We start from the raw sequence: 224,194 nt of genomic DNA, 5'->3' as shown, positions 1-224,194 counted from the left end.
GACACGGTCGCCGCGCTGGGCGAGTTCGGCACCTCCGTCGTCTGCGGCGCGGCCAACAACCAGCTGGCCCACCCGGGCGTCGAGAAGGACCTCGCCGACCGCGGCATCCTCTACGCGCCGGACTACCTGGTGAACTCCGGCGGCGTGATCCAGGTCGCCGACGAGATCGACGGCTTCAACTTCGAGCGGGCCAAGAACAAGGCCACCAAGATCTTCGACACCACCCTGGAGATCTTCACCCGGGCCGCCGCCGACGACGTCCCGCCGGCCGTCGCCGCCGACCGCCTGGCCGAGAAGCGCATGCGCGAGATCAGCGCGCTGCGCACCGTCCTGCTGCCGGGCGCCCGCCGGGGCTGACCGAGGGGCCGTGACGCGCGGGAGGCCCCCCAATGGCCTCCCGCGCATCACGATGTGGAACCGGATTCTCACTTCTCCGCCCGAACGGGTGATCCGAGGTCCCCCCAGGGGGGATAATCAGTCCTGGAACGACGGACCTCAGATACCTCTGGACAGCGCGCAAACTGCCGCAAAACCTCCCCTGACCTGGGAAGACCTGGTCGAGGGTGCGGTCGGTGCGCGCCACGTCACACCGACGACGTACCGTCCAGCGGCGGAAACAGGTACCGTTAATGCTCCAAGGGACGGCTTCTCCACTTCGGGCAGGCCGGTCCTGATCATGAACACGTGTCAGACTCGGGGCCGTGAGCCCCATCGTTGAGGGGGTCGACCCATGGGGCGCGGCCGGGCCAAGGCCAAGCAGACGAAGGTCGCCCGCGAGCTGAAGTACAACAGCGGCGGGTTCGACGCTAACCGTCTGTCCAACGAGCTGGGCGTATCGCCGTCCACCGCTCCGATCGAGCCTGAGCCGATCGAGGAGGAGGAGGACGACGACCCGTACGCGGAGTACGCCGCCCGCTACGCCGACCTCGACGACGAGGACGACAACGAGCCGGGCGCCGGGTCCTCGCAGGCCTCCCGCCGCTCGTAACCCGCAGCTTCACCGGACCGGTCCGGGCGCCCTGGGCGCCGGGCCGGTCTTCGGCGTTCCCGCGCGCGCCCGGCACCGCGCGCCCCCGGCCGGCCGCCGGCCGCGCCCCTGACGTGCGTGAGGGCCCCTCCGGCAGACCGGAGGGGCCCTCACCTCGTCCGCGGGCGGATCAGCCCGCCGTGAAGCCCTCGTAGGCGTTGTAGAGCGCCGCACCGCCGTCGTGCTCGTCCGTGCGCTCGACGATGTCGCCGAGCAGCCAGGACTCGACGCCGCGGTCCTCCAGGATCGACAGCACGACGTCCACCGAGTGCGGCGGGACGACGGCGACCATGCCGACACCCATGTTGAGCGTCTTCTCGATCTCCAGGGTGGCCACCTTGCCGACCTCGGCGACGGTCCGGAAGACCGGCAGCGGGGTCCAGGTGCCGCGGTCCAGGCGGGCGTGCAGGCCGGCCGGGATGACCCGGGCCAGGTTGGCCGCCAGGCCGCCGCCGGTGACGTGCGAGAAGGCGTGCACCTCGGTGGCGCGGGCGAGCGCCAGGCAGTCCAGCGAGTAGATCCGGGTCGGCTCCAGCAGCTCCTCGCCGAGGGTGCGGCCGAACTCCTCGACCTTGCGGTCCAGCGACCAGCCGGCCTGGTTCAGCAGCACGTGGCGGACCAGCGAGTAGCCGTTGGAGTGCAGGCCCGAGGCGGCCATCGCGATGACCACGTCGCCCGCCCGCACGCGGTCGGCGCCGAGCAGCGCGTCGGCCTCCACCACGCCGGTGCCGGCGCCCGCGACGTCGTACTCGTCCGGGCCCAGCAGGCCGGGGTGCTCGGCGGTCTCGCCGCCGACCAGGGCGCAGCCGGCCAGCGCGCAGCCCTCGGCGATGCCCTTGACGATCGCGGCGACCCGCTCCGGGACGACCTTGCCGACGCAGATGTAGTCGGTCATGAACAGCGGCTCGGCGCCGCACACCACGAGGTCGTCCACGACCATGCCGACCAGGTCGTGGCCGATGGTGTCGTGCTTGTCCATGGCGGCCGCGATGGCCACCTTGGTCCCCACGCCGTCGGTGGCCGACGCCAGCAGCGGCCGCTCGTAGTTCTTGAACGCGGACGCGTCGAAGAGGCCGGCGAAACCGCCGAGACCGCCGACCACCTCGGGGCGGTTGGCCTTCTTCACCCACTGCTTCATGAGCTCGACGGCGCGGTCGCCCGCCTCGATGTCGACACCGGCGGCGGCGTAGGTGGCGCCGTTCTGGTTGGTGGTCACTGCGTGCGGCCCTCTCGGGTCAGGGGGTTTCGAGTCCTGCGGGGTGCAACAGGTGCGGGGTGGAACAGCGGTGGGGCCCCGGTTCGCGGGACCCCACCGTGCGAACGCCTACGGCCGGCGCAGCGCGTCGGCCGCGCCCGCCCCGCCGAGCAGCGACTGGACGCCGTCCAGGTCGCTGCCGCTGGTCGGCTTGCCGCGGACGGCCGGCGCCTGCTGGCCGCCCTTGATCTCGGCCTCCAGCAGGAGCTTGCCGAGCAGCGCCGGGTCCGGCAGCTCCATCGGGTACTCGCCGTCGAAGCAGGCCCGGCAGAGCTTGTCCTTGGGCTGCTTGGTGGCCTCGATCATGCCGTCGATCGAGATGTAGGAGAGCGAGTCCGCGCCGAGGGTGCGGCCGATCTCCTCGATGGTCATGCCGTTGGCGATCAGCTCCGCGCGGGTGGCGAAGTCGATGCCGAAGAAGCAGGGCCACTTGACCGGCGGCGAGGAGATCCGGATGTGCACCTCGGCGGCGCCCGCCTCGCGCAGCATCTTCACCAGCGCGCGCTGGGTGTTGCCGCGCACGATCGAGTCGTCCACGACCACCAGGCGCTTGCCGGCGATGACCTCGCGCAGCGGGTTGAGCTTGAGCCGGATGCCGAGCTGGCGGATGGTCTGGCTGGGCTGGATGAAGGTGCGGCCCACGTAGGCGTTCTTCACCAGGCCGGAGCCGTACGGGATGCCGCTGGCCTCGGCGTAGCCGATCGCGGCGGGGGTGCCGGACTCGGGCGTGGCTATCACCAGGTCGGCCTCGACCGGGGCCTCCTTCGCCAGGCGGCGGCCCATCTCCACGCGGGAGAGGTGCACGTTGCGGCCGGCGATGGAGGTGTCGGGGCGGGCCAGGTAGACGTACTCGAAGACGCAGCCCTTGGGCTTGGCCTCGGCGAAGCGCGAGGTGCGCATGCCGTTCTCGTCGATGGCGATGAGCTCGCCGGGCTCGACCTCGCGGATGAAGGAGGCGCCGCAGATGTCGAGCGCCGCCGTCTCGGAGGCGACCACCCAGCCGCGCTCCAGCCGGCCGAGCACCAGCGGGCGGATGCCCTGCGGGTCGCGGGCGGCGTAGAGGGTGTGCTCGTCCATGAAGACGAGCGAGAAGGCGCCCTTGACCTTGGGCAGCACGACCTTGGCCGTCTCCTCGATGGAGAGGTCCGGGTGGCCGGCCAGCAGGGCGGTCACCAGGTCGGTGTCGTTGGTCGCGGCCGTCCGGCCGGAGCGGGAGACGTGCTCCTCGCCCGGCAGTTCGGCGACCATGGCCGCCAGTTCGGCGGTGTTCACCAGGTTTCCGTTGTGCCCGAGGGCCAGCGAACCGTGCACGGTCGCGCGGAAGGTCGGCTGGGCGTTCTCCCAGACCGAGGACCCGGTGGTCGAGTAGCGGGCGTGTCCGACGGCGATATGCCCGTGCAACGACCCCAGCGAGGCCTCGTCGAAGACCTGGGAGACGAGTCCCATGTCCTTGAAGACGAGAATCTGGGAGCCGTTGCTCACTGCGATGCCCGCGGATTCCTGACCGCGGTGCTGCAGGGCGTAAAGGCCGAAGAACGTGAGCTTGGCGACCTCCTCGCCGGGAGCCCAGACACCGAAGACGCCGCAAGCGTCCTGGGGGCCCTTCTCGCCGGGAAGAAGATCGTGGTTGAGTCTTCCGTCACCACGTGGCACGTCTTCGAGTCTAGGGCAGTCGAAACAGCCTTTCGGAACGCGGGACCGCCGGTCAGGGGCGTGATCGACGAGTAACGCGCGTAGACAAAACCCCTTACCGGGTGGGGAATTCGGGTGGGGGGAATTCCGGCGGGCGGCGGTTGGCCTTGCGGTTCGCGCCTGTTGGGGATTCGGGGACGATCGGGGGCGCCCGCCGGCGCGGTCGCGAAAGTGAGCCTGCTCACCCGGGGTTCACCCGGCGGTCATCCGGCGGCGGCCCCGCTACCCGGCGGGCAGCAGCAGGCCCCAGGCACCCGGGTGGGCCGTCCAGGTGCGGGCGCGGACCTGGCCGACCGGGTGGCCGTCCGCCGCGTAGTCGAAGCCCCGGCCGACCACCGAGACGCTCGCCGCCCGGGCCCGGACCAGCCCGCCGGGCGCGCGGACCACGACCTCCAGCAGGCCGTCGACCGCCCCGGCCACGGCGGCGGCGCCCGCCGCGGTGTCCGCCGCCCGGTCCGCCGCGGTCTCCGCGGGCGCGGCCGGCTCGGATCCCGGCAGGGTCAGCTGGACCAGCCGGACCGGCCGGTGGACGTCCGCGAGCAACCGCCCGTCCGCCTCGACCCGGACCCGGGAGCCGGGCTCGACGGCCTCCGCGGTGAGTGTCGTCCCCTGCTCGGCCGCAGCCAGTTTCGCCCATAGCGAACGCCAGCCACTCGGACGGCCCACCAGCCGGCGGACTCCGCCGCAGGTGATCCGCACTCCGCCCAGGGCCACCCCGCCCCCGTCGTCCACCAGCAGGTCCAGCCTGCGCGGCACCCCCGACAGCACCGCCCGCGCGGCCCGCACCGGCTCCCCCGGCACGCCGAACGCGCGGGCCACCACCGACTCCTCGGCGCGGCCGACCGGAATCATCCCCACCGGATCGACGCCCAGCTCACGCTGCCGGTGCAGCGCCTGCAACACCCGCCGCAGCGCCAGGTCGGACCCGATCACCACCGGTCGCCGCCGGCCCCGGTGCGAAAGCACCCGGTCGAGTTCGGCCGGGCCCTCCGGACAGGCCAGCTTCACGTCCGTCCCCCCGCACAGCACGTCCCTCGCGATCCGCACGGACTCGCCGTCCGCCCGCCGGGCCGCCGGGTCGAGGAGCAGCAGGATCGGTTCGGGGCCGCCGTTCACAGGCGTGGACAGGGACGACACGACCGGTCCTTCCTCAGGTAATCTCTCGGTGCAAGAGCCCCTTGCGCTACTGCGCCAGGGGCTTCGTCTATCTCGGGGCAGACTGCGGCCTACGCAGGATGCCCCAACCGGAAGGGGTGTACGCCTGTGCCGGCACTCGTGCTCGTTGGCGCTCAGTGGGGGGACGAGGGCAAGGGGAAGGCCACCGACCTCCTCGGCGGCTCCGTCGACTACGTCGTCCGCTACCAGGGCGGCAACAACGCCGGTCACACGGTGGTCATCGGCGACCAGAAGTACGCCCTGCACCTGCTCCCCTCCGGCATCCTCAGCCCGAACGTGACGCCGGTGATCGGCAACGGCGTCGTGATCGACCCGGGCGTGCTGCTCTCCGAGCTCAGCGGGCTGAACGAGCGCGGCATCGACACCTCCAAGCTGCTGATCTCGGGCAACGCCCACCTGATCACGCCGTACCACCGCACCCTGGACAAGGTCACCGAGCGCTTCCTCGGCAAGCGCAAGATCGGCACCACCGGCCGCGGCATCGGCCCCGCCTACGCGGACAAGATCAACCGCATCGGCATCCGGGTCCAGGACCTGTTCGACGAGTCGATCCTGCGCCAGAAGATCGAGGCGGCGCTGCACGACAAGAACCAGATCCTGGTCAAGCTGTACAACCGCCGCGCCATGCCGGCCGACCTGGTGGTCGAGGAGTACCTGGGCTACGCGGAGAAGATCAAGCCCTTCCTCGCCGACACCACCCTCGTCCTGGACGAGGCGCTCAAGGCGAACAAGGTCGTCCTGCTGGAGGGCGGCCAGGGCACCCTGCTCGACGTCGACCACGGCACGTACCCCTTCGTGACCTCCTCGAACCCGACCTCGGGCGGCGCCTGCACCGGCGCCGGCATCGGCCCCACCAAGATCGACCGGGTCATCGGCATCCTGAAGGCCTACACCACCCGCGTCGGCTCCGGCCCGTTCCCGACCGAGCTGCTCGACGAGGACGGCGAGGCGCTGCGCCGGATCGGTGGCGAGCGCGGTGTCACCACCGGCCGCGACCGCCGCTGCGGCTGGTTCGACGCCGTGATCGCGCGCTACGCGACCCGGGTCAACGGCCTCACCGACTTCTTCCTCACCAAGCTCGACGTGCTGACCGGCTGGGAGCAGATCCCGGTCTGCGTCGCGTACGAGATCGACGGCCGGCGGGTCGACGAACTCCCCTACAACCAGTCGGACTTCCACCACGCGAAGCCGATCTACGAGACGCTGCCGGGCTGGAGCGAGGACATCAGCAAGGCGAAGACCTTCGCCGACCTGCCGAAGAACGCCCAGGCGTACGTCAAGGCCCTGGAGGAGATGTCCGGCGCGCCGATCTCGGCGATCGGCGTCGGCCCCGGCCGTGACGAGACGATCCAGATCAACTCGTTCATCTGATCCGACAGTCGAAGCGAAGGCCCGGTGGGACACTCCCGCCGGGCCTTCGTTCCGTCCAGCGCTCGACCCATTGAACTAGTTCATAAATCCCTTGCCTCTAGTTCAATGCGGGGCTACGTTCGGATCATGACCGCGAAGCTGCCCTCCCCCACCACCCTCACCGGCCGCCACATCCGCCTGGAGCCGCTGGACCGCCGCCACCTCGCCGACCTCTGGGCCACCGTGGGCCCCGAGCCCGAGGTCTGGCGCTGGACCATGAACGTCCCGCCCGCCTCGGAGCAGGAGCTCGGCCGGATCGTCGACGCCCGGATCGCGGAGGCCGCCGAGGGTGACTGCGTGTACTTCGCCGCCGTCGACCTCGCGAGCGGCCGGGCCGTGGGCATGACCGGCTACCACGACTACAGCGCGCGGGACGAGTCCGTGGAGATCGGCGGCACCCTGTACGCCCGCGAGGTCTGGCGCACGGCGGTCAACACCGAGGCCAAGCTGCTGATGCTGACCCACGCCTTCGAGGACCTGGGCATGGGCCGCGTCTTCTGGAAGACCGACGCCCTCAACGAACGCTCCCGCACCGCGATCCTGCGCCTCGGCGCCCGGTTCGAGGGCGTCCTGCGCCGCCACCGGCTGCGCCCCACCGGCAGCTGGCGGGACAGCGCCTACTTCTCGATGCTCGCCGACGAATGGCCGGCCGCCAAGTCCCGCCTCACCGAACGCCTTTCGCGCGGCTGAGGGAAGGTCAGGCCGGCGGGAGGGCGGTCAGGGTTTCTTCAGCCGGACGAAAAACAGGGTCACCTGTCCGGTGCGACGACGTCGCCGAGTTCCCCGGGGGCGGGTTGGCGGGGGATGAACACGCGCTTCGCGGGACGCGGAAGTCGGGGTTGGCTGTTGACCAGCCAGACCAACCAGCCGACGAAAAGGACGGCGAGCAGGAGCGCGGACAATCCGGCGACCAGCACGGCATTCACCTGATCACGGAATTGCGGGGTCGGCGGGGAAAGCGGAGCGGCAAGGGAGGGAGCACGGCTGTCTCCGGTCGGCGAATGTCGGCGACTGTTCATCCGGCAACAAGTCAGTGAGTGACACGGACGACCTTAGAGTCACGGTGCCAGAGTTGCTACTGAGGGGATGGACGTTCACTCCATCGTGGGGTATCCCCCATTTCGGTGGCTAAGGGCGGGTATGCACGTCACACTTCACCGGAAGCATCGACCGCGAGCCGCGACCCGGAGAAGAGAGACATGCCACCCCGCTTGTCGCCGACCGTGCGCCAGAAGCGCCTTGGGATCGAGCTGCGCAGGATGCGCGAACGCGTGGGCGTGACGCCCAAGATCCTGGCCGCCACGATCGGCACCGACCTCCCGAAGATCTCCCAGATGGAGAACGGGAAGTCGGGCATCAGCGCCGAGCGGCTGCGGATCTGGGCGCGCATCTGCGAGTGCCCCGAGGGCCCGTACCTCGACGCGCTGCTCGCGATGACGCAGGACCGGCGCAAGTACTGGTGGGACAGCTACCGGGGCCGCCTGCCCGGCGGGCTCGTCGACATCGCGGAGATGGAGCACCACGCGGAGTCGCTGTCCATCTTCAACACCACCTTCGTCCCCGGCCTGCTGCAGACCGCGGCGTACGCCGGCGCGGTGTTCGAGCGACTCCCCCCGCAGGCCAGGCAGGACGCGGAGGTCAGGAAGGCATTCCGGATTCGGCGCCAGCAGCTGCTCACCGACCATCCGAAGCCGTACTGCGCGATCCTCCACGAATCCGCGCTGCGCATGCAGTTCGGCGGTCCGGACGTGCTGCGCGACCAGTTGGAGAGCCTGCTGGAGAATTCCGAACGGCCCGGGCTGGAGATCCGGGTGATCCCGTTCAGCGTCCCCACCTATCCGGGTTCCGGGGAGAGCAGCCTCTATCTCGCCCGGGGGCCGGTACCGGAGCTCGACACCGTGCAGATCGACCTCTCCAGCGGTCCGAAGTTCGTACACGGCCACACCGAATTGCGCACCTACCGGCGGATCAAGGAGGGGACGGCGGCGATCGCCCTCGGGCCGTGGGAGTCACGGGACTTCATCCGGACCATACTGAAAGACTTCTCATGACCAGGTCGCGCAAGTCGAGATGGCGCAAGTCGTCGTCGAGCGGCGAGAGCAGCGAATGCGTCGAGGTCAGAGCCGTCGCCGGATGGGTGGAGATCCGCGAGTCGGACCTGCCCGGGGTGGTGGTGCGCACGACCCCGCGCAAGTGGGCGGCGTTCGTGCTCGGAGTGAAGGCCGGCGAGTTCGACCGCTACGGCGACCCCAGCCGGCTGTGAAATCCCCCTGGTGCCCCGGCCCGCCGCAGTAGGCTGGGCAGCCCACAGTGGACCTACGCCTGGCAGCGCACTCCGGCTGGGTTGCGCGTGCCGGAGAAACCGGAGCATCCGAGGATGGCTCGGCACCTGATCACCAGCGCCCTTCCGTACATCAACGGGATCAAGCACCTGGGCAACATGGTCGGGTCGATGCTCCCGGCGGACGTCTACTCCCGCTACCTGCGCCAGCGCGGCCACGAGGTGCTGTTCATCTGCGCCACCGACGAGCACGGCACCCCCGCCGAGCTGGCCGCGCAGGAGGCCGGACTGCCCGTCGCCGAGTTCTGCGCCCGGGCGCACGACGCGCAGAAGGCGGTCTACGACGGCTTCGGCCTCTCCTTCGACCACTTCGGCCGCAGTTCCTCGCCGCAGAACCGCGAGATCACCCAGGAGATCGCCCGCGAGCTGCAGCGCAACGGCTTCATCGAGGCGCGCTCGATCCGCCAGGTGTACTCCCACGCGGACGGGCGCTTCCTGCCGGACCGCTACATCGTCGGCACCTGCCCGCACTGCGGCTACGACAAGGCGCGCGGCGACCAGTGCGAGAACTGCACCCGGGTGCTGGACCCGACCGACCTGCTGGAGCCGCGCTCGGCCATCAGCGGCAGCGCCGACCTGGAGGTCCGGGAGACCACGCACCTGTTCCTGCTCCAGTCCGAGCTCACCGGGGAGGTCGAGGCCTGGGTCGACGCGCACGGCGACGACTGGCCGGTGCTGGCCTCCTCGATCGCCCGCAAGTGGCTGACCGAGGGCCTGCAGGATCGCGCGATCACCCGCGACCTGGAGTGGGGCGTCCCGGTGCCGGCCGACGTCTGGCCCGAACTGGCCGCCGAGGGCAAGGTGTTCTACGTCTGGTTCGACGCCCCGATCGAGTACATCGGCGCCACCAAGGAGTGGGCGGACGCCGCCCCGGACGGGCAGACCCGGGACTGGCGGTCCTGGTGGTACGAGGCCGACGAGACCGTCCGGTACACCGAGTTCATGGGCAAGGACAACGTCCCGTTCCACACCGTGATGTTCCCGGCCACCCTCCTCGGCTCGCGCCGCCCGTGGAAGAAGGTCGACTACGTCAAGGCCTTCAACTGGCTGACGTACTACGGCGGGAAGTTCTCCACCAGCCAGAAGCGCGGCATCTTCAGCGACGTCGCGCTGGAACTGCTGCCCGCCGACTACTGGCGCTACTTCATGATGGCGCACGCGCCCGAGTCGGACGACTCCAGCTTCACCTGGGACCTCTTCGCCTCGGTCGTCAACAAGGACCTCGCCGACACCCTCGGCAACTTCGTCAACCGGGTGCTCTCCTTCAGCCGCAAGCGCTTCGGCGACGCCGTCCCGGCCGGGCGCCCGGCGGGCGCGGCCGAGCACCGGCTCGGCGACCAGGTCGCCGCGCTGCTCGCCGAGTACGAGGCCCAGCTGGACGGGCTCAACTTCCGCAAGGCCGCGCAGGCGCTGCGCGCGCTGTGGAGCGCGGGCAACGTCTACCTGGAGGAGAAGGCGCCCTGGCTGCAGGTGAAGACCGACCCGGAGGGGGCGGCGCTGACCCTGCGCACGGCGATGAACCTGATCCACCTGTACGCGGTGGTGTCCGAGCCGTTCGTCCCGACCGCCGCGGCCGCGATGCGCGCGGCCTTCGCGCTGCCCGGGGACACCGGCACCTGGGTCGGCGAGGAGCGGGCCCGGGCGCTGGACGCGGTGCCCGCCGGGACGGCGTTCACCGTGCCGCCGGTGCTGTTCGCCAAGATCACCGACGAGGACCTGGCGGCCTGGACGGCCCGCTTCGGCGGCACCGAGGGCTGACCGGCCCGGGGAGGTGCGGGCCGGGCAGGTGCGGGCCGGGCGCCTGGTACCAGGCGGGCAGCGGGTGGCGGGGCGCCAGGTGACGGGGTGGCAGGTACCCCGGGGGGCTCACCCCGCCGGGCGCGGCGCCGTCTCCTCGGCCACCCAGGCCAGGTAGCCGGGGCCGCCGGCCACCACCGGCACCGCGACCAGCTCCGGCGTCTCGTAGGAGTGCCGCTCGGCGAGGAACGCGCCCAGCCCGTCGACCAGGGCGGCCCGGGTCTTGAGGTCGATCCGCCACTCCTCGGCGTCCCGCACCTCGCCCTCCCACCAGTACACCGACCGCACCGGGTACACCTGGGCGCAGGCCGCCAGCCGCTCCCGCACCACGGCGGCGGCCAGCTCCCGGGCCCGCTCCTCGCTCTCGTGGGTGGTGGTCACCACGACGACGCCCTGCTCCGCTGCTGCGCTCATGGCCCGACGCTATCCCGGGGAGCCCGGCCGGTCAGGCCTTGCGCGCGGTGTGCACCGTCATCGCCGACAGGTAGAAGGCGTCCGGGCGGTGCAGGATGCCGGTGGGCGCGTCCTCGTCGAGCAGGGCCGCCAGGGTGGCGCGGTCCTCCGGGTCGAGGTGGTCGGCCAACTGGTCCCGGCGGCGGGCGAGCTGGGTGTGCAGGTAGGCGCGGAACGGCCGGGCCAGCGGCGCCGGGTGCTCGACCAGGAACGTCCGGGTGCCGCTCGGGGCCAGCCCGGCCCGCTCCAGCATCGCCGGCCAGTCCTCCACCTCCGCGACGGCGCCGGGCAGTTCGGCGCGCATGGCGCTGAAGCCGTCCTCGTGCGCCGCGTCCATCCGGGACTGGAAGCCGGGCCGGCCGAGGCCGAAGTCGCGGGGCAGGTAGCGCGCCGGCAGCCCGCTCTCGGCGACGGCGAGCAGGCCGCCGGGCCGGAGCACGCCGGCGAGCGAGGCGAGCGCGGCCTGCTGGTCGCCGAGGTGGTGGATCGCGTTGCCGGACCACACCAGGTCGGCCTCGCCCAGCGTGTCGAACTCGGCGGGCAGGTCGGCCTGTTGGACACCCAGCCGGCCGCCCGGGCGGGCCCGGGCGCGCTCCAGCAGGGCCGCCGACCGGTCGACGGCGACCACCTCGGCCGCCGGGAACGCCTCGGCGAGCAGCCCGGCGATCACCCCGGGGCCGCTGCCGACGTCCAGCACCCGGCGCACCGCGCCCGCCGCGCCGCCGTCCGCGTGCAGGCCGGCCAGCCAGTGCGCGGCCTCGGCGACGGCGCCGGCCCGCAGCTCCGCCTCCCGCTCCAGGTGCGCGGCGAGGGCGTCCCAGTCGAAGTCGGCGGCGGGGACGCCGTGGCCGTGGTGGTGGCCGTGGTGGCCGTGGTGGTGCTCGCCGTGCTGGTGCGTGGACATGCGGGTTCCTTTCGGGCAGTGGTCACTACGGATGGTTTCGCCGACGAGCTTCCCGTTCCCGATCGCCTCACTCATGGCGCTCACCTCCACCGCCAGGCTGCGGCCACCCGCGCCGGACCGGCAAGCTTTGTTGCTGCCTCGGCAAATCGGGTGGCCGCGGCGGCTACCCGGCCGTCCGCCGCCAGTACGAGCGAGTGGCCACCGCCAGCGCCAGCCCGAACCCCGTGAAGGCCACCGCCCCGACCCAGCCGATCTGCAGCATCGCCGAGGTACTGGCGAGCTCGCCGCTGCCGAAGTCGGTCCGCCGGACCTGGAACACCCCGGTCGTGCACAGCGCCAGGTAGCCGCTCATGCCCAGCCCGTACGGCACCAGCGTGGCCGCGCCCATCAGCGCCGGGGTGAGCGGGAGCCAGCGCGGGACCCGGCGGCCGCTCAGCAGCACCGTCCAGCGCGGGAAGACCTGCCCCCACGGGCGGACCAGGCCCCACAGCAGGAACACCCCCACCGCCGCCAGCAGCGCCGTGCCGTCCAGCCCCCAGCGCTCCAGGGTGAGCCAGATCCCCGAGGAGCCGTTGCGCACGTACCCGTCGTACATCTCGTCGCCGCCGAGCCCGGCGAAGCTGCCGCCGAAGGCCCAGGTCAGCTTCATCACGACGTACGGCAGGAACGCCGTGGTGCCGAGCCAGCAGGCGAACTGGACGTTCGCGGGGGCCGCTTCGGCGGCCACCTCCCGGCGCGCACCGGCCGTGGCACCGGGACGACGGGCGGCGGCCGCCAGCAGCAGCGCACCCGCCGCGCCGAGCACGTGCTGCACCGCCCCGGGCACACTGTCCACCGCCTGCCCGAACAGCAGCGCCAGCACGTCCATCAGCAGGCCCCAGGCCCCGACCGCGGCCAGCCCGCACAGCGCCCACAGCAGCCCTCGCGGCGGCCGGCCCCGCACCACCGCGACACCGGCACCGACCGCCACCGCGCCCACCGCGGCCGGCAGCCACCCCGCCCAGGACGCGCCGAACAGCGCCGTCCCGGTCAGCGCGCAACCCGTTCCGAAACCGGCGAAGCCGACACCCCAGCCGGCCACCGCCCACCCAGTCCTCTTCATGGCCCCAGGCTCGCCCGCCGCGCCGCGGCCGTGATCCCCCACCACGGGGATCCCCGTCCCCCGGCGGGGGGATCACGGCGGGGGCGGCCGATGGCCCCGGAGCGCACGCCGACGCCCCACCGCACGGCCCGGGCCGGCAGAACCGACCGCTACCCCCGCGGGGCCGCGTAGCAGTGGACCCGGACGGTGCGGCCGGAGGGCCAGTGCTGCTCGACGGTGCCGAGGCGGGTCCAGCCGAGCCGGTGGTAGAGCGCGACGGCGGCGGTGTCGGTGTCGAGGACGTCGAGGACGGGGTGCAGGCCGAGCGCCCGCGCGTGCGCGACGGCGCCCGCCAGCAGCTGCTCGCCGATCCGCCGGCCGCGCGCCGCGCGAGCCACGTAGAAGCGGCCGATCACGGCGGTCAACTCCGGTCGCCCGCCGGTGCGGTGGCTCCACAGTCCGGGGGCGGCGTCGCCGGGGGCGCTGCGGCCCAGGCCGACGTGGCCGGCGAGCCGGCCGTCCGTCTCGGCGACCCAGGCGGCGAGCAGGCCGTCCGGGGTGAGCCAGTCGGCAGGGCGGTCGGGCCAGTCGGCGGGGTAGCGGTCGACGGCGTGGACGTCGCCCAACACCCGGACGCAGTCGGCGAGATCGGCGAGTCGGCGCCGCCGGACGGTCGCCACCTCCCCGGCCCGCCGAGAGCCGGACGCGACGACGTTGGCGCGTTCTTCAAGGTCAGCCATGCCGGTACGTTACCGGCCGGGCCCCGCGGCCACAGCGGGTCCGGCGAGGTCCGGCGAGGTCGGGCGAGCAGCAGCACCACGCCAAGGGCGCCGTAGGCCGCGGCCGCGCCGAGCCCGTGCAGGATGTCGTTCGTGGGTGTTCCAGCCCCCCCGGTCCGTTCACCGTGCCCGACCGGAACGGTCACGGGCCGGCAGAAGATCCCCCGCCCGGTCGGGTGACGGGCCGGGAAGCGGAACGTCCCCTCCGGGTCAGTGCTCCTCGTGCACCAGGTGGTCGACGCAGGCCGCGACGGCCAGCAGCAGCCCGGTGTCCGCGCCGTCCGCGATCTCCACGCCGTACGTGTCGCGGACCCGGAACCACTTGCGGGAGATCCGGGCGAGGTCGTCGCCGTGCTGGTTCTCGATCCGGTAGTCCTTGTCGATCAGGTCGCCGCGGATCCTCAGCTCTCCGCCGGACGCCAGCTCCACCAGGTACTTGTCCCGGAACGGGGTGAACAGCTTCTCCCGGACGGTGGCCACCACCTCGCCGTCCGCGTCCTCGATCTTCATCGCGTCCCGGACGGTGAGCATCTTCTCCTTCACCACCGCGACCACCCGGCCGTGCGCGTCCTTCAGCTCGAAGGTGTGCCGCAGCCGCAGCACCTTGCCGTCCACCAGATAGGCCTTGTGGCCCCGGTCGTCCTCGATCCAGTAGTCGTCGCCGACCGCGAACAGCTTCTCCCTGACCAGGTAGCGCACCGCGGGGCCTCCTCCGTGTCGATGATGTCGATGATGTCGATGGCGTTGATGGTGTCGATGATGTCGATGGCGTCGACGGTGTTCTCGGCGTGCGGCCCCATTCGACCCGATGCACCCACCCGCCACGAAGCGACACCGCCGGGCCGCGTTGAATACCGCCATGCGACCCGACCTCACCGCCACGCTGCACAGCGCGCGCCTCGACCTGCCGCCGATCGGCCCCGAGCACGCCGAGGCGATGGCCGCCGCGCTCGCCGACCCGGCCCTGCACGCCTTCACCGGCGGCCGCCCGGCCACCGCCGACGAGCTGCGCGCCCGCTACACCCGGCTCGCCGCCGGCTCCCCCGACCCGGCCGAGGCCTGGGGCAACTGGGTGCTGCGGCTGCGCGCGGACGGCGCGGCGGCGGGCTACGTCCAGGCCACCGTCCGCGCCGGGGCCGCCGAACTCGCCTGGGTGGTCGGCACCCCCTGGCAGGGCCGCGGCCTGGCCGCCGAGGCCGCCCGCGCCCTGCTGGCCCACCTCGCCGCCGGCGGCGTCACCACGGCCGTCGCGCACATCCACCCCGAGCACCACGCCTCCGCGGCCGTGGCCCGCGCCCTCGGCCTGCACCCGACGCCGCACACCCAGGACGGCGAGGTCCGCTGGGAGGCCGCCCTCACCCCGGAAACGGCCGCCTGACCGGCCCTCCCGGTCAGGCCCCGACCTGGTGCTCCACCCGCTGCCGGAGGTACTCGTCCGGGTGCGCGCGGGCGATCGCCACCGCCGTCTCCACCAGCCCGTGCAGCTCGGCGGGGTGGGCCGAGGCCCGCAGCCGCAGCCCGGGCAGCAGGCAGCGCCGGACGTCGAGGTCCTCGTTGGCCACGAACTCCCGCAGCGCCGCCTCGTCCCACTCGCGCACCAGGACGGCCCCGTCCTCCGCCGCCAGCTGGCCGTGGACGGACGTCACCCCGGGAAGGTCCTGCTCCAGCGCCGTCCAGTACCAGGCCCGCGCGGCGCCGGCCTTCTCCCGGTCGCTGCCGGTCCGCAGCCGGTCGAGCAGCGCGGCGCGCACCCGCCCGTACCCGAAGGCGTTCAGCGCCGGCTCGACGAACTGCCGGTTGAAGCTCGGGTTCGGGTCGAGCACCGCCGCCCGCACCAGCACCCCGAAGGCCTCCTCGGAGAGCACCAGCCCCCGCTCGCAGGCCTCGCGCAGCGCCCCGCGCACCCGGTGCCCCCACGGCGGCCCGCCGTCCGCCGCCGCGTCCTCCTCGGGGGCGACGTCCAGCCCGAGCACCCGGACCACCTCGGCCAGGCACTCCGGGAACGTCTGCTCCCCGCCCGCCGGCCGCCCCGGCAGCGCCATGAATCCCTGCCCGCTCCCGCCCGATCCCATCGGTCCTCCCCCGCTCGCCGGTCCTGCCCGGAATGCTTCCACAGCGCATGCGGTTGGATGGGGGCATGGCTTCTCGTGCACGTGTACGCGCCCCCGAGCTGGTCGGCGCCGGCGGATGGCTCAACACCGGCGGCAAGGACCTGGCCCTCGCCGACTTCCGGGGCAAGATCACCATCCTGGACTTCTGGAAGTCCTACACAATGTAGGGATCTCCAGAGGGGGCGTACGTGCACCACCACACCCTGTGTGACCTGTACCTTCGGCTGTCCTTGGACCGGGACGGCAAGACGGCGATCGAACGGCAGGAAGCCGACTGCCGCGCATGGGCCGAGCGCAACGGCCTGACGGTCCGCAAGGTCCACATCGACCGGGGGCGCTCCGGCTTCAAGGACGTTGAGCGCAAAGGCTTCGACTCCGCCCTTGCCGCCGTCACGGCGGGCGTCGTCGGGACGCTGATCGTGTGGAAGCTCGACCGCCTGTCCCGCAAGGGCATCGGCCAGGTCGGCAAGGTCCTGGACGACATCGAGAAGGCGGGCGGCCGTCTGGTCTCCGTCGTGGACGGTCTCGACACCTCGAACGACTCGGCCCGCATGGTCGTCGCCATGCTCGCCGAACTCGCCCGCTCCGAGTCGAAGAACCTCGGTACCCGCGTGGCCCACGCGAAGCGGCACCTGCGCCGACAGGGCCAGTGGATCGGCGGACAGCCCCCGTACGGGCTGCTGGTCGACCCCGCCACGAAGAAGCTGGTGCACGACCCCGAGACGGCCGACTATGCCCGCCTCATCGCCGATGACGTGCTGGCCGGCAAGTCCCTCGTGCAGGTCGCCCGCCTGCTCAACGAGTACGACATCCCCTCGGCCCGGGGCGGCCAGTGGAACGCCGCGAGCATCATGAACCTGGTCAAGTCGCCTGCCTTCGCCGGACTCATGCCCGAGACCGAAACCATCGAAGCCGAGGACGGCAGCCGGAAGTTCACCAGCCGCGTGTTCCCCTACCGAGACCCCGAGACGCTGGACACCGTCAACATCGGCGAAGGGATCATCACGGTCGGCGAGCGCGAGCGGATCATCCGGCAACTCGAATCCCGGACCCGCGTCCACGCAGGCAAGCGGATGCCGAAGCCGAACGGCACGGCACTGCTCACCAGCCTGATCTTCTGCGACGTGCCCGGGTGCGGTCGTCGGATGCACAAGGTCGGCAACAGCTACCAGTGCATGGCCCGCCGGGCGGGCAACCAGTGCCCCGGAGCCAGCGCCATGGCCGACCGGGTGGACGACTACGTGTCCGAGCGGTTCCTCTCTCTACTCCCCGCCCTCGATCTGGATGACCCCTTGCTCGTGGCGATCGCCGACCGGTGGATGAAGCGGACTGATCCCGAGACCTTCGCCAAGCGGGACGCGATTTCCTCAGAGATCACCGACCAGGAAGCCCGGTTGGCCGATCTGGAGGATGCTCGCTACGTCCGGGGCGAGTTCGACCGCCCCGGCGCGCTCGACCGCTACGACCGCCTCGCCGCCCGGCTCCAGAGCCGCATCGACGGCCTGCACGCCGATCTCGCCAATATCCCGCTCCCCGCCGTCGACATCACTCCACTCCTGGACAGCGAGATGCTGTACCCCGCTTGGGAGGCTTCGACGCAGGATGAGAAGCGGGACCGCCTGTCCCTGGCCATAGACGGCGTGTTCATCAGCAAGGGCGAACGCGGGAAGCGCTTCGTCCCGGAGCAGCGAGTCCGTATCAAGTGGGCCGCGATCACGGAGTAGCCGCTCTCTGCGGCCCTCTCAGCCCCGCCTGGTCCGGTGGTGATCAGGTGGGGCTTCTTCATGCCCGCTGGCGGCCATGTCGACGCTTGCGCCCGGGCGGCGTGGGTGACGTGGTGACGGAATGGCGGGTGATCCAGGTTTTCTCTAGAACGCGTGTACTTAGAGAAACCAGAACCGACCGTCATTCCGTCACCACGTCACCCGTGCTGCGCTGCCTCCCGCCGCCGACCAGGCGGGCGCCCCCTCCCACTCCCGCCCCAGCGCGGCAGGGAGGGGAATCTTTCGCATGGCTGATCGGACGGTTTGCGCGGAGGTCACCCTCCGCCGCCGGTCATCACGGTGCGTCGTCATCCTTGGGCCGAATGTCACCCTCAGTGCATGCGTGGGGCGAAAGTGCCAGAACTACACCCCTTTTCCTCTTTACTTCTACTCGCGTTAGAGGGTTTAGAAAATATGGGTAAGTACGGCACTTTGGACCCTTGGGCGAGGAAAGGGAAGGGAGGGGGCGGCCCCCGGGGCGCGCATCTCCTCGACCGCTGAGGTGCTGGGCGTCTCGATCCGTACGGGTCTGGCTATCTGCGGTCGGCTCGACTCTTCGACGCATGGCCGAAGCGCTCGTGACGTTGGGTCACCATTGCAGGCCGTCTCGAAAACGATGGTTTGTGCGACGACCAGCGAACGGCCCGCCGGAAGTCGATCCGGCGTTCAAAACCCGTCTCAAAACCTTCGGAGAGCCCTTGATGTTATGAGACGAGTTATGAGACGCTCGGGTCATGACGAAGAACGCTGGACATCTGATCGGCTACGCCCGAGTCTCCACCGACGACCAGGAGGCACAGCTCCAGCATGACGCGCTGACCGAAGCCGGCTGCGCCCGGATCTTCACGGACAAGGCCAGCGGGAAGAACACTGACCGTCCGGAGCTTGCCGCCGTGCTCGACTACCTGCGCCCCGGCGACACGCTCTGCGTGTGGAAGCTGGACCGCTTCGCTCGGTCGCTGATCGACCTGGTGACCATGGTGGACGCACTGTCGGCGCGGGGGATCGGCTTCAAGGTCCTGACGGGGGCGCTCGCCAGTATCGACCCGAACACCCCGGACGGCCGCCTCATGCTCCAAGTGGTCGGCGCGATGGCGGAGTTCGAGCGCAGCTTGATCAAGGAGCGCACCCGCGCCGGCCTGGAGGCCGCCAGGGCGCAGGGACGGACAGGCGGACGGCCGAACGTGCTGGACGCTGACAAGCTCGCTGCGGCCCATGCGCGCCGGGCGAAGGGTGAGAGCGTGACCGTGATTGCCAAGGCGCTGGGAGTCAGCCGGGCGACCCTGTATCGGGCGCTCAGCATCGAGTAGCGAGCAGCGGAGCAGCAAGCGAGAGGGCGCCCGGGAGGGTGCCCTCTCTCGTTGACGTGCTGGGCTCAACCCCGGCTTGCCTGCCACGAGTTGAATCCGCCCGGCTGGTCATCCGGCGGGATCAGGTCGCGCAGCTTCGTGATCGTCTCCCGCCCGCCCTTGAGAGGCCGGACGAACACGCCGAAGGTGTGCACCGACATGACCTTGACCGCCTGGCCCGAACGCCGGTCGTAGGCCGTCTGCTCAGCCTGCGGTTCCCACTGCTCAACCACGGTCAGCCACCCATCGTGAGGCGTCGGTGAAGCTGTAGAAGATCACCGGATCACCCTCGGGCCCGGCCACGGTGCGGCCGGGATCATCGCCGTCGACGACGCTCCAGACATCGACGAGGACTCCACTCTGCGGGGGCATGGGTACAACTCTGTGGCAGGTCTCGGCCCGCATCTCTGCTGACATGTCGGCTCCACTCACTGTCCGGGTCTGTCCTCCACTGGTGTAGCGGCCCGTTCGGGCGAGAACAGTGGCCAAAGCGGGGACATCCTGCCCGGCTCGGCGGTAGCGTCTGAGAACGCCCAAATGTCCCGGGGGAGCCCCTTGAACACTGCCCTGCACCGCGCTATGGGGGACGCCCGGGTGAGCGTCCGACAGTTGGCCACCCGCGTGGGGGTGACACCTAAGACGGTGGAACGATGGCTGACGGATGAGGCGTTGGTCCCTCACGCTCGGAACAGGGTCGACGCGAGCGAAGCGCTAGGGGTGAGTGAAGCGATGCTGTGGCCGAACATCGTACGGACGACCCTGAAGACCGGCGCTGACCGGGAGATCGTCGCTGTCTACCCCTACCGCTCCGCCTGCACATCGGCAGCGTGGGGGCAGTTGATCAGTGACGCCAGGGATGATCTGTTCTTCGCGGGCTTCACGAACTACTTCCTCTGGCTGGAGCAGCCCAACTTTCTGAGCACGCTGCGCGCCAAGGCCAAGGCCGGCTGTCAAGTGCGGTTCCTTCTGGGCGATCCGGACGGCGAGACCACGGCGCAGAGGGAACGGGTCGAGGACGTCGCCCTGACCGTCTCGACCCGCATCCGGATCACCCTGGAGAACCTGGCCAAGCTGCGCGACGTAGAGGGCGTGGAGGCCCGCTACAGCGCCGCTGACGACGCGACCAACCACGTCGGCCTGTCCGTGTTCCGGTTCGACGCACAAGCCCTTGTAACGCCTCACCTCGCCCGCTTCGCCGGACACGACTCACCGATGATGCACCTCCGCCGACAGCAGGACGGCGGAATGTTCGACCGGTTCGCGGCACACGCGGAAGAACTGTGGGAGCGCGGCGCGTCCGTACCGGTAGCTTGACGAACGACAGCGAACGAGAGCACTGGCGCTGCTGGGCGCAGCCGTCACCGGGTGCCCGTACGAGAGGGGAGGGCCAGCATGTTTGGGAACGTCGCCGGGATGCGGCCCGAGATAGCCGCACAGTTGACCGCGCTGGTGGAGGAGTGTCGCCCCGTGCTCTCACGTGAGGGCATGGGTGCGGTACAGGCCCTACTGGTGGAGCGTGGGACGAGCATCGTTCCGGCGGTCGCCGTCACAAAGGCTCTGCTCGGGTGGGAGGACACTCCGCTCTTGGTCGCCCGCGAGATCGTGGAGACCAGCGCCGCCCGCATGCCGATCCTCTGAACCGAGACGCCCGGAATACGGACACCGCTCGTGAGGTTTGATTGGGGCATGGCTTCTCGTGCACGTGTCCGCGCCCCCGAGCTGGTCGGCGCCGGTGGATGGCTCAACACAGGCGGCAAGGAACTCAAGCTTGCCGACCTGCGAGGTAAGTGTGTCGTACTAGACTTCTGGACCTTCTGCTGCATCAACTGCCTGCACGTCCTGGACGAGCTGCGGGAGTTGGAGGAGAAGCACCGCGACACCGTGGTGATCGTCGGGGTGCACTCGCCGAAGTTCGTCCACGAGGCCGACCACCAGGCCGTGGTGGACGCGGTGGCCCGGTACGAGGTGCACCACCCGGTGCTGGACGACCCGGCGCTGGCGACCTGGAAGCAGTACGCGGTGCGCGCCTGGCCGACGCTGGTGGTGATCGACCCGGAGGGCTACGTGGTGGCCCAGCACGCCGGCGAGGGCCACGCGCACGCGATCGCCCGGCTGGTGGAGGAGCTGGAGGCGGAGCACGCCGCCAAGGGCACGCTGCGGCGCGGCGACGGCCCGTACGTGCCGCCGGAGCCAGCCGCGGGGGACCTGAAGTTCCCGGGCAAGGCCGTGCGGCTGCCGGGCGGCGGCTTCCTGGTCGCGGACTCCGGCCACCACAGCCTGGTGGAGCTGGCCGAGGACGGCGAGACGGTGCTGCGCCGGATCGGTGACGGGCAGCGCGGCCTGGTGGACGGCACCCGCCCGCGGTTCAGCGAGCCACAGGGGCTGGCGCTGCTGCCGGAGGGCCACCCGTACGACGTGGTCGTCGCCGACACCGTGAACCACGCCCTGCGCGGCGTCCGGCTGGCGGACGGCCACGTGACGACGCTGGCCGGCACCGGCCGCCAGTGGTGGCAGGGCTCGGCCACCGAGGGCCCGGCCGGGGAGGTGGACCTGTCCTCGCCGTGGGACGTCGCCTGGTTCGACGGCGAGGTGTGGATCGCGATGGCCGGCGTGCACCAGCTGTGGGCGTACGACCCGGCGGCCGGCACGGTCCGTGTCGCGGCCGGCACCACCAACGAGGGCCTGGTCGACGGGCCCGCCGCCGAGGCCTGGTTCGCCCAGCCGTCCGGCCTGGCGGTCTCGCCGGACGGCGGGACGCTGTGGGTGGCCGACTCCGAGACCTCGGCGCTGCGCAAGGTTTCACGTGGAACCAAGGAGGTCGCAACTGCGGTCGGCACCGGCCTGTTCGACTTCGGCCACCGGGACGGCGCGGCCGACCAGGCCCTGTTCCAGCACCCGCTGGGCGTCACCGTCCTGCCGGACGGCTCGGTCGCGGTCAGCGACACCTACAACCACGCGCTGCGCCGCTTCGACCCGGCGACCGGCGAGGTCAGCACCCTGGCCACCGACCTGCGCGAGCCCTCCGGGGCGGTGCTGGCGGACGGCGACCTGGTGGTCGTCGAGTCGGCCCGGCACCGGCTGACCAGGCTGCGGCTGCCGGAGGAGGCGGTGCGGGTCGAGTCGGTGGCGCACCGCACCCAGCGCGCGGCCACCGAGGTCGCGCCGGGCGCGTTCCGGCTGGACGTGGTGTTCTCGGCGCCGAACGGCCAGAAGCTGGACGAGCGTTACGGCCCGTCCACCCGCCTGCTGGTCAGCTCGACGCCGCCGGAGCTGCTGGTCTCCGGCGCGGGCGCGGACAGCGCGCTCTCCCGCGAGCTGGTGCTCTCCGCGGACGTCGCCGAGGGCGTGCTGCACGTCTCGGCGATGGCGGCCTCCTGCGACGACGACCCGGCGGTCGAGTACCCGGCCTGCCACGTGCACCAGCAGGACTGGGGCGTGCCGGTGAAGCTGGTCGCCGACGGCGCCCGCCGCCTGCCGCTGGTGCTCGCCGGTATGGAGTAGGACCCGGGAACGCGGAAGGGGGCCCGGCGGAGAACCGCCGGGCCCCTTCGTCGTGCGTCCGGGGGGGTGTCAGCCCTCCAGGAACGCCTTGAGCGCGCTGGCCAGCAGGTGCGGGTCCTCGGCCCCGCACAGCTCGCGCGCCGAGTGCATGGACAGCGCCGCGATGCCGCAGTCCACGGTCTTGATGCCGAGGCGCGCCGCCGTGATCGGGCCGATCGTGGTGCCGCAGGCGACGGCGTTGTTGGAGACGAAGGTCTGCCACGGCACGCCCGCCTTCTCGCAGGCGGCCGCGAACACCGCCCGGCCGACGCCGTCGGTCGCGTAGCGGTTGTTGACGTTGACCTTGAGGATCGGCCCGCCGTTGGGCACCGGGTGGTGGCCCGGCTCGTGCCGCTCGGGGTAGTTCGGGTGGACGGCGTGGCCCATGTCCGAGGAGAGGCAGACGGTGCCGGCGAGCGCCCGGGCGCGGTCCTCCGGGGTGCCGCCGCGGGCGTGGATCGTCCGGTCGAGGACGTTGCCGAGCAGCGGGCTCTGCGCGCCGGTGTCGGACTCGCTGCCGGTCTCCTCGTGGTCGAAGGCGGCGAGCACCGGGATGTACGGCAGCCCGGCGGCGCCCTCGGCGGTGGCGACGGCGGCGAGCGCGGCGGTGCCGGCGTGGACGGAGAGCAGGTTGTCCAGGCGGGGGGCGGCCAGCAGTTCGCGGTCGCGGCCCAGGTAGGAGGCCGGCTGGATGTCGTGGGTCATGAGGTCCCAGCCGACGACGTCCTCGGCAGCCAGCCCGGCCCGCTCGGCGACGTAGGCGATCAGCGAGCCCTCGTCGACCGCGCCGAGGCCCCAGATCGGGGTGAGGTGGCGCTGGCGGTCGAGCTTCATCCCGTCGTTGACGGAGCGGTCCAGGTGGATCGCGAGCTGCGGCACTCGCAGCAGCGGCTCGTCCAGCTGGACGAGCCGCGCGCTGCCGTCCTTGAGCGCCAGTCTGCCGGAGAGGCCGAGGTCCCGGTCGAGCCAGGTGTTCAGCGGGACGCCGCCGTAGATCTCCACCGCGACCTGCCGCCAGCCGGCCGAGCCGGTGTCCGGGACGGGCTTGACCCGCAGGTTGGGCGAGTCGGTGTGGGTGCCGACGACGCGGAACGGGGTCTCCGGGCCCGCGCCCTCCGGCAGGTACCAGGCGATCAGCGCGCCGCCCCGGATCAGGTAGCGCCCGCCGGGGGCGGCGTCCCAGGCCTCGGTCTCGGCGACCTTCCGGAAGCCCGCCTTCTCCAGCCGCTCGGCGGCGCTCGCGACCGCGTGGTACGGAGATGGAGAGGTCCCGAGGAACGCGATCAGATCGTCACTGTGCGTACGGTCGAAGAAGGCCTGCTGGGCGGCGGTCGACATGCTGCTCCTGGGTCGAGGGAGGGCCGGAGCCGGATCGGGGAATCGGCTTCGTGTGTCGAGCATATGCCCGTACACGGACAGGACTTCGGGGACCGCCGCAAAGGATGCAGAACACGGACACAACGCCGACCGGTCCGGTACACCGGTCGAGCTCGTCACCCTGCGTCATCGAGGCGCGAAAACACCGAAGGACCCGGTGGCAGCCGGGCCCTTCGGTGTGAGGGTTTTCGTCAGGCGGTCCGCATCACGGAGGCCGGAGGAGGGGTGCAGGCCTTAGAAGGCCTCCTCCGCCAGGTCCATGATCTCGTTGTCGATACCCTCGGCGATCGCCCGCTGCGGGGCGACGGTCGGGAGGACGTTCTTGGCGAAGAAGCGGGCGGCCGCGACCTTGCCCTGGTAGAACGGCACGTCCTTCTCGGAGGCGCCGGCCTCCAGCTTGGCCAGGGCCACCGCGGCCTGGCGCAGCAGCAGCCAGCCGATGACGACGTCACCGGAGACCATCAGCAGGCGGGTGGTGTTGAGGCCCACCTTGTACATGTTCTTGACGTCCTGCTCGACCGAGGTGAGGTCGGCCAGCAGCTTGCCGACGATCGCCTCCAGGTCGCCGGCCGCCTTGGCGAGCAGCTCGCGCTCGGTGGCCAGGGCGTCGCCGCCCTCGGCCGAGCCGAGGAACTTCTGGATCTGCTCGGACAGCGCGGTCAGCGCCTGGCCGCCGTCCTTGACGATCTTGCGGAAGAAGAAGTCCTGGCCCTGGATCGCCGTGGTGCCCTCGTAGAGGGTGTCGATCTTGGCGTCGCGGATGTACTGCTCGAGCGGGTACTCCTGCAGGTAGCCGGAGCCGCCGAAGGTCTGCAGGGACTGCGCGAGCTGCTCGTAGGAGCGCTCCGAGCCGTAGCCCTTGACGATCGGCAGGAGCAGGTCGTTCAGGCGCTCGGCGGCCTCGTCGCGCTCGCCGCGCAGCTTGGCGACCGCCATGTCGTCCTGGACGGACGCGGTGAACAGGACCAGCGCGCGCATGCCCTCGGCGTAGGCCTTCTGGGTCATCAGCGAGCGGCGCACGTCGGGGTGGTGGGTGATGGTGACGCGCGGGGCGGTCTTGTCCAGGAACTGCGAGATGTCGGCGCCCTGCACGCGCTCCTTGGCGTACTCCAGCGCGTTCAGGTAGCCGGTGGAGAGGGTGGCGATGGCCTTCGTGCCGACCATCATGCGGGCGAACTCGATGATCTTGAACATCTGGCGGATGCCGTCGATCTTCTCGCCCAGCAGCCAGCCCTTGGCCGGGTGCTTGGCGCCGAAGGTCATCTCGCAGGTGTTCGAGGCCTTGAGGCCCATCTTGTGCTCGACGTTGGTGGCGTAGACGCCGTTGCGCTCGCCCAGCTCGCCGGTCTCCCAGTCGAAGTCGAACTTCGGGACGACGAACAGGCCCAGGCCCTTGGTGCCCGGCTTGCCGCCCTCGGGGCGGGCCAGCACCATGTGGATGATGTTCTCGGACATGTCGTGCTCGCCCGAGGTGATGAAGCGCTTCACGCCCTCGATGTGCCAGGAGCCGTCCTCCTGCTGGACGGCCTTGGTGCGGCCGGCGCCCACGTCGGAGCCCGCGTCGGGCTCGGTGAGGACCATGGTCGAGCCCCAGAGGCCGTCGGTCATCCGCTGGGCGATCTTCAGCTGCTCCTCGGTGCCCTCCTCGGCGATGACGCCGGCGAAGGCCGGGCCGGAGGAGTACATCCAGATGGCCGGGTTGGAGCCCAGGATCTGCTCGGCGAAGGCCCAGATCAGGGAGTTCGGGGTGACCGTGCCGCCGATCGACTCCGGGATGCCCAGACGCCACCACTCGGCGTCCATGAAGGTCTGGTAGCTCTTCTTGAACGCGGCCGGGATCGGCGCGGTGTTGGTCTCCGGGTCGAAGACCGGCGGGTTGCGGTCGGTGTCGGCGTAGGACGCGGCGAGGTCGTTCTCGGCGAGGCGCGAGATCTCGCTCAGGATGTTCTTCGCGGTCTCGACGTCCATGTCCTCGAACGGACCGGTGCCGTACACCTGGTCGCGGCCGAACACCTCGAAGAGGTTGAACTCCACGTCCCGCAGGTTGGACTTGTAGTGACCCATGGCCGTTTTCTCCGGTTCGTCGCTTGCGGGAGACCGCCGCATCTCGGGCGCCCCGTACCCACCAGTAGGCATCATGATGCTACCCAGCGGTAACTTCAGCAAGCCCCCGGCGGTGAATCCGCTATGAACGTGGTCACGTCCCACAAGGCGGGACGACCACCTCTTGTCAGGATCGACGCCAGCGCGGGAGGGTGCGCTCCCGCTAGCCTGTCCGTGTGTACGGATATGACCAGAACGCATACCCGGGAGACCCCTACCAGCAGCAGGCGGGTCCGCAGCCGGGCATGAACGGCATGCCCGGACCGGACGCCTACGGCGCCCAGGCGCAGGCGTCGCAGCAGTCCCTGTACCCGGAACCGTCCCCGCCCTCGCTCGCGGACGCGGTCCGGGCGTTCACCACCGGCTCGATGGCGGTCGAGGACTTCCAGGCGATCTTCATCACCTCCAAGGTCCACTGCCCGCGCGGCGACCGCCCCGGCTTCCTGGCGCTGCACAACACGCCGACGCCGGTGATCCCGATGTTCAGCTCGCTCAAGGAGCTGCGCCGCTACGCGGGCAAGGACTCCAAGCACTTCACCGTCACCGGCGCCGAGGTCCTGGACCTGCTGCCGACCGGCTACGGCTTCGCGCTGGACATGGAGGGCGAGCACCGGATGGTGTTCGACGCGAAGGCGGTCGAGCAGATGGTCGACTTCACCATGCGCCGGATGTACGGCTGACCCATCCTTGGGGAGGAGCCCCGCGCTTCCCCGTGCCCGGATAGTTCAATTTTCAACTTGCCTGTTGTTGAGGATTGAACTATCCTCGTCCACGTAGGCCAGAGGACCCCCCCCCGAAGGAGGCCGACATGCCCGCCGTGACCGTTGAGAACCCGTTGACCCTGCCCCGCGTCGCCACCCCCGACCCGGCCGCCGCGACCGCCCGTCCGGCGCTCACCGTGGCCACCGCCCCCGAGGGCTTCGAGGGCGAGGGCTTCCCCGTCCGCCGCGCCTTCGCCAAGATCAACACGAAGTACCTCGACCCGTTCATCATGATGGACCAGATGGGCGAGGTGGACTACGCGGCCGGCGAGCCGAAGGGCACCCCCTGGCACCCGCACCGCGGCTTCGAGACGGTCACCTACATCATTGACGGAACGTTCATCCACCAGGACTCGCACGGCGGCGGCGGCACCATCACCGACGGCGACACCCAGTGGATGACGGCCGGCTCCGGCCTGCTGCACATCGAGACCCCGCCGGAGTCGCTGGTCATGTCCGGCGGCCTGTTCCACGGCCTCCAGCTGTGGGTCAACCTGCCCGCCTCGGACAAGATGATCGCCCCCAAGTACCAGGACATCCGCGGCGGCAGCGTCAAGCTGCTCACCTCCGAGGACGGCGGCGCGCTGCTCCGGGTGATCGCGGGCGAGCTGGACGGCCACCAGGGCCCCGGCGTCACCCACACGCCGATCACCATGATCCACGCGACCCTCAGCCCCGGTGCCTCGGTGACCCTGCCCTGGCGCTCCGACTTCAACGCCCTCGCCTACGGCCTGGCCGGCAGCGGCTCGGCCGGCGCCGAACGCCGCCCGTTCCACATGGGCCAGGCCGTCGTCTTCGGCGACGGCGACTCCCTCACCATCCGCGCCGACGAGAAGCAGCCCGACTCCCGCAGCGCCAACTTCGAGGTCGTGCTGCTCGGCGGCCTGCCGATCCGCGAGCCCGTCGCCTGGTACGGCCCGTTCGTGATGAACAGCCACCGCGAACTCCAGCAGGCCATGGAGGACTTCCAGGCCGGCCGGCTCGGCACCATCCCGACCGACGCCCGGTAGCCCGTTCCGATCCCCCGACGCCTCCGCCGTCGCGCGCCGCTACAGCAGCGCGTAGACGGCGGAGGCGTCGTCGTGCGCCTTGCCCCGCGGCCAGCGCTCGCAGCCCGCGTCCGCCCGTTCCACCGCGCGCACCTGGGCGATCAGCTCGCCCGGGCCCGCCTCGTCCAGCAGCCGCAGCACGTCCGCCCAACTGCCCAGCCCGAAGCGCTCGGTGTAGCGCGAGGCGCCGTCGGTGAGGGCGGCCAGGGCGCGCAGCCGGTCGATCCGCACGAAGCCGGTCTCGGCGTGGCCGGCGGCCCGCGGGCTGGCCGCGGCGATCCACGGGCCCTCGCCCCGGTTGCGGGCGGCGCGCACGGCCAGCGCGTACTCCAGGTGCAGCGCGGCCCGCTCGGCCGTGCCGGGGACGGTCGACCACACCTGCCGGCGCAGCCCCTCGCCGTCCGGGAAGCGCTGGTTGTCCCCGATCACCTTCGGCGGGCCGTCCTTGAACTCCAACACCAGCAGGGAGTCGCCGAGCACCAGGTACTCCAGCGACTCCCCGTGCCGTCTGGCGGCGACCACCATGGCGGCGGGCGTGTTCGGGTGGCCGAGGTCGCAGCGGCCGCCGTGCAGCGCGGCCGTCTCGACGATCGCGTCGGCCAGGCACTCGGCGATCGAGCGGTCCACCCGGTCGGTCAGCCGGGCGAGCAGGTGCACGCCCAACCTCCGGACGTACCAGGCCGTTCCGTGCCGGCACCCGGACGCCAGGCCGGCCGGCGAACTCGCGCCGTCCAGCAGGACCAACGCCTCCGGCGAGGCCGCCGCGAAGTCCTCGCTCTCGCGGTCGGGCCGCCGTGCTTCCCCTGCGAGCTGTAGCTGCATCCCGACAGTGTGGACGCCGCCCCGGCCCCGCGCCCAGACCCGTGCGCCGGTGTGGCGCGGGACGGCTCCCGGTGTCCGGTGGCAGGCGGGGCGATTCGGCCATACCGTCGGATAACGACTGGACGATTCGGCCAATTCGGGTCGTACGGGTTTGGGATCACCTTTCGAGTGCCCGTGCGGCCCGGGACTGACGAGGAGCGGATCATGTTCTGGCAGTTCATCGTGGTGCTGGCCGCCTCGCTCGGCTTCCCGATCGCCGCGCTGCTCTTCCTGATCGGCGGGCCGCGCTTCCCCGACGAGCCGCGCGGCCCGGAGCGGCCCCCGGCCGAGAGCTAGGCCTACGGCCGCCAGGCCGGGTCGCGGCCGAGCAGGGCCAGGGCCCGGTCGAACCGGCCGACACCGCCGCCGGGTTCGAGACCCGGGCGGAAGGCGCGGCCCGGCGCCCGGGCCTCCGGCGTGTCCGGGACGGCCTCGGCCACCGCCAGCAGGACGGCGGCCAGCTCCTCCTCGCGCTCCACCGCCGCGACCAGCCCGTCCGCGCGGCCGAGCACGGCGGCGACGTCCCAGCCGTGCACCAGGGTGTCGAGCAGGTGGAAGCCGACCGCGTCGCGCAGCGGGAAGGGGCCGCCGTCGCGGATCTCGGGCAGCCAGAGCGGCCGGTCGGCGGCGGCCGCCGCCCGGAAGGCGGCGGTGAGTTCGGCGCCGGTGCGGCGGAAGTCGCCCGCCACGTCGGCGCCGACCGGGGCGTCCGCGAACAGCGCGAGGTCCGGCCCGGCGCCGCGGCCCGCCGCCGCGAAGCCCTGGTGCTGGCCGAGGACGTGCTCCAGCAGCCCGCGCAGCGTCCAGCCGGCGCAGGGGGTCGGCAGGTCCAGTTGCCCGGGCCGCACGGAGTCCACCACCTCGGCGGCCAACTCCAGTGACCTCGCGTGCAGTTCGATGATCCTCATGCGACGTTCGCCTCCAGCCCGGCGGAGCGGGGACCGATCACCAGGTCGATGACGGTCGGTTCGGTGACGGTCGGTTCGGGGACGATCCGGCGGTGGCCGAGCCCCGTTCGGGTGGCGGCCCGCCAGTGGATGTCCCGTTCCGCCGGGCGCACCCGGCCGCGCCGCGGCGGGCGCCGGAACGGTTCGAAGGCGGCCCGCCCGGCGAGGGCCGGGGCGGGCCGGGCGGTGGGGTCGAGGGCGGTGCGGATCTGTGCTCGGGCCGGGTCCATCGGGTCTCCCATCCCTGTCGGCGCCGGTGCCCCTGTCGGCGTCCTCGTCGGCTTCGGCGTCCCTGGCGCGAGATATTAGCACGATCGTTCGTTCATTCTTCTGGATGGATCCCGGCCGGACGGCTCCGCCCACGCACTACCCTGGGCGGGCACCCACAGCGAGAAGGGACGGGGCGGACCATGGCCGGACCGACCACCGACAGACGGCTCCTGCGCGGCGAGGAGACCCGCCGGGCCGTGCTGCGCCGCGCCGTCGAGATCGCCTCCGTCGAAGGCCTGGAGGCGCTCTCCATCGGCCGCCTCGCCACCGACCTCGGGCTCAGCAAGAGCGGCGTCTTCGCCGGCTTCGGTTCCAAGGAGGAGCTGCAGCTCGCCACCATCCGGGCCGCCCGCCGGATCTTCACCGACGCCGTCCTCGTCCCCGTCGCCGACACCCCGCCCGGCCTCGCCAAGACCCGCGCCCTGTGCGAGGGCTGGCTCGCCTACTCGCGGGCCCGGGTGTTCCCCGGCGGCTGCTTCTTCTTCGAGGTCACCGCCGAGTTCGACGCCCGCCCCGGCGCCGTCCGCGACGCCCTCGCCGACAGCGCCCGCACCTGGCACCGGATCGTCGAGGACACCCTCGCCGAGGCCCGCACGGCCGGCGCCCTGCGCCCCGACACCGACCTCGGCGACCTCGCCTTCGCCCTGGTCGCCCTCCTCGAAACGGCCAACTCCCAGGCCGTGCTGAACGAGGAGGACACCCCGTACCAGCGGGCCGGCCGCGTCCTGCTGCGCCTGCTGCGCGCCGACGCCACCGACCCGGCCGACCCGGCGCTGGCCTAGGGCCCGTCCTAGGAGCCGGTCAACACCCTTTCGAGAAGCGCCGCTTGGGCCAGCAGGCGCTCGTCGCCGCCCGCCGCGCCGACCAGTTGCAGACCCAGCGGCAGCCCGGCCGCCGTCCGCCCGGCCGGCAGGCTCAGCGCGGGCAGGCCGAGGAAGCTCCACGGCAGCGACATCACCGCGTCGCCGGTGCTGTGCAGGCCCTCCGGCGCCCCACCGGTCGCGGACGGCGCCAGCCACACGTCCACCCCGGCCGCGGCCGTCGCCGCCGCCACCCGCCGGCCCAGCCGCTCCCGGGCCGCCAGCGCGGCCGCCCGGTCCTCCGCCGCGACCCCCTGGCCGACCCGGATGCCCGCCGCCGTCTCCGGCCGGTACAGGCCGCCGAACCGGGCGAACCAGTCGGCGTGGGCGCGGGCCAGCTCGAAGCGGTTGACCGTCCGCAACTGCCGGGCGATCTCCGCGAGATCGGGGAACAGCGGCACCCGGCGCACCGCGAGCCCGGCCGCCGCCAGCCGCGCCACCCACTCCTCGAAGGCCCGCAGCGCCGCCGGCTCGGCCCGCTCCAGGTACGGCCCGTCCGGCACGCCCAGCACCGGTTCGGGCGCCGGCCCGGAGTCCGCCAGCCAGCCGTCGCAGAGCAGCCCGGCGGCCAGCGCCGCGCCCGCCACGTCGGCGGTGAACACGCCCAGGGTGTCGAGGCTCGGCGCGTTCGGCACCACCCCCGCGACCGGGATCCGCCCGTACGTCGGCCGGAAGCCCACCACCCCGCAGTACGCCGCCGGCCGGACCACCGAGCCCACCGTCTGGGTGCCCACCGCCAACGGCACCAGCCCCGCCGCGACCGCCGCCGCCGACCCGCTGCTGGACCCGCCCGGGGTGTGCCCGGGGTGGTGCGGATTGCGGGTCGGCCCGGGGGCGCTCGCGGCGAACTCCGCCGTCACCGTCTTGCCCCCGACCAGCGCCCCCGCCGCCCGCAGCCGGTCCACCACCACGGCCTGCGGCCCGGCCAGCACGCCCGGCGGCAGCGCCGACCCGGCGTGCGTCGGCAGCCCGTCCACGTGCACGATGTCCTTGACCCCCACCACCACCCCGTACAGCGGCGGCCGCCCGGCCGGCTCCGGGTACCGCGCCGACAACTCCCGGGCCTGCGCACGCAGCCGCCCGTGCCGCCCCGGCTCCGGCACGAACGCGTGGATCAGCGGGTCGACCCGCTCGACCCGCGCGCAGAACCGGTCCACGTACCCGGCCAGGCCGGTCCGCCCGGCCCGCAGCCCGGCCGCCTCACGGCCCAACGGGCGCGGCCGGACGAGGGGTTCCTCCATGCCGACCACGGTGGCCCCGGCCCCGCCTACGGATGCTCGGCCGCCAGGTACGGCTGCTCGCGCAGGAAGTACGCCCCGCAGGTGTGGCAGCACAGCTCCGGGGTCCGCCCCCAGTCCACCGCCTCCCGGACCGGCCCGTCCACGGCCAGCTCCCGACCGCACATCGCCACGCTGTCGTCGCCCCGGACCATGTGCCACAGCCGCACACCGCCCGACACCCCCTCGGCCCCGAACTCCGCTCGCATCTGGTGCCTCATGCCCCCCATCGTCCGGCCGCCCACCACCCCCGGCAACCGGGACGGCCCGTGGCCGCACCCCGCCGGAGGGCCGCCGCCGCGGGCCGGTACAGTGCGCGGGCGCGACCGGTCCCGGCACTCTCCGCCGACCGCCAAGTCGCCCCACATCAGCCGCAATCCACCCGAATCCGGAGTCTTCTCCCGTGCGCTCTTCCCGCCTCACGGCCGCGTCCGCGCTGGTCGCCCTCGCCCTCGGCACCACGATGGGCGCCACCACCGCGAGCGCGGTCGGGATCCCCGCCACCCCGACCCTCCCCGCCACCCCGCCCCCCACCGGCACCGCGACCGCCCCGGCCCCCGCGACCCCGAGTGCCACCGCGACCGCTCCCGGCACCCCGGCACCGACCGGCACCGCCACGAACCGGCCGATCCCGGCCCCCACCAGCGGGCCGGACAACCGCTGCCACGGCGGCGTCTACCAGAGCAACCTGCTCAAGGTCACCGGCACCGGCCTGTACGGCACCACCCTGGTCAAGGGCGGCCCGGCGGCCGAGATCACCCTGACCTGGGAGAACAAGAGCGGCGTCGACCTGCCCGTCGTCCACAACGGCCTCTACGTCACCGACGAGTTCGACGCCCCGCGCCCGGTCGACTGGAACGCCGAGTTCTTCGACGTCCAGCTGGACACCGGCTCCGGCTGGAAGCCCGTGAAGCTCGACGACCGGGCTTTCCGGGCGCCCGAGTTCAAGCTGGCCAAGGGCGAGAAGATCACCTACAAGGTCCGGATCGCCGCCACCGCCAAGGCCCCGACCGGTCGCTACGGCGCGAACTACGAAGCGGGCTCGGACGCCTTCGACAACGAGAAGGTCCCCACCCCGGCCAACGACAAGGCGCAGGCCTGCACGCAGTTCCTCGACGACTACGAGGGCCGGTTCCAGGTCGCCGAGGCCGGTGCCGCGACGACCCCGGCCGCCGCCCCCGCCACGGTCTCCGCCTCGCCGTCCGCCGGCCCGCACCTGGCCGAGACCGGTGCCGGCTCCAGCACCCTGCCGCTCGCCCTCGGCGGCGCGGCCGTCCTCGCCGCGGGCGCCGGCACGCTGTTCGTGCTCCGCCGCCGCAAGGCCGGCGCGCACAGCTGACCGTTCCACGGATGAACCCGAGGGGGGCGGACAACCGTTCGCACCCCTCGGTTGTCTGGCAACCGGAGACGTGTACCCCGACCGACCGCTGGAGCCCGCCGATGCGTTCCCCCCGCCTGCCCGCCGCCTGCGCCGTCCTCGTGCTCACGGCCGGCACGGCTGCCCTCGGCGCGGCCCCCGCCCTCGCCGACGACGCCTCGCCCACCGCGACGCCGTCCGCCACCGCGACCGCGCCCGCCGCCCCCACGGCGGGCGCCACCCCCGCGGACACCCCGTCGGCCGCGCCGACCGCCCCCGGCTCGCCCTGGCCGGCGGACTGCCCCGAGGGGCCGATGGCCTCCCCCATGCCCGTCACCGGGAGCAGCGGGACGGCGGGGGAACTCACCGTCACCTTCGACAACGTCAGCACCGCGGCGATCCACGAACTGACCACCACCCTGGCCCTCGCGGACGGCGGCAGCGCCCTCGCCGTCGAGCTCCGCGCGCCCGGCGGCGACTGGAAACCGCTCACCCTCTCCGGCGCCCCCGTCGACGCCGGCCACTACCAGCTCGCCCAGGGCCACAAGCTCACCCTCCGGCTGCGGACCACCGCGCCCGGCGGCCACCGCCTCACCGTCACCGCGAAGTCCGAGCTCCTCCCGAGCGGCTCCGCCCCGGCGAAGAAGTACACCTGCCCCCAGCTCACCGGCAGCTACACCGGCACCCTCACCGGCGCCACCCGCACCCCGGCCCCGGCGTCCACCCCCACCCACCCGGGCCCCAGCCGCCTCGCCGACACCGGCGCCGGCACCGCCTCCCGCCCCCTCGCCCTCGCCGGCACCGCCACCCTCCTGCTCGGCACCGCCCTCCTCCTCGCCACCCGCCGCCGCTCGACCCACGACTGACCGGGGAGCGGGAAGTCAGGACGCGGCCCGCAGCAGCGCGCCGTCCTGCCACTTGAGGATCTTGTCGAAGCTGACGATGGCGCCGCGGAGGGGGTGGTTGCGGAGCTGGACGTGGTCGGTGAGGGCGTGGATCAGGAAGAGGCCGCGGCCCGATTCGGCGGTGAGGTCGGGGAGGGTGTCGAGGTCGACGGGGCGGAGGGTGGGGGCGGTGGGGCGGTGCGGGAGGACGTGGGTGTCGTACGGGTGACCGTCACGGCGGGGGCGGTGGGCGGTGAGGACGCGGGCCGGGACGGTGGCGCGGCCGCGGCGGGGGCGGTGGGCCGCCGCGCGAGGGGGGCGGCCGGGCGCGGCGGCCGCGGGGCGGCGGACGAGCGGGGCGGCCGGGGCGGCGGCGGCCGGGAGGCCGGGGCCGGAGTCGGTGACCTCGATCCGGAGGCGGTCGCCGCTGATCGCGGCGGTGACCTGGAAGCCGTCGTCGGGGCGTCCGCAGGCGCCGTGTTCGACGGCGTTGGCGCAGGCCTCGCTGAGGGCGACGCCGAGGTCGTGGGCGATCTGCGGGTCGACGCCGGCCGTCGCCATGGCGCCGAGCAGGATGCGGCGGGCCAGCGGGACGCTGGCCGGGTCGCGCTTGAGGTGCAGAGTCCACCGGATGTCCACGGGAGGTCCCTCCTGGCTGCGGCTCCACATACAACTCTGTATCTCCGGGTGATGATGCGGTGAACCGTGTGGTGGGGGCGCTACCGCCCGTTCGGCGGATGGACTGGGAACGGGGACTGTGCCGAAGGGCGCATTCGTCCCCCTCCACGCCGCGGCCGAACGGGGCATTCGTAGGGATTTCCCACCCTGCCCGTGGCGGCGGGGTACGCGATGAGATGATGGCCCGGCCATGACTGCCCCCGCCGCCGCCCCGTTCCCGGGCGCCCCTGCCCCGGCCCAGCCGGTGGGGGCCGCCGCCTGGGACCTGCGGCTTGCCCGGGCGGTGCCGTTCGCGCTGGTGTGCACGCTGATCGCGGCCGCCGGGCACGCCCTGGTGGGCGGCGGGAACGTGCCGCCGGTGGCGCTGGCGACGGGGTTCGCCGCGGTGCTGCTGCTCGCGGTGGCGCTGGGCGGGCGGGAGCGTTCGCTGCCGGCCATCGCCGGGGCGCTGGGCGCCGGGCAGCTCGGCCTGCACTGCCTGTTCCACGGGCTCCACGGTCTCGGCGGCGGTTCCGCCATGTCCGGCATGCACCACGGTGCGCTGACGGTGCAGGGCGTGGCCGGCCGGCTGATCTGCAACGAGGCCCATCCCGGCACGCTGGCCGGTCTGCCGGGCGGTCCGTCCGCCGAGCAGCTGGTGACCTCGGCCGGTCTGGATCCGCACGCCTTCGCCGCCGCGCCGTGGTGGCAGGGCGGGGTGCTGGGCATGACGCCGTCGATGCTGGCCGGGCACCTGGCGGCCGCGCTGGTGGCGGGCTGGTGGCTGCGGCGCGGCGAGGCGGCGCTGTGGCGGCTGGTGCGGGTGGCCGCGTCGGCGGCCCGGGAGCACTGGGCGGCGCCGCTGCGTTCGGCACTGGCGCTGGTGGTCGCGCTGCTGCGCGGCCTGTTCGGCGTGGCCGGTCCGGCCCGCCGGTTCGGGGCCCGGGGCGGGGAGTCCGCGCTGCCGGGTGGCGCGGTGCTGCGGCACAGCGTGGTGCGGCGCGGTCCGCCGCTCGGGGTGTTCGCGTACTGATCCGGTGTTTCCCGGGGCCGTGAGGTGGCCCGGGGCCGGCTCGTGCGCGGTGTGCCGGCCGTCCCGTGGAAGTACGAAGTACGGGGACGGCCCGAGGTTCGACCCCCCACTCGTCCCCACGCGCGGCCCCGCCGAGGCCCGGCCGCCGTAGAGCTCCGATCGGAGACCCCGCATCATGCGTTCCTCTTCCTCCCGCCGTCTCGCCGCCGTCGCCCTGACCGCCGCCGCCTCCGTGGTGGCGCTGGCCGGCCCGGCGTTCGCGCACGTCACCGTGAACCCGGGCAAGGCCGTGCAGGGCGGCTACACGGCCGTCGACTTCCGGGTGCCGAACGAGAACGACGCCGCCGGCACCGTGAAGGTGGAGGTCAACCTGCCGCTGGACCACCCGCTGGCCTCCGTCCGGACGATGCCGCTGCCGGGTTGGACCGCCGCCGTCGAGAAGTCGAAGCTGGACAAGCCGATCAAGGTGCACGGCAGCGACGTCAACGAGGCCGCCTCCAAGATCATCTGGACCGCCGACGCGGGCACCAAGATCGCCCCCGGCCAGTTCCAGGAGTTCCGGGTCTCGCTCGGCCCGCTGCCGACCGACGCCGACAGCATGGTGTTCAAGGCGCTGCAGACCTACGACAACGGCGACGTCGTCCGCTGGATCGACGAGGCCAAGGACGGCCAGCCCGAGCCGGCCCACCCGGCGCCCGTCCTGAAGCTCACCAAGGCCGCCGCCGGCGAGGACGGCCACGGCGTCACCGCCTCCCCGGCCGCGGGCGCCCACGGCGACAGCTCGGACCACGCCGAGGCCTCGGACGGCGACAAGAAGTCCAGCGACTCCACCGCCCGGGTGCTCGGCGTCGTCGGCATCGTGGTCGGTGTGATCGGCACCGGGGTCGGCATCGCCGGCCTGCGCCGCAAGAGCGGCGGCGCCGCCTCCTGACCCGCACGCCGGCGGGGCCGCCGCACCCGTGAACCGGGCGCGGCCCCGCCGGCGGTCCATCGCGCACGATCGGATCTCGCATGCCCCGCACCACCCGCCCGAACGGCACCGCCCGCACCGCCCGGCTGGCCGGCGCCGCCGCCCTCGCGCTGGCCGCCGCCCTGACCCTCTCCGCCTGCGGGTCCTCCGGCGACGGCCGGTCCGCCGCCAAGGTCACCCAGCAGAAGGAGGACACCCCGTACCAGGGCACCAAGCTCGCCAAGAACTTCGACAAGCCCGACCTCCAGCTGACCGACACCTCCGGCCAGCCCTTCGACCTGCGGCAGAAGACCAACGGCCGCAGCACGCTGCTGTTCTTCGGCTACACCAGCTGCCCGGACGTCTGCCCGACCACCATGGCCGACATCGGCCTGGCGATGAAGGCGCTCCCCGCCGAGGAGCGCAAGAAGATCGACGTCGTCTTCGTCTCCACCGACCCGCAGCGCGACACCCCCAAGGTGCTGCGCACCTGGCTGGACTCGATGGGCAGCGACTTCATAGGCCTGACCGGTGACCTGGCGAAGGTGAAGGCCGCCGCCAAGTCGCTCGGCATCATGATTGAGGACCCGGTGGTCAACGCGGACGGCACCGTCACCTCCACCCACGGCGCGCAGGTGCTGGCCTTCCTCCCCTCGGACGACAAGGCGCACGTGCTCTACATGAGCGGCACCGAGGAGAAGACCTACGAGCACGACCTGCCGCTGATCGCCCAGGGGGTCAAGGCATGACGGCGGCGACGGGCACCCGGCGGTTCCGGCGGGCGGCGCTCACCGGCGCGGTGCTGGCGACGGTCCTGGGCGGCGGCGCCATCCTGGCCGCCTGCGGCTCCGGCGGCGAGGGCGGCGGGGGCGCCGCCGCGGGCGACGCGGGGCCGGCGAAGCTGAGCGTCGCCGACTCCTACATCCCGCTGCCCCCGACCGGCGGGATGGGCGCCGGCTACCTGACCGTCCGCAACGACGGCGGGCCGGACCAACTGGTCAAGGTGAGCAGCCCGGGCGCGGAGTCGGTCACCATGCACCGCTCGACCGCGTCCAGCATGGAGCAGGTGCAGAGCCTGGACGTGCCCGCGCACGGCGCGCTGCAGCTCGCCCGCGGCGGCACCCACCTGATGATCATGGGCTGGCAGAAGGCCCCCGCCCTCGGCGACGAGGTGGAACTCGACCTGACCTTCGCCAAGTCCGGCACCATCGCGGTCAAGGTGCCGGTGAAGGAACTCACCTACCGCCCCGGCCAGAGTTAGAGGACCCGCCAGCATGGAGAAGGCCGCCCGCCGCCGGATCGCCCACCGCCGCCTGACCGGACTGCTCGGGGTGCTCGGCGCGCTGCTCGCGCTGATGCTCGCCGGGGCCGGCCCCGCCGCCGCGCACGCCACCCTGGAATCCACCGACCCGAAGCAGAACTCGGTGGTCGCCGCCGCCCCGCAGGCCGTCACGCTGACCTTCAGCGAGGAGGTCTCGCTGTCGGGCGACTCCGTCCGGGTGCTCGACCCGGCCGGGAAGGCCGTCGACGCCGGCAACCCCGCGCACGCGGACGGCCGGGGCAACACCGCCCGGGTCGGGCTGAACACCGGGCTCGCCAACGGCACGTACACCGTCGCCTGGCGGGCCGTCTCGGCGGACTCGCACCCGGTCGGCGGGGCGTTCACCTTCTCCATCGGCGCGCCCTCGGACACCTCGGTCTCCGCCACCGCCCTGCAGGGCGCCGACGCGGACGGCCTGGTCGCCGCGCTGTACGGCACCGGCCGCACCGTCGCGTACGCGGCGTTCGCGCTGCTGGCCGGGGTGGCCGCCTTCGTGCTGATCTGCTGGCCGGGCGGGACGGCCCGGCGGCCGGTGCAGCGGCTGCTGATGACCGGCTGGACGGCGCTGCTGGTCTCCACCGTCGCGGTGCTGCTGCTGCGCGGCCCGTACGAGCGCGGCTCGGGGGTCGGCAAGGCCTTCGACCTGTCGCTGGTGCGCGCCACCCTGGACGAGCGGATCGGCACCGCGCTGGCCGCCCGGCTGCTGCTGCTCGCCGCGAGCGGGGTGTTCCTGTCGCTGCTGGTCGGCCAGTTGGGGCAGCCGCCCCGGCCGGCACCTGCTCAGGACCCGGCCGACGCCGAGGACACGGCGGAGCCCGCGGACGAGGACGCCGAGGCGGCGGAGCTGCGCGAGCTGGAGCGGCGGGCCGCCGAGCGGCCGCAGCGCGAGGCCCGGCTCGGCCTCGGCGTCGCCGGGGCGGTGCTGGCCGTCGCCCTCTCGGCGACCTGGGTCGGCGCCGACCACGCCTCGGTGGGCATCCAGGTCGCGCTGGCGCTGCCGTTCGGCATGCTGCACCTGATCGCGATGGCGCTCTGGCTGGGCGGCCTGGCCGCGCTGCTGGTCGCGCTGCGCGAGGGCGTCGGGGCCGAGGTGGTGGACCGCTTCTCGAAGATCGCCTTCGGCGCGGTCGCCGTGCTGGTCGTCACCGGCGTCTACCAGTCCTGGCGCGGCCTGGGCAGCTGGGGCGCGCTGACCGGCACCGAGTACGGGCGGCTGCTGCTGGTGAAGACCGGCTGCGTGGCGGCCATGCTCGGCGTCGCCTGGATCTCCCGCTCCTGGCTGTCCCGGCTGCGCTCGGCCCCCGACGAGGCGGCCGAGGTCCGGCCGGTCGAGGCCGAGCGGGCCGAGCTGCCCGAGCCGGTCGCGGTCGCCGCGCACGGCGAGGACCCGGCCCGGCAGGCGCAGCTGGCCCGGCAGCGGGCCGCCCGGGAGAGCGCCGGGCGCGAGCGCGGGCTGACCCCGACCCGGGCCGGGCTGCGCCGCTCGGTGCTGGTGGAGGCGCTGGTCGCGGTGGCGGTGCTGGCGGTCACCACGATGCTCACCAACTCCCCGCCCGGGCGGGTGGCGGGCGAGATCGAGGCGGCCGGGGCCGCGGCTCCGCCGGCCAGCCCGAACGCTGCGGGCGGCGCCCCGCAGACCGAGCCGGGCCGCACGGTGGAGCTGAAGCTCCCGTACGACACCAAGGGCCGCACCCCGAACGCCAAGGGCACCGCGACCGTCAGCCTGAACCCGGCCCGGACCGGCTCCAACGAGGTGAAGCTCGCGCTGGACGGCGCGGACGGGCAGCCGGTGGAGGTGCCCGAGGTGCAGCTGGCCTTCACCCTGCCGGACCGCGACCTCGGCCCGCTGCCGGTCACGCTCACCGCGGCCGGCACCGGACGCTGGACGGGCACCACGCAGCTGCCGCTGGCCGGCACCTGGGTCGTCTCGGTGCAGGTCCGCTCCTCCGACATCGACCAGACCACCCCCACCCAGCAGTTCAAGATCGGCTGACGCGATGGACGAGGACACCACCGGCACCGCCATCGGGCGGGCCGGCTTCACCCGGCGGGCGCTGCTCGGCACCGCCGGCGCCGGGCTGCTGGCCGGCGCCGGCGCGGGCGTGGCGGTCGCCTACGCCGGTACCGGCGGCGAGGACGAGCCGGCGGGCGGCGTCCTCGGCGCGGCCCGGGTGCCGTTCCACGGGGAACACCAGGCCGGGATCCTGGAGCCGCAGCAGGCCAGGGTCCAGCTGGCCGCCTTCGACCTGGTCGACGGCGTCGGCAAGGACGGGCTGCGCACCCTGTTCCAGCGCTGGTCCCGGGCGGCCGAGCGGCTGACCGCCGGAGAGCCGGCCGAGGAGTTCGACAACCAGGTCGCGCTCGACGCCGGGCCCTGCTCGCTCACCCTCACCCTCGGCGTCGGCACCCCGCTGTTCGACAAGGCCGGGCTGGCCGACCGCCGCCCGGCGGCGCTCGACCCGCTGCCCGCCTTCCCCGGCGACGCGCTGGACGCGGCCCGCAGCGACGGCGACCTGTTCGTGCAGATCGGCGCCGACGACGCCCTGGTCGCGGTGCACGCGCTGCGGGTGCTGGAGCGGCTGGCGGCCGGGACGGCGTCGCTGCGCTGGCAGTCGGCCGGCTTCGCCCGCACCCCGGGCGCCACCGCGCGGCCGATGACCGGCCGCAACCTGATGGGCCAGATCGACGGCACCAACAACCCCAAGCCGGGCGAGGACGGCTTCGCCGCCAAGGTGTTCTGCACCGCCGGGGGCGACCAGCCAAACTGGCTGGCCGGCGGCTCGTACCTGGTGTTCCGCCGGATCCGGATGCTGCTGGACCACTGGGAGGCGCTGCCGGTGGACCGGCAGGAGCGGGTGATCGGACGGCGCAAGGCGGACGGCGCCCCGCTCGGCGCGCCCGCCGGCGCCGGCGAGCACACCCCGGTGGACCTCGCGGCGCAGGGTTCGGACGGGGCGCTGGCGATCCCCGCCGACGCGCACATCCGGGTCGCCGCCCCGGCCGCCAACGGCGGTGCGGCGATGCTGCGGCGCGGGTTCTCGTACCACGACGGGCCGGCGGCGGACGGCTCGCCGGACGCCGGGCTGCTCTTCCTCGCCTTCCAGGCCGATCCGCGCCGCGGCTTCACCCCGGTGCAGCGCAAGCTGTCCCGGGGCGACGGGCTCTCCCGCTTCCTGCGGCACGAGGCGAGCGGGCTGTACGCGGTGCTGCCGGGGGCGCCGGCGGGCGGGTACCTGGGGCAGCAGCTCATCGGGGACTAGCACAGTCGTCCGGCGGCTGTCCCGTCCGTTGGGACACCGCTCTGGCCCGCGCGCGGAATCGTTAGGGTGACTGCGCGGGCACCGTCCCGCACCTGTCTTCCCTGCTGCCACCGGAGGCGTCATGTCGGCCACCCGCTACACCTATCTCGGCCCGGCCGGCACCTTCACCGAGGCGGCGCTGCACACCCTGCCCGAGGCGGCGACCCGGGAGCTGGTGCCGCTGTCCTCGGTGGCGCTGGCGCTGGAGGCGGTGCGCGGCGGGGAGGCGTCCGGGGCGTTCGTGCCGATCGAGAACTCCGTCGAGGGCGCGGTCACCGCGACCAACGACGAACTCGCCTCCGGCGCACCGCTGATGATCTACCGCGAGGTGCTGCTGCCGATCACCTTCGCGCTGCTGGTGCGCCCGGGCACCGAGCTGGCCGGGATCAAGACGGTGACCAGCCACCCGGTGGCCCAGCCGCAGGTGCGCCGCTGGCTGGCGGCCAACCTGCCGGACGCGGTCTGGGAGTCGGCGGCCTCCAACGCGGACGGCGCCCGGCTGGTCGCCGAGGGGCGCTACGACGCGGCGTTCGCGGGCGAGTTCGCGGCGCCGATCTACGGGCTGGACCCGCTGGTCAAGGACATCGCGGACGCGCGGAGCGCGACCACCCGGTTCGTCCTGGTCGGCCGCCCGGGGCGGATCTCCTCGGCGACCGGCGCGGACAAGACCTCGATGGTGGTCTGGCTGCCTGACGACCACCCGGGCGCGCTGCTGGAGCTGCTCCAGGAGTTCGCGGTGCGCGGGGTCAACCTGATGCGGATCGAGTCCCGGCCGACCGGCGAGGGCCTGGGCAACTACTGCTTCCTGATCGACTGCGAGGGGCACCTGTCCGAGCGGCGGGTGGGCGAGGCGATGATGGGCCTCAAGCGGATCTGCCCGCAGGTGCGCTTCCTCGGCTCCTATCCGCGCGCCGACCGGCAGCCGTCGACCAGCCGGCGGCCCGGGACCTCGGACCCGGATTTCACCGCGGCCTCGGACTGGCTCTCCCGCTGCCTGGACGGGCGCGCGGACGCCTGATCGACACCTGGCGTCTTTCCGGCCTTTTCCGACTGTTTTCGATCGCCTCGATCGGGGCGGGCGGGTGACCGCACCGTCGTCCACAGGGCCCGCCGGACCCGGGGCCCGCTGTCCACAGGGCCGTCCACTGTCCACAGCCGGAAGTTATCCACAGGCCTGGGGATGAGTCGACAAACCGGTATAGCCATTACCCAGAACCGGTCGGACCATCGGTTTGCGTCTCAGATATGACTTATCGGACCAGAGTCACTCGGTTGCCTGCAAATCACCCGTGCGAGTGCTTCAATTCCCTCGCTCGAGTAGGTCCATTGGGGTTTGAAACCTCAATTCCCTGGTTCGGCCTGGCGGAGGGTGATCTTCCCCTTCGATCCACAGTCCCGGCCGCCGCCCTGTGGATAACCCGGATCCACCGGTTTCCCCACAGGGGTTATCCACAGGCGGGGCCGAGTTATCCCCAGGGGAAAACCGGTACCGGTGGAGAAGCGGCCGCCCGGTACGCTAGGCCCTGTGATTGACCTTCGCCTGCTCCGTGAGGACCCTGACCGAGTGCGCGCCTCGCAGCGCGTCCGTGGCGAGGACGTCGACATCGTCGACGCCCTCCTCTCCGCCGACGAGCGGCGCCGGTCCTCGGGCAGTCGCTTCGACGAACTGCGCAACGAGCAGCGGGTGCTCGGCAAGCAGGTCGCCCAGGCCAAGGGCGACGAGAAGGCCGCCCTGCTGCAGCGCACCAAGGACCTGGCCGCCGAGGTCAAGGCCGCCGACGCCGAACAGGGCGCCGCCAAGGAGGAGGCCGACCGCCTGCTCCGCTCGCTGGCGAACCTCATCGACCCGGCCGCCCCGGTCGGCGGCGAGGAGGACTTCGTCACGCTGGAGGAGATCGGCACCCCGCGCGACTTCGCCGCCGAGGGCTTCGAGCCCCGCGACCACGTCGAGCTGGGGCAGATCCTCGGCGCGATCGACACCGAGCGCGGCGCCAAGGTCGCCGGCGCCCGCTCCTACTACCTGACCGGCGTCGGCGCGCTGCTGGAGCTCGGCCTCGTCAACATGGCGATCGCCCAGGCCACCGCGGCCGGCTTCGTCCCGATGATCACCCCGACCCTGGTCCGCCCGGCCGCCATGGACGGCACCGGGTTCCTCGGCCAGGCCGCCGAGAACGTCTACCACCTCGCCGAGGACGACCGGTACCTGGTCGGCACCAGCGAGGTGCCGCTCGCGGCGTACCACATGGACGAGATCATCGACGCCGAGAAGCTGCCGCTGCGCTACGCCGGCTACTCGTCCTGCTTCCGCCGCGAGGCCGGCACCTACGGCAAGGACACCCGCGGCATCATCCGCGTCCACCAGTTCGAGAAGGTGGAGATGTTCGTCTACACCACTCCCGAGGACGCGGAGAACGAGCACCGCCGGCTGCTCCAGTGGGAGAAGGACTTCCTCAACGCCCTGGAGCTGCCCTACCGGGTGATCGACGTCGCCTCCGGCGACCTCGGCGCCTCGGCCGCGCGCAAGTTCGACATCGAGGCGTGGATCCCCACCCAGGGCAAATACCGCGAGGTCACCTCGACCTCCAACACCACCGAGTACCAGGCCCGCCGGCTGTCGATCCGGATGCGCGAGGAGGGCAAGACCCGCCCGCTCGCCACCCTGAACGGCACTCTGGTCGCCATCCCGCGCACCATCGTGGCGATCCTGGAGAACCACCAGCAGGCGGACGGCTCGGTCGTCGTGCCCGAGGCGCTGCGGCCGTTCCTCGGCGGGCGGACCGTCCTCGAACCGGTCAAGTGACCGCGCCCGTGCCGTCAGCCAGACCCGCACCACCCGCATGACCCGCAACTCCCGGGAGACGTACGGCCCATGAGCACCGCCAGCCCCAGCCCCGTCTCCCCGGACGACGCGATCGAGGTCGGTGGCGACCTGCCCTACCGGCTGGTCGCCACCGACCTCGACGGCACGCTGCTCACCAGTGCCGAGACCGTCTCCGAGCGCACCCGCGCCGCCCTGGCCGCGGCCACCGCCGCGGGCGCGCTGCACATCGTCGTCACCGGCCGCTCCGCCGTCTGGGCCCGGCCGGTGTTCGACGAGATCGGCTACACCGGGATAGCGGTCTGCGGCCAGGGCGCCCAGGTCTACGACGCCGGCGCGCACAAGCTGCTCACCTCGCTCACCCTGGACCGCCGGCTCGCCGCGCTCGCGATCGAGAAGATCGAGGCCGAGACCGGGGCGCTCGCCGTCGCCTCCAACCAGGACGGCCTGGACGGGCAGGTGCTGGCCGGGCCCGGGTACGAGCTGCTGATCGGCTCGGACCTGCCGGTCGTCCGGGTCGAGCGCGGCGAACTGCTCGCCTCCCCGGTCAGCAAGCTCTACATCCAGCACCCGGGCCTCACCGACGACGCCCTCGCCGAGGCCGCCCGCAGCGCGGCCGGCGGCCTGGTCGGCGTGGTGATGGCCGGCGCGGGCGTGGTGGAGCTGCTGCCGCTCGGCCTGTCCAAGGCCACCGGACTCGCCGTGGCCGCCCGCCGGCTGGGCGTGCGGGGCGCCGACACCATCGCCTTCGGCGACATGCCCAACGACGTCCCGATGTTCGGCTGGGCCGCGCACGGCGTCGCCATGGCCAACGCGCACGAGGAGCTGCTGGCCGTCGCGGACGAGGTCACCGCGAGCAACGACGAGGACGGCGTCGCGGTCGTCCTGGAGCGGCTGTACCCGACGCGGTAGGGCGCAGGGCGCCGCGCCGCCGATCGTTGAGCGGGGCTCCACGATCGTGGAGCAGAAGTGCATTGATACCCCCCTGCGGTATGCAGCAGGATCGGTGGTGCCGACAGACCGCCGATCCACCCGTGGAGGAGAGCCCCATGTACGTCACCCGCGACCGTGCCCTGACCGCCCCCGCCGAGGACACCGCCGCCGTCGTCGCGGAACTGCGCGACCGCGCGGAGATCACCGACGCGCTCTACCGCTTCGGCCTCGGGCAGGACCTGAAGGACAAGGAGCTGTTCGCCTCGGCCTTCGCCGCCGACGCCGAGCTGGACTTCCGCCCCGCCGCCGCCAAGTGGGGCGCCGAGCCGCCGCTGATGACCGGGCGGGACTTCATCGTCGACACCATCCTGGCGATGTTCGCCGGCCGGGTCGACACCACCCACCAGGTCACCAACCCGCGGATCACCGTGGACGGCGACACCGCCCGCCTCACCGCCCTGGTGGAGGCGCAGCACCTGCTCGTCGCCGACCCGGCCACCCACGCGCTGCTGAAGAACCCCTACGCCGTGGAGCTGGTCCGCGACGGCGACCGCTGGGTGATCCGGCGGATGCGCATCGACAACACCTGGTTCACCGGGAACCCGACCGCGATCTTCGGCTGATCCTCGGGGCCCTGAACCGCCGGGGGGTGGCCCGAGGGAGGGCGGGCGACACCCCGGGGGCCAGTTGTAGGATGACCGGGCAAGCAGTTGTAGGATGACCGATGACCGACGAGTGGTGTACGAAGGGAGGCCCGGCATGAGCGGCGAGAACAACCTGCAGGCGGCCGGGCGGCGCTCCCTGGTCGACACCGCGATCGACCAACTGCGCGCGCAGGTGGTCGACGGGACCTGGCCGGTCGGGTCGCAGATCCCGACCGAGCACGAGCTCGCCGAGCGGCTGCAGGTCGGCCGGAACACCGTGCGGGAGGCGATCCGGGTGCTGGTGCACGCCGGCATGCTGGTCTCCCGGCAGGGCGAGGGGACGTTCGTCCGCTCCACCAGCGACCCGGCCGCCGTGCTGCGCGGCGTCCAGCGCTCCGGCATCCGGGACGTGCTGGAGGTCCGCGCGGCGCTGGAGGCCGAGGGCGCCCGGCTGGCCGCGCTGCGGCACACCCCCGAGGACATCCGGCGGATGCGGGCCGCGCTGGCCCGCGAGGCCGAGGTCTTCGCGAAGCACCCGGAGCGGGCCGGCCGCGAGGCCACCGTCGAGCACGACCTGGAGTTCCACACCGCCGTCGTCGAGGCCGCGCACAACCCGGCGCTGACCGAGGTGTACCGCTACTTCGGCGCCTCCGTGCGCGAGTCGATGACCGCCGCGTTCGGCGACCACGAGATGCCCGAGGCGGTCGTGGCCACCCACGAGGCCCTGGTCGACGCGATCGAGAGCGGCGACCCGGACCGGGCCGAGACGGCGTGTCGCGCGCTGCTCGCCGAGCCCACCGCGGCCGTCGAGCAGCTGCTCGCGGCCATCGCGGCCCGGAAGTAGGACGGCGCGAGCCTCCCGCCTCCCCGCCCGCCCTCCCCTTGATCTCGGAAAGAACAGCACACCCATGGCCGTCACCCGTGCCCAGCAGCCGGTCGTCCCCGCTCCCGTCCGGCTGCCCGTCCGTTCCCGGCTGGCCCACCCGGCCCTGCTGCTGGCCGGCATCCTGCTGGTCGCCCTGAACATGCGCGCCTGCCTGGCCGCCATCTCGCCGATGGTCGCCGAGATCCAGCGCACCTTCGGCCTGTCCGCCACCGCGAGCGGGCTGATCACCACGGTGCCGGTGCTGTTCCAGGGCGTCGGCGCGCCGCTCACCCCCCGGCTGACCCGCCGGTTCGGCGCCGAGCGGGTGGTGCTGGGCGCGGTGCTGCTGCTGGGCGCGGGCGTGCTGCTGCGGGTGCTGCCCTCGGTGTACGCGCTGTACTTCGGCTGCATGGTGATCGGGGTGGCCATCGCGGTGCTGAACGTGTCGATGCCCGGCCTGGTCAAGCGGGAGTTCCCGGACCGCGCGGCCACCATGACCGGCGTCTACAGCACCACCATGCTGATCGGCGCGACCTTCGCCGCCGCCATGTCCGTCCCGCTGGAGCACGCGCTCGGCGGCGGCTGGCGGGCCTCGCTCAGCGCCTGGTCGCTGCTCGCGCTGGTCGCGGCGGTGGCCTGGCTGCCGCAGGTGCTGCGCTCCCGGCAGGAGCGGGCGGCGGCGGCCGGCGCGGCCGCCCCCGCCGCGGCGCGGCCCGGCCGGGCGATCGAGGGGCTGTGGAAGACCCCGATGGCCTGGCAGATCAGCCTGTTCATGGGGATCTCGTCGCTGCTGGTGTACATCGTGGTCGCCTGGATGCCGACCATCCTGGCCGACCACGGCATGGAGCGCGGCAAGGCCGGCCTGGTCTTCGCCTTCTCCAACCTGCTGCAGGGCGTCGGCGCCTTCCTGGTGCCGCTGATGGCCGGCCGGATGACCCGCCAGCGCGGCCTGGCGGTGTCGATGGCCGCGCTGAACGGGATCGGCATCGCCCTGCTGCTGGCCGCGCCGGTCTCCGGCGCCTGGGTGGCCGCGGCCGTCCTCGGCATCGCGCAGGGCGGTTCGCTGGGCCTGGGCCTGGCGTTCATCGTGCTGCGGACCGGCAGCGCGGCCGGCGCCGCCCAGCTGGGCGGGATGTCGCAGGCGATCGGCTACGTGGTCGCGGCGGCGGGCCCGGTCGGCGCCGGTGCGCTGCACCAGCTCACCGGCGGCTGGTCGGCCACCCTCCTGGTGATGCTGGTGCTGTCCGCGGTGGTCGCCGTGGCGGGCTGGGGCGCGGGGCGCAACCGGACGCTCTGAGCGTCGGGCCGGGGGGCTACTCCTCCGTGGAGAGGGTCAGCCCGGCCAGCTTGACCGAGGCCAGCACCGTCGAGGCGACGGTGACGATCAGCAGCAGCGGGACGGCCGTGCCGAGCGAGACGGCGGAGCCGATCACCGACTCCCCGGCGACCGACTCGGCCACCGCCCGTCCCCACTGCTGGATGCTCAGCGTCCGGGCGCCGTCGACGTAGTTGCCGACCAGCGCCTCCCAGACCAGCGCGTACCCCAGCCCAGCCACCACCGCGTGCCGGGTGATCACGCCGAGCAGCAGGAACAGCGCGCTGTACGCGGCCCCGGCGACCAGTACCGCCACGGTGTAGCCGAGCGCCAGGCCGTCCTTGGTGCCGTACAGCAGCAGGCCGGCGAACAGGGTCGGGACGGCGGCGAACGCCCAGGTCGTGCCGATCGCGACGACCAGCTTGGTGGTGATGATCCGCCAGCGCGGCAGCGGCTTGGCGAGCAGGTAGACGATCGAGCCGTCGTCGATCTCCGTGGCGATCACCCCGGTGCCGACCACCAGCCCGAGGATCGGCACCAGGGTGCCGAGGTCGAGGTCGCCGAGGATCTTGACGGTCAGGCTCTGCTCGTCGCCGTGCGCGGCGGCGGCGATGGCGGAGACCGCCAGCAGCAGCGCGGGGACCACCAGCAGCAGCAGGCCGCGGCGGCGGCCCAGCAGGCCGCGCACGGTCAGCCTGGCGACGGTCGGGTTCATGGTCGGTCGGCCCCTTCCCGGGTCCAGTGGTCGGAGTCGGCGGTGCGGCCGGTGCGGCCGGAGTCGGCGGTGCGGCCGGTGCGGCCGGAGTCGGCGGTGCGGTCAGCGCGGCCGGAGTCGGCGGTGCGGTCGGCGCGGATCGGGCGGGTCATGCGGAGACCAGGTAGGAGAAGACGCTCTCCAGCGACTCGTCCGCCGGGGAGACGGTGTACAGCCGGATGCCGGCCTCCCGGGCGACCCTGGGCAGCAGGGTGGTGAAGGCCTGGAAGTTCACCGCCTGGACGCGCAGCGCGCGCTCCCGCTCGTCCACCTCGATGCCCGTGGTGGAGCCGTCCGCGATGAGCGCGGCGGCGAGCCGGCGGTCGTCGCTGGAGCGGACCAGGTAGCGGTGCGGCCGGTCGGTCATCAGCCGGCGGATCCGGCGGAAGTCGCCGGAGGCGGCGTGCCGGCCGGCGACCACGACCTCGATGTGCCGGGCGAGCTGCTCGACCTCCTCCAGGATGTGCGAGGAGAACAGCACCGTCCGGCCGTCCGCGCCGAAGCGGCGCAGCAGGTCCATCAGGTGCAGCCGCTGGCGGGGGTCCATGCCGTTGAAGGGCTCGTCCAGCAGCAGTACGGCCGGGTCGTGGACGAGCGCGGAGGCCATCTTGACCCGCTGCTTCATGCCCTTGGAGTAGGTGCCGGTGCGGCGGTCCTTGGCCTCGGCCATCTCGACCAGGTCGAGGGCCTTGCGGGCGGCGGCGCCCGGGTGGGTGAGGCCGTGCAGTTCGGCGTTGGCGAGCACGAACTCCCAGCCGGTCAGGTGGTCGTACATCGCCTCGCGTTCCGGGACGAGGCCGATCTGCCGGTACACCTGCTGGTTGCGCCAGATCGGGGCGCCGTCCAGGGTGACCGAGCCGCCGGAGGGGGCGAGGAAGCCGCTCATCATGTGGATGAGCGTCGACTTGCCCGCGCCGTTGGGGCCGAGCAGGCCGGTGATGCCCGGGCCGATCGCCATGGTGACGTCGTTGACCGCGACCACGTTCCCGAACCAGCGGGAGACCGCGTCGATGGTGATGGTGGCCATGCCGCCCTCTCTCAGATCCTCTTGTAGCGGCGCAGCAGCAGCCGGTACGAGCCGACCACCAGGACCACCGCGACGAGCGCGAACACCGCCACTCCGACACCGCCCGGCGCGTGCTGGCGGTCGAGGCCACCGCCGAGGTCGAACAGTTCGTTGACCAGGCTCTCCACCAGGCCGTCCGGCGAGATCAGCGCCGCCCACTGCGCGGCGTCGGCGGAGTCGGTGCCCCGGGTGATGCCGACCGCGACCGTGGCCACCACCGCGCTGACCGTCAGGTAGCCCATGATGGCGGCCACCCCGAAGCCCCGGCGCGGCGTGGATCCGGCGATCGCCAGCGCGACCGAGGTCGGCACCAGCGCGTACAGCACGGCCGCGACCAGCCCGTAGAGGGCCTGCTCGGTGTTGTCCGCGAAGTCCATCCCGCCGAGCAGCGCGCCCGCGTACAGCACCACCAATGGGACGGCCATCAGCAGGAACTGGGCGCAGAACATGGCGGCGAACTTGGCCCGCACGTAGTCGGTGCGGGTGATCGGGCGGGAGAAGTACAGCGGCACGGTGTGGTGGCGCAGGTCCCGGGAGAGCAGTACCGGCGCCTGCGCGGCCAGGAAGATCCAGACCAGCATGCTGACCTTGGAGAGGAAGCCCGCGTAGCCGACCCCCAGGTCGGAGAACTGCGCGGCGAGCGCGAGCGCCACCACGATCACGGCGGGCAGCGTGACCGCGCCGAGCACCAGCATCGGCAGCACCTTGGACTTGCCGGAGCGGCCGAGGCCGTACGCGGCGCGCAGGCTCTGGGTGAAGAGCGCGCGGGTGGCGTAGCCGCGGCCGAGGCGGGGGCCCCGGTAGCCGCGGTAACCGATGTCGTGGATGACGCCGGTGTCGGCGGGCCGGGCCTCAGGAGGCAGCGACATCGTCCGTACCTCCCCTGCTGAAGTCCTGTGCGTCGGTGAAGAGTTCGGCGACCCGGTGCCGGCGCTGCTCCAACCTGACCAGGCCGAGGCCGAGTTCGGCGACGGTGTCGCGGATGGTGTCGTAGGTGCCCTCGCCGGCCAGCCGGACCAGCAGCAGGTGCGAGCCCTCCGCCTGGACGGACAGGCCGGCGGCGGCGAGCCGGCCGCGGACCTCCTCGCCCGGGGCGAGGGTGTGGTCCTCCGGGTGGTCGGTGACCTCGACGGCGAGGACGGCCGTCGCCTCGGTGAACGAGGCGGTGGAGGAGGAGCGCAGCAGCCTGCCGCCGTCGATGACGACCAGGTGGTCGCAGGTGCGCTCCAGCTCGCCGAGCAGGTGGGTGGTGACCAGCACCGAGATGCCGAAGTCGCTGTGCACGCGGCGGATCAGCGCCAGCATCTCGTCCCGGCCGGCCGGGTCGAGGCCGTTGGTCGGCTCGTCCAGCAGCACCAGCTTCGGGTCGTGCACCAGCGCCTGGGCGAGCTTGACCCGCTGCTTCATGCCGGTCGAGTACCCGCCCATCGGCCGGTACCGCTCCTCGTACAGGCCGACGTGCCGCAGGGTGTCGGCGGTGCGCTCGCGGGCGGCGGTGGCGGGCAGGCCGGACATCCGGGCCATGTGCACCACGAACTCGGTGGCGGATACGTCCGGCGGCAGGCAGTCGTGCTCGGGCATGTAGCCGACCTGCTCGCGGATCTCCGGCCCCTGGGTGGCGACGTCCAGGCCCAGCACCTCGCCGCGGCCGGACGTCGCCGGGGCGAGCCCGAGCAGGATCTTGATCAGGGTTGACTTGCCGGCCCCGTTGGCCCCGACCAGCCCGACCACCCCGGGCCTCACCTCGACGGTGAGCGCGTCGAGGGCGGTGACCCGGGGGTACCTCTTGGTGAGGCCATCGGTCTTGATGACAGCTGTGGACACGCCCTCAACGTAACGGCCGTGCGCCGCAGGGGGCATGAGCTGGAAAGACGAGGCCCGCTAGTGCCCCGGTATGACGTCGGGCCGGTTCCCCCTTAGGGGCTGAACCGGCCCGGCGTCACGTCCGTAGCCGGTCAGGAGCTCGGACGCTCCCACATCTCGGTGACCTTGCCGGAGGCGTCGAACGCCACCTTGTAGTCGCCGCTGGAGCAGGGGTAGAAGCCCTTCTGGTTCCCCGGCGTGGCGATGCACTCGTTGATGTGCTTCGCCAGGTCGGCCGCGTTGACGTCCTTCGGCGGGGCGACGACCGACTTGAGGTGGCCCTTGACCGTGGGCGCGAACTGCGCGGTCTTGTCGGCGCCCACCGGCTCGAGGGCGACGTCGTCGACGCCGCAGGCGTCCTTGGTCTCCTTGTAGACCAGGGCGGTCGCGCTGGTGCCCTTCTCCACGATGACCCACTTCTGCCCGGCGGGCAGCGGGGCGCTGGTGCAGAAGCCCTCCGGCTCCCCGCTGGCCCCGGCGGACGGCTTGCCGGACGCCTTGCCGGTGGGCTTGCCCGCGGGCGCGGCCGGGCTGGTCGGAGCGGCCGGGGCCGCGGTGGCGGCGGTGGTGGGCGCGCTGCCCTGGCCCTGGTCGGACGAGTCGTCCGGCCCGCAGGCGGCCAGGCCGAACGCGGCGGCGACGACCAGGGCGGCGGCGAGTGATCTCCTGGAAACAGGCATGGCGAAGCAACCCCCGATTTTTCAACACATGATCAGATTCGCTGTGCGGCCGACAGACTAGCGCGTCCCCACGACACCCGCCCCGCGCCCCTCGCCGGACCCCCGGCGCACGGGCCGGACGCCCGGCGGACGGTTTGTCAAGCCGAACGGCGCCGGCCGGACACGCCCGGTAGCTTGACCGCGTGCGAGCCGGAGCGGGCCCGCACGGCCGGAGGGGATGTTCTGCGTGCGAGTCGTATCGGTCATCAACTACAAGGGCGGGGTCGGCAAGACCACCCTCACCGCGAACATCGGGGCGGAGCTGGCCTTCCGGGGGAAGAAGGTCCTCCTCATCGACCTCGACCCGCAGGCGAGCCTGACGTTCTCGCTCGTGCGGCCCGAGTACTGGCAGCAGAACCTGGAGGCCGAGAAGACGATCAAGAAGTGGTACGAGTCGTTCGACTCCAGCGCCCCGCTGAGCCTTTCCTCGCTCATGACGCGGGCGCCGCGCGTCCCGGACCACGGGAACGGCGGGATCCTGCGGTTCATCCCGTCGCACCTCGGCCTCATCAACGTCGACCTGGAACTGGCCACCGAACTCGGGGGAGCCTCCCTGAAGCAGTCCAAGATGAACTACCTGCGCGTGCACCGCCGCCTCGCCGAAGGCCTGAAGGAGGACGCGTTCGGCGAGTTCGACGTCATCCTCATCGACTGCCCGCCGAACTTCAACGTGGTGACGAAGAACGCGATCGTCGCGAGCGACAGCGTCCTGATCCCGGCCAAGGCCGACTACCTCTCGACGCTCGGGATCGACTACCTCCAGCGGAGCGTGCGCGAGCTCGTCGGCGACTACAACGAGTACGCGCAGCTCGAATCGGGGACCGACGACACCCGGGCGATAGACCCGCAGATCCTCGGCGTCGTCTTCACGATGATGCAGTTCTACGGCGGCCAGCCGATCTCCGCCCTGCGCCCGTACATGCGCCAGACCGCGGCCCTCGGGGTCCCGGTGTTCGACAACCTCCTCCGGGAGGGGAAATCGCTGTTCGCCGGCTCTCCGAGCAGCGGCCGGCCGCTGGTGCTGCGGGCGGGAAGGACGGCGGCCGAGAAGCAGTTGGTCAGGGAACTCGAAGAACTGGTTTCGGAATTCATGCTCAAGCTGGGGATGTGAGGCTGTGGAACCGTCCGCGGAGCGGTCGAGCAGGGTGCTCGAACAGGTGGGGGCCTTCCTGCAGTCCCTGTCGCCCGAACAGGTCGAGGACCTGCTGGCCGGGCGGGCCCGGATCGCCCTGGTCAAGCGACCGGCGCCGCGCGAGACCAAACCGCCCTCCGGCGCCCCGGGCGTCGATCTCGATCGGCTGCGGGCGGAACTCTCCGCCGCGACCTCGCGGGAAGCCGGGGAGGAACACCTCGAAAGCCGGAAGCTCACCCGCACCGATCTGCAGGCGCTCGCCCGCGCGCTGGACATTCCGGTGCGCAAGGGCGACAACATGAGCGCCATCAAGGAGGGAATCGTCGAGGCCACCATCGGCTACCGGCTGCGGTCGGGGGCGATCCGTGGAAATCCCCCCGCCGAGGACGAGCCGAAATCCTAGGGGCCCTGGGGTCGTCCCCGTCGGACCGGTGCCGGGAACCCGGCACCGGTCCGCGTAGGGTCGGCGGCATGCGACTGAGTACGGTGATCCTTCCCATCCACCGGTGGGCCGAGGGGCAGAAGATCTGGCGGCGGGCCGAGGACCTCGGGTTCCACGCCGCGTACACCTACGACCACCTGTCCTGGCGGTCGTTCCGGGACGAGCCGTGGTTCGGGTCCGTGCCGACGCTGACGGCGGCGGCGTGCGCGACCGAGCGGCTGCGGCTGGGGACGCTGGTGACCTCGGTCAAGCCTCGTTCACCTATCGCAGCCTGGCCTCGCAAGAGTGCACTCCCGCCTGTTCGACGAGGAGCTCGTCCAGGGGCAGCCCTGCTCCTCAGGCACTCCCGGATGTGGGCCAGTGTTTCGGAGGGACCGTGGAGGGATCCACGATCCGCAGTCGGCTCTGATGTGACGGGTCGATCGAAGTGAGGGATATCAGAAGTTGGCCCGTTGCGCGTTCGAGTTCGGTCAGCGCATGTGGCAGGCCAGCGCAGACGGTGGCGACAGCCGCGCCCAGACCCACGAGGCCACCGTGCTTGTGATTGTGGCGGTACTCAATCCTGTGCAGCCCCGATTCGGCGATAGCCGCGACCTCCAGTGGGCGAGCCATCTGCTTGGTGTCGTTGGTGATCACGACCTGGAAGCCGGCTGAGGCAGCCCGCCTGTAGAGGTCGATGTCCTTGGTGCCTGCCCAGCCGACGATCTCTGCCACGTGCTGAAGCTCGTGTTGCTTCAGTAGCAATCGAGCCATATGAGCCAACGGCAAGGGGACATTCTCGTCGAGCAGGATCCTCAAGAGGCGGCCTGCCGGGGGCCCTCGTCCGAGTAACTGTCGACGTAGTCGGTGAAGTCGGCCGCATCACGAGCTGCTTCGGGGGTGACGCCGGGGTAGAAGTCCCTGATTGACTCCGGTCGGACGCCATCCCTCAGAAGAGCTGCGACCTCCGAAGCGGGGATCCGCGTTCCTTCGATCACCGGCTCACCCCCCCGGACCAGGGGATCGACGGACAGATGATTCCTGGGACGCAGCAGGTTCGGGATCTGTCGGCCGTTTCGGTAGAACGGCCGGAGGACATCGACCATCTCGTGGATGACCACGTTGCCTCGCTTGCGCACGAGGTCGACGGCGTGGTCCGGATCTGCCAGATAGATCGTGCCGTCGCCAGCTACGAGCCGGTAGCTGGACAGATGCTCGCGTTCGTCAAGATCGTCGCGCAAGGTGCCCAGAGCACGGCGGATCTTCTGGAGCGACGCTTCCTCCCGCAGCCTCACGCAGATGCGGAGCGCGACGACATCCCGGAATGAGTAGAGGATCGGCCGGGAGGCGGAGATCTCCGGCACGAGGACGGCACCACGCGGGCCTGTGGCCCCGCGCCAGTGAGACAGCTGGCGCAGGGTGGCGCCGGACAGCGCAGCGGCGAGCTTCGGCTCGTAAGACACGGCGGCACCTCCCATAGCTCACACGGCGGCGTACGGAACCGTACTTCATGGTCTCTTACAGCCGGCACGCCCGCCAGGAATTCACCCGAATGGGGAATCGCCAGAGGCCGAAGCTCCGTCGGTCGCGCCCGAGGAGGTCGGGGGGCTGATCACCGAAAGCCGGCGCGGTTGCGGGTGGCCGGGTCGACCCGGCACACGCCGTGTCCTGGTGAACCTCTGCCGACGACCGCCAGCAGCGAGTTCGCGGAGGCGCTCACCGATCACGGAAACGCCCGGGCGGGGCTCCTGCTCGTAGTACCAGGATTTGCGCCGGCGCAGCAGCTCCTCGCCGTGCTCGGTCCAGGTGAACCCGGGCTTCCGCAGCAGTTTCCGGAACACTGCGTCGACGGTCTCCGGGTGGGCGGCGGCCAGGCGGCGGAGCGGCAGCGGTGCAATCGACTCCTCGCGCAGGTACACGCGCAGCAGGTCCTGGTGCTGCCTGCGGCCAGGGAGGGCCGGGTCGGCGAAGAGGTCCCGAAGCGTCCCGTAGTCGGCGTAGAAGTTGAGGCCGTCGACCTCGTCGTAGATGACGCCGAGTGTCTCCGAGCCTGCAAGTTCTCGGGGCAGCTCGAAGACCGGGAAATCAAGGCCGGGCAGCCGACTGCTCCGGGCCCGGACAGGCTGCTCGGCGACAGCCTGCCGGTGCCGGTAGTAGGCGTTGAGCCGGTCCTCGGCTTCGACAGGGGGAAGGACCAGTTCGTCGCTGCCGAAGAACTCGATGAACGCGGCCCGGTCCCGGCGCATCGACTCCCATCCCCGCTCGATCTTCTCGGGGTTGCGGAAGATCAGTTCGGGTCGGCTGGTGGCCAGTTGGAGTGCGGCGCGGGCGATCTCGGTGGAACTGGACCTCGGGTACGACGACATCGACCCGGAGACCAGCCACACCCCGTCCGCCGAGTGGACGGGAACCAGGCAGGCGAGGAGGAAGCCTCCCTTGGACACTCCGCGGAAGGCCGCCCGCCCGACGTTCGAGTACGTGCGGTACGTCCTCGGTCCGTACCACGACACCCACGCGGGTCCCTCTCGATCGTGAGGGTTCCGACGCTCAGTGCGCCCAGTAGTAGCGGTACGCCTCGACCCACTCCGCTCCGTCCGGAGCCGGATCCGGCAACGGAAGGTCCAGCAGCCCGATCGTCTGCCGGAACTCACCGCGGGTGCACAGGGCGACGATCCTTCCGTCCCGTGAGAGGTCGACGCCGCGCACGGTCACCTCGACGCCCAGCACCGACGTGCTGAACGGCATCGTCAGGTTCTCCTCGACGGCGGCGAACAGCGCCGACACCTCCTCGTGCTCGTCGTAGGTGTCGACCGTCGCCTCATCGACCAGCGCGGCCAGTTCTCGCCTGCTGAGCGTGCCCATGGTGCCACGCTAGCGGACCTGTTCACCGCTGGGTTGCGAGCGGTCCGAAGCCCCGCCGACTTGCGCGCGTATCGTCACAGCATGCGCTTGAGTACCGTTATCCTCCCCATCCACCGGTGGGCCGAGGGGCAGAAGATCTGGCGGCGGGCCGAGGACCTCGGGTTCCACGCCGCGTACACCTACGACCACCTGTCCTGGCGGTCGTTCCGGGACGAGCCGTGGTTCGGGTCCGTGCCGACGCTGACGGCGGCGGCGTGCGCGACCGAGCGGCTGCGGCTGGGGACGCTGGTGACCTCGGTCAAGCCTCGTTCACCTATCGCATGCTGAGCAGCCGGACTGCTCGCCGCCGGCCTTTGAGCGCTCGGGACATCAACTCAGCTGTGTGAAGCCCTCAACAGGGTTCTGGAAAGACGGCGAACCCCCGTGTTGCCGGAGCCGATCCCCAGGCTCACCCAGCCACCCGGCATCGGCAACCGTCAGCAACTCGAAACCATGAGCGGCCGCCCGTGGGCGAAGCCGCCAGGCGCTGCACACGTCGCGGATTAAATGACCCTTCGTGTGAGCGCCCAGCACCCGGATACCCAAAGCCATTCATTCAGGGCTGACCGAGTTCGACTGCCCACGCCTCGGGGCCGTCGTAGCGGAATGCGATCAGTGCGGTAACAGGCCAGCTCTCGTGCACGCCACGGACCAGTCCGGCTCGGCTCGGCACGGTGAACGCCTGGATGCCTCGACCGAAGTCGATGGTTCCTGAGGCCCGGCTCTTGATCTGGGAGACGCGGCCCTCGAGACGGGTCAGATGGGCGGGCGGTGGCTCTCCCTCTCGGCGGTTCCACTGCTTCAGGTCCTTGTGGGAGACCAGGCGGCCCAGTTGCTGCCCCTCTCCCAGCCACTCGTAGGCGGTCGAATGGCGGTTGGCGAAGCCGGTGGCGCGGTCCCGGCACCTGTTCAACTTCGAGCGGTACTCCTCGATGGCCGAGTCCTGACCTTCGAGAACGCGCAGACAAGCAAGCACGTAGTCGTAGAACAGGGCATCCCGGGTGGACTCAGTCCGGGCCCAGGTGGTCACGTAGTCGGCCGCGCGGTCCAGGGGGGCCGGCAGGAACCTCGCTGCCTGCAGCCACTCGCGCAGACTCGTGAAGTCGCGCGGGTTGTCCACGAGGTTCTCATTCAGCAGCTCGACCGCCTGACTCACGTCGCGTGCCGGAGCAGCGCGCCACGATCCGGCGCGCTGCCGGTACGCACGGGCCAGTCGGCGTCGCACCGGCGGCTTGTACGTGTCGGCCCGGGAGAGGAGGTTACGCCAGCCCTGCAGCAGCGCCTGGTAGTTGTCGTAGAGCTTTTGCAGTTCGGCCTCCGCCTCCTCCGCCCGGTGGGACAGCCGGTCCGAGCCGCGGATCTCCAGCACTGCGTCGAGGGCGTTCTCGGCCTGCTCCAGTAGCGCCCGGTAGGCGCCGGAAGTCTGCCGGGCCAGGAACTCCGAGTAGGTGGTCGCCTTGGACTGGGTGAACCCGAATTCGATGACCTTGATGCACATCTGAGCCAGGGCGATGTGACCGAACTCGCTGGAGTCATCCAGTTCCGTGGCCTTGTCAAAGGAGGCCCGGGCGGACTCTACGAGCTCCAGGATCTGACGCTCGCGGGTCCTGACGTCCTCGTGCGAGTGGGTCCGGTTCTCGATCACGGACCTGATCTCGTTGCGGAAGACCATGCCCCGCATGTGATGCAGCAGCGGGTCGCTCGGAGCCAGCACGATGGCCTTGTCCACCGCGTTCAGGGCCCCCTGGAAGTCCCTGGAGTCGTAGGAGAGCAGGCGGCCGTAGTGGCCCCAGTAGTGCGATTCGTTCGGGAACGTCTGCACTAGGGCGTGCATCACCTGCTTGCGCCCAGGCACGGTCATCTGCTGGAGCAGCTCGGTGTAGGTGCCGGTCCGCTGGAACTCCACCGGCTCCCGGGCATCCCGCATGATGAAGAGGCGGTCCAGGAGGATCTTCATGTCGTCCGGGAGACGGTTCTGGAACACCCGGCCGGCTTGGATGATGATCGTTTCACACCAGCCCGGCAGCGCAGCCTTCCAGTCTTCCGGGCCGGTGGTCGCACCGGGCGGCGTCAGCAACTGACGCAGCACCTCCTCGGCTATCAGACTGTGCGACAGCCGCCACATGCCGTCGCTCTCCTCGATCAGCAGCGGCAGCAAGCGCTCGCCGACGTGCAGACGGAGATCCACATCATCGGCCGGCGCCACTCCGAGCAGGTCCGTGAACAGGTCGGAGGGCACCGGAACACCACTGAATCGGTGAGCCAGGGCAAGCAGTATGCAGATCTCCCGGTCGACGTCCGAGGCCTGATCAAGGAACGGGGCGACGTACCCGGGCAGCCCCTCGAACTCCTTGTTGAACGCGGTCAAGGCAAAGAAGAACGGAACGCTGTGATCGGACTCCTCGGCGACCAGCTCGAGAAGGGCTTCCTCCCGGTCTGGCACCAGATCGGTGAAGTGTCGGGCCATGTCGAATCGGTCGTCCCGTTTCATCGCCCCAACCCGCAGGCTACGCTGAGGCGAGGTCTGGACGACGCCATGGCCAGCGGAACTCCGGCGCGCGGTGATCAACATGACGACCGGCACACTGCTCGCCCGCAGCAGCTCGTACAGCCGCTCCTGGGATGACTCAGATAGGAGCTCCAGCAGGAGAAGGACAGGGCTTCCAGTCTCGGACGACAGGTCAGCCGCCAGCTGGGAGAGGACTGCTTCGTCCTGGCTTCCACGGGCGACGACCGTGGGGAACTCGTCCTTGAGAGTCCAGGCCACCCGGCGAGCGATGGTCGTGCCACCGGCGCCAGGGCTGTGGGCAAGCATCACCCGCAGAGTGTCCCGCTGCTCCAGACCGGCGCGTACCTGGCTGGTGAACTCCTCAGTGATCGCCCGTGGCAGGTCGAGGTGAAGATCTAGCTCGAACCACGAGATGGGGCGGCCCCGGTAGAAGGCGCCCACCTCGAACTCGCCTGCCTCCGACTCCACCCCGAGCTCGGAGTGCAGCAGTACCGCCGTGTCCTCGAATCGCGACAGCAGCCCATCTGGGACCTCCATGAAACCCTTCTCGGCGGGCACCCTGGGCCGGCGGCTCTGCGGCTCAACCGACGAGGGCTTGGGCAATGCTTCTAGGAGGTTGACGGGTTCACACGCGAGCAGTTCGGCATCGTACTCGGCAAGGCTGCCCTCGCCGGTGCCCGAGATCGAGAGAATCCTCGCCCGGTCCTCGAAAATGTCGATGCAGGTCTCGACCAAAGCCCGCTCAGCGCTGCCGCCCTCGCCGAAGCAGACGACCGTCGCCGGCCTCCCCGAGTGACGGTTAAGCGCTTCGAGCGATTCCCGCACGAACGGCAGATACGTCGAACGCCAGCGACGCAGGGCAGTGGTCGGGGAGACTGGATCCGCCCCGCGGATCCCCGCTGCCGCGATCCAGTTGGTGCTGTTGCGGCCGAACATCGTGTCCTGGCCACGCAACTGGAGCCGGTGGATTCGGCCCCGGCCCGCGGAGGTAGCCGCCTTCCAGCCGCCGTCGACATCGGTGTCTGGGTTGAGCTCAACAACCAGGTTCCATCCGAGCTCGGCGAACTTCTGGAGGGCTTCCTCTCCAAAGGCGGCCGAATCGATGATGGCGATGGTCGTACGGCGGACGTTCCAGCGATCGCACACCTCGACTAGCCGGTCGACCGCGGCCGAGACCTCTGGAGCCGCCTCGACGGCTTGGGTGAGGCCACAGCGGGGAGCTGTTGCCGTGGGCGCGTGCAGGCCGTGCACAGAGAAGAATCTGCCCAAGGAACTGCAGGCCAACTGGTAGCACCACGCCCGCTCCTGAGATCCGACTGTCGCGTCGCGGGTCGCGAAGAGCAGTGCGTTCCCCGCCAGCGACAGCAGGTACTGGTCCTGCCAGTCGTCCGGCATCGAGAGCTGCTTGGCGTACACCTCACCGGCCTCGGCGATGTCGTTCGAGAGGTTGCCCAGTCCCACAACGTGGAGCACAGCATCGGCGTCCGCCTCGGGATCGACCAGAAACTCAGCTAGGACGCCGCGTTGGCGTTCAGTCAGCTCCGGCAACTCTCGGAGAATGAGAGCGAGCGTCAGATGGGTGAGGTCTCGGGAAAGTGGCGCATCAGCCCGGTATCCGGAGAGGTCGATCAGCCGGTACGCAGCGGCGTCCACGACTGGCGACATCGGCAGCAGAATGTTGTCGGCGTGGAGATCACCATGAGCTCGGCCGAGGATCGCGAGCACGTGGTCGCTGTCCAGCCCGTCCCAGACAGGGCGCTCCAGCCAGGCGACGACGTTCGGTACGGCCGCACTGGTTGTGAAGGTGACCCAGAGCGGCGCCTGTTCGTCCACGGGCTCATAGGCCAGCTGCCCGGCCAGCTTCGCGACCGGGCCGTTCTTGTCCATCCGGGTGCCCACATGGTCCAGAACAAAGTCTCGCGCTGCCATGCGCCGGATATCTGTTGGCTGGGGGTTCCAATCGTTGAGGATCGAACGCGCCACGACACTGACGATTTCCGGCAGTTCGCGACCGCGCAGGGTGGCCGAGAGCGGCCGCACGTCGCGGATGCTACCGCCGGCGATCTCCTGGAACATCACCTTGGTGCCACCTGGGACGCTGACGGGTTCCACGGGCTGCTTGACCAGATGCCGGTCAGCGAATCCCTCGGGGGCGTCCTTGAGCGCATCGGCGTGCCGGCCAGGCTCCCGGCCGGTGGTCGCGCCCGGAGGGCACACCTTCATGACGACCTTGCCGTTGAAGACCGGACCGGTCAGCGCGACTGCCGCCAGGACCGCACTGCTCTTGCCGGGGGTGAGCCACCGGTCGAACACGATCCGCGTGCCGTGCTCCTGCTGCCACTTCTCAAGCTCGGATGCGATCACCTCGCCGAGCTCGGCCTGCTTTAAGGCCGCCGTCAGCGCCAACTCTTGCTTCTCTGCGGGCACTTCCGGCATGCCTCATCCTTCCACCGCACGTGTTCGTCCACACTAGTGCTTCGGCGGGAGACAATGGGCCTTCCGGCATCGCCGATCTACGACGAGGACGTCCGCTGGCAACTCGGACAACCAAGGGGCGAGGTCATGTGTCGGAGCACGGCGACCTCCCCATCCACCGGTAGGGCGAGGGGCAGAGAATCTGGTGGCGTCCCAAGAACATCGGCTTCCGCGCCGCGTGCACCTACTGCCACCTGAGGTGGCGGTCGTTCCTGGACGGGCCGGAGGTTCGGGTCGGTCCCAACGCAGACCGCCGCAGCGGATGTGACGCAGAGTATGCGATTGGACGCGCCCGTGGCCGGTCAAGCCTTTCCGCCTATCGCATGCTGGCCGGCGGAAACGCATATCTCCACTCGCTTGCCAGCGCTCTGACCGCTACCTGATCCTCCCCGCGATTTCAGACAGTCGTTGCGCTGCGTACCCGCTTCCGGCTTTCGCTGCGACTTCGTAGAGGCTCTCCGCACCTGCGATGTCGCCTTCCCTGAAACGGCAATCGGCGCGCATAGCCAGCCAGTCACGGCGATCCTGCTTGTCCAACGCCTCGTAGAGCGCCATCGCCGAGTGGACTCGACCATTTTGCTCCCGAAATGTGCCGAGTTCGAACAGTGGCGTCAGGACACCCATTCTGACCCATTCTCTAGCAAGACGCTCAGCAGCCTCGAAGCGCCCTTGGCGCTCGTAGCACACGAGCAGAGCTCCCATGGAGATGACGTCGGCGCACGCTACCGCCGCTTCGTACAGCCGAATCGCGTTCTTGCCACTGCCAGCTCGAGCAGCACGGTAGGCCAGGGCTCGCAGCAGAGATGCGTCACCGAACTTTGCCAACTGGCGACCCGCAGCCTCTGCGCGGTCAAGGAGGCCCGCGTCAGCCATCTCGAAGCCAGCCCATCGGAGCGCCGACGCATAACACTGTTCCAGTCCCGCAAGCGCAAGGCGCTCGGCCCGGTCAACGAGCCCAGCCTCGTAGTGGTGGCGCACCAGCCAATGCAGATCCTCCCCGTAGCCCCAGCGTGCTGCCGCGATAAAGAGCTCCTCAGCTCTAGCCACCCCTCGAGTGCGGGCCGAGTTAGACAAAGCACGCAGTACCACTCGAGAAGGGCTGTGTCGGGCCGCTGCAGTCCAAAGTGACATGGGCGGTTCGATCACAGGACGCACTTGCCTGTCGTGATCTTGGATGGCATCCGCCAGTTGATATCCGGAATCAGCCTGTGAAGCGTCTCCAGGGCGTGGTCGGTACTGTTCAAGCGGGCCAGGCAGGCCACGCTGAGGCTTCGTAAGATCGATCAGGGCAGCTTCGAACCAATGTTCCTCGGTGGTGCTCCAGTCGGCCGCCGAAAGGTACCCTTCGGCTGCACAGCTCAAGAACTCAGCGCTGAAGAGCCGTTGATGGCCTAGCCGACGTGCGTCGAGGGCGGCGTAAAGTACTGCCCGCGCCGGTGGGTCAGCCTGGCGATAGCGGCGAAGCAGAAGTGGCACACCAGCCAAGTACTGGGTGATTCGCCCATCGGGGGCGTGCCTTTCAGCGGCAATGAGGCGAGGATCGCTACGCAGAACCGAGGCGACATCCATGAGTTCGCTGCGCGAGAAGGCATTGGGAACTCGGACGTCCTGAGCAAGCTCCATCAGCACTTTCACGCGAGCATGGCTGCCATGCTCGCCCTCTGAGTCATCTGTGACGGCCTTCCAGAACCGGGGCCACATCGTTCCCACGATCAGTACTGGGCCGGTGTCAGCCTCCGTGAGGAGGTCGAGCAATCCATCAGCGATCTGCGTCGCCAGCTCCTCGTTACCGAGTAAGTACCTCTGTGCTTCGTTCAACCAGATGATGGTTTCGGGCGGCAGGGCTCCGCGGGTGAGGATTTCAAGGAGTGCCTTGGCAGGGTCAGCTCCCTGGGGCTGCCATAGATACCAGCTCGGCAGTTCGGCTCGCACTGCCTCCCAGCACGTACGCGTCTTGCCGGTGGAGGAGTCCCCGACAAGCATGATCAGGGTGCTCTCGTGTACGGCTTGGCGAACAGCCGCTCGTACTGTTGTGTCGAGAGCAGGCCGGCGGAGATAGGGCGGCAAGACCGCCAGTTCGTTCCGAGGACTCCCCGTGCTCAGTGCCTGATGCACCTCCAAGCCCAACGCGTCGCGCTCCTGCAGGCTCGAAACCACACGGCCTAGTCTCACCGACATCGGGGTCACCGCGTGAACGCCAACGGCGTCGGATGTTGCGGGCCGACTTTGTGGGCGCCCACCGCGTCGCAGTTGTCGAGATCGCCATGCCTGGGCATGCAACTGTTCCCAGGCGACCGGTCCGGTCCTACGCCCCAGCCGGTGTGCCCGCGCCTCCAACTCGCTGATGAGCTTCAGGACTGCCTGGCCGTCACGCGGCACTGATTCGCCGTGCAACCAGTCGCTGAGCGACGAGCTGGTTACGGCAACCACAGGTCGCTGCCGCTTGCCCCAGCGGGTCAGCTCCGCATACGTAGGAGACCCTGCAGCCTCGAACAAAGTTCGAAGCGCGGAGCTAAACCTCGATACCGGCTCGTCCGACACCACACCTCCGCGTTTCCGGACCATCACCGGAACATAGTCCACCGCCTTCCCGCCAGGCGTGTCGTCTCCGCTGGGAGCACCGGAACTCGCCGGAAACCCTCCGGACGACATCTCCTGTTTCCCCGGCCCAGCAGACAGCTGGCCAGCGATCGAGATAGGTGACACGCATGTTCGGGGCTTTGGACGCCATGGTCAGCCACGCGCTACCCGGTGCAGCAGCAGCGGCTCTGCTCTATGCCGCGACCGTTGCACTGACTGCTTCGGCATCAGTGCTGGCTCGTGACGCACAGCGACGTAAGGACGCTCGTGCCACCCTCAGCGTCCTTCTCCGGCGAAGGCCAGAGGAGAACTCCCGGAAGCCGCGCAGCTGAAGAGGGCAATTGTCAGACTGATCTGCGTTGATGCGGCCGGGTCCATCTACCCGGCCGCATCTGTTTGGGAGTGGAGACCAACCCGGAACAGCTCACGCCAGCTGGGCGAGGCCCTCGGTGGCGATCTCCTCGAAGATGGCGAGGTCGTTCTCGAAGATCGAGTCCGGGATCGGCCAGTGGATCACGAGCTCGGTGATGCCCAGCTCCCGGTACTTCCCGGCCCAGTCCACGAAGGCGCCGAGCGACTGCAGCGGCTTCTCCGCCGTGGAGCCCTGGAGCAGCATCTTCTCCAGCGTCGCCACGTCCCGGCCCTTCGCCTCGCAGGCCGCCGTCAGCTTCCCGATCTGCTGGGCGATCACCCCGGGCGCCTGCTCCACCGGCACGTCCGCCGGGCCACGCGGGTCGCCGTACGTCACCCAGCCCTGCCCGTACTCGGCGGCCAGCCTCAGCCCGCGCGGGCCGGTCGCGGCGACGTAGAACGGCACCCGCGGGGTCTGCACGCAGCCGGGGATGTTCCGGGCCTCGACCGCCGAGTAGTAGGTACCCTCACGCGTCGTGCTGTCGTTGCGCAGCAGCTCGTCCAGCAGCGGCAGGAACTCGCCGAACCGGTCCGCCCGCTCCTTCGGCGACCAGGCCTCCTGGCCCATCGCCGTCGCGTCGAAGCCGGTGCCGCCGGCACCGATGCCGAGCGTCAGCCGCCCGCCGGACACGTCGTCCAGCGTGACCAGCTCCTTCGCCAGCGTCACCGGGTGGCGGAAGTTTGGCGACGTTACGAGCGTCCCAAGCCGAAGGCGCTCAGTCGCAGTCGCGGCGGCTGTCAGCGTCGGGATCGACCCGAACCACGGTTCGTCGCGGAAGGACCGCCAGGAGAGGTGGTCGTAGGTGTACGCGGCGTGGAAGCCGAGTTCCTCGGCCCGCCGCCAGATCTTCTGCCCCTCGCTCCACCGGTAGATGGGGAGGATCACGGTACTCAGACGCATGTCTCGACCCTAGCGGGACGGGCCGACTTCCCCGGCGCTGGCCGTTCAAGGCATCCAAGGCCTTCCAATGCCCCAATCCAAGGGGAGTCGCAAGGATAGCCACGGCAGCGGGTCGGCACCTCGCGAGCTGACGGCGCCAGGCACGCGCTGAGACTACTCGGCGTTCCTGGCTGCCTCGCCTCTCGCCTGCGCCGACAAGCCGAACCCTCTCTCAACGCCAAACCGCGCGACGAAGGGCAACCATAGGGCGCCAGCCGGTGCCAGCTTGTCGAGTGGCTGCGGGAGCCCCGCCGTGGTCAGCCCCCATGCGAGCGGCAGTGAGATGAGCCAGACACCGATGAACCACAGGCGCTCCCAATCGCGGGCCGGTGTCACATCGGCAAGTTGCTCTTCTGGAAGGAGGGCTCCGAACCGCAACTTCGTACAGTTGTCCGCCAGCGTGATCAGCATCCCGCGCAACTCACCCAGCGCCATGTCTGGGCTGACATCAAGCTGATCCGCCACCTCTCGCAGCCCGCCGATCACGCGAGTGGCGTGGTTCTTCAAGCGCTCCCGGCGACGGCGACCCTCCAGCCAGTCACTCAGGCCGAAAGGGCGGTCGCGCGGGGCCAACAACGCACGCTCAAGCTTGCGGCAGTACAGACGAAGAAGTCCGAGCGATGACAGCCGAATGCTCGGGGTCCTCAGGGCAATGTCGCATGCGACGAGTGCATCCACCGCAGCTTCCACCGGACCGTAGGCATAGCCGTACATGGCCCGAGATGGGTGGCGCTGCTCGACGAAGCGGAGTGCTAGATGCCTCGCGATGACGATCGTAGGTACGTAGGTGGCCAACATGATCAGTGCCGACGTCCGTTTGTCCGTCCAGTGGTACCCGAGCCACGACACGAAGATGACCGCATCCAAGCCGAGGGCTGCGATGACCGTTCCCAGCATGATTGCGCGCCGTCGTGCCCGGCGAGCACTGGCCGCCTTTGCCGCTGCTTCTGCAATGCGGTCCTCATCGTCCCGTCCCAGGCCTGCCGCCTCGACAGCCCGTCGCAAGGCTGCGACTTCCGCAGGACTGAGTGCCTGCTGGTCCGGAACTGGTGTGGCGCGCCGAAGCAGCAATAGGCCGTTGCTCAACAGATCCCCCTCGCCGTGGTACCGGGCATCGAGAATCTCGATCAACAGGGCTGGGATGCAAGCAAAACGGCGCATCCGAGCAGGGTTTCTCGACTACTTCGGCCGCTCCGTGGCGCTCTGCGCTCGGCTGGTCCGACGGGGCCAGCTCGGCTTCTGGCCGATCGCGATGGCGCAGGCGGCCGCCGTCCAGATCCGGGCAAGCTCCATGCCGTCGGCCCTGCGATCAGCAGAGCACATCAGAGCGATGATCCCGATGAGACCGGCGAAGAGGACGAGCAGTACCGCTGGAACGGCCCGCAGCGGCAGGGCTAAGGCGCGGGCGAAGGACGATGCGTCGATCATGCGATCACCTGGCCAGGGCGGGGCTGGCCCCGAACTCGGCGACCCAGGCTCGGGCCGCGTGTTCCTTGGTGCTGATCACGATCTCGGCGTATCTGGTTCCGTCTGGGCTCGGTAGCTCCAGCTCGTGCCACACGCTCTCGGATACGGCCAGCACCAGGACCGATGCGCTGGCGGTCAGCACACCGCGCAGCTCAGGGCCGTCGAGCAGGCGGAATGCATGGCTCACGTGACGGCCAACGTAGCCGTGATCGTCTCGGAAGACGTCACCGCTGTGCAGTGCCGCGCGGAGCCGGATCTGGGCGGCTGGGCGTGAAGTGCCGTTGTACTCGTGGATGGCGGTGGCCAGCGCCGGGACCACCGTGTCGGCGAGGGTGTGGAGCCCTGCGGATTCGTCGATCACGGCCATGATGCCGTCGCCGCGGTCAAGCAGGTCGTAACTCTCCGCGCCCAGACCGCCGACGGCCAAGGCCCGGCCAAGCGCCTCGTACAGGCCCTGCCGCATCGCGAGGCAGGCGGTGTCCGTGCGGCCTGTCTGGTTGAAGCCGGCGATGTCCAGGCCGAAGAAGATCTTGCGCGCATGCTCGATCAAGCGGTCACGCCCCCGAGAGTGGTATTCCTCAGCGTTCCGACTGAGTCAGAATACCACTTTGACGGTCACTCAACCGCCTTGGCGCGCAACGCTTCCATGTCCTGGATGACGATCTGCCGCCGCTCGGTGGTCACGACGCCCTCGTCTCGCAGCAGCCGCAGAGTCCTCACGACCGCCTCGCGGGACGCGCCCGCCCATCCGGCCAGGTCTTGCTGGGAAAGGGGCAGCCGCACGGCACCCGTCGCCTCGTCGACCACTCCGATCTGCGGCGCGAGAGCCACCAGGCGCGCGGCGACCCGCTGGGCAACGGTGTGGGTGGCCAGTTCCAGTCGGCCTTGGTCGGCTTCACGGAGCCGCTCGGTGACGATCCCGAGCACGGCGGCAGCAGCCTCGGGGTGCTCACCAACCAGGGCTCGGAAATCCTCAGCCGAGATGGCGAGGGCCGTCACGTCAGTCAACGCGATCACCGATGCCGACCTCGGCGTGCCGTTGAGGGCGGCTTGCTCACCGATGATCTCTGGCGCCTCTCGCAGGCCGAGAACGATCTCAGTGTCATCCGCGTTCCGGGTCACCACCTTGGCGATTCCAGCACGCAACATCACCACGTGGTTCGAGAGATCGCCCTCCTGGATGATCGTCTGGCCTGCACGGAACCGGACTGCGGAGCCCACGCCTCCCTTGGAGACGAGTCCTTCCAGGACCTCGGCCCTCGCGAGGGCGCTCGCATCAGACATGGACACTTCCTTCTCGACTCGGGCGGGCTCGCCCACAACGTAGAACACTTTCGGTGGCCGTGGAATGACGGGAATTCATCCTGCTCCCGCCGCTATCCCGGGTGTGCCGAGGTACGAGGTCGGCTTGCTCAACGAGGTGAGAGTCGCCGCGGACAAAGGATCTCGGTGGAGCTCAGATGGCGGCAGCGGGCGCGAGGCGACTGGCACCCAAGGCGGCCCTCGCGGCGTTCATCGCCTCCCGGACGCGGGCAGCTCCCTCGGCGGCGATGGCCGCCCCGTGGGGGGCTTCGGCCCGGCGCCCGCCAGGGCCTGCACACGCCCTGCAGATCCCCGTTCGAGGCACCGGGTCGTGGCACTTGGCGCATTCGGCGTACCGGGCCGCTGCGGGCCGCATCTCGGTCTGTTCAGGCGGCATCTTGCGCTCGAGGCGGTAGCGGAGCACCGCGACCGCCGAGTGCATCGGGGCCGGCAAGCCCGGCAGCAGCGCCTGGGCGAGGTCGGCTTGGGTCGCGCCGCGCTCCAGCCACTGCGCGACGAGGGGTGCGAGTTCCTCGGCTTCGGCCTGGCCGACCCGCAGGCGCGGCTCGGGGCGAATCACCCGGAACAGCGTGGCGACTGCATCGCGGACCTGTTCGTCCGGCAGCGCCACGGGCTGCTCGTCGGCTTCCTCGTCGAGGTCCTCCGCCCGCCCTCCCGTTCTCACCGGCGGCTCGTCGGCGGGGGCCGGCTCGCCAGCCTGCTGGGCAGGGAAGGAGGTTTCTTTCGCCAGGTTCTTTACAAGGACGTCAGCACCGCCGGTGGTCGCTTCACCGGAGACCGGACGGGTGGTACCCGGCAGCGCCAGCTGCGGGGTGTCGTAGACGTGGGTCTCGGTGATGATCGTGCCGTCTGACATGCGGATCTTCTCGACCCGATAGAAGCCGGCCTCGGTCAGCTCCTTCAGGGCCTTGCGGATCGCACCACGCCCCTGAGGGCTAGTGTCGGCCATGTGTCGACCGTCCTCTCGCCAGCCGTTCGGGCGGGAGAGGAGGTCCGCGAGCAGGCCGCGGGCGGTGTAGGACAGCCGCCGGTACTGCAGGACGCAGTTGGGCAGCACGGTGAAGTTACGTACGTGTTCGGTACGATGGACTCGCATCGGGAGTTCGCGCTCCTGGTGCCGGACCCCGGGATGTTCGCGCATCGCCGGGGTCGCCTATTTTCGGTTGGATCACGGACCGTACCACAACGACCAGGCGCACAAGGCGCGTTCACGCCACCAGCCTTGATCACATTCAAGGCGCGTCGTTGGTGGAGCCGTGTGCGGTGGCCAGTGCGGGTCCTCGGGGGCTGGCGTCGGCCGACTCGAACTTTCCGCCGACGATCACCCAGTGCGGGTCGATGTCGGGGCGAATACGCTCGATCCCGAATCACCGGCAGCGTGGTCACTGGGGTTATATACGCAGCTCAGAGATAGTGCTGGAGATGCTGGTGGTCACTGCTCGGCGGGACCTGCTGCCGACAAAACGTGCGTCTGGTGTCCTGCGGCCTTCCCTGTCTCGTCTCTCCGCATGGCGGTCATGGAGAGCTCGGCGAGGCGCGGTAGGAAGGCGACGTCCAGCTGTTCGACTGGGTGCAGCAGGCCGCGCTCGCAGGTCTCCGCGGTCCAGACTGTGCAGCTGGATCCCGAGTAGGCCGTGTTGATGCCGATCTCGCCCTTCGGGATGGTGCCGTTGAACGGTGTCGGGATGCCTTCGGTGTTCCAGTAGTTCCATGCTTCAAGGGCCTTGGCCTGCTCGAAGGCGAGGTAGAGCTGCGGGTAGCGGGAGAAGATCCGCATCTCGCGGAAGACGAGTTGCCCCAGCAGCTGCGGCGCAGTCGCGGCGACAGTGTCGAAGTCGGCTTCTCGGAAGGTGAAGGAGGCCGCGTCCTGGCCGGGCGCGAGTGCCACGCTGGCGAACAGGTGTGACAGGCGCCTCCTGGCGAAACTGGCTACCCCGGAGGTCAGGCCTGGCTCGATCTGCCCGACGAGCTGGAGGAGGCGTTCGTGTCCCGGGTTGAAGCGGGCCAGGTCGAAGAGCTGGTCCATGCCCTGGACCGCGGAGAATGCCAGCCTCTTGTAGAGGCGGTTGTTCATCTCTCCGAGCTGGGCGTACGCCATGGTCTCGGGGGCCATGGAGTTGAGCATCAGATACTCGGACAACACCTCGAAGTAGAGGTAGCCCAGGAACGGGAAGGCCGGCACGGTGGCGGCGAGCTGGTCGATGAACTTGGCTTCTGGCGCCGGCTTCCCAGCGGCGTTGGCGAGGAGGGTGTCGAGGAAGGGTGCCGCTGCACGGAGCCGCTTCATCACCACCCGACGGAGCTGGGCGTCCTCGGGCCCGGTGAGGAAGCTGCGGTGGGTGAGGTAGGTGCGCAAGTGGATGGCGCCCAACCGGAGGTAATCGATGCCCTTGGGTGGGACGGGGGCGTCGGGGGTGATCTCGAAGATCAGGGCGCGGGTGTGCTTCTTGGTCTCCAGGAGGTAGGAGCCGAGGTTGTGGGGGCGCAGGCCGGCGGGCTCGGGGGTGAGGGGCGCGCAGTAGAGGGCCGCGACCAGGCAGCCGGTGGAGGCGTAGAGGTGTCCGCTGGCGCGGATCGCGTTCAGGGCCACGGTGGTGTGCATCAGGTGGATGGGGCGCCCGGCGGCCAGAGTCTTGGTCATGGAGTTTCCGCTCAGCAGCCAACCGTTGGGCGTTTCGCGTTCGAGGTGGTGGCGCCAGTCGGCTTCGGTCTCGGCGAGACCGGACGGGCCAGGTCGGGTGGTGCTGCTGGTGTGGTCCGTGTGGGCGTTGTCCCACTCGTGGTGCATGGATGACCTCCTACTGCCGAGGGTTGAGGATCTGGCTGGCGTGGATGAGTGCCCCACGGTTGGTGGCGCCGTCGAGCCGAGCCTGTTCGCTTCGGACGACCAGGTCGAAGGCGACGGGGTGGAGCCAATCCGGGATGGCGATGCGCAGATGGGAGGGGTCGGGCCACCAGCGGATGAGGGGAAGCCGGTAGCGGTCCAGGCAGTCGGCCGCCTTTAGTAGATCGACCAGGTGAAGTGAGCTCCGGTAAGCGAGGTTCTGCTGCGAGGTGAAGCCCGCGTAAGGAAGGTCGTGGAGGCCGATCGCTGTGGCTGCCCGTTCGGCCAGGTCCGGCGGCAGTTGGCGGCCGAGCATGGTGGCCGTCACTGTGTGCTGGTTGCGGGTGAACCAGGCTGCTGCCCGCTGGCCGTGCCCTGGATCATCGCGGTCGTCTCGCCGCCGGCAGTCGTGGACCGCCGCTGCGGCGCACAGGGCCGCGGTGTGATCGCGGTCGAGCCCGCACTCCTGGGCGAGCAGACCGGCGAGCAGGGAGACGCGGGCGTTGTGCCGGATGCCGTGGATGGAGTCGACGAGCTGGGCCTCCGCGAACCAGGTGACGTCCGGTACCAGCATGAGCGGCGGATGTGGCAGGGTGGGCGGCGCGGCTGAGGCTTCGGGCCGGTTCCTGGCGATCCAGGCGAGTGTGTCCTGGTCCATGACCTGATGGGCGGGAAGGCTCCAGTTCTCGGCGAGTTCTCTGAGCGACGCGGCACCAGGCTTCGGCGTTCGTGAGGTCATCTCTGGTTCCTCGAAGGGAAGAGGTTCGGTGGGCGTCAAGCTGGGCGTGGCGGTCCTGACCATGGGCACGCGGCCGAAGGAACTGGCCGAGCTGCTGGCCTCGGTGGAGATGCAGACGGTCAAGGCCGCGAAGGTCGTGGTGGTCGGCAACGGGTGCGTGCTGCCGGAGCTGCCGGCGTGGGTGGAGAGCGTCCAGCTGGCGGAGAATCTCGGGGTGACCGGCGGCCGGAATGTCGCCTTGGAGCACCTGCGGGACGTGGACGTCGTGATCGACCTGGACGACGACGGCCTGCTGGTCGCGGACGACGTCCTGGCCCGGATCACCGCCCTGTACGAGGCGGAGCCCCGGCTGGGCATCGTGAGCTTCCGGATTGCGGACGAGACCGGCCTCACCCAGCGGCGCCACGTTCCCCGGCTTCGGGCTGGTGACCCGATGCAGGGTGGTGAGGTGACCAGCTTCCTCGGCGGCGGCCACGCGCTGTCGTCGAAGATGCTGGAGCAGGTCGGCGACTGGCCGGACTCCTTCTTCTTCGCGCACGAGGAGACCGACATGGCGTGGCGGGCGCTGGATGCCGGCTGGCGGGTGCTGTACGTCCCGGAGCTGCTACTGCAGCACCCGCGGACCAGCCCGACCCGGCACTCCTTCTTTTACCGGGTGAACGCCCGCAACCGGGTCTACCTTGCCCGCCGGCACCTTCCGGCCCTGCTGGTGCCGGTCTACCTCGGTGTGTGGGTGGCGCTCACCGTCGCCCGCACCCGGGACATGGCCGGGCTGAAGGCGTGGTTCGCTGGCTTCGCCGAGGGCTGGCGCACACCGTGCGGCCGTCGCAAGCCGATGCGCTGGCGCACAGTGTGGACCATGACCCGCCTGGGGCGCCCACCGATCATCTAGGCTGCCGCCGCCTGTTGCATCCAGTCAGGGATGGCGTCAGGGGTGGCCCTGAGCCAGGCCACGTATCGTGCGACGCCCTCCTCAACGGTGATGCTCGGCCTCCAGCCCAGCGCATCCTCCATCCGCTGGACGGAGGCGTACCCGCCCTCGGGGTCGCCGGGCGGCATCGGCGTCTCGACCAGCCGGATGTCCGGATGGTGGCTGCGGACCAGCTCGGCAACCTGCCGGATCGAAGTGCCGGTTCCGGTACCGATGTTGACGGTCGCGTTGTGTGCGCGGGGCGCGACCAGCGCGTACAGGGTGCCGGTGGCGATGTCGTCCACGTGGACCAGATCGCGGATCTGGTGGCCGCCGCCATTGAGGTGCAACGGAAGCCCGAGAGCGGCCCGCATGGCGAACCAGGCGACCACCCACGAGTGGCTGTTCTCCTTGACGACCTGCGGCTCGCCGTAGACGGAGAAGTACCGCACTACGGCGTACGAGGTGCCGCCGCCGAGCACGGCGGCGGTCTGGTACTCGCCCCAGACCTTGCTGTTCCCGTACACCGAGACCGGGGAGACGGCCGCGCCTTCGGTGAACTGCGCGGGCACGTGATCGTGCACGGGTTCCGGCGAGGTGCCATTGCCGTAGACGCTGGCGGAGGAGACGAACACCATCCTCTGCACCTGGTCCGAGGCGGCCACGGCGTCGAGCACGCGCTGGGTGCCGATGATGTTGGTGTCGATGGCGTCCAGGGGGCGGCGCGTGCAGGCGGCGACGTCGGCCAGGGCGGCAGCGTGGATCACGTAGTCACAGCCGGAGATCGCCTCGCTCATCAGCTCCGGGTCGGCGATGTCGCCGACGATGAAGTCCGGCTCGGTGGTGTTGATGCCGAACCGGTCGCGGTAGACCTCGGGCGGGTAGGCATCGAGCCTGCACACCGAGATGGGGCGGGCACCGAGCTGGCGGAGCTGGGACGTGATGCGGCTGCCGATGAGGCCGCCCGCTCCGGTGACCAGCACGGTCTTTCCTGAAAGCTGTTCGAGGGACAAGGGAGCTCCTTTGCTCGGTGGTTGATCAGCCCTCGCGGTGCTGCGGGCACCGGCAGATGGGCCAGGACGCGGATGGGTGGTAGGCCGCCGGGTCGGGCTCCGAGTCGACGATGACGACTCCGGAGTCGTCGTAACGGGTGCCGTCGGCCGAGACCCTGAAGGTGCGGATGTACAAGCCCTGGCGCCGTTCGGCGGGGAGCTTGAAGTCCGGGGAGTTCTCGTTTCTCACGCCGTCGACTCCCGGTACTGCTTGCGGCGACGTCGTCCAAGGGCGAGCTGACGCAAGACCTGGGCACGCCTTCGGGCGCGTTCCCGGTCCGGAACGATGACCGCAGTCCGGTCGCCGGCCGCCTGGATGCAGAGGTCCACGGTGTTCACGTCGTGCCCCCGGACCTGATGCTCCTGGTCACGTCGCAGGGCCACGGGCTCCCGCACCGTACGCACTGGCCGTTCTCGCTGCGGTGCTCGTCCAGCAGCATCCGGTTGTTGGTGGCCATGGTGCTCTCGGCCGTCGAGCTCGTAGACCGGCGCGAGGCCGACGAGTTGGGATCCACCAGCGTGGAGGGGCCGTTGAGGCTCCACGGGTGCGGTGTACGGTCGGCAGTCGTCATCAGCCTCTCCGGGTTCGCGAACTGGCGCGGCTGCCCGTCGGCGTCGAGGGACGCAACGACGGAGCTGCCGCAGACGGCCGCGCCGCGGGCTCCCTGCCGGTGTCGGCTGCACCCTGCGGAGCGGCATGTCAGTTAGTGAACCGCCCAACCGTTACCAGGAGTACGGTGTTGGACACGCAATGCGGTTTAAGCGGTTTAACGGCCAGTCAGGTAGGTGGGCGTTGGCGTCGGCGAGGGAACCGAACGAGAAGCTGCGGGCGGTCATCGACGAGACGAAGCTCTCGGGTGATGCGATCGCGCGCCTGGTCAAGCGGGTTGCGGCCGAGCACGACGAGTTTCCGGAGACCAACAAGTCGAGCATCACGCACTGGAAGAACGGGGGCCAGCCGTCCGGGAACGTCGGGCTGTTCCTGGCCGAGGCGTTGGGTCGTGCGCTGGGCGGCCGGGTGGTGACCCTGGAAGAGATCGGCCTGATCGCCCCCTTACTCCAAGTTCCCGACTGGGACGCCGATACGCTGAGCGCGCTGGCCGAACTCGGGAGAACCGACGTGGACGTGGAACGCAGGCGGGCGCTGGGGGTGGCGGTCTACTCGGTGGCCGCCCTCTCGCTACCCGGCGAGGACTGGTGGAGCCGCATGTCCGAGCGGGGCAGCGCGCGCAGCTCGGCCGCAACGCGACGGGTCGGCCCCGGAGACCTCGCCGCCGTCCGGGACATGACCACTCTGTTCTCCCAGGTGGACCAACGGCGTGGCGGTGCCCACGCCTGGACGTCCGTGGTGCAGTACCTGACCACCGACGTCACCGCCTACCTGTGCGGCAAGTTCACCGACGAGCGCGTTCGCCGCGACCTCTTCTCCTCAGCCAGCGAACTCGCCTACCTGGCAGGCTGGATGGCGTTCGACAGCGGTCGACACGCGACCGCGCAGCGGTACTTCACCGAGGCCGTGAAACTGGCGGCCGAGGCCGACGATGCACCCATGGCCGGCCATGTGCTGCGGGCGATGGCGCACCAGGCGATCGACCTCGGACACCACCAGCAAGCGCTGGCCTTGGCCGCCGCGTCCGTCGACGGCGCCCGGTACGAGCTCGCCTCCCCACGTGAGCGTGCCCTCCTGGGCGTCGTCCACGCCCGGAGCCTGGCCGCTGCCGGGCGCAAGAACTCCGCCGCCAAGGCGCTACTGCGGGCCGAGGACGATCTGTCCGCCGCCAGCGATGGCATCGAGGAGCCGGACCGGGTGTTCTTCTTCGGCGAGGCCAGCCTGGCTCACGAGACCGCGTGTGCCCTGCGCGACATAGGAGACCTCGATGGCTCCGTCCGCGAGTTCCACCACAGCGTCCGCACCCGCAAGACGACGAAGTTCACCCGCACCCACGCGGTGACGCTGGGATATCTCGGCTCTGTGTACGCGCAGATGAACAACATCGACCGGGCTTGTGCCACTTGGTCGCAGGCACTCGATGCCATGGACGGCGTACGGTCCGGCCGCACCCGGCAGGCCGCTGCCGATATGCGCACCCTGCTGTCCCCTTACCGGCGGCGCGGCGCTTCGTCGGTCAGCGAGATCGACGCGCGCGCCGCCGCGTACCTGTCCGAAACAGCCTGATGAGGAGCCACTGATGGCAGACCGTGAGACGTTCGAGGTCGAGGCACTCGGCCATGTGGTCGGCGGCCGGATCGAACCCACTGACGACTTCTGGGGTGGCACCCGGGCGATCATCCGGCTCGACGGGTCCCTCTTCACGCCCGACGCGACCAAGGGCCTGGAGGACTTCTCGCACCTGGAGGTCGCCTTCCGCTTCCACCTCACCGACCCGACCGATCTGAACCTCGGAGCCCGCCGGCCGCGGGACAACCCGGACTGGCCGGAGGTCGGGATCTTCGGGCACCGCAACATGCGGCGCCTGAACTGGCTCGGGGTCTCGCGCTGCCGCCTGATCAAGGTCGACGGTCTGGACCTCCACGTCGAAGACCTCGACGCCGTGGACGGTACCCCAGTCCTGGACGTGAAGCCGTGGTTCGCCGAGATGGGGCCGCGCGGAGAGCACCGCCAGGCCGACTGGACCACCATCATGCTCCGCGACTACTACGCACCAGCAGTGAGCGACTGACCCGGGGCGAGGTTCACCAAAGCTGCAGGCCGTCACTGAGCAGTGGCGGCCTGTAGCTTTGGGCAGGTCGTTCCCAGGTGGTGCCTGCGACCTCACACCGGGCCATCGGAGCGGCGCCCCGTCGTGAGGTCGGCCGGGGTGGGCTCAGCGGGTTCGGCGCTGAGGTGCGGTGGCCAGTGCGGTGGGCGGGGTTGCCGGGCTGGCCGGGCCGGTGGGAGCGGGCCGCTGGCCGGGAGAGATCGCCGTGGCTGCGCGTACGCGGGCGGCTTCGGCGGTGGGGTTGGGGGCAGGGTTGCGGCTGGTGTGCTGGATGCGGCCGAGGAGGACCTTGGCGGGCAGGCGGGCCGTGGTGAGTTCGCGCCGGGCGGCGGCCTCCTGGAGGAGTTGGCGGGGTTGGTGGCCGAGGGCCTTGGCGTCAGCGAGGACGGTGGCGAGGGCAGGCCAGTTGGGGTCGGCAAGGATCCGCGTCGCATGGTCGGGGACAGCGGAGCGGACGGCCCCGGCAAGGGTGTTGGTGATCTCCTTGCTCGGCTGACGGTGGGCGAGGGCGGCGAGGTGGTCGGCGGCGGCCTGGTCGTAGGCGGTCTGCAGGTGCTGGACGGCCTGCTGCGCGGCCTGAGCCTGCTGCTGGTGGCCACGCGCCTCGTGCCATCGGCTCGTGAGGATCGCCGCCCAGACAAGGGCCGCGACCATCACGGTGAGGGTGTTTCCGTCAGGCCCGTCGCCCGCGTGGATGATGTCGCGGGCGGCTTGGCGAAGGTCGGCGGCGGCCTGGTGGTCGGCGCGGATCTGGGAGCGCTGGGCGCGGACGAATGCCCTTGTGGCGGATCGCAGTTCGGCCCGCAGTTCCTGCGGGGCGGTCTGGGCGGTGGCGTTGATGATGTCGCCCAGCGCGGTGATCTGCGCCTGCGCCAGCGCACTGTCCCCGCCGGTTGCACCGGTGTCGTCGGTGAGGTGCTGGTGGAGAGTGTCGAGGGCGTCGGTGGTGCGCTGCCAGCAGGTGGTGGGCCGGTTGCGCCGGGCCGACGGGTGCTCCTCCGGGGTGCCGGTGGCGAGGCGGGCTCGGAGCTTGGGCAGGGAGAGGTCAGGTGCGAGCTTGCCGCCGGGGATGTAGATCTGCTCGTCGGCCTTGTTCACGTCGCCGGGGCGGCCGACCGAGTAGCCCTGGAGGTCTCCGGAGGGCAGGCGGCGGACCTTGACTTGGACGCCGTCGGCCTGCAGGTAGGCGAGGAGTTCCTCGACGCTCGCGGCGTGGGGGATGGCGTCGCGGATACGTTCCTGCAACCAGACGCGGCTGGTCTGCTGCCAGCCGAGGCGGTCGGCCTTGTGCATCTCGGCCTGGGTGGGACGGCGTTCGCCGGTCCGGTCGCCAGCGGGGACCTGGTAGAGACCGAGTTCGGTTTCGATGGCGCGGGCTTCGGCCTGGGCGCGCTTGCCGCTGTTGTGGAGCTTGGGGCGGCGGCCGTCCTCGCGGACGGTGGTGGCAAGGATGTGGATGTGGTCGTCCGCGTGGCGGACGGCGATCCAGCGGCAGCCGTGCGGATCGCGGTCGGGGGCGATGCCGGCGGCGTGGACGATGCGGCGGGCGATCTCGCCCCACTCGGCGTCGGACAGGTAGCGGTCGGTCTTGGCGGCGCGGACGGGGCAGTGCCAGACGTGGTCGGTGACCTTGCGGCCGAAGCCGCTGTTGCGCAGGTTGACCGGCTCGTCGAGGATCCGGGCGAGCTGGGTGAGGGTCGCGGCCGGGTCGCGGCCGGGGTCGGCCAGGCCGAGCGGGCTGAACGAGGCGACGATGTGCGGGTCGATGTGCTCGTCGTGGCGGCCTGGCCCGTACAGGTAGGCGAGCAGGCCGCGGGTGTTGTGGCCGGGGTCCTTGACGGAGGGGATCACGCGCTTGCACCTCCTTCGGGGCTGGCGGTGGGTATGAGCAGGGCTTCGGCGATGTCGCGGAGCAGGTCTTCCAGGCGGATCAGGCGCTCGCGGCTGTCGGGTTCGAGGCGGTCGTCGCGGTGGAGCACGTGGACCATCTGGTTGATGTTGTTGCCGACGGCGTTGATCTCCTGGCGGACCTCTGCCCGGAACTGCTGCAGGGCGAGGCGGTCGGTGTGCAGGGGCAGATCGACGGTGAACTCGCCCCGGATGAACGCCAGGGAGATGTCGCCGACGTATCCGGAGATCGTGTTCCCGTATCCGTGGCGGTCGGCGGCATCGAGCAGCTCGGCGTGCTCCGGCCGGGTGTATCCGACCGGTCCGACCTTCTTGGTTCGCCGGGTGCCGTTGGACTTCCGGATCTTCCCCTTGGGCATCGGCTGGGCGCCTTCGGGAGCGTTCAGTTTCGGGACATCGAGGGCGGCGGTGTTCTCGTGCAGGAACGCGGCACTGGCGGCGCGCATGCTCTCGGCGTTGTCGGTGGGCTGGTCGGTGCGGACGCGGGCGAGGATGTCGCGCTGCAGGGTGTTGAGCTGGTCCGGGTCCAGGCCGCCCTCAGCCGGGGCCTCCTGGCCTGGCGCGCCCTCGCGCCGGGCTTCCTCCGCCACCCCTGGGGCGGAGGACCCCAGACCCGCGCGAAGTGTCGGAGACTGGGTACAACTGGCTCCGCCAGGAGCCGAGTTGCCGAACGCGCGGAGCAGACGGCTGAACAGCCTACCGGCCTTCGCGCCCTGCTCGAGGACGGCGGGGTTGATGTCGAGGGGGTACTGCGGGTCGAGCACGGGGTCTCCGGATTTTCTGTCGGGACAGGCAGCTGGCTGGCGGCGGGGTGCGCGGGTGATGGTCCGGGCAAACGCCGGTTTTGCCGTGCCGGAGATGCGGTGTAGAAGGCGGCGGTCCGGGGCTTCACGCGGCCGGGGAGTAGGCGCGGTGCTGGGCCGGGTGCGGTGGAGCGGGCACCTCACCGATCGGGACTCGGCGAGGTGCCCAGAAGGACGCGGATCAGTCGTCGGCGGCCTGTTGGTGGGGCTCGTCGTCGGGGCGGAGCATCTTCATGACCTCGGTGAGCCGCTGGTCGGAGATCGTGAGGCCTTGTTCCCGGATGGCGTCGCGGACCACGGATCGGCTCAGCTTCCGGGCGTCGGTCCACGCCTGGAGGCCGATGGCGGCCAGTTCGTCCAGGGAAGCGCCTGGCGGGCGGCCGGCGGGCTTGGCGGTTGGGGGCTGAGCCGTATTTCCGCTCGGCCTCTGGCCTGCGGGTTCGCCGGGGACGGTGTCCTCGGTCCGGGCGTGCCCGGGGCTGCCCGGAACGGTCCACGGAAGGTCTTCGGCTGCTGCGGTCCGGCGGCGGGCCGTGGGCCGTTCCGGCGTCGCCTGCCCGACTCCGCTCTCGCGCGGCTCGTCTGTCGGCGGCTGAGCGGGGAGGCTGCGGTGTTCTGCGGGCCTCAGACCGCGCGCGGTTTCGCTCACCGCCCGGAAGGTTTCTTCGGCCGGGGACGGGTCGCCGGTCCGGGTGGCGGTGGGGTGGGTGTGGCGGGCGGTGATGATGCCGAGGTGGACGGATCCGGCGAGGGCGAGCGGGGCGACGGCGGACAGGAAGCCGACGGAGATGTCGCTCAGGTACAGATGGCCGGTGACCGCGAGGTTCTGCTGGTTGAGGCGGACGGCGTGCAGGACGTTAGCCCAGATGCTGGCCGTGGTGGAGGCGCCGAAGAGCAGCCAGACGTAGGCGCGGGCGGTCAGCGGCGCGGTACGCAGGATCAACAGCGCGCGAACGCTGTAGGCGATGAACCCGTCGATGATCAGCGGGAACACGTAGGTGAGCGGGCCTCGGACGTGGATCGCGATGGCCGTCTGGCGCAGAGCGTCGTAGGAGAGGGCGAAGCCGGCGATGGCGAGCAGGCCGATCGCGGCAAAGTCCCAGCCGGTCACACGGCTTGAGGTTGGAGCGGAGGCGGGCATGGCGGTGGTGTTCTTCCCGTCGGTGGTCGAGGTGTTGGGATGCCGGGTCTGCTGGGCGCGCACGCGTTCCCCCTCTTAAGGAGGGGGACGCGCGTGCAGCGGAGGCGGCGTGAACGGCATGCAGGTACGCGTGCGCTGTGGGCCCGGCGATTTCGGCGACCCGCGTGCACGGCGTGGGCGGTGCGTGGTGACCGGCGCGGCTGGTAAGGCGTGATCGGTCGCGTGGACCGCGCCGACAGGTGGCCGTGGGCCAGTCAGGAAACGGCGGCGATGTGGCGGACGGTGGAGCGGTAACGGGTCTGCTGGCCGCCGCCGGTCCCACCCGTGGCGCCGTCCTGCCGGGTGGCCTTGCCAGCCTTGACCAGGTTCTCCAGGCGCCTGCGGGCCTTCTCGATGTCGGAGCGGTCGGGGTCGGCCTCGCCGGTCAGTCGGCAGGCCAGCTCACGGGCGGTCATGCCCTGCGGGGCGGCGGAGAGGATGGCTGCCGGGTCGAGGGCCGCCTCGACGGTGGAGGTGCCCCGGGTGTGGTCGTGGACCACCGACAGCGGGCCGACGTCGCCGGTGACGGTCTTGAGCTGGTGCAGCTTGATGATCGGATCCCCGGCCGCGCCGGCCAGGAACAGCACGCTGCCGGCTCCGGCGGTGAACCACGCCGACCCGTACACCCGATCCAGCACAGGCCGCTCGCCGCGCTTCGCATCGCCGCCGGACTTGCGCTGGTGGTGCAGCTCCAGCAGCTGGGTACCGGAGCGAAGCAGCCGCTGGCGGGCGTTGTTGTAGGACAGGCCTGCCTCGTCGTCGGTGAGCTTGCCGACGACGTCCTTGAGGCTGTCGATGACCACGGTGTCCGCCCGGTGGGCCTCGGCCATCTCGGCCAGCAGGTTGGGCTCCCGGTCCAGCGACGCGGGAAGCGGTCCGGTCCAGAAGACCAGCCGCTCCGCGAGGTGGCGCCGGTCAGCGGGCAGGACGCGGCGGGCGAAGGCGCGGGCGATCTGCGGCGGGCGGTCCATCGCCAAGTAGAGGACGCGCTCGCCCTCGGCGACCGGCATGTCGAGTACGGCCGAGAGCAGGCCGAGGCGGGCCAGGACGATCTGGTGGGCGATCGTGGTCTTGCCCACGCCGGGCGGGCCGACCAGCATCAGGGACTCGCCGTCCGCCCAGGCGGTCTGCTCGCGGCTGCCCCAGATCGGGGCGACCTGGTCGCCGAGGTCCTGGACGAAGGACCAGCCGTCCACCGCGAACCTGGTCAGCCGCTGCCCCTGCACACCGAAGCCCCGGTCGGCGGCACTGGACAGCTCGGCGTCGAGCGCGGCCCGGATCCGCTCCGGATCGGCGCCCTCTGCGTCGGTCTGCTGCAGCAGGCGGACGGCGGTGGCCTGCCAGCGCCGCAGCTCGGCCTTCTCCCGCACGATCTGCGCGTGGTAGTCCGCGCCGGAAACCGGAACAGCGGCGGTGAACAGGCGGTGCAGGGAAGATGGGCCGCCGACACGGCTGAGGTTGCCGCCCTTGGCGAGCTGGGCGGCGACGGCGGTCGGGTCGGTCGGGGCGCCCTCGTCACGCAACGCGAGCAGCGCGCGCCAGATGTCGCCGTGGGCGGGCCGGTAGAAGTCGCCCGGCTCCAGGATCGGGCGGATCACGTCGATCGCCTCCGCCTGGAACATGCCGGTGCCCAGCACCATCGCCTCGGCGTCCAGGTCGTGCGGCGGCACCGGCAGCCCGCCCAGCCCGCCCGTGACCGGGAAGGCGGGATCGTCGTCCTGGAAGGGGGCTGCGGTTCGCGGGGCGGGAAACGTACGCTGGGACACGGAACTCCTTGCGCGGTGCCGTGCGGCTGGCAGGCCGGCGGCGCTCGTGTTGATCGTTTTTGTGGGCGGTCGTCAGGAGTCGTCTCGGCCCTTGGTGCTCCAACACCAGGGGCCGACCCCTTTCCCGGAGAATCCGCGCCATGCGCGGGCCCCGGGTGAGCGCGGTCAGGCCGCGAGGGCCACGGCACCGGCCGTGGCGGTCCCCAGCAGGTCGGCCAGGCGGGCCGTGCTGCGGGGGCTGATCGTCGTCCGGAAGCCGGAGCAGACCCTTTCCAGCGCTCGTGCGCGCTCGTCGGCTGGCCGTTCGGAAACTGAACGGCTACTGGCCACCCCGGCGCCGGGGCGGCGCAGGGCGATCACGGTCCCGTCGACGTCGGGGGCCGCTGCCTGAGGGTATGCGGGCAGGGTCAACTGAGCCTCCTCGCGGCCGGATGCGGGGCTGGCAGGCCTCTCGGGTGTACCAGGTCGCGCGGGTTGTGGGCGGTCGTCAGGAAGTCGGAGGCCTCGGGCCTGGTGCTCCAACACCGGGCCCGGGGTCGGGCGGCGGGCCGGACGCTGGCAGGCGTTCGGCTCGCTCCTCGACTGCTACGTCATGTCAGAAGCTCCTCGTTTCAGGGCAGGCTGGGGCATCCGGCGGCGGCACGAGGCCGGCGCCGTACACAGGTGACCACGAAGGGGCGGGTTTGGTACGGCCGGATTCCGGTGATAGAAGGCGCGCGACCGCGCCGGGAAGGAGGTCGTAGGGGCAGGGGAGATCACAGGCGGAATGGCGGGGGATGCGATTACTCAACGGCCCACTCCGGGCCCACGAGAACGACAATCGCCCGCGCGCGGCCGAATGCGTTCGGCCGATCTTGTGCTAGCGCGTGTTCGCCGCCTCGGCTGCCGTCAGAGCTGGTTCTGCTCGATGCCGATCCGGTCCCAGTCAAAGACTCCGGGCTTCTTCGTGGAGGCGTCGATGATCACGCCGGAGAACAGGAACCGCAGCACGGCGTTCCGCCGCTCGTCGGTCATCTCCTCCGCGAACCACGCGTCCCGCGCGCCGGGTCCGCTCAGCCCTTCGAGGAGCTTCATCGGCCTTACTGCCACCCGGCGTTGAGCCTTGGTGATACGTGCTTGTATCTCCTTCCTCATCTTCCGGTACTCGGCCGTGCTGATCTCCTTGGCCGTCCACATCCCGTTGAGCTCTTCGAGCTGCTGCTGATCCGCCTCGACCGCCTCGGCGGCGCTGTCCGTGAGCGAGGTCGTGGCCAACTGCCCGGAGACGGTGAGCTTGCCGAGCAGGTCGATCGCGGCGTCCCGGACGAAGTCCTCCAGCTTGATGGCCGCAATCCGTCGGACGCACTTCTTGTCGTCGTTGCGCGTCCTGCGGACGCAGAGGTACGAGGGGGAGCCGCCGACCTTGGTGCCAGACATGAGCGTTCCGCATCGGCCACACATCACCAGCCCGCGCAGCAGGTAGAACCGTCGGAGCTGCAGGTTGGTGTGGTGAACCTGGGATCGGAACTCACGCCGGGCGCGAGTCTCCGCCCAGATTCCGGCGTCGATGATGGCGGGCCAGTTGCCGGGTCCGAGCTCCTCGCCCTGGTGCATGCGGATCGCGGCGACGTGCCGTGAGTCGAGCAGCGCGCGGACGGTGCCCTGCGTCCAAGCCTTGCCGTAAACGGTCTTGATGCCGCGATTGTGGAGTATGAGGGCTATGGCGTACGGGTTCTTGCCCTTGAGGTAGAGGTCGAACACCTCGCGGACGATCTCGGCCTCCTCCTCCACGATCGTCACGCCGTCGGCCGAGTAACCGAACCGGCGCTTGCCGGTATGGGGCTTGCCCTCGTTCGCCCGGTCCGCGAGCGTGTCCTTCAGCCGCCGCGACGTGTCGTCGGAAGACCGGCAGGCGTGAGCCACCTCGATGCGGAGGATGAAGCGGTCGTCGGGGTCTGAGAGGTTCCGCCGGTTCGCCTCCCCGTGAAGGAGGATCTGGTGCTCGTCGGAGATCGTGAGCAGCTCTTCGAGGTCCCGGGGCTGCCGCATCAGCCGGTCGGGGTGGTAGACGATGATGTGGCGGAACTCCCGATCGCCCGCGCCCGCGAGGAGTTCGTCCCAGCCGGGACGCTTCCGGTTGCGGCGCCAGGCAGACCGGCTGTTGTCGACGAAGACGTGGCGCGGGTCGATGAGCAGGCCCCGGCGCTCCGCGATCTCGCGGCAGATCCGTTCCTGCCGGTCGACGCCGGTCTGGTCGTCGTCATTGGCGTGGGAGATCCGGCAGTAGATGGCCGCCGCCTCCCCCGGCGTGATCACCAGCTCTTGCTTCCCGTTTCGTCGCATGGACGGATTGTATGAACGAGGAATGGCCTCGCCGAACTTCCGGCACCCGGTGACGCTGGCGAAGGAGCTGATCACGCTGGACGACGTGTCCGGCGGGCGGGTCACGCTCGGGATCGGGGCCGGCGGGACGGGGTACGACGCGACGGCGATGGGGCAGGAGGCCTGGTCGCCGAAGGAGCGGGCGGACCGGTTCGGGGAGTTCCTGCCGCTGCTGGACGAGCTGTTGAGGAACGACGCGACGACGCGCGAGGGGACGTACTACTCGGCCGTCGAGGCGCGGAACATCCCCGGCTGCGTGCAGACGCCGCGGCTGCCGTTCTACGTCGCGGCCGCCGGCCCGCGCGGGATGCGGCTGGCCGCCGAGTACGGGCAGGGCTGGGTGACGTACGGGGACCCGAAGGGGCCCGCGGACGTGCCGGTGGAGCAGGCGCCCGGGGTGATCGCCGCGCAGATCGAGAAGCTCACCGCGGCCTGCGAGGTGAAGGGCCGGGACGTCGCCACGCTGGAGAAGATGCTGCTCCAGGGCTCGACGGCGGAGAAGCCGCTGCAGTCGCTGGACGCCTTCGTCGACTGGGCCGGTACGTACAAGGAGCTCGGGATCACCGAGCTGGTCGTCCACTGGCCGGTGCCGGACTCGATCTTCGCCAACGATCTCGCCGTCTTCGAGCGGATCGCCACCGAGGGCCTCGCCCAGCTGGGCTGAGCACCGCCGCCGGGCGGGGCGGTATCGGCCCGCCCGGCGACCGAAAGGCGTCGCCGCGGTCCGCAGATGACGCCAACTACGCTGCTCCTCAGGAGCGTCGGGGTCGACTGCGGCGATGCTGCGAGGGGCCCGCGGGGCAGGTGAGACCGATGGGGCTATTCGTTCGCTATCGGTGGACGGCCGCCCGGGCTCCGGTGGGCGAGGGGCGCTCGAAAGGAGGTCGATGGCGGCGGACGGTTGTGTGGTGACCACGAGGACGACAGCAGCCGGTCCTCGACACCACACCACGGAGGATCCCGCGATGTTCACCACCACCAAGAAGCAGCGCAAGGTCGTCGGCGGCATCGTGGGTGCCGCGCTCACCGCGCTGCTCGGCCTCGGTCTCTCGGTCTCCCCGCTCACCACCGACGACACCCACTGGGGCAACCCGACCCCGGGCGGCGTGCACGTGACCGCCGATGGCGGCGTCGTCCCCCACCCGGCCGACACCCACTGGGGCTGATCCTCCCGCACGCCTTCCGGCACGCCTCCTGGTGCGGCTGCGCGGCCGTCACACCAACGGGGCTTCGAGCTGCAGGAGTTCCCGGGCGGCCACCGGTCCGGCCGGTCAGCGCACCGCGCCGTGACCCCCGAGCCGGGGCGCCCCGTTCGATGCCCCCTGGGGCGCCCCGACGACCTCTGCCACGGCCGGCTCCGCCGCGCGGGCGGGCGCGAGCGTGACCACCGAGGTCAGCAGCAGCCCGCCGCGCGCCAGCCAGCGGCCGGAGTAGTCCGCGCGCAGCCCGAGCTCCCGCTCCGGCGGGGTCAGCAGCAGGCGCGCGTGGAACGTCCCCTCCGGCGTGAGGGTGAGGTCGGCGTCGGAGAAGTCGAGGATGCGCCGGCCCTGCGGGAACCAGGCCTTGTAGACGCTCTCCTTCGCGCTGAACAGCAACCGCCCCCAGTTCACCGGCTGCGGGGCGGTTCGCCGCAGTTCCCGCAGCCGCGCGTACTCGCCGGGCGAGGCGATCGACTCCAGCAGGTCCTCGGGGAGCGGCTCGTCCGGCTCGACGTCGATGCCGAGCGCCAGCACGTCCGCCGTGCGGGCCACCGCCGCGGCCCGGTAGGCGGTCGCGTGGGTGATGCTCCCCAGCACCCCGGCGGGCCAGCGCGGCTCGCCCAGCGGCCCCGGCGGCACCGCCACCGGCGGCAGCCCGAGCCGGGCCAGCGCCCGGCGGGCGCACAGCCGCGCGGTGGTGAACTCCCGCCGCCGGGACTCCACCGCCCCGGAGATCCGGGCCGCCTCCTCGGGGTGCAGCGGCCCCTCCAGGCTGTCGTCGAACGCCTCGGCCGAGGCCACCTCGGGGGGCAGGATGTCTTCCATCACGGCATCTCACCGCCTTCGCGCATCGGAGGAACAAGGACCCGGGGGGACCGGGACGGACAGCGGGCAGGGCCTCTCGGGGCCCTGCCCGTCGCCGTTCCCACCGCCGGGTCGTGGTGGAGGGGCCGGCTCAGGCGATGCGTTCGAGGTAGCCCTCGACGGCATCGGCGGCGACGGCGGGGCCGCTGGTCCCACGGACGACGTCGCGCAGGGAGCCGAGCTTCTCGGCGGTGGCCGGATCGCCGAGGACGGCCTCGACGGCCTCGCGCAGCGTGGCGGCGGTGGTGGCCTCGCGCGGCAGGTGCCGGCCGAGGCCGAGCTCCTCGACGCGCTCGGCGGTGGCCCGCTGCTCGCTCGACTGCGGGACGACGACCATCGGGACGCCGTGGGCCAGTGCCTCCATGACGCTGTTCATGCCGCCGTGGGTGACGAACAGGGCGGCCTGAGACAGCACGTCGAGCTGGTTGACCTGCCGGTGCACCTCGACGGTGGCGGGCAGCTCGCCGAGCGCGGCCGGGTCGGCGTGGTCGCCGACGGCGAGCACGACGCGGTACCGGCTGTCGGCGAAGGCCTCGACGGCGGCCGGGAAGAACTCGGCGAAGCCGGTGAAGGCGGTGCCCAGCGAGATGAACAGCACCGGTTTGCCGCCGGGGTTGGTCCAGCTGCCCTGGAAGGCCGAGCGGTCGCCGAGGCAGGGGCCGGTGAAGACGAAGCGCTCGTCGAAGGTGTCGCCGTCGTAGTGGAACTCGCGCGGCAGGAAGATCAGCGCCAGGTCCTCGATCGCGCTGAAGAACTCGGCCGGATCGACACCCTCCAGGCCGACGGTCGGCAGGAAGTCGGCCAGCCGGCCCGTCAGCTCGATGACCTCGGGGGCGGCCTCGGGAGCCGGCGGGAAGCGCGACCGGATCGAGAAGGCCTCGTTCGAGCCGTACGACGGGTGCAGGCGGACGGTCGGGATGTTCCACTTGGCGCCGAGGAACCGGGCCGCCCAGGCCATCTGGTCGTACAGGATGACGTCGGGGCGGTCGTTCTCGTAGACCTCCTCGAAGCGCTTCAGCGTCTCGACGGCCTCGTCGAGGAGGCGCAGGCCCTCGGCGGGCAGCGCCTCCGGGGTGTACGGGTGGGTGTAGTGGTCGCCGAACACCGAGGTGTAGAGGACGGGTTCGGCGCCGGCGGCCTCGACCGCGCACCGGAAGTGCGCGGTAACGGCGTAGCTGACGCGGTGGCCACGGCGGGCGAGCTCCTCGACCACCGGCAGGGTCGGGTTGACGTGGCCGGCCGCCGGGATGTTGAAGACCGCGATGTGAGCGGACAAGTGACGATCCTTCCGTTGAACTGGCGTGGTTCGGTGGGTGCCTGGAACGGCACATGTCTCTCAGCCCGCGCGACGGACGATCAGCTTCTTGATCTCGGCGACCCGCAGGTGCGGGGCCACCAGCTCCGGGGTGCCGACGAGTTCGAGGTCGCCGAGCACCGGCAGCACCGCGCACAGGATCGCCCGCAGCTGCAGCCGGGCCAGGTTGGCGCCGAGGCAGAGGTGCTCGCCGGAGCCGCCGAAGGAGAAGTGCGGGTTGGCGGTGCGGGTGATGTCGAAGCGGTACGGGTCGGGGAAGGCGTCGCCGTCCCGGTTGGCCGCCGGGTACCACAGGACGACGGTCTCGCCCTTGCGGATCAGCCGGCCGCGGATCTCGGTGTCCTGGGTGCAGGTGCGGGCGACGTGGATCGCGCTGGAGGTCCAGCGCAGGATCTCCTCGACCGCGCTGTCGACCAGCGCCGGGTTGGCCCGCAGCCTGGCCAGCTCCCGCGGGTGCTCCAGCAGGGCCTGGATGCCCCCGGCGGTGGCGTTGCGGGTGGTGCTGTTGCCGGCCACCAGCAGGTCGAGGACGGTGTAGAGGATCTCGTGGAACTTCAACGGCCCGCCGTTGATCCGGGCCGCGACCAGGCGGCTGAGCACGTCGGTGCCGGTGCCGCCCGAAGCGGCGGCCATCCGCTCCCGGACGAGGGTGGCGAGGTACCGGTTGAGCGCGGTGTCGTCGCGGCCGACCGCGGCCTCGGCGTCCTCGCCCTCCGGCCGTCCGTCCGGGTCCGCCTGGCCGTCCGCGTCGGCCTGGTCGGCCTGGTCGGCCTGGTCGGCCGAACCCGCCGTGCCCTCGGTCCAGTTGAAGACGTCGTCCCAGTCCTGCCGCGGCACGCCGACCAGCTCGCAGATCGCGGCGACCGGCAGCCGGGCGGACAGGTGCTCGGCGACGTCGGCCTCGCCGTGGCGCTCCAGGCGGTCCGTGAACTGCCGCACGTAGCCGGCGGCCAGTTCCTCGAAGCGGGCCTCCAGGGCGGCCATCGCCTTCGGGGTGAAGCAGGGCGTCATGATCCGCCGGATCTGCCGGTGGCGCGGCAGGTCCATCCGGCCGAGCGCCGGCGGGTCGTCCGGGCTGTGGCCGAAGTGCGCGGCCTGTACCTCCCGTTGGCGCTCGAACCGGTCGACGGCGTCCGGGGTGTCGATGGTGACGCGCTGGGCGCTGGAGAAGATCTGCGGGTTGCGCGAGACCCAGGCGATGTCCTCGTGCTTGGTCAGCACCCAGAACGGCTCGAAGCCGGGGCGCTGGTACCAGAAGACCGGCGCCTCGCGCCGCAGCAGGTCGAACTCCTCGTAGGGGTAGCCGCGTTCGGCGTACGCCTGCTCGCTGGTGATGTCCAGGCTGTCCAGGGTGAGCACGGTGGTCTCCTCCGCTCTATCGGGTCGTGTGCTGCTGGAGGAAGGCGAGGACCGCGGCGGCCGGGTCACTGCCGTCCTCCAGCAGGACGGCCTGCGGCGCCTCGTGCGCCAGCCGCTTCGCCAGGCCGGCCGGGGTCTGCGGGCCGTCGCCGGGCAGCACCAGCAGCGGGGCCGGGAACTCGCCCATCCACGCCTCGGGGACGCTGAACCAGGCGGAGCCGTCCGGCCACAGGCCGTCCCGGAAGCGGACCAGCAGGCTGATGTAGTTCTCCCGGCGGACGGCGCCCAGCTCGGCGCGGAACTCCGGGTCGTCGTGCAGGCGCTGGCCGAACGGGCCGGCGGCCGGGTTGTCGGCGAAGCGGCCCGCGCGCTCGGCGGCGGCGAGCACCCCGGCGACGCCCTCGGCGCGCGTCCAGCGCATCGCCTCGTCGAAGGGGCCGTAGAAGGTGCCGAGGGTGTTGCCGTCGTCGCGGCCGGCGGGCCGCAGGCAGACCACCGAGCGGACCCGCTCGGGCGCGTCGTGGGCGAGCCGCCAGGCGTGCACGCTGCCGCTCCCGGCGGCGAGCAGGTGGGCCTGCTCGACGCCCAGCTCGTCCAGGACGGCCAGCTGGTCGGCGGCGGTCTGCGCGTAGTCGAAGGGCAGCGCGGGGGCGTGGCTGGCGCCCGCGTGCCGCTGGTCCAGCACGATCACCCGGAAGTGCGCGGCCAGTTCGCGGACCGGGTGGTACGACTCGGCCTCCCAGGAGGCGGCATCGCTGCTGACCCCGCCGGGGGCGAGCAGCAGCACGGGGAATCCCTCGCCGTGCACCTGGTAGTGGATGCGCGCGCCGTCCGGGCGCAGGATCTCGGGCATGGGTGTCTCCGTGAGGTCAGTGCGCGGTGCCGGCTGCCGGACGGCGGGCGTGAGCGCGGCGGGATCCGTAGAGGGGGGATCGCTCGGACGGAAAGGAATTCCGAGGCCCGGGACGGGAACACTTCACCGACCCCGGGAGCAGGCCCGGAACAGTTCCGTCGACGATCAAGTGCCGGCCGCGACGCGGCGGCGCGGGGTGGCCGTGGTGGCCGTGGTGGCCGTGGTGGCCGTGGTGGCCGTGGTGATCAGTTCATGCTGGGTGTCGGTGCGCACAGCCGGCCTCCGTCCCGGGTGAGCAGTCCGTGCCGGACCACGCCCAGGCCCCGGACCAGTGCGATCTCGTACAGCCGGCTGGCCAGCGCGACCTCCAGGCCGGGCACGCCGCGCAGGTCCACCAGGACGCTCTCGCCCGCGAACTCCCGGCCGGCGCGCGGCCGGCACAGCTGGTCGCCGAGCGCCATCGGCTCGGGGGCGACCCGGTAGCCGGCCCGGACGGGCACCGCCACCCGCTCCCGCTCCCGCTCACCGACCGCCGACAGGTCGTCGACCAGGATCCGGCCGACCGCGCGGGCCAACGACTCGGCCGGCGGTTCGCCGGTGGCGTTGACCAGCACCGCTCCGCGGGCCAGCATCCCCAGCTCGACCTGCCGGTAGGCGGCCGCCGGCAACCCGGGGGCGAGCACCACCAGGTCGGTGCCGAGCAGCGCCCGATCGAGTTCGACGGGCCGGGACAGCATCAGCCCCCGGTCGGCGGCGTGCGCGGTCAGCTGCGGCGTCGGCCAGCCCTGCTCGCCGTGCGACGGCCAGAGCGCGACCTCACCGAGGTTCACGACGTGGTTGACCAGCGCGGTCAGCAGCCCGGCGACCGGAGCACCGGTGCCGATCACCGCCGCGGTGGCCACCCGGGCCGCCAGCAACTCCCGTGCGGCCAGGGCGGTCAGCGCGGCGACGGCCAGCGAGCGCAGTGCGGAGCGCGGCAGCAGGCAGACCCCGCCCACCCGCTCGTCGTGCAGCATCACCCGGTCCGGGTGCTCCGTCGCCGCGAGCCTGCTGCCGCGCCGCGCGTCCGGCTGGTCGGCCCCCCACGCACTGCGCCGCAGTGCGTCGGCGGCCAGCGACACCAGGTCGGCGTCGCCGAAGGCGACGAGACAGTCCCGCTCGCCGATCTCCACCGTCGCGTACCCCATCGGACCTGCCCCCTGTCGTGTGCCTGTTCCCCCGCAGGACACACCATGTCGCTCCGGCCTATCCGGGCCCTATCAGGCCCCCGAAGGCCCCTCCGATAGCGATCCGACAGCACGGGGCCGTAGTGGCCGCCGGGATTCCACCGCGGTCGCCCCCGACAGCTTCCGGGCGCCCGCACTGTTGCCGGAGAGCCACTGCGCCCCGCTGGATCGCGTCCGGCGGGGCGCAGTCAGGGCCGCGACCACGGCGTCGCGGACCGGCGCCTCGGCCGGCCGGGGCGAAGGTTCGCGGCGGGCCCGAGGAACCGGTGCGGGCGGAGGGCCGGCCCGCCCGGCGTCACCGCGCCCTGAGCATGACGGTCAGTCGAGGAGACTCGGGCGAGGGCGGCTGGCTGTTGAACGCGCGGTAGCCCCAGGACTCGTACACGGCCTGGACCTTGCCGTCCCCGGCGAGCGGGTTGACCATGAGCGTCACGCGGTCTTCGGCGCGCCGGGCGAGCAGTGCGTCGTGCAGGCGGCGGGCCGTGCCGGTCCCGCGCCACGGGGTGCGGACACCGATCTCCTTGATGGCCAGCACGGGGGTGTCGGTGAAGCCGTCCGGCAGGAGTTCGGCCATGCGCTTCCAGTACCGGTCACCGGCGTCGACGGTGTTGCCGTAGGCGTACCCGACCGGGGTGTCGCCGTCGTAGCCGAGGACGAGTCCGAAACCGGGCTCACCGAGGTGCCGGTCGAGGCGCTCGGCGAACGCCTCGACGCAGTAGTTCGCCAGGTGCAGCAGCGGCGCCCGGACATCCGCGTACACGTCCATCAGGTCCTGCCGGGTCTCGGCGGTCAGGGCCGTGTGATGGCGGAGCTCGACGGTCATGCGGTGGTCCCCCTGGTGTCGCGTGCGTGTTCGGCCTTGGTTCGGGCCGGGTTCGGGCCGGTTCGGGCCGGGTTCGGGCCGGTTCGGGCCGGTCTGCTGTCGGTGGCGAGGCCGACGAGCGTGGTGCCGGCGGCGTTCAGCATGCCGGTCACGCGGGAGGTGGGGCCAGCGGACGTCGATTCCCGGGCGCCCGCTCGGGTCGAGCGGGCGCCGGGAACGGGCTCCGGACGGCCCGGGCCGTCAGGCGAGTTCGCCGCGGAGCATGATGCGGCGGCCGAAGAGCTCGTCCCTGAGGCGGTCCGCCTCGGGGGCGGCGACGTCGGCCAGGAGGGCCTGGGTGGCGGTGAGTTCGGCGAGGGCGGCGTCGGAGTCGCCGGTCGCGCCGTGGACGTCGGCGAGGACGAAGCGGGTCTTGCCGTGCCACAGCGCGGAGCCCAGGTCGTCGAAGATCGCCGCGGCGGACTCCAGGTGGGTGCGGGCGGCGGGGAGGGAGCCGGCGCCGAGCGCGATGGAGCCGAGCGAGTAGAGCGACTGGGCCTCGACGGTGCGTTCGCCGACCTGGCGGGCCAGGGTGACGGCCTGCAGGAAGACGGCTTCGGCCTGCCCGGTGCGGCCCTCGCCCCAGTGGACGAGGCCGAGCCCGTAGAGGGCGTGCGACTCGCCGATCCGGTCGTTGGACTTGCGGACCAGGCGGAGCACCCAGTTGAAGGCCTGGTTGGCCAGCTCCAGGGTGTCGCTCTTCAGGTACAGCTCGCCGAGCCGGTAGATCACCTGGGCCTCGACGCGCAGGCAGCCGGTCTCGCGGCAGATCGCCAGCGCCGAGTTGAGCATCTCGCGGGCGGTGTCGTACTCGCCGGCGTCCATCCGGACCTTGGCGATGCTGCACAGCACGTGCGCCTCGCCGATCTTGTCGCCGAGTTCGCGCAGGTCGGCGAGGACGGTGGTGTACTTGTCCATCATCGCCTCGTGGTCGCCGCGCAGCCGGTCGACGAAGGCCATGTTGCGCAGCACCAGCGCCCAGCCGTGCCGCTCCCGCTCCTCGGCGAAGTCGTCGAGGGCGGGCAGGAAGCAGGCGTCGGCCTCGGCGAGGCGCTTCTGGAACATGTGCAGGGTGCCGAGCGAGTAGCGCATGGCGGCCCGGCCGCGCCGGTTGCCGGTGGCCTCGGCGAGCCGCAGGGCGGCCTCCGAGGTCTCCCGCCAGTCGTCGAAGTAGCCCTTGGTCTCGAACAGCGTGACGGAGGTGAGGGCGAGGTCCCAGCAGAGTTCGTCGAGGCCGAGTTCGGCGGCCTGGTTGACGGCGGCGACCAGGGCCCGGCGCTCGGTCTCCCACCAGGCCATCGGGTTCTTGAGCAGGTCGGCGAGCTCGTCCTCGGGCAGCCGCCAGCGTTCGCCGGTGCCGTGCAGCACGGTGTAGTCGCCGCCGTACTCGCGCCGGTGGCACTCCTCGGCGAGCGACATCCAGGCGGCCAGTACCCGGCGCAGCGCGGCGTCGGCGTGCTCGGCCGGGTCGGCTTCGGCGAGCCGCTCGCGGGCGTAGATCTTGATCAGGTCGTGGAAGCGGTAGCGCGGCGCGTCCTCGCCGGGGAAGGTGAGCACGTCGAGCAGCTGGGCGTCGACGAGTTCCTCGACGATGTCCTCGGCGGCGGGCAGGTCGACGTCGAGCAGGGCGGCGGCCGTCCAGCCGGCGAAGTCGCTGGCGCGGGGCAGTGCGAACAGCCGGAACAGCCGCTGGGCGTCAGGGCCGAGGGCGCCGTAGGCGAGCGCGATGTTGGAGCGCAACTCCAGCCCACCGTGGGCGAGTTCGTCCAGCCGGCCGGCCTCGGAGCGGAGCCGCTGGACGAGCCGGTTGATCCGCCAGTGCGGGCGGCAGGCGAGCCGGGCGCCGGCGATCCGCAGGGCCAGCGGCAGGCCGGCGCAGAAGTTGGCGAGTTCGACGGCGGCGGGCAGTTCCCCGGCGACCCGCTCCCGGCCGGCGATCCGGGACAGCAGCTCGACGGACAGTTCCTCGGTGAAGAGGTCGAGGTTGACCCGGCGGATGCCGGGCAGGCCGCTGAGCCGGGAGCGGCTGGTGACGATGACGGCGCAGGTGGCGCTGCCGGGCATCAGGTCGCGCAGCAGCCGTTCGTCCGGGACGTCGTCGAGCACGACCAGCACCCGCTGCCCGGCGAGCCTGCTGCGGTAGAGGGCCTTGCGCTCCTCCAGGTCGTCGGGCACCGAGTGGCTGGCCACGCCGAGGGCGCGCAGGAAGCGGCCGAGCACGTGCCCGGAGCCGTCCCCGCCGGAGCCGTGGAGGTCGGCGTAGAGCTGCCCGTCCGGAAATGCGGTGTGCAATTCGTGGGCCGCGCGAACGGCCAGGCTGGACTTTCCGATCCCCCCCTTGCCGGTGATGCCGACGACGCGCACCGGGCAGCTGCCGGAGTTCTCCGGCAGGGGGGTCTGGAGATAGTCCCGGATCTCCTCGACGTGTTCCTGACGGCCAGTGAAATCGGCGGTGTCGGTGGGCAATTGGTGCGGAGGCGGAACCGCGGCCTCCACCGGCGGAACCTCCGGTTCGTCGCCGTCGGAAACGGGCTCGGCGGAGCGCTGGGCGGGCACCGAGGGGGCGGCCGCGGCGGTGGGTGCCTCCAGCCGCGGGTCGCCGTTGAGAATGGCCATTTCGAGTTCCTGGAGTTCGCGGCCGGGCTCGATGCCCAGCTCGCTGACCAGGACGGCGCGCATCCGGCGGAACACGTCCAGAGCGTCGGCCTGCCGGCCGGCCCGGTACAGGGCGAGCATCAGCGAGCCGTACAGCCGCTCGCGCAGCGGCTCCCGGGCGATCAGCTCGAACAGCGGGCCGATGATCTTGTCGTGTCGGCCGAGCTCCAGCTCCAGCCGGTAGGACTCCTCGGTGACGGCCAGCCGCTGTTCGTTCAGCACGGTGGCGGCGCGTTGCGCCAGGTCACTGGGGATGCCCATGAGGGCGGGGCCGCGCCACAGGCCGAGCGCCCGGGCGAAGCCCTCGGCGGCCTCGGCGGTGCGGCCGCGGTCGGCGTGCACCCGGGCGGTCTCGCCGAGCCGGGCGAAGCGGTCGATGTCCAGCTCGCCGGCGGCGGTGGCCAGCAGGTAGCCGGAGGGGCGGGTGACGATGAGGTCGGCCCGGCCGGCGTCGGCGAGCACCCGGCGCAGGGCGGAGATGCAGATCTGGATCTGCGAGCGGGCGGTGGCCGGCGGCAGGTCCCCCCAGACCGCGTCGACGAGCTGGTCGTTCGGAGTGACCCGGTTCGCATTCAGCGCCAGCATCGCGAGGACCACCTGCTGCCGTGGTCCCCCGATCGCCACCTGCCGGCCGTCGTCGACGATCTCCAGCGGCCCGAGCAGCCGAATTTCCATGCATTTCCCCCGTCACATCGAAAGTTGCGCCCAGCAGCCCCGGTGGACATTATCCGCATGGCCCCGTCACCCCTCGATCACGCGTTCCACATTTGTGATCTGGCTCACAACCGGAGGGTAGGAGTCCATTTTCCCGGGCTCCCCGCGCGGTCGGACCGGCGGAATCGGCGTCGGTGACGGTGGGTGAACACCCCAGGCAGCGGCACCCCCGGACGGGTTCCTCGCGGAGCGCACTTGCTGCCGTGCAGTTTGCTGCCATCGGGCGCGGATGGCTTCGACCCCGCCCCGACCAGCAGAGTTCCTGGCATCAGCCGATCGGCAGCCATCGGCACCCCATCCCCGCGACCGCCGGTATGTCGCCCATGCCCCGAAACATGCGCCGGACATGCCCCCGAACCAGAGAGCCGAGTTGCCCATGCGCGTCACCCCGCGACCGATCGCGTTCGCGACCACCTGCCCGACCGTCCCCGTGGTGTCCGGCGACACCGGCTGGCAGTGAGCGGCACCCACCGGGAGGCCGCCGCGACCACCGCGCCGGCAGCCGCCGCCGCGGCCGCCCTCGGCGAGGAGCTCGCCGACTGGTGCCGCACCGGCACCGAGCGGACCTTCCCGTACACCGCACTGCTCGCCCACCTGCGCTCCGTGGGCAAGCACTTCCTCGAACCCGAACTGCTCGACCGGCTCGCCGCCTGCCGCGCCCACCACCTGTCGGCCGCCGGCCCCGGCCGCTTCCTCGGCCGCTTCCTCGACGTCGTCCTGGACAAGCACGACGACCACTACGACTACCCCAGCTACACCGCGCTGGAGCTGCTGCGCCGCCCGCCCAGCGGCGACTGGCGCAAGCTCCGCCACCGGCGCGACCGGCTCGTCCTGCTGCTGCTCGCCGACCTGGTCGACTTCGAGCAGCGGGCCCTGGACGGCCGCCCCGACCACCCGGCCGAGATGCTGCCGGACGCCCGGGTGCTGGACAAGCGCCAGCGCCTCGCCGTCCGGGTCATGGAGCCCGCCGCGCTGCGGGTGCTCGCCCCGGGCACCGTCGACCCGGGGACGGTCGCCGCCACCCCCGGCCGCACCGCGCCGACCCTGCTCGCCGACGCCGTCCGGGACACCCTGAGCGACGAGGAGCGGCTGACGCTGGCCGCCAGCGTCCAGCCGGTGTACGTGCTGCACGACGAGTACCTGTTCCTGCGGGTGCTGCAGTCCTTCGAGGCCACCTTCACCTTCATGTCCGGTGCGCTGGCCTACGCCGTGCGCCAGCTGCACGGCGAGGAGCCCGGCGAGGCGGCCCCGGCGGTCGCCGCCGTCGCGGACGTGCTGAAGGAGTCGCTGCCGCTGTTCTCGCTGCTGGCCACGATGCAGCCGGAGTCGTTCCGGATCTTCCGCCAGTTCACCGACGGCGCCAGCGCCATCCAGTCCGAGGGCTACAAGACCTTCGAGTCGTTCTGCTCCACCCCGCTGCGGGCCCGGCTGGACTCCGCCGCCTTCACCTCGGTGCCCCGGGTGCGCGAAGCCGTGCTGGAGGGCCGCGAGACCGTCCAGGGCACCTGGCACGACGTGGCCGACAGCGGCTGGCTGACGGAAGCCGACGCCACCGCGGTGCGCGCCGCCGCCACCCAGCTGGAGTCCGTCCACCAGCGCTGGAAGCAGACCCACTACCGGCTCGCCGTCCGCATGATCGGCGAGCGCACCGGCACCGGCGCCACCGAGGGCGTGCCGTACCTGGAGGCGGTCATCGCCAACCGGCTGTTCCCCTCGCTGGTCCGCGAGACCACCGCCGCCTGACGGCCGGCGCCGACCGACCGACCGCCCGCCGCCCGCCCGCCGCCCGCAGCGCGGCGCCCCACCCCGACCCGGAGACACCCACCGATGAGCAAGCGATCCACCACCGGACGGCCCGGCGCCGCCCGGCAGTCCATGAACCCGGAGGAGGTCGAGCGGCTGCTCGTCTACGAGTACGACCGGGGGAGCAACTACGAGGAGGACACCCGGCTCACCACCGCGCTCTCCGCGCTGCTGCCCGAGAGCGAGCTCGTCCACCCGGACCAGCGGCTGTTCCAGACCGTGCACCTGATCACCGAGTTCGCCTGGTGCGAGATGCACTTCGAGATGCGCCGGGCGATCGACCTGATGCGGGCCGGCGACCAGCTGATGGCCGCCCAGGTGCTGGAGCGGGCCGCCGACGTCGGCGACATCCCGCTGACCGTGCTCACGGTGCTCGTCGAGCACCTGCCGCAGCGCAGCCTGCTGGCGATGCGCGCGACCTTCCCGGAGAACACCACCGGGCTGGACTCCCCGGGCGCCCGCAACCTGCGCCGCGCCGCCGTGCCGCTGTGGCAGGAGTTCATGGACGCGCTGCACCGCGCCGGCCTCACCACCGAGGACCTGATCGAGGCCCAGGGCCGGCTCGGCACCCCCGCCGAGGCGGACCGCGCGGCGGCCGAACTCGCCCTGGTCCGCAAGGCGATGCTCCGGCTGGACGGCGCCGTCGTGTACTGGAAGCAGCGCCACCTGCGGATGGTGTGGAGCCAGCTCGGCGGCCACCCCGAGTCCCGGCACGGCGTCGACGAGGCCGCGTGCCCCGGCATGCCGACCAGCCTGCGCGGCCAGTCGATCAGCGCCCTGCGCGCCATGGCCGAGCGGACGCTCTTCCCCGCGCTGTGGGACTCCGTGGACGCCACCTACCGCAAGACCGTGCCGGTCGGGGAGACGTCCTGGTGAACCCCTGGCGCCCCCACCCCGACCAGCTCGCCCGCCTGATCCGCGCGGAAGGAACCCACCCCGCCATGACCGACACCACCCCGGCCCCCGCCACCGGGACCGACCCGCTCCTCGACACCGTCCGCGACGCCTGGACGTCCGTGCTCGGGCACCAGGACTTCGGCGACGACGAGAACTTCAACCGCGTCGGCGGCCACTCCGGCGCCGCGCTGCGGATCAGCAAGATCCTGCGCACCGCGCTCGGCCGGCCCGTCCCGATCAAGCTGCTGTTCACGCACCCGACCGTCCGCGGCCAGGCCGAGGCGCTGGCCGCCACCGAGACCGCCGAGGCGGCCCCCGTCCCGGTCGGGGCCCGGGCATGACCGCCTCCGTCGCCCAGCTGGAGATCTGGCTCGCCGACCAGGTCGAGCCGGACTCCGGCCGCTACAACATCCCGCTGGCCCTGGAGTTCGACGGCCCGGTCGACCCGGCCGCACTGCGCGGCGCCCTCGCCGACCTGCTGCTGCGCCACCCGGCGCTGGCCGGCCGGTTCGAGGCGCTCGGCGGCGAGCTGCGGATGCTGCCCGAGCCGGGCGCCGCCGTCCCGCTCGGCGTCGTCGCCCTGCCCGGCCCGTACGACCGCGAGGCGGCGCTGCGGGAGGGCGCCGCCTCGGCCGCCCGCCCGCTCGCCCCGGGCACCGCGCCGCTGCTGCGCGCCGATCTGTTCGCCCACCCGGACGGCGCCCTGCTGGTGCTGACCGTCCACCACATCGTCGCGGACGGCGACTCGATGGGCGTGCTCACCCAGGACCTGCTGACCGGCTACCGGGCGCACCTCGACGCCACGGCCGTCCGCCCGGCCCCGGCCCTGGCCACCCCGCCCGCCGCCGGCGACGGCTGCCCGCACTGGGACGCCCTGGTCGGCGACGACCCGGTGGTGCTCGCCCCACTGCCCGACCTGGTCCGCCCGGAGGGCGGCGCCGCCGGCGAGCCCGGCTGGGTCGAGCGCCGGCTGCCCGCCGAGCGGCTGGCCGCCGTGCGCGAGGTCGCCGTGCGCACCGGCACCTCCAGCGCGACCGTGCTGCTGACCGCCTGGACGCTGCTGCTGCACGCGTGGTCCGGCGAGTCCGAGGGCGTGCTCGGCATGCCCTTCGCCGGGCGCGACGAGCCCGGCGCCGAGCACGCGGTCGGCCTGTTCACCCGCGTCCTGCCGGTGCGCAGCGACTACCTGCCCGAGCGTGGCTTCGACGCCCAGGCGGCCCTGCTGGGCGGGCAGTTGCTCGACTCGATGGAGGCGCTGGCCGACCACGGCGCCCCGGCCGGCGGGCCCGGCTACGCCACCGTCTTCCTGCACCACCCGGCCGGGCGCCGCACCTGGCGGCTGCCCTCGGTGACCGTCCGCCAGTTCGACCTGGAGGGCGGCGCCGCCAAGTACGACCTCGGCCTCGCCGCGGTCGAGCTGGACGAGGGCGCGGGCGAGGAGCTGCTGCTGCGCATCGACCACGACTGCGCGCTGTACACCCCGGCCACCGCCGAACTGATGCTGGACCAGCTGGACCGGCTGCTGGAAGCCGTCTGCCGCGCCGACGCGCCCTGCCTGGACCTGCTGGCCGGCCTGGCCTCCACCACCGGCCGCACCGGCGCCACCGGCCGGGGCGACGCCGCCGCCACCGTGCCCGCGCTGGTCCTCGCCCAGGCCGAGCGGGCCCCCGACGCGACCGCCGTGCTGCACCGCGGCGAGTCCGTCAGCTACCGCGAACTCACCACCGAAGCCGCCCGGTTGGCGCACTGGCTGCGCACCCAGGGGGTGCGCACCGACGACCTGGTCGCGCTGCTGCTGCGCCCCGGCATCCCGACCGTCACCGCGATGCTCGCCGTCGCCCTGGCCGGTGCCGCCTACCTGCCGCTGGACCCGGCCTACCCGGACGCCCAGCTCGCCCTGGTGCTCGACGACGCCCGCCCCGCGCTGGTGCTGACCGAGCCCGGCGAGCAGGACCGGGTGCGCGCCGCCGGCCGGCCGGTGCACGCCGTGCCGGACGCCGTCCGCGCCGCCCGCTGCCTGCCCGCCGTCCCGCCGGTCACCTCGGCCGGCCCGGACACCCTGTTCAACGTGCTGTACACCTCCGGCTCGACCGGCAAGCCGAAGGGCGTGCTGCTGCACCACGGCGGCGTGCTGCGGATGATGCACCGCCCCGACTTCGTGCCGCTCGGCCCGGACGACACCGTCTCGCACCTGTCGCCGCTGAACTTCGACGGCGCCACCTACGAGATCTGGGGCGCGCTCACGCACGGCGCCCGACTGGCCGTCCTGGACAAGGAGCTGGTCCTCGCCCCCACCGAACTGCGCGCGGCCGTACGGGAGTTCTCCGTCACCACGCTGCTGGTCACGACCCCGCTGCTGAACCGGATCATCGAGGACGCGCCGGACCTGCTGCAGTCGCTGCGCCGGGTGTACTTCGGCGGCGAGCTGATCTCCGTCCCGCACATGCGCAAGGCGCTGCGCTGGTGCCGCCCCGGCACCCTGCTGCACAGCTACGGGCCGACCGAGAACTCCTTCACCTCCTCCTGGCACCCGATCACCGAGGTGCCGGAGGGCGCCCGCACCCTGCCGATCGGCGGCCCGGTGCCGCACACCCGGCTGCACGTGGTGCTGGAGGGCACCCTGACGCCCGCCCCGCCGTACGTGCCCGGCGAGCTGCTGCTCGGCGGCGCCGGCGTGGCCCGCGGCTACCTGGGCGACCCGCTGCGCACCGCGGAGCGCTTCGTCCCCGACCCCTTCGGCGGCGACGGCGGCCGGCTGTACCGCACCGGCGACCGGGTCCGCTGGGCGGCGGACGGGCAGCTGGAGTTCATCGGCCGGGCCGACAACCAGGTGAAGATCCGCAGCCAGCGGGTCGAGCTGGGCGAGGTCGAGGCCGCGCTGCGCGCCCAGCCCGAGGTCCGGGCCGGGTTCGTCACCGCCCGGATCAACGGGCGCGGCGAGAAGGAGATCGTCGGCTACGCGGTGCTGGAGCGCCCGGCCACCGTCGAGCAGCTGCTCGGCCGGCTCGCCACCGTGCTGCCCCGCTTCGCCGTCCCCTCGCACCTGCTGCTGCTGGACGAGCTGCCGCTCACCCCGAACGGCAAGATCGACCGCCGCCGGCTGCCCGCCCCCGGCGCCACCCCGGCCGCCCCGGCCGCCCTTGCGCCCGCCGCGGCGCCGGCCCTCGGCGAGCCGGGTGACGGCGACGCGCTGGCCGCCGTCACCCGGGTCTGGCAGGAGCTGCTGGACGGCCGCCCGTTCGGCCCGGACAGCAACTTCTTCGACGTCGGCGGGCACTCGCTGATCCTGGTCAAGCTGCGCGACGGCCTGTACCGGGCCACCGGCGTCAAGCCCGGCGTCGCCGACCTGCTGCGGCACACCACGCCGCGCGCCCAGGCCCGGCTGGTCGGCGGCGGCGAGACCGCCACCGCGCCGCAGCCGGCCGTCCGGACGCGGCGAAGGACCACCGACGACGCGATCGCCGTCATCGGCATGGGCGCCCGCTTCGCCGGCGCGCCCGACCTCGCCGCCTACTGGGACAACCTGCGGGCCGGCCGGGACTGCTTCCGCCAGGGCCCCGGCCCGGTCGTCACCGAATTCCCGGACGGCACCCGCAAGGTGGCCCGCTGGGGCATGATGGCGGACGGCCTCGGCTTCGACGCCGAACTGCTCGGCTTCGCCCCCGAGGACGTCGCGCACGGCGACCCGCAGCAGGGCGTCCTGCACGAGGTCCTGTGGTCGGCCGTCGAGGACGCCTCGCTGCGGCTGAGCGACATCGCGCACGGCACCAGCCTGTACGTCGGCTGCCCGCGGTTCGTCCAGAACGACGGCGAGGCCCGGGTCGACGACGTGGTCAACTCCGACCCGACCTTCGTCGCCTCCCGCTTCGCCTACCTGCACGACCTGTGGGGCGAGGCCCTGCTGCTCGACACCGCCTGCTCGACCGGCCTGTACGCCGTGCACCTCGCCGCCCGCTCGCTGCTGCGCGGCGAGAGCGACTACGCGCTGGCCGGGGCCGTCTCGCTGGCCGAGTCGGACGGCGGCTACACCTACCGCCCCGGCTTCCTGTACGCCGAGGACGGCTTCTGCCGGCCCTTCGACCGGCGGGCCACCGGCACCGTGGGCGGCTTCGGCGCCGGCGCGGTGCTGCTGCGCCGGCTCGCCGACGCCGAGCGCGACGGCGACCCGGTGTACGCGGTGATCCCCGGCAGTGCCGTCAACAACGACGGCATCGCCCGGGTCGGCTACTCCGCGCCCGGCGTCGAGGGCCAGGCCCGGGTCATCCGGGACGCCCTCGCCACCGCCGGGCTGACCGGCGAGGACGTCGGCTACCTGGAGGCGCACGGCACCGGCACCCGGCTCGGCGACGCCATCGAGGCCACCGCCCTCGGCGAGGCCCTGGGCACCGGCGGCCCGCAGGTCGCGATCGGCTCCGTGAAGGCCTCGATCGGGCACTGCAACACCGCCGCCGGCATCGCCGGGCTGATCAAGGCGGTGCTCGCGGTGCACCACGGCTACCTGCCCGCCACTCCCGGCGTCACCGAGCCGATCGAGGAACTGACCCGGCACGGCGAGCGCTTCGCCCTGCTCACCGAGGGCCGCCCGTGGCCGCAGGACCGTCCGCGCACCGCGGGCGTCAGCTCCTTCGGCGTCGGCGGCACCAACGCCCACGTCCTGGTGCGCCAGCACCAGAGCGCACCGGAAAGGGTGTGACACCGATGACCTTGCCCGACACGCCCCGCGTGCTCGCGCTCTCCGCCCGCGACCGGCTCGCCCTCACCGAGGCCTGCCGCCGGCTCGCCGAGCGGCTGGAACGCGAACCCGCCCTCGACCCGGACGACGTGGCCGCCACGCTGCACCTGGGCCGGGAGCGGTTCGCCGCCCGGCACGCCGTCCACGGCCGCACCACCGCCGAACTCGCCACCGCCCTGCGGGCCGGGGCCCCGGCAACGGCGCCCGGCGCCGTCCCGGCCGTCGAGCTGTACCTCGGCGCGCTCACCGCCCCGGCCTCCACAGCCCCCGAACTGCCGCAGGTCACTGAGGCGTTGGCGCTCGCCGAGCGGCTCGGCGCGCCGGCCGCCGGCCGCGCGGTGGCCGTGCAGTACGGGCTGGCCGCCTGGCTGATCGCCCGCGGCGTGGTGCCCCGGGAGATCCGCGGCGAGGGCACCGGCGCGCTCGCCGCCGACGCCCTGCTCGGCCGCACCACGCTGGCCGACGCGCTGCGCGCCGACGTCGGCACCCCCGGCGGCGCCGGCGGCGCGGCGCCCGGACACGCCTTGGCCGTCGACCTCACCGACGCCGAGGGCGGCACCACCGAACGGCTGCGCGTCACCCCCGGGGACGGCGCCTCGCTCGCCGGGCTGCTCGCCGAGCTGTGGCGGCGCGGCCTGGACGTCGACACCACCCTCGGCCGCCCCGGCCGCAAGGTCCGGCTGCCCGGCTACCCGTTCCGCCGCGCCACCGCCGACGAGCAGCCCGCCGCGGCCGCCCGCGGCCTGCGCCCGCTCACCCCGCACGAGCAGCGCTGGCTCTTCCACGACCTGGTGCGCTCCTCCAGCTCGGCCGAGCACAACGCCCGCGCCGTCGCCGTCCGGCCCGGCCCGGCACCCGAACCCACCGCCGTGGCGGCCGCGTTCACCGAGCTGCAGCGGCGGCACCCGAAGCTGCGCACCGCCTTCACCCAGCAGGGCGGCCGCTGGTTCGCCCGCACCGACGCCGCCCCCACCGGGCTCACCGCACCCGTCCCCGGCCGCCCGGCCGGGGCGGTCGCCGCCGGCCCGTTCGAGCTGCGCGACGCCCCGCTGGTGCGCTGCGTGCTCGACACCGGCGACAGCGCCGGCGACAGCACAGGCACCGGCGACGGCACCGGCGACGGCTGGACCCTCGCGCTGGCCGCCTACGAGCCGGTGGCCGGGCGCGAGGCCGTCGAGGGACTGCTCACCGAACTGCTCGACCTCTGCGGCGCCGCCCGGCCCGCCCTCATCTGACGTTTCATCACCTCATCGACAAGGAAACCGACATGACCACCATGCAGGACCACCTGACGACCCCCGCGATCCCGGCCGACTGGCACGGCGCCGCCCCCGCCCCGATCGGCGTCGACCAGGCCTTCAACGGCTTCGTCGCGGCCGGCATCGTCAACGCCCTGGACCGCCTCGGCGCGTTCGACCGGCTGCTCGCCGACGGCGCCCTCGACGTCCCGCGCTTCGTCGCCGCCGCCGGCCCCGGCGCCCGCGAGCGGGTCATCCGCGAGGTGCTGCGCTGCGCCGCCACCTGCGGCTGGGTCCGGCTGCTGAACGGCGGCGACACCGTCGTCCTCACCCCGGCCGGCGAGGAGATCGCCCGGATGCGCGGCTACTTCACCTGGGGCGTCGGCGGCTACCACGACATCATCGGCCGCGCCCACCTGCTCGCCAACGGCGAGGGCACCTTCGGCGTCGACGTGCTGCGCGACGAGGCCATGGTCGCCCTCGGCTCCGGCCAGAACGACCGCAACTTCATGGCCGGCACCCTCGACGACGTGCTCGCCGAGGTCGACTTCGGCACCATCGCGGACCTCGGCTCCGGCATCTCCGCCCGGGTCAGCCGGGTCGTCGGCCAGCGCCCCGGCACCCGCGGCCTCGGCCTGGACATCAGCGGCCCGGCCACCGACCTGGCCCAGCGCACCATCGCCGACGCCGGCCTCACCGACCGCGTCCAGGCCATCCGCACCGACGTGCTGGACGTCTGCCACCGCGAGGCGCACCGCGACGCCCTCGCCGAGGTCGACACCGTGATGAGCTTCTTCCTGCTGCACGACCTGCTCGCCGACGAGACCACCCGCCCGCAGATCTTCACCCGCCTGCGCGAGGCCTTCCCGGCCGCCCGCACCTTCGTCCTCGGCGACACCATGCTGCGCCCGGACTCCGAGCACGCCACCACGCTGCCGGTCTTCTCGCTCGGCTTCGAGCTGGCGCACGCCCTGATGGGCGTCCCGCTGCACACCAAGGAGACCTACGAGGAGCTGTTCGCCGGCGCCGGGCTGCGCCCGCGCAAGATCGTCCCGTTCGGCACCCCGCACTCCTGGCTGTACGTGCTGGACGCCGAGTGATGGCCAACCCCCTCGCCCTCTACCGGGAGTTCTCCCCGCGCACCCGGGCCGTCCTCGCCGTCAACGCCGTCAACTCCTTCGGCGGCGGCCTGGTCCTGCCCTTCCTCTGGATCTACCTGCAGCAGGTCCGCGGCCTGCCCGCCTGGGTGCCGGCCGTCACCCTCGCCGTCCAGGCCGCCACCGCCGTGGCCGGCGGCCTGGCCTGGGGCGCGCTGCTCGACCGGCTGGCGCAGCGCACCGTCGTCTCGCTGGTGATGCTGATCGCCGGCCTCGGCACCGCGCTGTACGCCTTCGCCACCGGCCCGGCCCCGGCCCTGGCCGCCGCCGTGGTCTACGGCCTCGGCATCAGCGGCGTCGGCACCGTGCTGCGCTTCCTGTACGCGGGCGCCGCCTCGGCCCGCGAGCGCGGCCTGGCCTTCTCCGCCGACTACGCCGTGTTCAACGCGATGACCGGCCTCGGCGTGCTGGTCGGCGGCCTGGTCGCGGCCGGCGCGGGCGCCGGGCGGTTCACCGCCCTGTACCTCGCGGACGGCCTGACCTTCCTGGTCGCCGCCGCCGCGCTGTGGCTGCTGCTGCCCCGGGCCGCCGGCGAGGACGGTGGCGCGGGCGGGGACGCGAAGCCGTCCGGCGGCTACCGCGAGGTGTTCCGGGCCCGCCACCTCGGCGTGCTGCTCGGCACCCTGACGATGTGCTCGCTGGTCAGCTACGGCCAGTTCCGCTCCGGCCTGCCCGGCTACCTCACCGGCAACGGCGCGCTCGGCCCCGAGGGCCTGTCCGGCGCCTTCGCGCTCAACATCGTGGTCGCCGTGCTGGCCCAGATCCTGCTCGGCGAGCAGGTCCAGCGGCTGCGCCGCAGCACCGTGCTGGCCGTCAGCGGCGCCTGCTGGGCCGTCGCCTGGGCGCTGGTCGCGGTCGCCGGGCTCGGGCACGGCGGCGGCGCGCTCGCCGCCGCGCTGGCCGGGGTGGTGCTGCTCTCGCTCGGCGAGGCGCTGGTCTTCCCGGTGCTGACCGCGCTGCTCAACGACCTCGCCGAGGACCACGTCCGCGGCCGGGTCAACGCCCTGCTGTCGGTCGCCGTCTCCACCGGCTCGGTGGCCGGCCCGGCCCTGGCCGGCGCCACCCTGCCCTGGGCCCGCGGCCTGCCGCTGATGGCCGTGCTGATCACCGGCTGCCTGGCCGTGGCGGCGGTGTCCGTCCGGCTGCGCGCCGTGCTGCGCCCGTCCCTCGACCGCCCGGCCCCGGAGCCGGCCGCCGACCCCGCCCCCCTCGCGGCCGCCCCGGCCGCGGGCTGACCCTCACCTCGTCAGGAATCCGCCCATGCCCAACTGGCCACTGCACGAACTCTCCGTCCGCACCTCCCGGATCGAGCTGCGCTACCCCACCGCCGACGACCTCGACCAGCTCGCCGACCAGGCCGCCGCCGGCGTCCACGCCCCCGGCTTCATGCCGTTCTTCTCCCAGTGGACGGACGGCGACCGCGAGACCGTCACCCGCCGGGTGCTGCAACGGCACTGGCGGGCGATGGCCGAATGGGCCCCGGAGGACTGGACGCTCTACCTGGTCGTGGTGCACGACGGCGAGGTCGTCGGCTCGCAGAGCCTCGGCGCGATCGACTTCGGCACCACCCGCGAGGTGCTGCTCACCTCCTGGCTCGGACTGCGCCACCAGGGCTCCGGCCTCGGCGGCCACGCCCGCGCCGCCAGCCTGGAACTGGCCTTCACCGGCCTCGGCGCCGAGCAGGCGCTGTCCGTGGTCCGGCAGGGCAACGACGCCTCCCAGGCGGTCTGCCGCAAGTTCGGCTTCGTCCACGACGGCAGCCAGACCAACGCGGTGCGCGGCGAGCGCGCGGTCAGCGACCGCTACCGGCTCACCCGGGACCGCTGGGAGCGGTACCGCGTCATCGAGGCCGAGGTGCGCGGCGTCGAGGCGGCCCGCCACCTCTTCGACACCACCGCCACCCGCCCCGCCGCCTCCACCACCCCCGCCCTGGCCACCGTCCTCTCCGGCATCCGCCCCGCCCCGGAGGCCGACCAGGCCCTCGCCTGAGGCCACCCCCGTCTACTCGAAGGACCGACCACCGTGGCAGACCGACCCGTCATCGCCGTCGTCTACGACCTGGGCGCGGTGAGCCCGCTCACCATCGTCGAACACCTGGAACCGCTCGGCGACGTGCTCATGGCGCTGCGCCGGTCCGAGCACACCGAGCTCAACCGCGCGCTGATCGAGGAGCTGGCCACGGTCGTCGACCTCGACCCGGACCACGACACCGCCGCCGAGGAGCTGCGCCGCCACCGCCCGGACGCGCTCCTCACCTTCAGCGAGACCTGCCTCGGCGACGCGGCCGAACTCGCCGAGCGGCTCGGCCTGCCGTTCCACTCGGTCGAGACGGTCGGGCTGCTGCGCGACAAGTACGCGATGCGGGCCCGGCTGCGCGAGCACGGCGTCGACGCCGTCCGCTCCGCCCGGCTGGAGCGCCCCGGCGACTGGCCGGCCGCGCTGGCCGAGGTCGGCCTGCCCGCCGTGCTCAAGCCCGCCACCGGGCAGGGCAGCCGGGACACCCACCTGATCACCGAGGAGGACGCGGGCCGCCGCCTCGCCGAGGAGCTGCTGACCGGGCCGGAGGCCGGCCCGATGGTGCTGGAGGAGTACCTGCGCGGCCGGGACTGCGGGCCCTTCGGGGACTACGTCTCGGTGGAGAGCGCCGTGGTGGACGGCGAGGTCACCCACTGGCAGGTCACCGGCAAGTACCCGCTGCTGCCGCCGTTCCGCGAGCCCGGGCAGTACTGGCCGGCGCCGATCGACGACGCCGAACGGGCCGCCGCGCTCACCTTGACCACGCGGGTCATCGAGGCCCTGGGCGTCCGCACCGGCATCACCCACACCGAACTCAAGCTCACCGCCGAGGGCCCCCGGCTGATCGAGCTCAACGGCCGGCTCGGCGGCTACCAGTCGTGGCTCACCGAACTGGCCGGCGGCCTCGACCCGATGGAGCTGGCCGGCCGGATCGCGCTCGGCCAGCGGGTGGAGGTCGGCCACGCCCCCACCGACCGGGTGTACTTCGTCCGCTCCGTCCAGACCCCGCGCGAGGGCGGCCTGCTGAAGGCCGTGCACGGCCTGCGGGAGGTGCTGGACCTGCCCGGCGTCGAGGGCGCGACGGTGATGAGCCGCCCCGGCGAGCAGCTGCCGCCGACCGTGTCGACCGCCGAGCTGGTGTCCGTCACCGGCATCGTCGAGGACCACGCCGCGATGCTGGCCGTCGTGGAGAAGGCGCTCGGCACGCTCACCTTCACCATCGAGGGGCCGGACGGCGAACGGACCATGACCTCGGCCGAGTGCGAGCTCTGACGACCCCGGGCAGGCGGCCGCGGCCGCCTGCCTCAACGGTCGACTCAACGGTCGACTCAACGGTCGATCAGCGGTCGATCAACGGTCGGCTCAGCGGTCGATCAGCGCGAAGCGGGAGGCGAACACCCCCGCCTGGAAGCGGCTGTCCACCCCCCAGTCCCGCATCAGCTCGGCGATGTGCCGCCGACAGGTCCGCACCGACATGTTCATCCGGTGCGCGATCGCCTCGTCCTTGTGCCCGGCCGCGAGCAGCCGGACGATCCCGCGCTTGACCTCGTCGCCGCTGTCCCCGTAGCCGAAGCCGGTGTGGGTGAACGGGCGGGCCTGGCTCCACTCCCGCTCCATCGTGCGGTACAGGTACGCGACCACCACCGGCTCGCGGATCACCATCGCGCCCGGCTCGCCGTCCTGGGTGCGGTCGGGCAGGAAGGCGATCCGCCGGTCGAAGATGATCAGCCGGTCGATCACCTCGCCGACCGTGCGGATCTCCGAGCCGGCCTCCGACATCCGGGTGAAGTGCATCTGCACCACCGGGCTGGCCAGCACCACGTGCGGGTACAGCGCGCGCATCCGCACGCCCCGGTCCAGCAGCTGCAGGTCGCGCGGGCGGCTGTCGACCAGCGTCTCCTCGCTCAGCGCGGTCGGCTGGCTGACGAACACCTCCTCCGAGCAGGCCCGGGACACCTCGCTGAGCATGCTGCGGACCTGTTCCACGTCGTGCAGCAGCTCGATGGCGACGCCCCGGCCGTGGTCCCGCCGGGCCTCGAAGTAGGTGGACTGCAGCGGCAGCAGCATCGCCCTGGTCCGCTCGGCGCGCATCCGCCGCTCGTGGATCTCCTGCTCCAGCGGGCCGACGAGTTCGGCCACCGCCGCCTCCGGGCTGGCCGGCACCCAGCGGCCGGGCGCCGTCCCGTGCAGCAGCCGCAGCTCCAGCAGCGCCGCCAGGGCGGCGTCGAAGCGCTCCAGGGGGAGTCCGTCGTGCCGGTCGGCGGCGATCAGGACGCCGTCCCGCAAGGCCTGTTCGTACAGGAGGGTCGCGTCGGGCGTCAGTTCGGTGCCGCCGCCGGTCTCCGGGTCGGTCATGGTGCTCCCCCCGCGGTCACTTGCTGCCAGGCAAGTTTATGACAGCGTCCGGACATCGATCCGGGCCCCGGGATCGGCAAGGCTTCTCGCATCCCCAGTCGAGCAGCCCGTTTTCGGGCAGCCCCGTCGAGCGCCCCGGAGTGGAGCCTTGCAGACCGCAGCAGTCCGTACGGACATCCCCCAGTTCCTGCCGGTGGCCGGCCACCACGTGCCGGCCCCGTTCTACCTCACCGCCGACATGTTCGGCGGCCTCCCGTTCGAGCTGGCCGGCGGCTCGATCGACCACCTGGTCGGCAAGCCGGTCGCCGACCCGCACCGGCACGAGGTCGCCGAGATCTACTTCCTGGTCTCGCCCAACCCGGGCGGCGCGAAGATCGACGTCACCGTGGACGGCGTGCACCACGAGCTGAGCTCCCCGGCCGTGCTGCACGTCCCGGCCGGCGCCGAGCACCTGTTCCTCACCAAGGAGGCCGAGCCGGGCAGCTACTGCTTCGGCATCCTGCTGGGCGACCAGGCGTGACCACCGCCCTGGCCCCGGCCGCGGCCCCGGCCCGGCTGCACCTGAGCGAGAACCCGTACGGTGCCAGCCCGCTCGCCCTCGCCGCCGCCCGCGAGGCGATCGACCTGACCGAGGTCTACCCGGACCCGGCCCGGCAGAGTCCGACCGCCGCCATCGCCGCGCACCTCGGCGTGGCCGAGGAGCAGATCGCCGTCGCCAACGGCAGCGACGAGCTCGTCCTGCTCACCGCCCTCGCCCTCGGCGACGTCACCAGGCCCGGCGTCACCACCGCCGGCACCTTCCCCGGCTACCGGATCTGCCTGGAGACCGCCCGGCGCGGCTGCGCGGAGATCCCGCTGACCGGGCCGGACGGCACCGACACCGACGCCGAGCGCTTCGCCGAGGCGCTGGCCGGCGCCGGCATCGGCTACCTGTGCAACCCGCACAACCCGACCGGCGCCCTGCTCTCCCGCGAGCGCTTCGACCTGCTGGTCGCCGCCGCCGAGCGCACCGGCACCCCGCTGGTGGTCGACGAGGCCTACCTGGAGTTCACCCCGGCCGGCTCCCCGCAGCTGCGCGACTACCTGGACCGCGGCGCCCCGGTCGTCTCGCTGCGCACCTTCTCCAAGGCGTACGGGCTGGCCGCGCTGCGGATCGGCTACGCGGTCGGCCGGGCCGACCTGATCGCCCGGCTGCGCGAGGCCCAGGGCACCATGCCGTTCAGCGTCAACCGGGCCGCCCAGGCGGGCGCCGTCGCCGCGCTCACCGACCCGGAGCACCTGGCGTCGGCCGTGCGCCGCACCGCCGAGCGGCGCGAGCGCTTCCGCGCCGACCTCGCCGCCCGGGGCCGCCGCTCGCTGCCCTCGGCCACCAACTTCGTCGCGGTCGCCGTACCCGACTCCGCGGCCGCCGAGCGGCTGCTCGCCGAGCGGTACGGGATCCTCGTCCGCGACGCCGGCCGGTTCGGCCTGCCCGGCTACCTGCGCGTCTCGCTCGGCCCCGACGAGCAGCTGGACCGGCTGCTCGACGCGCTCGACGAACTCGCCCCCGTGCGCTGAGCCGCACACCTCCCTCCCCGCACCTGTAGGAGCACCCCTGATGACCCACGTCGTGATCGTCAACCACGAGGAGCAGTACGCCGTCTGGCCGCGCCGGGCCGAGCTGCCGGCCGGCTGGCGGGCGACCGACTGGACCGGCGACGAGCGCGCCTGCCTGGAGCGCGTCGCCGAGGGCTGGACGGACCTGCGCCCCGCCTCGGTGCGCGAGGCCGTCGCCGAGGACGCCGCCCGCCCGGCCGTCCAGCTGCTGACCGCCGGCCCGGTCCAGCTGCGCGAGGTGCTGCCGGCCGAGGCCGAGCAGCTGCGCGACGGCGGCACCGCCGGGCTCGACTGGCTCGGCGGCACCCCCGGCGACGGCACCCGGGTCGCCGCGAAGATGCTGGCCGGTGCCGCCGCGGCCGGCCTGCTGCGGCCCGGCTGGGGCATGTACCTGCTGGTGCGCAGCGAGGACGCGGTCGTGGTCGGCGGCATGGGCTTCCACGGCGCCCCGGACGGCGGGCAGGTGGAGATCGGCTTCGACCTGGTCGAGCCGGCCCGCGGCCACGGCTACGCGACCCTCGCGCTCGGCGAACTGGCCTGCTGGGCGCTGGCCCAGGACGGCGTCGACCGGGTGATCGCCACCACCACCCCGGACAACCACGCCTCCCAGCGCGTCATGGAGCGGGCCGCCTTCGCGCGCATGCCCGACGCCGACGGCCTGTTCGTCTACCAGCTCACCCACTGACCACCCGACCCACCGCCCGGGGGACGTCCGCCCGCCGGTGGCCTTGAGAAGGAGACCGAGCATCATGGCGTACGCCGCCCCCGCCCTGGCCCACACCGCCCTCGAACCGCTGCCGCAGCCGTACGAGTACCGGCGGCGCGAGGCCGTCGAGCCCGACTGGACCCGCTTCCCCGGCTGGCGCGACGTCACCGCCGCCCAGTGGCGGGACCCGCAGTGGCAGCGCGCGCACTGCGTCAAGAGCGTCAAGCAGCTGCGCGAGCTGGTCGGCCCCGGCCTGGACGAGGCGTTCTACGCCGATCTGGAGGCCGACCAGCGGCAGCACGCCACCATGTCGCTGCTGCTCACCCCGCAGGTGCTGAACACCATCGGCCCGGACGGGCCGCCGGAGACCGGCGCCTGGTACCGCGACCCGGTGCGCCGCTACATGCTGCCGGTCGCCTCCGACCGGCAGCCGACCCTGCCCAGCCACCCGCTGGCCTCCCGGGACTCGCTGCACGAGGCCGAGATGTGGGCGGTCGAGGGCCTGACCCACCGCTACCCGACCAAGGTGCTGGCCGAGCTGGTCACCACCTGCCCCCAGTACTGCGGGCACTGCACCCGGATGGACCTGGTCGGCAACAACACCCCGCAGATCGCCAAGTACCGCTTCGTGCTGCGGCCCGCCGACCGGCTGGACCGGATGATCGACTACCTGCGCGCCACCCCGACCGTGCGCGACGTGGTGGTCTCCGGCGGGGACGTCGCCAACGTGCCCTGGCCGCGCCTGCGTTCCTTCGTCGACCGGCTGCTGGACATCGAGTCGGTCCGCGACGTCCGGCTCGCCAGCAAGGGCCTGATCGGCCTTCCCCAGCACTGGATGGCACCCGAACTCCTCGACGGCATGGCCGAGTTGGCCGCCAAGGCGCGCTCCCGCGGGGTCTCGCTGGCGATGCACACCCACGCCAACGCAGCCCAGCAGGTCACCCCGCTGGTCGCCGAGGCCTCCCGGGCGCTGCTGGACACCGGCCTGCGCGACGTCCGCAACCAGGGCGTGCTGCTGGACGGCGTCAACGCCAGCCCGGAGGCGCTGCTCGACCTGTGCTTCGGCCTGCTCGACAACGCCGGCATCATGCCCTACTACTTCTATCTCTGCGACATGATCCCCGGCGCCGAGCACTGGCGCCTGCCGCTCGCCGAGGCGCAGCGCCTGCAGCACGCGATCATGGGCTACCTGCCCGGCTTCGCCACCCCGCGCATCGTCTGCGACGTGCCGTACGTCGGCAAGCGCTGGGTGCACCAGGTCGACTCCTACGACCGCGAGCGCGGCATCTCCTCCTGGCGCAAGAACTACCGCACCTCGGTCGAGCACGACGACCCGGAGGCGCTGGACCGCACCCACCACTACTACGACCCGGTGCACACCCTGCCCGAGGCCGGCCGCCGCTGGTGGAGCACCCCCGAGGCCCTCGCCCTCACCGGCGGTGCGGCATGAGCGAGCGCAGCAAGCGAATCATCGAAAGGTGCGCGTGGGCGAATGCCCTCGCCGAGCGGAGCGAGGCGGGCGCATGAGTCTTTCGATGGGACTGCACCGGGTGCTGGAGCCCGCCGGCGTGCTGCCGCAGGCCGCCTGGCGGCTCGACCCGGACCCGGTGATCGCCGACGACGAGGTGCTGGTCTGCGTCGAGGTGCTGAACCTGGACGCCGCCTCCTACCGCCAGCTGCACGACAAGCACCGCGGCGACGGCCCGGCGATCCGCGACGAGGTCTGCGCGATCATCGACGAGCGCGGCAAGATGCACAACCCGGTCACCGGCTCCGGCGGCATGCTGATCGGCCGCGTCCACGCGGTCGGCCCGGACTCGCCGCTCGGCCTGCGCCCCGGCGACCGGATCGCCACCCTGGTCTCGCTCAGCCTGACCCCGCTGGCCGTCTACGACGGGCTGCTCGGCTGGGACGGCCTGAGCGAGCGGATCCCCGCGAAGGGCCACGCGGTGCTGTTCGGCCGCTCGATCGCCGCCGTCCTGCCGGACGACCTGCCGGACGAGCTGGCGCTGTCCGTACTGGACGTGTGCGGCGCCCCCGCGCTCACCGAGCGGGTCGTCCGCGCCCAACCGCTGCCCACGCCCACCGTGCTGGTGCTCGGCGCCGCCGGGAAGTCCGGCTCGCTGTCGCTGGCCGCCGCCCGCCGGGCCGGCGCCGGACGGCTGATCGGCGTGGTGCCGAACGAGGCCGAGCGGCGCGCCCTGGAGGAGTCCGGGCTGGCCGACCTGGCGCTGCTCGGCGACGCCCGCGACCCGGTGGGCCTGGCCGCCCTGCTGGACGCGCACAGCGGCCCTGCCGACGTCACCGTGGTCTGCACCGACGTGCCCGGCTGCGAACACCCGGCCATCCTGGCCACCCGGGACGGCGGCACCGTCGTCTACTTCTCGATGGCCACCTCGTTCCCGGCCGCCGCGCTCGGCGCCGAGGGGCTGGCCCGCGACGTCACCATGCTGATCGGCAACGGCTACCAGCCCGGGCACGCCGCCCTCGCGCTCGACCTGATCCGGCAGGAGCCGGGCGTGCGGGCGCTGTTCGATCACCGGCTCGGCACCGAGCCCGTCCTCGCCGGGAGCCTGTGATGACCACCGCCGTACGCGCCCCGGGCAAGCTCGGCCTCGACCCGGTGCTGGTCCGCCGCGCCCGCGAACTGGCCGCCCAGGCCGGCCGCCCGGTCGTCGACCTGGCCCGCTCGCACACCACCGTCGCCGTCGAGCGCGCCACCCTGCGCCTGGCCGGCCTGAACGGCGCCGACCCCGAGGGCATCCCGTGGGCGAACCGGCTGGTCGACGCCGTCCGCGACCAGGTCGGACTGGAGCACGGCGTCTGCCTGCCGGTCTGGGAGGCGCTGCGCAGCGGCGAGTACCGCGACCTGACCGACCTGGCCGCCCGCGCCGCCACCCGCACCGTGCCGTTCCGCGTCCCCGAGGGCGACGCCGCCGTACGGTCCGAGGCCGCCGCCCGCACGGCGGTCGGCCGGGGCATCGCCCGGATCGACGAACGGCGGCGCGAGCGCGAGGAGTTGGTGCGCCGCTGGGGCAACCCGAAGGGCCCCTGGATCTACCTGATCGTCGCCACCGGCGACATCCACGAGGACATCCGGCAGGCCCAGGCCGCCGCCCAGGGCGGCGCCGACGTGATCGCCGTGATCCGCTCCACCGGGCAGTCACTGCTCGACTACGTCCCGGACGGCGCCACCCGCGAGGGCTACGCGGGCACCTACGCCACCCAGGAGAACTTCCGGCTGATGCGCGCCGCGCTGGACGAGACCTCGGCCGAACTCGGCCGCTACGTCCGGCTCACCAACTACGCGTCCGGGCTGTGCATGCCGGAGATCGCCGCGCTGGCCGGACTGGAACGCCTCGACATGATGCTCAACGACTCCATGTACGGCATCCTGTTCCGCGACATCAACCCGGTGCGCACCTTCGTCGACCAGCGCTTCTCCCGCCAGCTCCACGCCCGGGCCGGCATCGTCATCAACACCGGCGAGGACAACTACCTCACCACCGCCGACGCCGTCGACGCCGCCCACACCGTGACCGCCAGCCAGCTGCTCAACGAGTACTTCGCCAAGGAGGCCGGCCTCGCGGACGGCCAACTCGGCCTCGGCCACGCCTTCGAGATCGACCCGGCGGTGCCCGACTCGTTCCGGCTGGAACTCGCGCACGCCCTGCTCGCCCGCGAACTCTTCCCGGACGCCCCGCTCAAGTGGATGCCGCCCACCCGGCACATGACCGGCGACGTCTTCCACGGCTACCTGCTCAACGGCTTCTTCAACCTGGCCGGCGCGCTCACCGAACAGAGCATCCTGCTGGTCGGCATGATGACCGAGGCCGTCGTCACCCCCTTCCTCTCCGACCGCGACCTCGCGCTGCGCAACATCCGCTACGTGCTGGACGCGGCCGGCGGCCTCGCGGAGGACTTCCACCCCGCCCCGGACGGCCTGATCGCCCGCCGCGCCGGCCAGGTCCTCGGCGAGGCGGTCGACCTGCTCGCCGACATCCGCGAGCGCGGCCTGCTGGACGCCATCGCCGCCGGCACCTTCGGCGGCATGCGGCGCACGGCCGAGGGCGGCCGCGGCGCGGACGGCGTGGTGGCGCGGGCCGCCGGCTACCGCAACCCCGCCATCGACCTCCTGGAGACCACGTGACCCCGGACCTCCTGCTTCCCGACGCCCCGACGCTGCCCTCCGTCGCCACCACCGTGCGCCCGTACGGTGACACCACCGACGACGGCATGGTCCAGCTCTCCTTCACCCTGCCCGTCCCGCACGGCCCGCTCGCCGACGGGGCCGCCCTGCAGCTCGCCCGGAAGATGGGCCTCGACCGGCCGCTGCTCGTCCACTCCAAGCCGATCGGGCGGGACTTCAGCTTCTTCGTCGTGTACGGCCCGGTGGTGCACGAGGTCGACCTCGACGAGATCGAGGTCGTCGAGCGCGAGTACCCGCTGCTGACCGCCAAGGAGGCCAACACCGCCGTCAGCGAGCGGCTCGGCCGAAAGCTCGTCGTGCTCGGCGCCTGCATCGGCACCGACGCGCACACCGTCGGCATCGACGCCATCCTCAACATCAAGGGCTTCGCGGGCGAGAAGGGCCTGGAGTACTACCGCGAGCTGAAGGTGCTCAACCTGGGCGCGCAGGTCAGCGTCCCCGACCTGGTCCGCCGGGCCCGCGTCGAGGGCGCCGACGCCGTCCTGGTCTCCCAGGTGGTCACCCAGCGGGACGCCCACCTCACCAACGTCAAGGAACTCAGTGCCGAACTGCGCGCCGAGTTCGCCGAGCACGAGCGCCCGCTGCTGGTCGTCGGCGGCCCCCGCTTCGACCCGGGCACCGCCGCCGAACTCGGCGCCGACCGGGTCTTCGGCCGCGGCACCACGCCCGCCGACGTCGCCAGCTACCTGGTGCACGCGCTCACGGGGGTGGGCCCGCGATGAGCGCACCACACCTGCCGCATCACCGACTCCCGGACCCGGAGCGTCCCATGACCACGGCCGACCGCCTCGACACCCGCTTCGCCGCGACCGCCGCCCGGTACCCCGACCGCACCGCCGTCTCGGACACCTCCGGCGTACTGACGTACCGCCAACTCGACGCCCTCGCCTCCGAGGTGGCGGCCACCCTGGCCGGGCGGGTCTCCCCCGGGCAGCTCGTCGCCCTGCGCGCCGACCGCACCCGGCACGCGCCCGGCGGCATCCTCGGCATCCTCCGCTCGGGCGCCGCGTACCTGCCCGTCGACCCCGGCTACCCGGAGGCCCGGCAGCAGCACCTGCTGGACGACTCCGGCGCCCAACTCGTCCTCACCGACGCCCCGTTGCTGCCGGGTGAATCGCCCCTCACCACCATCGGCCCCTTCACACTCGCCACCCGCCCGGGCGCGGTCGCCAAGGCCACCCCCGCCGACACCGCGTACGCCATCTACACCTCCGGCTCCACGGGACTGCCCAAGGGCTGCCTGGTCAGCCACGCGCATGTGCTGGGCCTGATGGACGCCGCCGCTCCGCTGTTCGACCTCGGGCCGGAGGAGGTGTGGACGATCTTCCACTCCTGGAGCTTCGACTTCAGCGTGTGGGAGCTGTGGGGGCCGCTGCTGTACGGCGGCCACGCGGTGGTCGTCGACCGCGAGAGCGCCGCCGACCCGGAGTCCTTCGCCCAGCTGCTGGCCGACCGGGAGGTCACCTTCCTCAACCAGGTCCCCTCCGCCTTCGGCAACCTCGTCACCGAAGCCGTCGCTCTGGGCCTCTCCTTCCCCGCCCTCCGCCACGTGGTCTTCGGTGGCGAGGCACTGGTCCCCGACGACGTCCGCCGCTTCTGGCAGGCCGGCACCGGCCCCAATGCCACCCTGGTCAACATGTACGGCATCACCGAGACCACCGTGCACGTGACGTTCTGCCCCCTCACCCCCGAGCTCCTGGCAGGCGCCCGCCCCGGCCGCACCCCCATCGGCCGCCCCCTCCCCCACCTCGCCATCACCCTCCGCGACGCGGACGGAGCTCCTGTCCCGCCCGGCCAACCCGGCGAACTCTGGGTCTCCGGGGCGTCGGTCAGCCACGGCTACCTGGAGCGCCCCGAACTGAACGCCGCCCGCTTCACCGATGGCCACTACCACAGCGGCGACTGGGCCATCGAAGAGCTCGACGGCTCCTTCAGCTACCTCGGCCGCCAAGACGGCCAAGTCAAACTCCGAGGCTTCCGTATCGAGTTGGGCGAAATCGAAGCCGCCCTCCGCACCATCCCCGGAGTCAGCAGCGCCGCCTGCACCGTCACCCCCGACGCCCAGTCCCTCACCGCCTACGTCGTCGCCGACCCGGAAGCGGTCCCGGCCCGCGACATCCGCACCCACCTCGCGGAATGCCTGCCCGCCCACATGCTCCCCCAGCAGATCCACCACCTCCGCCAGCTCCCGCTGACCCCCCACGGCAAGCTGGACCGCACGGCTCTCCTGGCGGCGTGACCCCGGGTTGGTGCGTAGGAAGTCGGCCGGGCCGACTTCCTACGCACCAACCGTCCCTCGCCGGGGAAGATCGAGGACCATCAGTGGGACGCGGCACCGACCTGCCGTGTCGAAGCAGGCCCCTGCCCAACCGGGCAGGGGCCTGCTTCCGGGCTCGCTCGGTGACTCAGATCGCGCCGAACTCGCCAAGCTGGACAGCGGTGACGAACGACTTCCAGGCGTCAGCCGGGAAGACGAGAGCGGGGCCCTGGGGGTCCTTGGAGTCACGAACTGGGGCCAGGCCGGGGAAGTTCGGGGCCAGCTCGACGCAGGACCCGCCGTTGTTGCTGTAGCTGGACTTGAACCACGCGGCGCCGGACAGGTCTACAGGGGGGATCATGACGTTCCTCTCACGCCTTGCGGACTGCGGATCATCTCCAGCGACGCGGCCTTCGACAGCGCTTCCACCTGGAGCTGGTGGTAGTCCCGCTCCCAGGCGCGAGCAGTCTGCTTGTCCCTTGCGAGGAAGCCGCGCAACTGGCACTCCGAGTATGCCAGGAGCGTTCGATCCGGCATGGTCAGCAGCGTGACCATCATGGTGAACGGCAGCTCTTCCGCGAGCTCGAACGGGGCCACCTGGATCGTGATGTTCGGCCTGCCGGCAAGGGCTTCGAGGTGGTCCCTCTGTCGCGCCATCACATCGGGCCCGCCGACCGTTCGCCGCAGCGCCCCTTCGTCCAGCACGAAGTGGAGATGAGGAACCGGCTGTCGGTCGATCAGGCGCTGGCGAGTCACGAGGAAGTCCAGGCGTTCGTCCAGCTGCTTCTCGGTGATGCTGCCCCGCCGAACGGCGGCGGAAGCGAACGCCTGCGCGTATTCCGGTGTCTGGAGCAAACCGGGCACAATGCCCAGCTCGAAGTGGCGGACCTCAAGGGCCTTGGTCTCGTGGAGAGCGTACTCAGGGAACCCTTCCAGCAGGGATGCGCGGGAGTACATCCGCCACAACTCCACGAAGGTGCCGCCGGTTTCGAACACCTCGTCGGCTTTCACTGCAAATTTAAGAGTGATGGGCTTCTTCGCTCCCTCGATGTAGGAGATCAACCCGTGCGAATAGCGCATCCTCCTGCCGAGCTCGGCCTGGGACCAGCCTCTGGCCTTCCGCAACCTGCGGATCTCCCGCCCGAAGCGGATGGCCAGAGATGACGTCTCGTCATATTCGTTCGACTCCACGGCCCGACCCCTCTGTGACGCACCAGAACAGTGAAGGTTGAGACCTGGCAATCGTAAGGGAAGGCACGCCACCATGGCTACGCCAGGTGAGGCGTTGACTGCGCCGAGCAACCTATGGAGCCACCCATGCCTTCAGAACAGACGCGCCCGCGACAGGTCGGACACGAAGCCCGGACGATCCCCAAAGACCTGGAGCTGACGCTTGCTTGGCTCCATGCCGGGAGACCGGTTCAGCGCCCCGAGCCGGCAACCGTCTGCCTGCCGTACCTTCCGGAGTCGGTGGGGGCGGCGCGGCGCTTGGTACGTGCCAAGCTGCGGGAGTGGGGGCTGGACGAGCTGATTGATGAAGCCACCTTGATCGTCAGCGAGTTGGCCACCAACGCGGTCAAGACCGGGTGCCAGACGCGCATGGTCGTCGCCGTGCGGCGCCCGTCCGACCGGGTCGTTCGCATCCTCGTCGGTGACGGGTCCCGGGTGATACCCGTGATGATCCGGGCCAACTGCAATTCCACCTCGGGCCGGGGGCTGGCCATGGTCCACCGGCTCACGCGTGGGCAGTGGGGCGTCACGCCGCTCCCGCTCGGGAAGGTCGTCCACGCCGATCTCCCGATCGTCGAGCGGTGAAGCCCCTCCCGCCCGAGGAGTCCGAGGACACGCCCGCACCTGAACCGCCCCCGCGCAAGCCCGATGTCTGGACCGCTTGGGACACCGACGCCGACCGCCTCTGGGTCGCCACCACGGACGCCCGTTCCTGGGCGGCCGCCGACCGCGACCACGACCGCTTCACCGTTCACCAGCACGGCTCCCGCCGCCTCTGGGGCGAGATCGAGGCCGCCTATCTCTGGTGGGAGGACCGGGGCAGCCCCGGCCCCGAGCGGTTCGGGATCACCGTCACCGAGCACACCCGGCAGGCCTGGCTCGACCACCCCACTCGCACCCTACGAATGGAGCTGCCATGACCGTCCCCTCTCCCGAGTTCGTGGCCGGTCTGGTGGCCGAGGCCGAGGCCGCCGGGGTCACTGGCTTCGTTGCCGGGGCCGTGGTCGGGCATGACGGCCGCGAGCTGATCGGCGCCTGAGGCGGTCCCCGCTGCTACGGGTGCGGGCGGGTGCGTTGGGTGGGGAGGAGGGGGGCCGGGGCGCGGCGGGCGAGGTCGGCGAGGGTGTGGAAGAGGACGTCGCCGAGGAGCACCGGGTCGCGGGAGGTGTCCCGGGCCGGGGCCTCGGTGGTCTCGAAGGTGGTGGGCACGGTTCTCTCTGCCGATGTGGTGGCCACGGCCGGTTCCTGCCCGCGGCCCCCGTTCCGGACACGCGTCAACCCCGCCGATCGGCCGGAAAACGGCGCCCGGCGCCCCGAAGACGGCCGAAAGCAGGCCCGTACCGCCGTCGTGACCCGACCGGGCGGATGGGCGAAGATGGTCCGGTGACCGAGCCCCGCAGCACCGCCCCCCGCCTGATCGCGACCGACCTGGACGGCACTCTGCTCTGCGCCGGCGGCACCGTGAGCGACCGCACCGCGGCCGCGCTGGCCGCGGCCGAGGCGGCCGGGACGCAGGTGGTGTTCGTGACCGGCCGCCCGCCGCGCTGGATGCAGCAGGTGAGCCCGCACATCGGCGGTCACGGGGTGGCGATCTGCTCCAACGGCGGCGCGGTGGTGGACGTGCGGCGCGGCGAGCTGCTGGAGTCGTTCCCGCTGGGGGCCGGGACGGCGCTCGCGGTGGTGGACGTGCTGCGGGCGAAGCTGCCGGGCACCGCGTTCGCCTTCGAGTACCCGGCCGGTTTCGCCCGCGAGCCGGAGTACGCGGTGCCGATGTGGGGTGAGGAGACCGACCATCCGATCGGCTCGGCCGAGGAGCTGCTGGGCCCGGGCGGCCGGGTGAGCGGCCTGTTCAAGCTGCTCGCCAAGCACCCGGACCTCGACCCGGACACCTTCCTCACCGAGGCCCGGTCGGCGGCCGGGCACCTGGCCGAGATCACCCGCTCGGCGCCGATCCCGCTGCTGGAGATCAGCGCGCCGGGCGTCACCAAGGCGAGCACGCTGGCCCGCTGGTGCGCCGAGCACGGGATCGACCGGAGCGAGGTGGTGGCCTTCGGCGACATGCCGAACGACCTGGAGATGCTGGCCTGGGCGGGCACCGCCTACGCCGTCGCCAACGCGCACCCGGAGGTGCTGGCGGCGGTGGCGCGGCACACCGTGAGCAACGACCAGGACGGCGTCGCCGCCGTCCTGGAGGAGTTGCTCGGGCTCCAGGAGAGCTACCCGAAGCGCCCGTTGACGTAGTCCGAGGTGCGCTGGTCGCGCGGGCTGCCGAAGATCCGCGCGGTCGGCCCGGCCTCGACGATCCGCCCGGGGGTGTCGTGGGTGGCCAGGAAGAACGCGCAGCTCTGCGAGACCCGCTGGGCCTGCTGCATGTTGTGGGTGACGATCACGATGGTGAGCCGCCCGCGCAGTTCGTCGATGGTCTCCTCGACCCGCCGGGTGGAGGTGGGGTCGAGCGCGGAGCACGGCTCGTCCATCAGCAGGACGTCCGGCGAGACGGCCAACGACCGGGCGATGCACAGGCGTTGCTGCTGCCCGCCGGAGAGCGCGCCGCCGGGGGTGTGCAGCCGGCCGGACACCTCGTCCCAGAGCCCGGCCCGGCGCAGGCTGGTCTCGACGAGTTCACGGCGCTCGTCCTTGGACACCTTGATCCCGGCCAGTTTGAGCCCGCTGGCCACGTTGTCCTCGATGGACATCGCCGGGAACGGGTTGGGCCGCTGGAACACCATGCCGATCCGGCGCCGCACCTCGGCGGGGCGGCGCCCGGCCCGGTACACGTCGTCACCGTCCAGCAGCACCTCGCCGGCGAGGGCGGCGCCGCGCACCATCTCGTGCATCCGGTTGAGAATCCGCAGGTAGGTGGACTTGCCGCAGCCGGAGGGGCCGATCAGCGCGGTGACCTCGCCGGCCGGCATGGCGAGCGAGACCCGTTCCAGCACCTTGCGGGAGCCGAACCAGGCGGACACCTCGCGGGTCTCCAGCCCGGCCAGCGGCCCGGTGGGAGGCCCGGCGGGGGGCACCGGGGGAGCCGCGGCCGGCAGGGTGAGGGTGTCGGCGGCCTGGTCGCCCGCCGCCGCGTCGGGCGGCGGCTGCCGCGTGGTGTCGGTCATCGGTTCGGTCCTCCGGGCGCGCGTCAGTAGAGGTTGGGCAGCAGGGCGGCGGCGTTCTCGTACACCGCCCAGAGCAGGGCGCCGACGACCGGCGCGAGGCTCAGGTAGACGGCCGGGGGCCGCCAGTGCCGGGCCAGGCAGAGGCCGCCGACGACCGCGCCCAGCAGGCCGAGCGACCACAGCTGCAGCGCGGCCAGCGCGCCCTTGTCGGCGGCCAGCGCCTTGTCGTGGGCGGTGTTCGCGGGCCGGCCGCCGGGGTCGGGCTGGGGGTCGCCGTCGAGCCGGGCGCCGATCAGCACGGTGGAGCCGGGGATCCAGTCGGAGTCGCCGGTGACCAGGACGAGCCGGTTGCGGGCCGGGTCGGTGATCGGGTGGTCGCCGTCGCCGTACACGTTGACGGTGTAGGTGGACCTCCCCTGCCCGGTGGTGGCCTCGATCTTGTCGCCGACCCGCAGCTCGGACAGGTCGGCGAACGGCGCGCCGAAGGTGGCGCCCCGGCCGAACAGCACCGCGACGCCGCTCTGGCCGGGCAGCGCGGTGTCCCGCCGGTGGCCGGGGCCCCGCATCAGGTCCCGGCCGGTGGTGCCCTCGACGACGACGCTCTGGTGCAGCCCGATCGCGGGGATGTCCAGCAGGGCCACCGGATCGCCGTCCGGCGCCGCGCCGGTGGGGGCGACGGCCCGGGCCAGCTGGTCCTGGAAGGTCTTGTAGGCGGTGGACTGGTAGTGCCGTTCCTGGAGGTGCGAGAGCGTGAACAGGTAGCCGACGAAGCCGAGCACCAGCGCGGCCAGCAGGCAGACCGCCCAGGCGCCCTGCAGGAACCGCCGCCGGCCGGGGGTGACGGCCGGCCGGGCCGCCGGCGCCGGGGGGCTCACCCGCGCCACGGCGGGCGCCGCCGGCTTGTCGAGCACGGGCGCGGTCACGAGGCACCGCCGGAGTCGCGGCGGCGGCGCAGCAGTCGGCGGCCGAGCAGCGGCGGCACCAGCACCACGGCGAGCAGTTCGAGGGCGGTGAGGGTGGACAGCGTCCAGTCCTCGGGGCGGCCGGACACCTCGACCACGTTCGCGGCGACCTCGGTCGCGCCGCCGCCGCGGCCGCGGGCGACGACCTGGCCGGTCTGCGGGTCGATCACGTCGTCCGCGGTGCCGTCGCCGGCCGCGGCGGCGTTCGGGTCGGCCGCGGCCGCGGGCGCGTTCGGGTCCCCGGCGCCGCCCGGACCGCCGGCGCCCGTGCCCTTGTCGCCGGTCCCGCCGCCGGTGCCGCCCGTGCCTCCGGCGCCGCCGGAACCGGAGCCGGAGCCGTCCGAACCCTTCTTCACCGCCTGCCCGTTCTGCACGACGCAGTCCAGCGGCTGCCCCTGCTTGTCGCACGGGCTCGGCATCGGCGCGTTCCTGAGGACGGTGAGCTCCCCGGCCGCGTTGAAGGTCGGGTTGGCGCAGTTGGCGAGCGTGTCCGGGTTGACCGGGCTGGCGTTGCCGGGGATCGACTTGGTCTGCAGCAGCCCGCCGCGGACCAGGCCGCGCGGGATCGGCGAGTAGCCGAGGCCGTCCGCCTCGCCCTGGCCCTCGCACAGCACGTAGGCGATGAACCGGCTGAGCGCGGCGCCCTTTTCGGGGGTGACCCGGTCCGGCGGCGGGTTGGCGGCGCCGGCGCGCGGCACGATCAGGTAGCTGTAGCTGGAGATCGGGTAGGAGCGCGGGTCGTCCATGGTGTAGACGCCGTCGAGGTTCTGCTGCAGGTAGTTCGGGTCGTTCGGCGGGGTGTTGTCGTCGACGCCGCGGATCCTGGCGGCGGTGAGCGCCACGGCGACGTTGGAGGCGGTCGGCAGCGAGTAGTAGCCGGCCTGGTTGAGCACCTTGACGACCGGCCAGTTGCTGAGCTTGGCGAAGGCGTACTCGTCGTAGCCGATGGTGCCCTTGCCGGTGGAGGCCTTGATGTAGCCGGCGACGATGTCCGAGCCGCTCTGCGCGGTCATCCGGCCGGACGGCGGGAAGAACTCGGTGTAGTCGCCGCAGGGCACGCCGTTCACGGAGGTGCAGTAGGCGTCCCACTGGTCCTTGTGGGTGTGCTCCATCCAGCGGGTGAACTGGGCGGTGGCGCCGGAGCCGTCCGAGCGGACCACCGGGGTGATCGGCTGGCTGGGCAGCGCCTTGCCGTAGTCGGCGGTGATCTTCGCGTCGTTCCAGTTGGTGATCTTGTTGGTGAAGATGTCCACGATGGTCTGCGGGGAGAGCCGCAGGTCGCGGACCTGCTTGCCGCCGACCTCCAGGTTGTACATGAAGGTGGTGCCGCCGGCGGTGATCGGGACGTACGAGTAGCCGTACTTGGCCTGCTCGGCGCTGCCCTGGTAACCGGCCTGGCCCGCCTTGCCGACGCCCTGGTCCTGCGCGGTGCGGAACGGCACGTCGGAGGCGGTGAAGTCGTCCTGCCCGAGCGACCACAGGTTGCGGCCGGCCGCCGAGCCGATCGGGTTGAAGCTGATCTGGATGCCCTGCGGCCCGACGTCCTGGCGCCACTGGTCGAGGGCCGGCGCGGCCCAGCTGGAGCCGTCCGCGCTCAGCGCGACGGTCGCCGCGAACGCGCGGGAGCCGGGGCCGAGCAGCGGGGCGGCGGCGAGCAGGAGCAGGGACAGCAGCAGGGCGAGCCCGCGGGCCGCGGGGCGGGCCACAGCGCCCGTCGACATGCGAACTCCTCTGGTATGGAGGGTGGTTGGGTCGGTCATCAGCTGCTCCCCGGCCGCGGCAGGCCCGCACCGGCGACGGGCGCCGAGGCCTCGGCCCGCCGGGCGTCGCGGTCGATCCGCCGCTTCTGGCGCCGGGTCAGCTCGCCCGGCTGGTGCCCGCCGAGCACGCGCGCGGTGACGAACAGGATCAGCACCACGGCCATCAGGGTCAGCCCCGCGGCGAACGCGCGCGCGACCATCCCCGGGTGGGGCTGCTTGACGTAGTTCCAGATGTACAGCGGCAGCGACACCTGGTGGTCGTGGAACGGGTCGGCGTTGAAGCCGGGGGTGAAGCCCGAGGTCAGCAGCACCGGCGAGGTCTCACCGACGCCGCGCGCCATGCCGAGCACCACCGCCGTCACCAGGCCGGGCCGGGCGGTCGGCAGCACCACGTTCCACACCGTGCGCCACTGGCTGCCGCCGAGCGCGTACGAGGCCTCGCGCAGGGTGCCGGGCACGAGCCGGATGACCACCTCGGCGGCCCGGGTGACGATCGGCATCATCATCACGGTGAGCGCCAGCGAGGCCGCGAAGCCGCACTTCTCGACGCCGAGGCCGACGATGAGGACGCCGAAGATGAACAGGCCCGACACGATCGACGGCAGGGCCGTCATCGCCTCGACCAGGGTCCGTACCGGGCGGGCCATCCGGCCGCCGACCTCGGACATGAAGACCGCCGCCGCGATGCCCAGCGGCACCGCGAACAGGGTGGCCAGGCCGAGCTGTTCGAGCGAGCCGACGATCGCGTTGAGCGCCCCGCCGGAGGTGATCGGGGAGAGCGCGGCGGTCCGTTCCATCGACTCGGTGAAGAAGTTGAGGTGCTGGGCCGCCTCCCAGCCGCGCTCGCCCACGTAGCCGATCTGGTCGCCGATCAGCGCGACCACCAGGAGTCCGGAGCTCCAGGCCAGCACCGACACCAGCCGGTCGCGCACCATCAGCCTGCCCCACTGCATCAGGCCGAGCGTGAAGTAGCCGGCCAGGAACAGCAGGTACCAGCAGAGCAGGAAGCCCAGGGCGCCGCTGAACGGCAGCACCCGCTCGTACAGCGTCCAGTCCAGCGCCAGCGCGCCGACCAGCGCGCCCGCCACGGTGAACACGTCCTCGCGGGTGACGCCGCCGAGCCGCAGCTTGGTCTCGGGGCGCGGCGCCCTGGCGGGGGGCGCCGTGACCTCCGCGGGTCCGGCGACCGGCGGGCGGTCGAGCGTGGTCATCGGGTCGTCCCTTCGACGGGGAGGGTCATGGGCGCCGCCTCAGTCCGCGGTGGCGGCCCCGGAGCGGGACCGGTTGATCACGAAGCCCGCCGCCACGTTGACCAGCAGGGTCAGGCCGAAGAGCACCAGGCCGGCCGCCATCAGCGCGGAGAGCGACACCGGGTCGGACTCCCCGAAGCGCAGCGCGATGAGCGCCGAGATGGAGTTGGCGCCGTTCTCCAGGATGTGCGTCATGGGCTTGAAGCTCGGCGAGATGATCAGCGCGACGGCGATGGTCTCGCCCATCGCCCGGCCGAAGCCCAGCATCACCGCGCCGATCACCCCGCCCTTGCCGAACGGCAGCACCACCGAGCGGACCATCCCCCAGCGGGTGGAGCCCAGCGCGTAGGCGCCCTCCCGCTCGCCCTGCGGGGCCTGGGAGAACACCTCGCGGCTGAGCGAGGTGACGATCGGGATGATCATCAGCGAGACCACCACGCCCGCGATGAACGTGGACGAGGTGTACGAGGTCGAGATGTCGCCGGTGCGCACCTTCAGGAACGGGATCGCGTCGCCGAGGTGGTTGGAGAGCCAGCGGGTGAAGCCGATGATCCGCGGCTGGAGGAAGAACAGCCCCCACAGGCCGTAGACGATGCTGGGGATGGCCGCCATCAGGTCGACCAGCGAGATCAGCAGGCCGCGCAGCCGCACCGGCGCGTACTCGGAGATGAAGACGGCGGTGGTGAGCGCCACCGGGACGGCGATCACCAGCGCGATCACCGCGATCAGCAGGCCGTTGGGCAGGACGGCCCCGATGCCGAAGTTGTGGGCCGCGGTCTGCCACTTCTGCTCGGTGAGGAAGCCGAGACCGGCCGCGCGCAGCGCGTCGGTGCCGCGCAGGATCAGGAAGAACGCGATCAGGCCCATGATCGCGAAGACCGAGAGGCCGGCCGTCCGCAGCACGCCGCGGAACACCCGGTCGCCGGGCGTCGCGGAGACGATGATCGTGCGGGGGACGTCCTGGTCCGGCCCGTCGTCGGGTCGGCCCGACGCCGACCCGCCGTACGGTGCCGCTGGCTCGGCGGCGGCTGTCATGGTCTGTCCTCCGGGCTCGGGGGCGGGTGGACGAGGGCACGGTGCGTCTGTCACTGGCGCCGCCGCAGCCGCGCCCAGGTCTGCCGCGCCCCCGCGAGTGCCTTCTCCCCGGCGGGCGTCCCGCCCAGGAACAGCGCCGCCGGGCCGCCGACCAGCAGCACCAGGCCGCCGATCAGCGCGACGGGCAGCAGCAGCCGCGCCGCCCCGGACCGGTCGGCGATCGGCGTCCCGGCCGCGACCGGCGCGGCCGCCAGCGGCTTGCCGGGCCCGGTGGTCGCCGCGGGCTTGGCCGGCGCCTTGGCGTTCGCCGCCGCACCGGGTGCCGCGGCCGCCGCGCCCGCGAGACCGCCGGCAGCCCCGGCCGCCGCCTGGTCCCCGCCGCCCGCCGCACCGCCGTCGCCGGCCTGCGCGGCCGGGGCCGCCGCGCCGCCGCCCGCAGCGGGGGCCGGGCCGGCACCGGTGTCCCCGGGCGCCGGCGGGTTCGGCGGCGCGGCCTGGTTGCCGGGCAGCTTGCCGTCCTGCGACTCCAGGTGGCTGATCGCGTCGGTGGCCTGGGCGCGCTGAGCGCCCGTCAGGGCGAGGAACCCGGGCGGCAGGTGGCCGGGTTCGAAGCCGTAGACCTGGCCGCTGGTGGTCACCGAGCGCATGAACTTGGTCATCGCGGTCACCTTGTCCGGCGCGACGCCCTTGGTCGGCAGCATCGCGTAGTCGACGGTGGTCAGCGGGTACGCCTTCTGGTCCCGGGAGAACGCCGAGTCCGCCGTGCCGTACGGAAGTGACTGCACGCCGGTCGTCGGGTCGACGGTCATATCGGCGACGGCGGCCTGGAAGCCCGGGGTGTCCGGGGCGACGAAGCCGCCGCCCGGGTTGAGCAGCTGCGCCTCGGGCAGGGCGAAGGCCTTCGCCTGGCCGGAGTCCATGATCGCGACGAGGGTGCGCACGCCGATCGTCATGGCGGCGCACGGGTCGTGGGACTTGTCCGTCTTCTCGTCCAGGCTCACGCAGGTGGACTGGTTCCACAGGACCTTGCGCACCACGTCCTTGATCCCCGTGGAGATCGGGTTCCACTCGTACTGCTTCCAGTGCTTGGCCGCCTCCATCGCGGCCTTGGGGTCACCGCTGCTGTCCTGCCGGATGAACGAATCGACGGGGTAGCCGGAGAAGGCCGGGCGCAGGTAGGAGCGGTTCACGTGCATGCCCCAGGGGTCGGGCTCGCCGTCCAGGAAGCGCACGGTGTCCGGGTCGGCGGCCAGCCACGAGGTGAGCTGGTACGTCAGGTCCGAGATCCCGCCGAACACCGTCGGCGAGGAGTCGGCGGAGCTGCAGTCCTTCGGCCAGCTGCCCTTCCCGTCGTCCGGCGGCGGGTTGTACTTCTGGAACTCGGGATCGGCGAAGACGCAGGTCGGGTTGCCCTTCACGGACTCGGTGGTGCTGCCCTTGCCCTCGTAGGACTGGGTGAGCAGCTTCGCCACCAGCCGCGCGTCGAGCTTCATGTCCCTGATCTGGCGATGGGTGTTCGGATCGTCCACGACGAACACCACCGAGATCCCCGACGACGCCATCGGCGCGTAGACGTACGGCCGGGGCGGCGGCGACTGGGTGTCCGGGCGGGCGGCCAGCGCCATGTCCTTCCCCCCGGCGAAGAACTCCGAGCGCGCCATGAAGTCACCGTTCGCGTAACCGTAGGACACCAGCTGCGGGTCGTCGCTCTGGCACATTCCGGTCTGCCACTGGTCCATCGCCCGCTTGGCGGGTTCGAGGCCGGCGGCCGAGAAGGCGGCGTTCTCGCTCGGGCAGGAGGACGGCGTGGGAGCGAACTCCAGCGGGATGGCCACGTGGCGGTCCCAGGCGCACTGCTCACCCGTGTAGAACTTCGACCACTGATTGACGGTCCCCACGAGCTGCGCGTCGGAGGCCAGGTCGAAGCCGTTGAAGTCGAACTTGTGCTCCTTGCAGTTGACGACGCCCTTCCGGGTCGGGTCCTTGAAGGACAGCGTGTCGCCGCCGTAGTTGGGCTCGACCACGATCGAGCAGGGGTGCTTGTCGTCGCAGCCCAGGCTGGGGCTCTGGACGGCCGTGAGGAGTTCGATGTCCGCGTACCCCGAGCCGTCCTCCCCCGTCACCGCGAGGACCTGGTTCGACGGGAAGTCGGGGAACGTCGTTCCGGCGGCGGGCTTCTTCTGCTGGAACCCGGCGTTCGCGTCCGCGTTGTACAGCGTGCTGCCGTAGCAGTCGGTGATCTTGGGATCCTTGCCCCGGCACTGGTACACCCGCACCTGGTAGTGCGCCGAACGGCTCGTGCTCGGGCCGTTCGGCCAGGGCTTGCCGACCGAGACCATGGACTTGGTGAAGCCGGTCCAGCTGACGTGGACCCGCTGGTTGACCAGGTTCTTGGTCTGCGCGACGGTGATCGATCCGTGGGTGTCCCCGTCCTTGCCGGCCACGGCGTCCAGGATCAGGGGGCCCTGGACGGTGACGGCGGAGCTGTCGGCCGCGGCGGGCGTCACCGCACCCAGGCCGATCGGGATGACGCCGACCGCCACCACCACCGACCACACCAGCGCGATCGCCGGCAGACGGCGGCGCCCCCCTCCCGGACGTCTCCGGTCCGGCAGTCGGACTCTCATGGCGGGCACCTCCGTGCGGTCGCGGGATCGGCCAACGGTTCCGATACCCGGCCATTCGGCCAGCCCGAGGTGGCCGAATCCGGTCACCCGCATGTACGAGACCCCAACGCGGCACTCATGAAAGGGAGTTGGCGCGTAAAGCAGGCCGCCCCGCCGAGCGGCCGCTCGGCGGGGCGACGTGATGAGCCTCCGAGCACCTGTTGCACCCAGTGTCAGCTGACGGCTGTCCAACCCCACGGGCGTGGACCGTTCTCCCCTCTCAGGCAGGAAAGGCGGTAATGAGCTTCCTCCCGGTGTCTGACCGGATCTGCCGCCGCATGCTGGAGGGCGAAGCAAGTGACCCGGAACTCACGGATGTTCCGCAGCACCGGGTAGCCGGCCCAGGTCATCACGTCGGCTCCGTACGCCTCGCAGAAGGCGGTGTACTCGCTGTCCGAAACGGTGCCGAAGGTGCCGTAGCCGACAGCGGTGGCGGTGAGGTCCCATTCGGGAGGTCCCAGGGAGGTGCGTTCGAAATCGAGCAGGTAGGTGGTGGTCGTGGTGACCGCCACGTTGCCACCCCACGCATCGCCGTGGATGACGCTCGCAGGCCGGCCCGGGGGGAGGCTCAGCCATGACGCTTGGAGTTCGGCCAGGCGGCCGCGGAGCCACTGCCGCTGCGTGTCGTCGAGCGTGGCCGCGCCGTCGATCCTGTCGGTGAGCCGGACGAACGGGTCGAGACTGCCCAACAGGAAGTCAGGGATGGGAAGTTCATGGACGCGCCGGAGGAGCGGTGCGATGTCGGCAGCGGTTCCTGGCTGGTGAGGCGGCAGCTCGTGCCAGAAGGTCACCGGGTTGCCGTCCACGTCCAGCGGCTCGCGCAGGTGGTCCAGCGGCCGCACCGCAGGCACCCCGCAGTCACCCAGCCACCGGGCGACCGCCAGTTCACGGCTCGCGGCTGCCGACTGCCCAGGGCGGCCGATGCGAGCCACGACCCCGAGCGGCAAGCGCCACAGCGCGTTCTCTCCGATCCGTATCGGTTCGGCGTCCGCCGCAGACAGGCCAACCGTCGCACATGCCTTGAGCAGTAGGGAATGGGAGTCCTCGATGTTGCTCACGCTGCCACCGTAGCGGCGATCTGTTCCCGCAGTCCCTGGACGTCGCCGAGGCTGCGGTGGCGATGGGCGACCCGGCCAAGCTCGGCCATGTCATGGTCAGCACCCAGTGAGCGGAGGGCGCTGACCTCGGCGAGTGCGCTGCGGCTCTCGGCCAGCGCCTGCTCAGGGTCGCCGACTGCCATCTGGAGCGTGGCGCACCAGCGACCTGTCGATCTCGGGTGCGTCGTCTCGCCTGCGCGTGAGGTGCCCCGCCGGCGGCCCCTCGCGGGGCGAGGGGCCGCCGGAACGGTCCACTCAGGCACCGCCGATGACGTGCTCGTCAGCTCGGGAGGTCGTTGCCCCGGTACAGCTGGGTTCCGGCAACGACTACCTGTCGGTCAGGGTCGGGGTGGGCGTCGAGCTCGTCCGCGCTGCGATAGCCGAGGACCGCGCTGGTGCGGGTGGATCCGCCGGTGTTCGGGCCGACCGTGTGGAAGACGGTGCCGTCGAAGAACAGCAAGCCACCGGCGGGGACCGGGACGGGAACTGCCTGGTCAATGAGGTCCGCGAGTTCGGGGTGCTCGTCCATCCAGGTGCCGCCGCCATCGCGCTGAGGGACGCCGACGTAGGGGGCACGGTGAGAGCCGGGGACGATCCAGGTGCAGCCCGCCTCCACGGTGGCGTCTTCGAAGTACACAACGGCGGTCAGCAGGCCACGGGTGGGCTGCAGGATGTCTCGGTGCAGCCTCACCTCCTGGGCGCCGGGGGCGTTGAGGGAGCCCTGGTTGTGTCGGTTGAGGACGTAGACCACATTGGGTCCCAGCAGCGCGGTGAGGGGCCCGGTCAGGGCGGGGTGGGCGACGAGGCGATGCATGAGGGCGCGGTCGTGCTGGTACAGCCGGTACACCTTGGCCTGCCCGGCGGGCAGGCGGGCGGCACGGGCATGGACCGTCTCAGCGACCTCATCCAGAAGGACGCGTGGCAGGCCGGGGTCGGGCAGGCGCAGGTAGCCGAGGTCGCGGAAGTGGCGGGCCTGCTGTTCACTCAACGTGGACAGGGTGATGGACACGGTGGTCGATCTCCTCTCAGGTGGTACGGCCGAAAGCGGCGAGACGGTCGGGTGTGCCGAGGTCGGGGGCCGGGCTGCGGATGTCGAACGCGCCGACCGGGTGGCCCTGGCTGATCGCCCAGGGCATGAACTGCCGGTACAGGTCGGACTCGCCGGGGCAGGTCAGGCGTTGGGCGTACTCCTCGAACAGCGCCCGGAACGGGGTGGGGGCGAGGATGACGGCGCCGGTGCTGGTGGCCTGCCGCAGCCCACTACGAGTCCCGGTCGGCAGGGTGGCGCCCACGCCTTCGAGGGCGTGGACGACGTGTTCGCCACCCGGATCGAGGAAGATACGGCCCGCGTTCTGGGCCGATCGGCCAGGCACAGTGGTTACCGTCCAGGTCACCGCCACCGGGCGGGAGCGGTGCTCGGCGACAGCCGAGGGCAGTAAGGCGGTGGGGAAGAGAGTGTCGGCGGGCAGCACCACCCCGGCGGGCGTGTCGGGCAGGTGAGCCAAGGCGGCGTAGGCGGCACCTGCGGTACCAAGCGGGTGCCGTTCGCGGTGGATCGTCAACTCCACCTGCCGGGCGGACGGGTGAGTGAGGGCGTAGGTCTCGACCGCTTCGGCGCCGGTGGCGGGGTCGGCACTGGTGAGCACGGCGATCCGGCGGAACCCTGCGGCAGTGAGCTGGGCGAGCGCGTGGCCCAGCATCGGGGTACGGCCGTCGTCGGTATCGACCGGCAGGAGCACCTTCGGCGTGCGGTGCAACTCGGCGTCGGACGCCGCACGCAGGCGGCTGCCCTTGCCGCCGGCCAGAACCAGGGCGACCGCTTGAGCAGGCAGGGAGACGAGCGTGCTGCTGTAGTACGGGTCGGTGGTATCGGTCGCACTCCGTCCGGTCACGGGGATCCTCCCGGGTGGCGGGTGGCTGAGCGCGGGATGCCGACCCACCCACCCCCGGGGTCACAGGAGGTTCAGCACGTCCAGGGCGAGGTAGGCGGCGGCGGTGTCGGTCATCTCGCCACGGCGGAGCACGCGGCTGCGAAACTCCGCCAGGTCGAAGGTGACGACGTCGATGAACTCGGTGCGTTCGGGGGTTGGTTCGGCGACCTTGATGCAGTCGGTGGCGAAGAAGGCGAAGCGGCGGGAGTTGGAGTAGGCGTCCAGCCAGTAGGGTCCGGCGGCGTGGACGTCGCCCTGGTAGCCGGTCTCCTCCAGCAGTTCCCGCGCGATGGCGTCCGGTGCCTGCTCGCCGGGCTCCAGGAAGCCGCCGGGCAGTTCGTAGAGCACCTGGTCCGGGCCGGGCCGGTACTGGCGGGCAAGGATGACCTGCCGGTCGCTGGTGAGGGCGAGCACCGCGCCGGCCGGGCGCTCGCTCTTGAGGTAGAACTCCTCCTTTCTGCCATCGGGCAACTCGAACTCGACACGGTCCACGGACCGGCCGAACTTGCTGAAGACGGTGGTGCGTTCGATCTCGCGCCACGGCGCGGTGTCCGTCGTCATGGCCAGGACTGTACGGGTCCGGCCCGTACGCGGAACGTCTGTTCCGCAGCCGGTGCCTGGTGGCGGGTGGGGCATGTCCAGGAGACCACCGGATCGGGTGACAGCGACAGAGCAGATCGGTAGGCAGTCCGTGGCCGACCCGATACGCTGAGTTCTCTGCCTGAGCCGAGGGTTGGGGGCGGGGCACCGTGGCGAACGTGCTGTTCAGGCACACGCGGCTCGCACTTGGGCTGACACAGCGCCAGGTTGCGGAGAACGTACGAGCGCTGGTCGAGGCGGCCACCGGACGTGAATCGTCGTTTGACGCCGGCTACGTCTCACGCATAGAACGTGGCCTCATCACCTGGCCGCGCGAGCACTACCGGCAGGCCCTCTGCATGGTCCTGGGGGCGGGGACGGCGGCCGAGCTGGGCCTGATCGCCAAGCAGATCCACCACCACGAGCACCCCGATGAGGTGAGTTCCTCGAACCGCCGAGACGTCCTTCAGACAGCCCTGGTCGCCCTGCTGCCGCCCACCCCACCGCTCTCGCGCCTGCGCATGGGTGACATCCGCGCGATGACCGAGCGCACCGGCGTGCTGGAGCGCTGGGACCGGGCCACGGGCGGGCGGGCCGTGCGTGACTTCGCGCTGCGCGAGCTGCACACTGCGGTGGCTCTCACCGAGGTGTCGACCAGCCCGGCCGTGCGGGCCGCGTTACTCGGTGCGATCGCCCGCCTCGCCAACCTCACCGCTTGGTCCTCCTTCGACGCAGGCCTGTTCGACGAGGCCCGCCCGCTGTTCCAGCTTGGCCTGACTACAGGCCGCGAGCACGGTGATATCGGCTTGCTGTGCCACTTGGCCACCAATGCCGCCCGCCAGGAGATCCACCTGCGTCGGCCCAAGCGAGCCCTGGAACTGGCCGGTCAGGTGGACGGACATCTGCCCGCCGCAGGAAGGGCGATGCTCGCCGCTGTCCGGGCCCAGGCCCACGCCCTCCAAAGCGACGAGCGCCAGGTGGCCCGCCACCTCGCTGCGGCCGAGCACGCCTACGACAGGGTCATCGACCTCGCCTCTGGCCCGGCCTGGACCCAGAGCATCACCGCGGCCAAAGTCGGCAGCGACACCGGCTTCGCCCTGTACTTGCTCTCGGCCGCCACCGGCCGCGACAACCCGAAGGTCGTCGCCGATCTGCGCCGGGCCGCTGGGGCCGACACCGCCCAGGCCCGGGTGCGGGCGATGGCCACGGCCCGCCTCGCCACTGTGCTCTACCGCCAGGGCGAGCGTGCCGAAGCCGACCAGCACGCTGCCCAGGCCCTCGACTTGGCGGCCAGCGTCGGCTCGGCCCGCCTGGCAACCGCACTCGCCGACATGCGCCACGCGGCCCTGCAGTAGGTCCTCTACCGGCGGCCTCTTGCGGGGAGCAAGAGGCCGCCGGAACGATTCGCTAGGCGGTGGGGATCAGGTGGTCGAACTCGCCCGCCTTGGCGCCCAGGAGGAGCGCAGCGAACGGGCGGGAGGCCGTGCGGACGATGACGTCACCCTCGTCGGACTCGCGCAGTTCGATCACCCCATCGGCGGCCCGCACCTCGACGCAGTCTGAGTTCGCACCGGAGTAACTAGACTTCTGCCAGAGAGAATTAGGCATACTTACTTTCCATATCCTTCTTGATGGATCGAATGAACTCGCGAGATTCATCTTCCGAGAGCGCTGCCGAATCGAGCCGGGCGAGCAGAGATCGGAATCTCGCTGTGTGGGCAGGCGCATCGAGGAGCACGTTGCCGACGCTGGAGTCCGTCTGCACTGTGTCGAGCTCCGGAACCGGCCCTTCGACATAGGTGAAGTTCTCGTAGTTGAGCGGAAGCGTATCGACATCGAACAGCACGACCCGAACCGTGATGGTCGACCGCTCGGAATCCTCGATGAGGCTACAGAGCTGCTCGGCTTGGACCTTGGCCCCACTGAACTGCATGCGCAACGCCGCCTCATGAATGTACGCGGAGTAGTGCGTTGCACGGGATCGCGCGATGTCCTGCCGTCGCATACGGAAGGCCGTTCTCAGGTCGACTTCGTGACGCGGAAGAGGCGTCAAGGATCGGGCGAAGACGGCAGAGGTGTAGGCGTTGGTCTGAAGCAGTCCAGGAATGAAGGCCATCGTGTAGGTTGAGAGCCCGCGTGCATGAGCTTCGATCTCGGCCACCTCAAGGAAGTCCTCCGAGAGAGCTCCGCGATACTCCTCCCACCAGCCGCCCTTGTCCCGGTCGGTGATGATGTCCGCCAGCGCGTCGATCAGGGGCTCGTTGACGCACATGCACAGCGCCGCGATCGTGCGCAGGCGCTCCACGCTGATGCCCGTCCTCCCGCTCTCCATCTGCGTCACGTGCGCCGGGTTGATGCCCAGCGCGCGGGCGAGTTGACTGCCTCCGAGCCCGGCCTGCTCCCGCATCCTTCGCAGCTCGGCACCCAGGCGCAGCTGGCGGAGAGTCGGGTTCGATCGAAGCGCCATGGCGTCCTCTCTGCAGGTCGTGGGACCAGTCTGCCTCACGGCCGCAGCCACGTTCGGGGGAACTTCGCGCGGACCGCCACAAATCTGTGGCGGTCCGCGCTATCGTCATCCTCAGCTCGATCAGATGGATCGTCAGTAATGCCTGTTCACAGGGCAGTAGGCGCCTGCTGCCCCGGCACCGAAGAGCACCCAGCCCCCACTCTGGCCTGGCTCACGGCGACGTCCGTCGTCCTGTCTCTCCCCTCTCCACGTCACTTCCTCACGGAGGTTCCCGTGCGTACCCTCAACTCCCCCTCCCTCACGCTCGCCAGGCAGTCCCTGCGCGCCGGACTCACCCGGGCCGGCTGGGCCCCCGAGTCCGTCATCAGCGCCGAACTCGCGCTCGCCGAGCTGATCGTCAACGCGTTGCGGCACGCCGCCACCGTCTCCCCGGTCGTCTTCTTCTCGCTCGTCGACAACACCCTCCGGGTCGACGTCTCGGACGAGAGCCCCGTCCTCCCCCAGCAGCGCACGCTGCTCGACCTCGCCGAGACCGGCCGGGGCCTCCACCTCGTCCAGGGCCTCACCCGGGCCTGGGGCGTCGACCCGCAGGAGCGCGGCAAGTCGGTCTGGTTCACGCTGGACTCCGCCGCGTGAGCCGCCCGCCCATCGCCCCCGACGACCCCCGGATGCACGACTACACCCCCGACCACATCACCTCGCTCCTCCGCGAGTTGCGCAAGCGCGGCGCCCCCCACGGCCTCCTCTGGGGCTCCGCCGCCCCCTCCGGCACCACCATCGACGGCCGGGTCCTCGTCGACTTCGGCCACTCCCCGGTGAGCACCCTCCTCAACCTCCTCCACCTCCTCCGCGACCTGGAGAGGGACGAGCCGTGGACCCCCTGAGGTTCTTCGTCGGCGCCGTCCTCGTCGCCCTCCTCGCGCTCGCGATCGCCACCGTCGTCCTCGGCGTCGTCGCGACCCTGAAGATGCCGCCCCGCCCCGACGAGCAGGACGAACGGCTCTGAGACACGCGAAGGCCCTCGCCCACCCGGGCGAGGGCCTCGCGTCAGTCACCCGGCCTCAGCCGTTGTAGGTCAGCGAGAACGAGCCGACCGCCTGGCCGGCGGTGAAGAAGGTGGTGTTCAGCTGCGCATCGAGGAACTTCGCGCCGTTGTAGTCGACCGCGAACCCGGTCGAGGTCAGGGTCTGGGTGGTGCCGCTGGTGGCGGTCCGGACCGTGCCGACCGGCTTCAGCAGCGAGACCGGCGCGGTCGCACCGTCCGGGACACCGGTCAGGCGCCAGAGGCTCGCGTCGAACGCGAGCCGGCTGAAGGTGATGCTCTTGCCGGTCTGCAGGTCGACGAAGAGCAGGCTGCCGTCGAGCGTGGCGTTGCCGTAGTAGCCGCTCAGGTGGAGGCTGCCGCCCGTGACCGGCAGGCTGGTCGCGAGGCCGTTGGTGGCGTCGTAGGACACGCTCGCGTTCGGCAGCGGCACGATCACCACGCCGTTGGTGGCGGCCGCCTCCAGGAACGCGTTGCTCTCGGTCACCACGGCGCTGCCGGTGGGGGCGGTGGTCGTGGTGTCGGCCGCGGCCAGGCCGCTGAAGCCGGTCGCGGCGAGGACGACCGCGACTCCGCCGGCGAGGAACCGGGCGGTGGTACGGGACATGCGGGTCTCCTTGGGAGAGGAAGGTGTCGCTGCGAGGGTGACCGGGCCGGCGGCCGCGGGCACGAGGCCCCCGGCCGCCGGGTGGTGCGGGGTGGATCAGGTGAGGGTGGCCGCACCGCAGGACGGCAGCGCCAGGAAGCCGTAGCTCGCCAGGTCGTTGCCCGCGACGGTGTCGTTGCACAGCCAGCCGCTCGGGCCGAAGATCGCCTGCAGCGCCTGGCCGTGGGCGTCGGTGGCGGTCCACTCGGCGTCACGGAACACGTTGTAGACCACGCGGCCGAACTGCGAGTCGGCGAAGGTGGCGTCGATCTGGTTGTTGGTGACCGGGGTCAGGGTGGTGCCGCTGATCTGCACGTTGCGCAGGGTCAGGTTGCCGGGCAGGTCGGGCGCGGTGCCGTGGCCGCCGACGGTCTGGCCCAGGTAGTGGGCGACGGAGTACGGGAAGACCACGTTCGGGTCGTTCAGCGCGGTGTTGGTGCCCTCGTTCTCCTCCGGGCCGGTGGTGACGCAGCCGCCGATGGCCGGGCTGCCGATCGCCGAGAGGAAGAACGCGCGCGTGCCGGAGTCGGCCTGCGGCAGGAACGGCTTGATGGTGGCGTTCGGCAGGCTGGTGCTGATCTGCTGCCAGTTGGTGATGGTGCAGGCGTAGATGCCGTTCAGCTGCGCCGGGGTGAGCTGCGACGGCGCGTTGCCGGTCTGCTGGGCGGACCAGGTGACGGCGTCCCGGGCGAGCGCGACGAAGTCCAGCCCGTGCGGGTCGGGGTTGGGCGCCGGGGCCACGACCGGGCCGCGCGAGGAGCGGGCGAAGTCCACGGTCGCGCTGGTGTTGAGGTTCAGGGCCTTGATGCCGGCGCCGGAGCCGTTCGGACGGGTGATCGACGTGGCACCGGTCTTGGTGGTGATCGGCGAGCTGCCGGTCGCGTCCCAGCTGTACAGGTGCGGCGCGGTGGAGCCGGAGCCCAGGGAGGCGTTGTAGTCGGCCGAGAACTGGTTGAACACGGCCTGGGTGGTGTCCGAGCCGACGCCGACGATGTCCTGCGCGTTCGGCAGGGTCGGCAGGGTGGACGGGTCGGCGACGGCGGTGCCGCTCGCGACGGTGGCGAGGGAGGTCGCCAGCGCGGCGGCGGCGAGCAGCTTGGCAGCGGTCTTACGCATGTTCCGGTTCCTCCGAGGGGGAGAGACGTCCATCGCGTGACCGGGGCTCCGGTCGGGAGCTCCGGGCCGGCGGGCCGTGTCTGCTGCGGCCGCTCCGGCGATGCCGATCCTGGCCGTCCTCCCGGTTGCGCCGGAAGGCCGGTCGGACCGGGCCGGGGATTGTCGACTCATCGGTTAGACCACGTTTAGGCACTGGTCAGCGCGGACGCGACAGGCCCGCCGCACCCCCCGCCGACCCGGCCGACGTTCTTCTCCAGGAGGCGGCTCGGGGTGTTGCCGGAAACCTGCGCTTCACCGGAACTGCACGCGGCGCAACACTCACCACGGCGGGCGCCCGCCACGCCGCAACTCCTGCCCCATCCAATGGAGTCCGGCCAGGAAGCCGTCCACCCCGGCCTGGCACTGGTCGCGTCGCAGGTACCCCCGCGCACTGCGCGCGACGGGCACCGCGCCGGCGGCCGCCCGCCGGGTGCTGCGCACCGGCAGGTAGGCGGACCACACCCACTGGCGGGCCTCGGACTGCGCCATCGAGCACCGCAGTGCGGCCCGCTCGATGAGCAACTCCCGTACGGCCTCCGCCAGTTCCTCCTCACTGCGGTAGGTCCGCACGCCGACGCCGAGCGGCCGCCCGTTGGCGGCGCGCAGCGTCCATCCGACGCAGCGGTCGGCCGCGGGGACGATCAGCAGTCTCGGGCCGCGCCGCTCAGCGGCCATCGGGGCGTCTCGACGACACGGGTCTCGACGGCAGTTCGCGCGCCGGACGGCCGCGCCCCGCCGGGTCGCGCGGCGGCACCCCGCGCGGCGGAACCTCACGCGGCGGCACCCCGCGCGGCGGAACCTCACGTGGCGGCACCCCGCACGGCCGAACCTCACGCGGCGGCACCCCGCACGGCGGAACCTCGCGCAACGGAACCTCACGCGGCGGCTGCTTGGCGAGCAGCACCACGAACCGCCGGAACGCGTTCTGGCAGGTGGCGTACCGCTCGTAGGCACGGCTGGAGCGCACCTCGGGCAGGGCGCGGGTGCCGGGGACGACCCAGATCCAGCCGATGCCGTCCCGGACGTGGGTGATCCGCGCGGTGAGGTCGGCGGCCCCGGCGCGCAGGCCGTCGAAGCCGCGTTCGGCCTCCCCCGGTGTGTCGAACAGCGCGGCGGTGATCGCGACCACCCGCCCGTTCGGTGCTTTCAGTTGCCAGCGGTAACGCCCGTCCGGAGCGCGCTCGGTCCGGAACCCCCCACGACTTGCCCCTGCTGCGGTGTGACCGCGGCCGGAAGCGTCCACTGCCCCTCCGTCCGGTTTCCCCTCCGAGACGGATGACAAGCTATGTGTGCACACGGAACCACGAAAGCCCAGAAGGTTCACAACTTGCGCTGTTGGTCGGGAAGTTCTCCCTTGTTCAGCTGTCAACAACCGACCTGAGGGGCCTCACAGCCGGGCGCTCCAGCGCACCCGGGCGCCCCTGCGGTGCGGCCCCGGCTCGTGCCAGGCGTCGCCACCCAGAGCCTCGGCGCGCCGGGTGAGGTTGAGCAGTCCGCTGCGCCGCCCGCCGGCCGGGATGCCGACCCCGTCGTCGGTGACGGTGAGCAGCACGCCGGGGCGGCCGCCGCGGGCCGGCGACTCCGGGTCGCCGCCGACCGGCCGGCCGTCGCCGCCCAGGTGGATGGTGGCGTCGATCTCCACGCCGACCCGGGAGGCGCGCGCGTGCCGGGCCGTGTTGGACAGCATCTCCCGTAGCGCGGCCAGCAGTTGGCGGCCGGTGTTCTCGCCGACCAGGCTCTCGACCGGCCCGACGAAGCTGACCGAGGGCTTGAAGCCGAGGGCGGCCGCGGCCTGACTGGCCTCGCGCAGCACCCGGGTGCGCAGGGTGTCCGGGGCGTCGCCGTGGTTGTCGTGCTGGAGGGCGTAGATGGTGGTGCGGACCTCCTGGATGGTGGCGTCGAGCTCGTCGACGGCCTTGCCGATGCCGACCTTCACCTCCGGCACGACGGACCGTCTGGCGGCGCTCTCCAGCATCATCCCGGTGGCGAACAGCCGTTGGATGACCAGGTCGTGCAGGTCGCGGGCGATCCGGTCGCGGTCCTGGAAGACGGCGAGCCGCTGCTGGTCGCGCTGGCCCTCGGCGAGCCGCAGGGCGAGGGCGGCCTGGGAGGCGAAGGCCTCGGCAAGCTGCTTCTCGGAGTCGGTGAACGGCACGGCGCCGCACGGGCGCCAGACGCACAGCCCGCCGAGCACCCGCCCGGCCGCGACCATCGGCACGGCCATCGACGGGCCGAAGGAACGGGCGTGCCGCATCACCACGGTGGGGTCGGTGGACATGTCGTCGAGGTAGACGCTCTCCCCGGCGAGCAGCCGGGCGGCGAAGCTCTCCTTGGGCAGCAGCTCGCCGCGGACGAACTCGGCCACCTCGCCGGAGGCGTGCGCGACCCGCATCTGCCCGTCGCCGGGCCCGTCGCCGTCGCCCTCCGGGCCGGTGGGCAGCAGGATCATGCCGAGCGCGGCGTCGGCCAACTCCCGGACCTGCTCGGCGGCGACGGTGAGTGCGGTCTCGGCCTGCGCGGCGGAGAGCAGCGCGGTGGTGACGGCGGCGGCGCCGGCGATCCAGCGCTCGCGGCGGCGGCCCTCCTCGTAGAGCCGGGAGTTCTCGATGGCGACGCCGGCCGCGGCGGCGAGCGCGTGCACCACCTGCTCGTCCTCGGGGGTGAAGGCGCCGCCGCCCTTCTTCCCGGTGAGGTAGAGGTTGCCGAACACCTCGGCGCGGACCCGGATCGGCACGCCCAGGAAGGTCTTCATCCCGGGGTGGTGCGGCGGGAATCCGGAGGAGCGCGGGTCGGCCCCGAGGTCGGGCAGCCGCAGCGGTTCGGGGCGGTCGATGAGCGCGCCGAGGATGCCGCGGCCGGTGGGCAGTTCGCCGATCGCGGCGGCGGTCTCGTCGTCGACGCCGACGTGGATGAAGTCGGCGAGGCCGGTGCCGCCGGGGGCGATCACGCCGAGGGCCGCGTACCGGGCGTCGACGAGCTCGGCGGCGCCGGTGGCGATCCGGTGCAGGGTGGCGTGCAGGTCGAGTCCGGCGCCGATGGAGACCACGGCTTCCAGCAGCCGCTGCATCCGGTCGGTGACGGCGGCGGCGGACTGCAGGCGCTCGGAGACCTCGGTGACCAGGCTGTCCAGCCCGAGCGAGGCGATCTCGGGCACCCGGTGGGGTGCCGGCTCGGGGGCGGCGGCGGGGAGGTCCGGCGTGGGGTCCATGTCGAAAGCCTAGTTTGTACGGTTTTCAGCTGGCCGTCTCAAGAGAGCGACGCGGCCGGTTCCAGCAGCCCGTCCGCCTCCCGCTCGCGCCGCCGCATCGCGTGCAGCCGCCCGTCCGGGTCGGCGACCAGCTCGGACCAGCGGCCGCGCTCGGCGACCCGTCCGCCGTCCAGCACCAGCACCTCGTCCACGGTGTCGTCGTCCAGCCCGGCCAGCCGGTGGGTGATCAGCACGGTGGTGCGGCCCGCGGTGGCGGCCAGCAGGTCGGCGGTGAGGGCGTCGGCGGTGGGCAGGTCGAGGTGTTCGGCGGGCTCGTCCAGGACGAGGACGGGGAAGTCGGCGAGCAGCGCCCGGGCGAGCGCGAGCCGCTGGCGCTGGCCGCCGGAGAGCCGGGCGCCGTGCTCGCCGACCATGGTGTCCAGGCCGGCCGGCAGGCGGTCGGTCCAGTCGAGCAGCCGGGCGGCGGCGAGCGCGGCGCGCAGCTGCGGCTCGTCGGCGTCGGGGCGGGCCAGCCGCAGGTTCTCGCGCAGCGAGCTGTCGAAGACGTGGGCGTCCTGCGCGCACAGGCCGATCACCCGGCGGACGTCCTCCCCGGCGAGCGCGCGGCTGTCCACAGCCTGTGGACGACCGGCGGCGAAGGTGACGCTGCCCGCCCCGGGCTCCAGGAAGCGCAGCAGCGCCTGGGCCAGGGTGGTCTTGCCGGAGCCGGACGGGCCGACCACGGCGATCCGGCGGCCGGGCGTCAGGTCGAGGTCGATCCCGGTGAGCGCGTCCACGGCCTGCCCGGGGTGCCGGACGGTCAGCCCGCGCACCGCGACGGGCAGCGGCTGCTCGGGCAGCGGCGCCGGCTCGACGGGCTCGACGACGGGCTCCGGAGCGGACAGCACCTCGTCCAGCCGCGCCCGCGCCGCCCGGCCGCGCTGCCGGGCCTGGACGGCGAGCGGCATCCCGGTGACGGCCTCGAAGGCGGCCAGCGGGGTGAGCACCACCAGGGCCAGGCAGACCGGCGCCAGCGCGCCGTCCCGCACCCCCTGGACGCCCACCGCGGCCGCGGCCGTCACGGTCAGCCCGGTGAGCAGCGCGATCAGCCCGGTGCCGAGCGCGGTGGTCGCCGCCGAGCGGGCGGCCAGCCCGGTCAGCGCGGCGTCGGCGGCGCGGGCGGCGGCCAGCCGGCGCGGCAGCGCGCCGGCCACGGTGAGCTCGGCGGTGCCGGTGAACACGTCCACCACACCGGCGGCCAGCCGGCCCCGCGCGGGCGCCTGCCGCCGCTCGGCGCCGGCCGACCAGCGGGCGGCCAGCGCGGGCACCAGGACGCCCGCGAGCAGCAGCCCGAGGCCGAGCACCAGCCCGGCGGCGGGCAGGAAGGCGCCCAGCGCGACGGCCGAGGCCAGCCCGACGACGCCCGCGACGGCGGCCGGCAGCCGCCAGCGCAGGTGGTGGTCCTGGACGGCGTCCACGTCGGCGACCAGCCGGGAGAGCAGGTCGCCGCGCCGGAAGGCGGGCAGCCCGGCCGGGGCGAGCACGGTGAGCCGGCGGTGGACGGCGGCGCGCAGGGTGCCGAGGGTGCGCAGCACCGCGTCGTGCGAGACCAGCCGCTCGGCGTAGCGGAAGACGCTGCGGCCGATGCCGAAGGCGCGCACCGAGGTGACGGCCATCATCAGGTAGAGCACCGGGGGCATCTGGGAGGCCCGGGAGATCAGGTAGCCGGAGGTGGCCATCAGGGCGACGGCGCTGCCGAGCGCGAGCGCGCCGAGCAGCACGGACAGCGCGAACCGCGGCGTGGCCCCGGCCTCCTCGGCGGGCTCCTCCGGTACGGCCGGAGCGGCGGTCGGCCGCCCGCTGCTCACCAGGAGGGGCACCGCACCGGGCGATTCCACGGCCCCCGCCCCCGCCCCCGACCCCGCCCCCGCCAGCCGGACCCGCTCGTCCGCGACGGCGAGCAGGGCCGGCCGGTGGGCGACCACCAGCACGGTGCGCGCCGGGTCCTCGGCGAGCGCCCGCACCGCCTCGACCACGGCCGCCTCGGAGGCGCCGTCCAGGTGCGCGGTGGGCTCGTCGAGCAGCACCAGCGGCCGGTCGTCGGCGAGCAGCACCCGGGCGAGGGCGAGCCGCTGCCGCTGCCCGGCGGAGAGCCCGGCGCCGTCCTCGCCCAGCGGGGCGTCCAGGTCGGTGACGAAGTCGAGCGCGTGCGCGGCCCGCAGCGCCGTCCACAGCTGGTCGTCGCTCGCCTCCGGCCGGAGCAGCCGCAGGTTGTCGGCGACCGTCCCGGCGAACAGGTGCGGGTACTGCGGCACCCAGGCGATCTGCCGCCGCCAGCTCGCCGGCTCCAGCTCGGCGAGGTCGTGGGTGCGCCCGTCCGCGCCGGTGATCCGGACGGTGCCGGCCTCGGCGGCGCTGAGCCCGAGCAGGACGGCCAGCAGGGTGGACTTCCCGGCGCCGCTCGGCCCGGTGAGGGCGACGGTGGTGCCCGGACGCAGCGTCAGCGAGGCACCGTCCAGGGCGGCCTCGGCGCGCCCGGGGTGCCGGACGACCAGGCCCTCGGCGGCGATCACGGCGCCGGCCAGGGCGGGCGCGGGGCGGGTGCCGGCGGCGGGCAGCGGCGTCTCCAGCACCTGGAAGATCCGGTCGGCGGCGGTCAGGCCCTCGACGCTGGAGTGGTACAGCGCGCCGACCTGCCGGATCGGGAAGTACACCTCGGGGGCGAGGATCAGCACGACCAGCCCGGTCTCCAGGTCGAGGGTGCCGTCGACCAGCCGGAAGCCGATGGTGACGGCGACCAGCGCGACGGACAGGGTGGAGAGCAGTTCCAGCGCGAAGGAGGAGATGAAGGCGATCCGCAGCGTGCGCAGGGTGGCCCGGCGGTAGTCGGCGGTGATCCGGGCGATGGTGGCGGCCTGGGCGCGGGTCCGGTTGAACACCTTGAGGGTGGGCAGCCCGGCGACCACGTCGAGGAAGTGGTGCGAGAGCCGGGCGAGGGTGTCCCACTGCCGGTCCATCCGGGCCTGGGTGGCCAGGCCGATGAGGGCCATGAACAGCGGGATCAGCGGCAGTGTCCCGGCGATGATCGCGGCCGAGGTGAAGTCGGCGCCGACGATCCGCAGCAGCACGATCGCCGGGACGGCGACGGCGAGCGCCAACTGCGGCAGGTAGCGGGCGAAGTAGTCGTCGAGGGCGTCGACGCCGCGGGTGGCGAGGGTGGCGAGTTCGCCGGTGCGCCGGCCCGCCAGGTAGGCCGGGCCGAGCGCGGTGGCGTGGTCGAGCAGGCGGCGCCGCAGGGTGGACTTCACCTGGGCGACGGACCGGTGCGCGGTGAGTTCGGTGAGCCAGCCGACCAGCCCGCGCCCACCGGCGGTGAGCGCGAGCAGCACCAGCGGCGTGGCCAACTCGCCCACGCCCTCGCCGCGTTGGAAGGCGCGGACGACGATCTCGGCGATCAGGCTCGCCTGGGCGACCACCAGGGCCGCGCCCGCCGCGCCGAGCAGCACGGATCCGGCGAGGAAGGCCCTGGTGGTGCGGGCGTAGGCGAGGAGGCGGGGGTCGACGGGCTTCACGGCGTCAGGCCTGCTCGACCGGCTGGGCCGGGCCGTGGCCGGGGATGTGCTGGACGCCGATCCGCTTGCGGAACACCCAGTACGTCCAGCCCTGGTAGAGCAGCACCAGCGGGGTGAACACGGCCGCCACGATGGTCATCAGCTTCAGCGTGTACGGCGCCGAGGCGGCGTTCGAGACGGTGAGGCTCCAGGCGTCGTTCAGGCTGGACGGCATGACGTTCGGGAAGAGCGCCAGGAAGAGCATCGCGACGGCTGCGACGACCGTCGCCCCGGAGAGGGTGAACGCCCAGCCGTCCCGGCCCAGCCGGGTGGCCACCAGCGCACCGACCAGGGCGAGCACGGCGACGACCAGCGCCACCAGGCTCCGCCCGTTGCCGCTGTCCGCCTGCGTCCAGGTCAGGAACACCAGCGCGAGTGCGGCGGTGGCCAGCCCGGCGACCAGCGCGGCCCGGCGGGCCCGCTCGCGGATCTCGCCGACCGTCTTGAGCGCCGCGAACACCGCGCCGTGGAAGGTGAACAGGGCGAGCGTCACCAGGCCGCCGAGCAGCGCGTACGGGTTGAGCAGGTCCCAGAAGGTGCCGACGTAGTTCTTGTGCGCGTCGATGTCGACGCCGCGCACGATGTTGGCGAAGGCCACGCCCCACAGGAAGGCCGGGAGCAGCGAGGTCCAGAAGATGGCCTCCTCCCAGTTGCGCTGCCAGCGGGCGCCGTCCCGCTTGGCCCGGTACTCGAAGGCCACGCCGCGCACGATCAGGCAGACCAGGATGACCAGCAGCGGGATGTAGAAGCCGCTGAACAGCGTCGCGTACCAGTCCGGGAAGGCGGCGAAGGTGGCGCCGCCGGCGGTCAGCAGCCAGACCTCGTTGCCGTCCCAGACCGGGCCGATGGTGTTGATCAGCACCCGGCGCTCGGCGGTGTTCCGGGCCAGCGGCTTGGTGAGGATGCCGATCCCGAAGTCGAAGCCTTCGAGGAAGAAGTAGCCGATCCACAGGACCGCGATCAGCACGAACCAGACGTCGTGGAGTTGCATGTCAGATCCTCAGTTCCGGCTGCGTCAGTACGCGAAGGCGAGCGGCTTGTCGGCGTCCTCGTCGGCGGCCGGGCCGCGCAGGGACGGGTCCTTGGCGGGCGGTCGCTCGGTCACCACCGGCCCGGCCTTGGCGTACTTGACCAGCAGCCGGACCTCGATCACGGCGAGGACCGCGTACAGCGAGGTGAAGGTGACCAGGGCGCCGATCTGGGTGCCGACGCTCACGTTGGGGGAGACGGCGCTGGCCGTGGTCATCAGGCCGAACACGGCCCAGGGCTGACGGCCCATCTCGGTGAAGATCCAGCCGAAGCTGTTGGCGATCAGCGGGAAGCCCATGGTCAGGATGCCGATCCGCCAGCTCCACTTGGTGAGCAGCGGGCCCAGCTCCCGCTTCGGGGTGAGCATCAGCCGGGGCACCTCGGTGTCGCCGGTGCGGAACTCGGGCCGCAGGAACAGCTTGCGCCGGGTGGTCCAGAGGCCGATCAGGGCGGCCACGAAGGACGTCATCCCGAAGCCGATCATGAAGCGGAAGCCCCAGTAGGTGACGAAGACGCTCGGGATGTAGTCCTTCGGGTTCCCGCCGTGCGCGGCGGCCTCGGCGGCGGCGGTGTCGTTGATGCCGGGGACGGAGGAGCTGAAGTCGTTGTGGGCGAGGAAGGAGAGTATCCCGGGGATCTCCAGCTCGACCGAGTTGTGGCCCTTGCTGACGTCGCCGACCGCGAAGATCGAGAACGGGGCGGGCGACTGGGTGTCCCACAGCGCCTCGGCGGCGGCCATCTTCATCGGCTGCTGCTCGAACATGACCTTGCCCAGGCTGTCGCCGCTGAGCGCGGTGCCGGCGCCGAAGACGACCGCGAGCACCAGGCCGAGGCGCAGCGAGGTGCGCATCACGGCGGTCTTCTTCGGGTCGGCGGCCTCCGGCCGGCGCTTGGCCTTCCAGAGGTGGAAGGAGGAGATGCCGACCACGAAGGCCGCACCGGTGAGGAAGGCGGCGGTCAGGGTGTGGGCGACGACGGTGAGGGTGGTGTTCTGGAACAGCACCTTGGCGATGTCGGTGAGCTGTGCCTTCCCGGTGACCGGGTCGATCGCGTAGCCGACCGGGTGCTGCATCCAGGAGTTGGCGGCGAGGATGAAGTAGGCGGAGAGCACGGTGCCGAGCGCGACCATCCACATGCAGGCGCAGTGCAGCTTCTTCGGCAGCTTGTCCCAGCCGAAGATCCACAGGCCGATGAAGGTGGACTCGAAGAAGAAGGCGATCAGCGCCTCCATCGCGAGCGGGGCGCCGAAGACGTCGCCGACGAAGCGGGAGTAGTCGGACCAGTTCATGCCGAACTGGAACTCCTGCACGATGCCGGTGACCACGCCCATCGCGATGTTGATGAGGAAGAGCTTTCCCCAGAACTTCGTGGCGTGGAAGTACTTCTCCTTGTTCGTCCGCACCCAGGCGGTCTCCAGTCCGGCCACGATCGCGGCCAGGCTGATGGTGAGCGGGACGAAGAGGAAGTGGTAGACGGTCGTGATGCCGAATTGCCATCGCGCGATGGTTTCGTGAGCGATTGCCAGTTCCACGTCGCCCTCTCTCCAACCGGCCCCCATGGGCCATTTCCGGACAGATTTCACCTATAGCCGCAGACCGTCGCGGAGCCGCACAAACTTGTCCGCTTGTGAACGTGAACACGTTCACAAGCCCCAGTATCCATCATCCTTACGGAGGAACCGCAGGTGGGGTGGGGTTGACTTGGCGTACCGGAACGTCACGCTCCGCACAGTCTGCGGGCCAGGCACACGGCCCGGCAACGCCCATCCGGTCCCATCCGGTGTCCGATCCGGCCCTTGACAGCACCGCGCCCCGCTCGCATCCACGAGCGGGGCGTGCTACCGGCGGGCGGGCGCTACCGCAGCCGTCAGGCGTTCGTGGGGAGTTCGACGCGGAAGGTGGCACCTTCGCCCGGGGCGGTGGCCAGGGTGAGGGTGCCGCCGTGGGCGCGGGTGAGGGCGGTGGCGATGGCGAGGCCGAGGCCCGCGCCGCCGCCGTTGTCGCGGCTGCGCGAGGCGTCGACGCGGTAGAAGCGGTCGAAGGCCCGCCGGGCCTGGTCGTCGGTGAGGCCGGGCCCGGAGTCGGCGACCTCCAGCAGGCAGACCCCGTCCGGACCGGCGCCGACGCCGATCCGCACCGGGGTGCCGGCCGGGGTGTGCTTGACCGCGTTGCCGACCAGGTTGGTGACGACCTGCCGCAGCCGCGCCTCGTCGCCGAGGACGGGCGCCGCGCCGGGCGCGCCCGTGCCGTCCGGGCCGGTGAGCGCGACCGGCCGGCTCGGGTCGAGCGCGGTGAGGTCGTGCAGGGCGTCCGCGGCGAGGGTGCGCAGGTCCATCGGGGCGAGGTCGAGCGGGCGTTCCTCGTCGAGCCGGGCGAGCACCAGCAGGTCCTCGACCAGGCCGCCCATCCGGACGGCCTCGCTCTCGATCCGGGTCATGGTGCGGCGGACGTCCTCGTCGGTGGGCAGCGCGCCCATCCGGTACAGCTCGGCGAAGCCGCGGATCCCGGCGAGCGGGGTGCGCAGTTCGTGCGAGGCGTCGGCGACGAACCGCCGCATCCGCGCCTCGGATTCGGCGCGGGCGGCGAAGGCCGTCTCGATCTGGTCGAGCATGCCGTTGAGCGCGACGGACATCCGCCCGACCTCGGTGCCGGGCGGCAGTTCCGGCATCCGGTGCGACAGTTCGCCCGCGGCGATCCGGGCCGCGCCGGCCTCGATCCGGCGCAGCGGCCGCAGTCCGGCCCGGACGGCGAAGAAGCCCAGCGCCGCGATCAGCACCAGGACGGAGCCGCCGATGGCCAGGAAGGAGGTGCGCAGGCTGCCGAGGGTGGCGTCGATGTCCTCGCGGGAGACGGCCACCATCACGTACGCCGGGGCGATCGCCGGGGACACGTACGCGCCCTGACCGGGGAACTGGCCCGCCGGCTGGTCCTTTCCGGCGGCTGGTGCGCGCGGGGCCTGGAGCGGCAGCACCAGCACCCGCCAGCCGTGGTGGCTCCCGGCCTGGTCGGGCAGGTCGAAGGGGACGTCGGGAGAGGTGGCGGTGGGGTCGAGGCCGGCGAGCTGCGGCGCCGGGTCGGTGTCCGAGACGGGCTGGCGCACGACGGCCTGCACCTTGCCGTCCGAGGACAGGTACTGCACCAGGTACTGGCTGGGCAGGCTGAGCCGCTTGCCGGTGACGGCGGGCCGCCCGGGCGCGGACGCCACCGGCAGGTTGGGGGGCCGGCGGGACAGCAGCGGCCCGTACCGCTGGAGCTGTTCGTCGAGTTGCTCGACCAGCTGCACCCGCACGGCGCCGAGCACGACGGCGTCGCTGACCACCAGCCCGGTGGTGACCAGCACCAGGGCGAGCACCAGCAGCCGGGCGCGCAGGGACAGCCGCGAGCTGACACGGGCGAGCACGGGGCCGGCCGTCAGTGCTGCGCGGGGCGGCGCAGCGCGTAGCCGATGCCGCGCACGGTGTGGATCAGCTTGGGGCCGTGCGCGGGGCCGGAGTCGAGCTTGCGGCGCAGGTAGGAGATGTACGACTCGACGATGGAGAGGTCGCCGCCGAAGTCGTAGGCCCAGACGTGGTCGAGGATCTGCGACTTGGAGACCACCCGGCCGACGTTGGACATCAGGTAGTGCAGCAGCTTGAACTCGGTCGGGGAGAGCGCGACGGACCTGCCGGCGCGGGTGACCTCGTGGGCGACCGGGTCGAGGGCCAGGTCGGCGACGACCAGCCGGCCGTCCTCGGCGGGGCCGCCGGAGCGGCGCAGGATGGCCCTGATCCGGGCGATCAGTTCTTCCAGGCTGAACGGCTTGGTGACGTAGTCGTCGGCGCCGGCGGCGAGGCCCTGCACTTTGTCGCCCACGCCGTCCTTGGCGGTGAGGAACAGCACCGGCAGGTGGTCGCCGGGGTGGCCGTGCCCGTGGCCGTGCCCGGTGCCGGCGATCCGGCCGCGGCTGGTGCGCTCGCGCAGCCGCTCGACGACGGTGAAGCCGTCGAGGTCGGGCAGCATCACGTCGAGCACGACGAGGTCGGGCCGTTCGGCGGCGATGAGGTCGAGCGCCTCGGTGCCGCTGGCGGCGGAGGCGACCCGGAAACCGGAGAAGCGCAGGGAGGCGGAGAGCAGTTCGCGGATGTTCGGCTCGTCGTCGACGATGAGCAGGAACGCCTCGCCCTGGCCCCCGGCCACCGCGGAGCCGCCTGCTGTGGTGACTGTGCCTTGCACGGGGGTTTCGCCTCCCGGTCGGACGATGACGTTCAGCATGAGGCTAGCCCCCGGAGGCTATGCGGCATGGATGAATGTTGGATTAACACCTTATCGGTCGGTTTTTCGACGACACGCCTGCGGGGACCGGCTCGGTGGTGTGCGCACCGGATCCCCACCGGGTCTCCCCCCGCCCGACGGCGGTGGCCGGGGAGTCCCCTGCGCCCCCCGGCCACCGCCGTCCGTCCCTACCGCTCAACCGGTCACCGGAACTGCCCGGCCCGGTAGCCGCCGGCCGGCTGGCGGGTGATGACGTTGCCCCGGTTGAAGGCGTTGATCACCGCGATCAGCGACACCAGCGCGGCCAGCTGCTCCTCGTCGTAGTGCTTCGCGGCGTTCTCCCACACCTCGTCGCTCACCCCGGCGGCGCCGTCCGCGAGCCGGGTACCCTGCTCGGCCAGCTCCAGGGCGGCCCGCTCGGCGTCGGTGAACACCGTCGCCTCCCGCCAGACCGCGACCAGGTTCAGCCGGACCGGGTCCTCGCCCTCGTGCACGGCGTCCTTGAAGTGCATGTCGACGCAGAAACCGCAGTTGTTGATCTGGCTCGCGCGCATCATCACCAGCTCCTGCGTCGCGAGCGGCAGCGTCGAGGACTCCCGCAGCAGCTGGGCGGCGGCGACGAAGTGCTTGAAGACCTTGCCCATGATCGGGCTGGCGTAGGGGTTGAGGCGGGCTTCCATGGCGTGCTCCCGGTGTCGTTCTTCGGTGGACACCCTCTTTGACAGAACAGCCCGCCCGACTGTGACAACCCCCCGGTGTGACCTACGCCACCCGCTCCCCGACGTAGGCTGCCGAACGTACCGAGGGAGGGGTTCCATGACGGACACGGCGATCGGCACCGGCCCCACCTCATCGCAGTGAGCCGGACCGCCGAATCCCGCGCCCTGCTCCTGCGGGCGTGCGCGCGGGCCGGGCTCCCCGCCGAGGGCGCCGAGCCGATCCGCCACGGCGAGAACGCGCTCTGGCGACTGCCGGGCGGGGTCGTCGCCCGCATCGGCCGTGACGGGCAACTGGCGGCCGCAGGGCGTGAGTTGGCCGTCTCCCGCTGGCTGCACGCGCGCGGCGTCCCGGCCGTCCGCCCGCTCGACGCCGTCGACCAGCCGCTCGACCTCGACGGCCGGCCGGTCACCTTCTGGCACGAACTCCCGCCGCACACCGCCGGAACGGCGGCCGATCTGGCGCCGCTCCTCCTCCGGCTGCACCGACTTCCGTCCCCCTGGCCGCCCTTGGTTCCACTCGATCCATTCGTCCGACTCCCCCAGCGCATTGACGGAGCGTCAACCCTGCGGCCGTCCGACCGCCGCTGGCTCCGCGCCCGCCTCGCCACCCTCCGCACCGCCTGGGCCGACCGCCCGCCCGGCCTGCCGACCGGTGTCGTCCACGGCGACGCCTGGGGCGGCAACGTCGCCGTCACCGCCGGCACCACCTACCTGCTCGACTTCGAACGCACCGCGCTCGGCCCACCCGAATGGGACCTCACCGCCATCGCCGTCGAACGCGACACCTTCGGCTCGCCGTCCTACGCGGCTTTCTGCGCCGCCTACGGCACCGACGTCACCACCTGGCCCGGCTACCCCGCCCTGCGCGACATCCGCGAACTGCGCCTCACCCTGTTCGCCCTCCAACAGGCGGCCGCCGACCCCGCCCGCCACACCCCCGAAGCCCACCACCGCCTCGCCTGCCTCCGCGGCGAACACGGCCCCCGCCCCTGGCACTGGACGGCGCTCCCCTGACCCTCCCCGGCAGGGACCGCGCCCTCCGGCACCTCGCGCCCCCGCACGAGCTGCCGCGGTGCATTCACTCCCATCCCATTGCAACGCGCAGCCCCGGTTCGTTGCGTTAGGCGGCAGACCCACCGCAACGATTTCCCTGCTTTGACCTGTAGTTACTGCCATTTCACGCAAGATCGCCGTTGCCTGACTCGCAAACGCAACGTAGCTTTTCCTCTGTCAGAAACGCCGGGCGGGGCGCGAGAAGCCCGCCGGAACACCATGAGGAGAAACCACCGTGCGTACCTTCACCACCCCCGCCCCGATCGCCACCGTCCTCGACGTCGCCGCCGCCCACATCCGGTTCATCGCCACCGACCGCGCCGACACGACCGTCGAGGTCCGCCCCGCGAACGCCGGCAAGTCCCGCGACGTGAAGGCCGCCGAGCAGCTGCGGGTCGGCTACGACAACGGTGTCCTGCGCATCGAGGCCCCGGCCGCGAACAACAGCCTGCTGGGCAACTCCGGCACCGCCGAGATCACCGTCCAGCTGCCCGCCGGTTCGACCGTCGAGGGCAAGGCCGCCGACGCCGACCTCCGGGGCGTCGGACGCCTGGGCGACGTCACCTTCGAGGCCGCCCGCGCCACCGTCAAGCTCGACGAGAGCGCCGCCACCCACGTGACCCTCCAGGCCGGCGACGTCACCCTCGGCCGCCTGAACGGCCCGGCCCAGGTCGGCACCCAGCAGGGCGACCTCACCATCACCGAGGCGGCCCAGGGCCCGGTCGTCCTGCGCACCGAGTCCGGGAACATCACCGTCACCGCCGCCCGGGGCGTCTGCGCCACCCTCGACGCCGGCACCTCCTACGGCCGGGTCACCAACTCCCTGGTCAACACCGGCACCGCCGCCGTGGCCATCCGCGCCACCACCTCCTACGGCGACATCACCGCCCGCAGCCTCTGATCCCCGCCCCCCGACTCCCCTGCCACACAGCGAAAAGAAGGAAGCATCATGATGGAGCGCCCCGAACTGCAGCAGGCCGTCCAGGAGTTCGTCGACGCCGGTTTCGCCGGCATGCAGATGCGGGTGAACGACGAGCGGGGCGAGTGGGTCGGCAGCGCCGGCGTGCGCGAGCTGGGCGGGAGCGCCACGCCCTCGACGGACGGACGGTTCTGGGCGGGCAGCTCCACCAAGACCTTCGTCGCCGCCCTGGTGCTGCACCTGGTGGCGGACGGCGCCATCGACCTCGACGGCCCGGTGGCCGACCACCTGCCCGGGTTCGGGCTGGACCCGCGGATCACCGTACGGATGCTGCTGCAGCACACCAGCGGGCTGCACAGCTACACCGGCGAGCTCGACCCCGAGGGCACCTTCGTGCCGGGCCTGCCCGGGACGGGCAAGCCGTGGGTGGACAACCGGTTCCACACCTACCGGCCGGAAGAACTCGTCCGGTTCGGTCTGTCGAAGCCCGCCCGGTTCGAGCCGGGGACGGACCAGAGCTACTCCAACACCAACTACACCCTGGCCGTGCTGCTGATCGAGAAGGTCGCCGGGCGCTCGTACGCCGAGGAGATGGAGCGGCGCATCCTGCGGCCGCTCGGACTGCGGGACACCATGGTGCCGGGAAGCTCGCCGGAGCTCCCCGAGCCGCACGCCCACGGCTACTACCGCTACCAGGACGGCGACGAGTGGAAGGTCGTCGACGTCACCCGCCAGAACCTCTCGATCCTGGTCGGCGCCGGGGACCTGATCTCCACCACCCGGGACCTGCACACCTTCTTCTCCGCCCTGCTGGGCGGCAAGCTCCTGCCCGCCCCGCTGCTGGCCGAGATGCTCAAGCCGCACGGCATGCTCAACTACGGCCTGGGCCTGTTCGTCCAGGAGCTGGACCCGGAGACCGGCGTCACCGTCGTCCACCACAACGGCGGCGCCCCGGGCGGCTACGGCGCCCTGATGATCAGCACGCCGGACGGCAGCCGGACCCTCACCGCCGGGCTGACCACCGGCGACTCCGAGAAGGACCCGACCCAGGAGTTCCCGAAGGCCTTCGACCGGCTCGTCAAGGCCGTGTTCTGCAACGACTGACGGCACGCCGCGCCGCGGATCCCGCTCGACCACACGCGAAGGCCCTCGCCCCGGACAGGGCGAGGGCCTCGCGGGCGTCCGACGGCTCCGGGTCAGCCGCCGGACGGGTTCCGGTTCCCCCCTCCGAATCCGCCGGCGAAACCACCGCCGCCGCCGGCGCCTTCGACGAGCTGGCCGGCGTTGTAGCCGCCACTGGCGTCGGGGGTGCCGACGACGGTCACGCTCTGGCCGGGCAGCAGGTCCGCGACCTTGCCCTCCTTATGGAGCGCGCCCCTGCGGAACGGAAGGGCCGGAGAACCGGCAGGCCTCAGCCGCTGATCTCCTTGCGGAACGCCTCCGCCACCGACAGGAAGATCGAGTTGCCCTCGGCCTCGCCGATCGACACCCGCACGCCCTCCGGGAACGGCCGGACGATCACGCCGGCCTCCTGGCAGCGCGCCGCGAAGTCCGCCGAGTGCTCGCCGAGCCCGAGCCACACGAAGTTGGCCTGCGAGTCCGGGATCTCCCAGCCCTGCTCCCGCAGCCCGGCGACGACCCGGCCGCGCTCCTCGACCAGCGCCTCGACGCGCTCCAGCAGCGCCTCCTCGCTGCGCAGCGAGGCGACGGCGGCGTTCTGCGCGAGCTGGCTGACGCCGAACGGCACCGCGGTCTTGCGCAGCGCGGCGGCCACCGGCTCGTGCGCGACGGCGAAGCCGACCCGCAGGCCGGCGAGGCCGTACGCCTTCGAGAAGGTGCGCAGCACGCACACGTTCGGGCGGTCCCGGTACAGGTCGATGCCGTTGGGCACCTCGGCGTCCCGGATGAACTCGATGTACGCCTCGTCGACGACCACCAGCACGTCGCCCGGGACGGCGTCCAGGAAGCGCTCCAGCTCGGCGCGGTGGATCACGTTGCCGGTCGGGTTGTTGGGGTTGCAGACGAAGATCAGCCGGGTCTTCGGGGTGATCGCCGCGAGCATCGCGTCGAGGTCGTGGTCACCGCCCGCGGTGAGCGGCACCATGACCGGCTTGGCGCCGGCGACCTGGGTGATGATCGGGTAGGCCTCGAAGGAGCGCCAGGCGAAGATCACCTCGTCGCCCGGGCCGGCGGTGGCGAGCACCAGGGACTGGGCGACGCCGACCGAGCCGGTGCCGGTGGCGATGTGCTCGACGGGCACGCCGAAGCGCTCGGCCAGCGTCTGCGCCAGCTCGCTCACGCCCATGTCGGGGTAGCGGTTGAAGGACCCGGCCGCCGCGACGGCCGCCTCCAGCACGCCGGGGAGCGGCTCGAACGGGTTCTCGTTCGAGGACAGCTTGTAGGCGTCGGCGCCGGCGGGCTTGCCGGGCTTGTAGGTGGGGATGCCGTCGAGGGTCGGCCGCAGCTGCGGGCCCTGCGCTGACGTACCACTGCTCACGGTCGTACTCCTTCGTGTCTCTCCGGTCGCGTCTTCTGTTCCGCCCGCCGTGGCACGGTCGGGGTCGCCGTCGTGCCGCGGGCTCCGGAACGCGCTCCGGACCACCCCCGGTCGGGTGCTTTGCACGATACCGACCGCCCTCACCCGTAGGAGTGAGATGCCCGGACGGGTTACAGGTGCAGATCAGCCATTCTGCCCGGTTCCTTCGGCACATGTCAGAGGTAAGAGCCCTGCTCGTGGGCGGGTATCGAAGGGGCGCACCCCGGCTCACTCGCGGAGAAACGTATCTCCACGTGCTCCCGATGCGCCGGTCACAGACCCTTGTCAGGAGCCATACGATCGGTCCGCCATGACAGCAGCAGCCAACCAGAGCGGTCGGCGACCCACCACCTCACGGCGTCTTGAGCGGGCCGGCATCCGGGATGTGGCAGCAGCCGCCGGAGTGTCGATCACCACCGTCTCCGATGCGCTGAACGGAAAGGGCCGCCTGCCCGACGAGACCCGCAGCCGGGTGCGCGAAGTCGCCGAGCGCCTCGGCTACCGCCCCTCGGCGGCCGCCCGCACCCTGCGCACCGGTCGGTCCGGCCTGATCGGGCTGACCGTCACGACGTACGGCGAAGAGCCCTTCACCTTCACCGAGTTCGCGTACTTCGCCGAGATGGCCCGGGCCGCCACCAGCGCCGCCCTGGGCCGCGGCTACGCGCTGGTGGTGCTGCCCGCCTCCTCCCGGCACGACGTCTGGGGCAACATCGCCCTGGACGGCACCGTCGTGATCGACCCGCCCGACCAGGACCCGCTGGTCAGCGAGCTGTACCGGTCCGGCGTCCCGGTGGTGAGCGACGGCAAGCCGGGCAACTGCCCGGTCACCGCCTGGGTCGACAACGACCACGAGGCCGCCGTGCTCGGCATCCTGGACCACCTCTCGGAGGCCGGCGCCCGCCGGATCGGCCTGCTCACCGGCACCAGCACCGACACCTACACCCGGCTCTCCACCGAGGCCTACCTCGGCTGGTGCGCCAAGGTCGGCCAGGAGCCGGTGTACGAGGCCTACCCGGCGCACGACCCGGCCGCCGGCGCCGTCGCCGCCGACCGGCTGCTCGCCCGCCCCGACCGGCCGGACGCCGTCTACGGCCTGTTCGACCCCAACGGCACCGACCTGCTCGCCGCCGCCCGCCGCTACGGCCTGCGGGTGCCGGACGACCTGCTGCTGGTCTGCTGCAGCGAGAGCGACGTCTACGCGGCCACCGAACCGCCGATCACCACCCTCTCGCTGAAGCCGCGCCGGATCGGCACCACCGTCGTCAACCTGCTCATCGACGCCATCGAGGGAGTCGACTCGGGCACCGGCGTGGACATCGCCCGGCTCTTCCCGCCGCGCTTCCGCACCGCCGGGAACGGCCCGCCGCCGGGCACCCTGATGCCCACCGAACTGATCGTCCGCGCGTCCTCCCAGCGCCGGAGCCCGCGCACCACCGTCAGCCCTCCCCGGCCCCCGGGCGAGGTCTAGACCATACCGAGTCGGGACAAAACGGACCTAGCGGGACGCCCGGCTGACGCTCCGGAGGATTGGATACCCACCAGGTGACGACGCCGGGAGAGTGGTCTTCCTATGATGGGCGAATGACACCCGAGGACCGCTTCCCCGGGCCTGAACACCCCGCCTCAGGCCCCCGCCACCAGCCGGACCTCGATGTGCTGCCGTGGGGCACCTACTACGAGCCGGACCAGGCGCCCGGCCACCCCGCCCCGGGGTACGGAGCCGCGGGCGAGCCGGGCGGGGCCGGCGGACCGGGCACGTACGAGTCGTACGACGCGGAGACCTACAGCGGCTACGGCGGCGCCCGCTACCTCGAACAGCACTGGCCCGACGACGGGCACGGCCACGGCCACACCGTCCACGCCCAGTCGCACACCGTCGCCTTCTCCCAGCAGGGGCACCAGCAGGCGCACCAGCAGGACCCGAACGGCGGCCAGGGCTACGAAGGCGGCTACGAAGGCGGCTACGAGGACGGCTACGAGCCCACCCTCCCCGACCAGCCCTCCCCCGCCCTCCGGTTCGCCGACGAGCAGCCCGAACACCCGGGCCTGACCGAACACCCCGGCCCGGCCGAGCACCCCGGCCCGACCGACCGCGACGACCCGCCGACCATCGAGCTCGGCCCGCCGCTGCAGGACCCGGCCGCGCCCACCTACCCGTACCCGGCCCCCGGCCCCGACGAGCCCCCGGGCCCGGTGTACGTCGTCGGCGACGTCCACGGCTACCTGGAGGAGCTCCGCGCCGAGCTGCGCAACCAGGGCATCATCGACGCGGACGGCCACTGGTCCGCCGGCCGCGCCCGGCTCTGGTTCCTCGGCGACTTCACCGACCGCGGCCCGGACGGCATCGGCGTCATCGACCTCGTCATGCAGCTCGCCGCCGAGGCCGCCGCCGCCGGCGGCTACTGCCGCGCCCTGATGGGCAACCACGAGCTCCTCTTCCTCGGCGCCGCCAAGTACGGCGACGAGCCGGTGCAGTCCACCGCCGGCACCGCCTCCTTCCTCGCCGCCTGGCGGCTCAACGGCGGCCAGCAGAACGACCTCGACCGCCTGGAGGCGCACCACATCAGCTGGCTGTCCCGGCTGCCGGCCATCGCGCTGGAGGACGACCACCTGCTGCTGCACTCCGACACCACCGCGTACCTGGAGTACGGCGAGTCCATCCCGGACGTCAACGACGCCGTGCACACCCTGCTCCTGGACGCCGGCGTCGACGAGTGGTGGGACTGCTTCCGCCGCTTCACCAAGCGCTTCGCCTTCCGCGGCGACGCCGGGCCGATGGCCGTCCACGAGCTCCTCGGCACCTACGGCGGCAGCCGGATCGTGCACGGGCACAGCCCCATCCCGTACCTCACCGGCGCGGTGCACAACGACGACGGGCAGCCGCCGCACATCCCCGGGCCGTACGTGTACGCGGACGACCTGGCCGTCGCCATGGACGGCGGCGTCACCATGGAGGGGCGCCTGCTGATCGCCCGACTTCCCGTCAACTGACGGTCAATTTCGAACAGTTGTTCCCGGCGCCCGGGCCGCCGCACGCGCGCGGCCCGGGGCGCGAAATTCCGGAAACCTACTGTCAGCCCGGCCACGGCCGCCCCTACCATGAGGCACGTCACACCCGGCCCGCCCGTCCAGGGCCCGCCTCCGTGCCCGCACCGGCGCCCCCCGAGGCCCCCGCCTCCCGACGCCGGCCGGGGTCTGCCCGAACGGGGTCCCCATGTCCAACCCCCCGCCACTGCTCGCCGAGGACCGCCCCGACTACGAGCGCCTGCTCGGCGAAGCCCTGCGCGACCGCACCGTCCTCACCGCCCTGCGCGCCCCCGGCGCCCTCACCACCGCCCAGCTGCGCGTCCTCGCCCTGCGCGACGCCGACCGGATAGCCGCCGCGGCCGCCACCGAGTACGCCCACTACACCGCGCTGCGCGACAGCCTGCACAGCACGCCCCCGCCACCCCCCGGCACCGAACCCACCGCCCCCGGCCTGCGCGCCCAGCTGCGCACCGGAGGCGGCGGCGCCGGACTGTTCCCGGTCCTCACCGTGCTCACCCCGATCCTCGCCTGGACCGCCGGCATCGCCCTGCTGCTGATCGGCTACCCGCTGCGCGCCGCCGACTCCACGCTCGCGCTCGGCCGCTCCCTCGCCACCGCCGGCTGGGCCGCCCTCGCCGCGGGCGTCGCCGCCATGGCGGTCGGCGTCACCGGGCTGGTGCTCACCGCCCTGCGCGACGGCGCCACCACCGCCCCGGCCGGCACCGACCGCGAGCTCGTCGCCGAACTCGCCGACGCCCGCCGGGAATGGCGCACCGCGCTGCGCGAGCGCGGCCTGCTGCCGTACCTGCACGCCGCCCTGCCGGCCGTCCCCGGCAGGCCGGCGCCGCACTTCAGCGGCCCCGGGTACGAGTCGCCGTCCTTCAGCGGCCCGGACTTCACCGGGCCCGACGACGTCGGCTGACCCGGTAGGGGCTCACGACGCCGGGCGCACGGCCGCGGCCGCCTCCGCCGCGGCCCGGACGAACTCCCGCACCCGCGCCGTCCCGTTGCCCGGCAGCCAGACCGGGCCGCGCTCGATCGGCGGCGCGTCGTGGATCGGCACGTACGCGACGTCCGGGCGCGGGTAGTAGCGGCGGGAGTGCTCGCCGACCGGAAGCACGCCCCGGCCCAGCGCCACCAGGCTGAGCATCTCCGAGAACGTCCGCCCGGCCGGGCCCTTCGGCACCGGCCGGCCGGACGGCGTGCGGTCCGGCGTGCGGTCGCGCTTGAAGCCGATCGAGGTCACCTCCGGGTACTGCACCACCGGGTGCTCGGCCAGCACCTCCAGCGACACCGACTCCCGCCCGGCCAGCGGATGGGCCGCCGCCACCGCCAGCACCCGCCGCTCGGTGAGCAGCACCGGACCGCGGTCCATCCCGTCGAACGGGTACGAGGCGATCAGCACGTCCACCGTGCCGTCCAGCAGGCTGGCCCGGGAGTCGGTCAGCTGCACCTCGCGCACGTCCACCCGGCAGTCCGGGTGCCGCTCGCCGAACAGCGCCACCGCCCGCAGCAGCACCGGCGCCGTCGACTCGCCGAGGAACGCCACCCGCAGCCCGCCCGACACTCCCCGGCTGGCGTCCACCGCCCGCCGCACCGCCGCCTCCATCGCGGCCACCACCGGCGTCAGGTCCTCCACCAGCCGCGCGCCCACCGCCGTGAGCCGCACCGACCGGCTGGTGCGCTCGAACAGCGGCCCGCCGATCCGGCGCTCCAGCTGCTTCACCACCTGGCTGACCCGCCCGGTGGTCAGGTGCAGCCGCTCGGCCGTCCGGCCGAAGTGCAACTCCTCCGCCAGGGCCAGGAAGACCTCGGTCTCCAGCCGCTCCAGCATCCCGCCGCCCCCTCGATCGTTGAATCCAGCTCAACGATCGTACGGTGATCAGCCGTTGAAGCCCGGCCCGGGACGGAGCATCGTGGAACCCGTCACCACGACGACCCCCTCACCCCGTGGAGCCGGCCACCATGCGCGTCATCGCCCTCGACCACCTCGTCCTCAACGTCGCCGACATCGAGCGGTCCCTGGAGTTCTACACCGGCCTGCTCGGCCTGGAGCCCGTCCGGGTCGACGAGTGGCGGGCCGGCAAGGTGTCCTTCCCCTCCGTCCGGGTCAGCGCCGGGACCATCATCGACCTGTTCCACCGCCCCCGGCACGAGTCCAACGTCGACCACATCTGCCTCACCGTCGAACCCCTCGACTGGCAGGAGGTCGTCGACTCCGGCGTCTTCACCGTCCTCGACGGCCCCGGCCCCCGCTACGGCGCCCGCGGCACCGCCACCTCCCTGTACGTCCGGGACCCGGACGGCAACACCGTCGAACTCCGCTGGTACCCCCAGGACGCGCCGAGCGCCTGAGCGCGACAACTCCGGCAGCCGGTCCGCCGGTTCGGGCGAGCGACCCTCCTCCAGCCAGTACAGGTAGACCCGCAGGTCCCCGGCTGCCGGTAGACGTACTAGGACAGGAACTCGCCCCCGTACAGCACGTGCCGGGGCGCGGACAGCCGGCCGGTCCAGCAGTTGTCGGTCCCGCCGCCGTAGAACGGCCCGGGGACGTTCAGCCAGAGCCGGTCCTCCCACCGGCCGCGGAACGCCTCGCGGTCCTCGCCGAGACCGGCCGTGGGGTCGAAGTAGAGCGTCATGGCCCGAGCCTAGGGCCCGACTTCGGCTCAGAAACCGGTCGGACGGCGGGGCGTGTAGCCGGCCTCCAGGGCCTGCGTCTCGTCGGCGTCGAGGCGAACGGCGACGGCCGCGGCCGCGTCGTCCAGGTGGGCCGGCCGGGTCGCGCCGATGACCGGCGCGGCGACGGCCGGGTTACCGAGCACCCAGGCCAGCGCCACCTGCGCCATCGGCAGGCCGCGCCGGGCAGCGACCCGCTGCACGGCGTCCACGATCGGCCGGTCGACGCCCTCGAAGAAGCGCCGCCCGACCGGGTCGCTCGCCGAGCGCTCGGTGCCCTGCCCGTACGGGCGGGCCAGCCGCCCCGAGGCCAGCGGGCACCACGGCAGACTGCCGACGCCCTGGTCGGCCAGCAGCGGGAACATCTCCCGCTCGTCCTCGCGCTGCACCAGGCTGTACTGGTTCTGCATCGACACGAAGCCCGGCCCGCCGAGCCGCTGCGCGACGTGCTGCAGCTTCGCGAACTGCCACGCCCACATGGACGAGGCGCCGAGGTGACGGACCTTCCCCGCCGCCACCGCCTCCTGCAGGGCCGCCACCGTCTCCTCGACCGGCGTGCCCGGGTCGAACCGGTGGATCTGGTAGAGGTCGATGTGGTCGGTGCCGAGGCGCCGCAGCGAGGCGTCCACCTGGTCGAGCACCGCCCGCCGGGACAGCCCGGAGCCGCCGGGGCCGTCGTGCACCGGGAGGCCGACCTTGGTCGCGAGCACCACGTCCTCGCGCCGGGTGTACCGGCGCACGGCGCGGCCGACGATCTCCTCCGAGGTGCCGCCGCCGTAGACGTTCGCGGTGTCCCACAGGGTGATGCCCAGGTCGACGGCCCTGCGGAACAGCGGCGCCGCGCCCTCCTCGCCCAGGGCCCAGGGGTTGTGCCCGTGCGCCGGGTCGCCGAACCCCATGCAGCCGAGTGCGATCCGGCTGACCGTCACATCCGTGTCACCGAGCTTGATGTACTCCATGGCCGTCACCCTGCGCCCGGCCGACGCCCGCAACCAGGCCGCGCCCGGGCTGGCCCCCGCAGGGCCAGGCTGAGCACCGCCGCGCGCCGTACGCTGCTGCCCATGGGGACACCACTGGGGGACTTCGTCCGGGCCAAGCGCGACAGCATCCAGCCGGAGGCGCTGGGCCTGCCCGACCACGGCCGGCGCCGCTCACCCGGCCTGCGGCGCTCCGACCTCACCGCACGGGCCGGCATCAGCGTCGAGTACCTGACCCGCATCGAGCAGGGCCGCGACCGCAACCCCTCGACACCGATCGTCAACGCGCTCGCCGACGCCCTCAGCCTCGCCCCCGCCGAACGCACCCACCTGCGCTACCTCGCCAAGATCACCGGCGGCGAGTGCGCCGGCCGCACCCGGCCCGCACCCCCGCGCCGCGACGTCCGCCCGACCGTCCTCACCACGCTGCGCCTCCTCGAACCCGGCGTCGCCGCCGTCACCAACCGGCTCGGCGACGTGCTCGCCCGCACCAGCGGCTACGAACTCACCCTCGGCGCCGCCGGCCTGCTCGACACCGACGCCCCGAACCTCACCCGCTACGTCTTCACCGACCCGGCCGCCCGGACGCTCTTCCCCGACTGGGACGACGTCGCCGACGAGCAGGCCTTCGACCTCTGGCTCGGCCCGTCCGTCGAGAACTCCGAGTGGCTCACCACCGAACTCGCCCCCGTCGCCGGCCCCGACTTCACCGCCCGGCTCAACCGCCACACCGTCCCGCGCCGCGACGTCCTGCGCCTCGACCACCCCGCCGGGCAGCAGCTCAGGTTCCATCGCGAGACCATGGAACTCGCCGCCGACGCCCAGCAGTTGACCGTCTACCTGCCGGCCGACGACGCCACCGCCCGGGCCCTCGACCAGCTCCGCCACCCCGGCCCGCAGCGCCTGCGCGCCATCTCCTGACGCCCCCGGCGTCACGCCCTGGGAAGCTCCGTGCGGGCACCGCTCGTCGTGGCCGTACGTCCGCCGGACGGGCCACGGCGGGAACTCCTCGAACGGCGCGCCCGGGGCGTGGGCGTTCCACCGGTCGATCCAGGGCCGGATCAGCTCCGGGCAGCACCAGACCCGGTTCCGGTTCCAGTACCTGCCGACCTCCTTCACCCGGCGCACCGCCGGGCTGTAGAGCCCCTTGATCCGGAAGTTCTCCAGGTGCTGGTCCGGCCCGCCACATTGGCCACCACGCACCACTCCAGCGGCTGACCTGGCGGAACCCCGGAACGCCGGAGCGCCGCCCCGAGGTGGTCGGGACGGCGCTCCGGGGGGTGCGTCAGTCAGAGGTGGATGGAGGCGAAGACCTCGATCTCGCACTTCGCCGCGCCGCTGCGTTCGATCCTCGCGTCGCTGGTGATCAGTGGCACGCCCAGGGCTTCCGCCAGGGCGACGTACTGGGAGTCGTAGGCGCTGAGGTTGGCGTGCAGCTTCCTCACTCGGTCCCAGAAGGGCAGCGTCTCCCGCTTGACGATCGGAAGCATCCGGTACGCGGCGATCGACCTCTCCGCTTCCCTCTCGGTCAGCTTGCCGCCACGCTGCATGCCGAGGAGGGCCGACTGGATCTCGTAGTCGAGGAGGGTGGGAGCGTAGACGTCCCCAGCCTCGGCCACGCGGCTGCGGATGAGCTCCCCGCCCGAACCGTGGGCCGTGAGAACCAGGACGAGGGCGGAGCAGTCAATGACGATCAACGCCCGGCTCGCCCTTCGTCGATGGCAGCAAGAACGTCGGCGGCGCTGACGTCGGCAGTGGTTTCCCGGTTCAGCCTGTCCATCATCTCCGCCATCGTGGGCCTGGAGGCCTCCCTGGCGATCAGGTCCTGCATGAACGCCTGCAGCGACTTGCCGGCCTGTGCCGCGCGGACCTTCAGGGTCTGGATCTGGTCGTCCGGGACGTCCCGGATCGTGAGGGCAGTCATGTCTGCATTCTAGCTCCATCATCTGCAAAATGCAGATAGTGGAGGGCGTCCGGAGCCGGAACGCCGGAGCGCCGCCCCGAGGTGGTCGGGACGGCGCTCCGGGGGGTGCTGCGTCAGTCGGCGAGCGGGAGGTAGACCCGGTTGCCCTGAGCGGCGAACTCCTCGGACTTGGCCTGCATGCCGGCCAGTGCCTCGGCGTCGAAGTCGGTGGTGACGGCGGTGGCGCCGTCGCCGTGCTCGTCGCGGATCTTCTGGGAGATCTTCATCGAGCAGAACTTCAACAAAGGCGACATGGGCTAATCTGCTGGCTGAAGTTCTCAGTGCAACCGAGGGGGCCCACACATGGCAGCGCGCGAAGAGGTCATCAGCAAGCTCAGGGGAGCGCCGGCGGACCTGCCATCGGTCGCCGAGGTGCTGGCCATGCTCGAAGCCAACCCCGGCATGAAGTGCGTGGTCTGCTACGCGCGCATCTCGTTCGACGGCCGCGCCAAGGACGCCCACGGCATCGAGGACCAACACCGCGACCTCACCGACAAGGCGAAGGCGTTCGGGTGGTTGATCGTTTACCGCTACACGGACAACGACAAGAGCGCGAGCAAGGAAGAGGTCGTCCGCGACGACTTCGAGCAGATGCTCACGGATCTGAGCGCGGGGCGCACCCCCGAGGGCTACCCCATCCACGGCGTGATGGCGGTGAACGATGATCGCCTCTACCGTCGGCCAGGCGACTGGGAGCGTTACCTCCGCTCGTTCACCGCAACCGAGGGACGGGTGTACTGGGACTCCAACGGGCACCAGGACCTCTACGCCGAAGGCTTCGAGATCAAGGGTCTACTCGGTGTCGCCATGTCGCTCGCCGAGACAAGGAAGAAGCAGCGGCGAGCGCGAGCCAGCCACCGCAGCCGCGCCCTGCGCGGTCAGTCGGTCTCCGCTTGGCGGCCGTTCGGATGGGATGAGGACAGGATCTCCCTCCGGCAGGAGGAGGCAGACGCCATCCACAAGGCCGTTACCGATGTGATCGCCGGGGCGTCCATCTCGGAGATCACCAGGCGGTGGAAGGACGCCGGATACCTCACGGCGCGGGGCAACCTGTTCCAGTACCAGAGCGTCAAGCAGGTACTCATGAACGCGCGGCTCTGCGGATACCGCGAGGTCGGCGAAGAACTGGTCCGCGATGGTGACGATCAACCCATCGTCGGCGAGTGGGAGGCCATCATCACGCCGAAGGAATGGTTCGGCGTTGTGGCCGCCATTCGGACTCGCGGGGGGACGGGCCAGCCCAAGGGCAAGCTCGTTCACAAGTACCTGCTGACCGGCATCCTCCGCTGCGGCAACACACTGGAGGACGGCACGAAGTGCAACGCCAAGATGAAGGGCGAGAAGGCCAACCAGTGGGTGAAGTACGAGCACGGATACAGCTGTAAGAAGACCGTGGACGGCGGCTGCAACGGCATCTGGAAGCGCGGTGACGAGACGGACAAGCACATCACGCGGCTCGTCCTGGCCAAGCTGAAGGCGGACGCCGCAGCAGCGGTCAAGGAGGTCCCGGACTGGGATCGGGAAGAAGAACTGCAAGGCGCACTGCGGCGCAGGGCCACGCTCGAACAGCGTTGGAACGCGGGCGAGATCGACGACGAGCAGTTCTTCCGGAACCTGCCAGCGGTCGAGAAGACCATCAAGGAACTCCGGGCCGACCAGGCGAAGAACCTAGCGGCGAAGGCCGCCGCCGAGGAGGCGACGGCCGACGTCGAGAAGGAGTGGAAGTCAAGGACGCTGACGCAGAAGCGGGAGCTGATCAAGAAGGCTCTGCATGCGGTCATCGCCGTGCCGGGTGGCATGGGGAACAAGCCGTTCGACGTGAACCAGCTCATCCCTGTGTGGAAGACCGCCGGGTCAGCTGCACTCCAAGAATGAGGCCCATCTCCCGAAGCTGGTCATCCGAGAAGCGCGGGGCCGTGGCCAAGTGCTTCTCGATCCAGCGCTCAACGGCCTCGTCGTCGCAGAGGCGGGACGCCGAGCGGCGGTCAGTCATCGTGGTCACTGCAAGTCCCCTTCTCGCTTGAGGCGCTGTGCGGTGGCGCGGTTGTGGCGGACGGTTTGGGCGAGGAGTTCTTCGCCGGGGGTGTAGCCGGTGGCGAGGTATCGCCAGTCGGAGACGACGAGGGTGGTGTCGGGGTCGAGGGGCGGGTGTCCGGCGCGGATGCGGGCCTGTTCGCTCTGCCAGGTGCGGCGCACTCCCCGGAGGGTGCCGAGGGTGGTTGAGTAGCGGCGGGACTTGGTGGAGAAGTGGCCCCGAAAGCCGAGCATGTGGGCCCACTTGGTGAGCTTGAGGTCGGCGAAGTCGGTGACGCGACGGCCGAGGTCCCAGCAGGTGCGGATCATCTGGCGGACGTGTGCGGCCACCTTGAGGTCCGCGATGGGTTCCGCCAGGCCGGTGCCCTCACACGAGCGGCATTCCGTGTCACCGTTGTCGGTGGGGGTGCGTCCGCGTCCCTTGCACGGGGTGCAGTAGAGGGGGCGGTCGATGGTGCCGGTGCCCTCCGCGGATTTGGTGGCGTACTTGGCGACGTAGCCAGCCACGGCGGCGTCCGTGAGCGGGGTGTCGTCGCGGTCGGCGGCGTCGGGTCGGCGGATCACGCGGACGTCGAGCTGTTCGCCCCAGCGCAGGACGCGTTCACCGATGGAGTCTCCGGTCACCGTGATGGCCACCTTGGCGGCTGCGATGCGGACGGCGTCGGTGAGGAGGTCGGTGGTGGCCCAGGCGGGCGGGGTGGAGGTGGAGCCTTCGGGGCCGTCGAGGCGGACGATGGCGTGGAAGTGGACCAGGCCGCGCTTTTGGAATTCGGCGACCTTGGCGAAGGAGACGCGGCACTCGTCGCGCAGTTCGGTGAGGGTGAGTCCGGCGGCGTGGGCGACTTCGCGGCGCAGGTAGGTGGTGAAGCGGGCCCAGAGGGCTCCGGCGTGGGCGTTGAAGAGGACGGCTCCGGCGTAGTCGTAGGTGGTGGGGTCGGTGGGGGTGCCGAGGATCGGGGCGTCGGCGGGGTGGAGGGTGCCGCAGCGGCAGGGGAAGGGCTTGCCGGTGCGGGTGGTGGGGCGATTGTGGACGGGGCCGAAGCTGGGGGCGGTGAGGGTGACGAAGACGCGCGGGTGGGTGCGGACGGCGTCGGGGGTGCCCTTGCCTCCGGCGAGGCCCGCGCGGATGAGCTGGTAGGTGTCGGCGGCGTAGACGCGAGAGCAGGAGGGGCAGCGGGTTGCGCGGCGGTTGCCGCAGGCGATGAGGGTGCGGCCGAGCGGTTCGGCGGTGCTGGAGTAGTGCCGCAGGAGTTCGCCGGTGGCCTTGTCGAACGTGGAGGTGCTGCCGGTGAGCTGGATGGGGCGGGCGCAGCCGGCCAGGCGCTCGACGGTGGCCTCGATGCGGTCGAAGTCGTCGCGGTTGGCGAGGTGGACCAGGTCCCGGGCGGCCAGTGAGGCGACCGCGCGCAGGTCGAGGAGATCGGGGTGGAGATCGGTCACGGCTCTGTCCTTCCGGGCAGTCGAGAGGGGTTTGGGGCATGGGGGTGCCGTCGCGCCGACCACGAGGGGTGTGGTGCTCGCGGTCGGCGCGAGGCGAGGGGGGTGGGGCGATCAGGCGGGGACGGCGGCCAGGTGGGCGTGGACGGCGTCGGCCAAGCGGGGCGGGACGCCGAGGCGCGCGCGCAGTTCGCCAGGGGTGATCACGTCGCCAGTGCGAGCGCGGTGGTCGTCGGCGATGCGGCGGGCGGCTCCGAGGAGCGGAGCCGGTACATCCGGCAGGACCGGGGACGCGGGGGCCTGGGGCTCAGCGGCCGGGGCGGGCGCCGCGATGGGCTCGGGCTGGGCATCCGGATCGGGTTCGGGCTCCGCCAGGGGTTCAGCGGGCGGGGTCGGCGGGGCTTGCGGGGCCGTATCCGCAGCGGGCGCAGTGGGTTCGGGTGCCGGGGTGGGCTGGTCGGCCGGTGGGGTCGGCAGGGCAGGAGTCGGGGCCAGGGGGTCGATGGTGTCAGGCGCAAGTTCCTTTCTGGGGTTGGGTGTTGGGGTGGCGAGGTGGCGCAGGAGGTCGGGGCCGACCGCTCCCCAGCCGAGGAGGAGGGCGGGGGCGACGGTGTCGAGGCAGGCGCGTCCGTAGTGGCCGGCGATGACGGGTTCGGCGGTGTTGAGGGCGAGGGTGAGAGCGCCGCACAGGTGCATCAGCCGGGTGGCGGAGCGGAGTTGGTCCGGCTCGGTGCCGGTCAGGACGAGGTGGTGGAGGGCGACGAGGAGGCCGACGACGGACAGGTCGACCATGGGGGCGATCAGGGGCGCGATCGGGTGGGGGACGCCCAGGCGCAGGGCGAGGGCCCAGACGTTGCCGAAGGAGAAGACGAAGGCGAGGGAGGCGATGACCGCCATCACGATCGTGACCGTGACGCGGGTGAACGTTCCCGCACGGGTGGTGCCGGGTGCGGCGGGGGTGGTGGCGGTCATCGCCAACTCTCCTTTCTGGTCTATCGGTTGGGAGGGTCATGGTCAGGCGATGGTGTCGAGGTCGGTGTCCTTGAGCAGGTTCGGCCCAGTCTGGAGGGCCAGCAGCTCGAACGGGTCGGCCGTCAGGTGCGCGGAGCCTTCGGCGACGCGGGCGACGTGCTCGGGTTCGACGTAGGGGATGCGGATGCGGGTGTAGCCTTCCTGGCCCTGGCGGACCATGGACGCGACGCCGACGAAGCCGGGGTCCTGCATCGATACCGGGTTGGCCTCCGGCCAGTTGCGGATGTCCTCGCCGAGAGCGGCCACCGCAGCGTCGGTGGTCTTCTGGGCGAACGACAGCGAGACCGGGCACACGTCGCGGATGAACGTGGGGATGGCGTCGCCGGTGGCCTTCTGCGTGGCCAGGACGACCACGATGCCCACCGAGCGGCCCTTCTTGACCAGGTCTTCGACCAGGCGGGCGTTGTCCTGAGCCAGGGCGGCGAGGCGCTTGGTGGCGGGGTCGGAGCCCTTGTAGTCGCGGAAGTAGGTGTGCGCTTCGTCGATCACCAGGACGACCAGCGGCCACGCCGTGCTGGGGCCCTTGGACCACATGTTGGTGGTGCCCAGCACGCGCCGGATCGAGGAGGAGCGTGCGCGCCGCAGCTTCACCAGGCGGTCGAAGAGCTTGTTCGCGGCTTCCAGGTCGTCACCGACGAAGGCGAACAGGCGGTTCACGACGTCGGCGTAGTCGCCTTCGTGGGCTTCGGACACCTTGCCGTCCGCCACGGCGAACTGGACTGCGCCGGAGGGGGCGAGGCGGGAGATGAGGCCGTTGATCAGGCTGGTCTTGCCGTAGCCGGGAAGGCCGGCGACGCACACGCCGGGCACGTTGGACATGCGCAGGACCGAGGCGAGGGCGTACTCGTCGATGCCCAGGTCCCACACGGACAGGTCGGCCGGGGGCTTGCCGTCAGGGGTGTAGGCGTAGGGCTCGAAGAGGGGTTCGCGGCGTACGGCGCGGATGCGCAGCTTGCCGGGGCCGTCCGGGTTGACGGAGACGCGGGTGCATTCCCAGGCGTCGGCGAGGTGGTCGGCGCGCTTTTGGAACTCCTCCAGGCCGATCTTGGGAACCGTCTTCACGGTGACCGTGACGCCGTACGGGTCGGTCTTGGTGTGGAGCTTGGGGGTGAGGGTGCGGGGTTCGGGCTTCTTGTCCCCGGTGGTGGCGAGGGACTGGAGGAAGGTGGGGGTGCGGTCGGTGGTGACCAGGCCGAGGTTGCGGGCCAGGCGCGGCCAGGTGCGGCGGATGCGGGCGGCCTGGCGGATCGAGCGGCGCGTCTCGGTGTCGGCGGACAGGTAGCGCACGCCGATCACGATCAGCCAGGCGAGCAGGGCGAGCACGGCGGCACCGACGACGTAGGGCAGCCACGACGGCACGGAGCCGATCGGGCCCAGGACACCCGGGGTGGCCGGGTGCGGGGCGGTCGGGGGCGGGGAGGCGTTCATCAGGCGGGGTCCTTGAGGTGGTAGAGGAAGCGGAAGAGGGCCTGTTGCAGGTTCACCAGGTCCTTGCCGGAGGTGATCGGCGGGTAGCCGTGTTCGGCGAGGACGGCCGCGAGGTCAAGGACCAGGCCGAAGGTGAACCGGGGGTCAGCGTCCGGAGCCGGGAGCGGGTAGGCCGCCGGGGAGGGGGCCGGGGCCGGGCCCGCAGACGGGGAGTCCACGGGCCCGACGATCCGGTCGGGGCCGATGCCGGTCACGAGGCGACGGGCTCGGCGGTCTTGGCAGCCGACTTCGACGCCGGGGCCGCCGGGGTGGCAGCCACCAGGGCCTCAGCCCGGTAGGCCACGCCGTGGCTCACCTGACCGTTGAAAAGGTTCGCCCACGGGGTGGCGATCAGGCCGACCGGCCGGACCATGCTGCCCGGAGTCAGCGCGAGGAGCGCCTCGCTCTCCGGAACGGTGACCTTGATCAGCTGAGCCGTGCCCTCGTAGGTCTCCAGGAGCTGGACCGTGTAGAGGGTCGCGCCGCTCTCGCGGTCGGTGGCGACCTGACCCGTGGCGGCGTCGGCCATCTTCACCGCCGCAGGGGTGGCGAGCAGGTGGGAGGTGCCGGTCAGGTCGGGGCGGATGGTGATACGAGCCATGAAGGACTCCAGGGGTGGGAGGTGGAGGGACCGGAGGACGCCGGCCCCGCTAGACCGCTAAGCGGTGCTAGGTCATTTGTAGCACTAGTAGGACTGTCACTGTCAAGCAGAGTTAGCAGTGTGGCCCTTTGGAAGTGCCGATCGAAGGGAAATTTCGGATGCGACAGGGCTTGGGTGTGCTAGCGGGGTCTACCCTTGGGGGCATGAGCCGCAGAAACGACGAGGAGCGGGCGCCGTACCAGAAGGCGGCCGACGCCATGCGCCACGACATTGCCGAGGGGCGGTTGAAGGCCGGCGACAAGCTGCCCGCCCTCTCGGAGATCGAGAAGCGGTTCGGCATCGCCAACATGACCGCCCGCAGCGCGGTGCGGGTCCTACGCGAAGAAGGACTCGTCTACGCCGTGCAGGGCGTCGGCACCTTCGTACGCGCCATGCCCGAGCCGGAGCCCGCCGCCGAGCAGGCCGAGGTGGCCGGCGGAACCGTCGAGGTGTCCGCCGCCGACCTCGCCAAGATCATGGATCTCGTCACCGGGTTCGAAGTCCAGTTGAAGCAGCTCCAGGAACAGCAGGAGCAGTTCCGTCAGCAGCTTGCGCGATACGAGCAAAACGCTCGTTGAGCTGGGCCATCTCCTCGTTCAGGTCGGCAAGCTGACCGCCGACCCGCGCCAGCGTTTCGAGCAGCCTCCCGATTTCGCTGTTCATCAGATTCCTTTCCCCCGCACGTCGTTCGCTTTTGATGGCCCCACTCAACCCGGCAGAACTCACCGGTTTTCTCACCGCGCACCCCGACCGCGCATAACAGTTGCGCATCGAGCACCGGTGAGAAAAACGGTGAGTTCTCAGCCGACCCCGCACAGCCGGTGAGAACAGCCCCGCAGGCCGGTGAGTTCACGCACCGGGCCGGTGAGTTCCCGCACTCAACACCGCGAACCTTGATGGATTCCTTGGTGAACGGGCCCCGCGCCGTAACGGTTTGGTAACGCCGCTCGCCAAGGTTGGCCATCAAGGTGTGAGCGGCCATCAAGGTTTCGCTTGGTGGCCCATCAAGGTGAGACGACTCCGCAGGCCAGCGGCCATCAAGGTTCACACCAGCCACCTCTACAGCGGCCGGCATCCCCGCGCACCCTCCAAGGCCGACAGATCCCGCAGGACGAGGAAACGTTTCTCCAGATCCCGCATCCCGGGAACTTGCCACGAAGCAAACCGCAGGTTCGCCGACAAGTCGAACCGGGAATCCCGGGAGTTCCTGGAAGTTTTTTCCTGGTTGAGAAGCAGCGAGAAGCTTCGACCGGTAACCAGAGGCGACGAGCGGAAAGATCGACCCGCATCCGTGACGCACATCACATCGCATAGCTGGAAGTTCCTTCCGGTAGTCAGTCGTCATGTCGACCCCGAAGCGTTCGGGTGCACATCCACCATGGCGACCGGGCAAGTCCTTGCGCGGGAGATATGAGGGCTGGTATTCCGACCTCGCCCCGACGTCGGTTCGCATAGATACCTCCCAGTTCTGACAGCCCCGGTAAAGCGCGCGGTGACATGCGCCACATGGGCGCCCGGATCGCTCCGGCAGGCCGCACGCGAGACACGATGCCGCCTTTCCGCGATTGGGTCCGACCGCCGATTTCTGATAGAAGCCGCCCCGCTCTCCCCGGGAACATCCACTCACGCGCCCTCTGTGGATAACTTTCACCGACTCCGCAGCCATATCCGACATGTCTTGTTTGTCCCTTCTGCTCGTCCTACTGGTGCCAGGTCGCACGCATAGAGGCCGCGAAAACGGCGTCGGTGTGACACGGCGGCCGAACTTTTTTCCGGGCCGTGCGCACCACCCTCCCGCCGTGACGGAGAAACGCGTTTCCCCGACCTTGTGGTAGAGCGCCCAGCCCCGGAGAACCGGTCATCTCATACAGGTGTCGGTATGGCCCTCGGTGTGACACGGCAGCCGGACCTTTCTGGCCCGCGCACCAACCTTCGCGCTCGGAGGGCTCGCTGTAGGGAGCCGATCTTGTGGTAGGGGGCCGCGAGCAGCACCAGGACGGCCACGGTCCGGCGGTGTGCCCGGGGCGCAATCGGTGCCGCAGTCGGCCGGGCAAGGTCGACGCAGCGCGAGGCCGAGGGGTGGGGAGGGAGCGGACCACGCTCGCGCGAGCGCGCCAGGGTCGAGGCGTGCGGAGGGTGAGCGGAGATGGGCACCGCGGATTTCCTGGCGCCCATGGTTGATCAGGGCAGCAGTAGGCAGGAAGTCGTACGGCCAGCAGAGAGCGGCCAGAAGCAGGGAGACGAAGGGGGCAGGGGGAGCGTGTTCAAAGTTTCATTACTGGATCAAGAGCGGCCCGCCAGAGGCGGGCCGCGCGCCGCCGCGTTGCCGCCCGCCGCTCCTGTCTCCGCCCCGCTATGGACGGCCCCGCTGGCGGCGCAAGGAACGGGTGGCGGTCGGCTGGGCAGGATGGACCCCGGACAGGCTGTCCGGCCCGGCGTGGCCAGGTCACAGCCGATGGTTGCCCGCCGTTCGTTCGGGCCCCCCGCCGCCCGATTCTCCGGGGCGCTCGGAACCCGTCAAGCCCGCACCGCTCGCCACCGTCGCCAGGCACAGGCCCGTACATGCGGGCTTGACCGAACCCGCCCGCCCCTACAACTCGGCAGCTATCGGGGGGCCCGACCGGAGTGGCGCCCCGCCTGCCCCAGCCGAGATCCGCCCATGCCACGTCCATCATGCTGACCCTCCGTCAGAAAATCGCTCTGAACATGCCGCTGGCCCCAGTACCATGCGGCACCAGGGCTGGTCAGCGAGGTCAGCTCGCCGCCGGACCACCCTCCCCGCCAAGGTCATGGGTGGTCCGGCGCTCATGGAGTTGTCAGGGCGTGCTGTCGATCACGCGGCGGCACCGTACTGGCTGGTCAGCCGCCGGACTTCGGCATCCTTGAAGGCTTGCACCTCTTCCACGATCCCGCTCTTCGACAGCTCGGCCACGGGGACGCAGAGGTCCATCCGCTGGATGCAGACGCCGACCATGTACTCCCCCTGGTCGGTGAGGTACAGCCGGACGCCGTAGTAGCCCTCTTCGCAGTCCGTGTCGTTGTTGAACCGGCACGACGCGCAGGTTTCCGGGAGCCGCACCGGCAGCAGCCGCTTGACGTAGACGGCCCGGCTACCGAGTGCCCGGTAGAGGGTCCGTTCGTCGGAGGTGCCGGCGGTGAACGTCCGGAGCACCGGTTCCGCACCGACCCGGGTCAGCACTTCGGAGATCGCCGCGATCGACTCCGCTCCGTCCTGGATGCTGGTGAGCATCCGCACGTCCGCGAACTGGCCGTACGACTCGACCAGGTTGACGACCCGATCCACGTGGGCCATCCCGGGAACGACGATGTTCACGGAGACCTTCACCCCGTTGGACACGGCAGCCCGGATGGTCTGCTCCGCAGCACGGATCTTCGTCTCGGCCAGCCCCGCCGACTTGAAGCGCTCGGACTGTACGGCCTGGAGCTCTTCGGCGGTGGTGCCGAAGACGGAGACGTTGACCCGGTTGAGGCCGGCCACCGAGCACTCCGGCATCACCTGTCGGCCGCGCTCCCCGTTGCTGGTCATCCCGACGCTCAGCCCCATGCCGGTGAGCGCCGAGACCAGCGAGGACACCTCCGTGTGAAGGGTGGGCTCCCCTCCCGTGAGGTGAACCTCGCTGGCGTTGAACGCCCTCGCGACGGTCCGCACCGCCCGCCGGAAGGACATGTCCGGGGCCATCTTCGCCGAGAGGAAGCTGACGCCGTTCGTCTCGCTGTAGATCGACACGCGGCCGGTCTTGCCCGGTCCCGCGACGAAGGGCAGCAGAGCGCGGCCCTTGTTGTCGGCGGTGACCGGCGTTCCCTCGTTGTGGCAGAACGTGCAGGCCAACCCGCAGTCGTCGATCACCTTGACGCGGATGGTCCTGTCACGGACAACCCGGACCGCCGTGCGTTGGGTCACTGACAAGGCTTGCCTCCTGTCACTCGAACGTGAGCCGGGGGATCGCCTCGATGTCGATCCCGTACCGGCGGTAGACCTTGGTCGTGTTCTCGCTCGTCAGCTCGGCCAGGGGAAGCCCGAGCGCGAGCGCCGTCGCGTGGACGTGATCCGCGCTGTCCCCCTCGATCTCCAGGTACGGGGGGATCAGCGGCCACTCGTCGATCTCGATGGCCGCGCCCCTCAGCGTCCAGGAGGACCGGCGGTTCTCCTGGTACGCCTTCGGCTGGTACCCGAGCTTGCCGAGGAGCGTGTTCGTGGCGTCGAAGTCGCCGACGCTCGTCTCCGTCTCGGACACGCCGTCGATCGCGTCGGAGTGGATCTCCTTGACGCACAGCGTGACGTCGGTGCCGGTGTCACGCAGGCGGACCCACGCCCCGGGCAGGCCGGGGATGTCGTAGACGTAGCGACGCTGGAAGCGGTCGATCACGTGCTCGGCCCCGGCCTCCACCAGGAGTGCGCGGATCTTCTCCGGCTCGACGTTGAGGATCTTCGCTTCGAACTCAGTTGCGGTCATGGGACGTTGCCCTTTCGATGCGAGGTTTCGGGATGTGCGAGCGCACGATATCGACGATCGCGTCGGCCACCTGCTCCGGCGTGCGGTCGGTGCCGTCCACGCGGACGAGGCCGAGCGCCCGGTACACGCGGGTGCTCTCGGCGATGTTCGGCTCTTCCCGCTGGTGCCAGTAGCTGAGCGTCCCGCGCTCGGCCCGCCGACGAAGGCGGTCCTGGCGAACTCGCTCGTCCACCTCCAGGAGGATTGCCACGTTCGGGACCAGGGCCCCGCCCGGGTACTCCGGGGCGCAGTCGTGCCCCATGGCCCGGTGCGTGGCGACGGTGCGCGGGAAGTAGGACTCGACCACCACCGTCCGGCCGCTCTCCGTGAGCGTCCGGGCCGTCTCCGACTTGAGGTGGTTCGCCATCATCCACCAGTGGAACCGGGCCGGCAGGTTGCCGGTGGCGTCCACCTCCGCGCGCATGCGGGGAAACGTCGGCAAGGCGTCGTCCGTGAGGTGGACGCCACCGAGAAGGGTTGCGACCAACGGCGCGACGGTGGTCTTCCCACTGGCGCTGAGACCGTCGAGGGTGACGAAGGACCCACGGGTCACGTCCATACGAACTCCATTCCTCGGTCGGTTCTGGGTGGTGCGGTGTGGAACCCGTCCCGGCCACCGGGGGTGCCTGGCCGGGACGGGAGTCTTGTGGCAGATCCGCGCTCAGGCCGGCGGTTCGCGGTCCGGTACGGAGTGCGCCATCTGCATCGGGCTGGAGTGCTCAGAGTCCAGCTGGTGCGACACGGCGGTGCCGAGGAGAAACACGGTGACCACGTGGCCCAGCGCCCAGATGCCGGTCAGCACCGCTCCGACCGGGTCACGGTGTTCGCCGCGGTGGCGGCCGGTGGTCAAGTTCTGTTCGTCGGTCACGACTTCACCGTCCGCAACTCAAACCAGACCCATTTGCCGCGCGGAGCCCAGGCCACGCCCCAGCGGGAGGAGAGGGATTCCACCAGGCCAAGGCCGTACCCGGACTCAGCCTCGGACTTCGGCTCCATGCGGCACGGCAGTTCGGAGGAGGAGTCACGAACACCCACCCACACCGACGCCGCATGCCGGTTCACCGAGACGGAGAGCCGCGTGCAGCCCGTGTGCCGGGCCGCGTTGGCAACCAGCTCAGTCACCAGCAGCTCGGCCACGTCGCCCAGTTCCTCAGCGGACCAGGCCGTCAGAGCGGCAGCCACCAACCGGCGAGCGGGCCTTGCCGATTCGGGGCGGCACGGCAGTTCCAGCAGGCACCCGAGGTCGTCAGGCCGCACGATCGGAATCTCGATGAGCACGGTGTCGGCGGAGTCGGCTGCCGTTGTGCTGACGCTGACGGACATGCGACCTCCGGTCTGTGATGGCAGGTCAGCTTGGGGGACGTCGCCCGGGGGCCTTCCCGACAGCACCGGCGTGACCGGCCCATCACCCCGGGCGACTGAGAACCATCAAACGCCTGCGGTTCGGGTAGAGACAGGGCGATCCTGTAGGCAGACGCTAGGCAGTTCACTAGGCTGTCTGGCCCCCAACAGCGGCACCGCAGAGACGGGCCTCAGATGACCAACGACGAGCTACGAAGGCTTCGTCTCGGGCGAGAGTGGACCCAAGGCGACGTAGCAAAACGGGTGAACGCCCGGATCAAGGCCGCGACAGGCCGGGAGTCGGTGATTGACGCCAATGTGATCAGCCGATTAGAACGTGGCGTGATCAGCTGGCCCGACACCGAAGTTCGCGACGCCTTGCGTGGTGTCTTCGGCGTGGCCACGAACGCAGAGCTGGGACTGTTCCCGAAGAGGACCCGGCGGGACCGCGAGGAGGTGAGTGAGTCGAAGCGCCGCGACTTCTTGGCCGTCTCCCTGGCCTCGATCCTGCCCGACGTGATGCCTTCCCCATCGTCGGTGGGGATGAAGGACATTGACGACATCGCCGAGCGAACCTTCGCTCTTGAGGAGTGGGACCGGCGAAGCGGAGGACTCGCCACCCGCCACCTTGCCTTCGGAGAACTGCGAAGCACCGTCGACCTCACCAAGTCGTCGATGGGGCCACGTGTCCGAGACCGGCTGTGCGGCCAGATCGCCAACCTCGCCGACCTTGCCGCGTGGTCAGCGTTCGACGCGGGCCAGAGCGCACCGGCACGAAGCACATTCGGGCTCGGCATCAAGGCCGCCCAGGAGGCCGGCGATGACGGACTCCTGTGCCACGTCGCAACCGGCCTTGCCCGCCAGGAGATCGCCGAGCGCAAGCCGACAGATGCCGTCGCGCTGGCCGACATGGCGATGGGGAACGTGCCCTTGTCCGCGCTTGCGATGATCGCAGCGGTGAAGGCCCAGGCGTACGCCATCCAGGGCGACGAGTCCGAGGTGATGCGGCAGATCAGCCTTGCCGAGTCGATCTACAGCCGCGTTACCGATCTCCACAGCGAACCGCGCTGGATGTGGTACTTCACCCCGCACAAGCTGCACGGGGAGACCGGGCACGCGCTGTACCTGCTCGCCACGGTCAAGGGAAGACCGACCTCCGACCTCGTGGCCCGACTCCGCCGAGCTGTCGACTCCCAGACGTCCAACCGGGCCCGTTCCAAGGCGATCGACACCGCTCAACTGGCGACAGTGCTCTACCGCCAGGGCGCTCGGGAAGAGGCCGAGCACTACGCCCACACCGCCACCGACCTTTCCACCGTGGTCCGCTCCGCACGACTGGATGCCGCACTGGCAGAGATGAGGAGAGCCCAAGCATGACCATCGAAGACGTGATCAAGGAAGCCGCCGCCCGTGGCATCACAGGGCTGCCGGAGCCTTCCCGGCTAACGCACGTCCGGGTGTGGCCGGGCGCGTCACAGTGGGTCGGCGAGATCGGCGAGCCGCCCCACAACGAGACCGTGGGCGAGGGCATGTTCGACACCAAGGACGAGGCCCAGGAGGCCGCGTTGAAGGCCGTAGCCGACAGCCGGTCCCTCCTGCTCGCACTGCTGCCGGCGGATCTCGCGGCGACGGCCCCGGAGTGGCCGGAGCCGATCGTGAGCGCCTGGGACGCCTGACAGCACAAGGGCGGCCGTACCGGGAAGATCAGTCACCCGGTACGGCCGCCCTTGCGGTTGCGGCGTCAGTCGGCCAGCGGGAGGTAGACCCGGTTGCCCTGGGCCTTGAACTCCTCGGACTTGACCTTCATGCCTTCCAGCGCCTCAGCGTCAACGTCGCTGGTCACGACAGCCTTGTCGCCGTACAGCTCTGTGATGCTTTTACTAATCTTCATCGAGCAGAACTTCGGGCCGCACATCGAGCAGAAGTGGGCCGTCTTGGCGGGTTCGGCGGGGAGCGTCTCGTCGTGGAAGTCGCGCGCGGTCTCCGGGTCGAGGGCCAGGTTGAACTGGTCCTCCCAGCGGAACTCGAAGCGGGCGTCGGAGAGCGCGTCGTCCCACTCCTGGGCGCCGGGGTGGCCCTTGGCCAGGTCGGCGGCGTGGGCGGCGATCTTGTAGGTGATCACGCCGGTCTTGACGTCGTCCCGGTTGGGCAGGCCCAGGTGCTCCTTGGGCGTGACGTAGCAGAGCATCGCGGTGCCCCACCAGGCGATCATCGCGGCGCCGATGCCGGAGGTGATGTGGTCGTAGCCGGGGGCGACGTCGGTGGTGAGGGGGCCGAGGGTGTAGAACGGCGCCTCGTCGCAGATCTCCTTCTGGAGATCCATGTTCTCCTTGATCTTGTTCATCGGGACGTGGCCCGGGCCTTCGATCATCACCTGGACGTCGCGCTCGCGGGCGATCCGGCCCAGCTCGCCGAGGGTCTGCAGCTCGGCGAACTGCGCCTCGTCGTTGGCGTCCGCGATCGAGCCGGGGCGCAGGCCGTCACCGAGCGAGAAGGTGACGTCGTAGGCGGCCAGGATGTCGCAGAGTTCCTCGAAGTTGGTGTAGAGGAAGTTCTCCTTGTGGTGCGCCAGGCACCAGGCGGCCATGATGGAGCCGCCGCGGGAGACGATGCCGGTCTTGCGGCGCGCGGTGAGCGGGACGTACCGCAGCAGCACGCCGGCGTGGACGGTCATGTAGTCGACGCCCTGCTCGCACTGCTCGATGATGGTGTCCCGGTAGACCTCCCAGCTCAGCTCCTCGGCCTTGCCGTCGACCTTCTCCAGGGCCTGGTAGAGCGGCACGGTGCCGATCGGCACGGGGGAGTTGCGCAGGATCCACTCACGCGTGGTGTGGATGTTGCGGCCGGTGGAGAGGTCCATGACGGTGTCGGCACCCCAGCGGGTGGCCCAGGTCATCTTCTCCACCTCCTCCTCGATCGAGGAGGTGACGGCGGAGTTGCCGATGTTGGCGTTGATCTTCACCAGGAAGTTGGTGCCGATGATGGCCGGCTCCACCTCGGGGTGGTTCACGTTCACCGGGATGACGGCCCGGCCGCGGGCCACCTCGTCGCGCACGAACTCGGGCGCGAGGCCCTCCCGGAGCGCCACGAACTCCATCTCGGGCGTCACCACGCCCTGCTTGGCGTACGCGAGCTGGGTGACGGCGGCGCCGCCGCGGCCGCGCAGCGGGCGGCGCGGGCGGCCGGGGAAGACCGCGTCGAGGTTGCGCAGGTTGCCGCCGCGCGGCGAGGTGTGCTTGATCCCGTCGTCCTCGGGGCGCGCCTCGCGGCCGTCGTACTCCTCGACGTCGCCGCGCTGACGGATCCAGGCGTCGCGCAGGGCGGGCAGGCCGCGCCGGACATCGGGCTCGTACGCCGCGTCCGTGTACGGGCCGGAGGTGTCGTACAGCGGGACGGTCTTCCCGTTGGTGAGCTGCACCTCGCGGTACGGGACCCGCAGGTCGGGGCGGGAGCCCTCGCGGTAGGCCTTGCGCCAGGCCGGGGTGGGGTAGCCGGTGCGCTCGCTGCTGGGGGTGCCCTGGGCAGACTGCGGCTGTGCGTCGAACGTGGTCATCTGACCTCTACTCCCTACGCCGGCATTACCCGGTCAGGTTCCTGCGGTCGACGCAGCCTGCGGTCCGTCCGTCGACGGCTCCGGTCAGCGCCCTCTCAGCCCGGTGCTCCGAGCTCCCGCGTCCGCAGGCGGTGTTGCCTGCGCATGACGCCCCACACGGTAGCGAGCGGATCGGCGCAGGTCCAGACGGCACCGCGGGGAAACGCCCGAGGCCCGGCCACCCCGCGACGGGGGTGCCGGGCCTCGACGGCGCGTGCTGGGCGGGCGGCTCAGCTCCTGGCCGCCTTCTTCACCAGGATCACCACGGCGGCGGCGATGCCGACCACCACCAGCAGCTTGATGACGATGCTCAGCAGGGCACCGACGACACCGAAGACGAAGCCCACGATGTTCCAGACCAGCACCAGGACCAGCACCGGGATGACGATGTTGCGCACCCAGGAGGGCAGCGACTTCCAGAGCTCAGCCATGTCGGTTCCTCTTCTCCCCTCGGGCCGGCTTCGGTGCCGCATCCCGCTCGCTTTCGGTACTTCGATCGTACGGTGGCGGGTGCGCCGGAACGAGGCCCAACGGCCCGGAGAGAACCCCGAGATCACCCCGAGCCCGGCCCCCGGGGAAACCCCCGAGAACGCCGCCGCCGCAGGTCAGACCGGCCAGCTCTCACCGCGCCAGGCCGCGTCCCAGAACATCCACTCGTAGCGCGAGGTGGTGGTGAAGTGCTCGACCACCCTGCGGCGTTCGGCCGGGGAGAGCTCCTCGCCGAGCCGGTCGGTGAGCGCCAGCACCCGCCGCACCACGGACTGGAAGGCCTCGTCGCCGTAGGTCGCGATCCACTGGGCGTAGAGCGGGTCGGGCGAGCCCTGGGCGAGCAGCGCCTCGCCGACCCGGGCGTAGATCCAGTAGCAGGGCAGCACGGCGCCGAGCGCCTCGGCGAAGGAGCCGCCGTACACGGTGGCGAGCAGGTAGCTGGTGTAGGCCCGGGTGGTGGGCAGCACCGGCTCGGCGGCGGCCTGTTCGGCGCTGTCGCCGAAGGCGGACAGGAACGCGGCGTGCATGCCCTGTTCGGCGGCGAGCGCGCCGACCGCGTCGTCGGCGAAGGCCCGGACGTCCTCCTCGCCGGGCGCCTTGGCGGCGCAGACGGCGAGCGCGCGGGCGTAGTCGCGCAGGTAGTGCGAGTCCTGGACGACGAAGTGGCGGAACGCCGCGCGGGGCAGGGTGCCGTCGGTGAGGCCGCCGAGGAAGGGGTGGGCGAGGATCTCGGCGTAGACCGGCTCGATGGCCGCCCAGAGTTCCTCGGTCAGGCTGTCGGTCATACGAACGACCTTAACCGGAGCCGCGATCAGTCCTCCGGCGGCGAGAAGACCACCAGCACCCGCAGTTCCTCGGTGATGTGGTGGAAGCGGTGCGGGGTGCCGGCCGGGACGTACACGACGGTGCCGCGCCCGACCGGCGCGGTCTCGGCGCCGACGGTCAGCTCGGCCCGGCCGCTGATCACCTGGTAGATCTCGTCCTGCTGGTGGGCGGTCTGGGTGTCGGTGTCACCGGGAGAGAGCGCGTACAGCCCGGCGGACATCCGCGGCTCGCGCAGGAACCTCAGGTAGGCCCCGTCGTTGGCCGATCGTTCGGCGTCCAGTTCGTCCAGCCGGAACAGCTTCACCGCCGCACCCCTCCGTTCGGATCCGTCCGTCCACCTTCCGGATCAGGGGCATTCAACACCAACTCGTCCGCCGGGAGCTTCCCTGTGGCCGGGGCGCCTGCCAGTCTTGGGCGGTATGAAGGGTTTCGTCATCAAGACACTGATCAACGCGGCGGCCATCTGGGTCGCCGCCTGGATCGTCAGCGGTATCCAACTCGCCCAGGGCAAGGCCGACTGGCAGCACAAGGCGCTCACGGTGCTCGGCGTCGCCGTGGTGTTCGGCGTCATCAACTGGCTGATCAAGCCGGTGGTGAAGCTGTTCTCGTTCCCGCTGTTCATCCTCACGCTGGGGCTGATCACCTTCGTGATCAACGCCCTGATGCTGCTGCTGACCTCGTGGGCGTCCACCAAGCTCGAACTGGACTTCCACGTCAAGGACTTCGGGGCCGCGCTGATCGGCTCGCTGATCATCAGCCTGGTCTCCTGGGGCCTGCACCTGGCCCTGGACGACGACTGACGGGACCGGCGGCCGTGCGCGCGAGCGCGAGGGGCCCGTGCCCGGGTGGTCCACCGGGTACGGGCCCCTCCGTCTGCGCCCGGCCGCCGCTCACCCCGGGTGGCCCGGGCCGCCGAGGATGTCCGCGAGCCGGGCGTCGAGTTCCCGCCCGGCCGCCTCCCGCCCCATCGGCACCAGCCGGTCGGTGCGCGCCAGGAAGGCGACCAGCGGTGCGGCGGCGGACCGCAGCCGCGCCTCCCCACCGGGGGAGCACAGCGTGACGTACACCTCCGCCCGGTCCTCGCCGACCGGCTCGATGCGCACGTCGCCCTCGCCGGCGGGCCGGCCGAGCCCGTCCAGCAGCAGCTCGCGGGCGAACACCCAGACGACCGGCGGCTCGCCGGGCAGGTGGAAGGTGAACCGGACGGCGTACGGGTCGCCCGGGTCGTACTCCAGGTCCACCACCAGGCCGAGGGACAGTTCGGGGGAGAGCACGAGGCCCATCACCTGGTGCTCCTGGACCGTCGTGCTGTGCTGCATGGCGCCAGCCCCTCTCGCTCTGCTCTCCGACGGCGGAGCCGTGGTGGACCTGCGGTGCGACGTGCGGTGCGACGTGCGGTACGACCTGTGGTTCGACGTTCGGTACGACCTGTGGTGCGACGTGCGGTGCGACCTGGGGCGGAGACCTCCCCTTCCCCCGATGGCTGCCCATTGCAGCACAGCGGAGCCCCGAACGGATGCACCCGACCGGGTCGGCGTTTCGACCCCGCGCCCGCGCGGGAGACTCCGGCACAACGCTCCCGCCCCGGAGGTGGCCATGGGCCCCGACGACCGCACTCCGCCGCCGCGCCAGGCACCCCCGGCCGCCCCGCCCGGCCGCACGGCGCCGCCGCGCCCGGTGGTCAAACGCACCGCCCGCGCGATCCTGCTGGAGCTGGACCCGGACGATCCGCACGGCCCGGCCTCGATCGTGCTGATCCGGCGCGTCCGGCCGGGCTCGCCGCACCCGTACTGGATCACCCCCGGCGGCGGCGTGGAGCCCGGCGACCGCACGGTGGTCGACGCGCTCCACCGCGAGGTGGCGGAGGAGCTGGGCGGCAAGGTGGTCGACGTGGTGCCCGCCTTCGTCGACACCATCAGCCACACGCACCACGACGACGGCACCCTGCTGCACCCGCACGGGGTGAAGGTGCAGCACTTCTTCGTCTGCCGGCTGGCCTCGATGGACCTCAGCCGGCGGCACGGGCCCGAGGTGGACGAGCCGAACGGCGAGTACGAGGTGGTCCGGCTGCCGTTCACCCGCGAGGGTGTGACCTCGGTCAACGTCGTCCCGCCCCGGCTGCGGGCGTACCTGGCGGCGAACATCGAGGGCGTCCGCGCGCTGCTCGCGCCCGACCTGGGCTGACGCTCGCGGTCCGGGCCGCGTCCCGGTGCGGACCCGGCGGCCGGGCCCGGCCGGCTCTGCCGCTCATCCGGCGGCCAGCTCGCCGACCAGGTCGTGCCGGATCCGCTCGGCCGGCACACCCGCCCGCAGCAGCACCCCGACGCCCCGGCGGACCATCGCCGGCGGCCCGCTGAGCACCGCCTCCCGGTCCGCCCACGGGCCGAACCGGCCGACCACCTCGGGCAGTTCACCGGTCAGCGCGCCCTCGGCCGGCCCGCCGCCGGACAGCACCGGGTGCACCGCCAGCCAGGGGTGGCGGGCGGCCAGCTCGCGCAGCCCGTCCAGCTCGTACAGCTCGGCGGCGCGGCGGGCGCCGTAGAACACCTCGACGCTGCGGCCGCGCCCGCCGTACTCGGCGGCCTCCTCGACCAGCGCGCGGATCGGGGCGATGCCGGTGCCGCCGGCCAGGCAGAGCAGGCCGGCGCCGAGGGCGTGGTCGACGGTCATCGCGCCGGCCGCCGGGCCCAGCCGCAGGACGTCCCCGGGCGCGGCCCGGTGCACCAGCGCGTTGCTCACCCAGCCCGCCGGGACGGCCTTGACGTGGAAGGTCAGCAGCCCGTCCGGGCGGGGCGCGGTGGCGAAGGAGTAGTGCCGCCAGACCCTCGGCCACCAGGGCGTCTCCAGGCTGCAGTACTGCCCGGCCCGGTACCGGTACGCCTGGTCCGGGCGGACGGTGACCACCGCGACGTCCCGGGTGCGGCGCTCGTGCCGGACGACCTCGCCCTGCCACCAGGGCGGCGAGGTGCGGGCGGCCTCCTCGGCGGCCTCGATCATGATCGTGGAGATCAGCCGGTAGGCGCGGCGCCAGGCCAGCTCGGTCTCGGAGTCCCAGCGGGCGCCCGCGTACCGGGCCAGCGCCTGCACGAGACACTCCCCGACCGGCGCGTAGTGGCCGGTCAGCGTGCCGTAGCGGCGGTGGCCGCGGCCGAGCTCGCCCAGCCGGGCGCGCAGCGCCACCGGGTCCTCGGCGCCGCGGGCGGCGGCCAGCAGGGCGCGGAACAGGCGGTCGCGCTGGACGTCCATGGCGGCCGGGAAGAGCGAGCGGACCTCGGGGTGGTGCAGGAAGAGCAGCGCGTAGAAGTGCGCGGTGGCCCGGTCGGCGACGGGCTCGACGAGGGCGAGGCTGGCCCGGATCAGCTCGATGTCCCGGGGTGTGGGCGGGAGTTCGGCGGCGGGGACGTCCGGCCGGGCGGTCGGGGCCGCGGCCGGGATCGCGTGCTGCGGCGCGGGTTCCGGTGCGGGTTCCGGCGCGGGTTCCGGTGCGGGTTCCGGCGCGGGTTCCGGTGCGAGCGACAGGACGGCCGGCAGCGCGGCCGGGAGCGCGGACCGGTGCGGCTCGACGGTCGGCCGGGGTGCCCAGGCTTCGCTCCAACTGTCGCCCGGCCCGGCCCAGTTGAGGCCGGGGGCGTCGGCGAACAGCGGCCGGAAGGCGGGCGCGGTGCCGGTGGTCGTCGCGAACGGCTCCGGGTGGCCGGGCCCGGGACGGCCGGGCTCCGGGTGCTCCGGGTAGCCGGGCGCGGGCACCGCCGGCGGCCGGGACGGCCGGGCCGGGATCACCGGGTGGACGGTCTGCGGCCCCTCGGCCACCGCCATCGGCGGCAGGTCCGGCGGGTCCAGCGGCATCGGCGGTCGGACCGGCTGCGCCGCCGGGGCGCCCGGCACCTCGGCCGCCACGGGCTCGGGCGGCAGCTCCGCCAGGCCCGGGACGGCGGTGACCCCCGCCGAGCCGTGCCCGGTGCGGATCAGAAGTGTTCGGCGGGACTTCACCGCCACGTTTCGAGTACCCAAGAGAATCGTTTCGCCTCCGGCCGCACTGCGCCACCACCTGGCTGGATCCCTACTGGCGCCTAGGCAGCGTGGCACGACCGAAGTACTCATCCGACAAATCGCGCGAAGCCCGGACACCCGGCCCGGGGACGCGCTACTCTCACTCGATCCGCGGTTGCCCTGAGTGGCCCCCCGTCCACTCAGGGCAACCCGAGCCCGGTCACGGCCGCGACCCGGTCACAGCTGCCGCAGCAGCATCCCCGGCCGCTCCACGCAGTCCGCGACGAACCGCAGGAAGCCGCCCGCCGTCCCGCCGTCGCAGACCCGGTGGTCGAAGGTGAACGACAGCTGCGTGACCTCACGCACCGCCAACTGCCCTTCGTGCACCCAGGGCTTGGCGACGATCCGGCCGACGCCGAGCATCGCCGCCTCCGGGTGGTTGAGGATCGGCGTCGAGCCGTCCACACCGAACACCCCGTAGTTGTTCAGGGTGAAGGTGCCTCCGGTCAGTTCGGCCAGGGACAGCGAGCCGTCGCGCGCCGCCTCGGTCAACCGGCCCAGTTCGGCGCCGAGTTGCTCGGTGCCGAGGGCGTGCGCGTCCCGCACCACCGGGACGACCAGCCCGCGCTCGCCCTGCGCGGCGAAGCCCAGGTGCACCACCGAGTGCCGGATGATGCCCGAACCGTCCTCCGTCACACTGGAGTTGAGCTCCGGGAAGCGCGCCAGCGCGACCGTGCAGATCCGCGCCAGCAGCGCCAGCACGCTCACCTTCGGGCCCGGCGTGGCGTTCAACTGCCGCCGCAGCGCCATCAGTTCGGTGGCGTCCGCGTCCACCCAGCAGGTCGCGGCCGGGATCTCCCGGTGGCTGCGGCTCAGCTTCTCGGCCACCGCCTTGCGCAGCCCGCGCAGCGGGACGACGCCGTCCTGCGGAGCGGTGGCGACTGACCCGGAAGCCGCCGGCGCGGCCACCTTCGCCGCGACCGCCCGTTCGACGTCCGCACGCATGATCAGCCCGTCCGGCCCGCTGCCCGCGACCGCGGCCAGGTCGATGCCCTGTTCCCGGGCCAGCCTCCGCACCAGCGGCGAGATCACCGGCAGCACCACGGGAGCGGCCGGCACGACAGGAGCTGGCGCGACGGGAGCGACCGGAGCCGGGGCAGCGGCAGCGACCCCGACCGGAGCGGCGACCGCCCCCACCCGGCGCCGGCGCCCGCCCTTCGACTCGGCGACGCCGTATCCGACCAGCGGCCGTTCCACCTCCGCGGCCAGCTGAGCGGCCCGCTCGGCGGGCTCCTCGGGCGCGACCCCGCCGGACGACGCCACCGCGACCGTCACCAGCGGCGCGCCCACGGCGATCTCCTCGCCGACCTCGCCGTAGCGCGCGGTCACCACCCCGCCGTACGGGCAGGGCACCTCCACCACGGCCTTGGCCGTCTCGACCTCCACCACCGGCTGGTCGACCGCGATCACCTCGCCGACCTCGACCATCCAGCGCACCACCTCGGCCCCGGTGAGACCCTCACCGAGGTCGGGCAGTCGGAACTCCCGCACGACGGGCATCATGCTCAGTCCTCCCACTGCAGCCGGGCGACCGCGTCCAGGATCCGGTCCACCCCGGGCAGGTGGTGGTGCTCCAGCATCGGCGGCGGATACGGGATGTCGAAGCCGGTGACCCGCAGCACGGGCGCGGCCAGGTGGTGGAAGCAGCGCTCGGTGACCCGGGCGGCGATCTCCGCGCCGGTGCCGCCGAAGCCGCTGGCCTCGTGCACGACCACGGCCCGGCCGAGCGAGCGCACCACCCGGGTGACGGTCTCGTCGTCGAACGGGACGAGAGTGCGCAGGTCCAGCACCGCGAGGTCCCAGCCCTCGGCCTTCGCCGCCTCGGCCGCCTCCAGGCAGACCGGCAGCGAGGGCCCGTAGGTGATGAGCACCGCCGAGGTGCCGGTGCGCCGCAGCACGGCCCGGCCGATCGGCTCGACCGGCGCCGCCGGGTCGAAGTCGGCCTTGCCCCAGTAGAGCCGCTTGGGCTCCAGGAAGATCACCGGGTCGTCGGAGGCGATCGAGGCGCGCAGCAGCCCGTACGCGTCGGCGACCGTGCCGGGGGTGACCACGTGCAGGCCGGGGGTGCTGGTGTAGTACGCCTCGGAGGCGTCGCTGTGGTGCTCGACGCCGCCGATGCCGCCGCCGTACGGGACGCGGACGGTGATCGGCAGCGGGAGCTTTCCGGCCGTCCGGTTGCGCATCTTGGCGACGTGCGAGAACAGCTGCTCCAGCGCCGGGTAGGCGAAGGCGTCGAACTGCATCTCGACGACCGGGCGCAGCCCGTACATCGCCATGCCGATCGCGGTGCCGAGGATGCCGGCCTCGGCGAGCGGGGTGTCCAGGCAGCGGTCCGGGCCGAACTCGGCGGTCAGCCCGTCGGTGATCCGGAAGACGCCGCCGAGCGCGCCGACGTCCTCGCCGAGCACGTGCACCGCCGGGTCCTCGCGCATGGCGTCCCGGAGCGCGGAGTTGAGCGCCTGCGCCATGGAGGCGGTACGGGAGGAGACTGCTGTGGACATCAGTGCTGCACCTCGGCCTCGGCGGCCAGCTCGGCGGACAACTGGGCTGCCTGCTCGCGCAGTTGGGGGGTCGGCTCGGCGTAGACGTGGGCGAACAGCGCCATCGGGTCGAGCTCCGGGTCGGCGTGGAACTCGGCCCGCATCCGGGCCGCCAGCGCCTCCGCCTCGTCCGCCGCGAGCTGCACCAGCTCGTCGTCGAGGATGCCGAGTCCGCGGAGCGCCTTCTCCATCTGCAGGATCGGGTCGTGCTCCTGCCAGGCGGCCACCTCGGGCTCGGTGCGGTAGCGGGTGGCGTCGTCGGCGTTGGTGTGCGCCTCGACCCGGTAGGTCAGCGCCTCGACCAGGGTGGGGCCGCCGCCGGTGCGGGCCCGCTCGACGGCCTCGGAGAGCACGGAGTGCACGGCCGGCGCGTCGTTGCCGTCCACCAGCCGGCCCGGCATGCCGTAGCCGACCGCCTTGTGCGCCAGGGTGGGTGCGGCGGACTGCGCGGTGAGCGGGACGGAGATCGCGTAGCCGTTGTTCTGCACCAGGAAGACCACCGGGGCCCGCAGCACGGCGGCGAAGTTCAGCGCCTCGTGGAAGTCGCCCTCGCTGGTGCCGCCGTCGCCGAGCATGGCCAGCGCGACCACCTGGTCGCCGCCCAGCCGGGCGGCGTGCGCCAGGCCGACCGCGTGCGGGGCCTGGGTGGCGAGCGGGGTGCAGAGCGGGGCGGTGCGGGTGGCGCGCGGGTCGTAGCCGGTGTGGGCGTTGCCGCGCAGCAGGGTCAGCGCCTCCAGCGGGTCGACGCCCCGGGAGACCACCGCGAGGGTGTCGCGGTAACTGGGGAACAGCCAGTCCTGCTCACCGAGCACCAGCGCGGCGGCGACCTGGCAGGCCTCCTGCCCGGTGGAGGCCGGGTAGACGGCGAGGCGGCCCTGCTTGGTCAGGGTGGTGGCCTGCTGGTTGTAGCGGCGGCCGACCACCAGGCGGCGGTACAGCTCGCGGAGCAGGGCCGGGTCGTGCTTCTCCAGCGCGGGGGTGCCGAGCACGCGGACGGGGGAGTCGTCCGGGAGGAAGGGGGCCGGGTCGGTGCGCGGGGCGGTCGCCCCGGGCAGCCAGCCGGGCACGCCCGTCTGGTGTCTGTGGTCGAGAACGGTCATCTCGGGCACCTCCATGGGTGGCGGGGGCTCCCTACCGATTGTTCGGTCGTCTGTTCATCTTGACCAGAAGCGTGACAAGGTGGTGGACATTCGGCCTGAGCGGCGGTCGACTGGTGGCAGTACGTCCAAACGGTGAGGGTGGGGGGTCATGTCGGCTGAACAGATGTCCAGACTCGATCGGGTCGACCGGTCGATCCTGCGGCTGCTGCAGCAGGACGGTCGCGCCTCCATCCGCTCGGTGGCCGAGCGGGTGCACGTGTCCCGGGCGAACGCCTACGCCCGGATCTCCAGGATGGTCGAGGACGGCGTCATCCGCGGCTTCACCGCCAGGGTGGACCACGAACGGGCCGGTCAGGGCGCGTCCGCCTACATCACCCTGAAGATCGTCCAGAACTCCTGGCGGACGGTGCGCGAACAGCTGCTGGCGCTGCCCGGGGTGGCGCACATCGCCCTGGTCGGCGGCGACTTCGACGTCCTGCTGCTGGTGCACACCGCCGACAACCACGCGCTGCGGGAGCTTGTGCTCAACCGCATCCAGTCCATCCCCCAGGTGCTCGGCACACGAACCATGCTGGTGTTCGAGGAGACCGACCAGGTGCCCCCGGACTAGGCGTGTCCTGCGGGTCAGCGCGCCCGCAGTCCGTCGAAGGCCAGGTGCACCACCGCGTCCGGCACGCCGTCCGTCGCCTTCAGGCCCGGCCGGTACCACTCCACGATCGAGTTGATCATCCCGAACAGCAGCCGGGTGGCCAGCCGCGGTTCCACGTCCGAGCGCAGCGCCCCGTCCGCGACGGCCGCCCGCACCAGCGCGGCCACCTGGTGGTCGAACTCCCGCCGCCGCTCCAGCGCCCACAGCTCGGCGGCCGTGTTGCCGCGCACCCGCAGCAGCAGCGTCACGTACGGCAGCTCCGCCAGCAGCACCTCGGCGGTGCGCCGCACCACGTGCTCCAGCCGCTCCACCGCCGGGCCCTCGACCGCGCCCGGCTCGGCCAGGATCGCGAACAGACCGTCCAGCGCCCGCCCGACCGCCAGCCGCAGCAGTTCCTCCTTGCCGCGCACGTGGTGGTAGATCGACGACTTCGAGATGCCGGCCGCCCGGGACAGGTCCTCCATCGAGGTGCCGTCGTAACCGCGCTCGTTGAACACGTCGACGGTCACCGCGAGCAGTGACTCCACGGTGTAGGCGGTGCGCGTGGTGTGATCGGCCATCCTCCGAGTATCCCCGCCCACCCCGACCACGACGCGATCGGGTCGGGCCCCGTGCGCACCGCACGCCCTAGAATCGCCGGACGATCGTCCACGTCCAGGGAGCTGGAGCCACGGCTGATGAACGCAATACCGGCAGTCGCCTCCGACGTGCCCGAGCAACGGGAGGAGCCGGACGGCGTCTCCGGCGGCTGGCAGGCGCACGCCCGAGCACTGGTGATCCGGTTCGGCCCGGCCGTGTGGTGCTACACGCTGCTCAAGCTGGTCGGCTTCACCGTCTTCATGAAGCTGCTCTCCTTCTCCGGCGAGTACGCCAGGAAGCCGGCCCGCTTCGGCGGCGGCGCCAACCCCTGGGACGTGCTGGCCAGCTGGGACGGCTGGTGGTACCAGCAGGTCGCGCAGTTCGGGTACCACCCGGCGCTGGTCCCGATCCCGGGTGCCACCGGCGGGTTCGTGATCGACCAGAACTCGGCGGCCTTCTTCCCGCTCTACCCGGGCCTGATGCGGATGACCTCGGAGGTCACCGGCCTCGGCCTGTACGGCGCCGGGATGCTGGTGTCGGTGGTGGCCTCGCTGTTCGCCGCGGCCGGGATCTTCGCCGTGGTGGAGAAGCTGTCCGGGGACTACCGGGCGGGCGTGATCGCGGCCGGGATCTGGGCGATCGCGCCGGGCTCGGGCGCCGAGTGGGCGGTCTACTCGGACTCCACCTTCGTCGCGCTGGCCGCCTGGGCCTGCTACCTCACGATGACCAGGAAGTGGATCGCCGCCGGGGCGGTCACCCTGGTCGCCGGGCTGAACCGGCCGACCGCCGCGGCGCTGATCGGCGCGGTGGGCCTGGCCGCGCTGGTGGAGCTGTGGCGGCGGGAGAGCGGCGTGCTGCGCCCGCTGGCGGCGATGCTGATGGCCCCGCTCGGGCTGCTCGGCTACGTCGCCTGGGTGGGCTGGCGGACGGGCGAGTGGGGCGGCTACTTCCGGCTGCAGCACGATGCCTGGCTGCACTACTTCGACTGGGGCGAGGGCACCTGGCACGCGATCCGCGGCGTGCTGCTGGGCCGCAACGACTACCCGTTCGCGTTCCAGGTGCCGGACCTGCTGGCCACCCTGATCGTGTTCACCCTGCCGATGCTGATCGTGCTGCTGATCCGGCTGCGCCCGCCGCTGGTGCTGGTCGCCTACACGCTGGCGACGATCGTCTCGGTGCTGGGCAGCCTCGGCATCTTCGGCAACGTCTCGCGCTACCTGCTGCCGGCCTTCCCGCTGTTCGTCCCGCTCGCGATCGGGATGCGCAAGCTGAGCTGGCCGGTGCTGGCGACGGTGCTGGGCACCGGCGCGATCGCCTCCGGCTGGTACGCCGGCTACGTGATCTTCGAGCTCGGCGTGCCGTAGACCGGGCCCGTGAACCCTTCGCAGACCCACCACCGGGGGCGCGTCCAGCACGGACGCGCCCCCGTGTGCTTCCCGGGCCGGGCCGGCCGGACCGGGACCGCGGACCGGATCTCCACACCCCCTTTCGCCGACCGATCGTTCGGTTACTCTGTGAGGTGTCCCGTCCTCCCCTCTGAGGAGCGCACAGATGTCCGCAGCGGTCACCCACCCCCTCGTCGCCGAGCTGGTCGAACGCCACCAGGCCACCCTGGACGCCGCGCTCGACGCGGCCGCCAAGCGCGACTACTGGTCCCCGTACCCCGAGTTCCCGAAGGCCTACGGCGAGAGCGGCCCGGCCGACGGCAAGGCCGCCTTCGACGCCGTGCTCGGCAAGCCCTTCGCGCTGGCGGGCCACCCCACCGACGGCGACCAGGTCGGCGGCGAGACCTCCCCGTACGGCATCGAGCTGGGCATCACCTACCCGCACGCCGGGCCGGACGAGCTGATCGCCGCGATGCGCGCCGCGCAGCCCGGCTGGGCCGCCGCCTCCCCGCTGGAGCGCGCCGCCGTCTGCCTGGAGATCCTGCACCGGATCAACGCCCGCTCCCACGAGTTCGCCCAGGCCGTCATGCACACCACCGGCCAGGCCTACGGGATGGCCTTCCAGGCCGGCGGCCCGCACGCCCAGGACCGCGGGCTGGAGGCCGTCACCTACGCGTACGCCGAGCAGACCCGGCTGCCGAAGCGGGCCGACTGGACGAAGCCGCAGGGCAAGCGCGACCCGCTGGTGCTGAGCAAGGAGTTCACCGTCGTCCCGCGCGGCCTCGCGCTGCTGATCGGCTGCAACACCTTCCCGACCTGGAACGGCTTCCCCGGCCTGTTCGCCTCGCTGGCCACCGGCAACCCGGTGCTGGTCAAGCCGCACCCGCGGGCCGTCCTGCCGCTGGCGCTGACCGTCGCGATCGCCCGCGAGGTGCTCACCGAGGCCGGCTTCGACCCCAACCTGGTCTGCCTGGCCGCCGAGCACGAGGGCGGCACCGTCGCCGCGACCCTCGCCGTCCGGCCCGAGATCAAGATGATCGACTACACCGGCTCCACCTCCTTCGGCGACTGGCTGGAGGAGCACGCCCGGCAGGCCCAGGTCTACACCGAGAAGGCCGGCGTCAACGCGGTGGTGATCGACTCCACCGACGACTACAAGGGCATGCTCGGCAACCTGGCCTTCGCGCTCTCCCTCTACAGCGGCCAGATGTGCACCACCCCGCAGAACCTGCTGATCCCGCGCGGCGGCATCGCCACCGAGCAGGGCGACAAGTCCTTCGACGAGGTCGTCGCCGACCTCGGCGCGGCCATCACGGGCCTGCTCTCCGACGACGCCCGCGCCGCCGCCGTCCTCGGCGCCGTGGTCAACCCCGGCGTGCTGCAGCGCTCGGCCGCCGCGGCGAGCGGCGAGTACGGCGAACTCGCGCTCGCCCCGCGCGCGGTGACCTCGCCGGAGTTCCCCGGCGCGACCGTCCGCACCCCCGCGCTGGTCAAGCTCGACGCCGACAAGCCGGACGACCGCGCGGTCTTCCGCACCGAGTGCTTCGGCCCGGTGACCTTCGCGATCGCCGTCGAATCCACCCCCGCCGCCGTCGAGTTGCTGCGCACCACGGTCCGCGACAAGGGCGCCATGACGGCCACCGGCTACACCACCTCGCCCGAGGTGGAGGCCCTGCTGGTCGAGGCCGCGCTGGACGCGGGCGTCTCGCTCTCGCTCAACCTCACCGGCGGCGTCTACCCCAACCAGACCGCCGCCTTCTCCGACCTGCACGGCACCGGCGCCAACCCGGCCGCCAACGCGGCCTACTGCGACGGCGCGTTCGTCGCCAACCGGTTCCGCACGGTGCAGATCCGCCGTCCCAACTGAGCGGCACCCCGAGCGCGGGCCCCGGCGGTCACACCGACCGCCGGGGCCCCGGTGGTTCACACCCCCGACCGCGCCCGCGATGATGGAGGCTGGGAGAACGCCGCGCGGGGCGGCGTCCAACCGCCCTCAGAACCACGGGAGCTGACAGATGGCCGAGAAGTCGACGATCGAAACCGACGTCCTGATCGTCGGCGCCGGGCCGGCCGGCCTGCTGCTGGCCGGCGACCTCGCCGCCGCCGGGGTCGGCGTCACCCTCCTGGAGAAGCGCGCCACCGAGTCCAACCTCACCCGGGCCTTCGCCGTGCACGCCCGCAGCCTGGAGCTGCTGGACGCCCGCGGCCTCGCCGAGGACCTCATCGCCACCGGCCGCCCGCTCTCCGGGCTCAAGATGTTCGACCGCTTCGAGGTCGAGCTCGGCCAGCTGCCGACCCGCTTCCCCTTCGTCCTGATCACCCCGCAGTACAACGTCGAACGGCTGCTGCACGAGCGCGCCGAGAAAGCCGGCGCGACGATCCTGCGCGGCGTCGAGGTCACCGGCCTGCGCCAGGACGCGGACGGCGTCACCCTGGAGACGGCCGGCGGCACCGCGTACCGCGCCCGGTACGCGGTCGGCACCGACGGCGTCCACTCCACCGTCCGCGACCTGCTCGGCATCCCGTTCCCCGGCGAGTCGGTGGTCGACTCCGTGCTGCTCGCCGACGTCCGGGTGGAGCGCGAGCCCGAGGACACCATCACCGTGGGCGCCAACGAGGCCGGCTTCGCCTTCCTCGCCCCCTTCGGCGACGGCTGGTACCGGGCCATCGCCTGGGACCGCCACCACAAGGTGCCGGACGGCGCCGCCCCCTCGCTGGAGCAGGTCTGCGCCATCGTCGAGGCCGCCCTCGGCGAGGACTTCGGCCTGCACGACGCCCGCTGGACGTCCACCTTCCACAGCGACGAGCGCCAGGTGCCCAACTACCGCTCCGGCCGGGTCTTCCTCGCCGGCGACGCCGCGCACTGCCACTCCCCGGCCGGCGGCCAGGGCATGAACACCGGCCTCCAGGACGCCGCCAACCTCTCCTGGAAGCTCGCCGCCGTCCTCGGGGGCCGGGCCACCGACGCGCTGCTCGACACCTACCAGACCGAGCGGCACCCGGTCGGGCGGATGGTGCTGCGCAGCTCCGGCGCGCTGATCCGGCTCGCCCTCGCCGAATCCGTGCCCACCCGCGCCCTGCGCGGCGCGCTCGGCGCGATCAGCAGCCACCTCGACCCGGTCGCCGAGCGCGGCGCCCGGATGGTCTCCGGCATCGGCATCTCCTACCCGGCGCCCAAGGACAGCCACCCGCAGACCGGCAAGCGCGTCCCCGACCTGCGGCTGACCGCGCTGAGCCGCCCCGCCGAGGACGCCCCGACCGCCCCCGACCGGCTCTACGAGGCGCTGCGCGCCGGGAAGTTCGTCCTGGTCAGCAACGACGAACTGGCCGCCACCGCGCCCTGGGCGGACCGCCTGGTGTTCGCCGCGCCGGCCGACCCGCACGGCAAGCTGCGCGACACCGTCCTGCTGATCCGCCCGGACGGCTACGTCGCCTGGGCCTCCGTCGACCCGGGCCAGAACGAGCTCCGCACCGCGCTCGGCAGCTGGCTCGGCGCCCCCGGCGGCGCCTGACGGTCCGTTCCCGACCCGCACCCCGTCCGCACCTTCCGCACCCTCCGCGCCCGACCGGGCACGGAGGGTGCGTACGCGATGAAGGGAACCGACCGACCGGATCCGGTCGTCGGTTAACCCCGCGCCTTCTCGTAGTGCCGCGCGGCCTTCGCCCGATTCCCGCAGACCGCCATCCGGCACCAGCGCCGCCGCCCGTTCTGCGAGGCGTCGAAGAAATGCAGAATGCACGCCTCGTGGGCGCACTGCTTCACCCGGTTCGCGCCCTGCCCGAGCAGCGCGAGGAAGTCGTCCGCCGCCAGCCAGGGCGCCAGCCACTGCGGCCCGTCGACCTCGACCAGTTCCACGGCCCCGCCCGGCCCGGCCGTCCGCCGGATCCGCCCGTGCGCCAGCACCGCGTCCAGCCCGGCCCGCGCCGCCGATCCCAACTCGCCCTGCTCGCGGGCTTCCTGGGCAGCACCGTCGATCGCCTCGCGGGCCTGCCGGATCGCCGCCAGCCCGGCCTCGTCGGCCGTGCAGCGCTCCCCCAGCCCGGCCGAGGACAGCCAGATGCCGTACCCTTCGACGCCGACCAGCAGGTCGTTGACGGGCGTGCCGGACCAGCGGGTGTTCAGCAGGTCGAGCGCGAGCGGCTCGCCGATCAGCGGCCGGGGATCCCTCGGGTCCGGCGTCACGTCAGTCATCCTTCTCCCTCGGTTCGAGCCGATTCTACGTCCGCGCCCCCGCCGGTGAATTGGTATGGACCGAGCCGAGAATTCCAGCCATTCACTGTATGAACGACCGGCATTTCCCGGCATCCACACTTGACTGTTTTTTAGCAACGAATTGCTTGATCATGGGTCTTCTCGCACACCGGTTCTGACATGTTCTAGCCAGCGTTCACGACCCCGGAACGCCTGGTCCCTTGCCGGCCCCCACAGCCGGCCGGAGGAGGAGATCCGTTGCGCCCCCGTTCTCTCGCCCTCGCCGCGGCGATAGCCGTCCTGCCGCTGACCGCCGTCTCGCTCGGCGTCTCCACCGCGCAGGCTGCGCCCGCTCCCCGCGTCGCCCTCACGAACACCGTGAACCCCGCGGTGGCCCACTCCGAAAAGAAGGGTGACGTCCCGGCCGAGCAGCAGATCTCGGTCGCCGTCAGCCTCAAGCTGCGCAACACCGAGGCCCTGGACCACTTCCTCACCGCGGTCACCACGCCCGGCTCGCCGCAGTTCGGCAAGTACCTGACGCCGGAGCAGTTCACCGCGCAGTTCGGCCCGACCCAGCAGGACGTCGCCCAGGTCAAGGCCTACCTGGCCGCCCAGGGCCTGACCGTCACCGAGGTCAGCGCCAACCGCCAGGTCGTCAGCGCCCACGGCACCACCGCCCAGGTCTCGCAGGCCTTCGGCACCCACGAGAGCGCCTACGTGGACCCGCAGCTGCAGCGCACCTTCTTCGCCAACGACGACGCCGCCTCGATCCCGGCCGAGCTCGCCTCCGTGATCCAGGGCGTCAGCGGCCTGGACAACCACGCGGTGCGCAAGAACCGCATCGCCAAGCCGAACGCCGTCACCCCGAACGCCGCCACCGCCAGCCCGAGCGGCATGAGCCCGGCCCAGTACACCGGCGCCTACAACCTGAACAAGACCGGCGTGGACGGCACCGGCGTGACCGTCGCCCTCTGGGAGTTCGACGGCTACCAGTCCTCGAACCTGACCACCTACGACTCGCAGTTCGGCCTGACCGGCCCGGCCGTCACCACCGTCTCGGTCGACGGCGCCAGCTACGACTCCGCCCCCGGCCAGGGCCAGGGCGAGGTCGAGCTGGACAGCGAGATCGTCCGCGGCGCGGCGCCCAAGGCCACCCAGCTGGTCTACGAGGCCCCGAACAGCGACCAGGGCGAGATCGACATGGCCAACAAGATCGTGGCCGACAACAAGGCCTCGGTCATCTCGATCTCCTGGGGCTCCTGCGAGCCGGACACCACCGCCGCCTCGATGACGGCCGTGGACAACGCCTTCAAGCAGGCCGCCGCCCAGGGCATCTCGATCTTCTCCGCCTCCGGCGACGACGGCTCCCGCGACTGCACCCGCTCCACCAGCGGCTCGACCGTCAAGGCCGTCGACTTCCCGGCGTCCAGCCCGCACCAGACCGGTGTCGGCGGCACCAACCTCAAGGTGACCAGCGGCAACGGCTACTCCTCGGAGAGCGCCTGGAGCACCGCCGGCGGCGGCGTCTCCACCGTGTTCAGCAAGCCGAGCTGGCAGACCGGCACCGGCGTGAGCGGCACCATGCGCACCGTCCCGGACGTCTCCTCCAACGCCGACCCGGCGAGCGGCTTCTCGATCTACACGGCCGGTGGCTGGCAGGTCTACGGCGGGACCAGCGCGGCCGCGCCGCTGTGGTCCGGCTACGCCGCCCAGTTCAACCAGAAGGCCAAGACCGCCGGGCAGCCGGTCCTCGGCGAGGCGAGCCCGCGCCTGTACTCGGTCGCCAACAGCACCAGCTACGGCAGCGCCTTCCACGACGTGACCACCGGCGCCAACCAGGACTTCTCCGCGAAGGCCGGCTACGACCAGGTCACCGGCTGGGGCTCCCCGGCCGCCGACGCCCTGAACACCGCCCTGCTCGGCGGCGGCACCCCGACCCCGCCGCCCACCGGCGGCTGCACCGCCGCCCAGCTGATCGGCAACGGCGGCTTCGAGACCGGCACCGCCTCCCCGTGGACGTCGAGCTCCGGCGTGATCGACAACAGCTCCTCCCAGCCGGCCCACTCGGGCAGCTGGAAGGCCTGGCTGAACGGCTACGGCACCACCCACACCGACACCCTGTCGCAGACCGTCACGGTCCCGACCGGCTGCGCCTCGGCCACCCTGACCTTCTGGCTGCACATCGACACCGCGGAGACCGGCAGCACCGCGTACGACAAGCTGACCCTGCAGGGCAACAGCACCACGCTGAAGACCTGGTCCAACGTGAACGCGGCCGCCGGCTACGTCCAGCAGACCGTGGACCTGACCTCCTTCGCGGGCCAGACCGTCACCCTGAAGTTCACCGGCACCGAGGACGGCTCGAACCAGACCAGCTTCGTGATCGACGACGTCGCGCTGAACGTCAAGTGACCACGGGCCGGTAGCGCCGGCCGCAGCACCATCCGAGACCCCCGCCGGGGCGGAGCCACAAGGCCCGCCCCGGCGGTGTCCGTTCCGCTCCGGGCCGGTCGGGTTCCCCTCGTGTTTCCGGACTGTTTCAAGATCGCTAACTGTGCGGTTCACCTGTCGTGACCACTGTCATACGCACGACTGATGACGTAGCCTCTCAGCCGTGCATAGGGTTCCCCAAAGCTCGGTGAAGCCGCTGGCGGCGCGCCCCGGCGTCGGTCCGGTCCCACCGAACTCACAGGGTGGGGAGGGTCACCGCATGGCCGCACAGCAGCCTCAGGATTCCGCGAGACTCCGGCTGGTCGGTTCGCACCCGGAGCGCCCCGGTCCGTCCGCGACCGCCCAGGCGGCGGCCCCGGCGGCCGACCGGACACCCGCCCCGGCGCCCGCGCCGGCACCCGTCCCGGCGCCGTCCCCCGGGCGGCCCGCGCCGGCCGGCGGCTTCGCGGACACCCTGCACCTGGCCATCGAGGCCAGCGGCCTCAGCCTGGACCGGATCCGCGCCGCCCTCGCCCAACGCGGCGTCAGGGTCAGTGTCACCACGCTGAGTTACTGGCGGCGCGGCCGCAGCCAGCCCGAACGGGCCAGCTCGCTGCGCGCCGTCCACCTGCTGGAGGAGCTGCTCGGCCTGCCGCACAGCGCGCTCTCCGCGCTGCTCGGCCCGCCGCGCCCGCGCGGCCGCTGGGCCGCCGCCGCCAACACCTGCCACCTCGGGCTGGAGGACGTCTGGCCGGGGGAGCAGGAGCTCGCCTCGATCTTCGCCGAGCTGGACGCCCCGCCGGCCGGCGAGCTGGAGCGCCTGAGCATCCACGACTCGTACTACGTGGACGCCGAGCGGCGCGGCAACCTGCTGCGGATGCGCCAGGTGGTGCGCGCCACGGTCGGCGGCGTCGGCCGCTGCCTGGTCGTGCACAAGGCCGACGAGGAGGCCACCGGCTGCCCGGAGGTCACCTCCGTCCGGCACGGCCGGCTCGGCCGGGTCCGCCGCCGCCCGGAGGCGGGGCTCACCGTCGCCGAGCTGATGCTGGACCGCCCGCTCGGCCTCGGCGACAGCACGGTCTTCGAGTACGAGGTGGAGATCCCGCCCGGCGGCCCGACCATGGAGTACAGCCGCCGCTTCGCCACCCCGGTGCGCGAGTACGTGCTGCAGGTGCACTTCGACCCGGCGTCCGTCCCCGCGCACTGCGAGCGGTACGACCGCGAGCCGGGCGCCGACGTCGACCACCGCCGCGAGCAGCTGTGGATCGGCGCCTCGGCGAGCGCCCACGTGCTGGCCCCGGACCAGCAGCCGGGCCACATCGGCATCCGCTGGGAGTGGTCCTAGCCTCCCGCCCCTCCCGCTCCCCACCGTCAGCCCCGCCGGGCCCTCGCTCGGCGGGGCTTCCTGCTGTCCGGGTCCGGCCACCATCTAACCCCTTCAGGCCAGAATACCGGTTGACGCCTCATCACCTAACCTTTACTGTCATTCATACCGGTTAGGCAGTCGCCGCCGGAGCCACCGCCTCCAGGAGTGATCAGGCATGTCCGCCACCGTCACCGAACTCCGCACCCTCAAGACCGGCCACGTCGGCCTGAACGTCACCGACCTGGCCCGCTCGATCGACTTCTACCGCGCCGTGTTCGGCCTCGACATCGCCCACGAGGGCACCGAGGCCGACCGCCGCTTCGCCCTCCTCGGCCGCGACGGCCGGCTGGTCGTCACGCTCTGGCAGCAGAGCGAGGGCACCTTCTCCACCGCCACCCCCGGCCTGCACCACCTCTCCTTCGAGGTCGAGAGCCTCGACGAGGTCCGCACCGCCGAGGCCCTGCTGCGCGAACTGGGCGCCGAGTTCGCCTACGACGGCGTCGTCCCGCACGGCGAGGGCTCCGCCTCCGGCGGCATCTTCTTCACCGACCCGGACGGCATCCGGCTGGAGATCTACACCCGCGCCGGCGTGGCGGAGACGGGCGCCGCCGCCCCCACCGCCGACGCCCCGACCTGCGGCTTCTTCTAGACCGACGACCGAGGCCGACCAAGACCGACCGAGCCCGAGCAAGACCGGCCAAGACCGGCCTCGACCGACATCCGGTGAGCCACGGGGGAGCACACCATGACGACCGTCAGCACGCCCTACCACCGAGGTGAACGGGCCGCCCAGGCCAGGGCCGGCCTCACCGCGCGAGCCGACCACGCCGGGCGCGCCATCCGCGCCGGCATCCCGGCCGTCGCCGCCCGCTTCCTGACCGAGCGGCGCACCCTGGTCCTCGGCGCCGCCGACCGGGACGGCCGGATCTGGGCCACCCAGCTGGCCGGCCCGGCCGGCTTCCTGCAGGCCCCGGACGAACGGACGATGGCCGTCGCCGCGCACCCGGCCGAGGCCGACCCGCTGGCCGAGGCGCTGACCCGCCCGGCCCGGGTCGGCACCATCGCGCTGGACCCGGCCGGCCGCCGCCGGATGCGGCTCAACGGCCGCTCCCGGCCGGACGGGCGGGGCGGGCTGGCGGTCACCGCCGAGGAGGTGGTGTCCAACTGCCCGAAGTACATCCAGCGCCGCACCCCGCTGGACCGCCCGGCCGCCGGCCGGCCCCGCGCCGTCGCCGCCGGCCCGGTGCTGACCACCGCGCAGCGGCTGACGGCCGCCACCGCCGACACCTTCTTCATCGCCAGCACCGGCCCGGACGGCAGCGTCGACGCCTCGCACCGCGGCGGCCTGCCCGGCTTCCTCCAGGCCGTCGCCCCGGACCGGCTACGCTGGCCGGAGTACCCGGGCAACAGCATGTTCCTGACCCTCGGCAACCTCGAAGTGGACCCGCGCGCCGGCCTGCTGCTGCCCGACTGGGAGACCGGCGGGGCGCTGCTGGTCACCGGCGAGGCCCGCACCGACTGGTCCGAGGAGGCCCGCAGCGCCGCCCCGGGCGCCGAGCGGATGGTCGAGCTGGCCGTCACCGGCGTGGTCGAACTCGCCGACGCCACCCCGCTGACCTGGACCGAACCCGAGTACTCGCCGGCCAATCCGCGCTGATCACCCCTCACGTCCGGGCCGGCACTACCCGCTCCGCCGATCCCGCGCCACGCCCGGCAGCCAACTGGTCGTCACCCTTCCGGCTCAATCCGCCGCGCCGCGCTCCGCCCGCTTTGGGACCTTGGTCCCGGTAACACGCGGAGCCGGCCCGGGAAGGCCACTCCTGTCCCGCCGTCAGGCTGTGACCAGGAGGAACCGCAGGAAAGAGGCGGAGCATGACCCTGACCGACCTGTCCCCGCTGCCGGAGTTCGACGACGTCGAGCCGGACGAGGACTGCCCGTGCGGCGGCTGCGGCGCCCGCCGTCTGGCCCGGCTGCACGCCGCCCCCGTCCACGAGGGCGGGCACGCCGCGGCCCGCAGCCTGCGCCGCCGGGCCGCCGTGCTGGTGGCCGCGATCGGCACCGCGATAGCCGGTGGCGCCGCCGCCACCGGATCCGCCGCCGCGGCCCCCACCCCCGGCCCGGGCGGCAGCACCAGCAACGCCCAGCCCCCGGCGTCCCCGCAGGGCGACGTCAGCGGCCTGTACGGCCAGGACCCGGACGCCCGCGGCTTCGCCGCCCCGAACGGCGCCGCCGTCCCGGTCACCCGGGCGCAGATCATCCAGCGCGCGCAGAGCTGGGTCGACCAACGGGTGCCGTACAGCATGGGCCGCTACTGGTCGGACGGCTACCGCCAGGACTGCTCCGGCTTCGTCTCGATGGCCTGGGGCCTCGGCAGCAGCCAGACCACCTGGACCCTGCCCGACTTCGCCGAGCGGATCGGCCGGAACGACCTGCAGCCCGGCGACGTGCTGATCTACAACAACCCCGCCAACCCGCAGGCGGGCTCGCACGTCACGATCTTCGGCGGCTGGACGGACTCCTCCCGCACCCGCTACCTCGCCTACGAGCAGACCTCGCCCGGCACCAGGAAGCGCGACACCCCGTACGCGTACTGGAACAACTCCGCCGGCTACGTCCCGTACCGCTTCACCGGCCTGTCCGGCGGCAGCAGCGACGGCGGCGGCTCCGCGAACGCCTTCCCCGGCGCGGACAGGTTCGGCCCCGGCGCGAACAACGGCTACGTCACCAGGCTCGGCCAGATGCTGGTGCGGCGCGGCGGCGCCCGCTTCTACTCCGAGGGCCCCGGCCCGCGCTGGGGCGAGGCCGACCGGAGGGCGACCCAGGCCTTCCAGCTCGCCCAGGGCTGGCGCGGCGCCGAGGCGGACGGCCTGCCCGGCAAGGACACCTGGGCCTACCTGGTCGACGGCAAGGGCCGCGACATCGACGCCGGCACCCCGCTGCCTCCGCCGCCCCCGCCCACCACCGACGCCCCCGCCTTCCCCGGCCGGGACGCCTTCGGGCCCGGGCAGAGCAACGACTTCGTCCGGCAGCTCGGCGAGCAGCTGGTCCGCAGGGGCTACGGCGGCGCGTACCGCGTCGGCCCCGGCCCGCAGTGGAGCGAGAGCGACCGCCTCAACGTGCAGGCCTTCCAGCAGGCGCAGGGCTGGACGGACGCGGACGCCGACGGCTACCCGGGCCCGGAGACCTGGCGCAGGCTGTTCTCCTGACGGCCCGCCCGCCTCAGCGCCCGTCCACCTCAGCGCCCGTCCGGCCCCGGCCCGGTCGAGCGCCCCGCCATCCAGTGGAACAGCCCCATCCCGACGCTGGTCGCCAGGTTGAAGCTGGACACCCCCGGGCGCATCGGCACCGCGACCAGGCGGTCCGCCCGCGCCTTGAGCTCCGCCGAGACGCCGTGCCGCTCGGTGCCGAAGGCCAGCAGCGCGTCGTCCGGGAACGGCACGTCCCGGATGTCCGCGCCCTCCGGGTCCAGCACGTACAGCGGGCCGTCCGGCAGCTCCGGCAGCTCCAGCCGTTCGACGGCGGTGGCGAAGTGCAGGCCCGCGCTGCCGCGCAGCACGGTCGGGTGCCACGGGTCCAGTTCGCCGGTGGTCACCACCCCGGTCGCGCCGAAGCCCGCCGCCAGGCGGATCACCGCCCCGACGTTGCCCAGGTTCCGCGGGTTCTCCAGCAGCACCACCGGCGCCCGCCGCGGCCGGTGCGCCAGCGCCTCCCGGTTCGCGCCGGCGGACGGCCGCCGCACCTGCGCGATCACCCCGGTCGGGTGCAGCCGCGGCACCAGCGAGCGCAGCACCGGCTCCGGCAGTTCCACCGCCAGCGCGTCCAGCGCCGGCCCGACGTCCGCCGCCAGCTCCCCGGCCAGGGCCGCCAGCGCCGCCCGGTCCGCGGTCAGCACCCGGCGCACGTCCCCGCCGAAGCGCAGCGCGTGCTTCAGCGCGTGGAACCCGTCCAGCACCACCACCCCGGGCTCGCGCTCCGCCGCCCGCCAGGCCCGCTCCACCTCGTCGTCCATGGCGCTCACTCTCCCACCCCGCCGGTGCCCGGCTCGCCGGGGAGGCCGGCGGCGGCGATCACCTCGTCGAAGCCCAGCGGCGCGCCCACCGGGGCGTCCTGCGCGGCCAGCCCGGCCAGTGCGAGGTCCAGGTGCCGGTGCACCAGCGTGCCGTCCGCGTCGAGCGCGGCCAGCGCGCCCGGCAGCGGGCGGGAGACCCGGACGCAGAGCAGCACCAGGTCGCCCATCCCGACGTCGGCCCGCAGCCGCCCGGCGTCCCGGGCGGCGCGCAGCAGCTCCTCCACCGCGGTGACGGCGCCCCGGCGGACGGTCACCAGGTCCTCGTCCACCACCAGCCGGTCCAGCAGCACCACGATCGCCGCGCCCATCCGCAGGTCGGCGGCGGCGTGCACGAAGCGGCGCAGCGCCCGGTACGGATCGTCCTCGGCCCGCCGGGCCTCCTCGGCGGCCCCGGTGAGCCGGGCCAGCAGGTCGGTGACCAGCGCGCGGACCAGTGCCTCCCGGTCGGGGAAGCGCCGGTAGAGGGTGGCCGGGCCGACGCCGGCCCGGCGGACCACCGCGTCCAGCGGGGCGTCCGGGCCCCGTTCCAGGAACACCTCGCGGGCGGCGTCCAGGATCCTGCGCCGGCTGCGTTCCGCGTCGGCCCTCATCCACAGCTCCCTAACCGGAGAAAATCTCTCCTCCTATGTTAGCGTCAGCTCGGAAACGGAGAAAATCTCTCCGCCTATTCGTCCTCTTCGAGGAGCGACGCCATGACGACCAGCACCGCCCCGCTCACCGTCCGCACCGAGATCGGCGGCGCCCCGCAGCCCCGCGAAGCCGTCCTCGCCTGGGAGCTCGACCGCGCCCGCGCCGCCCTGCACCTGCTCAAGCAGCGCCTCGGCGACGACCGGACGCGCGAGCTGCTCGCCCCCGACACCGCCGCCGCCGACACCGCCCTGGCCGGCTGGGCCCGCGCCTCCGGGGGCCGCTGGCGCACCGCCGTCACCGAACTCACCGCCACCGGCATCGACGCCGACCGCTTCCTCACCTGGTGGCAGGGCCGCCTGCACGCCGGCGACCGCACCGCCCTGCTCGCCGCGAACCCCGAGCACTACCTGGCCGATTCCGGCGGCGACCGGGTCGAGATCATCGAGACCATCGGCGCCGGCCCGACCCGCTTCCTGCTCCGCTTCCACGACGACGTCCCCATCGCCGGCCCCGGCCATCAGGCCTTCCCGGTCCGCATCGGCGGCACCGGCACCCTCGCGGACGGCACCGAAGTCCTGCGCGTCATGCACGAGTTCGCCGACACCCCGGACGGCCTGCGGATCCGGCTCACCGTCCAGTTCCCGCAGGCCGCCCCCGAGCACCTCGCCACCGGCCACCAGTGGCACTTCGCCTGCGAGTTCACCCGCTGGCTGGAGGCCGCCGCGGCCTGACCCCACGCGGGCGCGCCGGCTCCGGCCGGCGCGCCCGCACCCCGTCACCCCGCCTTGGTGCTCCCCCGCAGCGCCCGCTCCAGGTCCCGCAGCGCCTGCCCGACCAGCCGCGTCCCCGCCCGCACCACGTCCCGCTCCACCCCCGGCGGCGACGCCGCCAGCCGTTCCTCCAGCCGCGCCTGCGCGTCCCGCACCGCCCCGAACTCCACCGGCCGCCCGGTGAGCAGCGCCCCCGCCGCCAGCGCGGTGGCGAGCCGCAGCTCCTCCGCGTACTCCGCCGTCCCGGGCACCGGCTCCGCGTCCGCCGCCGGCAGGTGCGCCTCCAGCAGCACCGCGACCCGCCCGAGGTGTCCGACCGCGGCCCGGGCCCGGTCGATCTGGCGCCTGGTCACCCCGGCGAGCCCGGTCTCGTGCCGGCCGGGTTCGGCGTCCGCCCGCTGGATCGCCTGCAGGAGTTCGGAGCGCGCCTCCCGCGAGTCGAGCAGCGCGGACCGCACGATCCGCCCGCGCGGCCGGTCGGGCGTCTCGTAACAGGCGACCACGGCGGCCGCGTACCGCCCGGCGCCGGCCAGCCACTCGGCGAGCCGTTCGCCGAGCCGGGCGGTCTGCCAGGTGGGGAACAGCGCGTACGTCAGCAGGGCCACGGATCCGCCGAGCAGCGTCAGCCCGACCCGTTCGAAGGCGGTGGCCAGCGGGTCCCCGGACTGCAGCCCGAGCAGGAACACCACGTACGAGGAGATCCCGACGGTCATCAGCGCGTACCCGGTCTTCAGCGTCAGGTACGCCCCGCCGATGCACAGCACCGCGAGCGCGGCGAGCACCCACGGCCCGGGGTGGGCGAGCTGCACGACCAGCGTGGAGGCGGCGACGCCGACGACCGTCCCGGCGAGCCGGGCGACGCCGCGGCTGTAGGTCTGGGCGAAGTCGGGCCGCATCACCATGGCGGCGGTGAGCGGCGCCCAGTAGCCGTGGTGGAAGCCGGCCAGCCGGGCGAGCAGGTAGGCCACGGTGACGACCCCGGCGAGCCGCACGGCGTGCTGGAAGATCGCCGAGCGCGGCCGCAGCTGGCGCCGGACGGCCCGCAGCGCGACGGGCAGCATCCGGGAGAGCGGGGGCTTGCGCAGGGCCCCGCCAGCGCCGACCACCGGGGTGCTGATGGTGTCCTCGTCGCCGCGGTCGAGCGCGTCCGCGGCCTTGCGCAGCAGTCCGCCGAGCCGCCGGGCGGAGCGCCGGGCGGCGCCCTGCAGCCGCGGCCCGCCGTCCGCGCCGACCACGGTGAGCGAGGGCGCGGAGCGGGGCAGCCGGAGCGGGTCGCCGGTGCGGACGGCCCGGGCGAGGGCGTCCATCACCTCGGCGGCGGCCGCCAGCACCTCCCGGGCCCGGTCGCGTTCGGGGCCCTCCTCGGGGGCGCCGACCTTGGGGTCCGCGAGCGCCGCGAGAGTGGGGCGGATGCGTTCGGCGATACCGCGCAGGCCGCGCAGTTCGGGCGGCCGGTGGCGGTCCTGCCAGGGCGTGAGGGCGGCCGCGTGCCGGGCGGTCATGAACGGCGCCGGGTCCACATGCGCGGTCGGGTCCTGCCGCAACCGCCGCGCGTAGTCCGCGAGTTCGGCGTAGGTGTCGGCAAGGGCCGCCCGCTGGGCGGTCCAACTGCCGATCGGCCACAGAGTGATGACGACGGCCTGGCTGACGCCGCCGAGGGCGGCGACGAGTCCGTGGCCGAGCGCGGCCGCGGCGCTCACCGGGAGTTGGACGACGACCAGCATCACCGAGACGGTGTTGGCGGCGACCACCCCGGCGGTCGGCCCGATCGCCCAGGCGAGTCCGGCGCCGAAGGCCCAGACCGCGAGCAGCGCCGGGAACAGCCCGTACACGCCGGCGGCCAGGTAGCCGAGGAAGGTGCTGGTGCCGAGTCCGAGCCCGGCCGCGACGGCGAGGCTGGCCCGGGGCCGGAAGCTGCGCTGGAAGGTGGCCGTCCCGGCGATGAAGGCGCCCATCGCCGCGGAGGTGGCGAGTGCGGGCCCGCCGAGCGCCAGCGTGGGGAACAGCACCAGCGCGACGGCCACCGCGCCGCGCAGCGCCCGCTTGGGGTCGGTGAGCGCCCGGTCGAGGGTGAGCCCGGTCCGCGCGGTGTCACGAAGTGCGGCGAACCAGGACATAGCGCCATCCTAGGGCGCGGCATCCCCGGCGGAACGCCACCACCGCAGCCGGTCCGCCCGGGCGGCCAGCCAGAGCAGCACGCCGGTCGGCAGGAACACCGAGTCCGCCGCGATCATCGCGAGCGAGAACACCGGCAGTCCGAGCACCACCGCGATCCCCAGGTGCTCGACCATCATCAGCGCCAGCAGCGCGTTCTTGACCCGCCGGTTGAGCAGCGTGAACGGGAAGGCGACCTGCAGGATCACCGTCCCGTACGAGATCAGGAACACCGGCAGCAGCGCCGAGCCGACCAGCCCGGACAGCCAGGGCCAGGGGGCGAAGTAGTCGAGGTGCAGCGGGTAGTACAGCGCGGTGCCGTCCTGCCAGCGCGAGCCCTGCACCTTGTACCAGCCGGCCGTGGCGTAGATAAGCACCACTTCGGCGGCGATCACCGCCATCGCGCAGTTGTGCGCCATGTTCGCCAGCGCGTCGAGCACCGCCCGGGTCTCGCCGTCCGGCCGCAGCCGCCCGAGCGCCCACCACAGCCCGGCCACCGCCCACAGCCCCCAGAACAGCGGCGACCACCCGACGTACGGGAAGGCCGCCGTCGTCCAGGTCAGCGAGTCGCCCGCGAAGCCGCCGAACTGACCGGCCGCCAGCACCGCCCCGAGGACGGCCCACAGCACCACCCCGCCCCGGCCCGCCGGACGCCTCACGTCCAGCGCCCAGACCTGCGAGCAGCGGGTGAAGACCAGGTAGACCGCCATCAGGTGGACGACGTTGTCGCCGCCGTCGCCGAGGAACACGTCGCGGTTCTGCAGCGACAGCACGGTGACCAGGAACAGCACCGTGCTCGCCCTGGTCCGCCAGCCCAGCAGCACCGCGAGGGCGGCCAACACCGCCAGGTGGTAGACGAGTTCGAACCAGAGCCGGCCGCCGAACCAGGGCAGCACGGTGAACGCCCCGTTCTCGGCGAGCAGCCGCTCGGCCAGCTGCATCGACCAGGGGGAGAGGTCGCCGTACAGCACCCGGCGGTGCGGCCACTCACGCAGCAGGTACGCGAGCCAGACCAGCCCGAAGCCGATCCGCACCGCCGCGGCCTGGTGCGGGCCGAGGGCCCGGCCGGTGAACGCCGCGAGCGCCTGCCAGACCGCCCGGCCGGCCCGCGCCCGGACCCCCGGCACGGCGGGCACGGCCGGCACCGGCGGCACAGGCGCCGCGGCCGGCGGGACGGGCCCGGCGACGGCGGGCGGCCCGCCCTGGTGCGGGACGGCGTCCAGTGGCCGGTGTTCCGGCGCGGTCCGGGCTCCCGGCTCGCTCACGCCAGCCCCCGGTAGTCCTCGTCGGCGACCGGCCACCACGGCAGCTCCCGCACCTTCGGCGCGGGCGGCTCGGCCTCGCCGCTCCAGGCGGGCGGCGCGACGGTGGTCGCGGTCATCCGGAACTCGATCTCCAGCACCCGTTCGCCGTCCACCTCACGGCCGATCCGCTGCAGCGCGATCCGCTTGAGGTACTGCTCGGCGAGCCTGCCCCGGGTACCGGTCGCCCGTTCGTCCTGCGGGTCGTGCGAGCCGTCGTAGAAGTCCCAGGCGCGGCGCAGCAGGTTCTGGTCGACGTGGCTGGGCGCCGGGTTGCCCCGGATCGCGGCGAGGTCCTGCGCGGTCAGTCCGGTCCAGTCGCGGGTGCGGGTGGACCCGCCGGCCGCGGCGGTGCGCACCCGGGCGTCGACGGTGAGGTTCTGCTGCAGCGGGTTGGGCGCGAACAGCTTCCAGTTCTGCTCGAACTCCGGGTAGACCACGCCGTCGATCTGCTCCCGGTACTGCCGGGAGAGCGTGTTGGCGGGCGCGACGTGCAGGAACACGGCGGCGAGGAACAGCCCGGTGCCGGCCGTCAGCACGGCGGCGGCCAGGCCCAGCACCAGCTGCGCGGGCGCCGACCAGGCCCGGTCCCGGGCCGGACGGTCCGTCGCCGGCCGGCCCGTCGTCTCGGTCATCCCCTCCCCCCGGCCGAGTACTACAGGACGAAGGCCGGCTGCCCGGTGCTGCTCACCATCGGACGGCCCGCACCCTCCCAGGCGTACATCCCGCCGTCGACGTTCACGGCCTCCCGGCCCTGCTGCACCAGGTACTGGACGACCTGCGCGGAGCGGCCGCCGACCCGGCAGAGCACGTACAGCTTCTCGTCCGGCAGCTCGCCGATCCGGGCGACGACCTGGCCGATCGGGATGTGCAGCGCGCCCTCGACGTGGCCGGCGTCCCACTCGTCCTGCTCGCGCACGTCCAGCAGGGCGGCGTCGGCGGGCACGGCGGCGGCGTCGGTGGCGGGGATCTGCGCGAACATCGTCTGGTTCTCCTGGGTCTCGGTCGACTCGGTGCCATTGTCGCCCACGGCGGCCGCGCCGCCGGACGGGCCACCGGAGGGGCCGAGCAGCCGCTCCAGCTCGGCCTGCCGCTCGGCGGCCTTGGCCAGCAGTTCCTCGGCGAGCTGTTCCAGCAGCCCGTCCGGGTCCTGCGGGGCGAGGGCGAGCAGCTGGCCCATCGGGGTCTGCTCCAGCCGGACCTGCTCGGTGGCGGTCTCGGTGATCTTGGCGGTGAGCCACTCCAGCCGGCGGCGCAGCCAGTCGAGCCGGTCGGGGGAGTCGACGGCGGGCGCGGCCTCGGGCGCGGTGGACCACTCGGCGGCCAGGCCGGCCAGCGCGGCGGCGTCGCCGTACGCGTAGGCCTCGTTGACCCGGGCCAGGAAGGCCGCCCGGCGCTGCTGCTCGCCCGGGTCGGTGGTGAGGTCGGGGTGGGCGCGGCGGACGAGGTCGCGGTAGATCCGCTGGGCGTCCTTGCCGGGGCGGACCCGGGCGGGCGCGGCGGGCGGCGGCGGTACGGCGTCGGTGTCCTGCCCGGACTTCTCCCGCACCTCCTGCACGGAGTCGAACAGCGCGTCCAGGTCCGGCAGTTCCTCGACCTGCCGGCGCGCCTCGGCGGCCCGCCGGTGGTCCTCGGGCAGGCCGGTGCGGGCCGCGACGGCCTCGGCGACGAGCGCGTCCAGCTCGTCCAGCCGGGCGTAGAGCGGGCCGAGCAGCTGGTGGTGGATCAACGCGAAGTTGTCGATCTCGACGCGCAGCGTCTGCACGTCCACGTCCATGCTCAGCCAGGCGAGTTCGGCGGCGGCGACCCGCTCCTCCAGCTCCGACTGCTCCGGATCCGTCCAGCGGGCGGGGCTCTGCGCGCTCACTTCTCGCCTCTGTCTCGTCCGGCCGGCTGCGTCCTGCCGGGCGCCCGCTCGGGCGGCCCGGCCTGTCACCCTACCCTCGCGCGAGGCGACGCCGTCCGGGTGAACCCGGGGTGCACACCGGCGCGCGCGGGGCGACACGCAACCGATACTGACGAATCTCTCCGTTTCGGTGTCGAGCCCGGCCCCGTCCGTGCTTCGCTGGTATCCGCACAGCGTGCCTTCCTCCGGAGTGACGGGCCGCCTCCAGGCGTGGCGGCCAGGCGGGAGCAGACCGAATCCATGGTGGCCGAGTCCAACTCCACACCGCGTCCGGCGGGCGCCGAGACCGTGCCGGGTGACCACCCGACCGGCGTGGCCGCCCTGGTCCGGCTCGCCCTCGTCCTGGTCGACCGGTCCGGTCGGATCACCCAGTGGAGTCGGACCGCCGAGGAGCTGTTCGGGCACCGCGCCGAGGTCGTCCACGACCGCCCGGCCGCCGGCCTGCTGCCCGCCGCCGAACCGTCCGCCGCCCCCGGGCACCCCGCCGGCCGCCGCCGCGGCGACGCGCTGGACGCGCTGGCGGCGCTGACCGCCCATGGCGGACCCTGGGCCGGCCGGATCCCGGTCGTCGACCGCGAGGAGCACCTGCGCGACGTGCTCTGGTGGGCCTACCCGCTGCCGGAGGCGTCCGGCGGGCTGCTCGCCCTCGCCGCCGACGCCCGGCCGCTGCGCACCGCCGGCCCGCGGCTGGCGCTCGGCGAGCGGCTGCTGCCGTTCACCGCCACCCCGCCGGCCCGGGGCGGCTTCCACCGGCTCACCGCCGTCCTCACCGCGCCCCGCGGCACGACGGTGCCCGAACAGTTCGCCCGGCTGCTGCCGCCCGCCCCCGCCGGGCGCCGGGCGCTGCTGCTCGACGTGCTGGACGGCGCCGGCCTGCCCGCGCTGCGACTGGACGCCGCCACCGTGCTGCCGGTACTGCCCGCCGAAGCCCAGGGCGGCACCGGGCACGCGGCCACCGCGATCGGCCGCCGCTACCCGACGCCGCAGCAGCGCGCCGCCCGGGTCGGCCCGCCGGCCCAGCCCGAGCCCTCGGCCGGCCGCCGTCCGCCCGGCTCGCTGCCCGCCCAGCGCCCCGCCGCCGAACCACCCGCCGCACCGGCCAGCGCGCCGGCCAACGGTCCAGACGCCCGAGGAGGAGCCGCCATCGAGCCGGCCGCCGCCACCCCGTCCGCCAACGGCCACCCGGCCGTCCCCGCACCCTCGAACCCGGCGGCCCAGGCGGCCCGGGCGGTCCCGGCCGCCCCCGCGTGCCCGGAGAACCCGCCGACCGGCCGGCTCGTCCCGTTCCTCACCAACGGGCAGGCCGGCGAGCAGCTGGCCCTGCTGAACGAGGTCGGCGGCAAGGTCGGCACCACCCTGGACCTCGGCTTCACCGCCCGCGAGCTCTGCCAGGTGCTCGTCCCCCGGGTCGCCGACTTCGCCTGCGTGGACCTGGTGGACGGGCTGATCTCGGACTCCGAACTGCCGGTCGCCCGCCCGGACGACGACACGATGCTGCGTCGGGTCGCCCTGGTCTGCAACGAGACCGGCGGCGTCTGGGACCACGTGCTCGCCGAGGGCTCGCTGGTCAGCATGCCCCGGCACACCCCGCCCGGGATGGCCCTGCAGCTGAACCAGCCGGTACTGGTCCCGGTGGTCAGCGCGGACGTCGCGGTGGACTACGCGATCGCGCTCGGCGGCGCCCGGCTGGCCCCGGTGGTCTCCGGCCGCTCGATGCTGGTCGTCCCGCTGTCCGCCCGGGGCACCGTGCTGGGCATCCTCAAGCTGCTCCGGCTGCCCGACCGCGGCCCGTTCGACGAGAGCGACGCCGCCACCCTCAAGGAGCTGGCCGTCCGGGCCGCGCTGTCGCTGGACAACGCCCGGCTCCACCGCGCCGAGGCCCGGGTCGCCACCACCCTGCAGCGCTCGATGATCCCGACCCGCCCGCCGCAGATCCCCGGCGTGCAGATCGCCCACCGCTACCTGCCCGGCGATCCGAAGGCCGAGGTCGGCGGCGACTGGTTCGACGCGATCCAGCTGCCCGGCAGCCGGGTCGCCCTGGTGGTCGGCGACGTGATGGGCCACGGCCTGCACTCGGCCGCCGCGATGGGCCGCTTCCGCACCGCCATGCAGACCCTGGCCGCCCTGGACCTCCCGCCCGGCCAGTTGCTGCGCCACCTGGACAACCTGGCCCACAAGCTCGGCGACGACCACCTCGCCACCTGCCTGTACGCGGTCTACGACCCGATCAACCGGACCTGCGAACTGGCCAGCGCCGGCCACGTCCCGCCGGTGCTGGTGCACCCGGACGGCAGCGGCGAACTGCTGGAGATCCCGGCCGGCGCGCCGATCGGCGTCGGCGGGGTGCCGTTCGTCGCCAAGACCATCGACGTCTCGGACGGCTCGATGCTGGTGCTGTGCACGGACGGCCTGGTGGAGGTCCGGGGCGGGGACATAGGAGCCGGCCTGGCGGCGCTGTGCGGAAACCTGATCGACCCCCGGCAGAGCCCCGAGCAGGCCTGCGACGTGGTGCTGAAGCGGCTGCACTCGGACGACCGCAAGGACGACGTCGCCCTGCTGGTGGCCCGCTTCGACGGGGTCGCCCCGTCCGAGGTCGCCACCTGGGACCTGGTCGTGGACCACCGCGAGGTCCGCCGCGCCCGCTCGCTGGTCCGCGAGCAGCTGGCCGCCTGGCACCTGGAGGCGCTCAGCGACACCACCGAGCTGCTGGTCAGCGAGCTGGTCACGAACGCCGTCCGGGTGGCCCGGGACCGCGTCCAGCTCCAGCTGATCCGGGTGGACAAGCTGCTGGTCGAGGTCAGTGACGACAACCACAACCTGCCCTCGCTGGAGCCGGCCGAGCAGCTCGGCGAGACCGGCCGCGGCCTCACCCTGGTCACCAAGCTCGCCGAACGCTGGGGCACCGCCCGCAAGGCGGTGGGAAAGGTCGTCTGGTTCGAGCTCCCCCTCCCGCACGCCTGACGGCCGGGTGCGGACAGCGTCCGACACCCGGCCGACAGCGCAGCGACAGGCTCTCTCAGGGGATGACGGCCCCGGCCGGGCGGCGCGCCTCGGTGACCTCCCGGGAGGCGACGGCGGCCACCGAGGTGGCCGCGCCGACCCCGGCCAGCACCCGCGGCCAGAAGTCCCCGAAGACCTCCACCGAGACGGCGATCAGCAGCGCGGTGATCACCGCGACGACGTGCTCCAGACCGGCCAGGTTCGGCAGCATGACCGCCTCGCCGACCATCAGCACCACCACCAGGCCGGCGGTGAACCAGGCCCGGCAGCGGAACGCGATGCAGATCGCCAGCGCCACCACCGCCGCGGACGGCCCGGTGTCCCGCACATAGGCGACCCACTTCGGGAAGCCGAACAGGTGGCCCGGCCCGACCGCCACCCCGACCCGGGCGAACAGCGTGCCCGCCAGGGTGCAGGCGTAGGCGACCACCAGGGTCATCCGCCGGCCGAGCACGATCTCCGCGATCGCGAAGACGACGAACACCTGGGCCAGCGCCCCCCAGACCGGAAGGTCCAGCGCCGGCACGTACAGCGACAGCGGCGTCCGCAGCAGGGAGACGTCCAGCGGCAGGGCCGCCTTCACCACCCCGATGTGGTTCACGAAGCGCTCACCGCCCGGCAGATGCTGGACGATGCTGAACAGCAGGATCAGAAACGTCGCCGCGGTCGCCAGCGGCACGGCGGCGAACTTCTTGCGCACCACGCCGTCCCGGACCGCCACGAACAACGTTCCCCACTCGGCGACAGCGGCCGACCTGGCGTACACCAGCGGCCCCTTTCGCACGCCCCCCGCGTGGGTCCTGTCCATCACAACCGTTTCTCTCGAAGTCCCCGAATTTTCTCGGCTATCCCAACATTAGAAGCCCGTTAACAAATCCACATCGGCTCGGAAGGGGATCGACGTCATCCTCTGGGGGGAGGGCCTCCTCCCGGCCGCACCCCCATCCGGCCGAGGAATGCCCCCCTCCGGCCGGTCCCCCGGGCCCCCGCACGCCTCCCGAGGCCCCCTCCGCCCCCCGGCGGAGGGCTACCCCTTCCCGTCCCGTGCCGCCACCGGGACCCGGGGCGCCACCACGGCGGCCCCCGCGTGCCGGCGACGGAACAGGGCGGGCAGGCTCGGCGCGACGATGAAGCCCTCGGCCCGCGCGCTCGCGATGCCGATCCGCGGGATCTCGCTGCTCTTCTCGAACAGCAGGTAGCGCGGTTCCCAGATCGGCCGGTACTTGGCGTTCGCGCGGTACAGCGACTCGATCTGCCACCAGCGCGAGAAGAAGCCCAGGATCGAGCGCCACAGCCGCAGCACCGGCCCGGCGCCGAGCCGCGAACCGCGCTCGAAGACCGAGCGGAACATCGCGAAGTTCAGCGACACCCGCTTCAGCCCCACCGCGTCGGCGCCCTGCAGCATTTCGATGACCATGAATTCCATCAGGCCGTTCTCGGTGTCCCGGGCCCGGCGCATCAGGTCCAGCGAGAGCCCGTCCGGGCCCCACGGGACGAAGCTCAGCAGCGCCTTCAGCTCACCGTCGCCGTCGTGGCACTCCAGCATCACGCAGCGGCCGTCGCCCGGGTCGCCGAGCCGGCCCAGCGCCATCGAGAAGCCGCGTTCGGTCGCCCCGTCGCGCCACTCGTCGGCCTTCGCCACCAGCTGCTCCATCTCCGCCTCGGAGATGTCCTCGTGGCGGCGGATCCGCACCGTGTACCCGGCCCGCTTGACCCGGTTGTACGCCTGGCGGACCACCCGCATCGCCCGGCCGTCCAGCGAGAACTCGTCCAGCTCGACGATCGCCTCGTCGCCCAGCTCCAGCGCGTCCAGCCCGTGCCGGGCGTAGATCACCCCGGCCTCCTCGGAGGCCCCCATCACGGCCGGCGCCCAGGCGTGCTCGCGGGCCTCGGACAGCCAGGCGTCGATCGCGCCCGGCCAGGCCTCCGGGTCGCCGATCGGGTCGCCCGAGGCGAGCGACACCCCGCCGATCACCCGGTAGGTGACCGCGGCCTTGCCGCTGGGGGAGAAGATCACCGCCTTGTCCCGGCGCAGCGCGAAGTAGCCGAGCGAGTCCCGGTCGCCCTGCTTGTCCAGCAGCGCCCGCAGCTTCCCCTCGTCCTCGGCGGTCAGCAGCTCCTTGCCGCGCGGGCTGCGGAACGCCACGTACAGCACCAGCAGGAAGAGCACCGCGCCCATCGCGTTGATCGCCGCGTCCACCCAGGTCGGCGCGGAGATCACCGAGCGCAGGTGCTGGCTCGGCGTGATGGTGATCATCCGGCCGACCGAGTACCGGAAGAGGTCCCAGAAGCCCGCGCCGCCCAGCTCGTTCGTCGCCCAGACCAGCAGCGCGCCGACGCCGCCGCCGAACGCCAGCCCGCCGACGAAGGTGGCCGCCGCGGTCTTCGGGTTGGAGCGGTCGCCCTTGGAGGTGAACTCCTTGCGCCCGATCCACAGCGACAGCACGAACAGGCAGGTCAGCACCGTCGAGATGTAGTTGAGCGGGTGGTGGTTGAACCGCTCCCCGGGCACCACCATGGCGAGCAGGTACAGCACCGCGAACAGGCCGCCGAGCGCCGCGTTGAAGATCCACGCGGCCCGCTTGCGGCGCCGCATCGCGACCGCGAGGAAGATCGACAGGACGGCGCTGGCCAGGCCGGAGGTCATCAGGTACGGGGTGAAGTACTCACCCTCGTTGTGCTCGCTGACCTGCTCGCGGAACGGCGCCAGCAGCACCGTCGCGATGTTCAGAAGCGCCAGCAGCCGGAGGTACCAGACGCAGGCCGACGCGGCCCGCGGGCTCCAGCGGTCGAGTGCACCGCGCTGCCGGGGCTCCTGGGGCGGCGCGGACGGCTCCGACTTCACAGTGGACGACACAGCTCAATTCCAAACGATCAGGTGGTGGGGCGCATCCGCACACGGCCCGGCTCCGGGCGCCCGCACGGGCCCGGCGGTCTGACCGGCCGCCCGCGCAGACCGCCCACGGGGAGCAGGCCGACGAAAGGCAGCCAATTCCATGGTTCCGCACCGAACCTGAGAATTACGTGAACCGGGTAGCGGATTCCCACCCCCGCCGAACGGCGGGGGTGGCACCCCGCCACGCGTTCGGCGCACCACCCCCGCTACCCCTACCCTCGGAACGACCCACGCGGACCGCCCCGGCCGGCCGCCCGAACCGAGGAGGCACCATCACCACCACGCGCGTGCTGATCGTCGACGACGAGATCCTGGTCCGCTCCGGCCTCGGCCTGATCGTGGGCTCCGCCCCCGACCTCGAAGTGGTCGGCGACTGCTCCGGCGGCCAGGCCGAGGAGCACGTCCAGCGGCTGCGCCCGCACGTGGTGCTGCTCGACATCCGGATGCCGGACCTCGACGGCATCTCGGTGCTGCGCCGGGTGCGCGCCCTGCCCGACCCGCCCGCGGTGGCGATGCTGACCACCTTCGACACCGACGAGTACATCGGCACCGCCCTGCGTGCCGGCGCCTCCGGCTTCCTGCTGAAGGACACCGCCCCCGAGCAGCTGGTGCACGCCGTCCGGGTGCTCGCGGCCGGCGGCAACATCCTGTCCCCGACCGTCACCCGCACCGTGATCGGCGGCTACGTGGACGGCGGCGGCCCGGACGCCGAGGCCACCGCGCTGGCCCGCACCCTCACCGGCCGGGAGCTGGACGTGCTGGCGCTGCTCGGCGAGGGCCTGTCCAACGCCGAGATCGCCGACCGGCTCTTCCTCGGCACCGGGACGGTCAAGGACCACATCAGCGCGATCCTCGGCAAGCTGGGCGCCGCCAACCGGGTCCAGGCGGCCGTGCTCGCGCACCGGGCCGGACTGGTCCGGCCGAAGCCCGGCGACGGGGCATGACGGCCGCGGACCAGCTCCCCTCCCGCCGGCTTCCGGCCTGGTGCACCTCGACCTGGCTGATGCTGACGCTGCCGGTCCTGTACTCCCTGCTGGACGCCGCCCTGGTGGCCCGGGACGCCACCTGGTGGCAGCTCGCGCTCTCCACCCTGGCGGCCGTCGCCCTGCTGTTCCGGCGCCGCTTCCCGGTCACCGTGCTGCTGCTCACCATGCCCGGCAGCTGGGTGGAGGACATCTGGCTGGCCCCGATCACCGCCGTCTACACGGTGGCCGGCGAACGGCCCAGCCCCCGGGTGCTGTTCCCCTGCGGCGCCCTCTTCACCGCGGTCGAGTACTTCCACTGGCCGCTGCCCGACCAGCTCTTCGACCTGAGCCGCGCCGCCGCGCTGGACGCCATCCAGGCCGTCATGCTGGCCGCCGGCCCGGCCGCCACCGGCCTGCTCTCCCGCACCCGCCGCGAGCTGGCCGCCCGGCTGGACGAGCTGACCCGCGGCCAGGAGCGGGAGAGCCGGCTGCTCGCCGAGCGGGTGCTGATCAGCGAGCGCGGCCGGCTCGCCCGCGAGATGCACGACGTGGTCTCGCACCAGGTCAGCCTGATCAGCATCCAGGCCGGCGCGCTGCAGGTCAGTACCGCCGACCCGGCGGCCGCCTCCACCGCCCGCACCATCCGCGAGCTGTCCGTGCGCACCCTCGACGAGCTGCGCCAGATGGTCGGGGTGCTGCGCGGCACCGGCGGCCCGCTCCAGGACGCCCCGCTCGCCCCGCAGCCCCGGCTGGCCGACCTGCCCCGGCTGATCGAGGAGAGCGGGCTGGCCGCCGACGCCGAGCTGAACCCCGGCGACCGCCCGTGGCCGGAGGCGGTCGAGCGGGCCGCCTACCGGACCGTCCAGGAGGCGCTCACCAACATCACCAAGTACGCCCCGGAGGCGGTGGTGCACGTGAAGGTGCGGGCGAAGGGCCGCCGGCTGCGGGTCGAGGTCCGCAACGAGGCGCCCCCGGTGCACCCCGCCGAGACCCTGCCGGGCGGCGGCCACGGCCTGGTCGGCCTGCGCGAGCGCGCCCAGCTGCTGGGCGGCACCCTCACCGCCGGCCCGACCCAGGACGGCGGCTTCGAGGTCCGCGCCGAACTCCCGGCCACCAGCTCCTGACCCACCGCCCGGAAAAGGCCCGGCGGAGCCGGGCCGCGAAGGGCGGGAAAGGGCGGGGCGGGACGACAAAAAAGCCCCGCAGATCCGAAGATCTGCGGGGCTTCGCTGTGCGCGAGGGGGGAGTTGAACCCCCACGCCCTTTCGGGCACTGGAACCTGAATCCAGCGCGTCTGCCTATTCCGCCACCCGCGCATGGGTGTTGTCTTCATTACCGACCGATCCGCGGATCCGCTCGGTACCATGTGGCCTTCGCGTTTCCCCGGTCCGGCTCCCCTTCCGGGCGGCCCTTCCGACGTGGAAAACAGTAGCACGGCCCGGGGGCCGACTCCGAATCCGTATTCCGGCGGAACGGACCGCACCCGAACGGATGCACGACGAACGCGCGCGCGAAGGGTGGGCGCCCGCTCCGGCGGGCACACCTGGCGTGCCGGGCCGGACATGCGTCACCCTGTGTGTCCGAGCCCACCCCCGGGCACCACACGGTCCGGGAACCGTACGGAAGGGCCCGGCGTGGATACGATCAGTACGGAAGTACCGCAAGTAGGCGTGACCGGATCCCCCGCGGGAGCCGGTCGGCAGGCAGGCGCACGGACCCTGGAAGGGGGTGCCCCATGGGGATGCTGAAGAAGTTCGAGCAGCGGCTGGAGGGTCTCGTCAACGGCACCTTCGCCAAGGTGTTCAAATCCGAGGTCCAGCCCGTGGAGATCGCCGGGGCGCTGCAGCGCGAGTGCGACAACAACGCGAGCATCTGGAACCGCGACCGCACCGTCGTGCCGAACGACTTCATCGTCGAGCTCAGCCCGCACGACCACGAGCGGCTCAGCCCGTACTCCGGGCAGCTCGGCACCGAGCTGGCCGGGATGGTCCGCGAGTACGCGGAGGCCCAGCGGTACTCCTTCATGGGCCCGCTCCAGGTGAACCTGGAGAAGGCCGACGACCTCGACACCGGCCTGTACCGGGTGCGCAGCCGCACCCTCGCCGCCGAGGAGCCCCAGCAGTACGCCCCGCCGCAGGCGCCGCAGCCCGGCTACGACCGCCCGCCGGCCGCCCCGGCCCCCGGCGCACCGTGGCAGCAGCAGGGCGCCGGCCAGTACGGCACGCCCCCGCCGCCCGCCGCGCCCCCCGCGATGCCCCCGGCCCCGCCGACGCCGCCGGCGCCGCCCGCGGGCGGCAACGTCCGGGCCTTCCCCGGCGCCGGCCACGGCACCTCCGTCCGCCGCTGGATCGAGGTGAACGGCGCCCGGCACCAGATCTCCGGCTCGGCCTGCGTGCTCGGCCGCTCGACCGAGGCGGACGTGCGGATCGACGACCCCGGGGTCTCCCGCAAGCACGCCGAGATCCGCCCCGGCACCCCTTCGATGGTGCTCGACCTGGGTTCCACCAACGGCATCGTGGTGGACGGACAGCACACCCAGCGCGCTACGCTCCGCGACGGCTCCCGCATCGTCGTGGGTTCCACCACCATCGTCTACCGGCAGGTCGAAGGGTAGTGTCCGAGTTGTTCGCGCGCCTCGCTCCCGGACTGACGGGACGGCCATGTCAGAGCTGACCCTCACGGTCATGCGGCTGGGCTTCCTGGCCGTGCTGTGGCTGTTCGTGATCGTCGCGATCCAGGTGATCCGCAGCGACCTCTTCGGCACCAAGGTGAACCCCAGGCCCGCCCGCCGCGGCCGGGACACCGGCACGCCCGCACCAGCCGCCGCCCCCGCGCCCGCGCGCGGCCCCCAGCCCCCGGCCGGCGGCCAGCCGCAGGGCGGCGGCCGACGCCGCGGCGGCCCCACCCAGCTGGTCGTGGTCGCCGGTTCGCTGGCCGGCACCACCGTCGCGCTGCAGGGCCAGACCATCACGCTCGGCCGCGCGCACGACTCCACCATCGTGCTGGACGACGACTACGCGTCCTCCCGGCATGCCAGGATCTACCAGGATCAGACTGGGCAGTGGACGGTCGAGGATCTAGGCTCCACCAACGGCACCTATCTGGACCGGCAGCGCCTGACCGCGCCGACCCCGCTCCAGCCGGGCACGCCGATCCGTATCGGCAGGACCGTCATCGAACTGCGGAAGTAGTAGCGCATGAGGGCAAGCATCCCGTCCATGACCCAGAGGGGGGCACAGGTCGCATGACCCTGGTGCTGCGCTTCGCCGCCGGCTCCCACAAGGGACTGATCCGGGAGGGGAACGAGGACTCCGGCTACGCCGGGCCGCGGCTGCTGGCCGTGGCCGACGGCATGGGCGGCGCCGCGGCCGGCGAGGTCGCGTCCTCCGAGGTGCTCGGCTCGATCGTCCGCCTGGACGAGGACGTGCCGGGCGCCGACCTGCTGACCCTGCTGGGCGACGCCGTCCAGGGCGCCAACGACCGCCTCCGGCAGATGGTCGAGGAGGACCCCCAGCTGGAGGGCATGGGCTGCACGCTCACCGCCATGCTGTGGACGGGCCAGCGGATGGGCCTGGTGCACGTCGGCGACTCCCGCGCCTACCTGCTGCGCGACGGTTCGCTGGCGCAGATCACCCAGGACCACACCTGGGTGCAGCGCCTGGTCGACGAGGGCCGGATCACGCCCGAGGAGGCCGAGACCCACCCGCAGCGCTCGCTGCTGATGCGCGCCCTGGACGGCCGCGGCCAGGTCGAGCCCGACCTGTCGATCCGCGAGGTCCGGGCCGGCGACCGCTACCTGATCTGCTCGGACGGCCTGTCCGGCCCGGTCAGCCACCAGACCCTCCAGGACACCCTGGGCAGCTACTACTCGCCCGAGCAGACCGTGCAGGAGCTGATCCAGCTCGCGCTGCGCGGCGGCGGCCCGGACAACATCACCTGCATCGTCGCGGACGTCATCGACGTCGGCGCCACCGACACCATGAGCGGCCAGTTCAACGACGTCCCGGTGGTGGTCGGCGCGGTGGCCGACACCCCGCCCTCCTCGGCCGCCACCGACCGCTCGATCGCCGACACCCCGGCCGGCCGCGCGGCCGGCCTCGGCCGCAGCCCGCAGGGCGCCTTCGGCCCCGCGGAGGGCTACGACGGCGGCTACGGCGCCCCGCAGGGCGACTTCGGGCCCGCCGCGGGCTACGAGGGCGAGTACGGCGAGCAGGACCCGGCCGAGCCGTCGGTGTACGGCACCGAGGAGTTCGACGAGGAGCCCCCGCCGAAGCGCAAGCGCCGCGGCCTGACCGTCTCGCTGGCCGTCCTGGTCACCCTCGGCCTGCTCGGCGGCGCCGGGTACTTCGGCTACCAGTGGACCCAGGACCAGTACTACATCGGCGAGGAGGGCGACCACGTCGCGCTCTACCAGGGCATCAACCAGAACCTGGCCGGCCTGAACCTGTCCTCGGTGCACGAGTCGTACGGCGACATCAAGCTCTCCTGGCTGCCGCAGGACCAGCGCAGCCACGTGAGCAACACCATCTCCTTCGGCAGCCTGGACGACGCCAGGAACACCGTCCAGGAGCTCAAGGGCTGGGTCCAGCTCTGCGAGAAGGCGTCCAAGCTGCCGGCGCAGGGCCAGGCCGCCCCGAACCAGACCCCGCAGGGCCAGCCCACCCCGGGCGCCCAGACGGCACAGGGCACCGCGACGCAGGCCGCCCACGCCTCGTTCGTGACCGCCACGCCCCCGTCCGGCGAGAACAAGTCCCGCACCCCCTCGGCCGCCCCCAACCCGGGCGCCTCCGCCACGGGCACCCCGGCGCCGAGCACGGCCCCGCCGGCCACCAGTGCGCCGGCCGAGGCCCAGCCGCAGCCGCAGCAG

General features: G+C 72.3%; 213 protein-coding genes, 1 tRNA gene and 3 pseudogenes (2 of these 217 only partly in view). 96 read left to right on the top strand and 121 right to left on the bottom strand.

Annotated features, from left to right (window positions below):
* Positions 1-357: the 3' end of a Glu/Leu/Phe/Val dehydrogenase dimerization domain-containing protein gene (locus ACPC54_RS05390; RefSeq protein ID WP_498961417.1), read on the top strand. The gene continues 801 nt to the left of window position 1, outside the view; 357 of the gene's 1,158 nt are visible here — the last part of the coding sequence; the start codon falls outside the window, past its left edge; its stop codon occupies positions 355-357.
* A gap of 373 nt (positions 358-730) precedes the next feature.
* On the top strand, positions 731-988 hold the full coding sequence (locus ACPC54_RS05385) for a DUF3073 domain-containing protein (protein WP_498961415.1): 258 nt from the start codon (positions 731-733) through the stop codon (positions 986-988).
* A 169-nt stretch (positions 989-1,157) separates the two neighbouring features.
* On the opposite strand, the gene purM is transcribed toward ACPC54_RS05385, so the two are convergent.
* From purM to ACPC54_RS05370, 3 genes are all read right to left on the bottom strand, one after another.
* Positions 1,158-2,243, bottom strand: a complete 1,086-nt coding sequence (purM, locus tag ACPC54_RS05380; protein WP_498961413.1) for a phosphoribosylformylglycinamidine cyclo-ligase — start codon at positions 2,241-2,243, stop codon at positions 1,158-1,160.
* Positions 2,244-2,351: 108 nt separating this feature from the next.
* The gene (gene purF / locus ACPC54_RS05375) at positions 2,352-3,935 is read right to left on the bottom strand and encodes an amidophosphoribosyltransferase (protein WP_498961411.1); all 1,584 of its coding nucleotides are present in this window, start codon (positions 3,933-3,935) and stop codon (positions 2,352-2,354) included.
* A gap of 261 nt (positions 3,936-4,196) precedes the next feature.
* On the bottom strand, positions 4,197-5,111 hold the full coding sequence (locus tag ACPC54_RS05370) for a diacylglycerol kinase family protein (protein WP_498961409.1): 915 nt from the start codon (positions 5,109-5,111) through the stop codon (positions 4,197-4,199).
* 126 nt (positions 5,112-5,237) lie between these two features.
* Here ACPC54_RS05370 and ACPC54_RS05365 point away from each other — a divergent pair, with 126 nt between their 5' ends.
* Positions 5,238-6,521, top strand: a complete 1,284-nt coding sequence (locus ACPC54_RS05365) for an adenylosuccinate synthase (protein ID WP_498961407.1) — start codon at positions 5,238-5,240, stop codon at positions 6,519-6,521.
* Positions 6,522-6,647: 126 nt separating this feature from the next.
* Complete coding sequence (locus ACPC54_RS05360) at positions 6,648-7,250, top strand: GNAT family N-acetyltransferase (RefSeq protein ID WP_498961405.1); 603 nt, start codon at positions 6,648-6,650, stop codon at positions 7,248-7,250.
* 59 nt (positions 7,251-7,309) lie between these two features.
* Here the strand turns inward: ACPC54_RS05360 and ACPC54_RS05355 are convergent, their stop codons facing one another.
* On the bottom strand, positions 7,310-7,486 hold the full coding sequence (locus tag ACPC54_RS05355; RefSeq protein ID WP_498961403.1) for a hypothetical protein: 177 nt from the start codon (positions 7,484-7,486) through the stop codon (positions 7,310-7,312).
* Between the two features lie 273 nt (positions 7,487-7,759).
* Between ACPC54_RS05355 and ACPC54_RS05350 the strand changes: the two genes are divergently transcribed.
* The 3 genes from ACPC54_RS05350 (at position 7,760) to metG (ending at position 10,659) form a co-directional block, all read left to right on the top strand.
* Positions 7,760-8,611, top strand: coding sequence for a helix-turn-helix domain-containing protein (locus tag ACPC54_RS05350; protein ID WP_498961401.1), 852 nt, complete (start codon positions 7,760-7,762; stop codon positions 8,609-8,611).
* Positions 8,608-8,823 carry a DUF397 domain-containing protein gene (locus tag ACPC54_RS05345; protein WP_498961399.1) on the top strand — a complete coding sequence of 72 codons (216 nt, stop codon included), beginning with the start codon at positions 8,608-8,610 and terminating at the stop codon, positions 8,821-8,823. The genes ACPC54_RS05350 and ACPC54_RS05345 overlap by 4 nt, the downstream gene beginning before the upstream one ends.
* A 114-nt stretch (positions 8,824-8,937) precedes the next feature.
* Complete coding sequence (metG, locus tag ACPC54_RS05340) at positions 8,938-10,659, top strand: methionine--tRNA ligase (protein ID WP_498961397.1); 1,722 nt, start codon at positions 8,938-8,940, stop codon at positions 10,657-10,659.
* Positions 10,660-10,767: 108 nt separating this feature from the next.
* Here metG and cutA read toward each other — a convergent pair whose 3' ends face one another.
* From cutA to ACPC54_RS05315, 5 genes are all read right to left on the bottom strand, one after another.
* Positions 10,768-11,112 (bottom strand): divalent-cation tolerance protein CutA, encoded by a 345-nt coding sequence (gene cutA / locus ACPC54_RS05335; RefSeq protein WP_498961395.1) that lies wholly within the window; start codon positions 11,110-11,112, stop codon positions 10,768-10,770.
* 31 nt (positions 11,113-11,143) lie between these two features.
* Complete coding sequence (locus ACPC54_RS05330) at positions 11,144-12,055, bottom strand: class I SAM-dependent methyltransferase (protein WP_498961393.1); 912 nt, start codon at positions 12,053-12,055, stop codon at positions 11,144-11,146.
* Positions 12,056-12,218: 163 nt separating this feature from the next.
* Positions 12,219-13,157 carry a hypothetical protein gene (locus ACPC54_RS05325; protein WP_498961391.1) on the bottom strand — a complete coding sequence of 313 codons (939 nt, stop codon included), beginning with the start codon at positions 13,155-13,157 and terminating at the stop codon, positions 12,219-12,221.
* 149 nt (positions 13,158-13,306) lie between these two features.
* Positions 13,307-13,876 carry a GNAT family N-acetyltransferase gene (locus ACPC54_RS05320; protein ID WP_498961389.1) on the bottom strand — a complete coding sequence of 190 codons (570 nt, stop codon included), beginning with the start codon at positions 13,874-13,876 and terminating at the stop codon, positions 13,307-13,309.
* Between the two features lie 249 nt (positions 13,877-14,125).
* Positions 14,126-14,614, bottom strand: coding sequence for an LURP-one-related/scramblase family protein (locus tag ACPC54_RS05315; protein ID WP_498961387.1), 489 nt, complete (start codon positions 14,612-14,614; stop codon positions 14,126-14,128).
* A gap of 160 nt (positions 14,615-14,774) precedes the next feature.
* On the opposite strand from ACPC54_RS05315, the gene ACPC54_RS05310 reads away from it, so the two are divergent.
* Positions 14,775-15,293, top strand: coding sequence for a GNAT family N-acetyltransferase (locus ACPC54_RS05310; RefSeq protein WP_498961385.1), 519 nt, complete (start codon positions 14,775-14,777; stop codon positions 15,291-15,293).
* A gap of 13 nt (positions 15,294-15,306) precedes the next feature.
* Here ACPC54_RS05310 and ACPC54_RS05305 read toward each other — a convergent pair whose 3' ends face one another.
* On the bottom strand, positions 15,307-15,987 hold the full coding sequence (locus ACPC54_RS05305; protein ID WP_498961383.1) for a hypothetical protein: 681 nt from the start codon (positions 15,985-15,987) through the stop codon (positions 15,307-15,309).
* Between the two features lie 65 nt (positions 15,988-16,052).
* On the opposite strand from ACPC54_RS05305, the gene ACPC54_RS05300 reads away from it, so the two are divergent.
* The 3 genes from ACPC54_RS05300 (at position 16,053) to ACPC54_RS05290 (ending at position 19,099) form a co-directional block, all read left to right on the top strand.
* Positions 16,053-16,193, top strand: a complete 141-nt coding sequence (locus ACPC54_RS05300) for a hypothetical protein (RefSeq protein WP_498961577.1) — start codon at positions 16,053-16,055, stop codon at positions 16,191-16,193.
* Positions 16,194-16,214: 21 nt separating this feature from the next.
* Positions 16,215-17,750, top strand: a complete 1,536-nt coding sequence (locus ACPC54_RS05295; RefSeq protein WP_498961381.1) for a recombinase family protein — start codon at positions 16,215-16,217, stop codon at positions 17,748-17,750.
* A gap of 773 nt (positions 17,751-18,523) precedes the next feature.
* The gene (locus ACPC54_RS05290; RefSeq protein WP_498961379.1) at positions 18,524-19,099 is read left to right on the top strand and encodes a recombinase family protein; all 576 of its coding nucleotides are present in this window, start codon (positions 18,524-18,526) and stop codon (positions 19,097-19,099) included.
* Between the two features lie 65 nt (positions 19,100-19,164).
* Here ACPC54_RS05290 and ACPC54_RS05285 read toward each other — a convergent pair whose 3' ends face one another.
* Together ACPC54_RS05285 and ACPC54_RS05280 are read right to left on the bottom strand one after the other, a co-directional pair.
* The gene (locus tag ACPC54_RS05285) at positions 19,165-19,371 is read right to left on the bottom strand and encodes a hypothetical protein (protein WP_498961377.1); all 207 of its coding nucleotides are present in this window, start codon (positions 19,369-19,371) and stop codon (positions 19,165-19,167) included.
* Entirely contained in the window at positions 19,364-19,510 is a 147-nt protein-coding gene (locus ACPC54_RS05280) for a hypothetical protein (protein ID WP_498961375.1), read from the bottom strand. Before ACPC54_RS05280 ends, ACPC54_RS05285 begins: the two co-directional genes overlap by 8 nt.
* Positions 19,511-19,855: 345 nt before the next feature.
* On the opposite strand from ACPC54_RS05280, the gene ACPC54_RS05275 reads away from it, so the two are divergent.
* The 3 genes from ACPC54_RS05275 to ACPC54_RS05265 all read left to right on the top strand — a co-directional run bounded on the left by ACPC54_RS05275 (position 19,856) and on the right by ACPC54_RS05265 (position 22,639).
* Positions 19,856-20,452 (top strand): XRE family transcriptional regulator, encoded by a 597-nt coding sequence (locus tag ACPC54_RS05275; protein WP_498961373.1) that lies wholly within the window; start codon positions 19,856-19,858, stop codon positions 20,450-20,452.
* Between the two features lie 78 nt (positions 20,453-20,530).
* Positions 20,531-20,776 (top strand): hypothetical protein, encoded by a 246-nt coding sequence (locus ACPC54_RS05270; protein WP_498961371.1) that lies wholly within the window; start codon positions 20,531-20,533, stop codon positions 20,774-20,776.
* Positions 20,777-20,824: 48 nt separating this feature from the next.
* The gene (locus tag ACPC54_RS05265; protein ID WP_498961369.1) at positions 20,825-22,639 is read left to right on the top strand and encodes an NHL domain-containing thioredoxin family protein; all 1,815 of its coding nucleotides are present in this window, start codon (positions 20,825-20,827) and stop codon (positions 22,637-22,639) included.
* A 69-nt stretch (positions 22,640-22,708) separates the two neighbouring features.
* Here the strand turns inward: ACPC54_RS05265 and ACPC54_RS05260 are convergent, their stop codons facing one another.
* Together ACPC54_RS05260 and ACPC54_RS05255 are read right to left on the bottom strand one after the other, a co-directional pair.
* Complete coding sequence (locus ACPC54_RS05260) at positions 22,709-24,016, bottom strand: M18 family aminopeptidase (protein ID WP_498961367.1); 1,308 nt, start codon at positions 24,014-24,016, stop codon at positions 22,709-22,711.
* Positions 24,017-24,289: 273 nt separating this feature from the next.
* Positions 24,290-26,119 (bottom strand): acyl-CoA dehydrogenase, encoded by a 1,830-nt coding sequence (locus tag ACPC54_RS05255; protein WP_498961365.1) that lies wholly within the window; start codon positions 26,117-26,119, stop codon positions 24,290-24,292.
* A 215-nt stretch (positions 26,120-26,334) separates the two neighbouring features.
* Between ACPC54_RS05255 and ACPC54_RS05250 the strand changes: the two genes are divergently transcribed.
* Together ACPC54_RS05250 and ACPC54_RS05245 are read left to right on the top strand one after the other, a co-directional pair.
* A complete protein-coding gene (locus ACPC54_RS05250; protein WP_402824918.1) occupies positions 26,335-26,838 on the top strand; it encodes an SseB family protein in 504 nt (167 codons plus the stop codon).
* 128 nt (positions 26,839-26,966) lie between these two features.
* Positions 26,967-27,929 carry a pirin family protein gene (locus ACPC54_RS05245; RefSeq protein WP_498961362.1) on the top strand — a complete coding sequence of 321 codons (963 nt, stop codon included), beginning with the start codon at positions 26,967-26,969 and terminating at the stop codon, positions 27,927-27,929.
* A gap of 39 nt (positions 27,930-27,968) precedes the next feature.
* Here ACPC54_RS05245 and ACPC54_RS05240 read toward each other — a convergent pair whose 3' ends face one another.
* Entirely contained in the window at positions 27,969-28,790 is an 822-nt protein-coding gene (locus ACPC54_RS05240) for a protein phosphatase 2C domain-containing protein (RefSeq protein WP_498961360.1), read from the bottom strand.
* Positions 28,791-28,994: 204 nt separating this feature from the next.
* Between ACPC54_RS05240 and ACPC54_RS05235 the strand changes: the two genes are divergently transcribed.
* Entirely contained in the window at positions 28,995-29,126 is a 132-nt protein-coding gene (locus ACPC54_RS05235; RefSeq protein ID WP_498961358.1) for a hypothetical protein, read from the top strand.
* A gap of 2 nt (positions 29,127-29,128) precedes the next feature.
* Here ACPC54_RS05235 and ACPC54_RS05230 read toward each other — a convergent pair whose 3' ends face one another.
* Positions 29,129-29,737 (bottom strand): TIGR03086 family metal-binding protein, encoded by a 609-nt coding sequence (locus ACPC54_RS05230; protein WP_498961356.1) that lies wholly within the window; start codon positions 29,735-29,737, stop codon positions 29,129-29,131.
* Complete coding sequence (locus ACPC54_RS05225) at positions 29,734-30,006, bottom strand: hypothetical protein (protein ID WP_498961354.1); 273 nt, start codon at positions 30,004-30,006, stop codon at positions 29,734-29,736. The genes ACPC54_RS05230 and ACPC54_RS05225 overlap by 4 nt, the downstream gene beginning before the upstream one ends.
* 180 nt (positions 30,007-30,186) lie before the next feature.
* Here ACPC54_RS05225 and ACPC54_RS05220 point away from each other — a divergent pair, with 180 nt between their 5' ends.
* The gene (locus tag ACPC54_RS05220) at positions 30,187-30,828 is read left to right on the top strand and encodes a TetR/AcrR family transcriptional regulator (RefSeq protein WP_498961352.1); all 642 of its coding nucleotides are present in this window, start codon (positions 30,187-30,189) and stop codon (positions 30,826-30,828) included.
* 8 nt (positions 30,829-30,836) lie between these two features.
* On the opposite strand, the gene ACPC54_RS05215 is transcribed toward ACPC54_RS05220, so the two are convergent.
* Entirely contained in the window at positions 30,837-32,147 is a 1,311-nt protein-coding gene (locus ACPC54_RS05215; RefSeq protein ID WP_498961350.1) for an amidase, read from the bottom strand.
* A gap of 26 nt (positions 32,148-32,173) precedes the next feature.
* The gene (locus tag ACPC54_RS05210) at positions 32,174-32,404 is read right to left on the bottom strand and encodes a hypothetical protein (RefSeq protein ID WP_498961348.1); all 231 of its coding nucleotides are present in this window, start codon (positions 32,402-32,404) and stop codon (positions 32,174-32,176) included.
* 182 nt (positions 32,405-32,586) lie between these two features.
* Here ACPC54_RS05210 and ACPC54_RS05205 point away from each other — a divergent pair, with 182 nt between their 5' ends.
* Positions 32,587-33,522, top strand: coding sequence for an LAETG motif-containing sortase-dependent surface protein (locus ACPC54_RS05205; protein WP_498961346.1), 936 nt, complete (start codon positions 32,587-32,589; stop codon positions 33,520-33,522).
* A gap of 101 nt (positions 33,523-33,623) precedes the next feature.
* A complete protein-coding gene (locus ACPC54_RS05200; protein ID WP_498961344.1) occupies positions 33,624-34,406 on the top strand; it encodes an LPXTG cell wall anchor domain-containing protein in 783 nt (260 codons plus the stop codon).
* A gap of 15 nt (positions 34,407-34,421) precedes the next feature.
* Here ACPC54_RS05200 and ACPC54_RS05195 read toward each other — a convergent pair whose 3' ends face one another.
* Positions 34,422-35,063, bottom strand: a complete 642-nt coding sequence (locus ACPC54_RS05195; protein ID WP_498961342.1) for an ATP-binding protein — start codon at positions 35,061-35,063, stop codon at positions 34,422-34,424.
* Positions 35,064-35,292: 229 nt separating this feature from the next.
* On the opposite strand from ACPC54_RS05195, the gene ACPC54_RS05190 reads away from it, so the two are divergent.
* From ACPC54_RS05190 to ACPC54_RS05135, 12 genes are all read left to right on the top strand, one after another.
* On the top strand, positions 35,293-36,114 hold the full coding sequence (locus tag ACPC54_RS05190) for a hypothetical protein (protein WP_498961340.1): 822 nt from the start codon (positions 35,293-35,295) through the stop codon (positions 36,112-36,114).
* A 175-nt stretch (positions 36,115-36,289) separates the two neighbouring features.
* The gene (locus ACPC54_RS05185) at positions 36,290-37,045 is read left to right on the top strand and encodes a YcnI family copper-binding membrane protein (protein WP_498961338.1); all 756 of its coding nucleotides are present in this window, start codon (positions 36,290-36,292) and stop codon (positions 37,043-37,045) included.
* Between the two features lie 80 nt (positions 37,046-37,125).
* On the top strand, positions 37,126-37,812 hold the full coding sequence (locus tag ACPC54_RS05180) for an SCO family protein (protein ID WP_498961336.1): 687 nt from the start codon (positions 37,126-37,128) through the stop codon (positions 37,810-37,812).
* Positions 37,809-38,324, top strand: a complete 516-nt coding sequence (locus tag ACPC54_RS05175) for a copper chaperone PCu(A)C (RefSeq protein ID WP_498961334.1) — start codon at positions 37,809-37,811, stop codon at positions 38,322-38,324. Before ACPC54_RS05180 ends, ACPC54_RS05175 begins: the two co-directional genes overlap by 4 nt.
* 13 nt (positions 38,325-38,337) lie before the next feature.
* Positions 38,338-40,377, top strand: coding sequence for a copper resistance CopC/CopD family protein (locus tag ACPC54_RS05170; protein ID WP_498961332.1), 2,040 nt, complete (start codon positions 38,338-38,340; stop codon positions 40,375-40,377).
* 4 nt (positions 40,378-40,381) lie between these two features.
* Positions 40,382-41,644, top strand: a complete 1,263-nt coding sequence (efeB, locus tag ACPC54_RS05165) for an iron uptake transporter deferrochelatase/peroxidase subunit (protein WP_498961330.1) — start codon at positions 40,382-40,384, stop codon at positions 41,642-41,644.
* Positions 41,645-41,765: 121 nt separating this feature from the next.
* Positions 41,766-42,701, top strand: coding sequence for a prephenate dehydratase (gene pheA / locus ACPC54_RS05160; protein WP_498961328.1), 936 nt, complete (start codon positions 41,766-41,768; stop codon positions 42,699-42,701).
* Positions 42,702-43,208: 507 nt separating this feature from the next.
* Positions 43,209-44,483: a serine--tRNA ligase gene (gene serS / locus ACPC54_RS05155; RefSeq protein ID WP_498961327.1), complete on the top strand. Its 1,275-nt coding sequence runs from the start codon at positions 43,209-43,211 to the stop codon at positions 44,481-44,483.
* A gap of 69 nt (positions 44,484-44,552) precedes the next feature.
* Positions 44,553-45,413 (top strand): HAD family hydrolase, encoded by an 861-nt coding sequence (locus ACPC54_RS05150; protein WP_498961325.1) that lies wholly within the window; start codon positions 44,553-44,555, stop codon positions 45,411-45,413.
* A gap of 137 nt (positions 45,414-45,550) precedes the next feature.
* Positions 45,551-46,057, top strand: a complete 507-nt coding sequence (locus ACPC54_RS05145; protein WP_498961323.1) for a nuclear transport factor 2 family protein — start codon at positions 45,551-45,553, stop codon at positions 46,055-46,057.
* Between the two features lie 136 nt (positions 46,058-46,193).
* Positions 46,194-46,922: a FadR/GntR family transcriptional regulator gene (locus ACPC54_RS05140; protein ID WP_498961321.1), complete on the top strand. Its 729-nt coding sequence runs from the start codon at positions 46,194-46,196 to the stop codon at positions 46,920-46,922.
* A gap of 64 nt (positions 46,923-46,986) precedes the next feature.
* On the top strand, positions 46,987-48,240 hold the full coding sequence (locus ACPC54_RS05135; protein WP_498961319.1) for a CynX/NimT family MFS transporter: 1,254 nt from the start codon (positions 46,987-46,989) through the stop codon (positions 48,238-48,240).
* Between the two features lie 16 nt (positions 48,241-48,256).
* On the opposite strand, the gene ACPC54_RS05130 is transcribed toward ACPC54_RS05135, so the two are convergent.
* The 6 genes from ACPC54_RS05130 to ACPC54_RS05105 all read right to left on the bottom strand — a co-directional run bounded on the left by ACPC54_RS05130 (position 48,257) and on the right by ACPC54_RS05105 (position 52,621).
* Complete coding sequence (locus ACPC54_RS05130; RefSeq protein WP_498961317.1) at positions 48,257-48,973, bottom strand: ABC transporter permease; 717 nt, start codon at positions 48,971-48,973, stop codon at positions 48,257-48,259.
* The gene (locus ACPC54_RS05125) at positions 48,970-49,125 is read right to left on the bottom strand and encodes a hypothetical protein (protein ID WP_498961315.1); all 156 of its coding nucleotides are present in this window, start codon (positions 49,123-49,125) and stop codon (positions 48,970-48,972) included. The genes ACPC54_RS05130 and ACPC54_RS05125 overlap by 4 nt, the downstream gene beginning before the upstream one ends.
* Positions 49,122-50,039 carry an ABC transporter ATP-binding protein gene (locus ACPC54_RS05120; protein ID WP_498961313.1) on the bottom strand — a complete coding sequence of 306 codons (918 nt, stop codon included), beginning with the start codon at positions 50,037-50,039 and terminating at the stop codon, positions 49,122-49,124. The genes ACPC54_RS05125 and ACPC54_RS05120 overlap by 4 nt, the downstream gene beginning before the upstream one ends.
* An 11-nt stretch (positions 50,040-50,050) precedes the next feature.
* On the bottom strand, positions 50,051-50,947 hold the full coding sequence (locus tag ACPC54_RS05115) for an ABC transporter permease (protein ID WP_498961310.1): 897 nt from the start codon (positions 50,945-50,947) through the stop codon (positions 50,051-50,053).
* A complete protein-coding gene (locus tag ACPC54_RS05110) occupies positions 50,931-51,938 on the bottom strand; it encodes an ABC transporter ATP-binding protein (RefSeq protein WP_498961308.1) in 1,008 nt (335 codons plus the stop codon). Before ACPC54_RS05110 ends, ACPC54_RS05115 begins: the two co-directional genes overlap by 17 nt.
* A gap of 95 nt (positions 51,939-52,033) precedes the next feature.
* Complete coding sequence (locus ACPC54_RS05105) at positions 52,034-52,621, bottom strand: hypothetical protein (protein WP_498961307.1); 588 nt, start codon at positions 52,619-52,621, stop codon at positions 52,034-52,036.
* A gap of 226 nt (positions 52,622-52,847) precedes the next feature.
* Between ACPC54_RS05105 and ACPC54_RS05100 the strand changes: the two genes are divergently transcribed.
* The 3 genes and pseudogenes from ACPC54_RS05100 to ACPC54_RS05090 form a co-directional block, all read left to right on the top strand.
* Complete coding sequence (locus ACPC54_RS05100) at positions 52,848-53,771, top strand: ParA family protein (protein ID WP_498961306.1); 924 nt, start codon at positions 52,848-52,850, stop codon at positions 53,769-53,771.
* 34 nt (positions 53,772-53,805) lie between these two features.
* Positions 53,806-54,195: a hypothetical protein gene (locus tag ACPC54_RS05095; protein WP_498961305.1), complete on the top strand. Its 390-nt coding sequence runs from the start codon at positions 53,806-53,808 to the stop codon at positions 54,193-54,195.
* Positions 54,196-54,263: 68 nt separating this feature from the next.
* A pseudogene (locus tag ACPC54_RS05090) lies at positions 54,264-54,500 on the top strand (LLM class flavin-dependent oxidoreductase); the annotation flags it as partial.
* Positions 54,501-54,570: 70 nt separating this feature from the next.
* Here the strand turns inward: ACPC54_RS05090 and ACPC54_RS05085 are convergent.
* The 4 genes from ACPC54_RS05085 to ACPC54_RS05070 form a co-directional block, all read right to left on the bottom strand.
* Positions 54,571-55,032 (bottom strand): DUF5615 family PIN-like protein, encoded by a 462-nt coding sequence (locus ACPC54_RS05085; RefSeq protein WP_498961303.1) that lies wholly within the window; start codon positions 55,030-55,032, stop codon positions 54,571-54,573.
* The gene (locus tag ACPC54_RS05080; RefSeq protein WP_498961301.1) at positions 55,029-55,676 is read right to left on the bottom strand and encodes a DUF433 domain-containing protein; all 648 of its coding nucleotides are present in this window, start codon (positions 55,674-55,676) and stop codon (positions 55,029-55,031) included. The genes ACPC54_RS05085 and ACPC54_RS05080 overlap by 4 nt, the downstream gene beginning before the upstream one ends.
* A gap of 81 nt (positions 55,677-55,757) precedes the next feature.
* On the bottom strand, positions 55,758-56,723 hold the full coding sequence (locus ACPC54_RS05075) for a hypothetical protein (protein WP_498961299.1): 966 nt from the start codon (positions 56,721-56,723) through the stop codon (positions 55,758-55,760).
* Between the two features lie 37 nt (positions 56,724-56,760).
* Positions 56,761-57,075: a hypothetical protein gene (locus ACPC54_RS05070; protein ID WP_498961297.1), complete on the bottom strand. Its 315-nt coding sequence runs from the start codon at positions 57,073-57,075 to the stop codon at positions 56,761-56,763.
* An 81-nt stretch (positions 57,076-57,156) separates the two neighbouring features.
* On the opposite strand from ACPC54_RS05070, the pseudogene ACPC54_RS05065 reads away from it, so the two are divergent.
* Positions 57,157-57,393, top strand: a pseudogene (locus tag ACPC54_RS05065) (LLM class flavin-dependent oxidoreductase); the annotation flags it as partial.
* A gap of 277 nt (positions 57,394-57,670) precedes the next feature.
* Here the strand turns inward: ACPC54_RS05065 and ACPC54_RS05060 are convergent.
* The 10 genes from ACPC54_RS05060 to ACPC54_RS05015 all read right to left on the bottom strand — a co-directional run bounded on the left by ACPC54_RS05060 (position 57,671) and on the right by ACPC54_RS05015 (position 72,382).
* Positions 57,671-62,059, bottom strand: coding sequence for a tetratricopeptide repeat protein (locus ACPC54_RS05060; RefSeq protein WP_498961295.1), 4,389 nt, complete (start codon positions 62,057-62,059; stop codon positions 57,671-57,673).
* A 414-nt stretch (positions 62,060-62,473) separates the two neighbouring features.
* Complete coding sequence (locus tag ACPC54_RS05055) at positions 62,474-64,030, bottom strand: hypothetical protein (protein ID WP_498961293.1); 1,557 nt, start codon at positions 64,028-64,030, stop codon at positions 62,474-62,476.
* Between the two features lie 1,072 nt (positions 64,031-65,102).
* Positions 65,103-65,990 (bottom strand): LLM class flavin-dependent oxidoreductase, encoded by an 888-nt coding sequence (locus ACPC54_RS05050; protein ID WP_498961291.1) that lies wholly within the window; start codon positions 65,988-65,990, stop codon positions 65,103-65,105.
* Between the two features lie 153 nt (positions 65,991-66,143).
* Complete coding sequence (locus tag ACPC54_RS05045) at positions 66,144-67,160, bottom strand: hypothetical protein (protein ID WP_498961289.1); 1,017 nt, start codon at positions 67,158-67,160, stop codon at positions 66,144-66,146.
* A 48-nt stretch (positions 67,161-67,208) separates the two neighbouring features.
* A complete protein-coding gene (locus ACPC54_RS05040; RefSeq protein ID WP_498961287.1) occupies positions 67,209-67,457 on the bottom strand; it encodes a hypothetical protein in 249 nt (82 codons plus the stop codon).
* Positions 67,458-67,461: 4 nt separating this feature from the next.
* Positions 67,462-68,046 carry a hypothetical protein gene (locus ACPC54_RS05035; RefSeq protein WP_498961285.1) on the bottom strand — a complete coding sequence of 195 codons (585 nt, stop codon included), beginning with the start codon at positions 68,044-68,046 and terminating at the stop codon, positions 67,462-67,464.
* A gap of 65 nt (positions 68,047-68,111) precedes the next feature.
* Positions 68,112-68,780, bottom strand: coding sequence for a Crp/Fnr family transcriptional regulator (locus ACPC54_RS05030; RefSeq protein ID WP_498961283.1), 669 nt, complete (start codon positions 68,778-68,780; stop codon positions 68,112-68,114).
* Positions 68,781-68,952: 172 nt separating this feature from the next.
* Complete coding sequence (locus ACPC54_RS05025; RefSeq protein ID WP_498961282.1) at positions 68,953-69,960, bottom strand: hypothetical protein; 1,008 nt, start codon at positions 69,958-69,960, stop codon at positions 68,953-68,955.
* 291 nt (positions 69,961-70,251) lie between these two features.
* Entirely contained in the window at positions 70,252-71,607 is a 1,356-nt protein-coding gene (locus ACPC54_RS05020; RefSeq protein WP_498961280.1) for a hypothetical protein, read from the bottom strand.
* A gap of 10 nt (positions 71,608-71,617) precedes the next feature.
* Entirely contained in the window at positions 71,618-72,382 is a 765-nt protein-coding gene (locus tag ACPC54_RS05015; protein ID WP_498961278.1) for a hypothetical protein, read from the bottom strand.
* 61 nt (positions 72,383-72,443) lie between these two features.
* Between ACPC54_RS05015 and ACPC54_RS05010 the strand changes: the two genes are divergently transcribed.
* Positions 72,444-73,274 (top strand): glycosyltransferase family 2 protein, encoded by an 831-nt coding sequence (locus ACPC54_RS05010; RefSeq protein WP_498961563.1) that lies wholly within the window; start codon positions 72,444-72,446, stop codon positions 73,272-73,274.
* Here the strand turns inward: ACPC54_RS05010 and ACPC54_RS05005 are convergent.
* The 3 genes from ACPC54_RS05005 to ACPC54_RS04995 all read right to left on the bottom strand — a co-directional run bounded on the left by ACPC54_RS05005 (position 73,271) and on the right by ACPC54_RS04995 (position 74,916).
* Entirely contained in the window at positions 73,271-74,305 is a 1,035-nt protein-coding gene (locus ACPC54_RS05005; protein WP_498961276.1) for an NAD-dependent epimerase/dehydratase family protein, read from the bottom strand. The two genes, ACPC54_RS05010 and ACPC54_RS05005, sit on opposite strands and share 4 nt — an antisense overlap.
* Before the next feature lie 25 nt (positions 74,306-74,330).
* Positions 74,331-74,534, bottom strand: coding sequence for a hypothetical protein (locus ACPC54_RS05000; RefSeq protein WP_498961274.1), 204 nt, complete (start codon positions 74,532-74,534; stop codon positions 74,331-74,333).
* 145 nt (positions 74,535-74,679) lie between these two features.
* Positions 74,680-74,916: a hypothetical protein gene (locus ACPC54_RS04995; RefSeq protein WP_498961272.1), complete on the bottom strand. Its 237-nt coding sequence runs from the start codon at positions 74,914-74,916 to the stop codon at positions 74,680-74,682.
* A 221-nt stretch (positions 74,917-75,137) separates the two neighbouring features.
* On the opposite strand from ACPC54_RS04995, the gene ACPC54_RS04990 reads away from it, so the two are divergent.
* Complete coding sequence (locus ACPC54_RS04990) at positions 75,138-76,520, top strand: NsdA family TPR-like regulatory protein (protein ID WP_498961270.1); 1,383 nt, start codon at positions 75,138-75,140, stop codon at positions 76,518-76,520.
* 13 nt (positions 76,521-76,533) lie between these two features.
* The gene (locus ACPC54_RS04985; protein WP_498961268.1) at positions 76,534-77,025 is read left to right on the top strand and encodes a TrmO family methyltransferase domain-containing protein; all 492 of its coding nucleotides are present in this window, start codon (positions 76,534-76,536) and stop codon (positions 77,023-77,025) included.
* Positions 77,026-77,169: 144 nt separating this feature from the next.
* Here the strand turns inward: ACPC54_RS04985 and ACPC54_RS04980 are convergent, their stop codons facing one another.
* From ACPC54_RS04980 to ACPC54_RS04955, 6 genes are all read right to left on the bottom strand, one after another.
* Positions 77,170-78,915: a relaxase/mobilization nuclease domain-containing protein gene (locus ACPC54_RS04980; RefSeq protein ID WP_498961266.1), complete on the bottom strand. Its 1,746-nt coding sequence runs from the start codon at positions 78,913-78,915 to the stop codon at positions 77,170-77,172.
* Positions 78,912-79,562 carry a plasmid mobilization relaxosome protein MobC gene (locus ACPC54_RS04975; RefSeq protein WP_498961264.1) on the bottom strand — a complete coding sequence of 217 codons (651 nt, stop codon included), beginning with the start codon at positions 79,560-79,562 and terminating at the stop codon, positions 78,912-78,914. Before ACPC54_RS04975 ends, ACPC54_RS04980 begins: the two co-directional genes overlap by 4 nt.
* Before the next feature lie 394 nt (positions 79,563-79,956).
* The gene (locus ACPC54_RS04970) at positions 79,957-80,979 is read right to left on the bottom strand and encodes a DUF2637 domain-containing protein (RefSeq protein WP_498961262.1); all 1,023 of its coding nucleotides are present in this window, start codon (positions 80,977-80,979) and stop codon (positions 79,957-79,959) included.
* Positions 80,980-81,170: 191 nt separating this feature from the next.
* Complete coding sequence (locus ACPC54_RS04965; protein ID WP_498961260.1) at positions 81,171-82,721, bottom strand: DnaB-like helicase N-terminal domain-containing protein; 1,551 nt, start codon at positions 82,719-82,721, stop codon at positions 81,171-81,173.
* Between the two features lie 165 nt (positions 82,722-82,886).
* A complete protein-coding gene (locus ACPC54_RS04960; protein ID WP_498961258.1) occupies positions 82,887-83,132 on the bottom strand; it encodes a hypothetical protein in 246 nt (81 codons plus the stop codon).
* Positions 83,133-83,609: 477 nt separating this feature from the next.
* Positions 83,610-85,043: a recombinase family protein gene (locus ACPC54_RS04955; protein ID WP_498961256.1), complete on the bottom strand. Its 1,434-nt coding sequence runs from the start codon at positions 85,041-85,043 to the stop codon at positions 83,610-83,612.
* A 22-nt stretch (positions 85,044-85,065) separates the two neighbouring features.
* Here ACPC54_RS04955 and ACPC54_RS04950 point away from each other — a divergent pair.
* Together ACPC54_RS04950 and ACPC54_RS04945 are read left to right on the top strand one after the other, a co-directional pair.
* Positions 85,066-85,746 (top strand): annotated as a pseudogene (locus tag ACPC54_RS04950) (LLM class flavin-dependent oxidoreductase); the annotation flags it as partial.
* A 301-nt stretch (positions 85,747-86,047) separates the two neighbouring features.
* Complete coding sequence (locus ACPC54_RS04945) at positions 86,048-86,248, top strand: hypothetical protein (RefSeq protein WP_498961254.1); 201 nt, start codon at positions 86,048-86,050, stop codon at positions 86,246-86,248.
* A gap of 105 nt (positions 86,249-86,353) precedes the next feature.
* Here ACPC54_RS04945 and ACPC54_RS04940 read toward each other — a convergent pair whose 3' ends face one another.
* The 7 genes from ACPC54_RS04940 to ACPC54_RS04910 all read right to left on the bottom strand — a co-directional run bounded on the left by ACPC54_RS04940 (position 86,354) and on the right by ACPC54_RS04910 (position 96,090).
* A complete protein-coding gene (locus ACPC54_RS04940) occupies positions 86,354-87,106 on the bottom strand; it encodes a 4'-phosphopantetheinyl transferase family protein (RefSeq protein ID WP_498961252.1) in 753 nt (250 codons plus the stop codon).
* Positions 87,107-87,236: 130 nt separating this feature from the next.
* Positions 87,237-88,421 carry a macrolide family glycosyltransferase gene (locus ACPC54_RS04935; RefSeq protein WP_498961251.1) on the bottom strand — a complete coding sequence of 395 codons (1,185 nt, stop codon included), beginning with the start codon at positions 88,419-88,421 and terminating at the stop codon, positions 87,237-87,239.
* A gap of 60 nt (positions 88,422-88,481) precedes the next feature.
* On the bottom strand, positions 88,482-89,819 hold the full coding sequence (locus ACPC54_RS04930) for a cytochrome P450 (protein WP_498961249.1): 1,338 nt from the start codon (positions 89,817-89,819) through the stop codon (positions 88,482-88,484).
* Between the two features lie 16 nt (positions 89,820-89,835).
* On the bottom strand, positions 89,836-90,672 hold the full coding sequence (locus ACPC54_RS04925; protein ID WP_498961247.1) for an alpha/beta fold hydrolase: 837 nt from the start codon (positions 90,670-90,672) through the stop codon (positions 89,836-89,838).
* Between the two features lie 245 nt (positions 90,673-90,917).
* Complete coding sequence (locus ACPC54_RS04920; protein WP_498961245.1) at positions 90,918-91,859, bottom strand: hypothetical protein; 942 nt, start codon at positions 91,857-91,859, stop codon at positions 90,918-90,920.
* A 334-nt stretch (positions 91,860-92,193) separates the two neighbouring features.
* Complete coding sequence (locus ACPC54_RS04915) at positions 92,194-92,721, bottom strand: GNAT family N-acetyltransferase (protein WP_498961243.1); 528 nt, start codon at positions 92,719-92,721, stop codon at positions 92,194-92,196.
* Between the two features lie 240 nt (positions 92,722-92,961).
* Positions 92,962-96,090 carry an AfsR/SARP family transcriptional regulator gene (locus tag ACPC54_RS04910; RefSeq protein WP_498961241.1) on the bottom strand — a complete coding sequence of 1,043 codons (3,129 nt, stop codon included), beginning with the start codon at positions 96,088-96,090 and terminating at the stop codon, positions 92,962-92,964.
* 495 nt (positions 96,091-96,585) lie between these two features.
* Here ACPC54_RS04910 and ACPC54_RS04905 point away from each other — a divergent pair, with 495 nt between their 5' ends.
* The 9 genes from ACPC54_RS04905 (at position 96,586) to ACPC54_RS04865 (ending at position 109,244) form a co-directional block, all read left to right on the top strand.
* Positions 96,586-97,872 carry a tryptophan 2,3-dioxygenase gene (locus ACPC54_RS04905; RefSeq protein WP_498961239.1) on the top strand — a complete coding sequence of 429 codons (1,287 nt, stop codon included), beginning with the start codon at positions 96,586-96,588 and terminating at the stop codon, positions 97,870-97,872.
* 84 nt (positions 97,873-97,956) lie between these two features.
* Positions 97,957-98,808 (top strand): hypothetical protein, encoded by an 852-nt coding sequence (locus tag ACPC54_RS04900; RefSeq protein WP_498961237.1) that lies wholly within the window; start codon positions 97,957-97,959, stop codon positions 98,806-98,808.
* 65 nt (positions 98,809-98,873) lie between these two features.
* Entirely contained in the window at positions 98,874-99,170 is a 297-nt protein-coding gene (locus ACPC54_RS04895; RefSeq protein WP_498961235.1) for an acyl carrier protein, read from the top strand.
* Entirely contained in the window at positions 99,167-103,522 is a 4,356-nt protein-coding gene (locus ACPC54_RS04890; RefSeq protein WP_498961233.1) for an amino acid adenylation domain-containing protein, read from the top strand. Before ACPC54_RS04895 ends, ACPC54_RS04890 begins: the two co-directional genes overlap by 4 nt.
* Before the next feature lie 5 nt (positions 103,523-103,527).
* On the top strand, positions 103,528-104,796 hold the full coding sequence (locus ACPC54_RS04885; RefSeq protein WP_498961231.1) for a CurL C-terminal domain-containing protein: 1,269 nt from the start codon (positions 103,528-103,530) through the stop codon (positions 104,794-104,796).
* 32 nt (positions 104,797-104,828) lie between these two features.
* Positions 104,829-105,899, top strand: coding sequence for a methyltransferase (locus ACPC54_RS04880; RefSeq protein WP_498961229.1), 1,071 nt, complete (start codon positions 104,829-104,831; stop codon positions 105,897-105,899).
* Complete coding sequence (locus ACPC54_RS04875; RefSeq protein WP_498961227.1) at positions 105,899-107,191, top strand: MFS transporter; 1,293 nt, start codon at positions 105,899-105,901, stop codon at positions 107,189-107,191. Before ACPC54_RS04880 ends, ACPC54_RS04875 begins: the two co-directional genes overlap by 1 nt.
* 25 nt (positions 107,192-107,216) lie before the next feature.
* The gene (locus ACPC54_RS04870) at positions 107,217-107,945 is read left to right on the top strand and encodes a GNAT family N-acetyltransferase (RefSeq protein WP_498961225.1); all 729 of its coding nucleotides are present in this window, start codon (positions 107,217-107,219) and stop codon (positions 107,943-107,945) included.
* Positions 107,946-107,978: 33 nt separating this feature from the next.
* On the top strand, positions 107,979-109,244 hold the full coding sequence (locus ACPC54_RS04865) for an ATP-grasp domain-containing protein (protein ID WP_498961223.1): 1,266 nt from the start codon (positions 107,979-107,981) through the stop codon (positions 109,242-109,244).
* A 90-nt stretch (positions 109,245-109,334) separates the two neighbouring features.
* Here ACPC54_RS04865 and ACPC54_RS04860 read toward each other — a convergent pair whose 3' ends face one another.
* Positions 109,335-110,327, bottom strand: coding sequence for a helix-turn-helix transcriptional regulator (locus ACPC54_RS04860; protein ID WP_498961221.1), 993 nt, complete (start codon positions 110,325-110,327; stop codon positions 109,335-109,337).
* A 148-nt stretch (positions 110,328-110,475) separates the two neighbouring features.
* Between ACPC54_RS04860 and ACPC54_RS04855 the strand changes: the two genes are divergently transcribed.
* From ACPC54_RS04855 to ACPC54_RS04820, 8 genes are all read left to right on the top strand, one after another.
* Positions 110,476-110,847 carry a cupin domain-containing protein gene (locus ACPC54_RS04855; RefSeq protein WP_498961219.1) on the top strand — a complete coding sequence of 124 codons (372 nt, stop codon included), beginning with the start codon at positions 110,476-110,478 and terminating at the stop codon, positions 110,845-110,847.
* The gene (locus ACPC54_RS04850) at positions 110,844-111,884 is read left to right on the top strand and encodes a pyridoxal phosphate-dependent aminotransferase (RefSeq protein WP_498961217.1); all 1,041 of its coding nucleotides are present in this window, start codon (positions 110,844-110,846) and stop codon (positions 111,882-111,884) included. The genes ACPC54_RS04855 and ACPC54_RS04850 overlap by 4 nt, the downstream gene beginning before the upstream one ends.
* A 40-nt stretch (positions 111,885-111,924) precedes the next feature.
* A complete protein-coding gene (locus tag ACPC54_RS04845; RefSeq protein ID WP_498961215.1) occupies positions 111,925-112,608 on the top strand; it encodes a GNAT family N-acetyltransferase in 684 nt (227 codons plus the stop codon).
* A 64-nt stretch (positions 112,609-112,672) separates the two neighbouring features.
* Positions 112,673-114,079 (top strand): KamA family radical SAM protein, encoded by a 1,407-nt coding sequence (locus ACPC54_RS04840; RefSeq protein WP_498961213.1) that lies wholly within the window; start codon positions 112,673-112,675, stop codon positions 114,077-114,079.
* A gap of 73 nt (positions 114,080-114,152) precedes the next feature.
* The gene (gene kdd, locus ACPC54_RS04835) at positions 114,153-115,208 is read left to right on the top strand and encodes an L-erythro-3,5-diaminohexanoate dehydrogenase (protein ID WP_498961211.1); all 1,056 of its coding nucleotides are present in this window, start codon (positions 114,153-114,155) and stop codon (positions 115,206-115,208) included.
* Complete coding sequence (gene kamD / locus ACPC54_RS04830; protein ID WP_498961209.1) at positions 115,208-116,779, top strand: lysine 5,6-aminomutase subunit alpha; 1,572 nt, start codon at positions 115,208-115,210, stop codon at positions 116,777-116,779. Before kdd ends, kamD begins: the two co-directional genes overlap by 1 nt.
* Positions 116,776-117,561, top strand: coding sequence for a lysine 5,6-aminomutase subunit beta (kamE, locus tag ACPC54_RS04825; protein WP_498961207.1), 786 nt, complete (start codon positions 116,776-116,778; stop codon positions 117,559-117,561). Before kamD ends, kamE begins: the two co-directional genes overlap by 4 nt.
* Before the next feature lie 47 nt (positions 117,562-117,608).
* Positions 117,609-119,078, top strand: coding sequence for an amino acid adenylation domain-containing protein (locus ACPC54_RS04820; RefSeq protein ID WP_498961205.1), 1,470 nt, complete (start codon positions 117,609-117,611; stop codon positions 119,076-119,078).
* Positions 119,079-119,244: 166 nt separating this feature from the next.
* Here the strand turns inward: ACPC54_RS04820 and ACPC54_RS04815 are convergent, their stop codons facing one another.
* Positions 119,245-119,457, bottom strand: a complete 213-nt coding sequence (locus ACPC54_RS04815; RefSeq protein ID WP_498961203.1) for a DUF397 domain-containing protein — start codon at positions 119,455-119,457, stop codon at positions 119,245-119,247.
* Positions 119,454-120,287: a helix-turn-helix domain-containing protein gene (locus ACPC54_RS04810; RefSeq protein WP_498961201.1), complete on the bottom strand. Its 834-nt coding sequence runs from the start codon at positions 120,285-120,287 to the stop codon at positions 119,454-119,456. Before ACPC54_RS04810 ends, ACPC54_RS04815 begins: the two co-directional genes overlap by 4 nt.
* Before the next feature lie 126 nt (positions 120,288-120,413).
* On the opposite strand from ACPC54_RS04810, the gene ACPC54_RS04805 reads away from it, so the two are divergent.
* From ACPC54_RS04805 to ACPC54_RS04795, 3 genes are read left to right on the top strand one after another with little or no spacing between them, the layout of a single operon-like run.
* Positions 120,414-120,911 (top strand): ATP-binding protein, encoded by a 498-nt coding sequence (locus tag ACPC54_RS04805; protein WP_498961199.1) that lies wholly within the window; start codon positions 120,414-120,416, stop codon positions 120,909-120,911.
* Positions 120,908-121,246 carry a hypothetical protein gene (locus ACPC54_RS04800; protein ID WP_498961197.1) on the top strand — a complete coding sequence of 113 codons (339 nt, stop codon included), beginning with the start codon at positions 120,908-120,910 and terminating at the stop codon, positions 121,244-121,246. The genes ACPC54_RS04805 and ACPC54_RS04800 overlap by 4 nt, the downstream gene beginning before the upstream one ends.
* Positions 121,243-121,365, top strand: coding sequence for a hypothetical protein (locus ACPC54_RS04795; RefSeq protein WP_498961195.1), 123 nt, complete (start codon positions 121,243-121,245; stop codon positions 121,363-121,365). Before ACPC54_RS04800 ends, ACPC54_RS04795 begins: the two co-directional genes overlap by 4 nt.
* 14 nt (positions 121,366-121,379) lie before the next feature.
* Here the strand turns inward: ACPC54_RS04795 and ACPC54_RS04790 are convergent, their stop codons facing one another.
* Positions 121,380-121,535 carry a hypothetical protein gene (locus ACPC54_RS04790; RefSeq protein WP_498961193.1) on the bottom strand — a complete coding sequence of 52 codons (156 nt, stop codon included), beginning with the start codon at positions 121,533-121,535 and terminating at the stop codon, positions 121,380-121,382.
* 156 nt (positions 121,536-121,691) lie between these two features.
* Between ACPC54_RS04790 and ACPC54_RS04785 the strand changes: the two genes are divergently transcribed.
* Positions 121,692-122,567 carry an HAD family hydrolase gene (locus tag ACPC54_RS04785; protein ID WP_498961191.1) on the top strand — a complete coding sequence of 292 codons (876 nt, stop codon included), beginning with the start codon at positions 121,692-121,694 and terminating at the stop codon, positions 122,565-122,567.
* Here ACPC54_RS04785 and ACPC54_RS04780 read toward each other — a convergent pair.
* The 11 genes from ACPC54_RS04780 to ACPC54_RS04730 all read right to left on the bottom strand — a co-directional run bounded on the left by ACPC54_RS04780 (position 122,543) and on the right by ACPC54_RS04730 (position 134,698).
* A complete protein-coding gene (locus tag ACPC54_RS04780; RefSeq protein WP_498961189.1) occupies positions 122,543-123,436 on the bottom strand; it encodes a phosphate ABC transporter ATP-binding protein in 894 nt (297 codons plus the stop codon). The genes ACPC54_RS04785 and ACPC54_RS04780 overlap by 25 nt on opposite strands.
* 23 nt (positions 123,437-123,459) lie before the next feature.
* On the bottom strand, positions 123,460-124,359 hold the full coding sequence (locus ACPC54_RS04775; RefSeq protein WP_498961187.1) for a class E sortase: 900 nt from the start codon (positions 124,357-124,359) through the stop codon (positions 123,460-123,462).
* Positions 124,356-126,119 (bottom strand): phosphate ABC transporter substrate-binding protein PstS, encoded by a 1,764-nt coding sequence (locus ACPC54_RS04770; protein ID WP_498961185.1) that lies wholly within the window; start codon positions 126,117-126,119, stop codon positions 124,356-124,358. Before ACPC54_RS04770 ends, ACPC54_RS04775 begins: the two co-directional genes overlap by 4 nt.
* A 38-nt stretch (positions 126,120-126,157) precedes the next feature.
* Positions 126,158-127,369: a phosphate ABC transporter permease PstA gene (pstA, locus tag ACPC54_RS04765; RefSeq protein ID WP_498961183.1), complete on the bottom strand. Its 1,212-nt coding sequence runs from the start codon at positions 127,367-127,369 to the stop codon at positions 126,158-126,160.
* A gap of 39 nt (positions 127,370-127,408) precedes the next feature.
* Positions 127,409-128,443 (bottom strand): phosphate ABC transporter permease subunit PstC, encoded by a 1,035-nt coding sequence (gene pstC / locus ACPC54_RS04760; protein WP_498961181.1) that lies wholly within the window; start codon positions 128,441-128,443, stop codon positions 127,409-127,411.
* 50 nt (positions 128,444-128,493) lie between these two features.
* On the bottom strand, positions 128,494-131,070 hold the full coding sequence (locus ACPC54_RS04755; protein ID WP_498961179.1) for a hypothetical protein: 2,577 nt from the start codon (positions 131,068-131,070) through the stop codon (positions 128,494-128,496).
* Between the two features lie 212 nt (positions 131,071-131,282).
* Positions 131,283-132,167: a phosphotransferase family protein gene (locus ACPC54_RS04750; protein WP_498961176.1), complete on the bottom strand. Its 885-nt coding sequence runs from the start codon at positions 132,165-132,167 to the stop codon at positions 131,283-131,285.
* A complete protein-coding gene (locus ACPC54_RS04745; protein ID WP_498961175.1) occupies positions 132,164-132,349 on the bottom strand; it encodes a hypothetical protein in 186 nt (61 codons plus the stop codon). The genes ACPC54_RS04750 and ACPC54_RS04745 overlap by 4 nt, the downstream gene beginning before the upstream one ends.
* 137 nt (positions 132,350-132,486) lie before the next feature.
* Positions 132,487-133,215, bottom strand: coding sequence for a phytanoyl-CoA dioxygenase family protein (locus ACPC54_RS04740; protein WP_498961173.1), 729 nt, complete (start codon positions 133,213-133,215; stop codon positions 132,487-132,489).
* Between the two features lie 16 nt (positions 133,216-133,231).
* Positions 133,232-134,098, bottom strand: coding sequence for an NTP transferase domain-containing protein (locus tag ACPC54_RS04735; RefSeq protein ID WP_498961171.1), 867 nt, complete (start codon positions 134,096-134,098; stop codon positions 133,232-133,234).
* 60 nt (positions 134,099-134,158) lie between these two features.
* On the bottom strand, positions 134,159-134,698 hold the full coding sequence (locus ACPC54_RS04730) for an NUDIX hydrolase (RefSeq protein WP_498961169.1): 540 nt from the start codon (positions 134,696-134,698) through the stop codon (positions 134,159-134,161).
* A 188-nt stretch (positions 134,699-134,886) separates the two neighbouring features.
* Between ACPC54_RS04730 and ACPC54_RS04725 the strand changes: the two genes are divergently transcribed.
* A complete protein-coding gene (locus ACPC54_RS04725; RefSeq protein WP_498961167.1) occupies positions 134,887-136,071 on the top strand; it encodes an NsdA family TPR-like regulatory protein in 1,185 nt (394 codons plus the stop codon).
* 52 nt (positions 136,072-136,123) lie between these two features.
* Here ACPC54_RS04725 and ACPC54_RS04720 read toward each other — a convergent pair whose 3' ends face one another.
* A complete protein-coding gene (locus ACPC54_RS04720) occupies positions 136,124-136,324 on the bottom strand; it encodes a DUF397 domain-containing protein (protein ID WP_498961165.1) in 201 nt (66 codons plus the stop codon).
* The gene (locus ACPC54_RS04715; protein ID WP_498961163.1) at positions 136,317-137,183 is read right to left on the bottom strand and encodes a helix-turn-helix domain-containing protein; all 867 of its coding nucleotides are present in this window, start codon (positions 137,181-137,183) and stop codon (positions 136,317-136,319) included. The genes ACPC54_RS04720 and ACPC54_RS04715 overlap by 8 nt, the downstream gene beginning before the upstream one ends.
* Before the next feature lie 273 nt (positions 137,184-137,456).
* On the opposite strand from ACPC54_RS04715, the gene ACPC54_RS04710 reads away from it, so the two are divergent.
* From ACPC54_RS04710 to ACPC54_RS04700, 3 genes are read left to right on the top strand one after another with little or no spacing between them, the layout of a single operon-like run.
* A complete protein-coding gene (locus ACPC54_RS04710; RefSeq protein WP_498961161.1) occupies positions 137,457-137,819 on the top strand; it encodes an ATP-binding protein in 363 nt (120 codons plus the stop codon).
* Complete coding sequence (locus tag ACPC54_RS04705; RefSeq protein ID WP_498961159.1) at positions 137,816-138,067, top strand: hypothetical protein; 252 nt, start codon at positions 137,816-137,818, stop codon at positions 138,065-138,067. The genes ACPC54_RS04710 and ACPC54_RS04705 overlap by 4 nt, the downstream gene beginning before the upstream one ends.
* Positions 138,055-138,189, top strand: coding sequence for a hypothetical protein (locus ACPC54_RS04700; RefSeq protein ID WP_498961157.1), 135 nt, complete (start codon positions 138,055-138,057; stop codon positions 138,187-138,189). Before ACPC54_RS04705 ends, ACPC54_RS04700 begins: the two co-directional genes overlap by 13 nt.
* 55 nt (positions 138,190-138,244) lie before the next feature.
* Here the strand turns inward: ACPC54_RS04700 and ACPC54_RS04695 are convergent, their stop codons facing one another.
* The 11 genes from ACPC54_RS04695 to ACPC54_RS04645 form a co-directional block, all read right to left on the bottom strand.
* Positions 138,245-138,832: a hypothetical protein gene (locus ACPC54_RS04695; protein ID WP_498961155.1), complete on the bottom strand. Its 588-nt coding sequence runs from the start codon at positions 138,830-138,832 to the stop codon at positions 138,245-138,247.
* Positions 138,833-138,928: 96 nt separating this feature from the next.
* Positions 138,929-139,987 (bottom strand): PstS family phosphate ABC transporter substrate-binding protein, encoded by a 1,059-nt coding sequence (locus tag ACPC54_RS04690; RefSeq protein WP_498961153.1) that lies wholly within the window; start codon positions 139,985-139,987, stop codon positions 138,929-138,931.
* 318 nt (positions 139,988-140,305) lie between these two features.
* Positions 140,306-140,701 carry a hypothetical protein gene (locus ACPC54_RS04685; RefSeq protein ID WP_498961151.1) on the bottom strand — a complete coding sequence of 132 codons (396 nt, stop codon included), beginning with the start codon at positions 140,699-140,701 and terminating at the stop codon, positions 140,306-140,308.
* A complete protein-coding gene (locus tag ACPC54_RS04680) occupies positions 140,691-141,155 on the bottom strand; it encodes a hypothetical protein (protein ID WP_498961149.1) in 465 nt (154 codons plus the stop codon). The genes ACPC54_RS04685 and ACPC54_RS04680 overlap by 11 nt, the downstream gene beginning before the upstream one ends.
* A 258-nt stretch (positions 141,156-141,413) precedes the next feature.
* A complete protein-coding gene (locus ACPC54_RS04675) occupies positions 141,414-143,234 on the bottom strand; it encodes a sensor histidine kinase (RefSeq protein ID WP_498961147.1) in 1,821 nt (606 codons plus the stop codon).
* A 38-nt stretch (positions 143,235-143,272) separates the two neighbouring features.
* A complete protein-coding gene (cydD, locus tag ACPC54_RS04670) occupies positions 143,273-146,785 on the bottom strand; it encodes a thiol reductant ABC exporter subunit CydD (protein ID WP_498961145.1) in 3,513 nt (1,170 codons plus the stop codon).
* A gap of 4 nt (positions 146,786-146,789) precedes the next feature.
* Positions 146,790-147,815: a cytochrome d ubiquinol oxidase subunit II gene (gene cydB, locus ACPC54_RS04665; protein ID WP_498961143.1), complete on the bottom strand. Its 1,026-nt coding sequence runs from the start codon at positions 147,813-147,815 to the stop codon at positions 146,790-146,792.
* A gap of 24 nt (positions 147,816-147,839) precedes the next feature.
* A complete protein-coding gene (locus ACPC54_RS04660) occupies positions 147,840-149,384 on the bottom strand; it encodes a cytochrome ubiquinol oxidase subunit I (RefSeq protein WP_498961141.1) in 1,545 nt (514 codons plus the stop codon).
* A gap of 335 nt (positions 149,385-149,719) precedes the next feature.
* On the bottom strand, positions 149,720-151,252 hold the full coding sequence (locus ACPC54_RS04655) for a sensor histidine kinase (RefSeq protein ID WP_498961139.1): 1,533 nt from the start codon (positions 151,250-151,252) through the stop codon (positions 149,720-149,722).
* An 11-nt stretch (positions 151,253-151,263) separates the two neighbouring features.
* Positions 151,264-152,028, bottom strand: a complete 765-nt coding sequence (locus ACPC54_RS04650) for a response regulator transcription factor (RefSeq protein WP_498961561.1) — start codon at positions 152,026-152,028, stop codon at positions 151,264-151,266.
* 278 nt (positions 152,029-152,306) lie between these two features.
* On the bottom strand, positions 152,307-152,783 hold the full coding sequence (locus ACPC54_RS04645) for a carboxymuconolactone decarboxylase family protein (protein WP_498961137.1): 477 nt from the start codon (positions 152,781-152,783) through the stop codon (positions 152,307-152,309).
* Between the two features lie 177 nt (positions 152,784-152,960).
* Here ACPC54_RS04645 and ACPC54_RS04640 point away from each other — a divergent pair, with 177 nt between their 5' ends.
* The 3 genes from ACPC54_RS04640 (at position 152,961) to ACPC54_RS04630 (ending at position 155,898) form a co-directional block, all read left to right on the top strand.
* Complete coding sequence (locus tag ACPC54_RS04640; RefSeq protein ID WP_498961135.1) at positions 152,961-153,836, top strand: phosphotransferase; 876 nt, start codon at positions 152,961-152,963, stop codon at positions 153,834-153,836.
* A 274-nt stretch (positions 153,837-154,110) separates the two neighbouring features.
* Positions 154,111-154,776 carry a DUF4097 family beta strand repeat-containing protein gene (locus ACPC54_RS04635; RefSeq protein WP_498961133.1) on the top strand — a complete coding sequence of 222 codons (666 nt, stop codon included), beginning with the start codon at positions 154,111-154,113 and terminating at the stop codon, positions 154,774-154,776.
* A gap of 48 nt (positions 154,777-154,824) precedes the next feature.
* Positions 154,825-155,898, top strand: coding sequence for a serine hydrolase domain-containing protein (locus tag ACPC54_RS04630; protein ID WP_498961131.1), 1,074 nt, complete (start codon positions 154,825-154,827; stop codon positions 155,896-155,898).
* A gap of 307 nt (positions 155,899-156,205) precedes the next feature.
* Here the strand turns inward: ACPC54_RS04630 and hisC are convergent, their stop codons facing one another.
* On the bottom strand, positions 156,206-157,291 hold the full coding sequence (gene hisC, locus ACPC54_RS04625) for a histidinol-phosphate transaminase (RefSeq protein ID WP_498961129.1): 1,086 nt from the start codon (positions 157,289-157,291) through the stop codon (positions 156,206-156,208).
* Between the two features lie 349 nt (positions 157,292-157,640).
* On the opposite strand from hisC, the gene ACPC54_RS04620 reads away from it, so the two are divergent.
* The 3 genes from ACPC54_RS04620 to ACPC54_RS04610 all read left to right on the top strand — a co-directional run bounded on the left by ACPC54_RS04620 (position 157,641) and on the right by ACPC54_RS04610 (position 161,279).
* Entirely contained in the window at positions 157,641-158,798 is a 1,158-nt protein-coding gene (locus ACPC54_RS04620; protein WP_209415535.1) for a LacI family DNA-binding transcriptional regulator, read from the top strand.
* Positions 158,799-158,911: 113 nt separating this feature from the next.
* Positions 158,912-160,321 (top strand): metallophosphoesterase, encoded by a 1,410-nt coding sequence (locus ACPC54_RS04615; RefSeq protein WP_498961127.1) that lies wholly within the window; start codon positions 158,912-158,914, stop codon positions 160,319-160,321.
* 223 nt (positions 160,322-160,544) lie between these two features.
* Positions 160,545-161,279 carry a hypothetical protein gene (locus ACPC54_RS04610; protein WP_498961125.1) on the top strand — a complete coding sequence of 245 codons (735 nt, stop codon included), beginning with the start codon at positions 160,545-160,547 and terminating at the stop codon, positions 161,277-161,279.
* Between the two features lie 12 nt (positions 161,280-161,291).
* On the opposite strand, the gene ACPC54_RS04605 is transcribed toward ACPC54_RS04610, so the two are convergent.
* Positions 161,292-162,191, bottom strand: a complete 900-nt coding sequence (locus ACPC54_RS04605; RefSeq protein WP_498961123.1) for a LysR family transcriptional regulator — start codon at positions 162,189-162,191, stop codon at positions 161,292-161,294.
* A gap of 131 nt (positions 162,192-162,322) precedes the next feature.
* Here ACPC54_RS04605 and ACPC54_RS04600 point away from each other — a divergent pair, with 131 nt between their 5' ends.
* Positions 162,323-162,712, top strand: coding sequence for a VOC family protein (locus tag ACPC54_RS04600; RefSeq protein WP_498961121.1), 390 nt, complete (start codon positions 162,323-162,325; stop codon positions 162,710-162,712).
* 98 nt (positions 162,713-162,810) lie between these two features.
* On the opposite strand, the gene ACPC54_RS04595 is transcribed toward ACPC54_RS04600, so the two are convergent.
* Both ACPC54_RS04595 and ACPC54_RS04590 read right to left on the bottom strand, forming a co-directional pair.
* Entirely contained in the window at positions 162,811-162,996 is a 186-nt protein-coding gene (locus ACPC54_RS04595) for a hypothetical protein (RefSeq protein ID WP_498961119.1), read from the bottom strand.
* Positions 162,997-163,023: 27 nt separating this feature from the next.
* Entirely contained in the window at positions 163,024-163,992 is a 969-nt protein-coding gene (locus tag ACPC54_RS04590; RefSeq protein ID WP_498961117.1) for an aldo/keto reductase, read from the bottom strand.
* A 102-nt stretch (positions 163,993-164,094) separates the two neighbouring features.
* On the opposite strand from ACPC54_RS04590, the gene ACPC54_RS04585 reads away from it, so the two are divergent.
* Positions 164,095-164,931, top strand: a complete 837-nt coding sequence (locus ACPC54_RS04585) for a helix-turn-helix domain-containing protein (RefSeq protein ID WP_498961115.1) — start codon at positions 164,095-164,097, stop codon at positions 164,929-164,931.
* A gap of 368 nt (positions 164,932-165,299) precedes the next feature.
* On the opposite strand, the gene ACPC54_RS04580 is transcribed toward ACPC54_RS04585, so the two are convergent.
* From ACPC54_RS04580 to ACPC54_RS04570, 3 genes are all read right to left on the bottom strand, one after another.
* The gene (locus tag ACPC54_RS04580; RefSeq protein WP_498961112.1) at positions 165,300-165,707 is read right to left on the bottom strand and encodes a type II toxin-antitoxin system VapC family toxin; all 408 of its coding nucleotides are present in this window, start codon (positions 165,705-165,707) and stop codon (positions 165,300-165,302) included.
* A complete protein-coding gene (locus tag ACPC54_RS04575) occupies positions 165,704-165,934 on the bottom strand; it encodes a FitA-like ribbon-helix-helix domain-containing protein (protein ID WP_498961110.1) in 231 nt (76 codons plus the stop codon). Before ACPC54_RS04575 ends, ACPC54_RS04580 begins: the two co-directional genes overlap by 4 nt.
* Before the next feature lie 113 nt (positions 165,935-166,047).
* Positions 166,048-166,227 carry a thiamine biosynthesis protein ThiC gene (locus ACPC54_RS04570; RefSeq protein WP_498961108.1) on the bottom strand — a complete coding sequence of 60 codons (180 nt, stop codon included), beginning with the start codon at positions 166,225-166,227 and terminating at the stop codon, positions 166,048-166,050.
* Positions 166,228-166,276: 49 nt separating this feature from the next.
* Here ACPC54_RS04570 and ACPC54_RS04565 point away from each other — a divergent pair, with 49 nt between their 5' ends.
* The gene (locus ACPC54_RS04565) at positions 166,277-167,848 is read left to right on the top strand and encodes a recombinase family protein (protein WP_498961107.1); all 1,572 of its coding nucleotides are present in this window, start codon (positions 166,277-166,279) and stop codon (positions 167,846-167,848) included.
* 123 nt (positions 167,849-167,971) lie between these two features.
* Here the strand turns inward: ACPC54_RS04565 and ACPC54_RS04560 are convergent, their stop codons facing one another.
* The 5 genes from ACPC54_RS04560 to ACPC54_RS04540 all read right to left on the bottom strand — a co-directional run bounded on the left by ACPC54_RS04560 (position 167,972) and on the right by ACPC54_RS04540 (position 172,544).
* A complete protein-coding gene (locus ACPC54_RS04560) occupies positions 167,972-169,447 on the bottom strand; it encodes a replication initiator (protein WP_498961105.1) in 1,476 nt (491 codons plus the stop codon).
* 111 nt (positions 169,448-169,558) lie between these two features.
* Positions 169,559-170,416 (bottom strand): DUF2637 domain-containing protein, encoded by an 858-nt coding sequence (locus ACPC54_RS04555; protein ID WP_498961103.1) that lies wholly within the window; start codon positions 170,414-170,416, stop codon positions 169,559-169,561.
* A 42-nt stretch (positions 170,417-170,458) separates the two neighbouring features.
* Positions 170,459-171,904: an FtsK/SpoIIIE domain-containing protein gene (locus tag ACPC54_RS04550; protein WP_498961101.1), complete on the bottom strand. Its 1,446-nt coding sequence runs from the start codon at positions 171,902-171,904 to the stop codon at positions 170,459-170,461.
* Positions 171,904-172,122: a hypothetical protein gene (locus ACPC54_RS04545; protein WP_498961099.1), complete on the bottom strand. Its 219-nt coding sequence runs from the start codon at positions 172,120-172,122 to the stop codon at positions 171,904-171,906. Before ACPC54_RS04545 ends, ACPC54_RS04550 begins: the two co-directional genes overlap by 1 nt.
* Positions 172,123-172,154: 32 nt before the next feature.
* Positions 172,155-172,544 (bottom strand): SCO3933 family regulatory protein, encoded by a 390-nt coding sequence (locus ACPC54_RS04540; RefSeq protein ID WP_498961097.1) that lies wholly within the window; start codon positions 172,542-172,544, stop codon positions 172,155-172,157.
* 203 nt (positions 172,545-172,747) lie between these two features.
* On the opposite strand from ACPC54_RS04540, the gene ACPC54_RS04535 reads away from it, so the two are divergent.
* On the top strand, positions 172,748-173,161 hold the full coding sequence (locus tag ACPC54_RS04535) for a GntR family transcriptional regulator (protein WP_498961095.1): 414 nt from the start codon (positions 172,748-172,750) through the stop codon (positions 173,159-173,161).
* 2,255 nt (positions 173,162-175,416) lie between these two features.
* On the opposite strand, the gene ACPC54_RS04530 is transcribed toward ACPC54_RS04535, so the two are convergent.
* The 5 genes from ACPC54_RS04530 to ACPC54_RS04510 all read right to left on the bottom strand — a co-directional run bounded on the left by ACPC54_RS04530 (position 175,417) and on the right by ACPC54_RS04510 (position 178,420).
* Positions 175,417-176,505 carry a radical SAM protein gene (locus tag ACPC54_RS04530; RefSeq protein WP_498961559.1) on the bottom strand — a complete coding sequence of 363 codons (1,089 nt, stop codon included), beginning with the start codon at positions 176,503-176,505 and terminating at the stop codon, positions 175,417-175,419.
* A 19-nt stretch (positions 176,506-176,524) separates the two neighbouring features.
* Positions 176,525-177,058, bottom strand: a complete 534-nt coding sequence (locus ACPC54_RS04525; RefSeq protein WP_498961093.1) for a class IV adenylate cyclase — start codon at positions 177,056-177,058, stop codon at positions 176,525-176,527.
* Positions 177,045-177,656, bottom strand: coding sequence for an AAA family ATPase (locus ACPC54_RS04520; protein WP_498961091.1), 612 nt, complete (start codon positions 177,654-177,656; stop codon positions 177,045-177,047). The genes ACPC54_RS04525 and ACPC54_RS04520 overlap by 14 nt, the downstream gene beginning before the upstream one ends.
* A 102-nt stretch (positions 177,657-177,758) precedes the next feature.
* Positions 177,759-177,965 carry a hypothetical protein gene (locus ACPC54_RS04515; RefSeq protein WP_498961089.1) on the bottom strand — a complete coding sequence of 69 codons (207 nt, stop codon included), beginning with the start codon at positions 177,963-177,965 and terminating at the stop codon, positions 177,759-177,761.
* The gene (locus tag ACPC54_RS04510; RefSeq protein WP_498961087.1) at positions 177,962-178,420 is read right to left on the bottom strand and encodes an ATP-binding protein; all 459 of its coding nucleotides are present in this window, start codon (positions 178,418-178,420) and stop codon (positions 177,962-177,964) included. Before ACPC54_RS04510 ends, ACPC54_RS04515 begins: the two co-directional genes overlap by 4 nt.
* 213 nt (positions 178,421-178,633) lie before the next feature.
* Between ACPC54_RS04510 and ACPC54_RS04505 the strand changes: the two genes are divergently transcribed.
* Positions 178,634-179,815 (top strand): NsdA family TPR-like regulatory protein, encoded by a 1,182-nt coding sequence (locus ACPC54_RS04505; RefSeq protein ID WP_498961085.1) that lies wholly within the window; start codon positions 178,634-178,636, stop codon positions 179,813-179,815.
* Positions 179,812-180,114 (top strand): hypothetical protein, encoded by a 303-nt coding sequence (locus tag ACPC54_RS04500; protein WP_498961083.1) that lies wholly within the window; start codon positions 179,812-179,814, stop codon positions 180,112-180,114. Before ACPC54_RS04505 ends, ACPC54_RS04500 begins: the two co-directional genes overlap by 4 nt.
* 65 nt (positions 180,115-180,179) lie before the next feature.
* Here the strand turns inward: ACPC54_RS04500 and thiC are convergent, their stop codons facing one another.
* From thiC to ACPC54_RS04480, 4 genes are all read right to left on the bottom strand, one after another.
* Positions 180,180-181,991, bottom strand: a complete 1,812-nt coding sequence (gene thiC / locus ACPC54_RS04495; RefSeq protein WP_498961081.1) for a phosphomethylpyrimidine synthase ThiC — start codon at positions 181,989-181,991, stop codon at positions 180,180-180,182.
* A gap of 269 nt (positions 181,992-182,260) precedes the next feature.
* Positions 182,261-182,461, bottom strand: a complete 201-nt coding sequence (locus ACPC54_RS04490) for a DUF5326 family protein (RefSeq protein WP_498961079.1) — start codon at positions 182,459-182,461, stop codon at positions 182,261-182,263.
* Between the two features lie 174 nt (positions 182,462-182,635).
* On the bottom strand, positions 182,636-183,304 hold the full coding sequence (tenA, locus tag ACPC54_RS04485; RefSeq protein ID WP_498961077.1) for a thiaminase II: 669 nt from the start codon (positions 183,302-183,304) through the stop codon (positions 182,636-182,638).
* A gap of 26 nt (positions 183,305-183,330) precedes the next feature.
* Entirely contained in the window at positions 183,331-183,648 is a 318-nt protein-coding gene (locus ACPC54_RS04480; RefSeq protein WP_498961075.1) for a cupin domain-containing protein, read from the bottom strand.
* Between the two features lie 115 nt (positions 183,649-183,763).
* On the opposite strand from ACPC54_RS04480, the gene ACPC54_RS04475 reads away from it, so the two are divergent.
* On the top strand, positions 183,764-184,144 hold the full coding sequence (locus tag ACPC54_RS04475; RefSeq protein ID WP_498961073.1) for a phage holin family protein: 381 nt from the start codon (positions 183,764-183,766) through the stop codon (positions 184,142-184,144).
* A 90-nt stretch (positions 184,145-184,234) separates the two neighbouring features.
* On the opposite strand, the gene ACPC54_RS04470 is transcribed toward ACPC54_RS04475, so the two are convergent.
* Complete coding sequence (locus ACPC54_RS04470) at positions 184,235-184,663, bottom strand: SsgA family sporulation/cell division regulator (RefSeq protein ID WP_498961071.1); 429 nt, start codon at positions 184,661-184,663, stop codon at positions 184,235-184,237.
* A gap of 277 nt (positions 184,664-184,940) precedes the next feature.
* Here ACPC54_RS04470 and ACPC54_RS04465 point away from each other — a divergent pair, with 277 nt between their 5' ends.
* Positions 184,941-185,528, top strand: a complete 588-nt coding sequence (locus ACPC54_RS04465; protein WP_498961069.1) for an NUDIX domain-containing protein — start codon at positions 184,941-184,943, stop codon at positions 185,526-185,528.
* 63 nt (positions 185,529-185,591) lie between these two features.
* Here the strand turns inward: ACPC54_RS04465 and ACPC54_RS04460 are convergent, their stop codons facing one another.
* From ACPC54_RS04460 to pdhA, 4 genes are all read right to left on the bottom strand, one after another.
* Positions 185,592-187,334 (bottom strand): globin domain-containing protein, encoded by a 1,743-nt coding sequence (locus tag ACPC54_RS04460; protein WP_498961067.1) that lies wholly within the window; start codon positions 187,332-187,334, stop codon positions 185,592-185,594.
* Between the two features lie 237 nt (positions 187,335-187,571).
* Positions 187,572-188,894 carry a dihydrolipoamide acetyltransferase family protein gene (locus ACPC54_RS04455; protein WP_498961557.1) on the bottom strand — a complete coding sequence of 441 codons (1,323 nt, stop codon included), beginning with the start codon at positions 188,892-188,894 and terminating at the stop codon, positions 187,572-187,574.
* Positions 188,895-188,899: 5 nt separating this feature from the next.
* Positions 188,900-189,895 carry an alpha-ketoacid dehydrogenase subunit beta gene (locus ACPC54_RS04450; protein WP_498961065.1) on the bottom strand — a complete coding sequence of 332 codons (996 nt, stop codon included), beginning with the start codon at positions 189,893-189,895 and terminating at the stop codon, positions 188,900-188,902.
* The gene (gene pdhA, locus ACPC54_RS04445) at positions 189,895-191,034 is read right to left on the bottom strand and encodes a pyruvate dehydrogenase (acetyl-transferring) E1 component subunit alpha (protein ID WP_498961063.1); all 1,140 of its coding nucleotides are present in this window, start codon (positions 191,032-191,034) and stop codon (positions 189,895-189,897) included. The genes ACPC54_RS04450 and pdhA overlap by 1 nt, the downstream gene beginning before the upstream one ends.
* Positions 191,035-191,197: 163 nt before the next feature.
* On the opposite strand from pdhA, the gene ACPC54_RS04440 reads away from it, so the two are divergent.
* Complete coding sequence (locus tag ACPC54_RS04440; RefSeq protein WP_355362418.1) at positions 191,198-191,644, top strand: Lrp/AsnC family transcriptional regulator; 447 nt, start codon at positions 191,198-191,200, stop codon at positions 191,642-191,644.
* Between the two features lie 14 nt (positions 191,645-191,658).
* Here the strand turns inward: ACPC54_RS04440 and ACPC54_RS04435 are convergent, their stop codons facing one another.
* Positions 191,659-192,243: a TetR/AcrR family transcriptional regulator gene (locus ACPC54_RS04435; RefSeq protein WP_498961061.1), complete on the bottom strand. Its 585-nt coding sequence runs from the start codon at positions 192,241-192,243 to the stop codon at positions 191,659-191,661.
* 117 nt (positions 192,244-192,360) lie between these two features.
* On the opposite strand from ACPC54_RS04435, the gene ACPC54_RS04430 reads away from it, so the two are divergent.
* The 3 genes from ACPC54_RS04430 (at position 192,361) to ACPC54_RS04420 (ending at position 197,159) form a co-directional block, all read left to right on the top strand.
* Positions 192,361-193,626 carry a putative hexosyltransferase gene (locus ACPC54_RS04430; RefSeq protein ID WP_498961059.1) on the top strand — a complete coding sequence of 422 codons (1,266 nt, stop codon included), beginning with the start codon at positions 192,361-192,363 and terminating at the stop codon, positions 193,624-193,626.
* 187 nt (positions 193,627-193,813) lie between these two features.
* A complete protein-coding gene (paaN, locus tag ACPC54_RS04425; RefSeq protein WP_498961057.1) occupies positions 193,814-195,514 on the top strand; it encodes a phenylacetic acid degradation protein PaaN in 1,701 nt (566 codons plus the stop codon).
* Positions 195,515-195,662: 148 nt separating this feature from the next.
* Positions 195,663-197,159: an FAD-dependent monooxygenase gene (locus tag ACPC54_RS04420; protein WP_498961055.1), complete on the top strand. Its 1,497-nt coding sequence runs from the start codon at positions 195,663-195,665 to the stop codon at positions 197,157-197,159.
* A gap of 113 nt (positions 197,160-197,272) precedes the next feature.
* Here the strand turns inward: ACPC54_RS04420 and ACPC54_RS04415 are convergent, their stop codons facing one another.
* A complete protein-coding gene (locus tag ACPC54_RS04415; RefSeq protein ID WP_498961053.1) occupies positions 197,273-197,839 on the bottom strand; it encodes a CGNR zinc finger domain-containing protein in 567 nt (188 codons plus the stop codon).
* A gap of 258 nt (positions 197,840-198,097) precedes the next feature.
* On the opposite strand from ACPC54_RS04415, the gene ACPC54_RS04410 reads away from it, so the two are divergent.
* The 5 genes from ACPC54_RS04410 to ACPC54_RS04390 all read left to right on the top strand — a co-directional run bounded on the left by ACPC54_RS04410 (position 198,098) and on the right by ACPC54_RS04390 (position 204,842).
* The gene (locus ACPC54_RS04410) at positions 198,098-200,251 is read left to right on the top strand and encodes a S53 family peptidase (protein ID WP_498961051.1); all 2,154 of its coding nucleotides are present in this window, start codon (positions 198,098-198,100) and stop codon (positions 200,249-200,251) included.
* Between the two features lie 298 nt (positions 200,252-200,549).
* Positions 200,550-201,614: a hypothetical protein gene (locus tag ACPC54_RS04405; RefSeq protein ID WP_498961049.1), complete on the top strand. Its 1,065-nt coding sequence runs from the start codon at positions 200,550-200,552 to the stop codon at positions 201,612-201,614.
* Positions 201,615-201,810: 196 nt separating this feature from the next.
* Positions 201,811-202,284 carry a VOC family protein gene (locus ACPC54_RS04400; RefSeq protein WP_498961047.1) on the top strand — a complete coding sequence of 158 codons (474 nt, stop codon included), beginning with the start codon at positions 201,811-201,813 and terminating at the stop codon, positions 202,282-202,284.
* A 96-nt stretch (positions 202,285-202,380) separates the two neighbouring features.
* A complete protein-coding gene (locus ACPC54_RS04395; RefSeq protein ID WP_498961045.1) occupies positions 202,381-203,292 on the top strand; it encodes a pyridoxamine 5'-phosphate oxidase family protein in 912 nt (303 codons plus the stop codon).
* A gap of 215 nt (positions 203,293-203,507) precedes the next feature.
* The gene (locus ACPC54_RS04390; protein WP_498961043.1) at positions 203,508-204,842 is read left to right on the top strand and encodes a peptidoglycan-binding protein; all 1,335 of its coding nucleotides are present in this window, start codon (positions 203,508-203,510) and stop codon (positions 204,840-204,842) included.
* Between the two features lie 29 nt (positions 204,843-204,871).
* Here the strand turns inward: ACPC54_RS04390 and ACPC54_RS04385 are convergent, their stop codons facing one another.
* Together ACPC54_RS04385 and ACPC54_RS04380 are read right to left on the bottom strand one after the other, a co-directional pair.
* Entirely contained in the window at positions 204,872-205,645 is a 774-nt protein-coding gene (locus tag ACPC54_RS04385; protein WP_498961040.1) for a TrmH family RNA methyltransferase, read from the bottom strand.
* A gap of 5 nt (positions 205,646-205,650) precedes the next feature.
* Positions 205,651-206,295: a TetR family transcriptional regulator gene (locus tag ACPC54_RS04380; protein WP_498961039.1), complete on the bottom strand. Its 645-nt coding sequence runs from the start codon at positions 206,293-206,295 to the stop codon at positions 205,651-205,653.
* 102 nt (positions 206,296-206,397) lie between these two features.
* Between ACPC54_RS04380 and ACPC54_RS04375 the strand changes: the two genes are divergently transcribed.
* Positions 206,398-207,066 carry a hypothetical protein gene (locus tag ACPC54_RS04375; protein WP_498961037.1) on the top strand — a complete coding sequence of 223 codons (669 nt, stop codon included), beginning with the start codon at positions 206,398-206,400 and terminating at the stop codon, positions 207,064-207,066.
* A gap of 44 nt (positions 207,067-207,110) precedes the next feature.
* Here ACPC54_RS04375 and ACPC54_RS04370 read toward each other — a convergent pair whose 3' ends face one another.
* The 4 genes from ACPC54_RS04370 to ACPC54_RS04355 are packed head-to-tail and all read right to left on the bottom strand — an operon-like array spanning position 207,111 to position 212,427.
* Complete coding sequence (locus ACPC54_RS04370; RefSeq protein WP_498961035.1) at positions 207,111-209,222, bottom strand: FUSC family protein; 2,112 nt, start codon at positions 209,220-209,222, stop codon at positions 207,111-207,113.
* A gap of 9 nt (positions 209,223-209,231) precedes the next feature.
* Positions 209,232-210,524 carry an HTTM domain-containing protein gene (locus ACPC54_RS04365; protein ID WP_498961033.1) on the bottom strand — a complete coding sequence of 431 codons (1,293 nt, stop codon included), beginning with the start codon at positions 210,522-210,524 and terminating at the stop codon, positions 209,232-209,234.
* Complete coding sequence (locus ACPC54_RS04360) at positions 210,521-211,195, bottom strand: DUF5819 family protein (protein ID WP_498961031.1); 675 nt, start codon at positions 211,193-211,195, stop codon at positions 210,521-210,523. The genes ACPC54_RS04365 and ACPC54_RS04360 overlap by 4 nt, the downstream gene beginning before the upstream one ends.
* A gap of 20 nt (positions 211,196-211,215) precedes the next feature.
* A complete protein-coding gene (locus tag ACPC54_RS04355) occupies positions 211,216-212,427 on the bottom strand; it encodes a rhodanese-like domain-containing protein (protein ID WP_498961029.1) in 1,212 nt (403 codons plus the stop codon).
* A 249-nt stretch (positions 212,428-212,676) separates the two neighbouring features.
* Here ACPC54_RS04355 and ACPC54_RS04350 point away from each other — a divergent pair, with 249 nt between their 5' ends.
* The gene (locus ACPC54_RS04350; protein WP_498961027.1) at positions 212,677-215,427 is read left to right on the top strand and encodes a SpoIIE family protein phosphatase; all 2,751 of its coding nucleotides are present in this window, start codon (positions 212,677-212,679) and stop codon (positions 215,425-215,427) included.
* A 55-nt stretch (positions 215,428-215,482) separates the two neighbouring features.
* Here the strand turns inward: ACPC54_RS04350 and ACPC54_RS04345 are convergent, their stop codons facing one another.
* Both ACPC54_RS04345 and ACPC54_RS04340 read right to left on the bottom strand, forming a co-directional pair.
* Positions 215,483-216,232 (bottom strand): hypothetical protein, encoded by a 750-nt coding sequence (locus ACPC54_RS04345; RefSeq protein ID WP_498961025.1) that lies wholly within the window; start codon positions 216,230-216,232, stop codon positions 215,483-215,485.
* A gap of 261 nt (positions 216,233-216,493) precedes the next feature.
* The gene (locus tag ACPC54_RS04340) at positions 216,494-218,323 is read right to left on the bottom strand and encodes a phosphatidylglycerol lysyltransferase domain-containing protein (protein ID WP_498961023.1); all 1,830 of its coding nucleotides are present in this window, start codon (positions 218,321-218,323) and stop codon (positions 216,494-216,496) included.
* 329 nt (positions 218,324-218,652) lie between these two features.
* Here ACPC54_RS04340 and ACPC54_RS04335 point away from each other — a divergent pair, with 329 nt between their 5' ends.
* A complete protein-coding gene (locus ACPC54_RS04335; RefSeq protein WP_498961555.1) occupies positions 218,653-219,306 on the top strand; it encodes a response regulator in 654 nt (217 codons plus the stop codon).
* Positions 219,303-220,451 carry a sensor histidine kinase gene (locus tag ACPC54_RS04330; protein WP_498961021.1) on the top strand — a complete coding sequence of 383 codons (1,149 nt, stop codon included), beginning with the start codon at positions 219,303-219,305 and terminating at the stop codon, positions 220,449-220,451. The genes ACPC54_RS04335 and ACPC54_RS04330 overlap by 4 nt, the downstream gene beginning before the upstream one ends.
* A 108-nt stretch (positions 220,452-220,559) precedes the next feature.
* On the opposite strand, the gene ACPC54_RS04325 is transcribed toward ACPC54_RS04330, so the two are convergent.
* Positions 220,560-220,643 (bottom strand) — tRNA-Leu (locus ACPC54_RS04325).
* A 419-nt stretch (positions 220,644-221,062) separates the two neighbouring features.
* Here ACPC54_RS04325 and ACPC54_RS04320 point away from each other — a divergent pair.
* The 3 genes in view from ACPC54_RS04320 to ACPC54_RS04310 are tightly spaced (at most 53 nt apart) and all read left to right on the top strand, a layout consistent with a single transcriptional unit that may run on beyond the window.
* Positions 221,063-221,941 carry an FHA domain-containing protein gene (locus ACPC54_RS04320; RefSeq protein WP_498961019.1) on the top strand — a complete coding sequence of 293 codons (879 nt, stop codon included), beginning with the start codon at positions 221,063-221,065 and terminating at the stop codon, positions 221,939-221,941.
* A gap of 46 nt (positions 221,942-221,987) precedes the next feature.
* Entirely contained in the window at positions 221,988-222,518 is a 531-nt protein-coding gene (locus tag ACPC54_RS04315) for an FHA domain-containing protein FhaB/FipA (protein ID WP_498961017.1), read from the top strand.
* A gap of 53 nt (positions 222,519-222,571) precedes the next feature.
* Positions 222,572-224,194, top strand: partial view of a PP2C family protein-serine/threonine phosphatase gene (locus ACPC54_RS04310; protein WP_498961015.1) — the 5' portion only. 60 nt of this gene lie beyond the right edge of the window; only the first 1,623 of its 1,683 coding nucleotides appear in the window; its start codon is at positions 222,572-222,574; its stop codon lies off the right edge, out of view.

It is taken from the genome of Kitasatospora sp. NPDC094028 (assembly GCF_049543595.1).
Lineage (GTDB): Bacteria > Actinomycetota > Actinomycetes > Streptomycetales > Streptomycetaceae > Kitasatospora.
Note: the sequence above shows the minus strand (reverse complement) of the source record. Positions and strands in the feature narration are given on the sequence as shown.

Excerpts from the sequence above, each read along its gene's own strand:
- ACPC54_RS04870 (WP_498961225.1), top strand. The coding sequence starts at position 107,217 with ATGCCCAACTGGCCACTGCACGAACTCTCCGTCCGCACCTCCCGGATC.
- ACPC54_RS04915 (WP_498961243.1), bottom strand. The coding sequence starts at position 92,721 with ATGACCGTCGAGCTCCGCCATCACACGGCCCTGACCGCCGAGACCCGG.
- ACPC54_RS05115 (WP_498961310.1), bottom strand. The coding sequence starts at position 50,947 with ATGTCGCTGCCTCCTGAGGCCCGGCCCGCCGACACCGGCGTCATCCAC.
- ACPC54_RS04780 (WP_498961189.1), bottom strand. The coding sequence starts at position 123,436 with ATGACCGACACCACGCGGCAGCCGCCGCCCGACGCGGCGGCGGGCGAC.
- thiC (WP_498961081.1), bottom strand. The coding sequence starts at position 181,991 with ATGACCACGTTCGACGCACAGCCGCAGTCTGCCCAGGGCACCCCCAGC.
- ACPC54_RS04450 (WP_498961065.1), bottom strand. The coding sequence starts at position 189,895 with ATGTCCACAGCAGTCTCCTCCCGTACCGCCTCCATGGCGCAGGCGCTC.
- ACPC54_RS04400 (WP_498961047.1), top strand. The coding sequence starts at position 201,811 with ATGTCCGCCACCGTCACCGAACTCCGCACCCTCAAGACCGGCCACGTC.
- ACPC54_RS04985 (WP_498961268.1), top strand. The coding sequence starts at position 76,534 with ATGGCAGACCGTGAGACGTTCGAGGTCGAGGCACTCGGCCATGTGGTC.
- ACPC54_RS05020 (WP_498961280.1), bottom strand. The coding sequence starts at position 71,607 with ATGCACCACGAGTGGGACAACGCCCACACGGACCACACCAGCAGCACC.
- ACPC54_RS05125 (WP_498961315.1), bottom strand. The coding sequence starts at position 49,125 with ATGACCCGCCCGATCCGCGCCGACCGCACCGCCGACTCCGGCCGCGCT.
- ACPC54_RS04330 (WP_498961021.1), top strand. The coding sequence starts at position 219,303 with ATGACGGCCGCGGACCAGCTCCCCTCCCGCCGGCTTCCGGCCTGGTGC.
- efeB (WP_498961330.1), top strand. The coding sequence starts at position 40,382 with ATGGACGAGGACACCACCGGCACCGCCATCGGGCGGGCCGGCTTCACC.
- ACPC54_RS04620 (WP_209415535.1), top strand. The coding sequence starts at position 157,641 with ATGACAGCAGCAGCCAACCAGAGCGGTCGGCGACCCACCACCTCACGG.
- ACPC54_RS04390 (WP_498961043.1), top strand. The coding sequence starts at position 203,508 with ATGACCCTGACCGACCTGTCCCCGCTGCCGGAGTTCGACGACGTCGAG.
- ACPC54_RS05010 (WP_498961563.1), top strand. The coding sequence starts at position 72,444 with ATGGGCACGCGGCCGAAGGAACTGGCCGAGCTGCTGGCCTCGGTGGAG.
- ACPC54_RS05120 (WP_498961313.1), bottom strand. The coding sequence starts at position 50,039 with ATGGCCACCATCACCATCGACGCGGTCTCCCGCTGGTTCGGGAACGTG.
- ACPC54_RS05300 (WP_498961577.1), top strand. The coding sequence starts at position 16,053 with ATGGCTTCTCGTGCACGTGTACGCGCCCCCGAGCTGGTCGGCGCCGGC.
- ACPC54_RS04770 (WP_498961185.1), bottom strand. The coding sequence starts at position 126,119 with ATGTCGACGGGCGCTGTGGCCCGCCCCGCGGCCCGCGGGCTCGCCCTG.
- ACPC54_RS04820 (WP_498961205.1), top strand. The coding sequence starts at position 117,609 with ATGACCACGGCCGACCGCCTCGACACCCGCTTCGCCGCGACCGCCGCC.
- ACPC54_RS05220 (WP_498961352.1), top strand. The coding sequence starts at position 30,187 with ATGGCCGGACCGACCACCGACAGACGGCTCCTGCGCGGCGAGGAGACC.
- ACPC54_RS04690 (WP_498961153.1), bottom strand. The coding sequence starts at position 139,987 with ATGCGTAAGACCGCTGCCAAGCTGCTCGCCGCCGCCGCGCTGGCGACC.
- ACPC54_RS05175 (WP_498961334.1), top strand. The coding sequence starts at position 37,809 with ATGACGGCGGCGACGGGCACCCGGCGGTTCCGGCGGGCGGCGCTCACC.
- ACPC54_RS05200 (WP_498961344.1), top strand. The coding sequence starts at position 33,624 with ATGCGTTCCCCCCGCCTGCCCGCCGCCTGCGCCGTCCTCGTGCTCACG.
- ACPC54_RS05070 (WP_498961297.1), bottom strand. The coding sequence starts at position 57,075 with ATGGGCACGCTCAGCAGGCGAGAACTGGCCGCGCTGGTCGATGAGGCG.
- ACPC54_RS05150 (WP_498961325.1), top strand. The coding sequence starts at position 44,553 with ATGAGCACCGCCAGCCCCAGCCCCGTCTCCCCGGACGACGCGATCGAG.
- paaN (WP_498961057.1), top strand. The coding sequence starts at position 193,814 with ATGTCCGCAGCGGTCACCCACCCCCTCGTCGCCGAGCTGGTCGAACGC.
- pdhA (WP_498961063.1), bottom strand. The coding sequence starts at position 191,034 with ATGACCGTTCTCGACCACAGACACCAGACGGGCGTGCCCGGCTGGCTG.
- ACPC54_RS04590 (WP_498961117.1), bottom strand. The coding sequence starts at position 163,992 with ATGGAGTACATCAAGCTCGGTGACACGGATGTGACGGTCAGCCGGATC.
- kdd (WP_498961211.1), top strand. The coding sequence starts at position 114,153 with ATGAGTCTTTCGATGGGACTGCACCGGGTGCTGGAGCCCGCCGGCGTG.
- ACPC54_RS04845 (WP_498961215.1), top strand. The coding sequence starts at position 111,925 with ATGACCCACGTCGTGATCGTCAACCACGAGGAGCAGTACGCCGTCTGG.
- ACPC54_RS04890 (WP_498961233.1), top strand. The coding sequence starts at position 99,167 with ATGACCGCCTCCGTCGCCCAGCTGGAGATCTGGCTCGCCGACCAGGTC.
- ACPC54_RS04575 (WP_498961110.1), bottom strand. The coding sequence starts at position 165,934 with ATGACTGCCCTCACGATCCGGGACGTCCCGGACGACCAGATCCAGACC.
- ACPC54_RS04730 (WP_498961169.1), bottom strand. The coding sequence starts at position 134,698 with ATGACGACGGACACCGCGCCGTGGCGCGAGATCGAACGCACCACCGTC.
- ACPC54_RS04785 (WP_498961191.1), top strand. The coding sequence starts at position 121,692 with ATGGGCGAAGATGGTCCGGTGACCGAGCCCCGCAGCACCGCCCCCCGC.
- ACPC54_RS04490 (WP_498961079.1), bottom strand. The coding sequence starts at position 182,461 with ATGGCTGAGCTCTGGAAGTCGCTGCCCTCCTGGGTGCGCAACATCGTC.
- ACPC54_RS04435 (WP_498961061.1), bottom strand. The coding sequence starts at position 192,243 with ATGGCCGATCACACCACGCGCACCGCCTACACCGTGGAGTCACTGCTC.
- ACPC54_RS05185 (WP_498961338.1), top strand. The coding sequence starts at position 36,290 with ATGCGTTCCTCTTCCTCCCGCCGTCTCGCCGCCGTCGCCCTGACCGCC.
- tenA (WP_498961077.1), bottom strand. The coding sequence starts at position 183,304 with ATGACCGACAGCCTGACCGAGGAACTCTGGGCGGCCATCGAGCCGGTC.
- ACPC54_RS04430 (WP_498961059.1), top strand. The coding sequence starts at position 192,361 with ATGAACGCAATACCGGCAGTCGCCTCCGACGTGCCCGAGCAACGGGAG.
- ACPC54_RS04555 (WP_498961103.1), bottom strand. The coding sequence starts at position 170,416 with ATGACCGCCACCACCCCCGCCGCACCCGGCACCACCCGTGCGGGAACG.
- ACPC54_RS04815 (WP_498961203.1), bottom strand. The coding sequence starts at position 119,457 with ATGATCCCCCCTGTAGACCTGTCCGGCGCCGCGTGGTTCAAGTCCAGC.
- ACPC54_RS05040 (WP_498961287.1), bottom strand. The coding sequence starts at position 67,457 with ATGATCGACGCATCGTCCTTCGCCCGCGCCTTAGCCCTGCCGCTGCGG.
- ACPC54_RS04535 (WP_498961095.1), top strand. The coding sequence starts at position 172,748 with ATGAGCCGCAGAAACGACGAGGAGCGGGCGCCGTACCAGAAGGCGGCC.
- ACPC54_RS04585 (WP_498961115.1), top strand. The coding sequence starts at position 164,095 with ATGGGGACACCACTGGGGGACTTCGTCCGGGCCAAGCGCGACAGCATC.
- ACPC54_RS04570 (WP_498961108.1), bottom strand. The coding sequence starts at position 166,227 with ATGTCGCCTTTGTTGAAGTTCTGCTCGATGAAGATCTCCCAGAAGATC.
- ACPC54_RS05105 (WP_498961307.1), bottom strand. The coding sequence starts at position 52,621 with ATGCCTGTTTCCAGGAGATCACTCGCCGCCGCCCTGGTCGTCGCCGCC.
- ACPC54_RS04385 (WP_498961040.1), bottom strand. The coding sequence starts at position 205,645 with ATGGACGACGAGGTGGAGCGGGCCTGGCGGGCGGCGGAGCGCGAGCCC.
- ACPC54_RS04520 (WP_498961091.1), bottom strand. The coding sequence starts at position 177,656 with ATGGACGTGACCCGTGGGTCCTTCGTCACCCTCGACGGTCTCAGCGCC.
- ACPC54_RS05310 (WP_498961385.1), top strand. The coding sequence starts at position 14,775 with ATGCGACCCGACCTCACCGCCACGCTGCACAGCGCGCGCCTCGACCTG.
- ACPC54_RS05230 (WP_498961356.1), bottom strand. The coding sequence starts at position 29,737 with ATGAGGATCATCGAACTGCACGCGAGGTCACTGGAGTTGGCCGCCGAG.
- ACPC54_RS04470 (WP_498961071.1), bottom strand. The coding sequence starts at position 184,663 with ATGCAGCACAGCACGACGGTCCAGGAGCACCAGGTGATGGGCCTCGTG.
- ACPC54_RS04840 (WP_498961213.1), top strand. The coding sequence starts at position 112,673 with ATGGCGTACGCCGCCCCCGCCCTGGCCCACACCGCCCTCGAACCGCTG.
- ACPC54_RS05240 (WP_498961360.1), bottom strand. The coding sequence starts at position 28,790 with ATGCAGCTACAGCTCGCAGGGGAAGCACGGCGGCCCGACCGCGAGAGC.
- ACPC54_RS04500 (WP_498961083.1), top strand. The coding sequence starts at position 179,812 with ATGACCATCGAAGACGTGATCAAGGAAGCCGCCGCCCGTGGCATCACA.
- ACPC54_RS05210 (WP_498961348.1), bottom strand. The coding sequence starts at position 32,404 with ATGAGGCACCAGATGCGAGCGGAGTTCGGGGCCGAGGGGGTGTCGGGC.
- ACPC54_RS04540 (WP_498961097.1), bottom strand. The coding sequence starts at position 172,544 with ATGGCTCGTATCACCATCCGCCCCGACCTGACCGGCACCTCCCACCTG.
- ACPC54_RS05025 (WP_498961282.1), bottom strand. The coding sequence starts at position 69,960 with ATGCGCGAACATCCCGGGGTCCGGCACCAGGAGCGCGAACTCCCGATG.
- ACPC54_RS04895 (WP_498961235.1), top strand. The coding sequence starts at position 98,874 with ATGACCGACACCACCCCGGCCCCCGCCACCGGGACCGACCCGCTCCTC.
- cutA (WP_498961395.1), bottom strand. The coding sequence starts at position 11,112 with ATGAGCGCAGCAGCGGAGCAGGGCGTCGTCGTGGTGACCACCACCCAC.
- ACPC54_RS05270 (WP_498961371.1), top strand. The coding sequence starts at position 20,531 with ATGTTTGGGAACGTCGCCGGGATGCGGCCCGAGATAGCCGCACAGTTG.
- ACPC54_RS04875 (WP_498961227.1), top strand. The coding sequence starts at position 105,899 with ATGGCCAACCCCCTCGCCCTCTACCGGGAGTTCTCCCCGCGCACCCGG.
- ACPC54_RS05255 (WP_498961365.1), bottom strand. The coding sequence starts at position 26,119 with ATGGGTCACTACAAGTCCAACCTGCGGGACGTGGAGTTCAACCTCTTC.
- ACPC54_RS05110 (WP_498961308.1), bottom strand. The coding sequence starts at position 51,938 with ATGCCCCCTGCGGCGCACGGCCGTTACGTTGAGGGCGTGTCCACAGCT.
- ACPC54_RS05015 (WP_498961278.1), bottom strand. The coding sequence starts at position 72,382 with ATGACCTCACGAACGCCGAAGCCTGGTGCCGCGTCGCTCAGAGAACTC.
- ACPC54_RS04600 (WP_498961121.1), top strand. The coding sequence starts at position 162,323 with ATGCGCGTCATCGCCCTCGACCACCTCGTCCTCAACGTCGCCGACATC.
- cydB (WP_498961143.1), bottom strand. The coding sequence starts at position 147,815 with ATGCAACTCCACGACGTCTGGTTCGTGCTGATCGCGGTCCTGTGGATC.
- ACPC54_RS04880 (WP_498961229.1), top strand. The coding sequence starts at position 104,829 with ATGACCACCATGCAGGACCACCTGACGACCCCCGCGATCCCGGCCGAC.
- ACPC54_RS04315 (WP_498961017.1), top strand. The coding sequence starts at position 221,988 with ATGTCAGAGCTGACCCTCACGGTCATGCGGCTGGGCTTCCTGGCCGTG.
- ACPC54_RS04630 (WP_498961131.1), top strand. The coding sequence starts at position 154,825 with ATGATGGAGCGCCCCGAACTGCAGCAGGCCGTCCAGGAGTTCGTCGAC.
- ACPC54_RS04420 (WP_498961055.1), top strand. The coding sequence starts at position 195,663 with ATGGCCGAGAAGTCGACGATCGAAACCGACGTCCTGATCGTCGGCGCC.
- ACPC54_RS04395 (WP_498961045.1), top strand. The coding sequence starts at position 202,381 with ATGACGACCGTCAGCACGCCCTACCACCGAGGTGAACGGGCCGCCCAG.
- ACPC54_RS05190 (WP_498961340.1), top strand. The coding sequence starts at position 35,293 with ATGACTGCCCCCGCCGCCGCCCCGTTCCCGGGCGCCCCTGCCCCGGCC.
- kamD (WP_498961209.1), top strand. The coding sequence starts at position 115,208 with ATGACCACCGCCGTACGCGCCCCGGGCAAGCTCGGCCTCGACCCGGTG.
- ACPC54_RS04405 (WP_498961049.1), top strand. The coding sequence starts at position 200,550 with ATGGCCGCACAGCAGCCTCAGGATTCCGCGAGACTCCGGCTGGTCGGT.
- ACPC54_RS04695 (WP_498961155.1), bottom strand. The coding sequence starts at position 138,832 with ATGTCCCGTACCACCGCCCGGTTCCTCGCCGGCGGAGTCGCGGTCGTC.
- ACPC54_RS05145 (WP_498961323.1), top strand. The coding sequence starts at position 45,551 with ATGTACGTCACCCGCGACCGTGCCCTGACCGCCCCCGCCGAGGACACC.
- ACPC54_RS04940 (WP_498961252.1), bottom strand. The coding sequence starts at position 87,106 with ATGGAAGACATCCTGCCCCCCGAGGTGGCCTCGGCCGAGGCGTTCGAC.
- ACPC54_RS05320 (WP_498961389.1), bottom strand. The coding sequence starts at position 13,876 with ATGGCTGACCTTGAAGAACGCGCCAACGTCGTCGCGTCCGGCTCTCGG.
- ACPC54_RS04720 (WP_498961165.1), bottom strand. The coding sequence starts at position 136,324 with ATGCCTAATTCTCTCTGGCAGAAGTCTAGTTACTCCGGTGCGAACTCA.
- ACPC54_RS04900 (WP_498961237.1), top strand. The coding sequence starts at position 97,957 with ATGAGCAAGCGATCCACCACCGGACGGCCCGGCGCCGCCCGGCAGTCC.
- ACPC54_RS04945 (WP_498961254.1), top strand. The coding sequence starts at position 86,048 with ATGTTCACCACCACCAAGAAGCAGCGCAAGGTCGTCGGCGGCATCGTG.
- ACPC54_RS04795 (WP_498961195.1), top strand. The coding sequence starts at position 121,243 with ATGACCGTCCCCTCTCCCGAGTTCGTGGCCGGTCTGGTGGCCGAGGCC.
- ACPC54_RS05345 (WP_498961399.1), top strand. The coding sequence starts at position 8,608 with ATGACCAGGTCGCGCAAGTCGAGATGGCGCAAGTCGTCGTCGAGCGGC.
- ACPC54_RS04715 (WP_498961163.1), bottom strand. The coding sequence starts at position 137,183 with ATGGCGCTTCGATCGAACCCGACTCTCCGCCAGCTGCGCCTGGGTGCC.
- ACPC54_RS04885 (WP_498961231.1), top strand. The coding sequence starts at position 103,528 with ATGACCTTGCCCGACACGCCCCGCGTGCTCGCGCTCTCCGCCCGCGAC.
- ACPC54_RS04475 (WP_498961073.1), top strand. The coding sequence starts at position 183,764 with ATGAAGGGTTTCGTCATCAAGACACTGATCAACGCGGCGGCCATCTGG.
- ACPC54_RS05130 (WP_498961317.1), bottom strand. The coding sequence starts at position 48,973 with ATGAACCCGACCGTCGCCAGGCTGACCGTGCGCGGCCTGCTGGGCCGC.
- ACPC54_RS04360 (WP_498961031.1), bottom strand. The coding sequence starts at position 211,195 with ATGACCGAGACGACGGGCCGGCCGGCGACGGACCGTCCGGCCCGGGAC.
- ACPC54_RS04380 (WP_498961039.1), bottom strand. The coding sequence starts at position 206,295 with ATGAGGGCCGACGCGGAACGCAGCCGGCGCAGGATCCTGGACGCCGCC.
- ACPC54_RS04565 (WP_498961107.1), top strand. The coding sequence starts at position 166,277 with ATGGCAGCGCGCGAAGAGGTCATCAGCAAGCTCAGGGGAGCGCCGGCG.
- ACPC54_RS05050 (WP_498961291.1), bottom strand. The coding sequence starts at position 65,990 with ATGCGTCTGAGTACCGTGATCCTCCCCATCTACCGGTGGAGCGAGGGG.
- ACPC54_RS05135 (WP_498961319.1), top strand. The coding sequence starts at position 46,987 with ATGGCCGTCACCCGTGCCCAGCAGCCGGTCGTCCCCGCTCCCGTCCGG.
- ACPC54_RS04370 (WP_498961035.1), bottom strand. The coding sequence starts at position 209,222 with ATGTCCTGGTTCGCCGCACTTCGTGACACCGCGCGGACCGGGCTCACC.
- ACPC54_RS04860 (WP_498961221.1), bottom strand. The coding sequence starts at position 110,327 with ATGACCGACCCGGAGACCGGCGGCGGCACCGAACTGACGCCCGACGCG.
- ACPC54_RS04455 (WP_498961557.1), bottom strand. The coding sequence starts at position 188,894 with ATGCCCGTCGTGCGGGAGTTCCGACTGCCCGACCTCGGTGAGGGTCTC.
- pstA (WP_498961183.1), bottom strand. The coding sequence starts at position 127,369 with ATGACCACGCTCGACCGCCCGCCGGTCGCCGGACCCGCGGAGGTCACG.
- metG (WP_498961397.1), top strand. The coding sequence starts at position 8,938 with ATGGCTCGGCACCTGATCACCAGCGCCCTTCCGTACATCAACGGGATC.
- ACPC54_RS04465 (WP_498961069.1), top strand. The coding sequence starts at position 184,941 with ATGGGCCCCGACGACCGCACTCCGCCGCCGCGCCAGGCACCCCCGGCC.
- ACPC54_RS04675 (WP_498961147.1), bottom strand. The coding sequence starts at position 143,234 with ATGGACCCCACGCCGGACCTCCCCGCCGCCGCCCCCGAGCCGGCACCC.
- ACPC54_RS04605 (WP_498961123.1), bottom strand. The coding sequence starts at position 162,191 with ATGCTGGAGCGGCTGGAGACCGAGGTCTTCCTGGCCCTGGCGGAGGAG.
- ACPC54_RS04510 (WP_498961087.1), bottom strand. The coding sequence starts at position 178,420 with ATGTCCGTCAGCGTCAGCACAACGGCAGCCGACTCCGCCGACACCGTG.
- ACPC54_RS05305 (WP_498961383.1), bottom strand. The coding sequence starts at position 15,987 with ATGGGATCGGGCGGGAGCGGGCAGGGATTCATGGCGCTGCCGGGGCGG.
- ACPC54_RS04505 (WP_498961085.1), top strand. The coding sequence starts at position 178,634 with ATGACCAACGACGAGCTACGAAGGCTTCGTCTCGGGCGAGAGTGGACC.
- ACPC54_RS05385 (WP_498961415.1), top strand. The coding sequence starts at position 731 with ATGGGGCGCGGCCGGGCCAAGGCCAAGCAGACGAAGGTCGCCCGCGAG.
- ACPC54_RS04595 (WP_498961119.1), bottom strand. The coding sequence starts at position 162,996 with ATGACGCTCTACTTCGACCCCACGGCCGGTCTCGGCGAGGACCGCGAG.
- ACPC54_RS04920 (WP_498961245.1), bottom strand. The coding sequence starts at position 91,859 with ATGGGGTACGCGACGGTGGAGATCGGCGAGCGGGACTGTCTCGTCGCC.
- ACPC54_RS04645 (WP_498961137.1), bottom strand. The coding sequence starts at position 152,783 with ATGGAAGCCCGCCTCAACCCCTACGCCAGCCCGATCATGGGCAAGGTC.
- ACPC54_RS04755 (WP_498961179.1), bottom strand. The coding sequence starts at position 131,070 with ATGAGAGTCCGACTGCCGGACCGGAGACGTCCGGGAGGGGGGCGCCGC.
- pstC (WP_498961181.1), bottom strand. The coding sequence starts at position 128,443 with ATGACAGCCGCCGCCGAGCCAGCGGCACCGTACGGCGGGTCGGCGTCG.
- ACPC54_RS05060 (WP_498961295.1), bottom strand. The coding sequence starts at position 62,059 with ATGCCGGAAGTGCCCGCAGAGAAGCAAGAGTTGGCGCTGACGGCGGCC.
- ACPC54_RS04805 (WP_498961199.1), top strand. The coding sequence starts at position 120,414 with ATGCCTTCAGAACAGACGCGCCCGCGACAGGTCGGACACGAAGCCCGG.
- ACPC54_RS05360 (WP_498961405.1), top strand. The coding sequence starts at position 6,648 with ATGACCGCGAAGCTGCCCTCCCCCACCACCCTCACCGGCCGCCACATC.
- ACPC54_RS05330 (WP_498961393.1), bottom strand. The coding sequence starts at position 12,055 with ATGTCCACGCACCAGCACGGCGAGCACCACCACGGCCACCACGGCCAC.
- ACPC54_RS04615 (WP_498961127.1), top strand. The coding sequence starts at position 158,912 with ATGACACCCGAGGACCGCTTCCCCGGGCCTGAACACCCCGCCTCAGGC.
- ACPC54_RS04440 (WP_355362418.1), top strand. The coding sequence starts at position 191,198 with ATGTCCAGACTCGATCGGGTCGACCGGTCGATCCTGCGGCTGCTGCAG.
- ACPC54_RS05215 (WP_498961350.1), bottom strand. The coding sequence starts at position 32,147 with ATGGAGGAACCCCTCGTCCGGCCGCGCCCGTTGGGCCGTGAGGCGGCC.
- ACPC54_RS05260 (WP_498961367.1), bottom strand. The coding sequence starts at position 24,016 with ATGTCGACCGCCGCCCAGCAGGCCTTCTTCGACCGTACGCACAGTGAC.
- ACPC54_RS04685 (WP_498961151.1), bottom strand. The coding sequence starts at position 140,701 with ATGGCCGCTGAGCGGCGCGGCCCGAGACTGCTGATCGTCCCCGCGGCC.
- ACPC54_RS04320 (WP_498961019.1), top strand. The coding sequence starts at position 221,063 with ATGGGGATGCTGAAGAAGTTCGAGCAGCGGCTGGAGGGTCTCGTCAAC.
- ACPC54_RS04955 (WP_498961256.1), bottom strand. The coding sequence starts at position 85,043 with ATGCGACGAAACGGGAAGCAAGAGCTGGTGATCACGCCGGGGGAGGCG.
- ACPC54_RS04415 (WP_498961053.1), bottom strand. The coding sequence starts at position 197,839 with ATGACTGACGTGACGCCGGACCCGAGGGATCCCCGGCCGCTGATCGGC.
- ACPC54_RS05325 (WP_498961391.1), bottom strand. The coding sequence starts at position 13,157 with ATGAAGAGGACTGGGTGGGCGGTGGCCGGCTGGGGTGTCGGCTTCGCC.
- pheA (WP_498961328.1), top strand. The coding sequence starts at position 41,766 with ATGTCGGCCACCCGCTACACCTATCTCGGCCCGGCCGGCACCTTCACC.
- ACPC54_RS04375 (WP_498961037.1), top strand. The coding sequence starts at position 206,398 with ATGACGACCAGCACCGCCCCGCTCACCGTCCGCACCGAGATCGGCGGC.
- ACPC54_RS05235 (WP_498961358.1), top strand. The coding sequence starts at position 28,995 with ATGTTCTGGCAGTTCATCGTGGTGCTGGCCGCCTCGCTCGGCTTCCCG.
- ACPC54_RS04525 (WP_498961093.1), bottom strand. The coding sequence starts at position 177,058 with ATGACCGCAACTGAGTTCGAAGCGAAGATCCTCAACGTCGAGCCGGAG.
- ACPC54_RS05245 (WP_498961362.1), top strand. The coding sequence starts at position 26,967 with ATGCCCGCCGTGACCGTTGAGAACCCGTTGACCCTGCCCCGCGTCGCC.
- ACPC54_RS05265 (WP_498961369.1), top strand. The coding sequence starts at position 20,825 with ATGGCTTCTCGTGCACGTGTCCGCGCCCCCGAGCTGGTCGGCGCCGGT.
- ACPC54_RS05290 (WP_498961379.1), top strand. The coding sequence starts at position 18,524 with ATGACGAAGAACGCTGGACATCTGATCGGCTACGCCCGAGTCTCCACC.
- ACPC54_RS04610 (WP_498961125.1), top strand. The coding sequence starts at position 160,545 with ATGTCCAACCCCCCGCCACTGCTCGCCGAGGACCGCCCCGACTACGAG.
- ACPC54_RS04910 (WP_498961241.1), bottom strand. The coding sequence starts at position 96,090 with ATGGAAATTCGGCTGCTCGGGCCGCTGGAGATCGTCGACGACGGCCGG.
- ACPC54_RS04995 (WP_498961272.1), bottom strand. The coding sequence starts at position 74,916 with ATGACGACTGCCGACCGTACACCGCACCCGTGGAGCCTCAACGGCCCC.
- ACPC54_RS05280 (WP_498961375.1), bottom strand. The coding sequence starts at position 19,510 with ATGCCCCCGCAGAGTGGAGTCCTCGTCGATGTCTGGAGCGTCGTCGAC.
- ACPC54_RS04745 (WP_498961175.1), bottom strand. The coding sequence starts at position 132,349 with ATGGCAGTCGGCGACCCTGAGCAGGCGCTGGCCGAGAGCCGCAGCGCA.
- ACPC54_RS05180 (WP_498961336.1), top strand. The coding sequence starts at position 37,126 with ATGCCCCGCACCACCCGCCCGAACGGCACCGCCCGCACCGCCCGGCTG.
- ACPC54_RS05030 (WP_498961283.1), bottom strand. The coding sequence starts at position 68,780 with ATGTCTGATGCGAGCGCCCTCGCGAGGGCCGAGGTCCTGGAAGGACTC.
- ACPC54_RS05140 (WP_498961321.1), top strand. The coding sequence starts at position 46,194 with ATGAGCGGCGAGAACAACCTGCAGGCGGCCGGGCGGCGCTCCCTGGTC.
- ACPC54_RS05170 (WP_498961332.1), top strand. The coding sequence starts at position 38,338 with ATGGAGAAGGCCGCCCGCCGCCGGATCGCCCACCGCCGCCTGACCGGA.
- ACPC54_RS04550 (WP_498961101.1), bottom strand. The coding sequence starts at position 171,904 with ATGAACGCCTCCCCGCCCCCGACCGCCCCGCACCCGGCCACCCCGGGT.
- ACPC54_RS04925 (WP_498961247.1), bottom strand. The coding sequence starts at position 90,672 with ATGCCCGAGATCCTGCGCCCGGACGGCGCGCGCATCCACTACCAGGTG.
- ACPC54_RS05350 (WP_498961401.1), top strand. The coding sequence starts at position 7,760 with ATGCCACCCCGCTTGTCGCCGACCGTGCGCCAGAAGCGCCTTGGGATC.
- ACPC54_RS05225 (WP_498961354.1), bottom strand. The coding sequence starts at position 30,006 with ATGGACCCGGCCCGAGCACAGATCCGCACCGCCCTCGACCCCACCGCC.